At 71.3% G+C, this 230,027-nt stretch carries 212 protein-coding genes, 4 tRNA genes, 1 other RNA gene, 3 pseudogenes and 2 riboswitches (2 of these 222 cut by a window edge); of the genes and pseudogenes, 89 read left to right on the forward strand and 131 right to left on the reverse strand.

What is annotated here, in order from left to right; genetic code table 11:
• From FDO65_RS06740 to FDO65_RS06750, 3 genes are all read left to right on the forward strand, one after another.
• Positions 1-69, forward strand: partial view of a nicotinate phosphoribosyltransferase gene (locus tag FDO65_RS06740; RefSeq protein ID WP_137448600.1) — the 3' end only. It extends 1,230 nt beyond the left edge of the window; 69 of the gene's 1,299 nt are visible here — the last part of the coding sequence; its start codon lies off the left edge, out of view; it ends in the stop codon at positions 67-69.
• Positions 70-86: 17 nt separating this feature from the next.
• Positions 87-695 (forward strand): isochorismatase family protein, encoded by a 609-nt coding sequence (locus FDO65_RS06745; protein WP_137448601.1) that lies wholly within the window; start codon positions 87-89, stop codon positions 693-695.
• 64 nt (positions 696-759) lie between these two features.
• Positions 760-2,721, forward strand: a complete 1,962-nt coding sequence (locus FDO65_RS06750) for an alpha-amylase family protein (protein WP_137448602.1) — start codon at positions 760-762, stop codon at positions 2,719-2,721.
• 198 nt (positions 2,722-2,919) lie between these two features.
• Here FDO65_RS06750 and FDO65_RS06755 read toward each other — a convergent pair whose 3' ends face one another.
• The 7 genes from FDO65_RS06755 to FDO65_RS06785 form a co-directional block, all read right to left on the reverse strand.
• On the reverse strand, positions 2,920-3,822 hold the full coding sequence (locus FDO65_RS06755; RefSeq protein ID WP_137448603.1) for a peptidyl-tRNA hydrolase: 903 nt from the start codon (positions 3,820-3,822) through the stop codon (positions 2,920-2,922).
• 5 nt (positions 3,823-3,827) lie between these two features.
• Positions 3,828-5,048: a phosphoserine phosphatase SerB gene (gene serB / locus FDO65_RS06760; protein WP_420847522.1), complete on the reverse strand. Its 1,221-nt coding sequence runs from the start codon at positions 5,046-5,048 to the stop codon at positions 3,828-3,830.
• 61 nt (positions 5,049-5,109) lie between these two features.
• A complete protein-coding gene (ctaD, locus tag FDO65_RS06765) occupies positions 5,110-6,879 on the reverse strand; it encodes an aa3-type cytochrome oxidase subunit I (RefSeq protein WP_137448605.1) in 1,770 nt (589 codons plus the stop codon).
• A 239-nt stretch (positions 6,880-7,118) separates the two neighbouring features.
• Positions 7,119-7,191: transfer RNA gene (locus FDO65_RS06770), tRNA-Ala, on the reverse strand.
• A 76-nt stretch (positions 7,192-7,267) separates the two neighbouring features.
• Positions 7,268-8,140, reverse strand: a complete 873-nt coding sequence (locus tag FDO65_RS06775; RefSeq protein WP_137448606.1) for a DsbA family protein — start codon at positions 8,138-8,140, stop codon at positions 7,268-7,270.
• Positions 8,141-8,271: 131 nt separating this feature from the next.
• Positions 8,272-8,751, reverse strand: coding sequence for a MauE/DoxX family redox-associated membrane protein (locus FDO65_RS06780; RefSeq protein ID WP_137448607.1), 480 nt, complete (start codon positions 8,749-8,751; stop codon positions 8,272-8,274).
• The gene (locus FDO65_RS06785) at positions 8,751-9,785 is read right to left on the reverse strand and encodes an FKBP-type peptidyl-prolyl cis-trans isomerase (protein ID WP_137448608.1); all 1,035 of its coding nucleotides are present in this window, start codon (positions 9,783-9,785) and stop codon (positions 8,751-8,753) included. The genes FDO65_RS06780 and FDO65_RS06785 overlap by 1 nt, the downstream gene beginning before the upstream one ends.
• 170 nt (positions 9,786-9,955) lie before the next feature.
• On the opposite strand from FDO65_RS06785, the gene FDO65_RS06790 reads away from it, so the two are divergent.
• Together FDO65_RS06790 and FDO65_RS06795 are read left to right on the forward strand one after the other, a co-directional pair.
• A complete protein-coding gene (locus FDO65_RS06790) occupies positions 9,956-11,362 on the forward strand; it encodes a magnesium transporter MgtE N-terminal domain-containing protein (RefSeq protein ID WP_137448609.1) in 1,407 nt (468 codons plus the stop codon).
• Between the two features lie 27 nt (positions 11,363-11,389).
• A complete protein-coding gene (locus FDO65_RS06795; protein ID WP_137448610.1) occupies positions 11,390-11,944 on the forward strand; it encodes a DUF1003 domain-containing protein in 555 nt (184 codons plus the stop codon).
• A gap of 55 nt (positions 11,945-11,999) precedes the next feature.
• Here the strand turns inward: FDO65_RS06795 and ssrA are convergent.
• The 10 genes from ssrA to FDO65_RS06845 form a co-directional block, all read right to left on the reverse strand.
• Positions 12,000-12,371: a transfer-messenger RNA gene (gene ssrA / locus FDO65_RS06800) on the reverse strand.
• A gap of 106 nt (positions 12,372-12,477) precedes the next feature.
• Entirely contained in the window at positions 12,478-13,374 is an 897-nt protein-coding gene (locus FDO65_RS06805; RefSeq protein WP_137448611.1) for a hypothetical protein, read from the reverse strand.
• Positions 13,375-13,444: 70 nt separating this feature from the next.
• Positions 13,445-14,329, reverse strand: a complete 885-nt coding sequence (locus FDO65_RS06810; protein WP_137448612.1) for a hypothetical protein — start codon at positions 14,327-14,329, stop codon at positions 13,445-13,447.
• A gap of 49 nt (positions 14,330-14,378) precedes the next feature.
• A complete protein-coding gene (locus FDO65_RS06815; RefSeq protein ID WP_137448613.1) occupies positions 14,379-15,284 on the reverse strand; it encodes a hypothetical protein in 906 nt (301 codons plus the stop codon).
• A complete protein-coding gene (locus tag FDO65_RS06820; RefSeq protein ID WP_137448614.1) occupies positions 15,281-15,880 on the reverse strand; it encodes a hypothetical protein in 600 nt (199 codons plus the stop codon). The genes FDO65_RS06815 and FDO65_RS06820 overlap by 4 nt, the downstream gene beginning before the upstream one ends.
• 144 nt (positions 15,881-16,024) lie before the next feature.
• A complete protein-coding gene (gene smpB, locus FDO65_RS06825; protein WP_137448615.1) occupies positions 16,025-16,561 on the reverse strand; it encodes an SsrA-binding protein SmpB in 537 nt (178 codons plus the stop codon).
• A gap of 80 nt (positions 16,562-16,641) precedes the next feature.
• Positions 16,642-17,544: a permease-like cell division protein FtsX gene (gene ftsX, locus FDO65_RS06830; RefSeq protein ID WP_137448616.1), complete on the reverse strand. Its 903-nt coding sequence runs from the start codon at positions 17,542-17,544 to the stop codon at positions 16,642-16,644.
• Positions 17,544-18,233, reverse strand: a complete 690-nt coding sequence (gene ftsE, locus FDO65_RS06835; RefSeq protein ID WP_137448617.1) for a cell division ATP-binding protein FtsE — start codon at positions 18,231-18,233, stop codon at positions 17,544-17,546. The genes ftsX and ftsE overlap by 1 nt, the downstream gene beginning before the upstream one ends.
• A gap of 129 nt (positions 18,234-18,362) precedes the next feature.
• Positions 18,363-19,214, reverse strand: coding sequence for a histidinol-phosphatase (gene hisN, locus FDO65_RS06840; RefSeq protein ID WP_137448618.1), 852 nt, complete (start codon positions 19,212-19,214; stop codon positions 18,363-18,365).
• Between the two features lie 53 nt (positions 19,215-19,267).
• A complete protein-coding gene (locus tag FDO65_RS06845) occupies positions 19,268-20,161 on the reverse strand; it encodes a Gfo/Idh/MocA family protein (protein ID WP_137448619.1) in 894 nt (297 codons plus the stop codon).
• Positions 20,162-20,381: 220 nt separating this feature from the next.
• On the opposite strand from FDO65_RS06845, the pseudogene FDO65_RS06850 reads away from it, so the two are divergent.
• The 3 genes and pseudogenes from FDO65_RS06850 to FDO65_RS06860 form a co-directional block, all read left to right on the forward strand.
• Positions 20,382-20,801, forward strand: a pseudogene (locus FDO65_RS06850) (CpaF family protein); the annotation flags it as partial.
• A 298-nt stretch (positions 20,802-21,099) separates the two neighbouring features.
• Complete coding sequence (locus tag FDO65_RS06855; RefSeq protein WP_166442062.1) at positions 21,100-22,029, forward strand: site-specific integrase; 930 nt, start codon at positions 21,100-21,102, stop codon at positions 22,027-22,029.
• Positions 22,030-22,053: 24 nt separating this feature from the next.
• Entirely contained in the window at positions 22,054-23,406 is a 1,353-nt protein-coding gene (locus FDO65_RS06860; protein ID WP_137448621.1) for a YopA family protein, read from the forward strand.
• Between the two features lie 21 nt (positions 23,407-23,427).
• On the opposite strand, the gene FDO65_RS06865 is transcribed toward FDO65_RS06860, so the two are convergent.
• Together FDO65_RS06865 and FDO65_RS06870 are read right to left on the reverse strand one after the other, a co-directional pair.
• A complete protein-coding gene (locus tag FDO65_RS06865; RefSeq protein ID WP_137448622.1) occupies positions 23,428-24,726 on the reverse strand; it encodes a hypothetical protein in 1,299 nt (432 codons plus the stop codon).
• Positions 24,727-25,590: 864 nt separating this feature from the next.
• Positions 25,591-25,782: a hypothetical protein gene (locus tag FDO65_RS06870; protein WP_137448623.1), complete on the reverse strand. Its 192-nt coding sequence runs from the start codon at positions 25,780-25,782 to the stop codon at positions 25,591-25,593.
• 164 nt (positions 25,783-25,946) lie between these two features.
• Between FDO65_RS06870 and FDO65_RS22060 the strand changes: the two genes are divergently transcribed.
• The gene (locus tag FDO65_RS22060) at positions 25,947-26,114 is read left to right on the forward strand and encodes a hypothetical protein (protein ID WP_166442063.1); all 168 of its coding nucleotides are present in this window, start codon (positions 25,947-25,949) and stop codon (positions 26,112-26,114) included.
• Positions 26,115-26,405: 291 nt separating this feature from the next.
• A complete protein-coding gene (locus tag FDO65_RS22065; protein WP_166442064.1) occupies positions 26,406-26,921 on the forward strand; it encodes a hypothetical protein in 516 nt (171 codons plus the stop codon).
• A 1,074-nt stretch (positions 26,922-27,995) separates the two neighbouring features.
• On the opposite strand, the gene FDO65_RS06880 is transcribed toward FDO65_RS22065, so the two are convergent.
• A complete protein-coding gene (locus tag FDO65_RS06880) occupies positions 27,996-29,009 on the reverse strand; it encodes a hypothetical protein (RefSeq protein WP_137448625.1) in 1,014 nt (337 codons plus the stop codon).
• 250 nt (positions 29,010-29,259) lie between these two features.
• On the opposite strand from FDO65_RS06880, the gene FDO65_RS06885 reads away from it, so the two are divergent.
• Positions 29,260-29,511, forward strand: a complete 252-nt coding sequence (locus tag FDO65_RS06885) for a helix-turn-helix domain-containing protein (RefSeq protein WP_137448626.1) — start codon at positions 29,260-29,262, stop codon at positions 29,509-29,511.
• A gap of 40 nt (positions 29,512-29,551) precedes the next feature.
• On the opposite strand, the gene FDO65_RS06890 is transcribed toward FDO65_RS06885, so the two are convergent.
• Together FDO65_RS06890 and FDO65_RS06895 are read right to left on the reverse strand one after the other, a co-directional pair.
• Positions 29,552-30,559 carry a DUF4238 domain-containing protein gene (locus FDO65_RS06890; RefSeq protein ID WP_166442065.1) on the reverse strand — a complete coding sequence of 336 codons (1,008 nt, stop codon included), beginning with the start codon at positions 30,557-30,559 and terminating at the stop codon, positions 29,552-29,554.
• Positions 30,549-31,364 carry a hypothetical protein gene (locus FDO65_RS06895; protein ID WP_205849825.1) on the reverse strand — a complete coding sequence of 272 codons (816 nt, stop codon included), beginning with the start codon at positions 31,362-31,364 and terminating at the stop codon, positions 30,549-30,551. Before FDO65_RS06895 ends, FDO65_RS06890 begins: the two co-directional genes overlap by 11 nt.
• 367 nt (positions 31,365-31,731) lie before the next feature.
• Here FDO65_RS06895 and FDO65_RS06900 point away from each other — a divergent pair, with 367 nt between their 5' ends.
• Positions 31,732-32,271: a hypothetical protein gene (locus FDO65_RS06900; protein ID WP_137448629.1), complete on the forward strand. Its 540-nt coding sequence runs from the start codon at positions 31,732-31,734 to the stop codon at positions 32,269-32,271.
• 519 nt (positions 32,272-32,790) lie between these two features.
• Here the strand turns inward: FDO65_RS06900 and FDO65_RS06905 are convergent.
• The 3 genes from FDO65_RS06905 to FDO65_RS06915 all read right to left on the reverse strand — a co-directional run bounded on the left by FDO65_RS06905 (position 32,791) and on the right by FDO65_RS06915 (position 38,223).
• The gene (locus FDO65_RS06905) at positions 32,791-34,038 is read right to left on the reverse strand and encodes a hypothetical protein (protein ID WP_137448630.1); all 1,248 of its coding nucleotides are present in this window, start codon (positions 34,036-34,038) and stop codon (positions 32,791-32,793) included.
• A gap of 2,194 nt (positions 34,039-36,232) precedes the next feature.
• Positions 36,233-36,688 carry a DUF2510 domain-containing protein gene (locus tag FDO65_RS23285; protein WP_420847503.1) on the reverse strand — a complete coding sequence of 152 codons (456 nt, stop codon included), beginning with the start codon at positions 36,686-36,688 and terminating at the stop codon, positions 36,233-36,235.
• A gap of 65 nt (positions 36,689-36,753) precedes the next feature.
• On the reverse strand, positions 36,754-38,223 hold the full coding sequence (locus FDO65_RS06915; RefSeq protein WP_137448631.1) for a recombinase family protein: 1,470 nt from the start codon (positions 38,221-38,223) through the stop codon (positions 36,754-36,756).
• 38 nt (positions 38,224-38,261) lie between these two features.
• Here FDO65_RS06915 and FDO65_RS06920 point away from each other — a divergent pair.
• The 4 genes and pseudogenes from FDO65_RS06920 to FDO65_RS06935 form a co-directional block, all read left to right on the forward strand.
• A pseudogene (locus FDO65_RS06920) lies at positions 38,262-39,098 on the forward strand (CpaF family protein); the annotation flags it as partial.
• An 82-nt stretch (positions 39,099-39,180) separates the two neighbouring features.
• Positions 39,181-39,274: riboswitch (TPP riboswitch) on the forward strand.
• A 43-nt stretch (positions 39,275-39,317) separates the two neighbouring features.
• Positions 39,318-40,376 (forward strand): ABC transporter substrate-binding protein, encoded by a 1,059-nt coding sequence (locus FDO65_RS06925; RefSeq protein ID WP_420847523.1) that lies wholly within the window; start codon positions 39,318-39,320, stop codon positions 40,374-40,376.
• Complete coding sequence (locus FDO65_RS06930; protein WP_137448632.1) at positions 40,373-41,251, forward strand: ABC transporter permease; 879 nt, start codon at positions 40,373-40,375, stop codon at positions 41,249-41,251. The genes FDO65_RS06925 and FDO65_RS06930 overlap by 4 nt, the downstream gene beginning before the upstream one ends.
• A complete protein-coding gene (locus tag FDO65_RS06935) occupies positions 41,248-42,084 on the forward strand; it encodes an ABC transporter ATP-binding protein (protein ID WP_137448633.1) in 837 nt (278 codons plus the stop codon). Before FDO65_RS06930 ends, FDO65_RS06935 begins: the two co-directional genes overlap by 4 nt.
• Positions 42,085-42,128: 44 nt before the next feature.
• On the opposite strand, the gene dhaM is transcribed toward FDO65_RS06935, so the two are convergent.
• The 4 genes from dhaM to FDO65_RS22445 all read right to left on the reverse strand — a co-directional run bounded on the left by dhaM (position 42,129) and on the right by FDO65_RS22445 (position 46,043).
• Positions 42,129-42,554: a dihydroxyacetone kinase phosphoryl donor subunit DhaM gene (dhaM, locus tag FDO65_RS06940; RefSeq protein ID WP_137448634.1), complete on the reverse strand. Its 426-nt coding sequence runs from the start codon at positions 42,552-42,554 to the stop codon at positions 42,129-42,131.
• The gene (gene dhaL, locus FDO65_RS06945; protein WP_137449572.1) at positions 42,551-43,192 is read right to left on the reverse strand and encodes a dihydroxyacetone kinase subunit DhaL; all 642 of its coding nucleotides are present in this window, start codon (positions 43,190-43,192) and stop codon (positions 42,551-42,553) included. Before dhaL ends, dhaM begins: the two co-directional genes overlap by 4 nt.
• Positions 43,193-43,361: 169 nt before the next feature.
• Positions 43,362-44,663 carry a Na+/H+ antiporter NhaA gene (gene nhaA, locus FDO65_RS06950; protein WP_137448635.1) on the reverse strand — a complete coding sequence of 434 codons (1,302 nt, stop codon included), beginning with the start codon at positions 44,661-44,663 and terminating at the stop codon, positions 43,362-43,364.
• Positions 44,664-44,810: 147 nt separating this feature from the next.
• Positions 44,811-46,043: an Ig-like domain repeat protein gene (locus FDO65_RS22445; protein ID WP_205849827.1), complete on the reverse strand. Its 1,233-nt coding sequence runs from the start codon at positions 46,041-46,043 to the stop codon at positions 44,811-44,813.
• A gap of 182 nt (positions 46,044-46,225) precedes the next feature.
• Here FDO65_RS22445 and dinB point away from each other — a divergent pair, with 182 nt between their 5' ends.
• Positions 46,226-47,458, forward strand: coding sequence for a DNA polymerase IV (dinB, locus tag FDO65_RS06960; protein ID WP_137448636.1), 1,233 nt, complete (start codon positions 46,226-46,228; stop codon positions 47,456-47,458).
• A 39-nt stretch (positions 47,459-47,497) separates the two neighbouring features.
• Positions 47,498-48,358, forward strand: coding sequence for an LLM class flavin-dependent oxidoreductase (locus FDO65_RS06965; RefSeq protein ID WP_137448637.1), 861 nt, complete (start codon positions 47,498-47,500; stop codon positions 48,356-48,358).
• Between the two features lie 29 nt (positions 48,359-48,387).
• Here FDO65_RS06965 and FDO65_RS06970 read toward each other — a convergent pair whose 3' ends face one another.
• Positions 48,388-50,046 carry an ATP-binding protein gene (locus FDO65_RS06970; RefSeq protein WP_137448638.1) on the reverse strand — a complete coding sequence of 553 codons (1,659 nt, stop codon included), beginning with the start codon at positions 50,044-50,046 and terminating at the stop codon, positions 48,388-48,390.
• A 449-nt stretch (positions 50,047-50,495) separates the two neighbouring features.
• Here FDO65_RS06970 and FDO65_RS06975 point away from each other — a divergent pair, with 449 nt between their 5' ends.
• The 16 genes from FDO65_RS06975 (at position 50,496) to FDO65_RS07040 (ending at position 64,557) form a co-directional block, all read left to right on the forward strand.
• A complete protein-coding gene (locus FDO65_RS06975) occupies positions 50,496-51,353 on the forward strand; it encodes a type II secretion system F family protein (protein ID WP_137448639.1) in 858 nt (285 codons plus the stop codon).
• Complete coding sequence (locus FDO65_RS06980; RefSeq protein WP_240757466.1) at positions 51,350-52,216, forward strand: type II secretion system F family protein; 867 nt, start codon at positions 51,350-51,352, stop codon at positions 52,214-52,216. Before FDO65_RS06975 ends, FDO65_RS06980 begins: the two co-directional genes overlap by 4 nt.
• Before the next feature lie 15 nt (positions 52,217-52,231).
• Positions 52,232-53,626, forward strand: coding sequence for a recombinase family protein (locus FDO65_RS06985; RefSeq protein ID WP_137448640.1), 1,395 nt, complete (start codon positions 52,232-52,234; stop codon positions 53,624-53,626).
• Between the two features lie 570 nt (positions 53,627-54,196).
• The gene (locus FDO65_RS06990; RefSeq protein WP_137448641.1) at positions 54,197-54,409 is read left to right on the forward strand and encodes a hypothetical protein; all 213 of its coding nucleotides are present in this window, start codon (positions 54,197-54,199) and stop codon (positions 54,407-54,409) included.
• Positions 54,396-55,001, forward strand: a complete 606-nt coding sequence (locus FDO65_RS06995; protein ID WP_137448642.1) for a hypothetical protein — start codon at positions 54,396-54,398, stop codon at positions 54,999-55,001. The genes FDO65_RS06990 and FDO65_RS06995 overlap by 14 nt, the downstream gene beginning before the upstream one ends.
• A complete protein-coding gene (locus FDO65_RS07000) occupies positions 54,998-55,969 on the forward strand; it encodes an AAA family ATPase (RefSeq protein WP_137448643.1) in 972 nt (323 codons plus the stop codon). The genes FDO65_RS06995 and FDO65_RS07000 overlap by 4 nt, the downstream gene beginning before the upstream one ends.
• 303 nt (positions 55,970-56,272) lie before the next feature.
• Positions 56,273-56,476, forward strand: coding sequence for a hypothetical protein (locus FDO65_RS07005; protein ID WP_137448644.1), 204 nt, complete (start codon positions 56,273-56,275; stop codon positions 56,474-56,476).
• A gap of 159 nt (positions 56,477-56,635) precedes the next feature.
• Positions 56,636-56,920, forward strand: a complete 285-nt coding sequence (locus FDO65_RS07010) for a hypothetical protein (RefSeq protein WP_137448645.1) — start codon at positions 56,636-56,638, stop codon at positions 56,918-56,920.
• Positions 56,921-57,463: 543 nt separating this feature from the next.
• Positions 57,464-57,616 (forward strand): hypothetical protein, encoded by a 153-nt coding sequence (locus FDO65_RS22070; RefSeq protein ID WP_166442066.1) that lies wholly within the window; start codon positions 57,464-57,466, stop codon positions 57,614-57,616.
• Positions 57,613-57,915 (forward strand): hypothetical protein, encoded by a 303-nt coding sequence (locus FDO65_RS07015; RefSeq protein ID WP_137448646.1) that lies wholly within the window; start codon positions 57,613-57,615, stop codon positions 57,913-57,915. The genes FDO65_RS22070 and FDO65_RS07015 overlap by 4 nt, the downstream gene beginning before the upstream one ends.
• Complete coding sequence (locus tag FDO65_RS07020) at positions 57,912-58,472, forward strand: hypothetical protein (RefSeq protein WP_137448647.1); 561 nt, start codon at positions 57,912-57,914, stop codon at positions 58,470-58,472. The genes FDO65_RS07015 and FDO65_RS07020 overlap by 4 nt, the downstream gene beginning before the upstream one ends.
• Before the next feature lie 71 nt (positions 58,473-58,543).
• Positions 58,544-62,233, forward strand: a complete 3,690-nt coding sequence (locus FDO65_RS07025; protein ID WP_137448648.1) for a VldE C-terminal domain-containing protein — start codon at positions 58,544-58,546, stop codon at positions 62,231-62,233.
• The gene (locus FDO65_RS22075; protein ID WP_166442067.1) at positions 62,233-62,559 is read left to right on the forward strand and encodes a hypothetical protein; all 327 of its coding nucleotides are present in this window, start codon (positions 62,233-62,235) and stop codon (positions 62,557-62,559) included. The genes FDO65_RS07025 and FDO65_RS22075 overlap by 1 nt, the downstream gene beginning before the upstream one ends.
• Complete coding sequence (locus FDO65_RS23290; RefSeq protein WP_166442068.1) at positions 62,559-62,927, forward strand: HNH endonuclease; 369 nt, start codon at positions 62,559-62,561, stop codon at positions 62,925-62,927. Before FDO65_RS22075 ends, FDO65_RS23290 begins: the two co-directional genes overlap by 1 nt.
• Positions 62,924-63,127 (forward strand): hypothetical protein, encoded by a 204-nt coding sequence (locus FDO65_RS22450; protein WP_137448650.1) that lies wholly within the window; start codon positions 62,924-62,926, stop codon positions 63,125-63,127. Before FDO65_RS23290 ends, FDO65_RS22450 begins: the two co-directional genes overlap by 4 nt.
• A gap of 134 nt (positions 63,128-63,261) precedes the next feature.
• Positions 63,262-64,557, forward strand: coding sequence for a hypothetical protein (locus tag FDO65_RS07040; RefSeq protein ID WP_240757467.1), 1,296 nt, complete (start codon positions 63,262-63,264; stop codon positions 64,555-64,557).
• Here FDO65_RS07040 and FDO65_RS07045 read toward each other — a convergent pair.
• From FDO65_RS07045 to FDO65_RS22455, 5 genes are all read right to left on the reverse strand, one after another.
• Positions 64,554-64,769 carry a hypothetical protein gene (locus tag FDO65_RS07045; protein ID WP_137448651.1) on the reverse strand — a complete coding sequence of 72 codons (216 nt, stop codon included), beginning with the start codon at positions 64,767-64,769 and terminating at the stop codon, positions 64,554-64,556. The two genes, FDO65_RS07040 and FDO65_RS07045, sit on opposite strands and share 4 nt — an antisense overlap.
• Positions 64,766-64,939 carry a hypothetical protein gene (locus FDO65_RS22080; protein WP_166442069.1) on the reverse strand — a complete coding sequence of 58 codons (174 nt, stop codon included), beginning with the start codon at positions 64,937-64,939 and terminating at the stop codon, positions 64,766-64,768. Before FDO65_RS22080 ends, FDO65_RS07045 begins: the two co-directional genes overlap by 4 nt.
• A 130-nt stretch (positions 64,940-65,069) precedes the next feature.
• Complete coding sequence (locus FDO65_RS07050) at positions 65,070-65,285, reverse strand: hypothetical protein (RefSeq protein ID WP_137448652.1); 216 nt, start codon at positions 65,283-65,285, stop codon at positions 65,070-65,072.
• A 160-nt stretch (positions 65,286-65,445) separates the two neighbouring features.
• Positions 65,446-65,664, reverse strand: a complete 219-nt coding sequence (locus tag FDO65_RS07055; RefSeq protein ID WP_137448653.1) for a type II toxin-antitoxin system HicB family antitoxin — start codon at positions 65,662-65,664, stop codon at positions 65,446-65,448.
• Between the two features lie 116 nt (positions 65,665-65,780).
• Entirely contained in the window at positions 65,781-66,509 is a 729-nt protein-coding gene (locus FDO65_RS22455; RefSeq protein ID WP_205849828.1) for a helix-turn-helix domain-containing protein, read from the reverse strand.
• A 279-nt stretch (positions 66,510-66,788) separates the two neighbouring features.
• Between FDO65_RS22455 and FDO65_RS07065 the strand changes: the two genes are divergently transcribed.
• The 5 genes and pseudogenes from FDO65_RS07065 to FDO65_RS07085 all read left to right on the forward strand — a co-directional run bounded on the left by FDO65_RS07065 (position 66,789) and on the right by FDO65_RS07085 (position 68,668).
• Entirely contained in the window at positions 66,789-67,010 is a 222-nt protein-coding gene (locus FDO65_RS07065) for a hypothetical protein (protein WP_137448654.1), read from the forward strand.
• A 38-nt stretch (positions 67,011-67,048) separates the two neighbouring features.
• Positions 67,049-67,399: pseudogene (locus tag FDO65_RS07070) on the forward strand (TadE/TadG family type IV pilus assembly protein); the annotation flags it as partial.
• Positions 67,396-67,890 carry a hypothetical protein gene (locus tag FDO65_RS07075; protein ID WP_137448656.1) on the forward strand — a complete coding sequence of 165 codons (495 nt, stop codon included), beginning with the start codon at positions 67,396-67,398 and terminating at the stop codon, positions 67,888-67,890. The pseudogene FDO65_RS07070 and the gene FDO65_RS07075, both read left to right, overlap by 4 nt.
• Before the next feature lies 1 nt (position 67,891).
• A complete protein-coding gene (locus tag FDO65_RS07080) occupies positions 67,892-68,386 on the forward strand; it encodes a pilus assembly protein TadG-related protein (protein ID WP_166442070.1) in 495 nt (164 codons plus the stop codon).
• 39 nt (positions 68,387-68,425) lie between these two features.
• A complete protein-coding gene (locus FDO65_RS07085; protein WP_137448658.1) occupies positions 68,426-68,668 on the forward strand; it encodes a hypothetical protein in 243 nt (80 codons plus the stop codon).
• A 28-nt stretch (positions 68,669-68,696) separates the two neighbouring features.
• Here the strand turns inward: FDO65_RS07085 and FDO65_RS07090 are convergent, their stop codons facing one another.
• Entirely contained in the window at positions 68,697-69,701 is a 1,005-nt protein-coding gene (locus FDO65_RS07090) for a diacylglycerol/lipid kinase family protein (protein ID WP_137448659.1), read from the reverse strand.
• A 146-nt stretch (positions 69,702-69,847) separates the two neighbouring features.
• Here FDO65_RS07090 and prfB point away from each other — a divergent pair, with 146 nt between their 5' ends.
• Complete coding sequence (prfB, locus tag FDO65_RS07095; RefSeq protein ID WP_137448660.1) at positions 69,848-70,963, forward strand: peptide chain release factor 2; 1,116 nt, start codon at positions 69,848-69,850, stop codon at positions 70,961-70,963.
• Between the two features lie 16 nt (positions 70,964-70,979).
• Here the strand turns inward: prfB and FDO65_RS07100 are convergent, their stop codons facing one another.
• From FDO65_RS07100 to FDO65_RS07110, 3 genes are all read right to left on the reverse strand, one after another.
• Entirely contained in the window at positions 70,980-72,632 is a 1,653-nt protein-coding gene (locus FDO65_RS07100) for an LLM class flavin-dependent oxidoreductase (RefSeq protein ID WP_137448661.1), read from the reverse strand.
• Positions 72,633-72,831: 199 nt separating this feature from the next.
• A tRNA-Met gene (locus tag FDO65_RS07105) sits at positions 72,832-72,905 on the reverse strand.
• Positions 72,906-73,032: 127 nt separating this feature from the next.
• On the reverse strand, positions 73,033-75,972 hold the full coding sequence (locus tag FDO65_RS07110; RefSeq protein ID WP_137448662.1) for a UPF0182 family membrane protein: 2,940 nt from the start codon (positions 75,970-75,972) through the stop codon (positions 73,033-73,035).
• Positions 75,973-76,148: 176 nt separating this feature from the next.
• Between FDO65_RS07110 and FDO65_RS07115 the strand changes: the two genes are divergently transcribed.
• Positions 76,149-76,712, forward strand: a complete 564-nt coding sequence (locus tag FDO65_RS07115) for a PPA1309 family protein (RefSeq protein WP_205849829.1) — start codon at positions 76,149-76,151, stop codon at positions 76,710-76,712.
• 7 nt (positions 76,713-76,719) lie between these two features.
• Here FDO65_RS07115 and FDO65_RS07120 read toward each other — a convergent pair whose 3' ends face one another.
• Positions 76,720-77,808, reverse strand: a complete 1,089-nt coding sequence (locus tag FDO65_RS07120; RefSeq protein ID WP_137448663.1) for a YlbL family protein — start codon at positions 77,806-77,808, stop codon at positions 76,720-76,722.
• A 164-nt stretch (positions 77,809-77,972) separates the two neighbouring features.
• On the opposite strand from FDO65_RS07120, the gene FDO65_RS07125 reads away from it, so the two are divergent.
• From FDO65_RS07125 to FDO65_RS07135, 4 genes are all read left to right on the forward strand, one after another.
• The gene (locus FDO65_RS07125) at positions 77,973-79,364 is read left to right on the forward strand and encodes a zinc-dependent metalloprotease (protein WP_137448664.1); all 1,392 of its coding nucleotides are present in this window, start codon (positions 77,973-77,975) and stop codon (positions 79,362-79,364) included.
• A 143-nt stretch (positions 79,365-79,507) separates the two neighbouring features.
• Positions 79,508-79,666: a DUF5679 domain-containing protein gene (locus tag FDO65_RS22085; RefSeq protein WP_166442071.1), complete on the forward strand. Its 159-nt coding sequence runs from the start codon at positions 79,508-79,510 to the stop codon at positions 79,664-79,666.
• Between the two features lie 115 nt (positions 79,667-79,781).
• Entirely contained in the window at positions 79,782-80,831 is a 1,050-nt protein-coding gene (locus FDO65_RS07130; protein WP_166442072.1) for a hypothetical protein, read from the forward strand.
• Positions 80,828-82,138: an ABC1 kinase family protein gene (locus tag FDO65_RS07135; RefSeq protein ID WP_137448666.1), complete on the forward strand. Its 1,311-nt coding sequence runs from the start codon at positions 80,828-80,830 to the stop codon at positions 82,136-82,138. Before FDO65_RS07130 ends, FDO65_RS07135 begins: the two co-directional genes overlap by 4 nt.
• Positions 82,139-82,166: 28 nt before the next feature.
• Here FDO65_RS07135 and FDO65_RS07140 read toward each other — a convergent pair whose 3' ends face one another.
• The 19 genes from FDO65_RS07140 to hrcA all read right to left on the reverse strand — a co-directional run bounded on the left by FDO65_RS07140 (position 82,167) and on the right by hrcA (position 99,664).
• Complete coding sequence (locus FDO65_RS07140) at positions 82,167-82,367, reverse strand: hypothetical protein (RefSeq protein ID WP_137448667.1); 201 nt, start codon at positions 82,365-82,367, stop codon at positions 82,167-82,169.
• Between the two features lie 178 nt (positions 82,368-82,545).
• A complete protein-coding gene (locus FDO65_RS23050; RefSeq protein WP_276606832.1) occupies positions 82,546-82,680 on the reverse strand; it encodes a hypothetical protein in 135 nt (44 codons plus the stop codon).
• Positions 82,681-82,781: 101 nt separating this feature from the next.
• Entirely contained in the window at positions 82,782-83,078 is a 297-nt protein-coding gene (locus FDO65_RS07145) for a WhiB family transcriptional regulator (protein WP_137448668.1), read from the reverse strand.
• A 220-nt stretch (positions 83,079-83,298) separates the two neighbouring features.
• Entirely contained in the window at positions 83,299-83,439 is a 141-nt protein-coding gene (locus FDO65_RS22090; protein WP_166442073.1) for a hypothetical protein, read from the reverse strand.
• Between the two features lie 173 nt (positions 83,440-83,612).
• Positions 83,613-85,706, reverse strand: coding sequence for an ATP-dependent DNA helicase UvrD2 (locus tag FDO65_RS07150; RefSeq protein ID WP_137448669.1), 2,094 nt, complete (start codon positions 85,704-85,706; stop codon positions 83,613-83,615).
• A gap of 109 nt (positions 85,707-85,815) precedes the next feature.
• A complete protein-coding gene (gene nudC / locus FDO65_RS07155) occupies positions 85,816-86,865 on the reverse strand; it encodes an NAD(+) diphosphatase (RefSeq protein WP_240757469.1) in 1,050 nt (349 codons plus the stop codon).
• On the reverse strand, positions 86,862-88,394 hold the full coding sequence (locus FDO65_RS07160) for a M16 family metallopeptidase (RefSeq protein ID WP_137448670.1): 1,533 nt from the start codon (positions 88,392-88,394) through the stop codon (positions 86,862-86,864). Before FDO65_RS07160 ends, nudC begins: the two co-directional genes overlap by 4 nt.
• Positions 88,391-89,680: a M16 family metallopeptidase gene (locus FDO65_RS07165; protein ID WP_137449585.1), complete on the reverse strand. Its 1,290-nt coding sequence runs from the start codon at positions 89,678-89,680 to the stop codon at positions 88,391-88,393. The genes FDO65_RS07160 and FDO65_RS07165 overlap by 4 nt, the downstream gene beginning before the upstream one ends.
• Positions 89,681-89,824: 144 nt before the next feature.
• A complete protein-coding gene (locus FDO65_RS07170; protein ID WP_137448671.1) occupies positions 89,825-90,361 on the reverse strand; it encodes a hypothetical protein in 537 nt (178 codons plus the stop codon).
• A 146-nt stretch (positions 90,362-90,507) separates the two neighbouring features.
• Positions 90,508-91,476, reverse strand: coding sequence for a GTPase Era (era, locus tag FDO65_RS07175; protein ID WP_137448672.1), 969 nt, complete (start codon positions 91,474-91,476; stop codon positions 90,508-90,510).
• Positions 91,473-91,847 carry a cytidine deaminase gene (locus FDO65_RS07180; RefSeq protein WP_137448673.1) on the reverse strand — a complete coding sequence of 125 codons (375 nt, stop codon included), beginning with the start codon at positions 91,845-91,847 and terminating at the stop codon, positions 91,473-91,475. The genes era and FDO65_RS07180 overlap by 4 nt, the downstream gene beginning before the upstream one ends.
• Positions 91,844-93,415, reverse strand: a complete 1,572-nt coding sequence (locus tag FDO65_RS07185; RefSeq protein ID WP_240757471.1) for a hemolysin family protein — start codon at positions 93,413-93,415, stop codon at positions 91,844-91,846. Before FDO65_RS07185 ends, FDO65_RS07180 begins: the two co-directional genes overlap by 4 nt.
• Before the next feature lie 6 nt (positions 93,416-93,421).
• The gene (gene ybeY / locus FDO65_RS07190; RefSeq protein ID WP_137448674.1) at positions 93,422-94,024 is read right to left on the reverse strand and encodes an rRNA maturation RNase YbeY; all 603 of its coding nucleotides are present in this window, start codon (positions 94,022-94,024) and stop codon (positions 93,422-93,424) included.
• On the reverse strand, positions 94,021-95,070 hold the full coding sequence (locus FDO65_RS07195) for a PhoH family protein (RefSeq protein WP_420847524.1): 1,050 nt from the start codon (positions 95,068-95,070) through the stop codon (positions 94,021-94,023). The genes ybeY and FDO65_RS07195 overlap by 4 nt, the downstream gene beginning before the upstream one ends.
• Before the next feature lie 221 nt (positions 95,071-95,291).
• Positions 95,292-95,645 carry a histidine triad nucleotide-binding protein gene (locus tag FDO65_RS07200; protein WP_137448675.1) on the reverse strand — a complete coding sequence of 118 codons (354 nt, stop codon included), beginning with the start codon at positions 95,643-95,645 and terminating at the stop codon, positions 95,292-95,294.
• Positions 95,646-95,700: 55 nt separating this feature from the next.
• Positions 95,701-96,489, reverse strand: a complete 789-nt coding sequence (locus tag FDO65_RS07205) for an alpha/beta hydrolase family protein (RefSeq protein WP_137448676.1) — start codon at positions 96,487-96,489, stop codon at positions 95,701-95,703.
• Positions 96,486-97,229: a 16S rRNA (uracil(1498)-N(3))-methyltransferase gene (locus FDO65_RS07210; RefSeq protein WP_137448677.1), complete on the reverse strand. Its 744-nt coding sequence runs from the start codon at positions 97,227-97,229 to the stop codon at positions 96,486-96,488. The genes FDO65_RS07205 and FDO65_RS07210 overlap by 4 nt, the downstream gene beginning before the upstream one ends.
• Positions 97,230-97,396: 167 nt before the next feature.
• Positions 97,397-98,551: a molecular chaperone DnaJ gene (gene dnaJ / locus FDO65_RS07215; RefSeq protein ID WP_137449590.1), complete on the reverse strand. Its 1,155-nt coding sequence runs from the start codon at positions 98,549-98,551 to the stop codon at positions 97,397-97,399.
• 90 nt (positions 98,552-98,641) lie between these two features.
• Entirely contained in the window at positions 98,642-99,664 is a 1,023-nt protein-coding gene (gene hrcA, locus FDO65_RS07220) for a heat-inducible transcriptional repressor HrcA (RefSeq protein WP_137448678.1), read from the reverse strand.
• 162 nt (positions 99,665-99,826) lie between these two features.
• Between hrcA and FDO65_RS07225 the strand changes: the two genes are divergently transcribed.
• Positions 99,827-100,156 carry a type II toxin-antitoxin system VapB family antitoxin gene (locus FDO65_RS07225; RefSeq protein WP_137448679.1) on the forward strand — a complete coding sequence of 110 codons (330 nt, stop codon included), beginning with the start codon at positions 99,827-99,829 and terminating at the stop codon, positions 100,154-100,156.
• Here the strand turns inward: FDO65_RS07225 and FDO65_RS07230 are convergent.
• The 3 genes from FDO65_RS07230 to FDO65_RS07240 form a co-directional block, all read right to left on the reverse strand.
• Positions 100,149-101,024, reverse strand: a complete 876-nt coding sequence (locus tag FDO65_RS07230; RefSeq protein WP_137448680.1) for a PhzF family phenazine biosynthesis protein — start codon at positions 101,022-101,024, stop codon at positions 100,149-100,151. The genes FDO65_RS07225 and FDO65_RS07230 overlap by 8 nt on opposite strands.
• 35 nt (positions 101,025-101,059) lie before the next feature.
• Complete coding sequence (gene hemW / locus FDO65_RS07235) at positions 101,060-102,286, reverse strand: radical SAM family heme chaperone HemW (RefSeq protein ID WP_137448681.1); 1,227 nt, start codon at positions 102,284-102,286, stop codon at positions 101,060-101,062.
• A 136-nt stretch (positions 102,287-102,422) separates the two neighbouring features.
• The gene (locus FDO65_RS07240; protein WP_205849831.1) at positions 102,423-102,647 is read right to left on the reverse strand and encodes a hypothetical protein; all 225 of its coding nucleotides are present in this window, start codon (positions 102,645-102,647) and stop codon (positions 102,423-102,425) included.
• A gap of 114 nt (positions 102,648-102,761) precedes the next feature.
• Between FDO65_RS07240 and FDO65_RS07245 the strand changes: the two genes are divergently transcribed.
• Together FDO65_RS07245 and FDO65_RS07250 are read left to right on the forward strand one after the other, a co-directional pair.
• Complete coding sequence (locus tag FDO65_RS07245) at positions 102,762-103,142, forward strand: TetR/AcrR family transcriptional regulator (protein ID WP_137448682.1); 381 nt, start codon at positions 102,762-102,764, stop codon at positions 103,140-103,142.
• Positions 103,139-103,495 carry a hypothetical protein gene (locus tag FDO65_RS07250; protein ID WP_137448683.1) on the forward strand — a complete coding sequence of 119 codons (357 nt, stop codon included), beginning with the start codon at positions 103,139-103,141 and terminating at the stop codon, positions 103,493-103,495. Before FDO65_RS07245 ends, FDO65_RS07250 begins: the two co-directional genes overlap by 4 nt.
• Before the next feature lie 29 nt (positions 103,496-103,524).
• Here the strand turns inward: FDO65_RS07250 and FDO65_RS07255 are convergent, their stop codons facing one another.
• Together FDO65_RS07255 and FDO65_RS07260 are read right to left on the reverse strand one after the other, a co-directional pair.
• A complete protein-coding gene (locus FDO65_RS07255; RefSeq protein ID WP_137448684.1) occupies positions 103,525-104,292 on the reverse strand; it encodes a dienelactone hydrolase family protein in 768 nt (255 codons plus the stop codon).
• A 72-nt stretch (positions 104,293-104,364) separates the two neighbouring features.
• Positions 104,365-105,555 carry an FAD-dependent monooxygenase gene (locus tag FDO65_RS07260; protein WP_205849832.1) on the reverse strand — a complete coding sequence of 397 codons (1,191 nt, stop codon included), beginning with the start codon at positions 105,553-105,555 and terminating at the stop codon, positions 104,365-104,367.
• A 108-nt stretch (positions 105,556-105,663) separates the two neighbouring features.
• On the opposite strand from FDO65_RS07260, the gene FDO65_RS07265 reads away from it, so the two are divergent.
• Positions 105,664-106,314, forward strand: coding sequence for an HAD-IA family hydrolase (locus FDO65_RS07265; RefSeq protein WP_205849833.1), 651 nt, complete (start codon positions 105,664-105,666; stop codon positions 106,312-106,314).
• A 40-nt stretch (positions 106,315-106,354) separates the two neighbouring features.
• On the opposite strand, the gene lepA is transcribed toward FDO65_RS07265, so the two are convergent.
• The gene (lepA, locus tag FDO65_RS07270; protein WP_420847504.1) at positions 106,355-108,283 is read right to left on the reverse strand and encodes a translation elongation factor 4; all 1,929 of its coding nucleotides are present in this window, start codon (positions 108,281-108,283) and stop codon (positions 106,355-106,357) included.
• 138 nt (positions 108,284-108,421) lie between these two features.
• Between lepA and FDO65_RS07275 the strand changes: the two genes are divergently transcribed.
• Positions 108,422-110,071, forward strand: coding sequence for an MFS transporter (locus tag FDO65_RS07275; RefSeq protein WP_205849834.1), 1,650 nt, complete (start codon positions 108,422-108,424; stop codon positions 110,069-110,071).
• Complete coding sequence (locus FDO65_RS07280; RefSeq protein WP_137448686.1) at positions 110,068-111,312, forward strand: amidohydrolase; 1,245 nt, start codon at positions 110,068-110,070, stop codon at positions 111,310-111,312. Before FDO65_RS07275 ends, FDO65_RS07280 begins: the two co-directional genes overlap by 4 nt.
• Before the next feature lie 4 nt (positions 111,313-111,316).
• Here the strand turns inward: FDO65_RS07280 and FDO65_RS07285 are convergent, their stop codons facing one another.
• Both FDO65_RS07285 and FDO65_RS07290 read right to left on the reverse strand, forming a co-directional pair.
• Entirely contained in the window at positions 111,317-112,075 is a 759-nt protein-coding gene (locus FDO65_RS07285) for a YaaA family protein (RefSeq protein ID WP_137448687.1), read from the reverse strand.
• Between the two features lie 28 nt (positions 112,076-112,103).
• On the reverse strand, positions 112,104-112,484 hold the full coding sequence (locus FDO65_RS07290; RefSeq protein WP_137448688.1) for a DoxX family protein: 381 nt from the start codon (positions 112,482-112,484) through the stop codon (positions 112,104-112,106).
• A gap of 223 nt (positions 112,485-112,707) precedes the next feature.
• On the opposite strand from FDO65_RS07290, the gene rpsT reads away from it, so the two are divergent.
• Positions 112,708-112,968: a 30S ribosomal protein S20 gene (gene rpsT / locus FDO65_RS07295; protein ID WP_137448689.1), complete on the forward strand. Its 261-nt coding sequence runs from the start codon at positions 112,708-112,710 to the stop codon at positions 112,966-112,968.
• 138 nt (positions 112,969-113,106) lie between these two features.
• On the opposite strand, the gene holA is transcribed toward rpsT, so the two are convergent.
• Positions 113,107-114,078 carry a DNA polymerase III subunit delta gene (gene holA / locus FDO65_RS07300; RefSeq protein WP_137448690.1) on the reverse strand — a complete coding sequence of 324 codons (972 nt, stop codon included), beginning with the start codon at positions 114,076-114,078 and terminating at the stop codon, positions 113,107-113,109.
• Between the two features lie 138 nt (positions 114,079-114,216).
• Positions 114,217-114,366: riboswitch (SAM riboswitch) on the forward strand.
• Between the two features lie 11 nt (positions 114,367-114,377).
• On the opposite strand from holA, the gene thrC reads away from it, so the two are divergent.
• Complete coding sequence (gene thrC, locus FDO65_RS07305; RefSeq protein WP_137448691.1) at positions 114,378-115,658, forward strand: threonine synthase; 1,281 nt, start codon at positions 114,378-114,380, stop codon at positions 115,656-115,658.
• Between the two features lie 103 nt (positions 115,659-115,761).
• Here thrC and FDO65_RS07310 read toward each other — a convergent pair whose 3' ends face one another.
• Entirely contained in the window at positions 115,762-116,214 is a 453-nt protein-coding gene (locus FDO65_RS07310; protein ID WP_137448692.1) for an iron chaperone, read from the reverse strand.
• Between the two features lie 210 nt (positions 116,215-116,424).
• Complete coding sequence (locus tag FDO65_RS07315) at positions 116,425-117,729, reverse strand: glutamyl-tRNA reductase (RefSeq protein ID WP_137448693.1); 1,305 nt, start codon at positions 117,727-117,729, stop codon at positions 116,425-116,427.
• A 199-nt stretch (positions 117,730-117,928) separates the two neighbouring features.
• Here FDO65_RS07315 and hemE point away from each other — a divergent pair, with 199 nt between their 5' ends.
• The 8 genes from hemE (at position 117,929) to hemL (ending at position 126,852) form a co-directional block, all read left to right on the forward strand.
• On the forward strand, positions 117,929-119,047 hold the full coding sequence (gene hemE, locus FDO65_RS07320) for a uroporphyrinogen decarboxylase (protein WP_137448694.1): 1,119 nt from the start codon (positions 117,929-117,931) through the stop codon (positions 119,045-119,047).
• Positions 119,044-120,537, forward strand: coding sequence for a protoporphyrinogen oxidase (gene hemG, locus FDO65_RS07325; protein ID WP_205849835.1), 1,494 nt, complete (start codon positions 119,044-119,046; stop codon positions 120,535-120,537). Before hemE ends, hemG begins: the two co-directional genes overlap by 4 nt.
• Positions 120,534-121,247, forward strand: a complete 714-nt coding sequence (hemQ, locus tag FDO65_RS07330; protein ID WP_137448695.1) for a hydrogen peroxide-dependent heme synthase — start codon at positions 120,534-120,536, stop codon at positions 121,245-121,247. The genes hemG and hemQ overlap by 4 nt, the downstream gene beginning before the upstream one ends.
• Positions 121,244-122,488, forward strand: a complete 1,245-nt coding sequence (locus tag FDO65_RS07335; protein WP_137448696.1) for a ferrochelatase — start codon at positions 121,244-121,246, stop codon at positions 122,486-122,488. The genes hemQ and FDO65_RS07335 overlap by 4 nt, the downstream gene beginning before the upstream one ends.
• A complete protein-coding gene (gene hemC / locus FDO65_RS07340) occupies positions 122,485-123,453 on the forward strand; it encodes a hydroxymethylbilane synthase (protein WP_240757474.1) in 969 nt (322 codons plus the stop codon). Before FDO65_RS07335 ends, hemC begins: the two co-directional genes overlap by 4 nt.
• 62 nt (positions 123,454-123,515) lie before the next feature.
• Positions 123,516-124,298, forward strand: coding sequence for a uroporphyrinogen-III synthase (locus FDO65_RS07345; protein WP_166442075.1), 783 nt, complete (start codon positions 123,516-123,518; stop codon positions 124,296-124,298).
• Between the two features lie 44 nt (positions 124,299-124,342).
• A complete protein-coding gene (hemB, locus tag FDO65_RS07350; RefSeq protein WP_240757475.1) occupies positions 124,343-125,353 on the forward strand; it encodes a porphobilinogen synthase in 1,011 nt (336 codons plus the stop codon).
• 44 nt (positions 125,354-125,397) lie between these two features.
• Positions 125,398-126,852 carry a glutamate-1-semialdehyde 2,1-aminomutase gene (hemL, locus tag FDO65_RS07355; RefSeq protein WP_137448699.1) on the forward strand — a complete coding sequence of 485 codons (1,455 nt, stop codon included), beginning with the start codon at positions 125,398-125,400 and terminating at the stop codon, positions 126,850-126,852.
• A gap of 44 nt (positions 126,853-126,896) precedes the next feature.
• On the opposite strand, the gene FDO65_RS07360 is transcribed toward hemL, so the two are convergent.
• Positions 126,897-127,580: a DUF6891 domain-containing protein gene (locus FDO65_RS07360; RefSeq protein WP_137448700.1), complete on the reverse strand. Its 684-nt coding sequence runs from the start codon at positions 127,578-127,580 to the stop codon at positions 126,897-126,899.
• 81 nt (positions 127,581-127,661) lie between these two features.
• Here FDO65_RS07360 and FDO65_RS07365 point away from each other — a divergent pair, with 81 nt between their 5' ends.
• Positions 127,662-128,432 carry a DUF6319 family protein gene (locus FDO65_RS07365; RefSeq protein ID WP_137448701.1) on the forward strand — a complete coding sequence of 257 codons (771 nt, stop codon included), beginning with the start codon at positions 127,662-127,664 and terminating at the stop codon, positions 128,430-128,432.
• Positions 128,433-128,445: 13 nt separating this feature from the next.
• Here the strand turns inward: FDO65_RS07365 and FDO65_RS07370 are convergent, their stop codons facing one another.
• Both FDO65_RS07370 and aroQ read right to left on the reverse strand, forming a co-directional pair.
• Positions 128,446-129,102 carry a flavodoxin family protein gene (locus FDO65_RS07370; RefSeq protein ID WP_137448702.1) on the reverse strand — a complete coding sequence of 219 codons (657 nt, stop codon included), beginning with the start codon at positions 129,100-129,102 and terminating at the stop codon, positions 128,446-128,448.
• Positions 129,103-129,189: 87 nt separating this feature from the next.
• Positions 129,190-129,882, reverse strand: coding sequence for a gamma subclass chorismate mutase AroQ (gene aroQ, locus FDO65_RS07375; protein WP_137448703.1), 693 nt, complete (start codon positions 129,880-129,882; stop codon positions 129,190-129,192).
• Between the two features lie 296 nt (positions 129,883-130,178).
• Here aroQ and FDO65_RS07380 point away from each other — a divergent pair, with 296 nt between their 5' ends.
• Complete coding sequence (locus FDO65_RS07380; protein WP_420847525.1) at positions 130,179-131,498, forward strand: FAD-binding oxidoreductase; 1,320 nt, start codon at positions 130,179-130,181, stop codon at positions 131,496-131,498.
• Here FDO65_RS07380 and FDO65_RS07385 read toward each other — a convergent pair.
• From FDO65_RS07385 to FDO65_RS07395, 3 genes are all read right to left on the reverse strand, one after another.
• Positions 131,488-133,887: a ComEC/Rec2 family competence protein gene (locus FDO65_RS07385; protein WP_166442076.1), complete on the reverse strand. Its 2,400-nt coding sequence runs from the start codon at positions 133,885-133,887 to the stop codon at positions 131,488-131,490. The two genes, FDO65_RS07380 and FDO65_RS07385, sit on opposite strands and share 11 nt — an antisense overlap.
• 122 nt (positions 133,888-134,009) lie before the next feature.
• Positions 134,010-134,762, reverse strand: coding sequence for a ComEA family DNA-binding protein (locus FDO65_RS22095; protein WP_166442077.1), 753 nt, complete (start codon positions 134,760-134,762; stop codon positions 134,010-134,012).
• A 460-nt stretch (positions 134,763-135,222) separates the two neighbouring features.
• On the reverse strand, positions 135,223-136,476 hold the full coding sequence (locus FDO65_RS07395; RefSeq protein WP_420847526.1) for an RtcB family protein: 1,254 nt from the start codon (positions 136,474-136,476) through the stop codon (positions 135,223-135,225).
• Between the two features lie 308 nt (positions 136,477-136,784).
• Here FDO65_RS07395 and FDO65_RS07400 point away from each other — a divergent pair, with 308 nt between their 5' ends.
• Positions 136,785-138,383, forward strand: coding sequence for an MFS transporter (locus tag FDO65_RS07400; protein WP_137448707.1), 1,599 nt, complete (start codon positions 136,785-136,787; stop codon positions 138,381-138,383).
• A gap of 143 nt (positions 138,384-138,526) precedes the next feature.
• Here FDO65_RS07400 and FDO65_RS07405 read toward each other — a convergent pair whose 3' ends face one another.
• The 15 genes from FDO65_RS07405 to FDO65_RS07475 all read right to left on the reverse strand — a co-directional run bounded on the left by FDO65_RS07405 (position 138,527) and on the right by FDO65_RS07475 (position 156,080).
• Complete coding sequence (locus FDO65_RS07405) at positions 138,527-139,174, reverse strand: histidine phosphatase family protein (RefSeq protein WP_137448708.1); 648 nt, start codon at positions 139,172-139,174, stop codon at positions 138,527-138,529.
• A complete protein-coding gene (gene rsfS, locus FDO65_RS07410; RefSeq protein WP_137448709.1) occupies positions 139,171-139,647 on the reverse strand; it encodes a ribosome silencing factor in 477 nt (158 codons plus the stop codon). The genes FDO65_RS07405 and rsfS overlap by 4 nt, the downstream gene beginning before the upstream one ends.
• The gene (gene nadD / locus FDO65_RS07415; protein ID WP_137449598.1) at positions 139,644-140,375 is read right to left on the reverse strand and encodes a nicotinate-nucleotide adenylyltransferase; all 732 of its coding nucleotides are present in this window, start codon (positions 140,373-140,375) and stop codon (positions 139,644-139,646) included. The genes rsfS and nadD overlap by 4 nt, the downstream gene beginning before the upstream one ends.
• An 86-nt stretch (positions 140,376-140,461) precedes the next feature.
• The gene (locus FDO65_RS07420; protein WP_137448710.1) at positions 140,462-141,808 is read right to left on the reverse strand and encodes a glutamate-5-semialdehyde dehydrogenase; all 1,347 of its coding nucleotides are present in this window, start codon (positions 141,806-141,808) and stop codon (positions 140,462-140,464) included.
• Positions 141,805-142,950, reverse strand: coding sequence for a glutamate 5-kinase (proB, locus tag FDO65_RS07425; RefSeq protein WP_166442132.1), 1,146 nt, complete (start codon positions 142,948-142,950; stop codon positions 141,805-141,807). Before proB ends, FDO65_RS07420 begins: the two co-directional genes overlap by 4 nt.
• Positions 142,951-143,003: 53 nt before the next feature.
• Positions 143,004-144,539: a GTPase ObgE gene (gene obgE, locus FDO65_RS07430; RefSeq protein ID WP_137448712.1), complete on the reverse strand. Its 1,536-nt coding sequence runs from the start codon at positions 144,537-144,539 to the stop codon at positions 143,004-143,006.
• Between the two features lie 181 nt (positions 144,540-144,720).
• The gene (rpmA, locus tag FDO65_RS07435) at positions 144,721-145,014 is read right to left on the reverse strand and encodes a 50S ribosomal protein L27 (RefSeq protein ID WP_137448713.1); all 294 of its coding nucleotides are present in this window, start codon (positions 145,012-145,014) and stop codon (positions 144,721-144,723) included.
• 34 nt (positions 145,015-145,048) lie between these two features.
• A complete protein-coding gene (rplU, locus tag FDO65_RS07440) occupies positions 145,049-145,363 on the reverse strand; it encodes a 50S ribosomal protein L21 (RefSeq protein WP_137449600.1) in 315 nt (104 codons plus the stop codon).
• A gap of 228 nt (positions 145,364-145,591) precedes the next feature.
• Complete coding sequence (locus tag FDO65_RS07445) at positions 145,592-148,972, reverse strand: Rne/Rng family ribonuclease (protein ID WP_137448714.1); 3,381 nt, start codon at positions 148,970-148,972, stop codon at positions 145,592-145,594.
• A gap of 363 nt (positions 148,973-149,335) precedes the next feature.
• On the reverse strand, positions 149,336-150,166 hold the full coding sequence (locus tag FDO65_RS07450; RefSeq protein WP_137448715.1) for a cyclase family protein: 831 nt from the start codon (positions 150,164-150,166) through the stop codon (positions 149,336-149,338).
• On the reverse strand, positions 150,163-150,744 hold the full coding sequence (locus tag FDO65_RS07455) for a GNAT family N-acetyltransferase (RefSeq protein WP_166442078.1): 582 nt from the start codon (positions 150,742-150,744) through the stop codon (positions 150,163-150,165). The genes FDO65_RS07450 and FDO65_RS07455 overlap by 4 nt, the downstream gene beginning before the upstream one ends.
• A complete protein-coding gene (gene ndk / locus FDO65_RS07460; protein ID WP_137448716.1) occupies positions 150,741-151,151 on the reverse strand; it encodes a nucleoside-diphosphate kinase in 411 nt (136 codons plus the stop codon). Before ndk ends, FDO65_RS07455 begins: the two co-directional genes overlap by 4 nt.
• Before the next feature lie 110 nt (positions 151,152-151,261).
• Positions 151,262-151,720 carry a DUF4233 domain-containing protein gene (locus tag FDO65_RS07465; RefSeq protein ID WP_205849836.1) on the reverse strand — a complete coding sequence of 153 codons (459 nt, stop codon included), beginning with the start codon at positions 151,718-151,720 and terminating at the stop codon, positions 151,262-151,264.
• Complete coding sequence (locus tag FDO65_RS07470) at positions 151,717-153,171, reverse strand: bifunctional folylpolyglutamate synthase/dihydrofolate synthase (RefSeq protein WP_420847527.1); 1,455 nt, start codon at positions 153,169-153,171, stop codon at positions 151,717-151,719. The genes FDO65_RS07465 and FDO65_RS07470 overlap by 4 nt, the downstream gene beginning before the upstream one ends.
• A 263-nt stretch (positions 153,172-153,434) precedes the next feature.
• Positions 153,435-156,080: a valine--tRNA ligase gene (locus tag FDO65_RS07475; RefSeq protein ID WP_137448717.1), complete on the reverse strand. Its 2,646-nt coding sequence runs from the start codon at positions 156,078-156,080 to the stop codon at positions 153,435-153,437.
• Between the two features lie 153 nt (positions 156,081-156,233).
• Between FDO65_RS07475 and FDO65_RS07480 the strand changes: the two genes are divergently transcribed.
• The gene (locus tag FDO65_RS07480; protein WP_137448718.1) at positions 156,234-157,832 is read left to right on the forward strand and encodes an acyl-CoA carboxylase subunit beta; all 1,599 of its coding nucleotides are present in this window, start codon (positions 156,234-156,236) and stop codon (positions 157,830-157,832) included.
• A gap of 339 nt (positions 157,833-158,171) precedes the next feature.
• Positions 158,172-159,950, forward strand: coding sequence for an acetyl/propionyl/methylcrotonyl-CoA carboxylase subunit alpha (locus FDO65_RS07485; RefSeq protein WP_137448719.1), 1,779 nt, complete (start codon positions 158,172-158,174; stop codon positions 159,948-159,950).
• Between the two features lie 72 nt (positions 159,951-160,022).
• Here FDO65_RS07485 and FDO65_RS07490 read toward each other — a convergent pair whose 3' ends face one another.
• The 7 genes from FDO65_RS07490 to FDO65_RS07520 form a co-directional block, all read right to left on the reverse strand.
• On the reverse strand, positions 160,023-163,733 hold the full coding sequence (locus FDO65_RS07490) for a S8 family peptidase (protein ID WP_137448720.1): 3,711 nt from the start codon (positions 163,731-163,733) through the stop codon (positions 160,023-160,025).
• 257 nt (positions 163,734-163,990) lie between these two features.
• Positions 163,991-164,656, reverse strand: a complete 666-nt coding sequence (locus FDO65_RS07495) for a DsbA family oxidoreductase (protein WP_137448721.1) — start codon at positions 164,654-164,656, stop codon at positions 163,991-163,993.
• Between the two features lie 49 nt (positions 164,657-164,705).
• Positions 164,706-166,919 (reverse strand): methylmalonyl-CoA mutase, encoded by a 2,214-nt coding sequence (gene scpA, locus FDO65_RS07500; protein WP_420847528.1) that lies wholly within the window; start codon positions 166,917-166,919, stop codon positions 164,706-164,708.
• Between the two features lie 44 nt (positions 166,920-166,963).
• Positions 166,964-168,412, reverse strand: a complete 1,449-nt coding sequence (locus tag FDO65_RS07505) for a methylmalonyl-CoA mutase family protein (protein ID WP_137448722.1) — start codon at positions 168,410-168,412, stop codon at positions 166,964-166,966.
• A gap of 1 nt (position 168,413) precedes the next feature.
• The gene (locus FDO65_RS07510) at positions 168,414-169,133 is read right to left on the reverse strand and encodes a TetR/AcrR family transcriptional regulator (protein WP_240757479.1); all 720 of its coding nucleotides are present in this window, start codon (positions 169,131-169,133) and stop codon (positions 168,414-168,416) included.
• 103 nt (positions 169,134-169,236) lie between these two features.
• Positions 169,237-170,394 carry an acyl-CoA dehydrogenase family protein gene (locus FDO65_RS07515; protein WP_137448724.1) on the reverse strand — a complete coding sequence of 386 codons (1,158 nt, stop codon included), beginning with the start codon at positions 170,392-170,394 and terminating at the stop codon, positions 169,237-169,239.
• Between the two features lie 87 nt (positions 170,395-170,481).
• Positions 170,482-170,679, reverse strand: coding sequence for a hypothetical protein (locus FDO65_RS07520; RefSeq protein ID WP_137448725.1), 198 nt, complete (start codon positions 170,677-170,679; stop codon positions 170,482-170,484).
• 423 nt (positions 170,680-171,102) lie between these two features.
• Here FDO65_RS07520 and FDO65_RS07525 point away from each other — a divergent pair, with 423 nt between their 5' ends.
• Together FDO65_RS07525 and FDO65_RS07530 are read left to right on the forward strand one after the other, a co-directional pair.
• The gene (locus tag FDO65_RS07525) at positions 171,103-172,215 is read left to right on the forward strand and encodes a nicotinate-nucleotide--dimethylbenzimidazole phosphoribosyltransferase (RefSeq protein WP_166442079.1); all 1,113 of its coding nucleotides are present in this window, start codon (positions 171,103-171,105) and stop codon (positions 172,213-172,215) included.
• A gap of 118 nt (positions 172,216-172,333) precedes the next feature.
• Positions 172,334-173,710 carry a chloride channel protein gene (locus FDO65_RS07530; RefSeq protein ID WP_240757480.1) on the forward strand — a complete coding sequence of 459 codons (1,377 nt, stop codon included), beginning with the start codon at positions 172,334-172,336 and terminating at the stop codon, positions 173,708-173,710.
• On the opposite strand, the gene FDO65_RS07535 is transcribed toward FDO65_RS07530, so the two are convergent.
• The 4 genes from FDO65_RS07535 to FDO65_RS07550 all read right to left on the reverse strand — a co-directional run bounded on the left by FDO65_RS07535 (position 173,622) and on the right by FDO65_RS07550 (position 177,304).
• Positions 173,622-174,221, reverse strand: coding sequence for a potassium channel family protein (locus FDO65_RS07535; RefSeq protein ID WP_166442080.1), 600 nt, complete (start codon positions 174,219-174,221; stop codon positions 173,622-173,624). The genes FDO65_RS07530 and FDO65_RS07535 overlap by 89 nt on opposite strands.
• Positions 174,222-174,271: 50 nt before the next feature.
• The gene (locus FDO65_RS07540; protein WP_166442081.1) at positions 174,272-175,483 is read right to left on the reverse strand and encodes an MFS transporter; all 1,212 of its coding nucleotides are present in this window, start codon (positions 175,481-175,483) and stop codon (positions 174,272-174,274) included.
• A complete protein-coding gene (locus FDO65_RS07545) occupies positions 175,480-176,157 on the reverse strand; it encodes a uracil-DNA glycosylase (protein WP_137448729.1) in 678 nt (225 codons plus the stop codon). The genes FDO65_RS07540 and FDO65_RS07545 overlap by 4 nt, the downstream gene beginning before the upstream one ends.
• Positions 176,158-176,233: 76 nt before the next feature.
• Positions 176,234-177,304, reverse strand: coding sequence for a thiamine-phosphate kinase (locus FDO65_RS07550; RefSeq protein WP_240757481.1), 1,071 nt, complete (start codon positions 177,302-177,304; stop codon positions 176,234-176,236).
• A gap of 94 nt (positions 177,305-177,398) precedes the next feature.
• Between FDO65_RS07550 and FDO65_RS22100 the strand changes: the two genes are divergently transcribed.
• The 3 genes from FDO65_RS22100 (at position 177,399) to FDO65_RS07560 (ending at position 178,633) form a co-directional block, all read left to right on the forward strand.
• A complete protein-coding gene (locus FDO65_RS22100; protein ID WP_166442082.1) occupies positions 177,399-177,566 on the forward strand; it encodes a hypothetical protein in 168 nt (55 codons plus the stop codon).
• Between the two features lie 141 nt (positions 177,567-177,707).
• A complete protein-coding gene (locus FDO65_RS07555) occupies positions 177,708-177,941 on the forward strand; it encodes an Lrp/AsnC family transcriptional regulator (protein ID WP_205849838.1) in 234 nt (77 codons plus the stop codon).
• 2 nt (positions 177,942-177,943) lie between these two features.
• On the forward strand, positions 177,944-178,633 hold the full coding sequence (locus FDO65_RS07560) for a DUF3515 domain-containing protein (RefSeq protein ID WP_137448732.1): 690 nt from the start codon (positions 177,944-177,946) through the stop codon (positions 178,631-178,633).
• Between the two features lie 15 nt (positions 178,634-178,648).
• Here the strand turns inward: FDO65_RS07560 and FDO65_RS07565 are convergent, their stop codons facing one another.
• The 3 genes from FDO65_RS07565 to FDO65_RS07575 form a co-directional block, all read right to left on the reverse strand.
• On the reverse strand, positions 178,649-179,779 hold the full coding sequence (locus tag FDO65_RS07565) for a D-alanine--D-alanine ligase family protein (protein WP_137448733.1): 1,131 nt from the start codon (positions 179,777-179,779) through the stop codon (positions 178,649-178,651).
• An 82-nt stretch (positions 179,780-179,861) separates the two neighbouring features.
• A complete protein-coding gene (locus tag FDO65_RS07570; RefSeq protein ID WP_137449612.1) occupies positions 179,862-180,869 on the reverse strand; it encodes an NAD(P)H-dependent glycerol-3-phosphate dehydrogenase in 1,008 nt (335 codons plus the stop codon).
• Between the two features lie 140 nt (positions 180,870-181,009).
• A complete protein-coding gene (locus FDO65_RS07575; RefSeq protein WP_240757483.1) occupies positions 181,010-181,822 on the reverse strand; it encodes a lysophospholipid acyltransferase family protein in 813 nt (270 codons plus the stop codon).
• Positions 181,823-182,033: 211 nt separating this feature from the next.
• Here FDO65_RS07575 and FDO65_RS07580 point away from each other — a divergent pair, with 211 nt between their 5' ends.
• Together FDO65_RS07580 and FDO65_RS07585 are read left to right on the forward strand one after the other, a co-directional pair.
• The gene (locus FDO65_RS07580; RefSeq protein ID WP_166442083.1) at positions 182,034-184,286 is read left to right on the forward strand and encodes an RNA degradosome polyphosphate kinase; all 2,253 of its coding nucleotides are present in this window, start codon (positions 182,034-182,036) and stop codon (positions 184,284-184,286) included.
• Complete coding sequence (locus tag FDO65_RS07585) at positions 184,283-185,188, forward strand: NUDIX hydrolase (protein WP_137448734.1); 906 nt, start codon at positions 184,283-184,285, stop codon at positions 185,186-185,188. The genes FDO65_RS07580 and FDO65_RS07585 overlap by 4 nt, the downstream gene beginning before the upstream one ends.
• A 78-nt stretch (positions 185,189-185,266) precedes the next feature.
• Here FDO65_RS07585 and FDO65_RS07590 read toward each other — a convergent pair whose 3' ends face one another.
• The 3 genes from FDO65_RS07590 to leuC all read right to left on the reverse strand — a co-directional run bounded on the left by FDO65_RS07590 (position 185,267) and on the right by leuC (position 188,438).
• The gene (locus FDO65_RS07590; protein ID WP_137448735.1) at positions 185,267-185,986 is read right to left on the reverse strand and encodes an HU family DNA-binding protein; all 720 of its coding nucleotides are present in this window, start codon (positions 185,984-185,986) and stop codon (positions 185,267-185,269) included.
• A gap of 282 nt (positions 185,987-186,268) precedes the next feature.
• Positions 186,269-186,856, reverse strand: a complete 588-nt coding sequence (gene leuD / locus FDO65_RS07595) for a 3-isopropylmalate dehydratase small subunit (protein ID WP_137448736.1) — start codon at positions 186,854-186,856, stop codon at positions 186,269-186,271.
• Positions 186,857-186,974: 118 nt separating this feature from the next.
• Positions 186,975-188,438 (reverse strand): 3-isopropylmalate dehydratase large subunit, encoded by a 1,464-nt coding sequence (leuC, locus tag FDO65_RS07600; protein ID WP_137448737.1) that lies wholly within the window; start codon positions 188,436-188,438, stop codon positions 186,975-186,977.
• Between the two features lie 204 nt (positions 188,439-188,642).
• Between leuC and FDO65_RS07605 the strand changes: the two genes are divergently transcribed.
• Positions 188,643-189,344 (forward strand): IclR family transcriptional regulator, encoded by a 702-nt coding sequence (locus tag FDO65_RS07605; protein ID WP_137448738.1) that lies wholly within the window; start codon positions 188,643-188,645, stop codon positions 189,342-189,344.
• Between the two features lie 149 nt (positions 189,345-189,493).
• Here FDO65_RS07605 and FDO65_RS07610 read toward each other — a convergent pair.
• Together FDO65_RS07610 and FDO65_RS07615 are read right to left on the reverse strand one after the other, a co-directional pair.
• A tRNA-Glu gene (locus tag FDO65_RS07610) sits at positions 189,494-189,569 on the reverse strand.
• Positions 189,570-189,689: 120 nt separating this feature from the next.
• Positions 189,690-189,761 (reverse strand) — tRNA-Gln (locus FDO65_RS07615).
• Between the two features lie 327 nt (positions 189,762-190,088).
• Here FDO65_RS07615 and FDO65_RS07620 point away from each other — a divergent pair.
• Entirely contained in the window at positions 190,089-191,342 is a 1,254-nt protein-coding gene (locus tag FDO65_RS07620; protein ID WP_137448739.1) for an MSCRAMM family protein, read from the forward strand.
• A complete protein-coding gene (locus tag FDO65_RS07625; RefSeq protein WP_137448740.1) occupies positions 191,339-192,163 on the forward strand; it encodes a YceI family protein in 825 nt (274 codons plus the stop codon). Before FDO65_RS07620 ends, FDO65_RS07625 begins: the two co-directional genes overlap by 4 nt.
• Before the next feature lie 43 nt (positions 192,164-192,206).
• Here the strand turns inward: FDO65_RS07625 and gltX are convergent, their stop codons facing one another.
• From gltX to serA, 5 genes are all read right to left on the reverse strand, one after another.
• Positions 192,207-193,772 (reverse strand): glutamate--tRNA ligase, encoded by a 1,566-nt coding sequence (gene gltX, locus FDO65_RS07630; protein ID WP_137448741.1) that lies wholly within the window; start codon positions 193,770-193,772, stop codon positions 192,207-192,209.
• 88 nt (positions 193,773-193,860) lie between these two features.
• Positions 193,861-194,640 carry a fumarylacetoacetate hydrolase family protein gene (locus FDO65_RS07635; protein ID WP_137448742.1) on the reverse strand — a complete coding sequence of 260 codons (780 nt, stop codon included), beginning with the start codon at positions 194,638-194,640 and terminating at the stop codon, positions 193,861-193,863.
• 4 nt (positions 194,641-194,644) lie between these two features.
• A complete protein-coding gene (gene cimA / locus FDO65_RS07640) occupies positions 194,645-196,453 on the reverse strand; it encodes a citramalate synthase (RefSeq protein WP_137448743.1) in 1,809 nt (602 codons plus the stop codon).
• A gap of 181 nt (positions 196,454-196,634) precedes the next feature.
• Complete coding sequence (locus FDO65_RS07645) at positions 196,635-197,657, reverse strand: 3-isopropylmalate dehydrogenase (RefSeq protein ID WP_137448744.1); 1,023 nt, start codon at positions 197,655-197,657, stop codon at positions 196,635-196,637.
• A gap of 316 nt (positions 197,658-197,973) precedes the next feature.
• Positions 197,974-199,575, reverse strand: a complete 1,602-nt coding sequence (serA, locus tag FDO65_RS07650; protein ID WP_137448745.1) for a phosphoglycerate dehydrogenase — start codon at positions 199,573-199,575, stop codon at positions 197,974-197,976.
• 383 nt (positions 199,576-199,958) lie between these two features.
• Between serA and FDO65_RS22105 the strand changes: the two genes are divergently transcribed.
• Positions 199,959-200,621, forward strand: a complete 663-nt coding sequence (locus FDO65_RS22105; protein ID WP_166441978.1) for a hypothetical protein — start codon at positions 199,959-199,961, stop codon at positions 200,619-200,621.
• Positions 200,622-200,692: 71 nt separating this feature from the next.
• Here the strand turns inward: FDO65_RS22105 and ilvC are convergent, their stop codons facing one another.
• The 3 genes from ilvC to FDO65_RS07670 all read right to left on the reverse strand — a co-directional run bounded on the left by ilvC (position 200,693) and on the right by FDO65_RS07670 (position 204,300).
• Positions 200,693-201,757 carry a ketol-acid reductoisomerase gene (gene ilvC / locus FDO65_RS07660; protein WP_476739041.1) on the reverse strand — a complete coding sequence of 355 codons (1,065 nt, stop codon included), beginning with the start codon at positions 201,755-201,757 and terminating at the stop codon, positions 200,693-200,695.
• A gap of 166 nt (positions 201,758-201,923) precedes the next feature.
• A complete protein-coding gene (ilvN, locus tag FDO65_RS07665; protein ID WP_137448747.1) occupies positions 201,924-202,475 on the reverse strand; it encodes an acetolactate synthase small subunit in 552 nt (183 codons plus the stop codon).
• Positions 202,476-202,479: 4 nt separating this feature from the next.
• Positions 202,480-204,300 (reverse strand): acetolactate synthase large subunit, encoded by a 1,821-nt coding sequence (locus FDO65_RS07670; protein ID WP_137448748.1) that lies wholly within the window; start codon positions 204,298-204,300, stop codon positions 202,480-202,482.
• A gap of 486 nt (positions 204,301-204,786) precedes the next feature.
• On the opposite strand from FDO65_RS07670, the gene FDO65_RS07675 reads away from it, so the two are divergent.
• The 5 genes from FDO65_RS07675 (at position 204,787) to FDO65_RS07695 (ending at position 209,645) form a co-directional block, all read left to right on the forward strand.
• Complete coding sequence (locus tag FDO65_RS07675; RefSeq protein ID WP_137448749.1) at positions 204,787-205,344, forward strand: PH domain-containing protein; 558 nt, start codon at positions 204,787-204,789, stop codon at positions 205,342-205,344.
• Positions 205,345-205,410: 66 nt separating this feature from the next.
• Entirely contained in the window at positions 205,411-206,211 is an 801-nt protein-coding gene (locus FDO65_RS07680; protein WP_137448750.1) for an SDR family NAD(P)-dependent oxidoreductase, read from the forward strand.
• Between the two features lie 106 nt (positions 206,212-206,317).
• Positions 206,318-206,857, forward strand: a complete 540-nt coding sequence (locus FDO65_RS07685; protein WP_137448751.1) for a PH domain-containing protein — start codon at positions 206,318-206,320, stop codon at positions 206,855-206,857.
• Entirely contained in the window at positions 206,857-208,377 is a 1,521-nt protein-coding gene (locus FDO65_RS07690) for a PH domain-containing protein (protein WP_137448752.1), read from the forward strand. The genes FDO65_RS07685 and FDO65_RS07690 overlap by 1 nt, the downstream gene beginning before the upstream one ends.
• Complete coding sequence (locus tag FDO65_RS07695; protein WP_137448753.1) at positions 208,377-209,645, forward strand: PQQ-dependent sugar dehydrogenase; 1,269 nt, start codon at positions 208,377-208,379, stop codon at positions 209,643-209,645. Before FDO65_RS07690 ends, FDO65_RS07695 begins: the two co-directional genes overlap by 1 nt.
• A 169-nt stretch (positions 209,646-209,814) precedes the next feature.
• On the opposite strand, the gene FDO65_RS07700 is transcribed toward FDO65_RS07695, so the two are convergent.
• Genes FDO65_RS07700 through gatC form a run of 4 tightly spaced genes read right to left on the reverse strand, consistent with a single transcriptional unit; the run spans position 209,815 to position 214,006 of the window.
• Positions 209,815-210,606 (reverse strand): carbon-nitrogen hydrolase family protein, encoded by a 792-nt coding sequence (locus tag FDO65_RS07700; protein WP_137448754.1) that lies wholly within the window; start codon positions 210,604-210,606, stop codon positions 209,815-209,817.
• A gap of 13 nt (positions 210,607-210,619) precedes the next feature.
• Positions 210,620-212,146 carry an Asp-tRNA(Asn)/Glu-tRNA(Gln) amidotransferase subunit GatB gene (gatB, locus tag FDO65_RS07705; protein WP_137448755.1) on the reverse strand — a complete coding sequence of 509 codons (1,527 nt, stop codon included), beginning with the start codon at positions 212,144-212,146 and terminating at the stop codon, positions 210,620-210,622.
• On the reverse strand, positions 212,143-213,699 hold the full coding sequence (gene gatA, locus FDO65_RS07710) for an Asp-tRNA(Asn)/Glu-tRNA(Gln) amidotransferase subunit GatA (RefSeq protein ID WP_137448756.1): 1,557 nt from the start codon (positions 213,697-213,699) through the stop codon (positions 212,143-212,145). The genes gatB and gatA overlap by 4 nt, the downstream gene beginning before the upstream one ends.
• 1 nt (position 213,700) lies before the next feature.
• The gene (gatC, locus tag FDO65_RS07715) at positions 213,701-214,006 is read right to left on the reverse strand and encodes an Asp-tRNA(Asn)/Glu-tRNA(Gln) amidotransferase subunit GatC (RefSeq protein WP_137448757.1); all 306 of its coding nucleotides are present in this window, start codon (positions 214,004-214,006) and stop codon (positions 213,701-213,703) included.
• 471 nt (positions 214,007-214,477) lie between these two features.
• Between gatC and FDO65_RS07720 the strand changes: the two genes are divergently transcribed.
• The gene (locus FDO65_RS07720) at positions 214,478-215,167 is read left to right on the forward strand and encodes an ACT domain-containing protein (RefSeq protein WP_137448758.1); all 690 of its coding nucleotides are present in this window, start codon (positions 214,478-214,480) and stop codon (positions 215,165-215,167) included.
• 30 nt (positions 215,168-215,197) lie between these two features.
• On the opposite strand, the gene cobA is transcribed toward FDO65_RS07720, so the two are convergent.
• Positions 215,198-216,325 (reverse strand): uroporphyrinogen-III C-methyltransferase, encoded by a 1,128-nt coding sequence (gene cobA / locus FDO65_RS07725; protein WP_137448759.1) that lies wholly within the window; start codon positions 216,323-216,325, stop codon positions 215,198-215,200.
• 172 nt (positions 216,326-216,497) lie between these two features.
• On the opposite strand from cobA, the gene FDO65_RS07730 reads away from it, so the two are divergent.
• Positions 216,498-216,872 carry a VOC family protein gene (locus FDO65_RS07730; protein WP_137448760.1) on the forward strand — a complete coding sequence of 125 codons (375 nt, stop codon included), beginning with the start codon at positions 216,498-216,500 and terminating at the stop codon, positions 216,870-216,872.
• Between the two features lie 58 nt (positions 216,873-216,930).
• On the opposite strand, the gene FDO65_RS07735 is transcribed toward FDO65_RS07730, so the two are convergent.
• Together FDO65_RS07735 and ligA are read right to left on the reverse strand one after the other, a co-directional pair.
• Positions 216,931-217,617, reverse strand: a complete 687-nt coding sequence (locus FDO65_RS07735) for a hypothetical protein (protein ID WP_137448761.1) — start codon at positions 217,615-217,617, stop codon at positions 216,931-216,933.
• 10 nt (positions 217,618-217,627) lie between these two features.
• Positions 217,628-219,880: an NAD-dependent DNA ligase LigA gene (gene ligA / locus FDO65_RS07740; protein WP_137448762.1), complete on the reverse strand. Its 2,253-nt coding sequence runs from the start codon at positions 219,878-219,880 to the stop codon at positions 217,628-217,630.
• 97 nt (positions 219,881-219,977) lie between these two features.
• On the opposite strand from ligA, the gene FDO65_RS07745 reads away from it, so the two are divergent.
• The 3 genes from FDO65_RS07745 (at position 219,978) to FDO65_RS22735 (ending at position 221,874) form a co-directional block, all read left to right on the forward strand.
• Positions 219,978-220,694: an alpha/beta fold hydrolase gene (locus FDO65_RS07745; protein WP_166442084.1), complete on the forward strand. Its 717-nt coding sequence runs from the start codon at positions 219,978-219,980 to the stop codon at positions 220,692-220,694.
• A gap of 80 nt (positions 220,695-220,774) precedes the next feature.
• Entirely contained in the window at positions 220,775-221,353 is a 579-nt protein-coding gene (locus FDO65_RS22730) for an NADPH-dependent FMN reductase (RefSeq protein WP_137448764.1), read from the forward strand.
• 104 nt (positions 221,354-221,457) lie between these two features.
• Positions 221,458-221,874, forward strand: a complete 417-nt coding sequence (locus FDO65_RS22735; protein ID WP_137448765.1) for a pyridoxamine 5'-phosphate oxidase family protein — start codon at positions 221,458-221,460, stop codon at positions 221,872-221,874.
• Positions 221,875-221,887: 13 nt separating this feature from the next.
• Here the strand turns inward: FDO65_RS22735 and FDO65_RS07760 are convergent, their stop codons facing one another.
• The 4 genes from FDO65_RS07760 to FDO65_RS07775 all read right to left on the reverse strand — a co-directional run bounded on the left by FDO65_RS07760 (position 221,888) and on the right by FDO65_RS07775 (position 226,425).
• Positions 221,888-222,925, reverse strand: a complete 1,038-nt coding sequence (locus FDO65_RS07760) for a hypothetical protein (RefSeq protein ID WP_137448766.1) — start codon at positions 222,923-222,925, stop codon at positions 221,888-221,890.
• 63 nt (positions 222,926-222,988) lie between these two features.
• Positions 222,989-224,056, reverse strand: a complete 1,068-nt coding sequence (locus FDO65_RS07765; protein WP_420847529.1) for a uroporphyrinogen decarboxylase/cobalamine-independent methonine synthase family protein — start codon at positions 224,054-224,056, stop codon at positions 222,989-222,991.
• A 22-nt stretch (positions 224,057-224,078) separates the two neighbouring features.
• Positions 224,079-225,149 (reverse strand): tRNA 2-thiouridine(34) synthase MnmA, encoded by a 1,071-nt coding sequence (mnmA, locus tag FDO65_RS07770; protein WP_137448767.1) that lies wholly within the window; start codon positions 225,147-225,149, stop codon positions 224,079-224,081.
• 43 nt (positions 225,150-225,192) lie between these two features.
• Entirely contained in the window at positions 225,193-226,425 is a 1,233-nt protein-coding gene (locus tag FDO65_RS07775; protein ID WP_137448768.1) for a cysteine desulfurase family protein, read from the reverse strand.
• A 202-nt stretch (positions 226,426-226,627) separates the two neighbouring features.
• Here FDO65_RS07775 and FDO65_RS07780 point away from each other — a divergent pair, with 202 nt between their 5' ends.
• Positions 226,628-226,852 (forward strand): hypothetical protein, encoded by a 225-nt coding sequence (locus tag FDO65_RS07780; RefSeq protein WP_137448769.1) that lies wholly within the window; start codon positions 226,628-226,630, stop codon positions 226,850-226,852.
• 199 nt (positions 226,853-227,051) lie between these two features.
• Here FDO65_RS07780 and FDO65_RS07785 read toward each other — a convergent pair whose 3' ends face one another.
• The gene (locus tag FDO65_RS07785) at positions 227,052-228,044 is read right to left on the reverse strand and encodes an electron transfer flavoprotein subunit alpha/FixB family protein (protein ID WP_137448770.1); all 993 of its coding nucleotides are present in this window, start codon (positions 228,042-228,044) and stop codon (positions 227,052-227,054) included.
• Positions 228,045-228,123: 79 nt separating this feature from the next.
• Positions 228,124-228,903: an electron transfer flavoprotein subunit beta/FixA family protein gene (locus tag FDO65_RS07790; protein ID WP_137448771.1), complete on the reverse strand. Its 780-nt coding sequence runs from the start codon at positions 228,901-228,903 to the stop codon at positions 228,124-228,126.
• Positions 228,904-229,205: 302 nt separating this feature from the next.
• Here FDO65_RS07790 and FDO65_RS07795 point away from each other — a divergent pair, with 302 nt between their 5' ends.
• Positions 229,206-230,027, forward strand: the 5' portion of a protein-coding gene (locus FDO65_RS07795; protein WP_137448772.1) for a nucleoside hydrolase. It continues 141 nt past the right edge of the window; the window shows 822 of its 963 coding nt (coding positions 1-822); it begins with the start codon at positions 229,206-229,208; its stop codon lies off the right edge, out of view.

A 230,027-nucleotide genomic window follows, 5' to 3' on the forward strand; every position in this document is an offset into this window, starting at 1 on the left:
TCGCTGCCGTGGGAGGGACTCAAACTGTCCGCCGGCGAACCGGCCCTGACGGTCACCGTGCTGCGCTGACCGGGCACCCTGAACCCATGACCACCTCGTTCGGCCCCGAACACGCGCTGATCATCGTCGACCTGCAACACGATTTCGCCGACCCGGGCGGCGCGCTCTACGTGCGCGGCGGCGAGCACCTCCTCGACCCCATCAACGCCCTCATCGAGGAGGCGACGACTGCCGGCGCCGCACTGATCTACACCCAGGACTGGCATCCGCCGGTCACCCCGCACTTCGCCGCGCACGGCGGCCTCTGGCCGGTGCACTGCGTCATCGACACCCCCGGGGCCGATCTGCTGCCCGGTCTGCGGACCACCGGCCCGGTCTTACGTAAGGGGTCCGGTCCCGAGGACGGCTACAGCGGGTTCAGCGTCCTGCACCTGCCCACCAACGAGACCCGGGAGACCGAGCTCGACGACTTCCTGCAGGCGCACGGCGCCCGCGCCCTGACCGTCGTCGGCCTGGCCGGCGACTGGTGCGTCAAGGAGACGGCCATCGACGGGGCGAGGCTGGGCTACGACGTGACGGTGCCGTTGGAGTACACCCGGTTCGTGGAACTGCGGCCCGGTGACACCGACGCCGCCGTCGAGGCGATGAAGGCGGCCGGTGTCGAGGTCACCGGCGAGGTCGTACGCCCCGGCTGACCCGCGTCGGCCGTCGCGGGTGCCCGCGCGCACCCGTCAGGGCGACCAGGCAGAATCGTCCACCATGTCCGCCGCACCCACCGAGCTCCACGCCATCGCCGCCGAGGAACTGGCCGGCGAACCCGAACACCGCCGCGACCTGTTCGGTCTGCGCCTGGACCGGTGGTGGGAGGACCTGCACGCCGGCCTGACCGCCGTCTACCCGGCCGACGCGGTGCCGGCGCTGGAACGGCGACTGGTGCGGACGGCGGCGCGGGCCTACCGCGAGCGGGACCCGGAACTGCGCCGTCTGGACGTGCAGCGCACGCTGGACCCGGCCTGGTTCCACGACGAGCACATGCTCGGTTACGCCGCCTACGCCGAGCGCTTCGCCGGGGACCTGGCCGGCATCAAGGGCCGCATCAGCTACCTGTCGGAACTGGGCGTCACCTATCTGCACCTGATGCCGTTGCTGCAGCCCCGGGACGGCGACAGCGACGGCGGCTACGCGGTGGCCGACTACCGCACCGTCCGACCTGACCTGGGGACCACCGAGGACCTGCGCGGTCTGGCCGCCGAGCTCCGCCGCGCCGGCATCAGCCTGGTCGTCGACCTGGTGCTCAACCACGTCGCCGCCGAGCACGAGTGGGCGGTGAAAGCCCGCAACGGCGACCAGAAGTACCGCGACTACTTTTACGTCTACCCGGACCGCATCGGGCCGGACGCCTACGAGCAGACCCTGCCCGAGGTCTTCCCCGACTTCGCGCCGGGCAGCTTCAGCTTCGACGAGCAGCTCGGCGGCTGGGTGTGGACGACGTTCAACACCTGGCAGTGGGACGTCAACTGGTCCAACCCGGACGTCTTCGCCGAGTACGCCGACATCATCCTGTTCCTGGCCAACCTGGGCGTCGAGGTGCTCCGGCTGGACGCCATCGCCTTCGTGTGGAAGCGGCTGGGCACCAACTGCCAGAACCAGCCCGAGGTGCACGCCATCACCCAGGCGTTGCGGGCGGTCGCCCGGATCGCGTGCCCGGCCGTGCTGTTCAAGGCCGAGGCGATCGTCGCGCCGCAGGATCTCGTCCACTACCTCGGCCAGGGTGCGCATCACGGCAAGGTCAGCGACATCGCCTACCACAACAGCCTGATGGTGCAGGTGTGGTCGATGCTGGCCACCCGGGACGTCCGGTTGGCCGCCCACGCGTTGCGGGCCATCCCTCCGGTGCCGGCGTCCGCCACGTGGGTCACCTACGTCCGCTGTCACGACGACATCGGGTGGGCCATCGACGCCGCGGACGCCGCGGCAGTCGGGCTGTCCGGGTTCGACCACCAGCGGTTCCTGTCCGACTGGTACTCCGGGGTCTACCCGGGATCGCCCGCCCGGGGTCTGGTGTTCCAGGAGAATCCGGACACCGGCGATCGACGGATCAGCGGCACCGCGGCCAGCCTGCTCGGGCTCGAACACGCGCTGGACACCGCGCAGCGCACCGGCCGCACGGAGGAGATCGACCTCGTCGTCGGCCGTCTGTACGTGGCCTACGCGATCGCCATGGGCTGGGGCGGCATCCCGGTGCTGTGGATGGGCGACGAGCTGGGTCTGACGAACGACGTCGACTGGGCCGGCGAGCCGGGCCATTCCGACGACAACCGCTGGGCGCACCGGCCGCGGATGAACTGGTCGCTGGCCAACCAGCGCCGGGACCCGGCCACCCTGGTCGGACGCATCTACGCCTCGGTCCGTCACCTGGCCCAGGTCCGGGCCAGCCTCCCGCACCTCGAATCCACCGTCGCCGCCGAGGTCCTCGAAGACCCGCTGACCGGCCGGAGCGACCCCGGCGTGCTGCCGGTGTTGCGGCGGCACCCGTTGGGGCCGCTCCTGGAGCTGTTCAACGTCACCGAACAGTGGAAACCCTTCCCCGGGGCCCGGCTCGCCGAGCTCGGTCTGGTCGGCGGTGTGGACGCGCTCTCGGGCGCCACCATCCATCCCGGACCCGACGGGAACGTCTGGCTACATCCCTACGGCGTGCTCTGGATCACCTCGACGTCCTGATCCTGGATCTCCGGGTCGCCGGTGGCTGGGCGACTACCGATCGCGTCGCTGACGCAGGTGAACGGAGCTGACGCTGATCGTTCCGCCGACACCGACCGGGGTGGACCGGTCCGACTGCGGAGTTGATCAGCTTCGGCCAAGACGGTCGGCCCCATGCGACTGCCCCCGGCGGCACTCCGACCCGGGGCTCGTGCCCAGCTACCGGCCCGGGGCCCGGGCGATGACGGTGATGGTCCCAGCCGGGATCTCGGTGAACCCGGCGTCGCGCACGGCCACCAACCGCTGCGCGCTCCAGCCGTCGGCGGCGGCCACCGCAGCGGACAGCGCCGACCAGTCGGCTGTTCTCCCCTGGGTGACCGTCGGATACCCGGCGGCCGCCCAGGAGTCCAGCACTGCGGCGTCGCCGCTGGCGGTGTCCGGACCACTGAGCAGCGCGGCGGCGATCATCCCGGCGTGCCCGGCCTGAGCCATCGACTTCCCCAGGGTCATGGCCGGCTCGGACGGCAACCAGAGCTGCAGCGCGGCCGCCGGATCGGCAGCACCGAGCTGCGCCCAGTCCGGGGCCGGGTCGACCGGTGCGTCGGTCCCCCCGACCTGCAGCCGGGAGACCCGAGAGTCCAGCTCGGCGACCCGCCCGGGCAGCAGCGCTCGGACCTCGGTCCCACCCAGGTCGATGGTCACCCCGGGCAGGTCCTGGACGGCTGCCCAGTGCGCGCCACGGGCCCGCCGGGTGACCTTGCGGATGTGACCGGCGCAGTAGTCGGCCACCGCGTCGTGCCACGGGCCGTCCGGGGCCGCCCGGGGGTCCAGACAGATCGACGCGGCCGCGCTGGCCGCGGCGGCCAGCGCGGCGTGCCAGGACGGTGGCGCTGACCGCTCCATCCGCAGGATCAACGGCATGGCCCGGACGTCGTCGGCCGCCTCCTCACGATCGGAGCGCACCTGGGCGTCCGACAGGCCCAGCCAGTGTCGGTACCGCTCCCGTAGCGGCGCCAGCACGGCGGCGATCCCACTCACGGACAGGCCGGACAGGCCGACCCCACCCCCGACGGTGCCGTCAGGTGGCGGGGGGCCGGACGGTGACGTGTCCGAGGAAGCCATGGCGGTCAGTCCAGGGCGACGCGGCGCACCAGGCCGTCGGCAGCGTCGGCGGCTTCGATCTCCTCGCGAGTGATGCCGAGGATGAACAGCACCGGATCCAGGAACGGCTGGTTCAGGGTGGTGTCGGCGTGTTCGGCGACGACGGGCTTGGCGTTGAACGCGATCCCCAGACCGGCGGCGCCGAGCATGTCGATGTCGTTCGCCCCGTCGCCGACGGCGACGGTCTGGCTCAGCGGCACGCCGTAACGACCGGCGAAGTCGGCCAACGCGCGGGCCTTGCCCGGCCGGTCGACGATCGGTCCGGTGACCCGTCCGGTCAGCTTGCCGTCGATCACCTCGAGCGTGTTGGCGGCGGCGTAGTCCAGTCCGAGATCGTCGACGAGATGCCGGGTGATCTGCGTGAACCCGCCGGACACGATGCCGCACCGGTAGCCCAGCCGCTTCAGCGTGCGGATGGTCGTCCGGGCGCCGGGGGTGAGGACGATGTCGGCCGCGACCGCGTCGAGAACGGAAGCGTCCAGTCCTTCGAGCATGGCCACCCGGGCCCGCAGCGACTCGGCGAAGTCCAGGTGCCCGGCCATCGCCGCCGTGGTGATGCGTTCGACCTCGGCCCGGGTCCCCGAGTGGTCGGCGAGCATCTCGATCACTTCGCCGGTGATGAGTGTCGAATCGACGTCGAAGACGATGAGGCGCTTGGCCCGCCGGGCGATGCCGGCGCCCTGGACGGCGATGTCCACGCCGGCGTCGGATCCGATCGCCACGGCCGCCGTCCGCAGGGCCTGGTCGTCGGGCGCCCGAACGGTCAGTTCCAACCCGGTGACCGGATAGTCGGCGACCCGCTTGATGGCCTCGATGTTGACGCCGAGCCGACCGAAGGCCCCGGCCAGCGCCCCGATCGCCCGAGCCTGCAGGGGACGCCCGAGCACCACCACCACGTGGGTGGCCGTTCGCCGCTCCCCCGCGCCGGGCAGGTCGATGTCGATACTGACCACCATGCCGACGGCGGCCATCGCGCGTTCCACGGCCACGCGCAGGCCGGCGGTGTCCGTGGGGCTTACGACCAGCACACCCAGTGTCAGGTGCCCCCGGATGACGGCCTGATCGATGTCGAGCACTTCGACACGGTGATCGGCCAGGGTGGTGAACAGGGCACCGGTGACGCCTGGATGGTCGGGTCCGGTGACGGTGATGAGGACGGTGGACAGACGGCCGGGCCGGCTGACGATGGTGTCGTCGGCCGGCCCGGTTCCCGTCAGCACGGGATCGTTCACTGGGGGAACAGCTCTCTCATTCTCCGAACGGAGCGGTCGACTTACCGCGACCGTGCTCCGGGATGTCCAGATGCGGACTCGCCTCGGCCTCGGCCAGCGGCTGCCAGTCGCGATGCGGGTGCGCCTCGCTCCGCATCCGCTCGATCATGTACGGGTGGTGCAGCTCGAACGCCGGGCGCTCGGAACGGATCCGCGGCAGCGAGGTGAAGTTGTGCCGCGGCGGCGGGGAGCTGGTGGCCCACTCGAGCGAGTTGCCGTAACCCCACGGGTCGTCGGCGGTGGTGACCTCGCCGTGCCGCCAGGACCGGATGACGTTCCAGATGAACGGGATCGTCGAGAAGCCGAGAACGAAGGCACCGATCGTCGAGATGGTGTTCAACGTGGTGAAGCCGTCCGACTCGAGGTAGTCGGCGTACCGGCGGGGCATGCCGATGTTCCCCAGCCAGTGCTGCACCAGGAACGTCAGGTGGAACCCGATGAAGGTGGCCCAGAAGTGCAGCTGGCCGAGCTTCTCGTCCAGGAACCGGCCGGTCATCTTCGGGAACCAGAAGTAGATGCCGCTGTAGGTGGCGAACACGATGGTGCCGAAAAGCACGTAGTGGAAATGCGCGACCACGAAGTACGAGTCCGACACGTGGAAGTCGAGCGGCGGCGCCGCCAGGATGACGCCGGTCAGACCACCGAAGAGGAAGGTGACGAGGAACCCGGCGGCGAACAGCATCGGCGTCTCGAAGGACACCTGCCCCTTCCACATCGTCCCGATCCAGTTGAAGAACTTCAGACCGGTCGGGATGGCGATGAGGAACGTCATGAAGCTGAAGAAGGGCAGCAGCACGGCGCCGGTGGCGAACATGTGGTGCGCCCACACGGCCACGGACAGGCCGGCGATGCCGATCAGCGCGTAGACCATGCCCCGGTAGCCGAACAGCGGCTTGCGGCTGAACACCGGGATCACCTCGGAGATGATCCCGAAGAAGGGCAAGGCGATGATGTAGACCTCGGGATGCCCGAAGAACCAGAAAAGATGCTGGTAGAGGATCGCTCCGCCGGTGGCCGGGTCGAAGACGTGTGACCCGAAATGTCGGTCGGCGGCCAGCCCGAACAGCGCCGCGGTGAGCACCGGGAACGCCACCAGGATCAGGATCGACGTGATGAAGATGGCCCAGGTGAACAGCGGCAGGCGCCACATCGTCATGCCCGGGGCGCGCATGCAGACCACCGTGGTGATCATGTTGACGCCGCCGAGGATGGTGCCGAGACCCGAGACGGCCAGACCCATGATCCACAGGTCACCACCGACGCCGGGCGAGTTCGCCTCCAGCGACAGCGGGGTGTAAGCGGTCCAGCCGAACGCGGCGGCGCCACCCGGGGTGAAGAAGCCGGAGGCGGCGATCAACGCGCCGAAGAAGTACAGCCAGTACGAGAACGAGTTGAGTCGCGGGAACGCGACGTCCGGCGCACCGATCTGCAGCGGCAGCACGAAGTTGGCAAACCCGAAGACCACGGCCGTTGCGTAGAACAGCAGCATGATCGTGCCGTGCATGGTGAAGAGCTGGTTGTACTGCTCGGGCGACAGGAACTGCATGCCCGGCCGGGCCAGCTCGGCCCGCATGAACAGGGCCATCAGGCCGCCGATCATGAACCACGCGAACGACGTGGCGATGTACATCATCCCCAGGACCTTGGGGTCCGTGGTGTGCAGGTACTGCAGCAGCTTCGCCCCCCGAGGGGCGCGGGTCACCGGGTACGGCCGGTTCACCACTGGGCGAGGGGCAACGGCGGTCAAGATCTGCCTCCAGCAGCGAGTCGGCGCACTACTTGGCCCCGGTCACCCCGGGGACATCTCGGAGCTTAGTCCGACAGAACGTAGAACACCCCGCGAGGGTCCCTTCGAGTTCTGGGGTTTCGCTCATCGAACGCTCATCGGCGCCCACCGGCCGGGACCGGGAACGAGAAACCGGGATACGAGAAACCGAGAAACGACAAAAGGGCCAGGTCCGGTTTCCCGGACCTGGCCCTTGCGGGTGGAGCTGAGGGGACTCGAACCCCTGACCCCCACACTGCCAGTGTGGTGCGCTACCAGCTGCGCCACAGCCCCGCTGTCGTGCTGGATCAGATTACCAACAGTCGTGGCCGGAACCCAAATCGACGGCCGTTCATCCGATCCGGCCTGGTCAGGAGCCCAGGAGCGTCGACAGCCAGGTGGTCTGGTTGATGTTGACGATCTGTCCGTCGTGAACGACGGACGGGGTGCGAACGCCGCCGACGATGCCCTGCAACGTGGCCGACGAGGCGGTCGCGTTGGCCTGTGCGGCCGCGACGGAGGATCCGGCGCTGATGCAGGAGGTCGACGTGTCGTTGGCGCCCAGACCCTTGGCCAGGTCGGCCAGCTGAGCGTTGGTCAGGTCGGACGTCCCCTGCTCCTCCGGCTGCGTCCCCTCGGCGAACAGCTTGGTGTAGTAGCTGAGCACCAGGCCCGGGGTGCTGCCCTGGTTCTGGGCCACGCACAGCAGGGCGCCGGCCGCGCGACTGGAGTAGTCCTTCGAGAAGGAGCCCCGGTCGAGGAAATTGAGCATGTGCAGGTTCACGACCAACTTGCCCTGGTCGACCGCCTGGTTGATCTGCTGCCCGTACTGGCGCTCGAACTGACCGCAGATCGGGCAGAGCGCATCGGCGTAGAGATCGATCGTCACCGGCGTCGTCCCGGCCGGCGGGGTGGCCGATGAGATCGTCATCACGTTGCCATTCACCGTGGTCACCGAGTTGGTGGAGGCCCCGTAACCGTCGGCCTGCACGGCGGTGTTCGACCGGTTCATCATGATGCCGATCACCACCACGGCGGCGATGAGCGCGATGGCCACCCCGCCGATGATCAGCTGCGTGCGGTTGTTGGACCGGCTCGACCGCGCCGCGGCGACCGACGTCCGCGAGGCGGTGGCCCCGGACTTGGCCGGCTTGCGAGCGGACGGCTGCACGCCGGACTTACCCTTCGGCCCGTTGCCGCCGTTCTTGCCCGTCCCCCGGGACCGTCCCGAACCCTGCGCCACGTCGTCCTCTTTCCTGCTCTGCCCGGAGCTCGTTCCGCTCCAGGTGGCGGGGCCGCGCGTGCACCCCGTCGTTCCACTATGCCGCCGCGGGCCGGACGCCCAAGGCGGTGACGTTCACCGACAACAGTCGGTCAGCGCCCGGTCAGCCGACGGTCCAGCGACCACGGCGTCCCGGGGCGGACGATCAGCCACGCCGCCAGGGCCAGGAAGCCGACGTCGCGGAGGATCTCGCCCGCGTAGTTCGTCTGACCGGCGGCGACGTCGCCGCCGCCGCCGAAGCAACCGCAGTCGATCGACAGTCCCCGGGCCGCGGCGGAGATCACCCCGGCGATGAAGATCACCAGCACCACCGCGGACAGGATCGCCGCGAGCCGGGTCGCCAGACCGATCAGCAGGAGCAGCCCGAGGGCGATCTCCAGGTACGGCAGCACCGCCGCGACCGTTTCGGCCACCCCGGACGACAGCAGCCGGTACGCCTTGACCGCCACCAGGGTCTCGGCCGGGGCCGAGGCCTTGGCGAAGCCGGAGATCAACCAGACAGCCGCCAGACCGAGCCGGGCCAGCAGCCCGATGCCGTCCAGGACCCGGCCGCGGTCGACCGTGCGGCCCATCAGGAGGTCTGGGCGACCAGATCCAGCACCGCGGCCAGGGCCGGCTGCGCCTGACCGGTCTGCTGGTTGGTCTGACCCGGGATCTGGACGAGCACTCGGCTACCGAGCGGAACCCCGACCAGTCCGGCGAACGGCCCGCCGGCGGCCACGGACAGCTGCTGCGGTCCGGTGCCTCCGGTACCGGCGGCCTCGGCCGCCGGATCGGGCCAGGTCGATCCGGCCGACTCGCCGGACCATTGCACCGCCACGTACTGCGCGAGGACCTGACCGTCCTTGATCGCGGCTCCGGTTCCCTGGGCCAGGACGGTGATCTGCGGACTGGTGGGTTCCGGCGTGCCGGCCGGAACGGTGATGGACGGCTTCTGACCGAGGTCGCCGGTCACCTGCGGCCCGGTCGCGGGCGCGGGCTGCGGCACGGCGTCGGCCTGGCCGGCAGCGTCCTTGCCGTAGGCCGCGACGATGTCGACGACGAAGACGATGGTGTCGGTGCCGCCGATACCGGCGCTGCTGTTGCCCTTGGACCCGTAGCCGTCCGCCGGCGGCAGGCTGAGCAGGACGCGGCTGCCGACCGGCACCCCGACCAGGGCGGTGTCCCAGCCGGGGACGACGTTGCCGACGCCGATCTGGAACGTGGCCGTCGTGCCCTTGTCGTAGGAGTTGTCGAAGACCTTGCCGTTCCACACCTGACCCAGATAGTTGGTGACCAGCCAGTCACCCTTCTGGGTCTCCGGGCCGGTGCCCTGGACGAGCACCTGGCGCTGCAGGCTGGGCGGCGGGTTCGTGCTCGGGAACGTCAGCGTGGGCTTCTCACCGAACGCGCCCGTCGCGGTGGGCAGCTGGTCCGCGGCGACCGGGTCGGCCACGACGGTGGCCGCGGGAACGTCGGGCCCCAGCGTGGGGGCGGCGCTGGCGGACCCGGATGCGGAGGCGGTTCCGGAACTGGCCGTGGTGCCGCCGGAGCCGCAGGCCCCGAGGGCGAGCAGGCCGACGGCGAGCAGGGGCGCGACGATCCGAACCGGGGCGCGCAGGCGCATGTTGTGTGGTCCTCACCGGGAGACGAGCTGACGGCAGGCAACCCTACGCACGGACTCTGTCCATTTCGTGAGAGACCACACCGGTCGAACCGGACGGGCAGGTCGGACCACCCACCCGGCCGCAGCGAGCGTTCACTGTCCGTTCCCCCAGGGGCCCTAACCTGAGGGACATGGCTGTCAGCACCCGTGTCTTCGTCGCCCAGGTGGACGGTCTCCCCGTCTTCGGACCGGGGGGCGAATCCATCGGCAAGGTGCGCGACGTGATCACCGCCCTCCGACTGGACCGCAAGCCCCCGCGGGTCCTCGGACTCGTCGTCGAGTTGCCCACCCGGCGGCCGATCTTCGTCCCGATGGGGCGGGTCACCAGTCTCGAGCCGCGTGAGGTCGTCCTGTCCACCGGGACGGTGAGCCTGCGCCAGTTCGAGCAGCGGGCGCTGGAGTTACGGGTTCTCGGTCAGCTCGTCGGCCAACAGGTGCAGCTGGGCACCACCGCCGCTTCGGCGACCGTGGTCGACGCCGCGATCGAGCGGGAACGCACCCGCGACTGGGTGCTCAATCGCCTGGCGGTGCGGGAGCGGCGCGGCCGACTGGCCCGGCGGGCCCCCGTCCAGGTCGTGGGGTGGACCGATGTCCGCGGGCTCGATCCGGCGCAGTTGACCGGTCAGCTGGTCCCGGGACCGCAGCGGATCCTGGCGTCCTTCGAGGGTCTGCGAGCCGCCGACGCCGCTGGTCTGCTCCGCGAGCTGGACGGCCAGTTGCGCTACGAGGTGGCCGACCTGCTGGACGACGACCGACTGGCCGACGTCATCCAGGAGTTGCCGGAGGAGGACCAGAAGGACCTCCTGGCGCACCTCGACGAAGCCCGGGCGGCCGACGTGCTCGAGGCCATGGATCCGGACGACGCGGCGGACCTGCTGGCCGAGCTGATGCCCGGCGTCCGGGAACGGCTGCTCGGCCTGATGGAACCCGAGGAGTCGGCGCCGGTCCGCCGGCTGATGCAGTACTCGTTCGACACGGCCGGTGGTCTGATGACACCGGAACCCATCGTCGTCAGCCCGGACGCGACCATCGCCGAGGCCCTGGCCCGGGTCCGATCGCCCGAACTCTCCCCCGCGCTGGCCTCGATGGTGTTCGTCTGCCGTCCACCGCAGGCCACCCCGACCGGCCGTTACCTCGGGTGCGTGCACACGCAGCGGCTGCTGCGGGAGCCGCCGTTCGACCTGGTGGCCGGCGCGATCGACACCGAACTGGGTCGGCTGTCACCGCAGGCCGTGTTGTCCGACGTGACCCGGTACTTCGCGTCCTACAACCTGGTGTGCGCACCGGTGGTGGACGACGAGGAGCACCTGCTCGGCGCGGTGACCGTCGACGATGTGCTGGACCACCTGCTGCCGGACAACTGGCGCGAGGACGGCCTGCCGGACAACGACCTGACCGCCGGGGAACGGGCCGACCGCCCGGGACTGCGCAACGGCGGGTGGCGGCCGGTGCGCCGGCCGACCGTCGGGATCGGGCACGATGACCCGGGCGTCCAGCGGGCCACCGACGTTTCCGCGGCCACCGACAGCCACCACTGATCACACCCACGAGGGGAGGACGGCGCCATGACCAGCAGCACGCTCAGCAATCCTCGCGCCAACCGGTTCAAGCGACCCCAGCTGTTGAATCCGGACGCTTTCGGGCGGGCGAGCGAACAGTTCGCCCGGTACATGGGGACGTCCAAGTTCCTGGTGCAGATGTCCCTGTTCATCGCGGTCTGGCTGGGGTGGAACAGCCTCGCCCCGGCGAACCTGCAGTTCGATCCGTACACCTTCACGTTCCTGACGCTGCTGCTCAGCCTGCAGGCCAGTTACGCGGCACCGTTGATCCTGCTGGCCCAGAACCGGCAGGACGACCGGGACCGGGCCGAGGCCGCCCGGGACCGTCAGCAGACGGTGCTGAACTACGAGATCAACTCGTACCTGACCCGCGAGTTGTCCGATCTGCGCGGACGGCTCGGCGAGATCAGCTCGGACCTGGACACCGTGAGTCGACGGCTGACGCCGCTGCCGACGAAGAAGAAGGATCTGGTGGCCACCAGCTCCGAGACCCGTGACCTGGCTGCTCGGCTGGACCGCATCGAGCGCATGCTGGAGAAGATGACCAAGCAGCGGGCCTGAGCACCCGGCTTCGCAAACCACAAGACCCGCCCACCGAGATGGTGGGCGGGTCTTCTTGTGGAGGTGGCGGGAATCGAACCCGCGTCCAATGTTGTGTTGTGAGGACTTCTCCGGGCGCAGTCCGCTAGGCCTCTACTTGACTCTCCCGATCACGCGAACATGCCGGGATGACGAGCCCAGTCGCTGTTTGATGTCCCTCGGAGCCCCGCGACCGGGTCCCTCGGTAAGTTCCCTAGATGACGCCAGGAACCGGGTCGGGAACTCAACCCGGGCTGACGGAGTAGCACTCGCTCAGGCGGCGAGGGCGTACTCGCGCTGACTGGAGTCGGCGCTTGATTTTTTGCAACGGATCGTTAACGAGATGATCGTTGCCTTCCTCGGCCCGCTTCTCCTCACTCGACAGACACTGTCGAAACCGATCACCCCCGAGGGGACTTTCGGGTACTGCTGGTGGTGCTGTGCTGCCGTCAGGTGCAACGGCTCGACCAGTCTACGTGTTCCCGGCGCCGGAGCTCGTCACCTTTTCCGGGGCGTCACTCGGGGCAGCCCGGTTGGCCGAGCACCAGGACAGCCGCGGTGAACGACGTCGGGCGGATCCCGTCGTCCCACTTTGCCGTACTGGCACCGCTGCCCATCGTGGCCAGGACGGTGCGCGCGGACTCTCCTTCGAGGACGACGCAGTCCGGGCGGGTGCGCTGCAGGGCCTGCTCGATGCTGTCGGGTCCTGGCCACCGGTAGTCGGGCTGGTCGTCGCCTGCGGCGCTGTCGAGGCCGACCATCCGGACCCGGTCCGGCATCCACGGCTGCGGACCGACCACCGCCGACTGCAGATCGTCCAGCGCGGCGACCAGACGCTCACGGTGGGCGAGCTGCTCGTCCGTCAGATCGCCGAGGCTGTCGGGCCCGATGCCGAGCGCGTACACGGCGATCTGCTGCGGCCCGGCCGCGCCGTCGGGGCGGAAGGTCACGGTGGTGGTGCCCTGGTCGGTGACGCCGGGCGCGCCGAAGTCCGCTGTGGTCAGGTCGGTCAATTCGGCGAGCGCGCTCTCGAGGTGGCAGGAGTCGATGTGGCCCCGTTCCATCGCCGGGATCGTCGCGCCATCATCCCCCGGGGTCACCGGACGGACGGCGTCACCGCTGTCGTAGACGGCCAGCGCGACCGGCCGGGTCCACAGGGTGCCGATGTTCCAAGCGTTCGTCTCGCCCGAGACCATGATCACCGGGTCGCCGGCCGGCCCGGGGTCTCTGAGGTCGGCGACCTCGTCACAGGAGGGAAGGCCGGTGGGGTCCGCGCTGGTCGTCGCGCCGCCGACGGCGGCGGTCCCCGTCACCCCGGTCGCGCACCCGCCCAGCACCAACCCGCCCATCGCGATCGCGGTGATGAGCGCGAACGGCGATCGGACCGTCCGATCTGTCCTTGATGTCCGCATGACCCATGGACGGTACTGGCCGGGTGCGCGGTTGCGCTGTCTGCGCACCGTGCGATCCAGCGGCACCAGGTCACCGCGACGGCGGACGGCGGGCCGGGCAGGCCGGCTCACCGGGAAAGAGCACGCTGATACCCAGGAGGGACTGGGCCCCACCTTCCTCGGTCCACCAGGACACCGGGGGCCGGAACTGGTCCACCCCCTCGGCGCCGATCATCCGGTCGCCGACCTCCGTGCAGTCGCCGCTCCCGACGGTCTCGGCGATCGACCGCGGACCCGGCCACGTGGCGGGTGGCTGTCGCACCGGGAAGTACGCGTCGTGGAACCGTTCGAGCCGGTAGCGGTCCGGAGACCAGGGCTCGGCCCCCGGGGCGTCGCGCAGGCTCTCGACGACCCGACGAATGGCGTCGCGGGCGGCATCCGGCGTGCTCGCGTACTGGTCGAAGTAGCGGTCCATCGCGTACACGGAGATGGCCACCTCGGGCGTCTCCTGGAACGGACGGACGAGAATGTAGGCCGAGGACACGTCGGTGACCGGCACGTCGCCGATCCTGGCCCCGGCCATCTCCCGCAGCCGGTCAGCGGCTTCCGCGACCTGGCAGGGACCGGCCCAGCCCAGCGTCACGTCAGGGAACGGCGACCAGATCCCGCCGCTGTTCGAGGCGCGCACGACCGTGCCGTCGGCATACGCGGCGATGGTCAGGTTCTGGGCCCGGGCCTCGCGGTCCCAGAACGAGGCCCCGGCGGCCCACGCGACCAGCGCCTCGGTGCCCGCGGCCGGGGGAACGAGTGGATCCGGTCGGGGGCCGTCGACACACGCCGCCGCCGTCGAGCCCACGGCCGGACGGACGACGCCGATGATCACCGCACCAAGAAGAGCCCCGGCGACCACCAGCGCCGTGACGGCCCCCCGCCGGGCCCTCGCCCAACCCCGGCGTTCCCGCCCGGTCACGTCCATACCGATCAGACGGCGATCGTCACCGATCCGGTTGCACCCGCGCTGCGGGTCAACGCCAGGGCGTGGATCGCGGCGGGCAGGCGAGCTCGCCCGGCATCAGCACGCTCAGGGCGACGACGGTCGACTTCTCCCCGTCCGTCCACTGCGCGACGAGTTCGCCGCCGGGTTGCGCGTGAATCAGTCGTTCCGCTGTGGCTCGCGGTAACTCGGCGCAGCCGTTCGGACCGCGCAGACCGATGATCGACGTGGTCAACGGCCAGCTCGTGACCTCGGGACCCACCATCCTGGTGAACCCGTCCGACCACTGGGCGCGGAACCGATCCGACGTCCAGGGCACCCGATCAGTGGCGGCCTGCAGGCCGCGCACCACCTCCTGCACGGTCGCCCGGGCGGACAGCGCATCCTCGTTCTCCGGCCAGACATCCGACTGATCGAAGGCGTAGACCTGGAGCACGGTCCGCCGGCCGGCGGTGTTCGGGTTCACCATCACCAGCGCGGTGGACGCGTCGGCGACGCCCGGAAGGCCGAAATCCACGCCGGTGAGGGCTGACAAGTGCTCGTCGGCGCTGGCCACGGCACACGGACCGACCCAGCCGAGCGTCAGCTCGACCTCTCCCCCGGGGAATCCGCCGATGCCGGAGGCGTTCAGCACCGTTCCGTCGCGGTACGCCGTCATCGACAGGTTCTGACCGAGCGCGCTCGGATTCCAGTAGGACGCCCCGACCGCGAATGCGACAACCGCCTCGGACGATGCGGTGGGCACCGGGAGCGGTCTCGGCGCCGGGCCGTCCTCGCAGGCCGCACCGCTGGCCAACTCCGACAGCGAATCAGTCGATCGACCCACGACCTTCAGCACCGCGGCCGCCGTCACGAGACCGACGACGACGGCCAGCACGGCGCCGACCATCGCCCGGCGGGCCCACCGGTGTCTCGTACTCCCGGCAACGCCGGTCATGCCGGGCATCCCAGCTGGCCGGGCATCAGCGGCGCGACGGCGACCAGCGTGGTGCGGTAGGGATCGGACCACCGCGACTGGGCCGGGGCGTTGCCCAGGCCCTCGAGGAGCGTGTCGACGTGATCGCCGGTCACCTCACCGCAGGCCGGGACCGTCGCGCTCCGGGTCATCACCTCGTCGAACGAGCCCAGCGGCCAGCCCAGCGTCGGTGGTGCGTAGCCGTAGGGCTCGCCGGCCGGACCCGGGGCCCCGCCGCGGACCGAGATGGTCGTGGTGGACATGTCCGTCGGGAGCGGGATGTCCACATCGGCCTCGGTGAGCTCCTGCAGACCGAACACGGCATCGCGGACCCGGCAGGGGTCCACCCGGTCGATGGTCGTCGGGCTCAGCGGCGCCGAGTTAAACCCGTCTCCGGCCGAACGCAGTACGGTGCCGTCGCGGTAGGCGGCCAGCTCCCAGGCTGCGGTCCAGTCCCGTGGTGGGCCGAAGGCCCCGCCGCTGTCGACCCACAGCACCAGGGTCTGCGCACTCGGCGGGCCGGGGTCCCGGATGTCGCAGGCCGCGGGCGACGAGGGTAGGTCCGTGCTGACGACCAACGGAGGGCCGGACCCTTCGATCCAGGCACAGCCACTCAGAGCCAAGGTGGCCACTGCCGCCGCGGGCGCCAGGGCCCTCCGCCGTTTCATAGCGCAGGGACGGAACGGCCACAGCGGACGGTTGCATCGCCGGTGACCGCACGATCAGTCGGTGCGGCCCTTCGCGGCGCGACCGGCGTACCGGGCGATCTCCCGGTCGGCGTCCCGCTTGGCCAGGTCCTGGCGCTTGTCGTAGACCTTCTTGCCGCGGCCCAGGGCCAGTTCGACTTTGACCTTGCCGTCGAGGAAGTACAGCGACAGCGGGACCAGCGCGGTCCCACTCTCCCGGAGCTTGGCGGTCAATCGCTCGATCTGCTCGCGGTGCAGGAGCAGCTTGCGGGACCGGCGCGGCGCGTGGTTCGTCCAGGTGCCTTCGGCGTACTCGTTGATGTGGACGTTGCGCAGCCACACCTCGTCGTCGGTGATCGTCGCGTACCCGTCGACCAGGGACGCCTTGCCGGCGCGGCAGGACTTCACCTCGGTGCCGGTCAACGCGATTCCGGCCTCGAACACGTCCAGGATCGTGTAGTCGTGCCGGGCCTTGCGGTTGGAAGCGATGAGCTTCCGACCGGTGGGACGGTTGCTGGAGGCGTTCTTGCCGGGCCCGCGGGCCGGCGACTTGGTGGACGTGTTGGTAGCCATGGCCTGTCCAGGGTAGACGGCGGGGGCGACCGAATATCTTCGATCGCCCCCGACGGTGGCGCGGTCCGCTCGTCGCTGGACTACAGCCGGACGTAGAGCCGGAGCGTCACGTAGGCGGAGATCGCGGCCAACCCGGCTCCGACGCCGAGCAGGATCGGTGAGACCCAGACCAGGGTCGCCGTGTCGATCTCCGGCAGGATGCCGGCCCGGATGACCGGACCGAGCGCCTTGTCGACGAACAGGAACTTGGCGGCGATCAGTCCACCGATGGCCAGCACGGCGCCGACCACTCCGGCAAGCACCGCCTCGATCATGAACGGCAGCTGCGTCCGCCACCGTGAGGCTCCGACCAGCCGCATGATCGACGTCTCGGTGCGCCGGGTGAACGCGGCGATCTGCACCATGTTCGAGATCAGCAGCAGCGCGGCCAGCGCCTGGATGAGGGCGATGACCAGGGTCGCGTTGCGGACGCCGTTGAGCAGGCTGAACAGCCGGTCCAGGAAGGCACTCTGGTCGGCCACGTTCTCGACGCCCGGCAGGCCGGTGAACTGCTGCGAGATGACCCGGTACTGCTGCGGGTCGAACAGCTTGACGTGGAAGGACGCCGAGAGCGCTTCCTTGGTGCCGATCTCCAGCAGCTCCGGCTGACCGGCGAACTGCTGCTTGTACCGCTCGAAGGCCGCGTCCTGGCTCTCGAACGTGAACGACTCGACGTCACTGTTGTTCTGCAGCGCGGTGTTGATGGCCTGGCAGGTCGCGTCGCGGCAGTCCGGGTCCTGGGCCGAGAGGTCCGGCGTCAGGTAGACGGTGACCTCGACGCGGTCGCCGTAGATGTCACGCATCTGGTCGGTCAGCTTGGCCACGATGAGCCCGCCACCGAGCAGACCGAGCGAGATCGCGGTGGTGAGGATCATCGCGATGGTCATCGTGATGTTGCGGCGGAAGCCGCTCCAGACCTCGCTCAGCAGGAACGTCGCCCGCATCAGCGCCCCACCCCGTAGACGCCCTTGGCCTCGTCCCGGACGATCTTGCCCAACTGCAGCTCGATCACCCGGCGCCGCATGGAGTCGACGATGGTGTTGTCGTGGGTGGCCATGACCACGGTGGTTCCCGTCCGGTTGATGCGCTCCAGCAGGAGCATGATGTCGGCGCTCGTCTCGGGGTCGAGGTTGCCGGTGGGCTCGTCGGCCAGCAGCAGCAGCGGCCGGTTGACGAACGCCCGGGCGATCGCGACGCGCTGCTGCTCACCGCCGGAGAGCTCGTGGGGCAGGCGGTTGGCCTTGCCCTCGAGCCCGACCATCTCCAGCACCTCGGGCACGGTCTCGCGGATGCGGGCCCGGGGCTGGCCGATGACCTCCAGCGCGAAGCCGACGTTCTGCTCGACGGTCTTGTTCTTCAGCAGCCGGAAGTCCTGGAAGACACAGCCGATCTTCCGCCGGTGGGCGGCGATCTTGGACCGGCGCATGGCGACCAGGTCGTTGCCCTCCACGGAGAGCTCGCCGGACGTGGGTACCTCCTCCCGGATCAACAGCCGCAGCAAGGTCGACTTGCCACTGCCGGACGGACCGATGAGGAAGACGAACTCACCCTTGTCGACGTCCATGGAGACGTCGTCCAGGGCAGGCCTGGTCGACGTCTTGTAACTCTTGGTGACGTGTGACGAATGGATCACAACGGCGGAGTCTAGGGGGCAAGGCTCCCTGATGGGTTCCTGAGCGCCGCGAAGGTGGCTTCGATCTGTCGATCCGCGGGGCGCCGGGTGGCCGCCGGCTCACCGGATCGGGTCCTGTCGACGCGCGGCTCACCCGTTCAGCGCCGCGATGACCCCCGGGTGGAGCAGCCCGTTCGTGGCCACCAGTGACGTCGATTCTGGACCGGTCGGGTGACCTGCCAGATCGGTCACGATCCCCCCGGCTTCGGCCACGATCGCGACCAGCGCGGCGATGTCCCAGAGGTTCAGCTCGGGTTCGGCGGCGATGTCCACGGCCCCCTCGGCGACCAGGAGGTACGAGTAGAAATCGCCGTAGCCGCGGACCCGCCAGCAGGAGTCGGCGAGCGCATCGAAAGCGGCCCGTCGTCCGGCCGCGCTCCACTCGGTCGGCTCGGAGAACGACAGCGAGGCGTCGGCCGTCGCGCCGACGGCGGAAACCCGGCAGGGCCGCGGGGCAGGGTCGGCTCCGGGTCCGGTGAACCTGGTCCAGGCGCCCCCGCCGGCCGACGCCCACCACCGTCGGGCCAGGGCCGGGGCACTGACGACGCCGACCCGGAAGGCGGTTCCGCCGGGCGCAGTGGCGTCGTCCTCGAGCAGGCCGATCAGCGTCCCCCAGACCGGCACGCCGCGGACGAAATTCTTGGTGCCGTCGATGGGGTCGATGACCCACCGCCGCCCTGAGGTCGCAGCCGAGGACAGGCCGAACTCCTCGCCCAGGACGGTGTCGTCGGGACGCTCCGCCGCCAGGATCTCCCGCAGCGCCTGTTCGGTGGCCAGGTCGGCGTCGGTCACCGGCGTCAGGTCGGGCTTGCTGTCCACCCGCAGGTTCGCTGCCCCGAACCGCGGCAGGGTGACCGCATCGGCGGCGTCGGCCAATCTCAGGGCGAGCGCGAGATCGGCGTCGACGGACTGGTCCTTGGCGGGTGCGGGGCGATCGACCACGACCGGCACTGTAAGACGGCCGGAGCAGTCTCCGCGCACAGGGGCCGTACCCGTCAGCTTCCGGTGCGCTGCGCGTCGAGCTGGCGCTGGGCGTCGGCGAGCAGCCGGGTGATGTGGGCACCGAGCCGGACGTCGGCGACGGTGGGCCGGCCGTTGGTCGCGGCGGCCACCAGCTCACCGGCGGCGACGGCGAACACATTGGCGATGTCGCCTTCCGGTCGCGGTGGCATGCGATTGATGCCGTCCTCGCCCCACAGGGCGCACTCGAACGACGCGGCGGCGGGTGGGGCGAACTGGCTGAGCACCGCGGTGCTGGTCGCGCCCGAGTGGTGGTGCAGCACCAGCGTCACGAGGTCACCCTCGCCGGCGACCGCGGTCAGCGACTCCACCCGACCCAGCGCCGCCCCGAGGGTCGAGAGTGCGTGGGGCGCGGTGTCCCACAGGGCGCCCAGTTCCTGACGCCACGCGGACCCGCCGTAGGGGTTGCCGGGGGCCTGGAGTGAGCTGAGCCAGCGGAACCACGCGCCCTGCCATCCCGGGGTGGCCCGGACCTGCTCGAACCAGGCCCGCGAGGTGTCGACGAAGCGGTCGGTGAAGAACACCAGCGAGGCGGTGCCGGCAGAGGTGACCGCGGCCTCCAGCCGGTCGGCGTCGGCGGGGTCGAGGGCGATCGGCTTGTCGAGCAGCACGTGCTTCCCGGCCGCGGCCGCCCGGATCGCCAGCGGCGCCTGCACGTCCGGAGGCACAGCGAACGCGACGGCGTCGACCCGGTCGATGAGATCGTCGAGGTCCTCCGCGGCGGAGACCTCGAGGTCGGCGGCCAGCTCGGCCGCGCGCTCGGGATTGCGACCCCAGACCCCGACCAGCTCGGCCGTGGGGCAGGCCCGCAGCCCGGGACCGTGCGCCCGCTCGGCCCAGGGTCCGGTGCCCACCAGTGCGAATCGCATCGTCGCTTCCTCTCGCCGGGACTTCGATCATCCTCCGCGTCACTGCGCCACGCCTGCTGTGACGGCGAGGCCACGGGCGGTCACCTCCTGTGGACAGGTTCCCGCCTGATGCGCCATCCGGGTTACCGTCGGCCTCGCTCGCCACCCGGATCACCCATCCGCCCGGCCACCCTGGCCGCACTGATCAGCCCGACGGACCCATCGCACGAGGAGGCGCTCCATGGCCCCGACCGCCACCGACCACATCCACGACGAGGTCCGCGAACTCGTCCGCCGCCGCGGCATCGACCCCATCGTCGACCACCGATCCATCCGCCACCTCATCGACGAAGTCATCGGCCACTACGAGGAACGGGTCCCCGTCTCGGCCCTGCCCCCACTCATCGACCGCGACGCCGCCGTCCGCCACGTCTTCGACGCCCTCGCCGGATTCGGCCCCCTGCAGCGCCACTTCGACGACCCCACCGTCGAAGAGATCTGGATCAACCAACCCGGCCGCGTCTTCGTCGCCCGCCGCGGACGCTCCGAACTCACCACCATCGTCCTGACCTCCGACGAAGTCCGCGACCTCGTCGAACGCATGCTCAAACCCTCCGGACGACGCCTGGACCTCTCCAGCCCGTTCGTCGACGCGACTCTCTCATAGACGACAGGTTCACTCTCAGTGATTTCGGGCTCCAATTGCCGCTTCCCGAAGTGCTGCCCGCGTCGTTCGTAGAACTGTAATACATCTCCTGTTTGCGCTGATCACAGGGGGTTTCATGCCGTTTAGAATTACGCGAGAGAAGCGAGATTCTGCTTTCTTATTCCGAATTCGAGGCGGCATCTTGGAACCGATCATCGAGCCGGTCACGACCCTCGTTCCCGCGTCCGTAGGCCCAGCGATCGCGACTCCGTCTCGTGACACCGCGCGACGGGTGGACATCATCCGCAGGCGGATGGCGGACAGCTCCTTGCTCGCCTACGAAGCCGACTGGAACCACTTCACCGAGTGGTGCGCCGTCGCCGGCCACTCCCCAGTCCCGGCGAGCGAGGACGCGCTGCTCGACTACATCGACTTCTGCACTGGCCCGAATGCCCGCAGCACGGCGACCCGGTGCCCGCCGAAGTCCGCACCGCTGTCGCTCTCCTCGATCCGTCGGCGCCTCGCCGCGATCACGTTCGCCCACAACGCGGCGGGACTCCCCCTCCCCGCCTATCCCATCGTCAAGGACCGACTCGGTGTCGCGGAGCGGGAGATCGGGACGGCGAAGCGACAGGCCCGTCCAATCACCCAGGTGCAGCTGATCCAGGTTCTCAGTCTCCAACCGGACTCCCCCGCCGGCCGTCGGAATCGCGCGCTCCTGCTCCTCGGGTTCACCACCGGCCTCCGCCGAGCCGAACTCGTCGCCCTGGACCGCGGCCACGTGTCGTTCCTCGACGAGGGCGTCTCGGTCTTCGTTCCGAAGAGCAAGACCGATCAGGGCCGCAACGGTAGAACCGTGTCGGTCCCCTACAGCCCCAACGCCGCCACATGTACGGGGACTGCGCTCCGCCGATGGTTCGCCGTCCTCGGTGACAGCGACGGTGCAGTGTTTCGACGGGTGCTCAAGGGCGGCACCGTGTCAGCGCAGCGGCTCGCCCCCGACGCGGTGTCCCTCCTGGTGAAGACCTCGATGTCGCAGCTCGGCGAGGACCCGACGGAGTACTCCGCACACTCCCTCCGCGCCGGTCTCGCCACCGCACTCGCCCGAGAAGGGGTCCCGTTGCCCCAGATCATGGGCCAGACCGGGCACGCCGACGTGCACACCGCGATCGGCTACGTCAGGCTAGGTACGGCGTTCCGGGACAACCCCGTCGCCAAGCTCGGCGGCCTGTACCCGTCGTAGGCATGAGATCCGGGGGGATCGATCATGGACGAAGAACAGCAGTTCCCGGCACCTCTCGTTCATCCGCTCGGATGGCCGGCTCCTGGCACCTCGACCACCGTCTACCGGGGGCCGCTCCTCGGCGTCATGCCTGATGGTGCAGAGGTCACGTTCCCTGGCGAACTTGCACTCACGTGGGAGCTCAAGCCGCTCGCCACATGGAGTCCCGCGGATCCCAACCTCGACGCCAGGCTTATCGACGACGTTCCCGGGCCAGCCGGAGGCACCGAGTTCTTGACTGCCAACTCGCCGATGCCACTCGATCACCCTGGTGAAAGTCGAGTCCGCAACCTCCGCGCTCACACGCAGCTCGGCGACGGAGCCGATCTTGACCGCGTGGTCTTCTTCCTCGGTACCGGGTTGCAGAGCGCACGGTGGGATCGGATTCAGTCCCCCGACGACCCTCACCCGGTGCGCGGCAGACTAACCATTCCCTTTGCCGAGTGGATCATCACGATCGACCAGAGCAGCGACGAAGCGATGTTCAAGCGACTGAGACGCCAGAACGGAGGATGGGCGTTCACCCACCTCTGCGAGATCGTCCGCGCCGACGGAGCCAATTTCGACGCGTCAGTCGCGCTACCCATCGTGCAGGGGATCGCGACTGCCTTCACCTTCACCGTCGGACGAGAGATCAACGCCGCTCTCACCACCGGGACCTATAAGGGTGAGATCCGGTGGGCCTACTTCGGCAAGCCGGGCTTCACCGGGTGGAGCACGCCGTGGTCGTGGTCCGACACCCAGCGCGACGCCGAGCAGCTCCGGGAGCTACTCCCCCTCTGGCTCGCCAAGTGGCGAGACCCGGACCACCGACACACCCTCAGTTTGGCGGCGGGGTACCACTTCGTAGCGAATCGGACCGAGCCAGTCGATTCCGGGCTAGCTACCGCGATCTCAGCCCTCCTGTTGCTAGCTGAGCACACCGATCCCGGTCAGTTCGCCGCCGACCCATCGGTATCCCAACAGGTGCGCAGCTTTCTCAGTCGGTGCAGCATCGACGTACAGCCGAGGCCGAACTACCCCGAACTTGAAAAGGCCGGAATCGACTACTTCGCCGCCGAGCTCGCGAAGCCGCGCAGCGGCAAGAAACCCTGGTTGAAGGTGCCCCCCGACTCCGTCGACAGCGTCGTGTACGCCCGGAACGTCGTCGTCCATCCAAAGGCCCGCGAGCGGTCTACCGTTGCCAACCGAGTCTGGCACCAGGCGTGGGCCCTCTCCACCGAGTGGCTCACCCTGGGAATCCTCCACTGGCTTGGCTACACCGGCACCTACGCGTCTCGCACCCTTGCGGGAGTCCGATGGCACGGCGCCGTCGAGCAGGTCCCTTGGGCACCGTAGGCAAGGTCCACAATCGGGGAGTCAGCGAGCGTTCTGATTCAACCGGTCGCGGAAGATCCTGCCTAGATCGAGTTGAGCCTCTGACAGCTCGACGCGGATAGACCCCTTGGCGACACCGCTGTGACTAGATGCGGTCACCTCCCACTCGATCTCCCCGCCCTCAGTATCGGGTTCGGCGATCAGAACCAGAGGTCTCTCAAAGACCTCTTTACCGTGAGCGTGTATGAGCGTGATATCCGCAGTGACCACCTGACGTCCATCACTGTCTTCGTACACGCTTGCACCAGCCGGGTAGTACGCCTGCGGTGTCCAGTCCATGACGTTCGCAAGGTCCAAACCAACCGGCCTCCCGAACTTTGGATCGCGCGGCACCGAGGTGGTTGAGCGCAGCACGACGGGGGTTATTCCCACGGGCAGACGGATTGTGGCACGAACATCCCTCATTGCTTGCCCAGAGGTATTTCGCACCCAGATGGGGAATTTGTCGCCGAGTTGATCTCGTACCTCGTCTTCGGCCGCCGCGACCAACGACTCACCGAGCTCTTCGAGATAGCGCCGAATCAGAACCCATGGAAACTCCGACTCTCTCGGAGCCGTCCAGCCAAGAACAACGGCCGGCCGGTTCTTCTCTTCAGCCTCATTCCCAAGGGCCGTCAGCCGTGCTTGCTCGCTCTCCAGCACGCGAGCGACAGCTTGAGGCGATCGATCAAACGGGTAGGCGACCAGGCTGCCTGTCGCGATCAACTCAGCGGGGACCACGGGATCCACTGCTCCCGCCAGCAGTCTCGCTTCCAGCATCCGAATCTGCTCGGTGTTCGCGTGACCGACAGACGTCTGCTGCCGCACGTAGATGGCACCCTCCTGCGCCGCTGGAGAGATACCGGTTGCCGACTTCCGCAACGTGTGAATTCGATCCCCATCCCGAGGTCTCTCCACCACGAAGACGGATACGTTCACCGTCCCCACCGGCACGTGCTCAACCCGCCAGTCTGGGCCACCGTCCCCCAGATACTGTCCCAAGGAGTTTCTTAGGGTTGCGGAGTCGATCGCCTCCACTCCAGGGGTCTCACCGCTACTGGCACCGACCACGATGTACCCGGTACCTTCAAATTCCTCGGCCGCTCTCGATACCGATCGGTTAGCCATGCCAAGGATCTCCTTGGAGAGCGCAAACTGCCCCTCCTTCTGCTGCAGATCCAGTCGACTCTTCCACTCGACCGAGTAGGTCTCGTCCTCCGGTCCGGCGAAGACCACGGCGGCCACCAGCTTGTCCAGATCGCTGCCCCGAATCGCCCGGTCTCGCGGGATTCCCAGTACCACGTCTGCCCCCTCCGTCGCCCGCCACGACTCCTCGGCGTCGACCTCGAGTCAGACACCGAGGTTCATTCAACCCTGAGCCCCCGACAGCGAATCAGCAGAACGGATGCGTTACGCGTCTTTGGCGGCGGCTCCCTTCGGAAGCTCACTCGCTCGGTGGTGCCAGCAGCGGTCGCCGACTCCCGCGGCGGGAGTTCCGCAGCCCGGATAGGTACACCTCGGCTTGCACGCATCCGAGCAGTAGCGGTCGCTTGCCCGCGCCCTCCGTCCGAGCTCGACGGTGTCTCCGCATGTCCTGCATGTCCCCGCGATCATGCCAGCATCGTCGTACGCACGTTCGGGCTCGTCAACTCGGCGGATCTGTCGTACAGTCGAACCAACTAGAGGGGGGCACATGGTCAAGGTCGGTGACTTCGACGTCGAGTTCAGCAAGTGCAAGGTGTGCGGGGAGCCACAGGATCAGCTGCGTCAGTACCGGAGACCGGGAACCCTCCAGAATCAGACCCCGCGTCCGGTGCCCTACTACACCTGCGCGAAGGGACACCGCTCGTCACCGTACGACTGAGCCGGTATTGTCCGTTTCATGTTCGGCAGCCTGCGACGCGGCCAATGGGTTCAGGTCCTCGCTGACGCCCACTCAGGCCCGAATGGCGTCCGCGCCGGTGCCCTGGGTCAAGTGGAGAACAGACTGCAGTCGTCCGGACCACCGGCCTATAGCGTCCGCTTCACTCACGGCGTCACATTCACCGTCGTCAACCTTCTCGGCAGCAACCTACGCAAGATCCCGTCACCACCTGTGCGCCGCGCCCCCGTCCGTCCAAAGCGGCCACAGCGGTAATCACGTAACGACACCCCTTCGGCGACCGATCATGAATCTCCGCGGGTTTCGTTCAACAGCTCCTCCGCGGTCATGCCGGTGGTGTTCTCACCCAAGAGGCCGGCCAGCGGATCGGGGTCGTCCGGGCCCCACGGATCGCCGAGCTTGATCACCCCTTCCCTCACCATCCGGTCCCACGCGCTCTCCCCCGCGACGCCGTCGTCTTGCTCGTCCCCGCTCACCGTCCCCACCGCCCATCTCCTCGCCGCACGGTTCCCTCGTTGAGAGGTGCCGTCGTCACTCCGCCAACCCGATGCCTCGCCGACAACCTCTCGTCGATGGAACCGTGCGGCACCCGCCCGAAATCAGGTCCCGCACTTCGCGCCGCCCCTTCTACGCTCGCCCGATGACCGAGATCCCGTGGAACCCGCAGGTCGTGTGCAAGCACCGGCAGTACCACCCCGTCCAGGACGGTAAGCCCGTCGCTCCCCACGCCTGCTGCGTCGACCAGTGCTGCGTCGAGTTGGCGAAGGAACATCACCGCAACTCCACCGTCCCTCGCCCCACCGACTGAACACCCGGCGACCACCTCCGGCGCGTCGTCGATCCTCAGCCCGACAAGCATTTCCGGTTCACCCGAAACCGCGGAGCTACTCTCTCGTCGACTATCGAACGAGGCGGGAGACCAGTCCACGGTGACCACGCGCAGCCCTCGAACTCCCATTCATGCCCAGCCGACGGATGCCGTCGACGGGTCCATCCCCGGGACACCCACGCCCCGTTCTGCGACATTCATTCCCGCCTCAGTCCGCGGTGGGCATCCGTCGCCGCGGATGAGCACCGACGCGCCGCCGCAGCCGGCCAGATGACCACCCCTTCCGCGGTGCGCTCCGCCGTGGACCGCGCCGAGAACGCCTACCTCGAGGCGACCCCGATCAGCGCCGATCTCATCCGCCCGCTCCTGTCAGCGGTTCACGCGATCACCGCCGGAGAAGACATCTCCATCCCCACGGTGGCGCTCCGCGGGATCGCCCACTGCGCCGAGAACCTCGCCGCCGGCCTCATCCGCGCGGGCGTGCCGAGCACTCGCGTGGAGTTGGTTCACCTTCACGGTCTCCGCCGTCGGATCGGCGCCAGGTGGGAACACGATCCGCAGCTCACCCACACCGTCGTCCTGCTGGACCGACACACCGACACCGAGGTGATCGTGGATCTGTCCATCGCCGCGTTCGCTCCCGTTCCGCACCGCGACGTGTCGGTACGCGACCAGCTCGGCGGCGACCCAGGCCCGTTCGGCGACAGCCCCTACGTCGCCGATGTGGACGGGTACATGAGCGGTGACCGTGTCGCGTGGGACTTCTGCTCCGACACCCTCGAATAGGTTCGCTCGCAACGGGTCTCGAACTCCTCAGGCACCGTCCGCGACGCTGAGATCGTCTCAGGCGACCGCAGCGACTCCCTTTCGACGATCGACTCGTCGAGACACCGACAACGCGTCAGATCGCGAATCAGCGCTCCGCAGAAAATCCACACCGTCGCGGTCTCGATCCCACTCACCGATCCCGCTCCGGAACAGATCGCACGGTCCAGACTCCCTTGCCGGCTACCGCCCCCACGATTCCCGCGCGGTCCATCCCGATCACCGAATCTCCACCGCCCCGCGTTCCGTCGCTCCTCGAACTCCTCGACCGTCGAACGCCGCTCACCGCGATCGCGCCGCCCGAGTTCTCGCCGACCGTCGTCAACGCCCGAGCCGCGCCTCAGAACCAACAGCAACCGCGAAGCGCGCGAGCGCAGCGAGCGAGGCGTCGCCAGGTCGACCGATACAGAGGAGGGGCCTGATGAACCTGAGGTTCGCGGTCGACGAGTCCTCGTGGAGTCGCCGGGGAGAGCGATCGCGACAGCGAGCGGTCTGGAGGCGACGGGAACGAGGACGAGGAGAATCGGGAGGAGATGCCCGTAGCTCTGATCCTCCATCGCGGGGGTCTCGGGGGCGGCAGCCCCTGAGGGGACTCCATCATGGGGACCGAGATGATGACCGATCCGAGTGGCTTCTCAATCACCGGTCATACAGCAGAGACTGACATAACAGACAACAACAGGAACAGCAGTATGAAGGACAAAATAATTATCGGAGGAAGAAGATCTAAAGGTGAGGGTCGAGACTACCTACGCAAATGGGCCCCTGAACTTAAGTTGGAGCTCTATAGGTCGAGGGTCTACGACTCGTGATCTCTCGATCGGCGAAACCGGCACAAACGAGGTAACCAAAGGATCTGACCTCCCGGTTCTACGGTCACAAACGAACAACGACATGCCGGTCGGTGAAGGGAATGATCCTTGTCGCGCCGCTCCCCGCTTACAGATGCGGACGCTTTCGATCATTCCTTGAACTCGTTGCCAACGGACACGCAGCCTACTTGAGCCAGCCGGCATTCCCCGCTAACCCCCAGGACTACAACGCCGGACGTGCTAGCGGAGGCTCGGCATTATTAGATCGCTGACTCGACGAGGTCACCATCTGGTCGATGCGTTCGATCACAGATGGTTTCACCTTGCCGAGCACCACCGCCTGCACCAGCACCGAGTTGGAACGCCGACTCTTGGTGAACCCCTTCGCCACCAGCGCGAAGACAACTCCCATACTGACGAGGCCGTATAACACGCCCACATCTTGTGGGACCGCCGGCGTGTAGACGATGAACGCGACGACGATGGACAAGCAAGCCAGCGCGGGGGCGACGCTGAGTCTAAACTCTGCCTCCGCTCTCAGTCTGTCGTACTCGTCATACAGGTCCTTGTCGGCAACCTGCAGACGCACCGCGATGGTTTCGGTGTTCGCGAACAGATCCCCAATGATGAGATCGCGGACAAGATCTCCGTATGTGTCGAGATGAGCTTCGCCCGGTTGCATCGACTGGATATCCCGCAGGGCGTTCTCACGCTCCTGAGTGAGCTGTCGCAGAGTCTTGCGCTGCATCACCTTTTCGACATACCACCTGTATGAGCGCCGGTACCACCGTCTCCGATGCAGCCACCGAGTGACTAGCGACCCTTTCATGGTTGGATTCCGTTGAGAGCGGAGGCGCTTCAGCACATGGTCGACCGGCACGCGGACATCAGCGAGACGCCGTTGTAGATCGGCGACGTAGTCCTTGGTGTCAGACCAATCGTCGAGACCGATGACCCGGATGTCCGCCCATCGACTGAGGCCGGTGAACTTCACCTTGTACCGCGTCGAGACCATCAACAAGCTACCCACCACGTAGGCGATGAAGGACAACGCCGCCACCAGTGAGCCGGTGCCCAGGAGGCCATCCAGCTTCAGGATCGCCCCCACGACGCCGGTGGCTTGATCCGCCGACGGGATCTTGTCCCAGATCAACAGCCACAGCACGACCAGGTAGATGTATCCGGTGGCGAGCGGGGTACGAAGCTCGCGGAGCCCGGGAAGAATGCTTGCCAACATCAGCCGCACCCTCCGGCAATGACCGCCGCTGCTCCTGGTCGTTCTCCTACAGCCATCCTGGCCAACCCGATCACACCCCAGCGCATCCACCGATCATGTCACCGGCTCCCCCGCTACTGCCGACCGAGAGGACACCGCGTGGAGGCGGCGGCAGCCAAGTCGAGTAGGCCGCGGTTGGTCGCCACTCGCCGGGGGGACTCGAAGCCAGACACGAACCGTCTCGATGGGGTCGGTCACTACCGTTTTCGGCATGTCCTCCCCCACGCCGCCGGCCAGCCCAAGGTTCCTCACCCTCACCCAGGCAGCGGAGGAACTCAACGTAACGATGAGCCAGATCTACGCGCTCGTCCGCTCCGGGGACCTCGTCGGCATCCAGATCGGCGGCCGTAACCAGTGGCGCGTCGAGCGGTCCAAGCTCGAGGAGTACATCGACCGCGCGTATCAGCGGACCGCCGAGAACCTCAAGGACCTCCCGGCGGCCCTACCCGGCGACACCGCGTAGGGCCGAGTCGCCTTCGTTCCGACACCAGCAGCAGTTCACCCTATTCGCTTGACTCCTCGCCCGGCAGTCCTGACGGGCGACCCTGCATTCTAGCGAAGTCCCTGATCAGCGTATCGATGTGCGAACCCGACACTTGAATCTCGCGATCCCTCCTCTTGGGAACCTCCCTCCCCGCAAACGGTTGATCGTCTGGGTGATGGAACGCCTCTCGACGGGCGTTGCGCAGCGTGTAGTCGTTGATCAGTCGAGCCCGCGCTGAATTACCGGCGAGCCGTTGGTCCTCTCCCTCCCCTCCGACCTTGCCCAGTACCAGGCAGGCCCGACGCCCCACAGGCACGATCAGTTCGCGCGCCATTCCGAATCCTGCATTTGAGTAAAAACCCGTGGTCTCATCCGACACACAGATGACGGGAGAGTCTGACGTTCCCAGCACCTTGCGCTCCCAAAGAATCAGGGCCCAGGGTCCGCGACCCATCACCAGGTTCGTCGTCCCTTCGAGGCCGTCGAGGAGGTAGCGCAGGTGCGCGTGTCGATCCACAGCGAAGGTGTCCGCGGTAACCAAGGCGTTCGCCCTCAGCTCTTCAACTTGAGCGTCGGAGGCGTCGTCGGACAGACCCAACATCTCGCGAACTTGGTCGGTCGACATCACCCCCAACTCCAACTTCCCGATGGAGCGGGTGATCTCCTCGATTCCTGACCGGGTCGACTGCGAGCGGAGGTACTGCAGAGCGACGAAGGTTGCCAACCAGAACCGGTCTTCGTCGCTCGGAGGCCACGCGCCCTGGTCCACCACCCTGGTCAGCGCGGGAGCGATGTCTGCCTCGATCCCCGCGAGTGCGTCCTCTAACGCGTCGGGCCGCAGCTCGGGGTGCTCCAAGCGGTAGAAGTCCGTCTGAACGGTGGCGTCCTTCGTCGGGATCGTTCTCACTTCACCGCCCCCGAGCGGAACGCGGGTAATCATCCTCTTCTCGTCCGCGAACCTCCGGAGGTAGAAGTTCGGTACGACGTGGTGCCGCCGCTTGACGGGGCCTTCCCCGTCAGTCGACATCGTCGTCGCCTCTCTCCTCTGCGGCCTTGAGGAAGGCATACACGGCCATCCCCGCGACCGCGACGGTGGTCCCCAGGTCCGCGACGAAGTCCCCCGGCAAACGGTTCGTGGTGCCGGCCACCATCGTCGGCCAGGCGAAGGCGTGCGATACCCCGGAGTAGGTGTTGAAGATCCAAACGAGATGCTCTGACCGGGTAGTTGCGTGCTCCTCTTCCTCGCCGCCTGCTGCACGCATCATGTCCCCGACGACATCGGCCGCCAACTCGACCATCTCGATCTCGGTAAAAGCTCTTTTCCCCTCCGCCTGTAGCTCCGCGTGACGCCTCTCGTGAAGCTCTATCACCTGACGCGGGGGCACCAGCGCGCGCAGTCTCTTGAACTCGGCGGCCCGCCGGTACAGATGGCCCAAGCTTCGGGACTCCTGCATCATCACCCGGAGGGTGTTCTCCCGAGCTTGCTCGACGTCATCCGGTCCGACGAGCACCAGCAGCCGACATGACGCCAGGAGCGCCGTCCGACACAGGATGGCCAGAGACTCCGGGCTCGTGGGCACGCCCGAGGTGATCAGTGTGGAAACGGTGTCCAGCGCCCCCCGCAATCCCGACACCGCGCACGCCATCGTTCGGCGGACGTCGACGTGGGGCTCGGGCAGGTCGGCGATCAGCCGGCCGATCTTGCTACCCGGCCGGTGCCAAATCTCGGGATCCGCCGCCACGTCATCGATCTGCTGACCGAGTTGCCGGATCTCCTCCAGCACAACGAACAACCGCTCCCGCGCTCCGGGCTCATCCAGTCCTAGATCCATCACCATCATCGGACCGTACCTAGCCAGCCGAAGACTGATGCCCGATTTGCCGGGTTACACCTCTTCGGGCGGATCACCGTCAACCGGGTTGACACGACCGGCGACTCCCGGATGGGATACGCGACGAGCCCACGGGTCGTGCGGGCCCGTCTCGGGCGTCTCAGATCCCCGTTGAGCGCCGCACTTCGATCTAGCGTCTCGTAACGTCGACGATCGAGACTTATTCGCTCACAGACGCTCTCAGCTCGACCGCGATCCCCAGTTCGCCAGGCAACCGCGAGACATGAGCCAGAGGTACCCGATGAACCCAGATCCAGTCTTCGCCGACACCCTGTCCGTGTCGTTCCGGTCCGCCGGGGACTTCCGTATGCCGGACAGCAACCCGCCCGGTACACCCGACGAGACCGCGGGGGTGCTCTTCACCGGTTCCACAGAATTCGATCGGTCCGAGTTGCGCCAGGTGGTCGAGCAGGTCACCCAAGGATCCGCCATCCGACGGGTGGAGGACCGGTACACCTACGTCGATGCAGGTGCCGACTACTCCGAACTTCAGTTCATCGTGGACTTCGGAGTTCCACTCCTCGAGTTCGCGGCTATTCAGCCGGTGGTCGCGTACCTCCGTCGGAAGTACCGGAGGCACGCCGAGGAGAAGCTCGCCAGGACCGCCGCAGACACCACCGACGAGCAGTTCGAGTCGGTCGCCGTCAAGGTGATCACGGAGCGGTACACGCTCCCTCGTGATCAGGTCTCCGCCGCCCTCACCGAACGGGGCTCGGACGGCACCGCGGCCATCGAGGTCGCGGTCGCCGCTCCGGATAGCCGCCGATTCGAAGTACACGTCCGGGTCTCCGATGACGGTATCACCGAGTTCTGTACGAGGCGGATCACATCAGGCGGGACTCGGTAGCATCGATACCCCACACCGACTTGGATATGATCAGCCGGTGATCGTGGACAGAATTTGTTCCGTGCCCCGGTGTGGTCGGATAGCGGACTACATCACCCCTCAGGATTTGTGCCAAACTCATTATGCCCGTCTGCATCGGAGCGGCGACATACAAGAGGATCGCCCGGTCGGCAAGCCCGGGCCGGTGCCTCGAGAGGGGTGCGAGGTCGGAGGATGCGATTCTCCCCACTACGCGAAAGGTTATTGCAATCGCCACTGGCGACAGGACCGCGCCTGGCGCTTGGGCCAGTAACCCAGCATGTCGGGAGAGAACAAGCGACTGGATCTCGTTTCACTGCCCGAGCGGCGCTCCCAGATCGCCGCTGAGACCCGATCTACGTCAGACGCGTCTCGATCGTCTACCCTGACGATCTTCTCTCGCATAGACGCTCTCAGCGCTAGCGCTTGTCTCGACCGCTAGTCGACAGACCGATCCATCGTCATTCCCTGACAACACGCCGGGTGACAGCGGAGCCTGCCTCAGTCAAGCAGGGTCATCCTGTCCCAATCGTCCTCGCGATCAGATCGACCGTGTATCAGTCGATCCTGCATCCGCTCACTCTCGGCCCGTAGATCCGCCGCTCGTCTTTTCAGTTGCTCGGCGTCCCGCACCATGGATCGCGCAAGCGCGATCGAGTCCACCGCACCCGGCACCCACGAATCGTCCGTCCTTCGAGGTTGCTCCCGGTCCCACTCCGGTTCCTCTACCGGCCACGGGTCCGCATCGTGGGCCATCGCGTCGACGTACCGTCCGGCCGGCCATTCGGCATCCCACGTCTGCGGCACCTCCGCCTCGGCCATCGGGTCCTTTGAGCGGAAATATCGCAAGAATGCCTCCTTCATCTTTTCTCGGTGTCGCCGCAGCCACCAGGCCAGCGGCCCTCGCAGCACCGCGTCTACCCGATTGAACAGTCCTTCGCGAGTGCTTTCTTGGTATCGATCATAAGAGGTACTTTTCGCGACCAGATACTCAGATTCTATCTCCGCATCGATGTCCCACAGATCGGTCTCCTCCCTGCACATCAGGAAATCCGAGATCCACCCGGTCAGATGCTGAATCCCCTTGCTCAAGGAAAAGAGGTGGATCCCATCGGATACCTCCGCGATTTCCTCATAAAGCTGCAGCGCACGCGCACGCGCCATCTGCACACTTGGATCATCCGAGTCCATCGCGGCGATCCCCAGAAGGTCTCCCCACGCCCACGAGGGATTATTCTCGGCCGAGTGAGGGTCATTCTTCTTGAAAAAGTAGGACACGTCATATCGGTCCAAAAACTTGATCAATACGGCTTCCGGTGCCACATAGCGGTCCTCACCGGTTACCTCACCCAGCGCCGCGCGGATCTCCTTCATCACGGCCGCCCGGAGGGCTTCCCGATACCGATCCCACGCGGGGTCATCCGCCGGGACGTTCTCCACCGGAAAGGCAAGCACATTCCGGTGCGGATGTATCCCGGGAATCTTCGCGGAAACTTCCCACATGTTCGCGGCGTATGCTCCGCCGATCTGCTTCCCGCAACTCTGCATCACCCGTGTCAGCCTCGGTGACAGAATTTTCCAGAATTCCCTCCGCTGCTCCCTCTCCACGTGCGGCGGCGACACACACATATAGAGGACCGGTACATCCTGATCCTCGCAGACGTAGGACAACGCAGTCAATGCCAGGTATCCCGGTCGCCGTCTTTTTCCACGGAATATGCGGCTTGCCCAGATCTTCCAGATACCCATTTATCTGCGTGTGAGAAGACATTCGCAGAGCGTGCGGCAGAGGATCGTGCAGCTTCCGCTTGCCACGGGCGGTGATCTCGTTGCCCATCACCAGCGAGCAGAATTCGGCGGCGGCGAGGTCCACTCCCGCCACGCGGACGAAATCGCGCTCAGATCGATTCTCAGGCCCGCGAAGACCAATAGAAGACGATCGCTTCGCTTTCGTCAGCTTGCGCCCCAGCAGCGCTCTCAGCGCTCTTCTTCGATATCTGACGACGCCGGGGGGAAGATCGACGCTGACAGTCACTGACATGATCTCATCTCGTTTGAAGTGAATCGGAAATGTAGCTCACGCCGCGCACCATTCCATAAAACTCATCAACGGCCGCGGGTGCCGCTCTGCCCATTCCACGAAAAGCTGCTCACCGGTCCGCATCGGCTGTTTCCTGTCTCGAGGTCGCACCCCGAGAGGGCACCTCGGCCCGAAGAAGGGGAGCAAGAAGCGATCAGCCACTACCGATCCGCGCCACTCCTCCACCAGGCGCCAGGTAAAGCAGTCGGGGTTCACGCTCCCCAGCTGCCGGCCCACCTCGATGTCACCGCCGTTGACCGCCACCGCCCACGGCTCCGGTAGGCCGAGCTCGAAGAGCAGATCCAGCCACCGAGCTTCCGTCAGCGGCTCGGAGATGACTAACCGTCGGTCCCCACCACCTGGTCCCCGCCGCGGTGATCCGGTGTCCCTCGGCGGGAGCAACGGCGTTCGGTCGCCATAACCTCCGGCAAGAACGACGTGGGCGGTCTCCTGACTCTCGACGAGGTAGATTTCGGGGCAGGGGACGAAGATCTCGCGCCTGAACCTTCTGGTCATTGTTGGTTTCCTATTCACTAGCTTCCAGGGCTAAGAATAGAATATCGACCGAATGACTATTTGAACAGTAATTGACTCGATTGGAATATCCGAGGGGCAATACGCTACTATCGAAAGAGTGTCGGGGCGGGCTGCTCCTCGTAGCTTCCAGGCGCGTTGGTTATATCCCGCCCCCACGCCCCAATCGGCGAGGGAGGCGAGATGCCCAGGCATTCCAATCGACCCAGAACTCGGGCTCCGGGCATCCCCCATGGGACACGCGCCGGGTATGTCTACCAAGGCTGCGGATGCCCCGAGTGTGTCGAGTGGAATCGAAAGGAAAAGGTCCGCGCCGAAGCAACGACCAGCCGCCAGATACGGATTCGGCTACACCGTATCCAGCGGCTGGACGCGCAACGCGAGGTGGCCGTGGCAGAGATTTCGGAGTTGCTCGCCATCGGTGATCCATCGGTGACGCAGGCGACCCTCCGGCAGGTCCACGCCACACTAAATCTTGCCTAGAGCATCCCGCGGGCTTTCGCTTCAGCTTCGTGGTGCGCCCGTCGCTGTGGCCGCGCGTGCCGCCCGGGGCTCAGCGGCGCCGGTTCCAGCGTCGCGCACCCGATCGGCTCCTCCGCCTCGGGATCCGGTCCTGCTGGGTCACCCAACAGGCACAACTGGCACCGCCCCCACGGATCGGACGGAGCGGGGAGGAAGGCAATCCTCACAGTGCGCTGGATCTTCCTTCGACTTTGCTCTCCTGACCATCTTGTCTCCTCAGGGCGGGGAATCGGATGGACGGAAGAATGGACCCGCATAACGCCCCGAAGCAAGCTATCAGTGCAAAGTTGCGCCGACCCGTTAGACTTTTCATCGTAGATTTCTAAGACATCGGACCTTTCAGGTAGGATGGCCGCATCGGGCATGTAGTACTATTCTCAGATAGCATTGCTAAGGATGTAGGACTATTCTACGAAGGCCCCCGGCCACGGCCGCAGGATGCGCTACGATCCAAGCGTCGATCTCACGACCCCCCGGGGTCCCGCCGCGAACGCCGCAGGTCGAGATCCGCCCCGTATGTCAGACAATGAACAGACGTCGTCAGATTCCAGTTGAGGGCCAGCGATACCGCGCACCGGGAACGCGGAGCCTCTCAACGGAAGGGCCATGGACAACGCGAACCAGGACATCAACTACGCGGCGGTCGTCGCGGAAACCCGAGCGGCGCAGGGTCTCCCGAAGAAGGTCGACCTCACCCGCGTTCACGCGGTGCTATCGGCGGCCGCATCCCGGGTGCGCGTAGAGCGGCATCAAGACGCGCCGGACCCGACATCTCGGCATCACGCCGCTTAGCGCCGACCGGTTCGACTAAAAGGGCCTGGTGTGCCCCGTCCAGCTCGACCCATCCCACCAGCGAAGGAGCGGGCCACCACCCGGGTCCTGGTACCAACCCATCGGAACAGATTGGATTACCGAGATCGGTCCCGTGGGTCGCTGAGCGTCAGCGCGGCCAACCGCACCCCTGGATCGGGCTACCAGCAGGACGACCCCTGCAATCGCCGCGCCGCCGAGAAGGAATGGCAGCACTGCGCCAATCGCGGAAAACACGAGTTGCGCCACCACCAACACCGCAGAAATGACCGCGACTACCGCGACCAGCCCGGCTATTAGAGAAGCGCCTCCACCCCCAGGTGAACCGCCGTCAGCTTCCGCCATCCGGCGGAGAGAGTCCGCTTGTGAACGTTGGTAGGCCTCCACCTCTCTCCGGTGCGTGCAGGTCGCGCACGGCCCACCGAACATCGATGAGTTGTGGGGGCACGTCATGGGCGCACCGTCGCAATCGGAGGGAGTGACTTCGTCACTCTGGGTTGATACGTCGCCACTTCTGGCTACCGCGCCCAGGCTAGCTCTACCCGATCAGGGTCGAACCGCGGCCCGGACAGTCTTCCCCGCGCCGACGGCTTCACCCGGATCTCGGCGAACAACGCTCGAATCGTCAACGACCTCTCCGCCTGGGTCGACGCCGCCCATGCCTCGGAGGTCGGCACCGCCCGCTCGACTCGCCGCCGACCGAGTGTGATCGCGTCCAACTGCGCCTCGACCGCGGCGATCTCACTATTTACAGCACGCTGTCTGTCCACGATCTCCTCAACGCGGAAGGCGCCGGATTCGGCGAGTAGGATGTGTTTCTTCGCCTTTTCCCGCAACCGCTGAATCTCCTCCTCCAGCGCCACCTGCAGCGAATCACTTGACCGCTTCTCGACGATGATCGGTGGACCATCTCGGATCACGGTCTCCACCACCCCGAGAATGAATTCCTCGATGGCCGATGCACTCACCGCGACGCTTCCACAGCCCCCGCCGCGGCCGGCCGATTGGCATTTATAGGTCGCCCGTGTCTTCAATCGACTAGGATTTTGAGCATCAATCTTGTCCGGGCTGAAGCCCATTTTCGAACCACATTTTGCGCACCGCAGGATGCCACTCAGCAGTGAACGCGGAGCCCTCATCGGTGTCGCTCCCCGTGTCGTCTGTCTAAAGACGGCCCTGACCGCTTCCCATTGTTCCGTGGTCAGGATCGCAGGCCACACCGCCGGACTTATCCGCCCCGGAGGCCGCTCCTCACCGGTCACCTCACCCGCACGCCGCCGCTCTGCCCACTCCCGGGTTGCCTTCTCCGACCGGTATTCCCTCATCCCAATGACTCTGTATGACTTCAGCGCATTCTTGAGCGAAACCGCACGGGCTCCCCGGCCGGTGGCGTCGTTGAACTTTCGAGTCGCGGCATTCAGGCCCATCCCGGCGATGATCATCTCCGCCGCTTCGATCAAAGCCGCCGCCTCGACCGGATCCACGGTGACACCGTCCGCCTCATATCCGATCGGGCGCTTGCCGCCGTGCCGCTGACCACGTTCCGCATTCGCTGAATACTTTGCAGCCAGCCTCTCGCTCTTGATCTGCATCTCCATCTGCGCAAAGGCAACCAGCACCTGAGCCAGCGTCCGACCCATCGGCGTGGAAAGGTCCAGCTCTTGGCCAGAAACCGTGACGATTCGCAGCGGCCGACCCCCGAGGGAATCCAGAAGCGTCTGGAATTGGGCCACCTGCCGGTAACATCGGTCCAGCGCCCACGCCAAGATCATGTCCACCTCGCCGCGGTGCACCATCTCCAGCACCAGCGGCCATTCGGTCCGCGAATCAACCGTCTTGAAGGCGCTCACGTCGTTGTCAGATCGCACCGCTACGACATCAATCCCCCGCTCACGGGCCAGCTTCTCGCACGAGCGGATCTGCTCCCCCAAGTTGACGGCAAGCCCGTCCCTGTCTTGGCTGATCCGGCCGTAGATCACCGCCCGCACGGGCTCACCTCCTACCTGTCGTCAAAGTAATAGTCGCAGACGCCCTGCTCCCCGACGGCAGCCGCCTGCACGCCGTCATCCCGGACATCACGCGCGAGCACCTGTCGGTCAACATCCGGAAGTTCGTCGTGGCGGCCAACGGCTTGGATGATCTGGTGGCCCTGGGCACCCTGCCGCCGGCCGCGGCCCGCTTCCTGGAGGCCGCGGTGGTCGCCGGCCTCAACGTCATCGTCGCCGGGGGCACGCAGGCCGGGAAGACGACGCTGCTCAACACCCTCATCAACTCGGTGCCGGCCCGGGAACGGGTCATCACCTGCGAGGAGGTCTTCGAGCTCCGCCCCAACCTGCCGGACGTCGTCGCCATGCAGACGCGTCAAGCGAACCTGGAGGGCCACGGCGAGATCCGGCTGCGCCGGTTGGTCAAGGAAGCGCTGCGGATGCGCCCCAGCCGGATCGTCGTCGGCGAGGTCCGGCAGGAGGAATCCCTGGACCTGCTGATCGCCCTCAACAGCGGCCTGCCGGGTATGTGCTCGGTGCACGCCAACTCCGCCCGCGAGGCGGTGGTCAAGCTGTGCACCCTGCCGCTGCTGGCCGGCGAGAACGTGACCGCCGGGTTCGTCGTCCCGACCGTCGCGGCCTCGGTGGACCTGGTGGTCCACGTCGGCAGCGAGCCCAACGGGGCCCGCCGGGTCCGCGAGATCGTGGCCCTGCCCGGGCGCGTCGAGGGCGGGGTCGTCGAGACGGAGGACATCTTCACCACGCGGGACGGGGTGCTGACGCGCGCCCAGGGCTACCCGCCGCACCAGGACCGGTTCGCCCGGCACGGCTACGACCTGACCGAGCTGCTGGAGGGTGGACGCCCGCAGCGCCGCTGAGCCGGCGATCCGCGCGACGCAATGCCCGTTCGCGCGGCGATGGGCACGCAACGCGACCAGGTCGAGCGGACGGGTAGGCTGCACGGTCGACACGGGGTGCCCCACCGGGGCTGAGAGAACACCCGTTGAACCTGATCTAGTTCGTACTAGCGAAGGGATTGTCGTTCCGTGCTGCCGTCTGCATTCGAACGTCCCACCGTCCAATCCACCGGTCCCCTGCTGTCCCGGCGGACCCTGCTGTCGGCCGCGCTCGCCGGGGCCGTCACCGTCGTCGCCGGTTGCTCGTCCGGCTCCGACCCGGCCTCCCCGTCGACCGCCGCCGGATCGTCCGGGGCAGGCGCGTCGACGTCCACCGTGCGGTTCGCCCTCGACTGGACGCCCAACACCAACCACACGGGCCTGTACGTGGCCCAGCAGAACGGCTGGTTCGCCGACGCCGGCATCGACCTGCAGATCCTCCCGTACAACACGGCCCTGCCCGACACGCTCATCGACGCCGGTAGCGCCGAGTTCGGGATCAGCTTTCAGGACGGTGCCACCGTCGCCCGGGCCGCCGGTGCCGACATCGTCTCCGTCATGGCCGTCCTGCAGCGGTGGGCCACCGCCATCGGGGTGAAGGCCGACCGCGCCGACCTGACCTCCCCCAAGGACCTGGACGGGAAGACCTACGCCGGGTTCGGTGGCCCCACCGAGGTCCCACTGCTCAAAGAGGTCATCAAGGACGCCGGCGGGACGGGCGAGTTCACCACCGTCACCCTCGGCACGTCCGCCTACGAGGCCCTCTACTCGGGCAGCGCGGACTTCACGATCCCGTTCGTCGCCTGGGAGGGCATCGAGGCCGAACACAACGGGACACCCATGAAGTACTTCGAATACACCGATTACGGGTTCCCAGACGCGTACTCCATCGTGGTGACCACGAACCGGACGTGGCTGGCCCAGAACCCCGACATCGCCAGAGCTTTCGTGCAGGCGCTGCAGCGGGGCTACCGGTTCGCCGCCGAGCAGCCCGACGAGGCGGCGCGCCTCCTGATCGCCGCCAATCCCGGGGTGTTCGCCGACGAGGAACTCGTCACCCAGTCGCAGCGCATGCTGGCTGAGAAGTACCTCAAGGCCGCGGACGGATCGGTCGGCACGCAGACCGCCCAGCAGTGGGCGACCTACGGCGGCTTCCTGTTCGACGCGGGCCTGCTCGTCGGCCCCGACGGCTCCCCCCTGTCCACCGCGCCCGACTACTCGACCCTGTTCACCAACGACTACCTCTCCACCTCGTCATGACGATCGGCACCTGGGCACGTCCGGGCGCCACCACCGACGACGGCCGACCAGCCGGGGCCGCCACCGGCAACCGTGGAGCGCGGAGGCGTCGGACGGTCGGCGCGGCCGTCCGGTCCGCGGTGCCGGCGGCCGCGGTCGTGCTGATCCTGCTGATCGGCTGGCAGGTCGCCGTGACCGTTCTGGCCGTCCGTCCGCAGATCCTGCCGTCCCCGGTGCGGGTGGTGCAGCAGGGCTGGCTCGACCGGGCCGACCTGTTCGCCAACGCCGTGGCCACCCTGGGTGTGACCCTCGCCGGGTTCGCCGTCTCGCTGGTCGTCAGCTGGGTCGTCGCGGTCGCCGTGGACTTCGTCCCGCTCCTGCGCCGGGCTCTGGTCCCCCTGCTCGTGGGATCGCAGACGCTCCCGATCATCGCCATCGCCCCACTGTTCATCATCTGGTTCGGCTTCGGGCTGCTCCCGAAGGTGCTCGTCGTCGTCCTGACCACCTTCTTCCCGGTCGCCATCGGGCTGATCGAGGGCTTCGCGGCGGCTGATCGGGACGGCAGCAAGCTACTGGCCGGGATGGGTGCCAGCCGTTGGCAGCAGTTCCGCTACCTGCGGCTGCCGGGGGCACTGCCCCGCTTCTTCACGGCGCTGCGCATCGGCATCACCTATGCGGTGGTGGCGGCCATCTTCGCCGAGTACGTGGGGTCGGCCAGCGGCCTGGGCATCTACATGGCGACGGCGAAGAACTCGTTCCGCACCGATCTCGTCCTCGCCGCGGTGGCCATCACCGCCGTCCTCAGCATCACGCTGTTCGCCCTGACCTTCCTCGTCGAGCGGTGGGTCTGCCCGTGGCGACGCCCGCGCCGCGGCGGGGCGGAGCGCCCCCGATGACGGGCGTTCGACCCGGTCAAGCGCCGGGCGGGGAGGCCGCTCCGCGTGGTCTGCACCTGGCCGACATCCGCCACGCCTTCCCGACCCCGGACGGCCCGCTGCCCGTACTCGACGGCATCACCGTCACGGTGGCCCCCGGCCAGTTCGTCGCCGTCATCGGCCCCTCGGGGTGCGGCAAGAGCACGCTGTTCGACATCGTCACCGGACAGCTGACTCCCCGGGCCGGGACCGTGACGGTGATCGGCGGTCGACCGCCGGGCGCCGCCGGCCCGGCGACGCCGCGCGGGCAGGTGGCGCACATGCCCCAGCGGGACCTGTTGCTGCCCTGGCGCACCGTCCTGGACAACACCGCGCTGGGTCTGGACGTGCAGGGTGTCCCTCGCCGGGAAGGCAGGCGCCGGGCCGCCGCACTGTTCGCCGACTTCGGTCTGGACGGGTTCGAACGGGCCTACCCGGACGAGCTGTCCGGCGGCATGCGCCAGCGGGCGGCCCTGCTGCGCACGATGGTGCAGCAGCGCCCCATCGTGGCGCTCGACGAACCGCTGGGGGCGCTGGACTCGTTGACCCGGTCCGATCTGCAGGTGTGGTTGCAGCGGGTGTGGACCGAGCATCCCCGGACGATGCTGATGATCACCCACGACATCCGGGAGGCCCTGCTGCTGGCCGACCGGGTCCTCGTGCTCTCGCCCCGGCCGGCCCGCATCGTCCGCGACCTGACCGTCGACCTCCCCCGCCCCCGGGACCTGCGGGCCGTGACCACCCCGGAGTTCGTCGCCCTGGAAGCCGAACTGCTCGACCTGCTGCACCACACCACGGGCGGGCGTCCCCGGTAGTCCCGGAGACACCCGCCCGTGGTGGTCGGCCGCAACGGCCGGTGCTACATCTCGTCCACGGAGCGGACACCGCCCGGTCCGTTGGCAGTCCGGGCCTCCAGCGCGGCGGACACCACGGCCTTGCGGTCGGCCCCGAACGACGCCGTCAGGGCGGCCGAGACGGCACCCTCGACGAACGGCGTGTCGACGATCGTCACCCGCTCCCCGAGTTCGGGTTCGAGGAACTCGACCGCGGTCTCGGTGGTCAGGTAGCCGCTGCCGAGGTCGTAGAGCAGCACGACCCCGTCACCGTCGCCGTCGTCGGCCTGCTGCACGGCGGCGGTGATGGTGTCGAACGAGGTGCCGATCCCACCGTCCTCCATGCCGCCGGCCGCCACGATCCGCACGCCGGGCGCCATCTGCTGGGCGACCTCCAGGACGCCGGCCGCCAGCTGGGCGCTGTGCGAGACCAGCACGATTCCGACGCTCACGCCCCGCCCCCCGCAGCCGCATCGGCCATGGCCCGGAGTAGCAGGGACGCACTCGTGGCCCCCGGATCCCGGTGCCCAATCGACCGCTCACCCAGGTAGCTCGCCCGACCCTTGCGGGCCTGCAGCGGAGTGGTCGCCTCGGCACCCTCGGCGGCGGCGTCGGCCGCCGCGGACAGCACCGCTGCGGCGTCCCCACCGCTGTCGGCTGCGGCAGCGGCGGCCTGCACGGCCGGCGTCAGCGCGTCGACCATGGTCTTGTCGCCGGGCTCGGCCTTGCCGCGGGCGACGACGCCGTCCCGGGCCGCGGTCAGACCGGTGACGACCAGCGCACCGTCCAGTTCCGAGGCGTCGCCGATGGCGGTCGCCGCGCGGAGGAAAGCCGTCCCGTACAGCGGACCCGAGGCACCGCCGACCGTGGAGATCAGGGTGGTGGCGACGAGCTTGAGCACCGCGGCCGGGGTCTCCGGGGCGCTGGCGTCGAGCTTGGCAACGACGGCGGTGAAGCCCCGAGCCAGGTTCTCCCCGTGGTCACCGTCGCCGATCTCCCGGTCGAGGCGGGTGAGCTCGGTCTTGTGCTCGGCGGCGGCGGCGGCGGCCGCCCGCACCGCGGCGACGACCGTTCCGGCGTCACAGGTCATGTCGAAGTTCAACTCCCCATAGTCGCCGGCCGCCCTGGCCGGCTCGATTGATGGCCGCGGTCACCCGGGCCGTCGATGATCATCGACCGTTGATGCGGTCGCCGCCCACGATCCTGCCCTGCGGCCCGCCGGACGGCCAGGTGCCGGTCCGATCCATCGGCCGCGATGTTCAATCGGCCGGTCGCCCGTCCCGCTGGTAGATGTCGGGGACCCCGTCGTGGTCGTCGTCGCGGGCCTCTTCCTCGCACATCAGCCGGTAGCGACGGTTGCGCAGCCGGAGCAGAACAGTGGCCAGGACTGCGGCGACGATCGAACCGGTCAGCACCGCGATCTTGACGTGGTCGTCGGCAACCGGGTCGGCGAAGGCGAGTTCGCCGATGAGCAGGCTCACCGTGAAGCCGATGCCACCGAGCAGACCGACCCCGATGAGGTCGGGCCACGTCAAACCGGTCTGCAGCTGCTGACGGGTGGCCTTCGCCGCCACGAAGGTGCCGACCAGGATGCCGATCGGCTTGCCGACGACGAGACCGAGCATGATGCCCAGGGCGATCGGGTCCGTCAGGGCCCCGGTGAACCCGGACCAGCCGGCGACGGTGACCCCGGCGGACATCAGGGCGAACAGCGGGACCGCGACCCCGGCCGACAGCGGACGCCACCGGTGCTCGAAGCGTTCGGCCATCCCGGCGGCCGACGGACGCCGGGACCGGACCGGAACGGTGAAGGCCAGCAACACCCCGGCGACGGTGGCGTGCACCCCGGAGGCGTGCACCAGGGTCCAGGTGGCCAGGGCCAGCGGCAGCAACAGCCACCACGAGCTGACGCCGCGCTGGACCAGGACCGCGAAGGCGGCCAACGGCAACAGCGCCAACCCCAGCATGAGCAGGTTCAGCTCTGAGGTGTAAAAGAGCGCGATCACGCAGATGGCGAGCAGGTCGTCGACGACGGCCAGGGTCAGCAGGAACGTGCGCAGGGCCACCGGGAGATGGGTGGCGATGACGGCCAGCACCGCGAGGGCGAAGGCGATGTCGGTGGCGGTGGGGATCGCCCACCCGGTGGGTGCCGTCCCGCCCGCGATCACCAGGTACAGGACCGCGGGGACGATCATGCCGCCGACGGCGGCCACCACCGGGACGACCGCCCGCGACGGACTGCGCAGATCACCGGCGACGAACTCGCGTTTCAGTTCCAGACCGGCGACGAAGAAGAAGATGGCCAGCAGGCCGTCGGCCGCCCAGGTCGACAGCGACAGGTCCAGGTGCAGAGCGGACGGGCCGATCACGATCGCACCGAAGGTCGTGTAACCGTCGGCCCACGGCGAGTTCGCCCACACCAGGGCGGCGACCGCGCCGATGAGCAGCAGGATCCCGCCGACGGTCTCCCGGCGAAGGACATCGGCGATCCGCCGGGCCTCCGGCCACGAACCCGGCGAGAACGCAGCGCGCAGCGGGGAGGGTGCGGGCGGTCCGGTCATGGGCACTCCTGGAACATCTCGCGGACGCGACCACGGGATCGTGTCGCGTTCCGGCCGACCAGACTTCCCGGCACACCGTGGACCAGCCTATCGATGACGAGCCCGGGATCGGACCACACGGCCGGCCGGGCGCCCGACGCGCGCCGGTCAGTAGGGCGGGGTGCCGAAGACGGTGACCGTCGACCCGGTGGACAGCGCGTCGAAGAACGCCGCCGAGGCGTCCCACGACAGATGGATGCAGCCGTTGGACTGCCGGGACAGGCTGCCCTGGTGGAAGGCGATGTCGCCGTCGAAGAACACCGAGTTGGGCATGGGTGCGTCGTTGAAGAGGCTGGACTTGTGGTCCTTGTCCTTCCAGAACACCGCGAACGTCCCGGTCCGGGTGCGGGATCCGGCCTCGCCGGAGGTGACGGCCACCGGCCCGTAGGTGACCGCGCCGCCCGACTGCAACCAGGCCTGCTCGTTGGTGAGGTCGACGCAGGCCTGCGCGGTGGCCGGGCACGGGTTCGACGCCTGGACCGCGGCGGCGCCGGCCTGGTTGGGGTTGACCGGCGGCGCGGTGACCGTGAAGGAGCTGGTGGCGGTGGCCGGGTCGAACCGCATGTCCCCGGCGTAGGCGACGCTGACCTCGTGCTTGCCCTCGGCGGCGGCCGGCATCGTCGCGGTGAACCGGCCCTGTTCGTCGACGGCCCCCTGCCCCACCACCGCACCGTCGACGGTCACGGTCACCTGCCCGGTCGGCGACTGCGGGGTGCCGATCACCCGGGTGGGGATGGTGGCCGGCCGGCCGGGTTGCACACCCGTGACCTGGCCGATGGAGATGTCCACGTCGGTCGTGGTGGTCCGCAGGATGAGCGAACCGGTGGCCGGTGCGATCCCCGCGTTGCCGCCGTAGCTGACGGAGTAGACGTGTTCCCCGGGATCGACCGTGTTGTAGAACGCCAGCGTGGCGGTACCACCGGCGTCCGTCGTGCCCTGGGCCAGCACGGTGCTGCCGTCGTTGACGCTGATCGGGCCGGTGAGATCGGCGCCGGGGGTGGCGGTCGGAGCCGCCGCCGTCAGCGTGAAGCTGCTGTTGTCGCCGTACCGGACAGCGGTCTTTGCCGTCGCCCCGGTGACGGTGGACGCCGCGGGGCCGGCGGGCTGCGGGGCGGGTTCGCTGGATGCCGTACTCGACCCGGGGGTCACCGATCGCTCGGTCGGCGCGGCGGACGGCGCCGGCGGTCCGGCGGTCACCGTCGTCGCCGAGGGACTGGTCGCGGCCTGCTGACGCACCCCGTCCGCACCGCTCCCGCAGCCGGCCACCAGCAGCAGTGCCGCCGTCCCCACCAGGGCGACGCGACCCATCCCCGAGCCCCCGGCCCACCTGCTGCTGTTCATCGCCCTGCCCCCTGTGTCGCGTCGACCCGACCTCACGGCCGGTCGGGCGGGACAGTACCGCGCTGCCCCGACAGCCTGGACAGTTTCGTGACCGCTCTCGCAGCGGCCACGATCGTGGTCCCGGCGGCCGGAACCGACCGGGGGTCCTTGGCCCACCGGTGGCCGCGTGCGAACATGTGTCCATGACTGGACGTCCGGACGGAGAGCGGTCCGGCCCGCCCGCGCCCCGGACGGCGGCGACGATCCTGCACGCCGATCTCGACGCGTTCTACGCCTCGGTGGAGCAGCGGGACGACCCGTCGCTGCGGGGGCGTCCGGTGATCGTCGGCGGCGGGGTCGTGCTGGCCGCCAGCTACGAGGCCAAGGCCCGGGGGGTGCGCACGGCGATGGGCGGTGAGCGGGCCCGCCGGCTGTGCCCGGAGGCCGTCGTCGTACCGCCCCGCATGTGGGCGTACTCGGCCGCGAGCAAGGACGTGTTCGGGGTGTTCCGACGGACCACGCCCCTGGTCGAGGCGATGTCGATTGACGAGGCCTTCCTCGACGTCGGCGGGCTGGGGCGGCTGGCGGGGGCGCCGGCCGACATCGCCGCCGGCCTGCGGCGGGCGGTGCGGGAGGAAGTCGGGCTGGCCATCACCGTGGGGGTGGCCCGGACGAAGTTCCTGGCCAAGGTGGCCAGCGGGGTCGCGAAACCCGATGGGCTGCTACTGGTCCCGCCGGAGGGCGAACTGGACTTCCTGCATCCGCTGCCGGTGCAACGCCTGTGGGGGGTCGGTCCCAAGACGACGGCCAAGCTGCACGACCACGGCATCCGCACGGTCCGTGAGGTGGCCGCTCTGGGCCGGGCGGGATTGGTCTCACTGGTCGGTCAGGCCGCCGGGCATCATCTGCACGCCCTGGCCCACAACCACGACCCGCGGGCGGTCGTGGTGGGCCACCGTCGCGGGTCGATCGGGTCCCAGCACGCCCTGGGTCACCGCACGCGGGACCCGGCCGAGATCGACGCGGTCCTGATGGGGTGCGTCGACCGGGTGGCCCGCCGGCTCCGCGCGGCGGAACGCTCCGGCCGGACGATCACGCTCCGACTGCGGTTCGGCGACTTCACCCGCGTGACCCGCTCGCACACGCTGGCCCGCGGGACGTCGTCCACCGAGGTCGTACTCGAGACGGCCCGTTCGCTGGTGACCGCCGCGATGCCACTCATCGGTCGGGAGGGTCTGAACCTGGTGGGCGTCGCCGTCAGTGGCTTCGACGCCGACGGTGCCGAACAGCTGGCGTTCTCGTTCGACCGCCGGGCGGACGAGCGGCTCGACCGGGCGTGGGACGCGGTGCGCGGCAGGTACGGGGCGGGGGCACTGACCCGGGGCACGCTGGTCAACCGCGGTACCGGCCTGGAGGCACCGCTCACCGACGACTGACCGGAACCCGCTGTCGGTGACCCGTGGGAGGGTGCGGCCATGAGCGAGATCGCCGGCCGCGGGGCCACCGGACTGCGTACTGGTGTCGTCATCAGTCAGGCCACCGTGCACGAGTTCGTGGACCTGGCGGTGGCCGCTGAACAGGCCGGGTGGGACGCCGTCTTCACCTGGGAGGCGGTCTGGGGACAGGACGCCTGGGTGACGCTGGCCGCGGCGGCCGTGCGCACCGAGCGGATCCGGCTGGGCACGCTGCTCACCCCGCTCCCCCGGGTCCGCCCGTGGGAGTTGGCCGGCCGGGCCGCCACGCTCGACCAGCTCTCCGGGGGCCGGATGCAGCTGGCCGTCGGGATGGGCGCCCTGCACGACAACTGGCTGGCCTTCGAACGGGACGAAGGCCGCCGGACGCGCGCTGAGAAGCTCGATGAGGGACTTGCTGTCTATGACGGATTGATGCGCGGCCAGCCGTTCAGCTTCACCGGCCAGCACTATCAGGTCCGCCCCACCGACCTCATGAACCCGCCGCCGCCCGTGCAGCGACCCCGGGTGCCGGTCTGGGTGGTGGGCGCCCACCCGGCCCGTCGCTCACTGGCCCGCGCCGCTCGGTGGGACGGGCTGCTGGCCACGAAGGTCGGGTTCAGTGAGACCACCGCATTCGGCCCGTCGGACCTGGCGGACGTGGTCGCCGCCGTTCGGCCGCTGCGGGAGGAAGCCGGCCTGCCCTGGGCCGGATATGACGTGGTCGCCGAAGGGGTGAGCGGTCCCGGCTCGGCCGGCGACGGTTGGGTGGCGGAATGGGTCGCCGCCGGCGCCAACTGGTGGGTCGAGTCGGACTGGACGATGGGCGACGACGCCGTCGCCCGGCACCGTCGAAGGATCGACGCCGGTCCACCCCGGGTTTGACGCGACGAGCCGACGACCGCTCGGCCCCGTCATTCCGCGAACGCGTCGGGCAGCTCCAGCTGCACCTCGCAACCGCCTCCGTCCCGGCGGCGGATCGTCACCGTTCCGCCGTACGCCTCCGCCCGGGCTCGCATGGTCGAGATGCCGAAGTGCCCGTCCGGCGAGGACTCCCGGTCGCATCCGATGCCGTCGTCCTGGACGACGACGACGAGCAGCGGTCCGCGCCGTTCACCGGCGACGGTCAGCTGGCGGGCCTGGGCGTGTCGGCGGGTGTTCATGATCGCTTCCCGCACGACCCGGTACCCGGTCGAGGCTGCCGCCGGAAGGAGCGGATCGGCCGCCGCCCGGACGGTCACCCGGACGCCGGTACCCATGAAGAGCACCTGGGCGATCTCCCGGATCGCCGGCCACAGCCCAGCGCGCAGATCCGGCGGGGTCAGGCCGACTTTCATCAGATCGCGCAGCCGTTGTCCGGCCTGCTCCAGCAGGTCGAGCGAACGCTCGATCTCGTCCCGGGTCCCTGGGTCGAGATGCGGCGCGACCAGGTCCAGACGCAGGGTCGCGGCCACGATGAGCTGCAGGGGGTCGTCGTGGACCACCTCGGCGACGAGCGAGCGCTCGCGGTCCTCGACGTCCTCGAGCTGTTCCAACAGTTCGTCGCGCTGCTCCCGCAGGTCCTCGCGTTCGTCGACCAGTCGGTGGAGCCGCTCGGCCCGGGCGTGAAGGAGGCGGCGTGCGCGGGCCTGCGCCACGGCCGCGCCGGCTCCATCGGCCAGCACCTGCAGCAGTCCCTGATCGGCGGGGTCGAAACAGCCGGCAGTGTCGGGTCGGAACACGGCCAGTGCGCCGGCGACCCGACCGCTCAGGCGGATGGGGGCCGTCAGATGGTGGGTCACCGACATCTCCGCGAGCGAGAAGATCGACGCGACGGCGGATCGTCGGCTCGGAGGGTGACCCTGGCAGCTGCGCGGCAGCGCGGTCACCGCGGCCTGATCGACGTCCCGCACGGGCCGCCCGCCGGCCGCACCAGGCTCTTCCCCGGTCGGCCGGCGCGGCATCGATGCCTCATCGTCGGCGGGTTGCCGATCGACGGTGACGCCCCGGGGATCAGGTGGAGCCACGATGTCGTAGTCGCAGCCGTCGCCCTCGGTGTTCAGAACGATCATGTGTGCGGAGCCACCGAGGGAAGCGGCGACCAGTCGGGTGATGCGATGCAGCAGTTCGCCGGGCCGGGCGCTAGCGGCCATGGCCGCGCCCACCTGCCCGAGAACCAGCAACCGATCGGTGGTGGCCTGCGCCACCGACCGCTCCTGCAGTCGAGCCACGTCGACGCTCGCCGTGACGTCCATGTGCCAGGCACGAGCCGGGCGACGGTCCGCGGAGGCTCCGTCCGGCCGGACGACCGCCTGCAGGTGTCTCGGCTCCCCGGTGCTGCCGTGCACGATGCGGTAGGTGACGACGCGGTGCGCCGGACCGAGACCGGTCATCCACGTTTCCCAGGTCAGTGCGGCGGCCGGGCCGCCGACCGGCAGCACGGGATCCACGAGCACACTCGGCGCCTCGTGCTGCTCCACCCCCCACAGCATCAGCAGGTCGCGGTCGAACTGCCATCCGGACCCGTCCGTCCATTGGCTCCCGCCGATGACGGGCGGTGGTGCGGTCGGGCCCCCGTCGGAGTCCTGGTGCATGTCGATCACCCCTGTCTCGGCTCGGATCACACCTCCGGACCGTAGGTCTGACCCAGCCCGAATTGCCGCCTATGACGCTTCTGTCACCTGACCGGTATGCCTGACCACCCCGTGGCCCCCACGGAGCCCGCGGGCCACCCGCCGGACACCACGAACCAACCGGACGGCGGAGCGGCTGCCGGTGGGCGCGAACCCCATTCCACGTAACGACGAACCCCGTTCCCTCCCGGGGAAGAGCCGGCCGGGAATGAACCATTCCGGGCGGTCGCGATCCACGAATCGCGAACAGTGATCACCGCATCGAGATATCCGGCATGCCGAAACTCTTCGCAACGAGGGCCATTGCCGGGGAGTTGTCCACAGCCGGACGATCACGTATTCATGGCTTTCACATCTGCTGGTTAACCTCCGGTCGTCCGCAGTTCGGCACCGATAGGAGGAGGCACGTCATGGGAGCACTCGTCGGCCTGCTCCTCGGTGTCGGTCTGCTCCTGGCGTGGACGGGCGTCACCCGCCGCAACCGTCCCGACCAACCGCGCCGTGATCACTTCCGCCGCACCCGCGAACACCTGCACCAGGCCGGCCTGACGACCATCAGCCCGGGCCAACTCATTGCGCTGCAGGCACTCTCCCTGCTACTGATCGGGCTGTTGACCCTCCTGGTCACCACTTCGGTCAGCGTCTCGACGCTGTTCGCCGTCGCGGGAGCCGCCCTGCCCCGCATGCTGGTCAACCGCCTGCGTCACCGCCGGCAGGCCGACCTCCGGGAGCTCTGGCCCGAGGTCGTCGACAATCTCACCTCCGGGGTGCGGGCCGGCCTGTCCCTTCCCGAAGCGCTGGCCGCCATCGGTACACGGGGACCCGAACAACTGCGGGAGCCATTTCGGCAATTTGGCTCGGACTACCGCACGACGGGCCATTTCACCACCAGTCTCGATCGCCTGAAGAACGCCCTGGCCGACCCGGTCGGCGATCGGATCTGCGAATCGCTGCGCGTGGCCCGGGAGGTGGGCGGTACCGATCTCGGCCGGCTGCTGGCCACCCTGTCCGGGTTCCTCCGTGACGACGCCCGGACGCGCGCGGAACTGCTGGCCCGGCAGACGTGGTCGGTGAACGCGGCACGCATGGCGGTGGCCGCACCGTGGTTGGTGCTGCTGCTACTGGCCACCCAACCGACCACCCTGCAGGCCTACGACTCCCCGACCGGCACCGCCATCCTGGTCGGCGGGGCGGTGCTGTCGGTCGTCGCGTACCGCGTGATGATCCGGATCGGGCGACTGCCGGAAGACCGGCGGGTGCTGCAGTGACGGTCCTGGTCGGTGCGCTCCTCGGCGGGCTGGTGGCCGTCGGCGTGCTCGTCGCCGTCTTCGGTGCGCCCCCGATGCGTCGCACCACCCTGGCGGACCGCATCGCCCCCTACCTCAGCGACGCTCCACCCCCCTCGCGCCTGCTCACCGGCGACCCGTCGACGGGCACCCGTTCCGCGCTCGTGGTCCTGCTGCGGCCTTTCGTCCGGGACACCGGACGTCTCATCGACCGGCTCCTCGGCGGACGTCAGTCGGTGGAGCAACGGCTGGCTGCGCTCGGCTCGTCGCAGACGGTCGACGGCTTCCGCGTGGAGCAGGTGCTCTGGGGAGCCATGGGCGCCGGCGGCGCGATCGCGCTGAGTTTGCTGGCCGTGCTCTTCGGCCAGAGCAATCCACTCGCCCTGCTGCTGGTCATCGTGGTTGCGGCGGTCAGCGGCGTGCTGGCCCGCGACTGGTGGTTGACGCGTGAGGTCGAGCGGCAGGACCGCGAGATCCTGGCCGAGTTCCCCGTCATCGCCGAGATGCTGGCCCTGGCGGTCGCCGCCGGCGAAGGACCGATCGGGGCACTCGACCGGATCACGACACTGGCCCACGGCCCGCTCATCGATCAGCTCTCCAGCGTGCTCGCCTCGGCCCGGTCGGGCACCCCGCTGCTGACGGCACTGTCCGACCTGCGCGACCGCACCCGGCTGGAGCCGCTCGCCCGGTTCGTCGACGGCATGGCCGTGGCGATCGAGCGCGGCACCCCGCTGTCGGACGTGCTGCGGGCCCAGGCCGCCGACGCCCGCGCGGCAGCCAAGCGGGAGCTGCTCGAGGCCGGCGGCCGCCGGGAGATTGCGATGATGATGCCGGTCAATAGCTAGCCGTAATCTTTCTGCATGACAGCTGACCTACCGGCCGGGATCTACGCGCGAATCTCATCCGACGATGAGGGCCTCGGCCTCGGCGTCCAACGTCAGATCACCGACTGCCGGACGGAAGCCCAACGGCGGGGCTGGACTGTCACCAGCGAGTACGTCGACAACGACGTCAGCGCGACCCGATCCAAGGTCCGCCCCGAGTACCAGCGGATGCTCCGTGACGTCGTCAACGGCCGAATCAAAGCCGTCGTGGTGTGGGACGTGGACCGCCTCACCCGCACCCCCCGCGAACTCGAGGACGTCATCGACCTCGCCGACCGCCAAGGCCTCGCGCTTGCGTCCGTCGGCGGAGACATCGACCTCTCCACCCCGCAGGGCCGACTGACCGCACGGCTCAAGGGCTCCGTCGCGCGCCACGAAACGGAACAGCAGTCCCGTCGGCTGCGTCGCAAGTTCGATGACCGAGCCGCGGAGGGCCGCCGGCACGGGCGTGTCCCGTACGGGTACGCCCCATCGGCCGACGGGCCGGACCAGCTCGACCCCCACCAGGCTGGGGTCATCGCCCTCGCCGCAAAAATGCTGCTCGCCGGCCAATCGCTGCGTGCTGTCACCGCCGAACTCAACCGGCGGGGTGAGCCGACCCCGCGGGGATCGGGTGTGTGGACATCGACTCAGCTGCGTCAGGTGCTGCTGCGTCCGCGGAATGCTGGCCTTCGCGTGCACCGAGGATCCGTGCTGGGCCCCGGCGACTGGCCCCCCGTCTATGACGTCGACGTGCACGACCGGGTGCTCGCCCTGCTGACGGACCCGACCCGGCGAACGTCGCGCGGCGCGGAGCGAAAGCACTTGCTGTCTGGTCTGGCGATCTGCGGTCGGTGCGGGGACGACGACATCATCGTGAATGTGGGCCGCAAGTCGAGGGGCAAGACGCAGCCACCCGCTTACGTGTGTCGGTCGTGCACGCGGGTCCGCCGAAAACAGGCCGCCGTCGACGAGGTTGTTGAAGGGGTGGTCGTGGCGCGGCTCCAGCTGCCTGATGCGCTGGCGGTGTTGGCGGCGGGTGATCCTTTGGTGGTCGAGTCGGCGAGGGCTGAAGCAGCTGCTCTGGAGGCTCGGCTCGGACTTGCGGCCGATCAGTTCGCTGACGGGGCGATTACCGGCGACCAGTTGCAGCGGATCTCCGCGAAGCTGCGTCCGCAGATTGACCACGCGAAGGAGCGAATGAACGCCGCGATGCCGACCCCAGGGATGGCCGAGCTGGCCGGCGTCGACGCAGGGTCCCGGTGGAGCGTTGCGCCGTTGGAGGTTCGACGTGCTGTTATCGACGCGCTGTGCACCGTGACGATCATGCCGGCTGGGCCGGGGAAACCGTTCGACCCGGAATCCGTCCGCATTCAGTGGAGGTCATCATGACCCGCCGCCGAATCACGGTGGTTTGCGACCGCCACGAACCAGCTGCACTGATCGGGGTGCTCTTTCCGCCCACTCGTGGTCCCGCGAGTCAGGAGGAACTGACGGCGGCCGTCCAACAATGGATCAGCCTGTTCAGTTGGACCGAACCCAACCTTCCAGCGGACGAAGCTCTCCAGAAGGCGGAGCGATTGGCTCGGAAGAACGAACGCGCGCAAACCGAGATCACGTACGAGTCGAACCGGGACCGCCGCACGAGGGCAGGGACGTTCAGGACGACCGTCCGTGACGGCATCTACGCCGAGACTGGTCGAGACAACCAGCGCTACTTCGTCTTTCGGTGTAAGCGATGCGGTCCGAGGATGAGCAAGACCGTTCGCGATAGTCGGTTGGTAGAGATCCTGAGCAGCCTCGGCGCGCCGGAGGACCGAGTGTTGCTGTCCGCCCTCTAACGCATGTAGCCTTTCGCCTACAAGGGAATAGGTCCGCCGGAAGGGCCTCACGTACTCCGGGTAGCGCGTCCCACCGATCACGGGAAGACGCGGTATCTCTCCGCACCCGGAGGCGGACCCTGTGGCATGGACCCACACTCGCAGCGAACTCGGCAACGCCATCAAATTGGGCGCCGACGAAAAGACTGTCGCCGATCTTCGCAGACAGCTTCGCGCTGACAAGCTCGCCGAACACATCAAGAAGGTCGTCGATCAAGCTCCGCCGCTGACGGCTGAACAGCGCGACCGGCTCGCCGCACTCCTCCGCGCTGGCGGTGGCAATGCCGCAGCCTGAGAACGAGGAAACCCGCCCCGTGGTCAGCGGGACGGGCCTCGAAAATGACCTGCTGGCGGGCGGGGTCGAAGTCAATGATACGGCCTCAGACCTCACCGATCAGATTGCCGACGCGGCCGAACTGACCGTGGCGTCAGCGCTCCTGCTCTCGCCGACCGTCGATCACGCGAAGCGACTACTCGCCCTCGCCGCAGTCCCCGTGAGCAGCGATGACCGCGTCGAGTGGATCCCGGCCGCCGCATTCACACACCCCACGGCGAAGTTCGTGGCTGACGTCTCCACCCGACTGGTCGAGGACCTCGTGCCCCCCGCTCCCGTCACCGTCGTCACCTACGCCATGCAGCACAAGATGAGTCTGCCTGACCGTCATACGCCCATCGCGGCGTTGTCGAAGCTGGCAGCGGCGAGCCACGTGACCGCGGCCGCAGATTGGGCCGCTCGGGAGGTCCGCAACAACTACTTCCGCAGGGCGATCGCGACTGCTGGACAGCGGATCTCGAGTGCCGCGTGGGCTGACACAGCCGAGATGGCCGAGCTGGTCAAGCGGGAGATCGCGGCGATCACCGACGCGGTCGAGGCGGTGAAGGGATGAGCGCTCCCATCCAGCTCCCCACTCCGCAGCGTGGGATCTCGCATCGCGTGCTTGACCGCAGTGCGCTCGCTGATCTGCCCACCCCCTCCCCGCTGATCGCCCGGACGATCGACCTTGGAACGGTCGGTGTTGTGGCCGGCTACTGGGGCACGCTGAAGTCGTTCATCGGCCTCTCCTGGGCCTCCAGTGCCGCCACAGGCTTCGCCTGGGATGGTCGGGCCGTTGAACCCTGCCGCGTTCTGTACGTGGCTGCTGAGGGCGCTTACGGCCTACACCAACGGTTGTCGGCCTGGGAGCAGCACCGTCGTACCGTCATCCCTTCGGCGGAGTTCCTGACGTTGCCCGAGCCGGTGAACCTGGGCAGCGAGGACTCGGTGAACCAGGTCATCGAGTTCGTGGCGTCTGAGCGGATCCGCTTCGCCTGGTTCGACACCCTCGCGAAGTGCATGCCGGGCATGGACGAGAACTCGTCCCGGGACATGGGCGTCGCCGTCTCCAGCCTGTACCGCATTCGAGCGGCGACGGGCGACGGCGCCGTCGCCGCCATTCACCACACCGGCAAGGACAAGACCACCATCCGCGGGTCGTCCGCTCTCGAGGCGGGTGTGGACTGGGTTTACAAAACCGAGGGCGACGCGAACGGCATCCAGCTCAGCCGGACGAAACGCAAAGACGGACCTGTCGAAGACGTCCACCGGCTCGCGTTCCAAGCCGTTGATGGGACCGATTCAGGGGTAGTCGTCCAGTCCCAAGAGGGCTTGGGACTACGTCCCAACGCGGACGAGCTTTTGTCCCACTTCCAGTCCCACTTTTCTTTGACCGGGGCGACCCCGACGCAGCTGTTCGAGGTGTCGGACATGCCGAAGAGCAGCTTCTACCGGGCTCTGTCTGAGCTGGTCAGCGCCGGTGTGATCCAGAATCACGGCACTGACAAGCGGGCCTTCTACAAGGAGGCCAGTCATGGCTAGTCCCACAGTCCCAAACGGTCCCACTGATTCTGGTACCAGTCTCACCAGTCCCCATTCCTTAAGAATGGGACTGGGACTGGGACCCGGTACAGAGGTCGGTTTCGAGCACCGGGATTCGTGCTCTCGGCCGCCGCTCCGGTCGTCGACTGACGTCTTCGATCGGTCGCGGGTGCGGTGGCGGTGCCCCGAGTGCGGTCGGGCGGTCTACGGGGGCACGCGCTCACCGCGCACCCAGGGTCTAAGCAGTGCTGACCCCATCAAGGGTGTCGATCTGCCCTACCCCCCTGCCGGCGGTGATGTGGCGTGACCACCGTCGCCGACCTGCTCACTGCCGACTCCTGCACGGCCGCATGCATTGCCGCCACCACTTCAGCGCGCCGCTGCCAGTGCCCGTGTGGCGGTCTGCATCACGGCCTGCTCGCCCACGCGTCCGTCGACGCGCTCCTCGAAGCCCGGTCGTCCGGGCTTACCTCCCTCCCAGATTTGGAGATCCTCAATGCCCAGTGACCGCGGACCCCTCCCCCTCAAGCAGCACTCCGAGTGGTGCTCCGAACCGAACCTTGTTTTCCACCAGCAAATCCGACCCTGGTTGCCCGTGATCGGCCACTGCCCCGAGTGCGGAGCCGCTGCCGTGGTCGCCGGCCCCGACGTCAAGCGGGCCACCCGATGACCCCCCAGGAACGTCGCGCGATGTTGGCCCGCGTCATCGCGTGCGAGATCGCGTTCCAGTCCCACGACCGTGCCGCCGTGGACAACTATCTGCTGGACCTCAAGTCGACGGTCTCGGACAAGGCGTGGCCTGCCCTGTCGATCGAGGTCATCCGGCAGCTCACGCTCCAGGTCGTTAAGCCACTTCTTCACCGGGACGACGCCGCGGGTGGCCAGTTCCGCCGGCAGCTGGAGATCGCCGCAGCGCAGGGACGGGCGGCCACCAAGACGGACCACGAGTGAACACCCCCGAGCAGGGCGTCAAAGTCACCGGGACTGCCTCCGCAGCGTCGGTTCCCGGATCCATGGCAGCACGTCGTCTGAGTGCAGCTGCCAGCGCCCCTCGGTCCGCCGGTACCCCGGGAACTCCCGGGGGCCGGCGGGCCCTGCCTGTGGAATATGAGCGCTTCGTTCACGGCCCCGGAGTTCTGGTGCCGGACAGGCTCGCTGCGTTCTTGGTCAGCCGCCTCAAGCTCGAGCAGCTCGCGACCCAGGTCCGAGGTGTCGACGTCGAGGCCGATGCCGTCCTCCTCTCGCTGATCTTCGCCGGGACCCGTTACCTCACAGCACGTTCCCCAAAGGGAACGCCGACTGCATCTGCAAGGGAACAGGTGTCAAGCTCGGACTGGCTGACAACAAGGGCAGTAGCCACCCAGCTCGGCATGACCGTGCGGGGGGTGCGAATGGCAATCAGCGCCGGCCGGCTCGAAGGCGAGAGAGTCGACTCCCGCTGGCGAGTCAGGCGCGGCGAAGTCGAGCAGTACCGATCGAGAAGGACGGCATGACATGGAGAAACCCGAGCACAGCGCAACGGCGCCCATCGTTGGAATGCGCATGACCGACCGGGCGACGGCCGAGCGCGACGGCCTGAAGATCCTCGGCCAGTCGGATGACAAGACCGTCATCGTGGCCGCCTACCAGGAGGGCACACAGGCATGAGCATCCGATCAGCTGGCCCTGCGGCGGTTCCCACTGCCGAGGAGCTGGAGAAGTGGCAGAACCTTTGGTCCCGAGTGTGCGTGGAGCGTGACGAAGCCCTCGACCGACTCGCTCTGGCGGAAGCCCGGATCGGCGGCCTCCACCAGAGGGTCACGGATATCGGAAGCGCAGCCAACGCCGACAGCCAGCTGTCGGGCGCCATCATCAACGAGCTAGAGCAAAAGGTTCGAGATCTGACGAATCAGGTCGCCTCCCTCAAGGCCCAGGTCGAAGCCGCAAAGCTCGAGACACCGGCATGACAACCGATGCCTACCAGGAGGAAGGGCTGGAGTTGGCCCACGCCCTCTTCGGCACCGAGGGCAACGGTGGCAGTCAGAGCACGCCGCCATCGGATGCCCAGAACGTCACCGGGATCGGCGGCCTGACAGGCGACCCCAACATGCTCCAGATGAGCATGCGGCAGGCCACCGACAAGGTCGCGGACGTCAACGACTCGGCAGAGCTGACGAAGATGTTGCGCCGCGCGACACAGCAGGGCGACGAGATCATGGCCCGCGCCATCGCTGGCAGGGCTCTCGCGCTCCGCTACACCCGGCCTCTGCACCAGTTCGTCAAGGACCGACCTGAGCTGGACGCGGCCGTCGAACGCCTCTGGGAATCGACCAATCCCCGCCGGGCACGCGGAGAGCGACAGACCCTCCTCACTGCCCCACCCAGGGTGGAAGAGGCGCCGCGTCCACCTGGCCCACCCGAATTCGAGGCCGCGAACCCGCGGAGCTTGATCAGTCCACCGCCGCGGCCGGACGAGGACTACAGCAACATCGCCGCCGACCTTTTCGGCCACAGACGCGGCTAGCAGCACAACTCCCGACCTGACCTACTTCCTCCTCCTGGGGCCTCCTGCAAAAGACCTGAGGGAACCCGCACATGCCGGTCGAAATCGCCTCCGCGTACGTCTCAATCGTCCCCACCCTAAAACCACTGACCGGCAATCTTTCTCGGATCTTCCAGCCGGTCGAGCAGGCCGGGCAGGACGCCGGTGACCGCGCGGGCGACAACTCCGGCAAGGGCTTCCTCGGCGGCTTCGGTGGCCTGATCAAGGGCGGCGTCGCCGGTATCGCCCTGGCCGCCGGGGCCGCGTTCACCGACGCGTTCGTCGGCGCCATGGACGCCAAGAAGTCCATGGCCAAGCTGGAAGGCTCCCTCGGGCTCGACCCGGCCGAGACACAGAAGCTCGGCAAGACCGCCGGGGCGTTGTACTCGGCGGGGTACGGGGAGTCGATCGCCGGTCTCACCGACACCCTCGGTGTCGTCAAGTCGTCGATCAAGGGCCTGAACGACGCCGACCTACAGAAGGTCACCGGTAAAGCGTTGAGCTTCGCGTCGGCGTTCGACACCGATGTCTCCGAGTCCATCTCCTCGGTCAACACCCTCATCAACTCGGGCCTCGTCACCGACGCGAACCAGGCGTTCGACCTGCTGACCAAGGCGTCCCAGAAGGTCCCCGCCTCCCTCCGCGGCGACGTCATGGACGCCAGCGACGAATACAGCCAGTTCTTCCGCACCCTCGGGTTCTCCTCCGACCAGGCATTCGACGTGCTGGTCAAGGGCAGCGAGAAGGGCGCGTTCGGCATCGACAAAGCGGGCGATGCCATCAAGGAATTCACCATCCGCTCCACCGACATGTCCGCGTCCAGCGTCGCCGCCTACGAGGCCATCGGCCTCAACGCCCAAGACATGTCCAACAGCATCCTTCAGGGCGGTGACGTCGCCCAGGGCGCCACCCAGAAGATCATCGACGGGATCCTCGGCATCAAGGACCCCTCGGAGCAGGCCAACACCGCCATCGCGCTCTTCGGAACGCAGATGGAAGACATGAACGTCGCCGACATACCCCAATTCCTGGAGGGTCTCAAGGGCACGTCCGGCGCTCTGGGTGACACCGCGGGTGCGGCCGACAAGATGGACGCCGCGATGGGCTCCACGTCGTCGGGGTTCGAACTGTTCTGGCGGAACATCAAAACCAACCTCGTCGACTTCATCAGCAACACAGTGCTTCCCAAGCTCGCCGAGTTCGGGAACTGGTTCAACCAGACCTTCGGACCCACCATCGCTGTGGCCGGCGAATGGATCCGCGGCACCCTCATCCCCGCGTTCAGCGAGGTCGGCGCGTGGATCAGCGGACAGCTCGCCCCCGTCATCCAGGACCTGACCAGCTACCTCGTCAACGACCTGATCCCCGCCTGGGGCCGGTTCGTCGAATGGTGGCAGACCACCGGGTGGCCGATCCTCGAACCGATTCTCGCATTCATTCGCAGCAGCATCGAGAACCTGGTCAACGTCGTCCGCTCCGTCATCGACGTCATCGGCGGTGTCCTGTCCGGTGACTGGTCCCGCGTCTGGGACGGCATCAAAGGCATCTTCTCCGGCATCTGGGACCAGATCCTCAACGTCCTGAACACCGTGTGGGGCGTCATCCAGGGCGTCGTCGAGGCCATCGGGCCGTGGGTGCTCGACAAGCTCACCTCCTTCGCCGGTTTCCTCGCCGAGAAGGGCAGCGAATTCCTGGGCTGGATCTGGAACGGCATCACCGCCAAAGCCGAAGAGGTCAAGAACTGGTTCACGGCCCTGCCTGGGGTGCTGTGGGACAAGCTCCTCGAGGCCGGCGGCGGCGCCGTCGCCTGGGTCACCGGCAAGGGTTCCGAGTTCATCGGCTGGATCAAGACCGGCCTCGAGAACGGCCTCGACGCTGTCCTCACGTTCTTCTCCGAGCTGCCCAGCAAGGCGTGGCAAAAGATCCTCGATCTCAAGGACGACATCCTCGCGGTCGGCGGCAAAGTCATCGAGTGGATCGGTGACGGCATCAAGAACGCCGCCCACTTTGTCTGGGACGCACTGACCTCAGTCTTCCAGCGAGACGAGAACGAGACCCCCGCGCAACAGGCCGCCCGCACCAACGGGGTGTCCGGTCTGGCGGGCGGTGGAATGCCGTTCGCGGAACCGCAGGGTGCTGGCGGTGGCGTCGTGCGGCGGCTCACGCCGGGTCGCCTCAGCATGGCCGCCGGTGGCGGGGTGCTACCCGGTTACGCGCCTGGCATCGACAACATCCACGCCGTCCTGTCCCCGGGTGAGGCCGTGATGGTCCCGGAGTGGACCCGCATGGTCGGCGTGCAGAACGTCTACAAGATGAATCGAGCCGCCCGCGCCGGCCGGTTCGTGGCACCCGACAAGTTCCTCGGACGCGAAATGTTCGCCGGCGGTGGCGTTGCCGGTCTCAAGTCGTCCGCGTCATCGTTCGGTGAGTCCATCTCCAAGCGGATCGCCGAGGGCATCAAGGCCGGCAAGGACAAAGAAGATGCCGCGTCGAGCCTGTCCTTCGGCGGAGGGCGCGGCGGTTTCCTCGACGGGATCTTCAACCTTGGCAAGCAGGTCGTCGCTCAGGCGACTGCCGGTGCGGGCGGCTTCTCCGGTAACGGTCAGTGGGGTCCGGAGAACTACTCCGGGAACGCCGCGAACACGGCCGCCGCGATCGCGTTCACGAAATCGAAGTGGGGCCTGACCGACGTCTTCGGGTGGCGCGCCAGCGGGTCGGTCGGCGGGTCGGACCACCCCAAGGGCAAAGCCATGGACGCCATGATCCCGAACTACGCGTCGCAGCAGGGCATCAGTCTGGGCACGTCGGTCGCGGATTGGTTCGTCGGTAACCCCAACGCGTTCGGCACGAAGTACGTGATCTGGCGGGACCGCATCAACCAGGGCGGCTCGTGGGGTCCGTACTCCCACCCGGGCGGCAACGACGACAACCTGGCGCACCGCAACCATGTGCATGTCAGCTTCCTGTCCGGTGCCGGGCAATTCTCCGGTCAGGCTGTTGGTGACAACAACAAAGAGATGGGTTCGCTCATCTCTAAGATCGCTGGCTCGGTGGCGTCGAAGTTCGGGCTCGGCATGGGCGGCCCTGCCGCTGGAGATTCGGGTCCTGCTCCTGTTCAGGGTGGCGCGTTTATCCCGAATGTGGAGCGGTGGCGGCCGATGGCCGAGGCCGCGCTACGTGCTTTCGGTTACGGCCCGGAGTGGGTCAGCCCGATGCTGTGGCAGATGACGACTGAGTCGTCGGGTAACCCGAACGCGCTGAACGACTGGGACCGCAACTTCCCTCTGTACGGCGGGTCGAAAGGTCTCCTCCAAACCATTCAGCCGACGTTCGAGTCCGCGCTGCGGGGCACCCCGTACGAGAACCTCATCCCGCGGGGACCGTATGACCCGTGGGCGAACATGCTCGCCGCTGTCTCGTACGTGAAGCGGAACTACGGCGGGCCGGGTGTATGGAACAAGGCCGTCGGCGGTAACCCCAACCCGTACGACACCGGGGGCTGGCTCATGCCAGGACAGCAGGGCATCAACCTGTTGAACAAGCCGGAAGCTGTTCTGCGACCGGAAGAGTCGGCGGCGTACATCAAGCACGCAAAGACCATCGGCACCGACGGTGCGGCCACCCCCACGCTCGTCATCAAGCTCGACAACTCCGACCCGCTACAGGTCGCCGTCGCCAAGATGATCGACGACGGATTCGTCACCGCCGCCAACACGGTCCCCGTCGCCGAGATGCAGCACTGATGGGCGGGGCAGAAGAGTTCGCACGCGCAGTCGTACGGGCCACCCGCAACGCACAACGCGGACAACAGGCAAACCTGACCGGCGTCATCAAGAGCGGCACGTTCCTCGCACCCAACATGAGCGTCGACGTGCAACTCGCCAACGCCGTCAGCGCCCTGCCCATCCCACGCAACGCATGGGGCTCCGCGTTCCGCACCGAGATCGACAACCTCATCGCCACCACACCCCGAGGCTCCGGCATCAGCGGACTCCTCACCGGCCGCCGCGTCCTGCTCGCCCTCCCATCAGGACAACCCATCATCATCTGCACCATCGGAGACGCCTGATGCCATTCAAAACCAAAGCCATCCGAAACCGAGCACGACGACGCATCGCCCAACGAGTACGAGCCGGCGAACCCTGCTGCCTCTGCGGCCAACCCATCGACCTGTCGATCGCCTACCCCGACCCATGGAGCTTCACCGTCGAACACACCACACCCACCAGCCGCGGCGGCACCGACGACTACGAAGGACTCGCCCCCGCCCACAACCGATGCAACAGAGCACGATCCAACGGACCAAGCGGCACCGTCGGACGCAACTCCGGCTCACTCGGACCCCTGGGAGGGGCCCCCAAGGGGGGGCCCCTCCCAGACCTCTCGTGGCATAGGGATATCCCTGGGGCCCCGAATACCCCAGGGCGGCGGTTGTGAGCGATCTGGAGCGTCTGACGGCTCTGAGGGACCGTCTGGAGGCCGTGCTGAACGACGCGCAGACCACACCTCGGGACCTTTCCACGGTCAGTCGGGAGTACCGGATGACGCTGGCTGCGATCGCTGATCTGGCGCCGGCGGCGAAGGGGTCGCCTCGGGATGAGATCGCTGCTCGTCGGGCGAAGCGTGGTGCATCGTGACCCTCACCTTGACGACGGAACCGACGTTCCAGACGGTCCCGGACGGTGACGAGTCCACCGGGCGTGACGCTGTGGACCTGGCCCGCTCGTACGGGGTGCCGTTGGACGAGTGGCAGGCCGCGATCGTCCGTGGGGTGCTGCGGGAGTCGGGCGGTAACTGGTCGTGTTCGCAGGCTGGTCTGGTCGTGGGCCGGCAGAACGGTAAGGGTCAGATCCTGTTGGCGCTCGAGCTGGCCGGGTTGCTGCTGCTGGGTGAGTCGGTGCTGCACACGGCGCACGCGGTGAAGACGTCGAGTGACGCGTTCCGCCGGTTGGTCGCGGTGATCGACGCGCACGACGATCTGACGCGGTCGGTGCGGCGGCGGTCGCATCAGGTGGGCATGGAGTACCTGGAGTTCAACGACGGCGCGCGGATCTCGTTCACCACCCGCTCGGCGTCCGCAGGTCGCGGGTTGTCGATCGACCGGCTGGTGGTCGACGAGGCGGAGGACATGCCCGAGGCGGAGGTCAGCGCCTTGAAGCCGACGACGTTCGCCAGACCCAAGTCGCAGGCCCTGTTCGTTGGTACGGCCCCGGGCCCGGGTCATGACGCTGAGGCGTTCCTGACGATGCGGCGGTCCGCCTACGACGGACTGAACCCTCGGTTGGCGTGGTGGGAGTGGTCGGCTGAGTGGGGCGCGGACATCGACGACCGGAATCTGTGGGTGCGTGTGAACCCTGCGGTTGCGGCGGGGCGTGTGCCGTTGCAGGCGATCGTGGATGACCGGGCGGTGTTGCCGGCGGATGCGTTCCGGGCGGAGCGGTTGTCGATGTTCGTGCCGCGTGGCGGCGCGGGCACGGTGTTCAACCCGGCCGCGTGGGAGGAGTTGCTGGATCCAGATTCAACGCCGGTGCGTGACATCGCGATCGGCGTCGACGCCCCGCCGTCACGAGACAAGGCCACGGTGTGCATCGCTGGCCGCCGCGCTGACGGCGTGCTGCACGTGGAGTGGTACGAGACCCGCGACGGGATCACGTGGCTACCTGAGTGGGTCCACGCCCAGCTGAACCCGTCGGTGCGGGCCGTGGTCGTCGACTCGCGGAACCATTGCGGGGACTTGGACTGGACCGAAGCGCACGTGCGTCCAACGTTCGTTGGTGTCCGGGAAGTGGGCGCGGCTGCGGGTGCCCTATGGGATGCAGTCAGTGACGGCAAGATCCGTCACCGTGGGCAGGTTGAGTTGACCCAGGGTGTGCTGGCTGCGGTGACCCGTCCGATGGCCGCAGGGCAGGGCTTCGGGTGGGAACGGAAGGCCGCTGGGTCGTCGGCGTTGATCGCGGCGTCGCTGGCGGTGTGGGGCGTGGACTCGACCGAGGTGAAGCGGCCCCGCCGGAAGCTGCCCGGGGAGCCGCGATCGTCGGGGAACCGCCGAGCAGGGTGGATGCTCTAGCGACCGTGGCGGTCCTCGTCGTTGTCGTAGTCGTCGGGGTACGGCGGCTCGTAGAGCCCTTCGTGGAACCTGTCGTGCAGGTCGGTGCGGTCGACGCGGGCACCGCACAGGTCGCAGTCCCACCGACCGCCGTTCATACCGCCCTCGGTGTAACCGTCAGGCTTCTTGGGACGAAACGGGTCGTCGGTTGATTCGATGATCTCGATGTTCACGAACTCTGGCCCCGCTGGCCGACGAGCTTGCTGGTGACTAAGGTGTAGGCCTCGGCGATTTCCCTCAAACCTGTGGCGGTCACGCCCAGGCGGGCCTGCTCCACGATGAGTTTCAAGATGGCCATCCTGGCATCGCGAGCTGCGGTCAAGAGTTCGTCGTCAGTGGGCATGCCCGATATCGTGCGATCCGCACTGTTCGTCACACCAGTCCCCAACCGCATGACACCTCGTAGCGCTCAGTAATCACGGTCTCGCCCTTCACGTCACGAAGGGCGAGACCGTGCATGAGAATCCTCGACGTCACTCGGCGGCTAGGTACTCTTCGACCTCGTCGAGGTTCATCCCGTACTCCGAGGATTGCAACCAGTTGTGCGAATCACTGAGGAAGTACTGGCCGAAATCGTAGGCGCGTTCGTTCCGGGTCCGAGACCGCGTGAGTCGGAGTCCCTGGCGAGCCGCAGCGCGGCGCGCTCGCTGCTCTCGCGGCTTGTCGTCCTGACTCAGTGGGGTGGTCATGGCATGCCTCCACGGGGGCATAGAAGGGTTGGGAAACACGGGGAAGCTGTGCCCTCGGTAGCTGCGCCAGCTTCCCCGCGACCAAGCCCATGCCATGCCGCGACGGCTGAGGGCGAACCCCAACCGGCTACCGAGTAACTGGAGGGTACTCCAATGCGGTCTACTCCGTCGGCCCGTGGACAACGACCTCGACGTCGTCCACGGATCGCAGGTCGAGGTCGAGGGTGATGACCTCCCGGGCCATCTGCTCAACCTCGTCGAGGTTCCTGGCTTGGGTGAGGCTGCCAGTCTCAGGGACTCGGACGAGCCAGAACCGACCCTCCCGCTCGATGTGGACGTCGTACTTGTGGTGGTCGCTCGACGGACCGTCAGCTGCCACGGAGGCGCCTCCTCTGCGCTGCTTGCGACTGTCGGGTGAGGCCGGGCACAACGTCGGGGTGCGTGACTGCCACGGGTTCCCTCCGCCAGGCGGAGGGTATTCACCGTCCGCTTGGGTCAACGACGACGCCCTCTCCCCCTTTGCTGCTTGGTCAGCCACCTGTCCAGGTCGGCACGACGAACTCGGACGGACCGGCCGATGCGCACCGTCGGAAGTGTCCCCAGACGGGACCAGCGGTACAAGCTCTGGACGTGGAAACCGGTGATACCGGCGGCATCGGCCATCGTCAGCAGATCCGTCTTTGTGTGAGGCGCCGACTCCCGTGCAGGGTCGGCAGGGACGTTGACGTCCACCGATGCCGACATCCGCAGGCCGGGGAACGCGATCGAGCAAGCCTCAGCGACCGCTCGCAGGAACGTCACCGCCTCGCCCGGGTTGTCGATCTTCCAGTCGTCGATCTGCACGTGAGCGGTTTCGCTGAACTGCTGCTCCGGGTCAAAGGTGCGGTCGGTCTCGACCGCTAGAACCTGGACGCCGTCGGTGGTCGCCCTGCTGTGGAGTCGTGAGGACCGGCCGCAGGCGAAGGGGCTTGGGGTATGCAGCTCGTGGGTCCAACGATGCTGGCCGTTGTGATCGCACCAGTCGGGGCAGGGCTCGCGGCCTGAGTCTTCATCGCCGGCGGCTTGTTCCCAGGCTCGCATCACGCTGAGGAAGGCGAGGTTGCTGTCCGGATCCAGCCCGTGGGTGGCGGCGTACTGGGTGACCTCGGCGTGGAAGCGGTCCTCTTCGGTGTCAGGGGACCACTCAGTTCGGTGATTGATGGTTACAGCCTGTTCGATGATCATGGGGTGGCGCTCACTTCCTGGCTAGTAGGTGGTGGGTGCGTCAGCCGGTCCTGAGGGGCAACTCGGGGCCGGCTCCTTCATCTTTCGAGGCGAGACTATGACTGCATGTTGACCCCCGTCGTCTTCCTCGTCCTCCCGGTCACCGTGCTCTTCGCCCTCTACCCCGGGCTGATCGCGATCCAGACGGTCGCCCAATGAGCGCGGCCCCCCTCTGCCGTCCCGTCCCGCCGACCGGTGTCCACCGGTCGGCCGCTGTCCCCTGTCACCACGGAGGTACTGATGAAGAACCGTTTCGACCACGCCGGCGCGTGGCTGCTGACGCTTGTCGCCGTCGTCGCGGCCCACGTCGAAACCAGCGAGGACCCGGAGCACGACCGGGGCGACGTGCCGGGCTGGGTCATGATCACCGTGATGTCGGCGATCCTCGTGGTGGCCATCCTCGCCGTCTTCCGGGGTCAGGTGGAGAACGCACTGGCCAACATCTTCAACAAGATCCAGTAGCCGACGCCGCCGATCAGCCCGATCGGGGCTCGGCGGTCGCCGAGTTCGCCATGGTCATGGTGCTGCTCATGACGCTGTTCCTGGCGTTGATGTCGGTGGCCCTGTGGGCGTACACCCGGTCGGTCCTGACGTCGGCCGCGGCGGACGCGGCCCGGATCGCCGCCACCTACCGGACCGATCCGGGGTCGGCCGCAGCCACTGTCGCCGAAATCATGGGCGACGGACCGGCGGGCAGCACCCGGGCCACCCTGTCGTGCACGTCGGGCAGCGACGGGCTGTTGGTCGCGGTGAGCTGCACGATGGAGGCACCCGGCATCGTCGGCCTGTTGGACGGCATCATGCCGACCATCGAGGTGACCGGGCACTCGGCGAGGGAGTCCCTCGAGTGACCATCTCCGACAACTCTTCTGAGCCGCAGAGCGATGTCGGGGCGGCAGACCGGGCCGCCGACGAGGGCCGAGCCCTGGTCGAGGTGATCTTCCTGGGGGTGCTGATGCTCATCCCCGTGATCTATGTCCTCATCGCCGTGCTCAAGCTGCAGTCGGCGACGTTCGCGGTCAATCAGGCGGCCCGCGACGCCGGACGGCTGATCGACACGGCGCCGTCGGTCGCGGTCGGTGTCGACCGGGCGCGCGCGCTCGCCCGGATCGCCCTGGAGGACCAGAACGTCGACGGCGGTTCGGTCGACATCCGCTTCGTCCGCCCCGGCGGCGACTGCCTCGGTGCGCAGGTGACCCCGAGTCTGCAACCCGGCGACGTCTACGACGTGTGCGTGGTGTCGGTCGTCGGGATCCCCGGTGTGCCGACGGTCGTGACCGGATCGTCCAACACCGTCGCCGGATCCTTCACCCTGCATGTCGGCGATTTCCGGGAGGGGTGAGATGTCCCGACACCTGCGGCCCCGGCGACACCCGCCGCCCGGCCGGCATCCCGGGCCGGGTCGCTCCGACGACGGATCGATCGCCCCGCTGATCCTCGGCCTGACCGGCGCCTTGATGCTGCTGTGCGTGGGCGTCATCGCCGGCGGGTCGGCGTTCCTGGCCCATCAGCGACTACAGAGCCTGTGCGACGGTGCGGTCGCGGCGGCCGTGGGCGCGCTCGACCCGCGCCGCACCTCGGCCGCCGGCGCGTCCTCCAGCGATGCCGTGGCCGCCGCGGACAGCTATCTCGCCGTCCGCGGGCCGGACGTCCGCGCAGCCGTGCAGATCGGCGCTCGGTCGGTGTCGGCGACCTGCCGGAACCGGGCCGAGGTCGCCCTGGGCGCCGTTTTCGGCCGGCCCACGGTCGACCAGAGCGTCACCGCCGACAGTGAACCGTTCCAGCGCGCCGCGGCGGATCCCCCTTCGGTGTCCACGCCGGCCGACACCGCACTCTGACCCCTTGGACAGGAGACCCATGAACCGTCACCCGGCCCGATGATCCAGCTACCGCCGGGCACCCGACGCCCGCACCGGTCCAGCCGCCAACCCGCGACGAACGATCGTCCCCGCGGTACGGCCACCCTGCGGCCGGTCCCCCGACCGCGGCACCGGGGTACGACGCTCGCCGCGCTGGTCCTGGCCACCGGTCTGCTCGTCGGCGGCGTCGCCGCCCTGGCCCCCTATGCCGACCCGACGGATCAGGCCACGCTCCCCTCCTCCGTCGTCGACGGGCACTGAGAGGACGGCGGGCGCTCCGGGACCGGGCTCACCTCCCACTGCCGAGCACCGTCACCGCCGCGGGCCGCACCGTGCAGGTCACCGGCGGTGGCATCACCGGTTCGCCGTCCGCGTAGACCGGTAGCTCGAGCGCGCAGTGGCGGTCCCCGGCGGGCGCGGCGGACAGCGCCTGCACCGTGACCGCACGGCCCCGCAGCAGATCGACGGCGGGGTGATCGCGGTGACCGCCCGAATAGACCCGCGGGAAGACGCGCAGCAGGGTCGATCGGGACACCGCCCGCACCACGGTCACGTCGAGCAGTCCGTCGTCGGCCCGGGCGTCCGGGCAGATACGCATCCCGCCGCCGTACGTGGCCGTGTTGCCGACCGCGACGAGCAGGGCCGACTGCTCCGTCGTAATGCCGTCCACCGTCAGCCGGTAGGTGGTGGGCGAGAGGGCGGCCAGCTCGGCCAGTACGGCCGCCGGGTAGGCCAGCGGGCCCAGCGGCCAGCGAGAGGCGTTCCGCCGGGCGGTGACCCGGCTGTCGAACCCGCAGGCGACCACCGTGGCGAACGGCCGGCCCGGCCCGGTCCCCGGCCGATCGACGGCACCGGCTGACGCCGGGGAGGTACCGACCCAGCCGAGATCCACCGGTCGGCCCGTCCCGGCCCGCAGGTCGTCGAGCAGCGCGGCCACCACCGCCGTCGGATCGGTGGGGACCCCGAGGGCTCCGGCGAAATCGTTCCCGGTTCCGGCCGGCAGCAGGCCAAGCGGAACCGGGGGCCCCGGATCGGAGCGGTCGAGCACGGCAGGCAGAACCCCGGCCACCGTGCCGTCCCCGCCGCAGACCACCACCGCCCGGCCGGGGTCCGTCAGCTGGACGGGGAGGGGTGTCCCCGCTGCCTCGCCCCCGCCCCGGCGCACTCCGGTGCGCAGGACCCGCACCGGTACGCCGGCGGCGGCGAGCGCCGCCCGGCCCGCGGCGGCCACCCGCCGTGCCCGACCGCGTCCCGCGGCCGGGTTGACCACCAGGGTGACGTGCTCCCCGCTCACCCGTTCCCCGCCCCGGCGGAAGCTGCCGAATTCGTCGCAGACACCGTGCGGGTCTCCTGTCCGGTGGTCTCAGCCCCGCGCCGCCCGGCCGGGGCCCGGGGCGGCATGGCCGGATGCCCTCCCGGACCCGCGTACCCTGGTGACTCGTGAATCTCGACGACCAGGCCGCCCTGCGCAACCTCGACGCAACACTGACCAGCATCGAGGCCGTGGTCGACGTCGACAAGCTGAAGGCGACCATCGCCGAACTCTCCGAGCAGGCCAGCGCGCCCGACCTGTGGAACGACCAGGAGAAGGCGCAGCAGGTCACCAGCCGGCTCTCCCACGCCCAGGCCGAACTCAAGCGCGTCCAGGATCTCCGCAGCCGCGTCGACGATCTCGAGGTGCTGTTCGAGCTGGCCGACGAAGACCCGGACACCCTCCCCGAGGCCCAGCAGGAACTCCTCGATGTGGGCGGCGAGATCGAGCAGATGGAGGTCCGGACCCTGCTGTCCGGCGAGTACGACGCCCGTGAGGCGCTGGTCACCATCCGGTCCGAGGCCGGCGGGGTCGACGCGGCGGACTTCGCCGAGATGCTGATGCGGATGTACCTGCGCTGGTCCGAGCGGCACGGCTATTCCGCCGAGGTCTATGACACCTCCTACGCCGAAGAGGCCGGCATCAAGTCGGCCACCTTCCAGGTCAAGGCTCCCTACGCCTACGGCACCCTGTCGGTCGAGCAGGGCACGCACCGCCTGGTCCGTATCTCGCCGTTCGACAACCAGGGCCGGCGCCAGACCTCGTTCGCCGGGGTCGAGGTGGTTCCGGTCGTGGAGACCAGCGACCACGTCGAGATCGACGAGAAAGAACTGCGCGTCGACGTCTACCGCTCCTCCGGTCCCGGCGGGCAGGGCGTCAACACCACCGACTCCGCCGTGCGCATCACCCACCTGCCCACCGGGATCGTGGTGTCCTGCCAGAACGAACGCTCGCAGATCCAGAACCGCGCCTCGGCGATGGCCGTCCTGCAGGCCAAGCTGCTGGTCCGCCGCCGCGAGGAGGAGAAGGCGGCCATGGACGCACTCAAGGACGCCGGGAACTCCTGGGGCAACCAGATGCGCTCCTACGTGCTGCACCCGTACCAGATGGTGAAGGACCTGCGGACGAACTTCGAGGTCGGCAACCCGGGCGCCGTGTTCGACGGCGAGATCGACGGGTTCATCGAGGCCGGCATCCGCTGGCGCCGCTCTACCGAGACCGAAGCGGCCGCGGCCGGCGCCTGATCGCCGGCGCCGCCGCTCAGATGGGCTCGGTCATCCGCCGCAGCCCATCAGCCAGTTCGTCCTCCTCGTAGGCCAGGTGGGACAGCAGCAGATCCGAGAGCTCGTCGCAGAGCCGGGTGATCGGCGCGGTGCCCGCTCCGCCGGTCCCCTCCCCATCGCGGTGGCCCGGCTCCTGCACCAGAGCGACGAGCGCCCGATCGAACCGATCCAGGACGTCGGCGATCACGACGTGCTCGGCCTCCAGGCGTTCCAGGACGGCCCCGAGGGACGCATCCGAACGCGCCAGCGCCGGGAACATGTGCGCGTCCTCCACGGCATGGTGGATCGTCACGATGCGGCAGTAGGACGCGCAGAACGAGCCCAGCGTCCAGTGGTTCTGGCGGAGCGTCATGGCCGCGATGAGCGACCGCGCGGTCGCCGGGTCCAGGTCGCCCTGCGCGACCTGGGCGACGGCGGCCTGGATCTGCACCAGCTCCGACCGGAGGTGGTCGTGGATGGCGACGAGATCGCGGTAGTTGTCGCGCATCCCGGGACCGGCCGGCCCTCCGGGTGATCCGGCCGCCGGCGCCGAGGCCGCTGCCGTCCCGGTCCGCCGGACGACCCGCGGTCGGTCGGCCACGGCCAGCCCGCCGGCGTCGCCCCAGGACCCGCTGCGCTCCGACCCGCCGTCGGTCGCCAGCATGGCCGCCACCGAGATGCGCTCGAACGGAACTCCTGTCGGGTCCGGGACGGGTTCGTCCTCAGCGGTGGCGGACGCCACCGGTGGGGTCACCGGGACGGCGGCCCGGGCGTTCGCGACCCGTTCCCGCACATCCGGTGCGACCTCCTTCGCGAAAGTGTTCAACACCGAGAGGATGTCGCCCGTCGGGCCGAGGACGAAGGTGGAGAAACCCTGTCCCAGCACCAGTTCGGTCAACTGTTCGGCCCACTGCTCGGGGGTTCCGTCGAGGAAACCGCTCCCGGTCATGGTGAACCGGCCGTTGACGTTGTAGATCCGTCGGACATCGGCGGGCGACCGGCCCGCGTCGATGATGCACCGGTCGAGGTGGCCGCTGAGCGCACCGATCTCGTCGAATCCGGCGTAGGCCTGGGAGGGCACCCAGCCGTCGGCGAGGCGGGCCGTCAGGTCCAGCATCCGCGGCCGGTAGGAACCCAGCCAGATCTGGATCGGGTGCGCCGGCCGCGGCCCGGGGGCGGCGCCGCGCAGCGAGTGGAACCGGCCGTCCCGGGTGACGGGGCTCTCGCCGTCCCAGATGGCGCGGACGATGTCGACCGCCTCTTCCAGAGCGGTCACCGCGTCTCCGGACGACAGTTCGGCCGCTCCCATCCCGGCGATGGCGTCGCGGAAGTAGCCCGCGCCCAGGCCCAGTTCGACCCGTCCGCCGCTGAGGAGGTCGAGACTGGCGGCGGCGCGGGCGAGCACGGCGGGCGGTCGCAGCGGCACGCAGGCGACGTCAGGGAAAAGTCGGATCGTCTCGGTGGCGGCGGACAGGTGGGACAGCAACGTCCAGGTGTCGAGCAGGTCGGGGTTGTACGGATGGTCCTGCACGCCCACGAGGTCCAGGCCGGCGGACTCGGCCTCCTGGGCCAGGCGCACCACGGCTCCCGGCCGCGAAGCGGGGTTGGGAAGGAACACGCCGAAAGACACCTCGTGACCGAGGTCTGGCATCGTGAGCTCCCTTTCGACATCACCCGGCCCCGCCCGGGTCAGCTCACGGTAGGGCAGGCCGGCAGTCCCCGCTCGACGGCGTCCAGGGTTGTGGACACCGTCGGAGCCCTGGAGTGGCCGCGGGTCCCGGCGGCAACGAAGACCGTCGGCGCAACGCAGAAGGCCCGACCGGCGAACCGGTCGGGCCTTCTAACTGGAGTAGCGGGGGCAGGATTCGAACCTGCGACCTCTGGGTTATGAGCCCAGCGAGCTACCGAGCTGCTCCACCCCGCGTTGGTAGAACTACTGTAACAAGCGGATGACGTGAACACCAAATCCATACCCTCGCAACGACTGTGGCGCCCGCCACGTCCCCCGGGGAGGACGGAACGGGCGCCACGATCGTTGCGGCCCTGCCGGGTCAGCCGGACGGCGCCGTCGATGCCGCCGGGGTCTGGGTGGCTGCCGACGCCAGCGACAGATAATTGTTGACCGCGTTCTGCAGGTCCTGGGTCGCCTGGCCGACGCGGACGAGATCACCGGAAGTGCTGGCCGCCTGCAGCGCGCTCTCCGCCTGGTCCATCGCCTGCAGGGCGTCCTGCAGGTTGGCTGGGAGAGCAGCCTGGCTGGTCGGGCTCGCCGAGGACGAATTCTGAGTGAGCGTGGTCCCGTTGCTGGGGATGGGTGTGGTTCCGTCCCCGTCCGGCGTCTCGACCGGGGTGGCCTGGTTCAACGCCTGTACGAGGGTGTTACCCACTCCGACTCGGCCGGCGTACCAGACCAGCACCTTGTTCAGCTGCGGATAGGACGACGTGGAGGACGCCTGGCCTTGGATGTAGAACGGCTCGACATAGAGCAGGCCGTCGTTGACCGGCAGGGTGAGCAGGTTACCGAAGATGACCCGCGATCCGCCCTGCTGCTGAGACAGCGTCACCAGCGAGCTGACTTCCTGGGTCGTCCTGAAGAGCTGCTGCACCTGAGCGGGGCCGGGCGTTTGGGTATTCGTCGGTAGTCGCAGGACGGTGATCTTGCCGTAGTCGGCCGGGTCGGAGGACGCCGAGACGTAGGCACTCATGAACTCCCGCTGGAAACCGGTGAGCACGCTCGTCAGCTGGAAACTGGCGTTCTGCGCGCCCGGCAGCTGGACCTGTAGGTAATACGGCGGCTGTGGGGCCTTCACGGTGTCGGACACGGTGGGGTCATCCGGCACCCGCCAGAATCCGGAGTTCTGGAAGAACTCGACCGGGTTGTCGACGTTGTACTTGACCAGCAGCGACCGCTGCACCTCGAAGAGGTCCTGCGGGTAGCGGAAATGGGCCTGCAGGTCAGCGCTGACATCGGACTTGGCCTTGATGAGCCCGGGGAAGACGCCCTCCCAGGCCTTGAGTACCGGGTCCTGCTGGTCGATGCCGTAGAGGGAGACCGTGCCGTCGTAGGCGTCGACCGTGGCCTTCACCGAGTTGCGGATGTAGGAGACCTGGGTGGCCGCTTGGCCCGCGGCGCCCCGCGCCGAGAGCGAGTTGTTGGTCGCGTCGGACAGGGTCACGGTCTGGGCGTACGGGTAGTTGGTCGCCGTGGTGTACGCGTCGACGATCCAGACGATGCGGCCGTCGACCACTGCCGGGTAGGCCTTGGTGTCGGGGGTGAGGAACGGCGCCGCCTTCTTCACTCGGTCGATCGGGTCCCGGTTGTACAGGATCTTGGAGTTGGCGTTGATCTCGCCGGAGAAGAGGAAGTTCTGTTCGCCGTACTGGGTGGCGAACACCAGCCGTTGGAACAGGTTCCCGACCGAGACGCCACCGGAGCCGGTGTAGGTGTACGACGAGCTGTCGGTGTCGTACTCGCGCGGCTGGCCCCCGTCCGCACCCACGATCGCGTAGGGCGGGACCAGCTGGCCGTAGTACGTCCGCGGCTGCGTCACCGGGATCGATGACGTGGACTGGCCCTCGGCGTTGATGGAGGCCAGGTCGGAGACGACGTAGTTGGGGTAGCCGTTGGGCGCCTGGTTGGCCGGGGCGGCGATGAAGCCGTCGCCGTGCGTGTAGACGAAGTGCTGGTTGATCCAGTCCCGCTGGCCGTCGTTGAGGTTCTGCGCGTCCAGCTCCCGCAGCGCGACCACGAAGTCCTGGGTCTGCTGATTGCCGCTGCTGTCGGTGACGGGGTACCGGTCCATCGCCAACTGGTCCGGGAAGCCGTAGAAGTTCCGCAACTGCTGCTGCTGGGTGAACGTCGGGGACAGCACGTTCGGATCCAGCAATCGTGCGTTGGGCAGCGTCGTCTGGTCGCCCACGATGTCGCGGGGGTTCCCGGCCAGCACGCCCGGATACTGGACGTAGTTGATCTCGTCGTCGCGGATGTCGTACGCGTTCCGCGTCGCTTCGATGTTGCGGGCGATGAAGTCAGGTTCCCGGTTGATGCCGTTGGGGTTGACGACCACCTGCTGCAGCACCAGCGGCCACACCCCGCCGATCAGCACGCTGGACAGCACCAGCAGACCGAGGGCGATGGCCGGCAGCTTGACCGACCGGGTGATCGCGCCGGCGACGAAACCCACGGCGCAGATGGCCGCGATCACCATCAGGATGATCTTGGCTGGGAGCACCGCGTTGACGTCGGTGTACGAGGCCCCGGTGAAGCTGGGGTTGCGGTTGGAGAAGAGCAGCTCGTACCGGTCGAACCAGTACTGCACCGCCTTGAGCAGCACGAAGACCGCCACCAGCAGGGACAGCTGCAGGGTCGCCGCCGACGTGATCCGGCGACCGGGGCCGCCGAGCCGGATGCCGCCGAACAGGTACTGCACCACCGCGACGGCGATGAAGCAGATGACCGTGATGACGAACAGCCAGCTCAGGATCAGCTGGATCAACGGCAGGCGGAAGACGTAGAAGCCGACGTCGTTACCGAACTGCGGGTCGACCGTGCCGAAGTCGCCGCCGTTGAGAAAGAGCTGGATCGTCGCCCACTCGCTCTGGGCCGACAGACCGCAGACCAGGCCGACGATGCCCGAGAGGCCGAAGGCGAACAGCCGCGGCCGCGCGGTGACCACCGAGCGGTAGGGGGCGAGCGGGTCGACCTCGTTCGTCGGGACAAAGACCGGACGGGACCGGTAGGAGAGGAACAGCGCGAGGAAGAGCAGGCCGGCGGCACCGACACCGGCGATGAGGAACAGCACGACGCGGCTGACCGCCTGGGTGGTGAACACCTCCCGGTAGCCGACCTCGCCGTACCAGAGCCAGTCGACGTAGATGCCGACGAACTGGAACCACAGGATGGCGGCTACCGCCAAGGCGACCAGCGCGATGAGGACGCGTCTGGCTCGCTTGGAGATGGTCGGTAAGCCGGCTGGGGGCCGTACGGCCACTGGGACTCCTCACGTTCGTCAACGATCGGGGCCCCGGTGTGACGGACGCCGGACCCCGCACCTCCAACTGTAAGCAGGGCCGCAGGGTTCCCCGGGGAAACGCACAGCGGACTGTTGTGCAACCGTGCCCTGCCGGCTGCGCCGGCGTCGGCGGCGTCGCATGGCACGATCACGCCGTGACGGACCCGCAGCCCGACCCGACCGCAGCCCCGCCGGCGACTCCCGACTGGTGGGAGGACCCCGATCTGGCGATCGCGGTCGCCGAGATCGAGGAGTTCGTCGGCACCGCCGGATGGGACGCCGCGCCGCAGATGTTCGCACTGGTGGAGACGGCCACGCTGCTGGCCGCCGAACCCGGGCTGGCCGACAGCCTCGACGCGACGGCCCGCTTCACCCCCATCGCGCAGGACCCGCTGCCCGCCGACGAGTTGTCGGACGCACTCGCCGCGATCTCCTGGCCGCACGAAGTGGCCGGTTGCGTGCTGAGCCAGGAGATCGTCGTCCTGCCACCGACGGCGGAGGACAGTCTGTCCGCCGATCCGGCGGTGGCCGCGGGCGAGGCGGCCGCCCATCCCGACCGCACGGAGGCGCGGCTGGTCGCCGGGGTGCTCCGCGAAAACGGCGCCGCCTGCCTGCTGCGACTGCGCGACCGTGACGATCAGCCCCTGCGAGGTGCCGACCTCGCCCCCAACCTCATCGCGGCCCTGCGGATGACGTTCCTGGAGGACGCCGACAGCTGACCCCTGGTCAGCAGCCGGGCGGGGTACCGCCCGCCCGGATGGTCTCCAGGGCCGACAGAGCGTCATCGAGGGTCGCCACCTTCACCAGCTGCAGACCCTCCGGCACCTGGGTGCGGGCCTCGGCGCAGTTCCGTTCGGGCACCAGGAACACCGTGGCGCCGGCGTCCCGCGCGGTGATCAGCTTGAGGAGCACCCCGCCGATCGGGCCGACCGTGCCGTCGATCGACATCGTGCCGGTCCCGGCGATGAATTTGCCGCCGGTGAGGTCCTGGCCACCGAGCTTGTCGATGATGCCGAGGGTGAACATCAGCCCGGCCGACGGGCCGCCGATCTGCTCCAGCGAGATGGTGATGGTGAAGGGCGCCGTCGGCCGTTGGACGGCGGAGACCCCCAGATACCCCCGCTCGGCGGGCTGGGTGGCGTCCTGCCCGGTCGAACCGGCGGGCGGATCGCCGAGCGTCACCTTCACGGTCTGCTCGGCGCCGCCGCGGAGCACCTTGACCCCGACGACCTGTCCCGGGCTCGTGCCCTGCAGAGCGGTGGACAGGCTGGCGAGGTCGGTGACCGCGGTGTCGTCGATCCCGGTGATCTGATCCTGTGGCTCGAGCACGCCGGCGCTCGGCGAACCGGCCGGGATGGTGCCGACGTAGACGACCTGCGGGTACCCGAGATGGTTCAGCGCGGCGATCTCGGCGGAGGACTGGGAGTCACGGAAGGCCTGGGCGTCCTCCGCGCGAACCTGGTCCACGCTCTTGTCGGGCGGGTAGTAGTCCTCCCGGGGGGCCAACGCGTACTCCCCCGTCGCCCACAGTCCGAGCGCCTGGAACAGCCGCACGCCGTCGGTCACCGAGATGGTCGTCATGTTCAGCTGACCGCCGGCGGGCACCGGATCGTCGACCGATGTGGGAACGCCGTCACCGCTGAACGACACCACCGGCGTCCCGTCGACGGATCCGAGCGTGTCGAAGGTGACCCCGGGTCCGACGGCCACGTACGGGACCGGCACCGCCACCCCGATCACCACCAGGACGGCCGTCAGCACGGAGCCGACGACCACGGTGCGGCCGCGCAGGGTGAGCCGGGAGTACCAGGACATGGTTGCGAACAGTAACCGCGTCGGTGGGGAATCGAGGCGAGTCGCGACGTTCCGCAGTCCGCGTCCGCTCACGGGCCACCGGATCGCCGGCAACAGACCGGGGGTACCCGTTTTCGGCCAGGGTTCACTCGAAGCCCGGTGACGAAGTTCAGTACCGTGGACGCATGACGAACCTGCCGTTCGGCTTCTCCCCTTCCGGAGACGACGACCCCGACAAGCAGCGACCCGGGTCCGGCGGCGGAGGCGGTCCGACGCCAGGTCCCGGCATGCCGGGGGGCTTCGACCTCTCCCAGCTCGGATCGATGCTGTCGCAGCTCGGACAGATGATGTCGTCGGCCGGGGCCGCCGGCGAGAACAGCGGCCCGGTGAACTACCACCTGGCCCGGCAGATGGCGACCGCCCAGGTCCCGGCGTCCCATCCGGCGTCGTCCGTGGACGTCAAGCACGTCGCGGACGCCATCGCGCTGGCCGAGGTCTGGCTGGACGGGGCCACCGCCTTCCCCGCCGGGGCCACGACGTCCACCGCGTGGACTCCCCGCCAGTGGATCGAGGCCACCATGCCGATGTGGGAGAAATTGTGCTCCCCCATCGCCGAGCAGGTCTCACGAGCCTGGGTGGACGGTCTGCCGGACCAGGCCAAGGACCAGGCGGGCCCGCTGTTGGCCATGATGGGCTCGATGGGCGGGATGGCCTTCGGGTCGCAGCTCGGCCAGGGCCTGGCGCAGCTCGCGTCCGAGGTCCTCACCTCGACGGACGTCGGCATCCCGCTGGGGCCGGTGGGCACCGCGGCCCTGCTGCCCCGTTCGGTGGCCGAGTTCGGAGCCGGCCTCGATCAGCCCGAGGACCAGGTGCGGCTCTACCTGGCCGTGCGGGAGGCCGCCCACCACCGGCTCTACGCCGGTGTGCCGTGGCTGCGCGACAAGATCATCGCGTTGATCACCGACTACGCCAAGGCCATCTCGGTCGACTTCTCGGCGTTCGAGCAGCTCACCTCGAGCCTGGACCCGTCCAACCTGACCGACCCGTCGGCCATCGAGTCGGCGCTGGGCCAGGGCATGTTCGAGCCGAAGATCACCCCCGGGCAGCAGGCGGCGATGGCCCAGCTCGAGACGCTGCTCGCCCTCGTCGAGGGATGGGTCGACACCGTCGTCGCCGAGGCGGTCGGCGACCGGTTGCCGGGCGGGTCGGCCCTGCGCGAGACGCTGCGGCGTCGCCGGGCCACCGGCGGACCGGCCGAGCAGACCTTCGCCACGCTCATCGGGCTGGAACTGCGGCCCCGACGGCTCCGCGCGGCCGCCGAGCTGTGGTCGGCGCTGGGCGAGTCCCGGGGCACCGAGGGTCGGGACGCCCTCTGGGGTGACCCGGGCCTGCTGCCGTCACCGAGCGACCTCGACGACCCGGCCGGGTTCGTCCGCCGGGACCAGGAGTTCAGCGCCCTGCTGGCCTCCATGGAGGGCATCGACGAACTCACCACCGAGGCCTTCGAAGAGCCGGGCAAGGGCGACGACACCACGCCGGACGGCCCCGCCGACCCGCCGACCCGTCCGTCATCCTGACCGGCGCCGGCTCGCCTCGACACACGTTCACGGGGAGAACTGCCCGTTTTCGGCCTGACCGCCGGGTACGGTGAGCCCGCATCGCTGACCGTCGGTCGCCCGAGGGCAGCGCAGCGTCATGACACTTGCGGAGAGGATCCGAGATGGCCGACACCGAGACGTACAACGGGTATTGCGTGAAGTGCAAGGAGAAGCGGGACTTCGACGGCGAGGTCTCCGTGTCCGAGTCCGGACGCCGGATGGCCAAGGGCACCTGCCCGGTCTGTGGCACCAAGATGAACCGGATCCTGGGCAAGGCCTGATTCCGGCGTGCACACCGGTCGCCGTCGGGCGACCGGTGTGGACAACTCCCCCCGGCCGGTGGACAACTGCATCCTCCCCGCTGGATTGAGGCACGCTCTCCCCAACCAGGGAGGGATGCCGTTGTTGCGTGATCCGCACCATCTCCATCGCCACTACGCCCTGCCCGGTCACCTCCGGGTGGTCGAGCGAGGGCCGGACGCCGTCCAGATCGGCATCGACCCGCCCGCGCGCGTCGTGCTGCGGGGCGCACCGGCGCACGCCGCCCAGGTGCTGCGCAATCTCACGGGGCACCGGCCGCTGGCCGACGTCCTCGCGACCTTCGCCGACGACCCGTCCGATGTCGCCGTCTGGGTCGATCTCGTGGCCGAGCTGTCCGCGCTCGGTCTGGTCGTCGAGGTACCCCCGGGTACGGCGGCCCCCGCCTCCGACCAGCAGGGCTCACCACAGCGGAGCGCACCCCGAGACCCGGAATCGGTGGAGTCCGCGTCGCTGACCACCCGTCTCGGCGCGCCGACGGCCCGCCGGGTGGTGCGCTCGCGCGCGGATTCCCGCATCACCCTCCTCGGCCCACCCACCGTGCACGGCCCCCTCCGGACGATCCTCCTGCAGGCCGGACTCGGTTCGGTGGTCCTGGATGCGACCGCGGGAGCCGCCCATCGCCGGCGCGGCCGCCCGCCCGCCGCCGACCTCGTCGTTCTCGGCGCAATCGACGTGCTCGATCTGGGGTTGGCGGCCACCCTGACGCGGGACCGCGTTCCGCACCTCGGAGTCGTGGCGGGGATCGGACGGGTCGTCGTCGGCCCGTTGGTGCTCCCCGGTCGCACCAGCTGCCTGGCCTGTGCGCATCGGCACCGGGTCGACGCCGACCCGGAGTGGCCGACCGTCCTGCGCAGTCTGCTGGACCGACGATCGCCGACACCGGCGGCGGTGACGGTGGCGATGGCCACCGCCCTCGCGGCCGCTCAGATCCTCGACCACGTGGACCACCTGCGCTGCCCGGGCACGGTCGACGGCACCCTGGAATGGAACGTCGGCGAGGCCACCCCGCGCCGGCGGACCTGGGTGCCCCATCCCACCTGCGGCTGCCGTGACCTGCTCGATCCGCCGGCGAACGCGACGCGCTTCGCGGGCGCGGACGGAGCCACTGTCACAATGGAACGGTGACGGACATCCCGCGGAGCGCGCTCGGCCGGACAGCGCGCCTGGCCAGTCTGCCGTTGTCGGCGGCCGGGCGGGCGACGCTCGGGCTGGGTCAGCGTCTGGTCGGCGGAGATCGCGAGCAGATCTCGGCGAACATGCAGCGCAAGACCGCCGAACAGGTCTTCGAGGTGCTCGGCACCCTCAAGGGCGGAGCGATGAAGTTCGGGCAGGCCCTGTCCGTCTACGAGGCCGCAGTCCCCGAGGAGTTCGCCGAGCCCTATCGGGAGGCCCTCGGCAAGCTCCAGAACGCGGCGCCGCCGATGCCCACCGCCACGGTCCACCGGATGATGGCCGAGCAGCTCGGTTCCGGCTGGCGGCAGCATTTCGCCCGGTTCGACGACGAGGCCGCGGCCGCGGCCAGCATCGGGCAGGTACACAGGGCCGTCTGGAAGGACGGCCGTGAGGTCGCGGTCAAGTTGCAGTACCCGGGGGCCGACGCCGCGCTGAAGGCCGATCTCGACCAGCTCAACCGGGTGGCGCCGTTGATGGGCCTGGTGTTCCCGGGCATCCAGATCCGACCGCTGCTGGCCGAGTTGCGGCTGCGCATCCTGGAGGAACTGGACTACGCGGCCGAGGCCGACAACCAGCGGACGTTCGCGGCGGCCTACGCCGACGACCCGGATTTCCTGGTGCCCCGGGTGGTGGCCAGTGCGCCGCGCATCATCGTTTCCGAGTGGGTGCACGGCACTCCGCTTCGTCACATCATCACCAGCGGTACCGCCGAGCGAAGGGATCGCGCCGGGTACCTGCTGACCCTGTTGCACTTCGCCGGCCCGGCCCGGGTCGGTCTGCTCCATGCCGACCCGCATCCCGGCAACTACCTGCTGACCGAGGACGACCGGCTCGCCGTCATCGACTTCGGATCGGTGGCCCGGCTGCCGCACGGCGCCCCGCCCATCATCGGGCGGGTGACCCGACTGGCGCTGGAGGATCGGGCGGACGACGTCCTGGTGCTCCTGCGGGAGGCCGGCTTCATCGGCGCCGACTTCCACCCTGACCCCGAGTTGCTGATGGACTATCTGGTGCCGTTCATCGGGCCGCTCCAGCAACCGACCTTCCATTTCACCCGGGCCTGGATGCAATCGCAGGCCGCGCGGATGAGCAATCTGTCCAGCGCCGAGGCGAAGATCGCGCGACGACTCAACCTCCCACCCGAGTACCTGCTCATCCACCGGGTCACTCTGGGCTCGATCGGAGTGCTCTGTCAGCTCGACGCCACGGCGCCGTTCCGGTCGATCGTCATCGAGCACCTGGCCGGGTTCCACGACTGAGCCGGCGGCCTGGGCCGGGTGCGACGGATCACCAGTACTCCTGCTCCAACTTCGCCTCGATGGATCGCAGGTGGGTGCGCGCGCACCGATCGCAGAACCACACCGGTCCACGGCGAGCGTCCCGTTCGCTCATCCATGTCAGACCGGGGTCGGTGGTGCTCGTCCCGCACCGGCTGCACGAGACCCGGTCGGGCTGCGGTGAGGCGGGGTCGCCGGGATGCCGCGTCATGGCCTCAGCGTAGGCAGCGCTCCCCGGGGACGCCGGATCGCCCCGGACGCGCTGGACTGGTCCAGGACGGCCCCGGATACGCCGGACGGCCGGGAGCCGTTCGGCTCCCGGCCGTCCGCCGGTGCTGGTGTGGTGCGTGATCGATCCCCGGAACCGGTCGACCGACTCCGGCGCGGGATCATCCGCGCCGGTTCGAGGAACGCCGGGCCAGCCGACGGGCCTGACGCATCTGTCGTTCACTCCGGGAGCCGGACATCTGGGTGCGGACCTCGCGCATGCGATCCCGCACCAGATGCTCGATGAGCATGTCCATGTCGATACCTCTCGTGGCCGGCTCACCGTGCGGTGGGCCGGGAAGCGTTGCGCTGCAATTGATGTGCGGGCCAGTGGTCGCCGGTCCGGAGGTGACGGCCGTCAGGCCGCCACCTTCCGGGGCCGGCCCCGGGGCCGCTTGCGGGCGATCACGACGCCCCGGTCGATGATCTCGCCGCCCCAGACACCCCAGGGCTCGGCCCGGTCCAGAGCGCCGGCCAGGCACTCCGAGCGGATCGGGCAGGGCTCGCACAACGCCTTGGCGCGTTCGAGGTCGTCGGGTCGTTCGGCGAAGAACAGGTCGGGCTCGGCACGATGACACGGCAGGTTCAGTGAACCGGCCGCACCGACACCGGGCGGGGTGGCTGCGGACCCGCCGAGCGGGTCGAGCAGATGCATCACTGGGTCTCACCTCCGGGTGAGGAAGCTTTCGAGGCTGGGAGCGGAGGCTGTGGGCGGGCGCCGGTGGCGCGACGTCAGGGATGCGTCCACAGTCTCCGGACGGACGCGATTCCCTCGGGGGGAGCATCGACGAGGCCGCCGGGCCGAATGCGCGGTGCGCAGATTGCGCGGACCACCACACAGGTGGGCCGCGACCAGGAGGAGGTGCAGACCTAGGTCAGCAACCCGGCTCCGGCCGGCGGATGGCGGCTTCGCCACCGACGTCGATGCGCTGCGGCATCAGTCGGTAGCGGCCACCGGCTCCAAAAGAGCCCCGAGGGTCGATGCCACCGCTCGACAGCAAGGTCGTGATCACCATCGCGGCACCTCCTGGGGTCTTCATCGGTCCGTCCGGTCCGAAGGGGTTTGACGCGTCGGCCGGTCTCGGCCCGACGCGATCATGACTCTAGGCAGGTGCCACGGAACGGGGCAACCGAATTAACGGGAAAGTCTTCCCGGTTCCACCGACGGGTGGAACCGAACGTCCGCCGATCAGCCGCCGGCACCGGCCCCGACGATGCGCAGCACGTCCGAGCCGTAGGCATCCAGCTTGCTGCGACCGATGCCGGGGATGGCCAACAGGGCGGCCTGATCGGTCGGTTTGCGCTCGGCGATGGCGAGCAGCGTCGCGTCCGAGAACACGACGAACGCCGGCACCGAGGCCGCGGTCGACGTCTCCTTCCGCCACACCCGCAGGGCCTCGACGAGATCCGGGTCGATGGAGGACGGGCAGGCCCGGCACCGCCCGATCTTGATCTCGGCCGGGGTGACGAGCCGTTGACCGCAGGTGCGGCATCGTCCGGCGGGGCCGTTGCGCGTCGGGGCGGCCGAGTCCGGGGCCAGGCCGGTGAGGAACCGGCTCCGGCGCCGGCTGCGGCGGCCACCGGCGGCGCGGGCCAACGCCCAGGACACCGCCAGCCGGCGACGGGCCCGGGTGACCCCGACGTACAGCAGGCGACGCTCCTCCTCGATCTGCTCGGGCAGTTCGGCGTACTGGATCGGCAAGGTGCCGTCGACCAGCCCGACCAGGAACACCGCGTCCCACTCGAGGCCCTTGGCCGCGTGCAGGGAGGCCAGGGTGACACCGTCACTGGTCGGGGCGTCCTGCGCCTCGGCGCGCTGGTCCAGCTCGGCGACGAACGCGGCGAAGGCGTGCGGCGGATCGGCCGGCGCCTCGTCATCGGAGACGGGCGGCTGCTCGTCGACGGCGGCCGGGCTCAGGGCGGCCGCCACCTGTTCGGCCACCCCGACCAGCGCGAGCAACGCATCCCACCGATCGCGCAGCGCGCCCGGCGGGGGTGGCTCCTCGGTGAGGCCGACGGTGCCCAGCACCCGGCGCACGGCGGGAACCAGGACATCGGCGGATCCGTCCTCGCCGTCGCCGGTGACCTCCGCCGCGTGGAGACGCAGCGCCGTGAGGGCCTGGCGCACCTCGGGACGGGCGAAGAACCGCTGCCCGCCGCGCACCACGTAGGGCACGCCGGCGTCGGCGAAGGCTTCCTCGTACGTCTCGGACTGGGCGTTGATCCGGTAGAGCACGGCGATCTCGGTGGCCGGCGTGCCGGTGTCGATGAGGCTGCGAACGGTCGCCGCGACCGACGCGGCCTCCGACGGCTCGTCCGGATGCTCGGTGAACGTGGCCTCCGGCCCGTCCGGCAGCATCGCCTTCAAGGTCAACCGGTAGCGGGTGGCCGCCCCCGTGGCACCGCCGATGACCCGGTTCGCCAGGGTCACCACCTGCGGGGTGGAGCGGTAGTCACGTTCCAACCGCACGACGGTGGCGTTCGGGTAGCGCCGTTCGAAGCCCAGCAGGTACGTCGGGGACGCACCGGCGAAGGAGTAGATGGTCTGGTTGGCGTCGCCGACGACCGTCAATTGATCCCGTCCGCCGAGCCAGGCGTCGAGCAGCCGCTGCTGCAGCGGCGTGACGTCCTGGTACTCGTCGACGACGAAACACCGGTAGCGGGAACGGAACTCGCGGGCGACCGCCTCGTCCTCCTCCAACACGGCGCAGGTGTGCAGCAGCAGGTCGTCGAAGTCGAGCTGTTCGGACTCGCGCTTGACCTCCTCGTACCCGGCGAAGACGGCCGCGGCCTGCTCGGCCGGCAGTGGCGTGTCCCGGTGGTGCTTGGCCACCGCCGCCAGGTAGTCGCCGGGCCCGGCGAGACTGGCCTTCGCCCATTCGATCTCGCTGGCCAGGTCGCGCAGGGTCGCGGCGTCCGTGGCCGCCTGGGCCCGTCGCGCGGCCAACGCGACCAGGCGGAGCTTCTGCTCCAGCACCGGCCACATCTGCCCGCCGACGGCCCGGGGCCAGAAGTACCGCAGTTGGCGCAGCGCCGCCGAGTGGAAGGTCCGCGCCTGCACGCCCGGTACCCCGAGACCCCGGAGCCGCAGGCGCATCTCACCCGCGGCGCGCGTGGTGAAGGTGACGGCCAGGATCTCGGAGACCGGGTGGGTCCCGGTGTTGGCCAGGTGGGCGATGCGGTGGGTGATGGTGCGGGTCTTGCCCGTACCGGCGCCGGCCAGCACACACACCGGCCCGCTGGGCGCGAGGACCGCAGCCCGCTGTTCGTCATCGAGTTCCATGATCGCGTTCCATCACCGTGCCGTCGTGCCCTGTCCCTGGTCCCTCGCCGCCCCGTCCTGGCGGAGACGGCGAGGGCTCATCATCGCACACACGTACGACAGCGTTCGTTCAGTCCGACCCGGCCGCCGCCCACGACTGGATCATCCGGTAGGCGATCGACACCGAACCCGGCAGGGCCAGCTGATCGGTCGGCACGTCCGCTGCCGCGCGGGTGTGGACGCCGTCCGGGTCGTCCGACCGGGCGTCCCACTCGCCCCCGCGGGCCAGCAGGGCCCGGACCGTGGCCCGGTCCACCCACCGGGGGTCCTCGATCTCGCCGTCCCGGGGCCGCAACGGGGCGTCCGGATCGGCCCGGGCCGCGAACCCCACCATCAGGGACCGGGGGAAGGGCCAGGGCTGCGACCCGAGGTAGGCGACCTCGTCGACGACGACCCCGATCTCCTCGGCCATCTCCCGGACGACCGCGGCCTCCAGCGACTCCCCCGCCTCGACGAAGCCGGCCAGCACGGAGACCCGCCCGATCGGCCAGGTCGGCTGCCGGGCCAGCACCATGCGATCGGCGCCGTCGTGCACGAGCACGATGACGGCCGGGTCCGTCCGGGGGAACTCCTGGTGGCCCTGGGGGCAGCGGCGACTCCAGCCGACCGGGTCGGACTGCGACGCCCGGCCGCACCGGGGGCAGAACCCGCCGGCGCGGTGCCAGGCCAGCAACGCGGCCGCGGTGGTGAACAGGGTGGCGTCGCTGTCGTCCAGCACCGCACCGATCTCCCGCAGGCCGTGCCAGCGCACCCCGTCCGCCGGCTCGGCCGCCGGGCGGGTGACCGCCCAGTGGTCGATGCCGTCGACCGCGCCGAGCAGGACGGCACCGGGCGGGGGGCCCTGACCCACAGCGGAGGAGTCGAGCAACCGTAGCGCCGTGCCGTCCGGATCGGTCGCGGCGCGGCCCTGGTCGTCGATGACCAGCACGCGGGCGGTCGGCCAGGCGGCCAGGGCCCGTTCGGTGTCCCGCAGGTCCTCCGACCGGTCGACTCCCCCGCGGGACAGCGTCGGTCGGCCCAGGTCGAAGCTGCGGACCGCGGTGGCCACCGCCGGCTCGGCGGGGACGTGGCCGTCGATGGCCGATGCCCCGACGGACGGTCCGCGCATGTCGGTGCTCAAGTCCGCTCCGTCCCGGTGCTCTCGATCGCCTGCGACCCGTCGGCGAGTTCGACGCCACCCAGCGCCTGCAGCGGCGCGGCGACCTGGTCCGGGTCACCGACGACCACGCCGGTGAACGCCGACGGAGCAAGGACCCGGCCGGCCGCGGCCGCGACCTCGTCCACCGTCACCGCACCGAGTCGGCCGGGATGGCCGGCCAACCACTTCTCGTCCAACCCCAACCCGGCGAGCATCGACAGGGTGGAGGCCAGACCGGCCTGGGTGGCCAGCGAGGTGGCCAGGGTGCCGAGCGCGTAGTTACGGGCGGCGTCGACCTCGGCGGCCGTCGGGGCTTGCAGACTGATGCGTCCCAGCTCGTACCGGGCCTCCAGCAGGGCCGGCGCGGTGGCCTCGGTGGCGGTGTCGAACGCGACGGTGAGGGCCGCGCGACCGGGCCAGAACTCCAGCGACGACCGGGCGCTGTAGGTGTACCCCTTGGCCTCCCGGATGTTCTCGACCAGCCGGGACGAGAAGTAGCCGCCGTAGATGAGGTTCGCCAGTTGCAGGGCCGGGTAGTCGGGTTCGTCCCGGGTGGGGGCGGCCGCCGACAGGCGGACCTGGGACTGCACGACCCCGGCCCGTGCGTGCAGCAGCACCGCACCGGGGGCGACCGCCGGCGGGGTCTTCAGCAGGGTGGCCCGGTTCTCCGAGGTCCAGCCGCCGAGCGCGGACGCCACCATGTCGATGGCCCGGGCCGGCGACAGGTCGCCCACCAGCACGAGGGTCGAACCGGCCGGGACGACGGCTCGCCGGTGCAGCCCGGCGACCGCCGCCGGCGTCACGGCGGCGACGAGTTCCGGTTCGGGAATGTCCAGCGCCGCCGGGTGGTCGCCGAAGCGGCGGCGCTGCAACGCCTGGTGGGCGATGGTGGCCGGCTGGGTCGCCCCGATCAGCAGGTGCTGGACCAGGCGGTCGCGTTCGCCGCGGACGTCGGCCCGCCGGTAGGCCGGGTCGAGAAGGCAGTCGGCCAGCACGTCGAGCAGCGTGCCCAGGCCGGTGGACAACACCGAGCCGGTCACCGACAGCCGTTGCGGGTCGACGTTGGCGTCGAGATGTCCACCCACGGTCGCCAGTTCGGCGTCCACCTCTTCGCGGGTACGGGTCGACGAGCCGAGCAGTACGGTCGCGGCGAGCAGCTCGGCGCGCGCGGCGTGGACGGCGTTGCGACCGCCGAACGGCACCCGCAGGCGCACCTCCACGAGCGGGGTCCGCGGAACGCGGACGGCGACGACGTGCAGGCCCGAGTCCAGGTCCGCGTGCTTGACGGTCGGCCGGCGCACGCGGCCGGCCGCACCCAGCGGAGGCACCGGGCGGGGCCCGAGATCGGTCCGGCCGACGTCCTCGGCGGACCGGAACGCCGGCACCGCCGCCCGGGCGCGGGTTCCCTTGCCGGAGCGCTTCGGCGCGCCGGATCCTGCGGTCGACGCCGCTGTCCGCGGGGACGACCGCTTGCCGGCGGACGCCGCGCGGGCGCCGGCGGCCGGGCTCATCGGGCACCGCCGGGCACCACACGCAGCACGGCGCACCGGTCGGGGTCCAGGGTGGCCGCGGCGGACCGGACGTCGTCGGCGGTCACCTCGGCGACCATCCGCGGCAGCTCGGCCAACAGTTCGGCCCGACCGTGCAACAACTCGAAGACTCCCAGGGACTGTGTGCGGTTCATGATGCTGTCGTTCTCGCGGAAGTGGCCGGAGGCGAAACGGGCGCTGGCCCGCTGCATCTCGCCGGCGTCGGGGCCGTCGGCGGCCAGTCGCGCGATCTGTTCGTCGGCGGCCTGCAGGACCGCGTCGGCGCTGATCTCCGGCGGGTGCACCGCGCCGAGGACGAAGACGTCCGGGTCCCGGGCGTCCAGCGGCCCACCGAGCAGGCCAGGCCCGGCCCAGATTTCGGTGGCCAGTCCCCGCTCGGCGACGACCGTGGACTGCAGTCGCCCCGACTCGCCGTCGCTGAGCACCGACCCGAGGACGAGGTGGGCGAGGTACCCGGGCAGGTCGGCCACCGGATCGGGCAGTCGCCAGCCGACCGCCAAGGCGGGCGCCGGGGCGTGGGCGTCGATGATCTCGCCCTCCCGCCGGCTGGTCGGCCAGGGTTCGCCGAAGTCGGGGCGCTCCGGCCGGGGTCGGCCGGTGATGTCGCCGAAGTGCCGGTCGATCAACTCCAGCGCGTTCTCCGGGTCGACGTCACCGCAGACGGTCAGCACGGTGTTCGCCGGCGTGTAATACGTCTGGAAGAACTCCGCGCAGTCCTGCACGGTGGCGGACTGCAGGTCGACGAAATCGCCGTAGCCGTTGTGCGCGTTGGCGAACGAGTCGAACAGGATGGGCGGCAGCGTGATCCAGGGGAACCCGCCGTAGGGCCGGTTCAGGACGTTCAGCCGGATCTCCTCGCTGACCACGTCGACCTGGTTGGCCAGGTTCTCCGCGGTGATCTTCGGCGCCCGCAGCCGGTCGGCCTCCAGGAACAACGCGCGTTCCAGGGCGGCGGCCGGCACCACCTCGAAGTAGTCGGTGTAGTCGGTGTGGGTCGACCCGTTGAAGACACCGCCGGAGGACTGCACGACCCGGAAGTGCTCCAGCTTCGGCAGCGACTCACTGCCCTGGAACATCAGGTGCTCGAAGAGGTGCGCGAAACCGGTCCGCCCCACGGGCTCGGACCGGAAACCGACGTCCACGTGCACGCACACCCCGACCACCCCGGATCCGGGGTCGGGCGACACGACGACTCGCAGCCCGTTGGTAAGGGTGCGGCGTTCGATCGGATAGTCGGCAGTGGGGATGCGCCGGGCGCGGGAGGTGCTACGGGGAACGGCTCGGGTCACTCTGGCCACAGTAGAGCGTGTCCGCGACGGACGAGGCCGACGCGCACGCCGGGGCCCGCAACGGGTTCGCGACCGGTCCGGCGAGGGACGGTCGAGCGGGTGTCAGTCCCGTCCGGACGGCGCTCCGCGGTGGGTGAACAGCTGATCGTGGAGCGTCGTGGCCAGGTCGTCGGGCAGGGGGTGGAACAGTTCCGACGCCATCGGCCGGTCCGCCGTCGGCGAGTCGTCCTCGCCCGTCTCACCGTCCGGGCGGGCGTGCCGGCCGTATCGGCGGCCCAGCGGATCCAGGGCGGTCCGGGGCCGCAGCACCGGCTGCTCCTGCGTCGCATCGTCCAGCGGATCGACCGGGTCCAGCCCGGCGTCACCCGGTTCCGAGGCCAGCCCGGTTGCCGACCCACCGGCTCCGCCGGCCGGCCGGCCGTCGGCCCGCACGGAGGGTTCCTGACGATCGGACAGGATGAGCAGTCCGACCGCACCGGCCGCCAGCACGGCCGCGAACACCACCCCGATGGCCAGCGGATTACCCGACGAGCCGGCGGAGTTGCGGACGTAGCCCCAGGTGGCCAGCGCAGCCAGGACTGCCAGCAGAAGAACGGCTGCAGCTGCCCCGGCCAGCACGGTCGTTCGACGTTCCTGCATCGGCACCACCCCCGTGTGCCCTCGAGATCTCTCCCGATGATGGCACAGCAGAAGTACCCCGATCGGGGAAGAAAAGGACACGATCTGGCATCGGCCGGCCGGGTGTCGGCGGCTGGGACCGCCGCGCCGGGGTGGGGGGGCCGGGGTCAGTCGAAGCCGAGTCGGCGGAGCTGCTTCGGATCGCGTTGCCATTCCTTGGCCACGGTGACGTGCAGGTCCAGATACACCCGGGTACCCAGCAGCGCCTCGATCTCGTGCCGCGCCCGCCGGCCGACGTCGGCCAGCCGGGAGCCCTTGCTGCCCAGCACGATCGCCTTCTGCGACGGGCGCTCGACGTAGATGGTGGCGTAGATGTCGGTCAGCGGTGGCCGGGTGTCGGACGGGTCCTGCTCGCGCTCCCCCATCTCGCTGACCAGCACGGCCAACGAGTGCGGCAGCTCGTCACGGACCCCGAGGAGCGCGGCCTCGCGGATGAGTTCGGAGATGCGGGTCTCCAGCGGCTCGTCGGTCACCTCGGCGTCGGGGTAGAACCGCGGCCCCTCGGGCAGCTGGGCGATCAGCACGTCGGTGAGCACGTCGACCTGCTCGCCGCGGGTGGCCGACACCGGGACGATCTCGGCGGACGGGAGCAGTTCGGCGGCGGCCTGCAGGGCCACGGCCAGCGCTTCGCGGGACACCGTGTCGACCTTGGTGAGGATGCCGACCACCGGCGTGCCCTTGGCCTGCTCGGCCAGGTCGGCGGCGATGCGTCGGTCCCCGGGACCGATCTTCTCGTTGGCCGGGAGGCAGAAACCCACCACGTCGACGTCCGACCACACCGAACGGACCAGGTCCCCCAGTCGCTCGCCCAGCAGGGTGCGTGGCCGGTGCATCCCCGGGGTGTCGACCAGCACGAGCTGCGCGTCGGGTCGGGTGACGATGCCGCGCACCGCGCGGCGGGTGGTCTGCGGCTTGTCCGAGGTGATGGCGACCTTCTCGCCGACCATCGCGTTGAGCAGCGTCGACTTGCCGGCGTTCGGGCGGCCGACGAAGCAGCCGAAGCCGGACCGGTGCCCCGGCGGGGTGTCGGGGAAGGCGAAACCGCCGGCCGGCTGGGGGGATTCGGGGGTGCTCACGGGGCCGTCGTCCCCACGACGGAGCCGTCCGGGGCGGCCAGGATCAGCAGCGGCGCCCCGAGGTCGCGGGCGACCGCCCGTGAGGCCTCGTCGATGTCGTCGACGGAAGGCGCACCGGACACCAGCACCACCGCCTCGAGCTCGTCGGCCGCCGAGGCGACCGCGGTGGCGACGGCGGCCTGTACGGCGGTCAGCCGCAGGGACGGCAGCGCCACCGACGCGGCGGCGTAGGTCCGGCCGTCGGTGTCGCGGACCGCGGCTCCCTCGGCGGCGCCGGCCCGGCCGCGGGCCCCCCGGGCCAACGTGAGGAGTTTCGCGTCCTCCGGGTCGAGGCTGGGGGTGTCCGGGCTCACCGGGCTCTGCGCAGTCATCCGGCCGATTCTCCCCGACCGGGCTGCGCGTCAGGACCGTCGTCCGCCGGACGGGACTCCTCGGCCCGCTCCTGCCGTTCCCGTTCGGCCCGTCGCTCCGCGCGCCGCCGGGCCTTCTCCCGGGCCTTCTCGCGCTCCTTGCGTTCCCGTTCCTTGCGTTCACGCTTCTCGCGCTCGCGCTTCTCCCGCTCCTTCTTGTCGCGGTCGCGCTGCTCCTTCTCGCGCCGTTCCCGCTCGACCGGGCTCTCGTCCGGGTCGTCCCCGGAGTGCTCCTCGGGCGCCCGCTCGGGCTCGTCGGGGACCCGTTCGACGAGCACGCTGAGCACCCGGGGGCGGCCCCGGCGGTCGGTACCGGGTTCACCGACCAGTCGCAGGCCGGCGATCTCGGCCTCGGACCCGGGCAGCGGCACCCGGCCGATCTGCTGGGCGAGCAGACCGCCCACGGTGTCGACGTCCTCGGTGTCGATATCGACGTCGAACAGTTCGGCCAGCTCGTCGACCGGCAGCCGGGCCGACACCCGCACCCGGTCGCCGTCGAGATGCTCGATGGGATCGGGGGTGTCCTGGTCGTACTCGTCGGTGATCTCGCCGACGATCTCCTCGAGCAGGTCCTCGATGGTGGCGATGCCGGCGGTGCCGCCGTACTCGTCGACGATGACGGCGAAATGGTTGTGGGTGCGCTGCATGTCGCGGAGCAGCACGTCGATGTTCTTGGACTCCGGCACGAACGCCGGCTCCCGCATCAGCTCGCGCAGGAGCGGCCCCGGCTCGCCGGGGGCCATGGACAAGGCCCGGTCGAGCATGTCCTTGACGTGCACGACGCCCAGCACGTCGTCCAGGTCCTCCCCGACGACCGGGACCCGGGAGAAACCGGAGCGGTTCGCCAGCTGCATGGCCTGCCGCAGCGACTTGCCGTCCTCAATCCACACGACGTCGGTCCGCGGCACCATCACCTCCCGCACGATGGTGTCGCCGAGATCGAAGACGCTCTGCAGCATCTCCCGTTCGGTTTCCTCGACGACGCCGCGACTGCCGGCGATGTCGACCAGCTCACGCAGCTCCAGGTCGGAGGTGAAGGGGCCCTCCCGGAATCCACGGCCCGGGGTCAGGGCGTTGCCGAGCACGATGAGGAGCGAGGCCACCGGCGACAGCACCCGGGCAATGGCCCGGGTCGGCCGGGCGGCGAGCAGCCCGATCGAATACGGGTGCTGCCGGCCGACGGTGCGCGGGGCGACACCGATGACCACGTAGCAGATGACGATCATGACCGCCACGACCAGCAGGGCCACGCTGACCAGGAAACCCCAGGTGGAGAAGGCGACCGCGGCGACCAGCACGGTCGCCGTCAGTTCGGCCGACACCCGCAGCAGCAACAGCAGGTTGGTGTAGCGGGGCCGGTCCTCGAGGATCGTCGACAGGGCGTCCGCGCTGCGGCGGCCCTCTCGGACCAGCTCGTCGACCCGGGCCGGCGAGGCCGTCGTGATGGCCGCATCGGCCGCAGCGAAGATGCCCGCGATGGGCAGCAGCGCCGCGGCCAGCACCAGGGACAGGATGTCGGTGGCGCCCACCGGGGATCAGCCCCGGCCGGGAGCCTGGCCCGGAGCCGTCCCGGAGCCGCCGCCCTGGACCGCGGGGCCGTCGGCGCCGCTGTCGGTCCAGCCCACGGCGTCGAGCACCGCGGCGTCGACGTCGGCCAGCCGGGACCGTCGGGCCTGGGCCGCGCGCCGGTCGCGCCATCGGTCCAGCAGTTCGTTCTGCAGGCGGAACATCTCCCGCTCCTCGGCCGGTTCCGCGTGGTCGTACCCGAGCAGGTGCAGCACGCCGTGCACGGTCAGCAGGTGGAGCTCGTCGTCGAGCGCGTGCCCGGCGCTGGCGGCCTGCGGAGCGGCGACCGCCGGACACAGCACGATGTCGCCCAGCAGGGCCGGCCCCGGGCCGGCCTCGTCGGGTCGGCGGGCCGTCTCCAGCTCGTCCATCGGGAAGCTCATCACGTCGGTCGGGCCGTCTTCACCCATCCATTTGACGTGCAGCTCGGTCATCGCCTCGACGTCGAGCAGCAGCACCGACAATTCGGCGAGCGGATTGATGCCCATTTCGTCGAGGGCGAACCGGGCGACCGAGATCAGCGACACCTCGTCGACGGCCACCCCGGATTCGTTGGCGACCTCGATGCTCATCGCTTGCCCTTCCCGCCGGTGGGGCGGGTACCCAGGTGCCGGTTCTGCCCGTCCGGCGCCGGGACCGCGTGCTCGGAATCCCACTTCTCGTAGGCGTCGACGATCCGGCCCACCAGGCGGTGCCGGACCACGTCGGACGAGGTCAACTGCGGGAAGGCCACGTCGTCGACGTCGTTGAGGATCTCCCGGACCACCTGCAGACCGGACCGCTGCCCGCCGGGCAGGTCGACCTGGGTGACGTCACCGGTGACGACGATCTTCGACCCGAATCCGAGCCGGGTCAAAAACATCTTCATTTGTTCCGGAGTGGTGTTCTGGGCCTCATCGAGAATGATGAAGGCATCATTCAGAGTGCGGCCACGCATATAGGCCAATGGCGCCACTTCAATGGTTCCGGCGGCCATCAATCGCGGAATGGATTCCGGGTCGATCATGTCGTGGAGGGCGTCGTAGAGGGGGCGCAGATAAGGGTCGATCTTGTCCGACAGGGTGCCGGGCAGGAATCCGAGCCGCTCTCCCGCCTCGACCGCCGGGCGGGTCAGGATGATCCGGTTGACCTGCTTGGTCTGCAGCGACTGCACGGCCTTGGCCATGGCCAGGTACGTCTTGCCGGTACCGGCCGGGCCGATGCCGAAGACGATGGTGTGCTGGTCGATGGCGTCGACATAGCGCTTCTGGTTCAGCGTCTTGGGCCGGATGGTGCGGCCCCGCCGGCTGATGATGTTGAGGCCGAGCACCTCGCTGGGCGACTCCCCGGCCGTGCCGGTGGCCGGAGCGGCGTCGCCGGCCCCGGCCGACGCGGTGTCGGTCAGCATGTCGATGGTGCGACGCACGGCGTCCGGGGTGATCACCGACCCCGACTCCTGCAGGGCGAGGAGTTCGCGGATGGTCCGCTCGGCGAACGCGACCTGGCTCGGGGTGCCGCGCAGCGTGACGCGGTTGCCGCGCACGTGGACGTCGGCGTCCAGGCGCTCCTCCAGCTGCCGCAGCAGCAGGTCGGCCGAGCCGAGCAGCCCCATCATGGCGCGCTCGTCGGCCACCACCAGGGTGGACTCAGCGGTCTGGTCGGCAGTCGAGGCGGCCGAACTGGCGGCGGCCGCGGTGGGAACGGGGAACGAGGTGGACGGGTCCGGCACCGGGGGCCTTGCCTTCTTTCACCGACACGAGGGGCGTACCGGTCGGTTGGTGCCCCACCCAGGGGTCACCGAACCGCCGATCACGCTGAACGCATCCATGCTACCGGCGGCGATCATGGGGTTTTCGGGACTCACCCGGGCGGCCAGCCCATGGGGCGTCCGCCGAGCACGTGCAGGTGGGCGTGGAACACCGACTGCCCCACCCCGGCCCCGGTGTTCAGCACGCCCCGGTAACCGCTCTCGGTCAGTCCTTCGGCCCGGGCCACGTCGTCGGCGACGGTGAAGACCTCGGCGAGCATCTCGGGGTCGGCCGCCGCCAGCTCGGCCGCGTTCTCGTAGTGGTCGGCCGGCACGACCAGCACGTGGGTCGGCGCCTGCGGATTGATGTCCCGGAAGGCGACGGCCCGTTCGCCGCGGGCGACCAGGTCGGCCGGGATCCGACCGGTCACGATGCCGCAGAACAGGCAGTCGGAGTTGGTGGTCATGGCGTGAAACTAACCTGCGGCTGACCGGGGCGCCCAGCCGGCCCGGGCGCGGGGGTCACACCATGCGGAGCAGCTGCTCCCGGCACACCGACCAGGCGTGATGGTCCGGGTCGATCATCTCCATGTGCCCCACTCCGGGCAGCACGATCAGCCGCGCCGGGTCACCGGCGTGCTGCGCGGCGGCCACGTACCGCTCGGACTGCGAGAGCGGCACGGTGTCGTCGGCGTCGCCGTGGACGGCGACGACCCGGCCGCCGTCGCCGACGTGGGCCATCGGCGAGGCGTGGTGGTAGCGCTGCGGCATCGAGCGCGGCGCGCCCTCCATCATGGCCACCACGGCGCCGTCGCCGAGGTTCTCGTCGGCCGCAGACACCAGGTCCAGCAGGCCGGCCTGGGCGACCGCCCCGACGACCGGGACGTGCGGCTCCCCGGGACCGGCCGATCCGGCCGTCCCCCACCGCAACGACCGGCGATGGGCCAGCCAACCGGCGAGATGACCACCGGCCGAGTGCCCGACGGCGGCGACGCGGTCGAGCAGCAGCCGCCCCTCCGCGGCCTGCTGGCCGAAGAAGGCCAAGGAGTCGACGGCGCGCGCGACATCGGCCAGCGTGGTCGGCCAGCCGCCCCCTTCGCCGACGCGCCGGTACTCGATCACGGCGGCCCCGACGCCGTACCGGGTGAGATCGCGTCCGAGGGGTTCGGCCAGCTCCGCGCCGTAGCGGGCCCGCCAGTACCCGCCGTGGATCACCACCGCGACCGGGATGTGCGTCCCGGTGGGCAGGTACAGCTGGACGGTCTGGCTGGGGTGCGGACCGTAGGACCAGGTGTGCTCGTCCCGCCTCATGCGTCCACCTGCGTCCACCGGTCGGTCAGCACGCCCAGCGCGCCGAGGGCCACCGCCCCGGCCGTCGAAGTGCGCAGCACCTGCGGACCCAATCGGACGGCGCGGGCGCCGGCGGCCGTGAACGCAGCCAGCTCGTCGTCGTCGACGCCGCCTTCCGGGCCGACGACCAGCACCACTTCGCCAGCCGCAGGCAGCGGCACGGCGGTCAGGGGGTCGGTGGCCGATTCGTGCAGCACCAGAGCCGCATCGGCGGCGGCCAGAAGCCCGGCCACCTCGCGGGTGGACGCGACCGGCCGCACCGGGGGCACCCAGGACCGCCGGGACTGCTTGGCGGCCTCCCGGGCCGTCGCCGTCCACCGGGCCAGCCCCTTGGGTGCGCGCTCCGGTGACCAGCGGGTCACACAGCGGCGGGCCGACCACGGCACGATCGCGTCGATGCCGGCCTCCGTCGCCAGCTCGACGGCGAGTTCGCCGCGTTCGCCCTTGGGCAGGGCCTGCACCAGCGTGACCCGGACGGCCGGTGCCGGGACGGTCGTCGCCGCGGCGACGTCCAGCTCGACCTCTGACTTTCCGGTACCGACCACGGTCGCCACCGCGTTCCGGCCGAGACCATCGGTCAGCAGCACCGTCTCACCGGGCCGCACCCGCCGCACCGTGGCCGCGTGCCGCCCCTCCGGCCCGGTCAACCGGAACGACCCGGCGGCGGGCAGTCGGTCGACGAGGAAGAACGCCTCACCCACCACGAGTCAGCCCCATGTTCACCGGCGGGCGGCGCTCCGCTCCTCGGCGCCCTGGGGGCACCTGCGGGTGCTCACTGGCCACCGGCTCAACGCCTACGTTCGCCGGCTGGCGGCGCTCCGCTCCTCGGCGCCCTGAGGGCACCTGCGGGTGCTCACTGGCCACCGGCTCAACGACCGGCGAAGGAATCGCGGATGCGCGAGAAGAACCCGCCGTGCGCCCGGGCTGACAGCTCGGGCTGCTCCTCGCCCCGCAGCTGGGCCAGTTCGCGCAGCAGTTCGGCCTGCCGACCGTCCACCCGGTTCGGGGTGACGACCTCCAGGTGCACGTGCAGATTGCCGTTCCCGGTGCCGCGCAGCCGGGGCATGCCCTGGTTGCGCAGGGTCAGCACGGTGCCGGACTGGGTGCCGGGCTGGATGTCGATGTCCTCCACCGACTGCAGGGTCTGCAGACCGAGCGAGGTGCCGAGCGCGGCCGCCGTCATGGGCAGTTGCACGGTGCAGTGCAGGTCGATCCCGTCGCGGGTGAACCGCTCGTGCGCCTGCTCGGTGACCTCGACGTACAGGTCGCCCGGCGCACCGCCGCCGGGGCCGACCTCGCCCTGACCGGCCAGCCGGACGCGGATGCCGTCACCGACCCCGGCGGGGATGTTGGCGCGGACGGTGCGGCGGGTGCGGACCCGGCCGTCGCCGGAACACTGCCGACACGGCTCCGGGATGACCTCGCCGAAACCGCGGCAGACCGGGCAGGCGCGGGACGTCACGACCTGGCCGAGCAACGACCGCTGGATCTGCTGGATCTCGCCGGCACCCTTGCAGGTGTCACAGGTGGCGGTGCTGGTCCCGGGGGCGCAGCCGTTGCCGTGACACAGCGAGCAGAGTGCCGCGGTGTCGACGGTGAGGTCCTTGGCCACCCCGGTCGCGCACTCCTCCAGGGTCAGCTCGACGGGGATCAGCGCGTCCTCGCCCTGCCGGACGCGGGAGCGCGGGCCGCGTCCGCGACCACCTCCGCCGCCCCCGCCGAAGAAAGCGTCCATGATGTCGCCCAGGCCCATGCCACCGAACGGGTCGCCCATCCCGCCGCCGGGGCCACCGGCCCCGCCGCCGGGGGACAGCGGGTCGCCGCCTAGGTCGACGACCTGCCGCTTGGCCGGGTCGGAGAGCACCTCGTAGGCCGCGGTCACGTCCTTGAACCGCTGCTGGGCGGCCGGGTCCGGGTTGACGTCCGGATGGAGCTCGCGGGCCAGCTTGCGGTAGGCGCGCTTGATCTCGTCGGCCGAGGCGCCCTTGGACACCCCGAGCAGGCCGTAATAGTCGCGTGCCACGCTCTGCACCAATTGCCTTCCGTCAGAATTCTTCGATCAGCCGCATTGCTGTTGTTCGGTCACCACGGTGCGCCCGCGGAATGCGGGGCCTCACCGGCCCGAGACGATCTCCCCGACGTATCGGGCGACCGCCCGGACCGCGGCCATCGTGCCTGGATAGTCCATGCGGGTCGGACCGACCACGGCCAGGCCGCCCATCACCGTGTTGCCCCGGCCGTAGCCGGCCGACACCAGGGCCGACGTGGAGAGGTTGTGGTCGACGTTCTCGGCGCCGATGGACACCACGAGCGCGTCCGGGGTCTGCAACGCGGCCAGCAGCTTGAGCAGGGTGACCTGCTCGTCGAGGGCCTCGAGCACGCCCTGAAGGCTGGCCGGCGAATCGGACCAGGCCCCGGTCGCGTGGGACGTCCCGGACAGGACGAGCCGTTCCTCGGGTTGATCGACGAGGGTGTCCAGCAGGACGGCCACGGACGAGGCGATCATCGAGCGGACATCCGGTGCGGCGGACGTGACCAGTTCGGACACCGCCGCCGCGGCCTCGGGCATCGTGCGACCAGCGACCTCGGCGGCCAGCAGGGCCCGGAAGGCGGCGAGGTCGGCGTCGCTGACGTCGTCCTCCAGCTCGACCATCCGCTGCTCGACCCGGCCGGTGTCGGTGATGACGACCAGCAGCAGACGGCTGGGGGTCAGGGCGACGGCCTCGATGTGCCGGACCCGGGACCGGGTCAGCGTCGGGTACTGGACGACGGCGACCTGACGGGTGAGCTGGGCGAGCAGGCGCACCGACCGGCGCAGCACGTCGTCCAGGTCGACGCCCTCGGACAAAAAGCCCTGGATGGCGCGGCGTTCCCCGGAGCTGAGGGGCTTGACCTGCGAGAGACGGTCGACGAACAGACGGTAGCCCTTGTCGGTGGGGATGCGGCCGGCCGAAGTGTGCGGCTGGGCGATGTAGCCCTCGTCCTCCAGGACGGCCATGTCGTTGCGGATGGTCGCCGGGGACACCCCGAGGGAGTGCCGTTCGACGAGCGACTTGGAGCCGACGGGCTCCCGGGTGGCGACGTAGTCGGAGACGATGGCCCGCAACACCTCGAACCGGCGGTCGTCGGCCGTCATCGTCACCCTTCCTTCCTCCGGTGCCCCACCCCTGCCGCGCCCAGGTGGGCGCAGCACTGGATTGGCACTCTCCATTCCCGGGTGCCAAGTGTAGTCGTCGCGCTGCCCCGAACGGGTCGGACGACGGCGTCCCGGCGTACCGGCCGTTACAGTGACCAGGCCATGATCTTCCGCGACGTCCGGGACGGCCGCCCGTATCCCGATCACGGGTTCACGACCCGGGACTGGTCACGGCTGCCCCCACGCCAGGTGCGGATGGACGAACTGATCACCACCAAACGCGTGCTGCACCTGGACACCCTGCTCGACGAGGACTCGACCTTCTACGGCGACCTGTTCCCGCACGTGGTGCGCTGGCGGGGCGAGCTGTTCCTGGAGGACGGCCTGCACCGCGCGCTGCGGTCGGCCCTGCAGCAGCGGTTCGTGATGCACGTGCGGGTGCTGGACCTCGACCCGCTCTACCCGGTGCCCGGCCCGCCCCCGGTCAACTGATCGAGGCGTCGGCCAGCTCGTCCGGCAGGTGGACGGTGCCGTCCAGATAGCGACGGAACCGACCGGCGATGCGGACCCGATCGCCGACCACGGTGCAGCGCAGATTGCCGCCGCGGCGGGACAGCTGCCGGGCGGACAACGTGTCCCGTCCCAGCCGGGAGGCCCAGTAGGGCGCGATCTGACTGTGGGCCGAACCGGTCACCGGGTCCTCCCCCACGCCCGCGCCACAGCCGAACCACCGCGACACGAAGTCCGGCCCGTCGTCACCCGTCGACGACCCGGGGGCGGTGACGATGACGCCCCGCTGGTCGAGCCGCGCCAGCGCGGTGTGGTCCGGGGTCAGGGCCGCGACCTGCTCGGCCCGGCGGACCACGATGACCAGGTCCAGGGACTGGAACGTTGCCTCGACATCGTCGGAGGTGAGGCCGAGCGCGGCCAGCATCGCGTCGTCCGCCGCGGTGGGGCCCAGGTCGTCGGCCGGGAAGTCCAGTTCCAGTCGACCGGGGTCGGCGGGGTCGCGGCGGACGGTGAGCCAGCCGGACAGGCTGTGGAACCACAGGCGGGTCGCGGACGGATGCCGGTCGGTGAAGAGGTGGGCCGCGGACGCCAGGGTGGCGTGCCCGCACAACGTCACCTCGATGGCCGGGGTGAACCAGCGCAGGTGGTAGCTGGGTTCTCCCGGTTCCGGCGCGGTGACGTCGACCGGCAGCCGGTCGACCAGGAACGCCGTTTCCGACAGGTTGTTCTCCTCCGCCAGCTGCTGCAGCAGGGTGTCGGGCAGCCAGTGCGGCAGCACCATGACCGCGGCCGGATTACCGGTGAACGGGGCGTCGGCGAAGGCGTCGATCTGGACCAGGGGCAGCTGCACCGGGTCATGCAATCACGGGCTCCAGGCCGTGACGATCAACCGAGCAGATCCACGGCGATGCCGTCGGCAAGGAGCCGGCCCTCCAGGGTCAACCGTGCCACCCCGTCGTGCAGGGCGCCCCGGTCGAGCAGCCCCCGCTCGGCGGCGTCGCGAGCGGTGTCCCGGCCGGCCGGGTCGAGCCGGTGGAGCGGTAGTCCGTCGGCCAGGCGCAGGCGCAGCAGCACGTCCTCGGTGCTGCGCTGGTCGGCGTCCAGCACCTCCCGGGCGTGCCCGGGTGAGCGGCCGGCGGCCAGCGCGGCCGCGTAGGCGGCCGGGTGCTTGACGTTCCACCACCGGACCCCGCCGACGTGGGAGTGGGCGCCGGGCCCGAGGCCCCACCAGTCCTGGCCGGTCCAATAGGCCAGGTTGTGGCGGCATCGGGCGTCCGGGGTGCGGGCCCAGTTCGACACCTCGTACCAGGTGAACCCGGCGGCGGTCAGCTCGCGTTCGGCGAGCAGGTACCGGTCGGCGAGCACGTCCTCGTCAGGGGTGGGCAGCACCCCGGTGCGTACCTGCCGGGCCAGCCGGGTGCCCGGTTCGACGATGAGCGAGTAGGCCGACACGTGGTCGGCGCCGCTGGTCGCGGCGGCCCGGAGCGAGGCGGTGAAGTCGGCGTCGGTCTCCCCCGGCGTGCCGTAGATGAGGTCGAGGTTGACGTGCCCGAACCCGGCGGCCCGGGCCTGCGTGACCACGTCGAGGGCGCGGCCGGGGGTGTGGGTGCGGTCGAGGATGCGCAACACGGACGTCGACGTGGACTGCAGACCGAGGGACAGCCGGGTGAAGCCGGCGGCCAGCAGGGCGTCGAGCAGCTCGGGACCGGTGGACTCCGGGTTGGCTTCGGTGGTGACCTCGGCGCCCTCGGCCAGGGTGAAGTGGTCGCGGACGGCGTCCATCACCGCGGGCAGTCCCTGGGACCCCAGGAGGGAGGGCGTCCCGCCGCCCACGAACACCGTCGTGACCGGACGGTCGTCGCCCAGGTCGGCGAGAGTCCGTGCCGCGAGCGCGGTCTCAGCCCGGACGGCGTTCAGCCAGGATTGCGGGGACGCATCGGTGCCGAGTTCGCCGGCGGTGTAGGTGTTGAAGTCGCAGTAGCCGCAGCGCGTCGCACAGAAGGGCACGTGCACGTAGAGGGACAGGCTGCGGGCGGTCAGTCCGTCGGCCGCGGACGGTGGCAGCGAGCCGTCGGACGGGACGGGATCCCCGTCGGGAAGAGCGGAAGGCACCCGTCCAGTGTCCTCTGCGGCGCGGCCGGCCCCGACCGGTCCTAGCGGAGCTGGGTGACCAGCAGGGCGATCAGCAGCATCAGGACGAAGGCGATCGTCATCCAGCGACGGGTGACGACGGGCAAGGGGCGGCGGCTCATCGGGATCCACCCGGCGCCGTCGTGGCGGGGTGGGCGCCATGGCGGCTCTCTCGCCGGGAATGCCAGGCCAGGACCCGCTCGACGACCCGGTCGATGAGCCCGGCCAGGAACCAGCACAGCGGTCCGAGAACGGCCAGCAGGACGACGACCTGGATCCAGTAGGACTGTCCGGCGATCCACGACTCGACGGCGTCCACCACGTCGAGCACGGTCTGCCACATGAACCCAGGGTATCGGCGCCCCGGAGGGGGCGGGTGCAGGAGCCGAGTGGGTCTGCCGGGCCGGGACGGAATTCTGGACTGGTCATTCTGGACTGATCGTTCTACCGTGGACCCATGGCCCGACCCCGCTCCTTCGACCCGGCGACGGTGATCGCCCGAGCGAGGGATGCATTCGTCGCCGGCGGGTACCGCGGCACCTCGGTGGACGACCTCCTGACCGCGACCGGGCTGGCCCGGGCCAGCCTCTATCAGGCCTTCGGCAGCAAGCGGGGCCTGTTCATGGCCGCCCTGACCCGAGGGTCGGACGAACCGGTCGACCTCGACCTGCTGATGGTCGCCCTGATGGACCTGGCGGCCGACGACGCCGAGATCCGTTCGATCGCAGGAGCTCTCGTGGATCAGCTGGGCCCGGATGCGGCCGAACGACTGGGTGTCCGCCTGCTCGGCCGCGGACTGGTCACCACACTTCCACCCGTTCGAAAGGACCCGTCATGAACGAGATCACGCTGACCGCCGAGGAACTCGTCGTCGAGCCCCGCGGCCTGGACAAGCTGTGGAGCTTCACCCGGGAACTGCGCATCCCCCTGACCCACGTCCGCGGGGCCACCGCCGACCCGGGGGTGGTCGACGAACCCCGTGGGATCCGCGCACCGGGACTGGCCGTGCCCGGCAAGTACGCCGGCACGTTCCACCGGGGCGGCGAAGCCACCTTCTGGAACGTCAGCGACCCCCGTGACAACCTGGTCGTCGAGCTCCGGGACGAGAAGTACGTACGGCTGGTACTGACGGTCGCCGATCCGACGGGCGAGGAACGACGGATCAACGCTGCCGCTCAGGGCGCGAACTGACGCTTTTGCGGAGTTACTGATCCGTGGCGTCAGTCGAACTCCCCCAGGAAGTCGAGCAGCGCCGCCCAGGACCGCCGGTCGGCGGTGGCGTCGTAGACCGCCGGCGGGTGGTTCGACCCGGGGACGGTGAAGGCGTGCTGCACGCCGCTGTAGAGATGGACCTGCCAGTCCGCCACCTGTCCGTCCCGCATCGCGGCGACGAAGTCGGCGATCTCCTCGTCCGGCACGATGGGGTCGTTCGACCCGGTCAGCACCAGCACCTTGCCGCGGATGTTGCGCGCTTCCTGCGGTCGGTCGGATTTCAGCGAACCGTGGAAGGTGACCGTCCCGGCGACGTCCGCGCCGGTGCGAGCCAGCTCCAGTGCGACGAAACCGCCGAAGCAGTAACCGATCACGACGACGCGGTGACGATCGACCCCGGGCTGCGCGAGCAGCTGCTCCAACCCCGCGGCCGCCCGGGCGCGGGTGAGGTCCGGGTCGCCGTAGAAGCTCCCGGCCACCTCCGGCGCCTGCTCCGGGGTGGGGCGGGTGTCGGCGCCGAAGATGTCGGCAGCGAACGCGACGTAGCCGAGCCGGGCCAGCATCTGCGCCCGCATGATCGCGGTGTCGGCCACCCCGAACCAGTCGTGCACGATCAGCACACCGACGCCGTTCGCCCCCGCCGAGGGCCGGGCGAGATAGCCACGCAGCGCGGACCCGTCCTGCCGGTAGTCGACGTCGGCGGTCTCGACGGTGAAGTCCGTCGGCTCGGGCACGGTGGCCAGCAGGTCGGCATGGGCGCCGGAGAGTTCGGTCATGGCCGGTCAGTGCCCCGGCGGCGGACCGACCAGACACCGGCACCCGGAAGCGAAGCTCCCCCACTGCACCCGTCAAAGCCCCGGGGCCGGTCCGGGCGGGGACCAGCGCTGCACGGCGAGGAGCTGCCGCGCCACCACCCGTTCCGGGGCCAGCCGCAATGCGGCGTCGCGCAGCCGGGACGACACCGGCCCGGCGGCCTGCAGCACCTGACCGAGCAACGCCGCCTGGCGAGCGACGCGCTGGGTCCGCGGCCGACGCAGTCGGTCGTAGGCGGTCAGCGCTGCGTCGATCCCCCGCCCGTCGACGCGACCAAGGCCGGACAGCAGCACGCCGAGGGTTGCCGCGTCCTCCAGCGCCTGGTTTCCGCCCTGCCCGAGATTGGGCGTCATGGCGTGGGCCGCATCGCCCAGCAGCACGCAGCGGCCCCGCCGGAACGAGGACACCCGACCGGCCAGTTCCTCGATGGGCAGCCCCTGGCGGTCCGGCGGCGGGGTGGCCGCCAGCAGGGCCGGGATCGGGTCGTGCCACCCGGCGAAGCGCCCCAGATCGTCCGAGGACGGCTCGCGCACAGCAGGACCGGAGATGGCCGCGAACCAGTAGACGCAGCCCGACCGCGTTCCGCCGTCGATCGGCGCGATCCCGAAACGCATTCCACGGCCGACGGTCTCACCGACCACTCCCCCGACGTCGACCGGCTCGGCCGTCACTCCGCGCCAGGCTCGGTATCCGCTGTACCGCATCCCGGGGTCGCCGGGCCAGCCCGCACGTAGGCGGCTGCGGATGCCGTCGGCGGCCACGACGACGTCGAACTCCTGTGACCGCCCGGACACCATCACCGTGCGGCCGGCCGCGTCGACCCCGGTCACCGCGTCCCCGGTCGTCACCGTTCCGGGCGCGACGGCCGACAGCAGCAGATGGCGCAGCTCGGACCGATGCACCACGACGACGGTGGCCGCCACCGAGGAGGGGAGCCGGGACAGCAGCCGCCCGTCCGGGGCGCGTTGACCCGCGGCCCCCGAGGCGATCACGCCGCCGGACTCGCCGCTGCTGACGATTCCCCGGTCGCGCCGGGCGGCGCGCAGCCCGAGGGCGTCGAGTGCGGCCAACCCGTTGCCGAACAACGACAGTCCCGACCCCTCATCGGAACGAGGCTGTGCCCGCTCGAAGACCGTCACCTCGGCGCCCGCGCGCTGCAACCCGGCGGCGACGGCCAGCCCACCGATACCGGCGCCGACCACACCGACCCGCAACGGAGCGTTCATCCCCCCACTCTCCCGGACGCCCGGCCCGCCGTGCGTCCGGGAAGCCCGCGGGCGACGGGCATACTCCGGTCGTCCCCCGATGTTCCGCACACCGCTCTGGAGTCCCGCGTGACCAGCCGCACCCTGACCTGCTCGGCCGTCCTGTTCGACTGCGACGGGGTCCTGGTCGATTCCGACGCCAGCGTGATGCAGGCCTGGGGCGACTGGGCCGTGCACCACGGGCTGGACCCGGTGACCGTGGGCGAGATGGTGCACGGCCGACGCGCCGCGGACACGGTCGCCCTGCTGATCGACGAGGTGGGCCGATCGGAGGCGGTCGAGCTCATCAACCGGCTGGAGATCGACGGAGCGGTCGCCGTGCCCGCGATCGCCGGGGCGCCGGAGCTGACCCGCAGCATCCCGGCCGAGCAGTGGGCCGTCGTCACGTCGGGCACCCGGCTGCTGGCCACCGCTCGGATCACCGCCGCCGGCCTCGCCGTCCCCGACGTCCTGGTCACCGCGGACGACGTCCGACTCGGCAAGCCGGACCCGGAGGGCTTTCTGGCCGCCGCTGCTGCGCTGGGCCAGCTCCCGGTGCAGGCGGTGGTCCTCGAGGACAGCCCGGCCGGGGTGGAGGCGGCCCGGGCGGCCGGGGTGGGCGCGGTCATCGGCATCGGCGAGCGCGCCCTTCAGACCGACGCGGACGTGGTCGTCACCGACCTGACCGCGCTGAGCTGGACCGGCAGCGGGCTGCGCGCCGAGAATCCACTCCGCGCCTGAGCCGTCACCGTCCGACCCGGGCGTACCCGGGTCGGGTCGTCTACTTCTTCTCCTTGCCCCCGGAGCCGGCGGGCACGGCGTCGGTGGACAGCGCGGCGATGAAGGCCTCCTGCGGGACCTCCACGCGGCCGACCATCTTCATCCGCTTCTTGCCCTCCTTCTGCTTCTCCAGCAGCTTGCGCTTGCGGGTGATGTCACCGCCGTAGCACTTGGCCAGGACGTCCTTGCGCATCGCCCGGATCGTCTCCCGGGCGATGACGCGCGACCCGACCGCGGCCTGGATGGGCACCTCGAACTGCTGACGCGGGATGAGCTCCCGCAGCTTGCCCGTCATCGAGACCCCGTACTGGTAGGCCGATTCCCGATGCACGATGGCCGAGAACGCGTCCACCGCCTCGCCCTGCAGGAGGATGTCGACCTTGACCAGATCGGCGGCCTCCATCCCGATCTCCTCGTAGTCCAGCGACGCGTAGCCCCGGGTCCGGGACTTCAGGGCGTCGAAGAAATCGAAGATGATCTCGCCGAGCGGCATCGTGTAGCGCAACTCGACCCGGGTCTCGGACAGGTAGTCCATGCCGCCTAGCTGCCCCCGCCGCGACTGGCACAGCTCCATGATCGCGCCGATGTAGTCGCTCGGGCTGATGATCGTGCACTTGACCATCGGCTCGGTGATGGTGGCGATCTTGCCGGCCGGCCAGTCCGACGGGTTGGTGACGACGTGCTCGGACTTGTCTTCCATCGTCACGTGGTAAACGACGTTGGGCGCCGTCGAAATCAGGTCGAGTCCGAACTCCCGCTCCAGCCGGTCCCGGGTGATCTCCAGGTGCAGCAGCCCGAGATAGCCGCAGCGATACCCGAATCCGAGGGCGGCGGACGACTCCGGCTCGTAGGTCAGCGCGGCGTCGTTGAGCCGCAACTTGTCCAGCGCATCGCGCAGCAGCGGGAAGTCGGAGCCGTCCAGCGGGTAGAGCCCGGAGTAGACCATCGGCCGCGGATCGCGGTAACCGCCCAGCGCCTCGGTCGCGCCCTTGGCCGCGGAGGTCACCGTGTCACCGACCCGGGACTGGCGGACGTCCTTCACCCCGGTGATCAGGTAACCGACCTCACCGACGCCCAGGCCGGCCGTCGGCACCGGTTCCGGGGAGATGACGCCGACCTCGAGCAGCTCGTGGGTCGCCTTGGTGGACATCATCTGGATCCGCTCGCGCGGAGTGATCTTGCCGTCGATGACCCGGATGTAGGTGATGACGCCGCGGTAGATGTCGTAGACCGAGTCGAAGATCATCGCCCGCGCGGGGGCGTCGGCGTCGCCGACCGGCGCCGGGATCTCGGCGACCACCTTGTCCAGCAGCTCGCGCACGCCCGCGCCGGTCTTGCCCGACACCCGCAGCACGTCGTCCGGCGAACCGCCGATGATGTGCGCGATCTCCTCGGCGTACCGCTCCGGCTGCGCGGCCGGCAGGTCGATCTTGTTGAGCACCGGGATGACGTGCAGGTCGTTCTCCAGGGCCAGGTACAGGTTGGCCAGGGTCTGCGCCTCGATGCCCTGCGCCGCGTCGACCAGCAGCACCGCGCCCTCGCAGGCGGCCAGCGACCGGGAGACCTCGTAGGTGAAGTCGACGTGCCCGGGGGTGTCGATGAGGTTCAGGACGTGGTCCTGCCCGTCCACCACCCAGGGCAGCCGCACGGCCTGCGACTTGATGGTGATGCCGCGTTCGCGCTCGATGTCCATCCGGTCCAGGTACTGGGCCCGCATGGAGCGGTCGTCGACCACACCGGTCAGCTGCAGCATGCGGTCGGCCAGGGTCGATTTGCCGTGGTCGATGTGCGCGATGATGCAGAAGTTCCGGATGCGCTCCGGCGGCGTGAACGTACGCACGCGGTGGGTACTCGAGGTCACGAACGAATCACTCTCACCAGGGGGACGACGGGGGCGGCACCGCCGACTGACGACCACCGCGCCGTCCATCGTCCCACGCACGGCTCCCGGCCCGGTCCCGTCGGCCGGGTGGGGTGCGTCGCTCGCTCCGGTGTGATCTTTCGCGACGCGAAGCGTCCGGTGGCCGTCCGCCCGTTGCGGGCGGCCGCAATCGGGAACCATGAGCCGGTGACGACGCAGACGACCACCGGCTCCCGCGCCGGCCACGGCCCGGGCCCGGACGACGACCACACCCCCGACCCGCGTCGGTGGAAGGCGCTGACCGTCTGCCTGGTCGCCGGCTTCATGACCCTGCTGGACGTCAGCATCGTCAACGTCGCTCTGCCGTCCATCGAGACCGGGCTGGGCGCCGGCGAGAACGCCCTGCAGTGGATCGTGTCGGGTTACGCCCTGACGTTCGGCCTGCTGCTGGTGCCGTCCGGGCGCATCGGCGACGCCCGCGGTCGGCGTTCGGTGTTCCTGGCCGGGGTCATCGTCTTCCTGCTGGCCAGCGCCGCCTGTGGGCTGGCCCCGAACGGCGCCGTCCTGGTCGCGGCGCGGCTGCTGCAGGGCTGCGGTGGCGCCCTCATCACACCCCAGGTCAGCGGGTTCATCCAGACCCTGTTCCGCGGGCAGGAACGCGGCAAGGCCTTCGGCTTCTTCGGCGCCACGGTCGGTCTGTCGACCGCCGTCGGCCCGCTGCTGGGCGGGGCGATCATCTCCCTCTTCGGGTCTGATCTGGGCTGGCGGATGGTCTTCTTCGTCAACCTCCCCGTCGGCGCCCTCGCCATCGTCCTGGCCCTGCGCTATCTGCCCACCCCGCCGAAGAAGTCGGGAGCCGGCCGGTCGGCCGACCTGGACCCGATCGGCGTCGTCCTGCTCGGCACCGCCGTCCTGGCCGTCCTGCTGCCGTTCATCGAGCAGCGGTCCTGGCCGTTGTGGCTCCGGCTGATCCTGTTCCCGGTCGCCGCGGTCACCCTGCTGGTCTGGGTGCTGCACGAACGCCGGTACGGGCGGACGAAGGAGCCGGTGGTCAGCCTCGACCTGTTCCGCATCCGCTCCTACGTCCTGGGCGCGGCGGTGGGCCTGGCCTACTTCGCCGGCTTCACCGGGGTCTTCTTCATCTACACCCAGTACCTGCAGTCCGGCCTGGGCTACTCGGCGCTGCAGGCCGGTCTGGCCACCACCCCGTTCGCCGTCGGCGGTGCCCTCACGTCGATCGTCGGCAGCCGCAAGGTGTTGGCGCTGGGGCGCGGCCTCATCGCCGCCGGGCTCGCCACCGTCATCGTCGGGCTGTCCGCGACCTGGGTGGCGGTACTGCTCGTCCCCGGGCAGAACGTCGGCTGGGCCGCGGCGGTGCCGCTGCTCATCGCCGGCCTGGGCGGCGGGCTGGTCATCTCCCCCAACCAGACACTGAGCCTGTCGCAGGTCCCGGTCAAGCGCGCCGGCAGCGCGGGCGGTGTCCTGCAGACCGGGCAACGCATCGGGTCGGCGGCCGGTATCGCGGCCACCGGCAGCGTCTTCTACTCAGCAGTGGCCAGCAGCGAGGGCGACTTCGCCACCGCTTTCCGGCACGGCCTGTTCGTGATCGTCGGGTTCGTCGCCGTGGCGCTCCTCCTGGCCCTGGCCGACAGCCTGACGTCGAAGAAGACACCGTCGTCGGAACCTGACGCGCCCACCGAGCGGGCCCCCGGCGTCGCGCAGGACCCGGACGGCGCCCCGACGGAACGGCACGCCGACGGTCGGCATCCCGACGGCTACCACCCGGCCATGCCCGACGCTGCACACGGCCGGCACGCCGCCGGTCACCATGCGGCCGGCGGATCATCGACGCCATGACCGACACCCCGCTCCACGCCGCACCCGGGGGCGACTTCGCCGTCACCGACGCCTTCGTGGTCCCCATCGAGGGCGTGCCATTCACCGGCACGGTCCTGGTGATGGACGGCGTCATCGCAGCCCTCGGCGCCGACCTCCGGCTGCCGGATCTCACCGAGGGCGGCGAACCGCTGCCCGTCGTCGACGCCGGCGGTCGCTGGCTGCTGCCCGGCTTCGTGGACGCGCACACCCACCTCGGCACGCACGAGGAGGCGCAGGGCTGGGCCGGCAACGACACCAACGAGCTGACCGACCCGAACACCGCGGCGGTGCGGGCCATCGACGCCATCAACCCGTTCGATCTCGGATTCGACGACGCGCTGTCCGGCGGCATCACCGCGGTCAACGTCAACCCCGGGTCCGGCAACCCCATCGGCGGGCTGTGCGTGGCCCTGCACACCCACGGACGGGTCGTCGACGCGATGGTCCTGCGGTCCCCCTCCGGCCTGAAGTCGGCCCTGGGCGAGAATCCCAAGCGCGTCTACGGCGACCGCAAACAACTGCCCTCGACCCGGCTGGGCGTGGCCGCGGTGATCCGCTCCGCGTTCGCCGAGGCCCGCGACTACCTCGACCGCCGCTCGGCCACGGGTCCGGAGGCGGCCCCCCTGCCGACCGACCTTCGGCTGGAAGCACTCTCGGCCGTTCTCCGCCGAGAGATCCCCTGGCGTCAGCACTGTCACCGCGCCGACGACATCGCCACGGCGCTGCGGATCGCCGAGGAATTCGGCTTCCGGCTGATCATCGACCACGGCACCGAGGCGCACCTGATCGCCGACCTGCTGGTCGAGCGGGAGATCCCGGTACTGATCGGCCCTCTGATGACGTCACGGTCGAAAGTCGAACTGCGCGAGCGGTCTTTGGCGAACCCGGGCCGGTTGGCCGCCGCCGGGGTCGAGATCTCCATCATCACCGACCATCCCGTGGTGCCGGTGCAGTACCTGGTGCACCAGGCCACCCTGGCGGTGAAGGAGGGTCTCGACCCGGTCACCGCGCTGCGCGCGATCACCCTGCACCCGGCCCGGGCCATGGGCGTCGACGACCGCATCGGGTCGCTCGCCGTCGGCAAGTCCGCCGACCTGGTGCTGTGGTCCGGGGATCCATTGGATGTCATGCAGCGGGCCGAACAGGTGTGGATCGCGGGGCGGCCGGTCTACCGGTGGGACGCCCAGCAGCGGGTCGGGGTGGTCGCCCCCCGGGCGTAGCCCCCTAGGTGATCAGCTCGAGCGTGGTCGGGCCCGTGCGCTCCACCCGCAACCCGGCCTTGCGGGCGACCCGGACCACAGCGGCCGCGTCGGCCATGTCGGCGCGGCTGGCCACCAGGGCGCGGGCCAGCAGTCCCTTGGCGTGCTTGGAGAAGTGGCTGACCACCGACCGGGTGGTCGGGTCGCCCGGTACCGCCTCGGACAGCACGCGCACCGTGATGGCGCCCGGGGCGGGCGCGAACGCCGCGTAGGCACCGGAGCGCAGATCGACGACCGGCGCGCCGTCGGCCAGCAGATCGGCCAGCACCGGTCCGAGGGGGGCCCGCCAGTCGGCCGCGACGGGGCCGCGCCCGGGAAGCCGGGAGCCGGCCGAGAACCGGTAGGCCGGAATCGCGTCGTCCCCGCGGACCATTCCGAACAGGGCGGAGGCCACCAGCAGCCGGGCCCCGGCCCGAGCCTGCCCGGAGCGGGGCAGGGACGCGAGATCCAGGGCGTCGTAGAGCACGCCGGTGTAACGCTGCAGCGCCGGCCGAGTCGCCGCGGTCCGCAGCTCCGCGGTGGCCTCGATCTCGGCGTCCTTGCTGGCTGCCACCCCCAGGGCCGCGCGAGCCCGGGCGCGGTCGCCACCGCACAGGGCGCTGAGCTGGCCGATGAGCGTCTGGCGGGTCGCGTTCAGGGCGGGGAAGGCCAACGCGTCGAGGTCCAACGCCGGGCCGTCACCGCCGGGCGCCTTGGTCTCCGACGGGGGCAGCAGGACGTACACGACGGGCGACCCTACGGGCCGGAGACGATCACGCGCGACGGGCGACCCGGACCGCGGCCAGCACCAGCGGCGCCTGCAGGGGCAGCCGGGCCCACGCGACGACGCGGTACCAGACGGGCCGGCGGGAGCCGCGGGCGGTGGACCGCAGCGCCATCGAGACGTTGGCCGGATAGACCCCGACGAACAACGCGGCGGACGCCCAGCCCCCGACCCGCCGGGTCTGTGGGACGGCCAGCAGCGCGGCACACCCGATCTCGGCGGCCCCGCTGAGCGCCACGAGCGCCTCCGGCCGGGGCAGACTGCGGGGCACGATGCCGATGAACGGTCGCGGCGCCACGAAGTGCAGGACCCCGGCGCCGCCGAGCAGGGCGGCCAGCGCGGCGGGCAGGCGGTGCGGCGTACCGGTCATGGCCCCATGATCACCCGCCTGTCGCTTCCCGGCACCGGCCGGACCGCGGTGGCCCCGTCGGCCGGGGCCGGACGACGGGCCGATGACCAGGACGGTTGGGCGCCGCGGTGTCCGGCTGGTAATCTTGAGTGTCGCGCGTGCCGCTCGTTGTGGCATGCCCGTCGGTCGGTCGTACGGATCGACGGAAACACCCACCAAGACGACGAAACGAAGGCAATCCGGCGTGGCCAACATCAAGTCCCAGATCAAGCGGATCCGCACGAACGAGGCGGCCCGTCTGCGCAACAAGTCCGCGAAGTCGGCGCTGAAGACCGCCGTCCGTCGCGTCCGCACCGCCGTCGCCGCGGGCGACAAGGAGACCGCGACCGTCGAACTGAAGGCCGCCGGCCGCAGCCTGGACAAGGCCGCCTCCAAGGGCATCATCCACAAGAACCAGGCCGCGAACCGCAAGTCGGCGCTGGCCCAGCAGGTCAACGCTCTCTGACCTGATCTTCACGCAGCGACGCCGGGCACCCACGGGTGACCCGGCGTTCTTGCGTTTGCGGGTTGTTGGTCCCCTCGACGCCGTTCGGGAGCTCACCGAAGCCACCCGGTCGGCGGGACACCGCCGGAAAGACCAACTTCAGCGGGGGCGACGGGCCGCCAGCAGGTCCAGGACGGCCTTCTCGACGGCGTATTCCGGGTCGGCGGCGACGCCCTTGACCGCGGCGTTGAGGTCGGCGACCACCCGGATGCCCTCCGCCAATCCGTCGGCACTCCACCCCCGGGCGGCCGTCCGGGCCTTGTCGATCTTCCAGGCGGGCATCCCCAGCTGACCGGCCAGCGCGTAGGAATTGCCGCCGCCGCGGACCCCGGAGACCTTTGCCACCGTGCGGATGCCGTCGGCCAGTGCGTCGGCGATCAGGACTGGGGCGACACCGATGGTCAACGCCCAGCGCAGCGACTCCACGGCGCCCCGGACGTCGCCGGCGACGACGGCATCGGCGACCGCGAAACCGCTCACTTCGCCCCGTCCGCGGTGGTAGCGACGGACCGCGGGCAGGTCCACGGTGCCGCCGGTGTCGGCCACCAGCTGCCCGGCGGCGGACGAGAGCTCCCGAAGGTCGGAACCGACGGCGTCGATCAGCGCGGCCACGGCCTCGGCCGTGCTCGTCCCGCCGGCCCGCCGGATCTCCTTCACCACGAAATCGGTCCGCTCGGCGGGACGGGTAATCTTCGCCGCGGTCTGGACGTCGGCACCGGCCTTGGCGAACGCGTCGGCGATGGCCTTGTTGCGGGCGCCGCCACCGTGGTGGATCACCAGGGTGACCCCGTCGACCGGGTCCTTGACGTACCCGGTCAACGCGGCGGCCAGATCCTTTGCCGACTCGTGCACCCCGCGGACCACCACCACGCGAGGCTCGGCGAACAGGCTCGGCGCCACCAGGTCGGCGAAATCGGCCGGGCTCAGACCGGCGGCCACCGCCTCCCGCCGTTCCACCGCGGGGTCGGCCTTGCGGGCCGCGGCCAGGGTGCGCAGCACGGCGCGGTCGACCAGGAACGGCTCGTCCCCGGTGACGAGGACCAGGGGCGCGGGGGCGGTTCCGGCGGGCACCGCGTCATCGTGCCAGGTGCCACCGACACCCGGCCTCCGACGGTTCGGTCCGGGGAACCACCCGGCTCTGCCGGTGACAGAGGCCACGGCCGGGAGGGTTGCGCGGCTGAGTTATCCTGACCGGACAACTGCATCACCCACTCATCCAGAGGGGCAGAGGGACACGGCCCGTTGAAGCCCCGGCAACCACTGCCGATGACCGGATCGCCACAAGCGCCCAGTGCGGCGCGGCGACGGACGTCGACGGCAGGTGCCACTTCCGTCCCGCCACGGCGGGAAAGATGAGGAGAGACCTCGCGATGACCTCTGTCCTGACCCCGGCGCCGACCGCTGCCACCTCCACGGTGGACCTCGGCCCTGCTGTCGCCCTGTCCTGCCGCGAGTGCGGTTCGCGCATCGAGCTGGGCCCCTACTACGCCTGTACCGAGTGCTTCGGCCCGCTCGAGGTGGCGTACGAATTCACCGAGCGCGGCGAGGCACTGCGCAAGAAGATCGAGGCCGGTCCCGACAACATCTGGCGTTGGGCCTCGCTGCTGCCGGTCCCGGCCGGGATCGCCGACACCCCGAACATCAACCCGGGCCAGACCAAGCTCGTGCGGGCCGACAACCTGGCCCGCGAGCTCGGCATGAAGACGCTGTGGGTCAAGGACGATTCGGGTAACCCGACCCACTCCTTCAAGGACCGGGTCGTGGCCGTCGCCCTGGCCGCCGCCCGCGAACTCGGCTTCACCGTCCTGGCCTGCCCGTCCACCGGCAACCTGGCCAACGCGGTGGCCGCGGCGGCCGCCCGCGCGGGGATCCGCTCCGTCGTGCTGGTGCCCGCGAACCTCGAGCAGCAGAAAATCCTCACCACCGCCGCGTACGGCGGGACGCTGGTCGCGGTCGACGGCAACTACGACGACATCAACCGGCTGGCCGGTCAGATCGCCGCCGAGCAGGACGACTGGGCGTTCGTCAACGTCAATGTCCGGCCGTACTACGCCGAGGGCTCCAAGACCCTCGGTTTCGAGGTGGCCGAGCAGCTCGGCTGGCGGCTGCCCGAGCAGGTCGTCATCCCGATCGCCTCGGGCGCGCAGCTGGTCAAGATCGACAAGGGCTTCCAGGAGCTCATCGATCTGGGCCTGGTCGACAGCTCCGAGTACAAGGTGTTCGGGGCGCAGGCCACCGGGTGCTCCCCTGTCGCCACCGCGTTCAAGGCCGGCACCGACACCGTCCGCCCGGTGAAGCCGGACACCATCGCCAAGTCGCTGGCCATCGGCAACCCGGCCGACGGGCCCTACGTCCTGGACGTCACCCGCCGGACCGGCGGTGCGGTCGAGGACGTCTCCGACGAAGAGGTCATCGAGGGCATCAAGCTGCTGGCCCGGACCGAGGGCATTTTCGCCGAGACCGCCGGCGGCGTGACCGTGGCGACGCTGCGCAAGCTGCTGGCCACGGGGCAGCTCGATCCCGAGGCCGAGACCGTCATCTTCAACACCGGCGACGGGCTCAAGACCCTCGACGCCATCGCCCACGTCGTCGGGCCGACCGCACGCATCGCGCCGACGTTGGCCGCCTTCGAAGAGGCGGGGCTGGCCTGACGATCGGGCGGCCCCATCACCGGGTCGACACCGCTCGGCGAGCGGTGCAGCCACAGTTCGAGAGAGCTGTCGCTGCACCATTCGTCGGCCGTGGGCCACTGGGTCAGTCGGCAGCCCGCCGCACCAGGTCGCGAAGCTGCCGCTCCACGTCGTCGGTGACCTCGAGCACCGCGAACGAGGTCGGCCACATCGCCCCGTCGTCCAGGCGGGAGTCCTCTTGGAAACCGACTGTCCCGTAACGGGTGTCGAACTTGGAAGCGGGCTGGTAGAAGACCACGACCCTGCCGTCCCGGGCATAGGACGGAAAGCCGTACCAGGTCTTTTGATCCAGCTGGGGCGCCTCCTCGGTGACGATGACGTGCAGTCGCCGGGCGATCGCCTGATCGGATCCGGTGAGGGCCTCGATCGCGTCCAGGCAGGCCTGCGCCTCCCGCTCCTTCTTGGCTGCCCCCTTGCCGCCCTGGGCTCGCAACTCCGCCGCCCGCTGCTTGATCGCGGCCTTCTCGGCGTCGCTGAAACCGGTGTCGTCGCCGTTCTGTCGGGTGTCCGCGCTCATCGGTCGTCCTCTCCCCAGTCGTCCGAAATCCATCGACGACGGTAGGGGGCCGACCGGCAGCTCCGCTTCTCGATTCCTGCTCGGTTCGCGGGCTCGCCCGGTCGGAGGGCGTGTCATCCGCGGGGTCGGCAACCCCGCCAGCAGCGCGGGGGTGACCGGGATCGCCGCCACCGGCGGTGTTCCCATCGGCTGACGCGTGCGGTCGACCCGTCAGGCGGGGCGGGTGGCCTTCGCCGACACCGGGCCGGCCGGGTGCGCGGCAGCGTGGCCCTCGATGTCGATGCCGAAGAGGGTGTGCAGGGCGCTGAGGTAGCCGGCGCTGTCGCCCGACAGCGCCAGTTCCTTGGCCCGCATGGTCGGGGTGTGCAGCAGCGACTGGGTCACCCGGTGCATGGCGCGTTCGACGTCGGCCGCGATGTCGGCCGGGTACTTGGCCCGCAGCCGCTCGAGTTCCTTCGTCACCGTTCCCGAGACGTGCTGGCGCAGCGCCACCACCGCGGGATCCAGACGACGCTGGGCGAGCTGATCCTCGTAGTCGGCGACGGCCGCGATGACGATGTCCTGGGCCGCGGTGATGGCCTCGATGTGCGGAGAGTCGGCCTGCCCGGCGACGCTGCGCAGATCCACCACCCGCACCCCCGGGACCGCCCGGGCCTGGGGGGTCAGATCGGAACGCAGCGCGAGATCGACGATCGGCAGCGGCGCGCTGCGGCGGGCCACGACCCGCCGGACGAGGAGTTCGTCGATGACCGGATCGCCGGCGCCGCTGCAGGTGACCACGAGGTCGGCGGTGGCCAGTGCGTCCGCGAGAGCATCCGCATCGACCGGGGTGGCACCGTGCCGGTGGGCGAAGGCCGTGGCCCGACCACTGGGCGAATGCACAAACAGATCCTGACCGCCACGAGCCCGGACCTCGGCGGCGACCACCCGCGCATAGGCGCCGGTCCCCACGATCAGGGTGCGGGTGCCGACCAGGGGGTCGCCGGTGCCGACGGCCAGATCCAGCGCGACCGAGGCGACCGAACGACCCGCGGCGCCGAGACCGGTGACCGTGGCCACCCGCTTCGAGGCACGCGCGGCACCCTGGAAAAGTTGATGCAGCGCCGGTGACGTCGTACCGGCGGTTTGCGCGGCCCGGAAGGCGCGGGAGACCTGACCGGCGATCTCGGCCTCACCCACCACCATCGAGTCCAGGCCGGCCGCGACGCCGAACAGGTGGGCCGCGACCGGGGCGCCGACCCGGACCTGCAGCAGGGCGCTGGCCTCCGCCTCGGGGATGCCGGTCGCTCCGGCGACCGCCGCGGTGACCGCGTCGATGGCGTCATGGAACCGCACGGCGTCGGCGTAGATCTCGAGCCGGTTGCAGGTCGCGAGGAGCACGACCCCGGTCAGGGGGCCGTCCGGGACGGCGACCAGATCGGCGAGACGGGCGGCGAGGATCTCCCCGCCAGCCGCGAGGCGTTCCAACTGGGGGAGCTCCAGGTCGTGGTGACTGGCACCGAGAACCGTGAGCATGACGAAAATGTAACCGCGAGGGGCTGTCGCGTTCCACGAAGGCTACCCTCACCTGGTTCGCCTTCAGGCCGCTGACCTGCGGTGACGACCGGCGGGTGGGCCGTGGTCCGGTGTGTTACGTCGGTGACATCGATCCGTCACCCGCGCGTGGCAGACCTCTCGCGCCGGGACGTCCGCGGGCAGGTCATCATGGATCATCATGTCTGCGCTTCCTGCCGGCCCGGCGATCTCCGGGACTCCCCTGCCCGACGACCATCCGCTGACGTCGGGCCGCACGGCCGACTCGGCGTTGATCCGTTCCTATCGTGGGGAACGGGCCGAGCGACCGGCGGTCTGGTTCATGCGGCAGGCCGGTCGATCCCTGCCCGAGTACCGCGCGGTCCGCGCCGGGACGGCCATGCTCGACGCCTGCCTGACCCCGGATCTGGTCACCGAGATCACCCTGCAGCCGGTCCGGCGGCACGGCGTGGACGCCGCGATCTTCTTCAGCGACATCGTCGTGCCGCTCAAGCTCGCCGGGATCGATGTCGAGATCCGCCCCGGGGTGGGTCCGGTGGTCGCGGACCCGATCCGCACCGCCGCACAGGTGGCCGCGCTGCCGGAGCTCACCGTCGACCAGCTGACACCCATCGTGCAGGCGGTCCGCGGCACGGTCGCCGAGCTGGGATCCACGCCGCTGATCGGGTTCGCGGGCGCTCCGTTCACCCTCGCGTCGTACCTGGTGGAGGGCGGCCCCAGCCGGGAGCACCTGCACACCAAGGCGATGATGCACGCCGCCCCCGAGCTGTGGAACGAGCTGGCCGGCTGGGTGGCCCGGACCACGGCCACCTTCCTGCGGGGTCAGGTGCTGGCCGGCACCTCGGCGGCACAGCTGTTCGACTCGTGGGCCGGGGCGCTGTCGCTCGCCGACTACCGCACCTTCGTGCAGCCGCATTCGGCCCACGTGCTGACCGCGGTGGCCGACCTGGGAGTGCCCCGCATCCACTTCGGCGTAGGCACCGGTGAGCTGCTGGCCGCCATGCACGAGGCCGGTGCCGACGTGATGGGGGTCGACCACCGCATCCCGCTGGACGTCGCGCAGCAGCGCCTCGGCGGCGGGGTCCCCGTGCAGGGCAACATCGACCCCGCTCTGCTCTTCGCCGGTCGGGACGCACTCGGCGCCGCCGCGACCGCAGTGCTGGCCGCCGGCCGCACGGCGCCCGGCCATGTCGTCAACCTCGGCCACGGCGTCCCCCCGGAGACCGATCCGGACGTGCTGACCTGGCTCGTCGACCTCCTCCACTCCTCCGGCCCGGCCGGCGGAGGGAGCGCAGGGTGACCGACGCGAGCGTGCCCGACCGCCCCGTCGTCGTGGGCGGCGGGATCGCCGGACTGGTGGTGGCCTGGGAACTCGCGCGGGCCGGGCGACGTCCGATCCTGTTCGAGGCCGAGCCCGAGGTGGGCGGGGTCGTCCGCGGCCACACGGTCGGCGGCCTGCGCCTGGACGCGGGGGCGGAATCGTTCGCCGTGACCCGACCCGCCGTCGGTGCGCTGGTCGACGAGCTGGGGTTGGCCGACGAGGTCGTCCGTCCGGAACCGACCGGGGCCTGGGTGCGCTGGGCCGGCGGCACCGCGCCGCTGCCGGTCGGAGGCCTGCTCGGCGTTCCCGGCCGCCCCTGGGCCGCCGACGTGCGACGGGTCGTCGGCGTCACCGGGGCCGTCCGGGCCTGCGCCGACCTGGTGCTCCCCCGCCGGGTCGGACGCCAGGGGTCCGGTTTGGGCGGGCTGGTCCGCGGACGCATGGGCGGCCGCGTCGTCCAGCGGCTGGTGGAGCCGGTGGCCGGCGGGGTCTACGCCGCCGACCCGGACGCCCTGGAGGTCGCGACGGTGACGCCGGCTCTGGCCCGGCCGGACGTCCGGTCGCTCGCGCTGACCATCCGGAAGTCGGCAGGCAGCCGGCCCCGGCCGGGCAGCGCGGTCGCGTCATTGCGCGGCGGCATGCACCGGTTGAGCGAGACCCTCGCCACGGCCGTCCGCGCGGCGGGGGGCGAGATCACCGTCGGTACCGTCGTCCGCTCGGTGACCCACGCCGTTGGCACCTGGACGGTGACCACCGACTCCGGCCGGGTGCTCCGGACGGACACGCTGGTGCTGGCCGTCCCCGGAGCGGTCGCCCGGGACCTGCTGGGTCCGGCGGCCCCCGCCGACCTGTCCACGACCGTCGCCACCCCACCGACGCCGGTGCGCCTGGTCACCCTCGTCCTCGACGACCCGCAACTGGATCGCGCTCCTCGCGGCACCGGGGTACTGGTCGCCCGCAGCGTGACCGACGTGGCGGCCAAGGCCATCACCCACGCCACCGTGAAATGGGACTGGCTGGCCCGGGCGGTCGGACCGGGCCGGCACGTCGTGCGACTGTCCTACGGACGGGATGACGACAGCGGCGGGCGACCCGCCGACGACGATGCCCTGATCGAGGTGGCCCGCCTGGACACGGGGACGCTGCTGGGCCTGGACCTGGACGCCCGGTCCCTCCGCGCCAGTGCGGTGGTCGGGTGGCCGGCCGCCCTGCCCGTCCCGCGGCCCGGACACCAGGCCGCGGTCCGTGACCTGCGCGCGCAGCTGCGGTCGATCGGGGTACTGCTGGTGGGCGGTCCCGCGGCCGGCACCGGCCTCGGCGCCGTGGTCGCCGACGCCCGGGCGCAGGCCCGCACGCTGCTCGATCCCGCTGCCGCAGCGGGTCGCCACGACCGACCAACGAACGTCACAGATGCCCGCGACGAAGGTCCCGCCGGGAGAACTCCCGCGGCTGGAAGGATGAACACATGACGTCTGCGCAACCCCCGGCCCGCACCCGGCCGACCGCCCGCGAGATCAACGCCCAGATCCGCTACACCGGTTTCGCCGTCTACCGGCGAAGCGCCGATCTGGACGGCCCGGCGGACAAGGCGACCGCCGAACTGACCGACCTGGTCGCCGCGCTGGCCGAGAAGGACGTCGTCGTCCGCGGCTTCTACGACGTCTCGGCCCTGCGCTCCGATGCCGACCTGCTGGTCTGGTGGCACGCGTCCACCGCGGACGAACTGCAGGAGGCTTCCCGCGCCCTGCGCCGGACCACGGTCGGCCGCAGCCTGACCGGAACCTGGTCGGCCATGGGCCTGCACCGGCCGGCCGAGTTCAACAAGGGCCACGTCCCCGCCTTCCTGGCCGGCATGGACGCCCGGAACTGGGTCACCGTCTACCCGTTCGTCCGGTCGTTCGAGTGGTACCTGCTGCCCGACCAGGAGCGCCGCGGCATGCTCGTCGAGCACGGCATGATGGGCCGCGAGTACGACCAGGTGCTCTCCAACACGGTGGCCGCGTTCGCCCTCGGCGACTACGAGTGGCTGCTGGCGCTGGAAGCCGACGAACTCCACGACACCGTCGACCTGATGCGCCACCTGCGCGCGTCCGGCGCCCGGATGCACGTGCGCGAGGAGACGCCGTTCTTCTCCGGTCGGCGGATCGACGAGGCCGGCGTGGTCGAGGTCGTGCGATGAGCACCGTCGCCTCGACGCAGCCGGCCGAGGGGACGGCCGATCCGACCCGGCCCGGTTACGACGCGATCCTGCTGGCCGGCTTCGGCGGGCCCGAGGGCCCCGACGACGTGATGCCGTTCCTGCGCAACGTCACCCGCGGCCGCGGCATCCCCGACGAACGACTGGTCGAGGTGTCGCACCACTACCAGGCGCTCGGCGGCCGGTCCCCGATCAACGAGCAGAACCGTGCGCTGCGGGCCGCCCTGGAGACCGAACTCCAGCGCCGTGGGGTCGACACCCCCGTGCTGTGGGGCAATCGCAACTGGGCGCCCTACCTGTCGGACGTCGTGACCGAGGCGGCCGCCGCCGGCCAGATCCGCCTGCTGGGCCTGGCCACCTCGGCCTATTCGTCGTACTCCTCCTGCCGGCAGTACCGGGAGGACTTCGGCCGCGCGCTGGCCGACACCGGCCTGGTCGGCCGGGTGCGGATCGACAAGGTCAGCCCGTACTTCGCGGTGCGTGGGTTCGTCGAGCCGTTCGTCGACGACACGGCCGCGGCTCTCCGTTCGGCCGCCGAGGCCGGGCTGTCCCCCGCGGATGTCCGGGTCATCTTCACCACGCACTCGATCCCGAACACCATGGCCGACACCTCGGGTTCGGCGTCCCTGGGCGACCACCAGCCCGGCGGCGCGTACGTCACCCAGCACCTGGCCGTCGCCCGCACCGTCCTCGACGGCGTGGCCCGGCAGCTGCCCGAGACCGAGGGCATCGGGTGGCAGCTGGTCTACCAGTCGCGGTCCGGTCCGCCGTCGGTGCCGTGGCTGGATCCGGACATCAACGATGTGATCGAGGGTTTGGCGGGTGAGGGCGTCAAGGGCGTCGTCGTCGTGCCGATCGGCTTCGTCTCCGACCACGTCGAGGTCATCTGGGATCTGGACCACGAGGCCGCGGAGACCGCACAGGAGCACGGTCTCTGGTTCGCCCGTGTCCCGACCCCCGGCACCGACCCCCGGTTCGTCGCCGCGCTGGCCGACCTCCTGGTCCGCCGGCTCGACGGGTCCGACCCGGCCGACGACGCCCCGGGCGGCCGGGTGGTGGCGGCCACGGCGCGACCCGACTTCTGCGCTCCGGCCTGCTGTGTCAACGCCCGGGTCCGTCGGCCCACCACCGCCGCGCAGGATTCCGCGGTCGACTGGGACGGTCTGGACGTTCGCCCGGCTCAGCTGGTCGCCTCGGGCATCCCGGGGGTTGCCGCATCGTGAGCCCGGCGATCGATCCCGTCGGGGCACCGCTGCTCCGGCTGGGCACCCGCGGCAGCGCCCTGGCCCTGGCCCAATCGGGCATGGTGGCCCGGCAACTGGCCGAGCTGGCCGCCGGATCCGGTGATGAGCGCGTACCCGGAGTCGAACTGGTCCGCATCAAGACCGAAGGCGACGTCAACCAGGGGCCGCTCGCCCAGATCGGCGGCACCGGGGTGTTCGTCGGCGCGGTGCGCACCGCGCTGGCCGACGGTCGGGTCGATGTCGTCGTGCACTCCTACAAGGATCTGCCGACCGCCCCGGCCGACGGCATCGTCGTCGGCGCGGTGCCGGTCCGCGAGGACCCGGCCGACGTCCTGTGTGCCCGGGACGGACTGACGGTGGCCGGGCTGCCGACCGGGGCCCGGGTCGGCACCGGGTCGCCGCGTCGGTCAGCGCAGCTGCGGGCGCTGCGACCGGACGTCGAGGTGGTGCCGGTCCGCGGCAACGTGGACACGCGTCTGCGGCTGGTGACCGACGGCCATCTGGACGCCGTGGTGCTGGCCGCCTCCGGGCTGGCCCGGCTGGACCGGTCCGCGGCGATCACCGAGCGCCTGCGTCCCGAGGACATGCTGCCGGCCTGCGGTCAGGGCGCCCTGGCTGTCGAGTGCCGGACGGTGGATCGTCAGACCGCCTGGTACGCCGGTGCCCTGAACGCCCTGGACGATCCGGCCACCCGCGCGGCCGCCGACGCCGAACGCAGCCTGCTGGCCGCGGTCGAAGCCGGTTGCGTCGCCCCGGTCGGTGCGCACGCCACCGTGGACGGGGCGACCCTGCGCCTGACGGCGGCCGTCTTCTCCGCCGACGGGCAGGAACAGGTGCGGGGGTCGGTGACCGGTCCGCTGGTGGACGCCGTGGCGCTCGGGGTGGAGCTGGCCGAGGACCTGCTGACCCGCGGCGCCGGTCGCCTGCTGGCCGCGCCGCGGTGACCCGACCCGGTCCCCCCACCCCGGCGCGGGTCGAGCGAACCGACAGCGAGACCCTCGACGGGGTGACGGTTCTCGTCCCGGCGCCGGCCGATCCCGGGGCCGGGCCGTCCGGTCTGCATCGTGCCCTGCTGGCCGCCGGCGCCGAGGTCACCGCGGTTCGGCTCATCACGGTGGCGGCACCGCCGGACACCGCGGCGCTGGACGCCGCGGTACGACGGTGGGCGGACGGCCGGTACACGTGGATCGCCTTCACCTCGGCCAGCACCGTCGCCGTCTGGTCCGCCCGCCTGGACGCCCTCGGCCTGCCGAGGTCCGCGGCCTCGCGGATCGCCGCGGTCGGGCCGGCCACCGCCCGCGCGGTCGGGGACGCCGGATGGCCGGTCGACCTGGTCCCGGCGACCGGCGGGTCGGCCGAGGACCTCGCCGCGATCTGGCCACCGCCGGCGGACCGGCCGACCGCTACCGCGGACGTCCTGCTCCCCCACTCCGACCGGGCCGCGGCCACCCTCCCGGAGGCCCTGGCCGACGCCGGCCATCGCATCGAGACCGTGGTCGCCTACCGCACCATGATCGGCCCGCCCGCGCCGACGGTGGTCGAGCGCCTGGTGGGTGGCGGTTTCACCGCGGCCCTGTTCACCTCGCCCAGTACCGTGCAGGCGATCGGGCCGCGACGACCGGCCGCAGCCACCGTGATCGGGGCCATCGGCCGTCCCACCGCCGAGGCGGTCCGCGCGGCCGGATGGCGCCTGGACTTCACCGCCGCGGCACCCACCCCGGCCGCCCTGGTCGACGGGCTGCGGAGGGTCCTGCATCGGCCGCCGGACGAGCCACCGACGACCCCCTGACGATCAGCACGCCCGCTTCTGCACCCTGTGAAAGGTTCCGCCCCGTGACCACCACCCCGGTCCCCGCCCCCGCCTTCGTTCCCGCCGACCGTCCCCGTCGGCTGCGCCGCACCCCGGCGCTGCGCCGGCTGGTCGCCGAGACCCGGCTGGATCCGGCCGATCTGGTGCTGCCGATGTTCGTCAAGGAGGGCCTGACCGAGCCGTTGCCGATCAGCGCCATGCCCGGGGTCGCCCAGCACAGCCGGGACTCACTGCGCCGGGCCGCCGCCGAAGCGGTGACGGCGGGAGTGGGCGGCCTCATGCTGTTCGGCATCCCCACCGTGCGTGACGCGGTCGGGTCGCAGGCCACCGAACCCGACGGCATCCTGAACGCGGCGCTGCGTGATCTGCGGTCCGACCTGGGCGATTCCACCGTCCTGATGGCCGACCTGTGCCTGGACGAATTCACCGACCACGGCCACTGCGGGGTGCTCACCCCGTCCGGCGCGGTCGACAACGACGCGACCCTGGTCCGGTACCAGCAGATGGGGGTCGCCCAGGCCGCGGCCGGCGCCGATCTCGTCGGCACGTCCGGGATGATGGACGGCCAGGTGGCCGCCGTCCGGGCGGCGTTGGATGCCGAGAACCACCTCGACACCGGGGTTTTCGCCTACGCGGCGAAGTACGCGTCCGCCTTCTACGGCCCGTTCCGGGAGGCGGTCGACTCCGCCCTGCAGGGTGACCGGCGGACCTACCAGCAGGACCCGGCCAACCGGCGGGAGGCGGCTCGGGAGGTCGCTCTCGATGTCGCCGAGGGCGCCGACCTGGTGATGGTCAAACCGGCGATGAGCTACCTGGACATCGTGCGGGACGTCGCCAACGACCCGACGGTGAACGTCCCGCTGGCCGCGTACCAGATCTCCGGCGAGTACTCGATGATCGAGGGCGCCGCCGACCGCGGTTGGATCGACCGGGACCGGGCCATCCTGGAGTCCCTGACCTCCATCCGCCGGGCCGGCGCGCAGATCGTGCTGACCTACTGGGCGACCGAGGTCGCCGGCTGGTTGCGCGCGTGACCGGCGGACCAGACGACGATCAGCCCGGCCCGAGGAGAGACCACATGAGCGACACGACACCCACCGGTGCGGCCACGGCCGACGAGATCCACGAGAGCGCCCCGGCCGAGACCGACCAGGTTCCGACCGATACGGCGAAGGCAGCGGCCCGGTCCGACGAACCGGTCCCGGCCAGCGCCGCCCTGTTCGCCCGGGCCTCGGCGGTCACGCCGGGCGGGGTCAACTCGCCGGTACGGGCCTTCCGTTCCGTCGGCGGCACCCCCCGGTTCATGCGTTCCGGTCGCGGCCCGCACATCACCGACGCCGACGGCAACACCTACGTCGACCTGGTCGGGTCCTGGGGTCCCATGATTCTGGGCCATGCGAATCCCGCGGTGCTGGAAGCGGTGTCGGCGGCCGCGGCTCGCGGACTGTCGTTCGGGACGCCCGGTGAGGGCGAGGTCGCCCTGGCCGAGGCCATCGTCGATCGGGTCCCCGGAGTGGATCGGGTCCGCCTGGTCTCGTCCGGCACCGAGGCGACCATGTCGGCCATCCGGTTGGCCCGCGGGTTCACCGGACGACCGAAGATCGTCAAGTTCGCCGGGTGCTACCACGGTCACGTCGACGCCCTGCTGGCCTCGGCCGGTTCCGGCGTGGCCACCTTCGCCCTGCCCGACTCGGCCGGGGTGACCGCCTCGACGACGGCCGAAGTGATCGTGCTGCCCTACAACGATCTCGACGCCGTCCGCGCCGCCTTCGCCGAGCATCCGGGTCAGATCGCCGCCATCATCACCGAATCCGCCGCCGCCAACATGGGTGTCGTCCCACCGCGGCCCGGCTTCAACGCAGGACTCGCGCGGATCGCCCACGACGACGGCGCGCTGTTCATCATGGACGAGGTGATGACCGGGTTCCGGGTCAGCCGGGCCGGCTGGTACGGCCACGAACGGTCGGTCGAGACCTCGGTGAGTGCGGTCGGCACCGCCGATCAGCCGTGGGTCCCGGACCTGTTCACCTTCGGCAAGGTCATCGGCGGTGGCCTACCGGTCGGCGCGTTCGGCGGGCGGGCCGACGTCATGGCGATGCTCGCCCCGAACGGACCCGTCTACCAGGCCGGCACGCTGTCCGGGAACCCGATCGCCACCGCGGCCGGGTTGGCCAACCTGACCGGCTGCACCGCCGACGTGTACGCCCACCTGGACCGGACCGCCGGCACCGTCGGCGATCTCGTCGACCGGGCCCTGGACGAGGCGGGGGTGCCGCACCGGCTGCAGCGGGCCGGCAACCTGTTCTCGGTGTTCTTCACCGACGCCGAGGTGCCGGATTACGACGCGGCCCGCACACAGTCGACCGCCGCGTTCGCCGCCTTCTTCCACGGAATGCTGGAGGCCGGCGTGTACCTGCCGCCGTCGGCGTTCGAGGCGTGGTTCGTCTCGGCCGCGCACGACGACGCGGCGCTGCAGACGATCGCCGACGCACTACCGGGGGCCGCTCGCAAGGCGGCGCAGGCCCTGGGCTGAGCCCGCCCGTCGGGGGGCCGGCATCGACGTTCGGCCGGCCGGGGTCAGGACGGAAGGGGTTTGCGCCAGTCGGTGACGAGCACCCGGATGCGGTCGTCCGGGTCGCCATCCCACTCGACGGTCAGCCCGTGGTCGCGCAACGCCGTCGCCACGATGGTGCCCACCTCAGTGTCGGTCGCCACCCGCACGCGTCGACGGGCATCCTCGTCGCCGGCACGGGCGGCCTGCAGCAGGGCCGGATCGAGACGGGGGCTGGCCCGGAAGGCGCTGTAGCTGAGGAACAACACCGCGGGGACGTCGCCGAGCCGTTCGGCGTCCTGCTGGTGGAAGAAGGTGTACGCCCACTCCCGCCACGGGTACTGGCCGCCCCCGGGATCCGGCGTGCGCTCGTCGTCGATCTCGTCGGTGCCGCAGTTCTGACAACAGGTGAAGTTCATTCGGGCGACCACCCCCTGCCGTCCGAGGTGCGCGAACGCAGCGGCCAGTCGGTCGTGGTCCCCCGATCCGCTCCACGTCTGCTGCTCCACGGTCCGGTCGTGCCACGCCCGGTCGACCGCGGCGGCAGGCCCGGGATCGGACTCGCCCAGGCCGGACTGGTCGCGCACCATCTCGACCGCGTCAGCCCGGTCGACGAAACCGGATCGGATGATGGCCTCGGCCAATTCGAGCAGCGCAGGATCCGGCGGGCCCGCGGCCGGTTCCGGGCGTCGACGGCGCAACAGTCCCATCGGGCCATGGTGCCACCGGTCTGCGCGGGCGAGCGGCCTGTCCGGGTCTGACTGTCGGTGGCGGATGGGAGGATGCGCCGCATGCCTCCCCGCCGACGGACCACCGCCCCCGAGCCCCTCGACATCGACCGGCTGCGCGCCGATCTCGCCGCGGGCAAGACCGTCCGGGTGGCCATCGCATCGTCGGCCCAGTTTCCCGACGGGGCCTCCGGACGGGTGCGCGGGGTGGGCGACCCGGACGTGGTCGGTGCGGAATTCGTGGAGGTCGAGGTGACGGTCAACGGCGTCAAGGACGTCGTGCCGTTCGCGCCCGCCGATTTGGCCCCGCCCACGGCGCGCCGCCGGCCGGGCCCAGCCGACCAGTCCGGCGAGCCGGCACCGGCGCCACTCCCCGCCCAGCGGACCCCCGCGGCGGTCGCGCCGTCTCCGGCGCTCCGTCCGCTGCCGGCCGCGCCGCCCCCGCCGCCGCTCACCCCGGAGCGCGTCGACCCGAGCCCGGCCACCGCCAGCGCGAAACCTGCGCCGGCCCGGCGGTCGACCGCTGCCGCCCGCCCGGGCAAGGCCATCAGCGTCACCGTCGCCACCAGCGACGCCGATCCCACCGCCTGGCGGGTGGAGGCGCGCATCGGCTCCCGGGTCGTCATCAAGCCGACGCCGATCTCCCCCGCCCGGGCCTGGGATCTCGTGCAGTCGTTGGACAACGAGCCACTCAGCACAGCCGTCGGCGCGGTGCTCGAGCAGCACCGGCAGGCCACCCAGGCCCGAGCCCAGGCCCTGGCCGCCGAATTGCAGGCACTGCAGGCCGAACTGGCCGCACTTCCGGCCGCCGGTGACCCGCCGGCGGCCGGCTGACCGACGACGGGGTTCAGCCGGTGGGCAGGTAGGGCTTGCTCTTGAGGAGGCCGGCCAGATGGGCGGCGTTGGCGGCGGCGGCGACGGTCGCCGCCGCCGTCTTCTCGGGTGTCTCGTCGAGGTCGTTGTAGTCGACCGTGTGCATCGCCTCGCCGTTCCAGTACGTCACGCCGGCGGCCGGCAGGGTGAAGCCCACGTCGTTCAGTGCCTGCATGAGGTCGGCGGTGATCTTGTGGGCGCCGTCCTCGTTACCCACGACGACCACCACGGCGACCTTGCCGTAGGTCTGCAGCCGACCCTGCTCGTCGGTCTCGGACAACTCGGCGTCCAGTCGCTCCAGTACCCGGTGGCACACGCTGCTGGCGTGACCCATCCAGGTCGGGGTGGCCAGCACGAGGATGTCGGCCGCCATCAGCTGGGCCCGGATGCCGGGCCAGGCATCCCCGGCGCCCATGTCCAGCTCGACCCCGGGTTTGACGTCGTGGTCGACCACCCGGACGACCCCGGCGGTGGTGACGCCGTGGCCGGTCAGGGCGTCGAGCACCTGGGAGGCGAGCAACTCACTGCTGGACGGGGCCGGTGAGGGTTTGAGCGAACACACCAGGGCGAGCGCGGACAGCAACGGTCTCTTCGTGTCTTCGCTGGCGGCAACGGGGTTGGTGGTGGTCATCGCACGTCCTCTCGAAGGTGGCGTGCGTGCGGTACCCGAGTCGGCCGGGGCCCGAAACCGCCCCGCCCGGCGATCGTTCGTCGTTCGTCAGCCGTCGCAGAGGTGGGCCACGGCGGTCGGCAGTGCGGCGCGGCCCGCGTCCGACGCCGGCGGGGGCACGGAGGCGACATCGTCGGCGAGGAACTTCGCGCAGCCCGAGTCGTCGCGGTAGTCCTGCACGGCCGCCAGCGCCGGGACCAGGTCGGTGGTGATCCGGTCGAGGACCGGGCGTACCTGCGTGGCCAGGTCCGGCGCGGTGGTGGGTGGGGTCCCCGACCCCGCGGTCCACCCGTCGAGGATCTGCTGCTGGGCCTGTTTGTTGGCGGTGATCTGGTCGCCGAACACGGCGGTGACGTAGTCGAGGTCGGCGCCGACCTGTTCGGCGCGTGCGGGGGCCGCGGCGAGGACCACCGCCTCCCGGGCCGGGTCGGTCACCGGCTGCTGGGTGACCCACTTGGCGGCGGCGACGGTGTCGGCGGTGTCGAGTCGCTGCACCATCAACGCCAACACCGGATCGAAGGCGCCCTCGGGCGGGACGTCGGCCGGTGTGGGTTGCCCGGCGGGAACCGCCGTCGGAACGTCCGGCGACGACGGGGGCGTTCCGCTCGAAGTGAGGGACGCCGGAACACCGGACGTGGCGGAGGTGGCGGCCACGCTGCCCCCGCAACCCGTGGCCCCGGTCGTCACCAGCGCCGCCCCGAGGACGGCCACCACCGCATGCCTCGTCCGTCGTCCCGCCATCAGCCGAGGGTGACCCCTCGTCGACGGGCGCGGGGGTCGACGCACCCAGGTTTCCCCGATCGGGCGCCCGCATCCGGCGAGGCGCCGCGTGGTCGGCCGGGATCATGAGGAGGAGCCGCGGACGGGTGGCGACACCGGATCTCGCCAGTCGGACAGGATCGGCGCACCTCGCGGTCGGCGCGGCCTATGGTGATGTGATGACGGAGACAGTCACCGCCGACCTCCGACCCGCCGCCCCGACCGCCCCGGAACGCCGGGCCGCCGTCGCCGAGCTGGCCGCGTCGTTACCCGAGGGCATGGTCGTCACCGACCCGGACATCCTGGCCGGGTACCGGCAGGACCGGGCCCAGGATCCGGACGCCGGCACCTCCCTCGCCTTGGTCCGCCCGACCACCACCGAGCAGGTGCAGACCGTGGTCCGATGGTGCGCCGCGCACGGGGTGCCCATCGTGCCGCGCGGAGCGGGCACCAGTCTGTCCGGTGGCTCGACCGCCGTGGACGGCGCGATCACGCTGTCGACGGAGAAGATGCGCGCCCTGACCATCGACTCCGCGACCCGCACGGCCGTCGTCCAGCCCGGCCTGTTTAACGCCGAGGTCAAGGCCGCCGCCGCCGAGCAGGGCCTGTGGTATCCGCCGGACCCGTCGTCGTTCCAGATCTGTTCCATCGGCGGCAATGTCGCCACGAACGCCGGCGGACTGTGCTGTGTGAAGTACGGCGTCACCACCGACTACGTCCTCGGGTTGCAGGTGGTGATGGCCGACGGCCGGGCGCTGCGGCTCGGCGGCAAGCAGTTGAAGGATTCGGCCGGTCTCCCGCTGGTCAAGATGTTCGTCGGCAGCGAGGGCACGCTCGGCATCATCACCGAGATCACCCTGCGGCTGCTGCCGCCACAGGCCCCGGCGTGCACGGTGGTCGGCAGCTTCGCGTCCGTGCACCAGGCCAGTGAGGCCGTGCTCGCCATCACCGCCCAGATCCGCCCGGCGATGCTCGAGTTCATGGACTCGGTGGCCATCAACGCCGTCGAGGACCAGTTGCGGATGGGCCTGGATCGCAGCGCCGGGGCCCTGCTGGTCGCCCAGTCGGACGCCGCCGGTCCGGCCGGCGCGGCGGAGATCGCCCTGATCGAAGCGGCGTTCACCGAGCACGGGGCCACCGAGGTGTACGCGACGAGCGACCCGGAGGAGGGTGAGCAGTTCGTCGTGGCCCGCCGCATGGCCATCCCGTCGGTGGAGAAGAAGGGGTCGCTGCTGCTCGAGGACGTCGGCGTGCCGCTCCCGCAACTGCCCGCGCTGATCGACGGCATCGCCGAGATCTCCCGCACCAACGACGTCGTGGTGTCGGTGATCGCGCACGCCGGCGACGGCAACACCCACCCGCTGCTGGTCTTCGATCCCACCGACCCGACCGAGCACGACCGGGCGCAGCTGGCTTTCGGGCAGATCATGGATCTGGCCATCGCTCTCGGCGGCACCATCACCGGAGAGCACGGTGTGGGTCGCCTCAAGAAGGGCTGGCTGCCGGACCAGGTCGGCGCGGACGTCATGGAGCTCACCGCGACCATCAAGCGCGCCCTGGACCCGCAGGGCCTGTTCAATCCGGGTGTCATTCTCTGACCGACACGGTCGTGATCACGCCGTCGGGTCCCCGCACGCGGGTGCCGAGGCCGCCGCCGGCCGGGTCGACGACCACGGCCGCGTCGCCGTGCAGGTCGGTCCGCAGCACGGTTCCGGTTCCGGCGGATGCCAGCGCGGCCAGCAACTTCGGGCTGGGGTGTCCGTAGTCGTTGTCGAGACCGACGCCGATGACGGCGATGTCGGCGTCGACGGCGCGCAGGAAACGGTCCAGGGTGCGGGCCGATCCGTGGTGCGGGATCTTCAGCACGTCGGCCCGCAGCGCCTCCGGGGACCGGAGCAGGGCCTGCTGGGCCGGCGGCTCGATGTCCCCGGTGAACAGCATCCGTCGTCCGTCCATCTCGGCCCGCACCACCAGGGAGTCGTTGTTGGGGTCGGACTCGGTGCCGTGGAACTCACCAGTCGGTCCGAGCACGGTCAGCGTGAGCGCTCCGACCCGATAGGTGGAGCCCACCGGTGGGGTCGACACGATGCTGCCGGTGACGTGGGCGGCGGATTCGATGGCGTGCCAGGTCCCGGCCGGGTCGCGGCCCGGACCGGTCAGCACGGGGCCGACGAGCCGGCCGTCCAGGGCTCCGGCCAGGCCGGCGACGTGGTCGGCATGCAGGTGGGTGAGCATCAAGACGGCGACGGTGGTCACGCCGAGGCGGTCCAGGCAGGCATCCATCACCACCGGGTCGGGGCCGGTGTCGACGACCACCGCGGTCCCCGGATCCCCGGTGGACAGCACCATGGCGTCCCCCTGGCCGACCTCGCAGGCGACCAGCAGCCACCCCGGGGGCGGCCAGCCCACACCGACGACCTTCACCGGCAGGAGCACCCCGAGGACCCCGACCAGGGCGGCCAGGAGCAGGTGCCGTGGTCGGCGGCGCCGGAGCGCCGCCACGGCCCCCAGGAGCAGCATCACCAGGACGGTGACTCCGGCCGGGGTCGCCGGCCAGGGCAGGGCGGCGACCGGCCAGCGGGCCAGGGTGTGGGCGACGGTGGCCATCCAGTCCAGCAGCCACCCCGCGACGGCGACGAGCACCTGGGCCGCCGAGGGCCACCAGGGACCGCACAGCGCGGCGGCCATGCCGACGAGCAACGCCGGAGCCACCACGGGCGCGACGAGGACATTGGCCAGCACGCCGACCAGCGAGATCGACCCGCTGATGGCGACGATGACCGGAAGGGTGGCCAGCTGGGCGGCGACCGGGATGCACAGGAGCTGGGCCCACCCGCGGGGCACCCCGCGGTAGTGCAGCGCGGCCACCCACCACGGGGCGACGAGCACCAGTGCACCGGTGGCCAGTACCGACAGGGCGAACCCGGCCGACCGGGCCAGGGCGGGTTCGACGAGCAGCAGGAGCAGCACGGCACCCGCCAGGGCCGGGACACCGGTCCGGCGACGGCCGCTGAGCAGTGCGACGACGGTGACCAGACCCATGACGGCCGCCCGGAGGACGGACGGTTCCGGGCCGACCAGCACCACCAATGCGATCACCACGGCCAGGCCGCCGAGGGCGGCCACCCGGGGTCCGGCCGCGCCCAGCAGCAGGACGGCCAGCCCGCACAGCAGCGCGAAGTGCGACCCGGACACGGCGAGCAGGTGGGTCAGACCGGCGGTCCTGGCGTCGGCGTCCAGGCGGTCGTCGATGCCGCCGGTGTCCCCCACGACCAGTCCCGGCACCAGGCCGGCCGGGTCGGGCGGCAGCGCCGACGCGTGGTCGCGCAGCGTCGACCGCACCGCGCCCGCGGCCTGGTACCACCAGGGCGGCGCGCTCTCGGGTCGCGCGTCCCGCCGGGACGTCAGGGTGGGGGGAAGGTCCGCCCGTGCGGGGGACGCCAGCCGGCCGCTGACCGAGATGGCCTGCCCCGGCAACAGAGTGGCCCACGTGGGACCTCGCCCGTAGACCGTGACGGGACTGTCCAGCTCCGCCCACTCCACCCCGGACACCCGACCGGCGTGCGCGGTGATCGTGACGGCCCAGCGCTGCCCGTCGCCGGCCGCCCCGGAAGTGGACCCCGGCCCCGCTGTCGGGTCCGCGGTCGGGCCCGCCGCCGAGTTCGCAGCCGGGTCGGTGAACCGCGAGGCGACCGGACGGGGGTAGCCGTCGACGGTGCCGGCGACACTCGCCGATCCACCATCGGCGGCGGCGACGCGGAGCGGGTCGGCCGCCCGTTGCGCCGAGTGGAGACCGGCGACGAGCAGGCCGGTCAACAGCCCGAGAAGGGCAGCCAGCAGGCCGGCCCGCCACCGGGGTCGGCGGACGGCCAGACCCAGCAGCACCGCCGCCGCCCCGGCCGCAGCGATCACGGCCGGGGGGCCCGGCGGACCGCCCGGCGGGACGAGCAGGCACCCCGCCCAGGCGGTGAGCGCGATCGGGACCAACCGGAGATCGGGCGGATCCGGTCGATCGTCGTCGGCGCACCCGGGGCTTGCGCTCCTCGCCCCGTCGCCGTCCGGATCGGTCGGCGCCGGGTCGGCCGACGGGATCCGGGTGCCCCCGACGGTCACGCGACGACGACCAGCTCGGCCAACTGCGCGTACCGGGCCGGGCCGATCCCGGAAATCTCCTGGAGCTGCTCGATCGAGGTGAACGGCCCGTTCTGCTCCCGCCAGGCGACGATGTTGCCGGCCATCACCGGTCCCACCCCGGGCAGGGTGTCCAGCTCGGTGACGTCGGCGGAGTTCAGGTCGATCCGCGCACCACCCGGACCCGCCGAGCCGAAACTGCCGGTGGCATCGCTCGCGGCCCCCGCCCCGGACACCGCACCGCCGGTGCCGGTCACGATGACCGAGGCCCCGTCGTCCAACCGGGCGGCCAGATTCAGACCGGTCACGTCGGCGGCCGGGGCCAGTCCGCCGGCGGCGTCGATCGCCGCGGCCACCCGGGATCCGGCCGGGAGGGTGACCACTCCCGGCCGGATCACGAGACCGGTGACGCTGACGATGATCTCGGCATTCGCAGTGGTCTCGGTCGCGGCGAGTGTGCCGGTGCGCGCGACCGGATCGCTCGACGGTGGACCGGACGGTGACGTCGTGACCCGGTCGGTGGCCGGGTCCTCGGCAACGACGGACACCGTGGCCGACGACGCCGGCTGCGGCCGGTCGCGCCAGACTCCGACGGCGGTGATCGATGCCGCCAGCGCCGCGACCAGCAGCAGGGCCATCAGGCCCCGACGACCGGGATCGACGCGGGCCCCCTGCAGCGCCTGCGGTACCCACAGCTCCGCGGACCGGGCGAACCGGCGGCGCAGCAGCACCCGCCACCGGGGTGCCGCGCGGCGCCTCCGAGGTGGGTCCGGGTCCGCGTCCGGAGTCTCGTCCCCGCCGCCGAGGGCAGGGTCGCCTTCGCCCGGATCGGTCAGCCGTGAGCTCGCGTCAGCCGGCCGACCCGGCCCCGGGGCGGCGTCGACCCCGTCGTCGAGGGCACGGCCGTCGTCCGGAACCCACCCGGGCGAGCCGCCCGTCATCGAGGGCGGCGCAGCCGGACCCGCGCCAGTCACGGCCGCCGGTTCCGCGACCCCACCGGCACCAGGGGTCGGCCCGGCACCGAGCGACCGCATGCGGTCCAGCCGCTGCCATGACTCCGAGGTTCCCTGCACGGCCAGGACGGTAGGAAGGAGGCCGATGTCCCGGCCACCTCCACCGGTCCGCTGTGGACACCGGCCACGGGATGTGCACAGCTTCCCGTAGCCGGTGTCGCACTGTCGGACCCGACGATCAGTCGCCCTTGACGTTCACGATCTGCCGCAGCGTGTGCCGCACGGTCACCAGATCGGCGGCGTCGGCCATCACGACGTCGATGTCCTTGTAGGCCTGGGGTATCTCGTCCAGGAACACGTCACTGTCCCGGAACTCGATGCCGCGCATGGCTTCCCGAAGCTGGTCGTGGGTGAACGCCCGCCGCGCGGCCGACCGGCTGTAGGCCCGGCCGGCCCCGTGCGGTGAACTGCACAGCGCCTGCTCGTTGCCCAGGCCCTCGACCACGTAGCTGGCCGTCCCCATCGATCCGGGGATCAGCCCGGCCACCCCGCGGTGCGCGTCGATGGCGCCCTTCCGGCTCAGCCACACCCGCTGCCCGAGGTGCTCCTCGGGCACGGTGAAATTGTGGTGGCAGTTGATCCGCTCCACCTCGTCGACCGGCGCGGGCGCACCCCCCGGACCACCCAGCCACCGACCGAACTCGGTGACCACCCGGTCCATCATCTCCTCCCGGTTCAGCAGGGCGTAGCGCTGCGCCCACTGCATCTGCGCGATGTATGCGTCGAACTCCGGGGTGCCTTCGGACAGGTACGCCAGGTCCCGATTGGGCAGGGTGACCCCCTCCCGCTCCATGATCTTCTTGGCGATCGCGATGTGCCGCGAGGCGATCCGGTTGCCCACCCCCCGGGACCCGGAGTGCAGGAACAGCCAGACGGTGTCGTCCTCGTCGAGTGACACCTCGATGAAGTGGTTGCCCGATCCGAGGCTGCCCAGCTGGTACCGCCAGCTCGCCGCGTCCACATCCGGGTCGAAACCGGGCCGCGCGGCTAGGTTCTCGAGCTCGGCCAGCCGCGGCTCGGCGGTGGCCGCGATCCGCTGGTTCCGGCCGCCGGCCGACAGCGGCACGGCCCGTTCGATCGCGGTCCGCAGCCGGGACAGCGGGTGACCGGCTGCCACGACGGCGTCGACGTCCGCCTTGGCGTACCGGGTGCGGACCGCGATCATTCCGCAGCCGATGTCCACTCCGACCGCGGCCGGCATGATCGCGCCGACGGTGGGGATGACCGACCCGACGGTCGAGCCCTTGCCCAGGTGGGCGTCGGGCATCAGGGCCAGGTAGGGCGCGATGAACGGCATGGTGGCCGTCTGCTCGGCCTGCGCACGGGTCGCCGGCTCCAGCAGGGATGCCCAGTTGAGCAGCTTGTCGTTGATGACTTCCGGTCCGGTGGTGCCGGCCGGCGGGTGCGAGGTCTCAGCGCTGTCCTGCGACAGGCTGACGACCTCTTCGATCTCGTTCACGTCCTCGTCCGATGTTCTGGCCGGAACCCGCACGGGGCCCGGCAATGTCGCGCGGATCCCGGGCCCGCGCAATGAGCCGGACCAGTGTGGCTGCCGCCGGTCGAATGCGCCCGTCATTAATCGACCGCGGCAGGGCGGCCGGCGTACGGCCGCACGCCTCGTCCCACTGACGGTCTTTCGTATGAGCCCGGTGCGATATACCCGATATGCGACGGCGGCGGTGTCATCCTGACGCCCGATGGTGGCCACTCGGACCGCCCGTCGGAAGGATCGGTCGTTCTATGAGCACTCCCGCTTCGGGCGTACCCGGGACCATCGCCAGGTCGAAATGGCTGGCCCTGACCGCGATGATGTTCGCGGTCGCCATGACGTTCATCGACCAGACCATCGTCGCCATCGCGGCGCCGGACGTGCAGCAGGAACTGTCCCTGTCCTCCGGTGGCGTCACCTGGATGGTCAATTCCTACATCCTCGCCCTGGCCGCCGGTTTCGCCCTCGGCGGCCGCATCGCCGACGTCCTCGGCTCCAAGCGGGTCGTCCTTATCGGCATCATCGGTTTCGCCGTCTCCTCGGCGTTGTGCGGGGCCACCCCGGCCTCGTCGCTGGCCGAGCCCTGGCTGATCGTCTTCCGCGTCACCCAGGGTCTGTCGGCCGCACTGATGATCCCGGCGGCCCTGGCCGTGGTGGTGGCCGCCTTCCCGGTCGGTGAACGCGGCAAGGCGCTGGCCATCTTCTTCGGCGTCAGTGGCGGACTCACCGCCGTCGGCCCGATCGCCGGCGGCTACCTGACCCAGTGGACGTGGCGGGCGATCTTCTGGATCAACCTGCCCATCGCCCTCGTCGCCGTCGTCCTGACGATCGCCGCCGGCATCCACACCAACGCCCGCCGCGAACCGATCGACTGGCCGGGTGCCTTCCTGGTCGCCCTCGGCATGGCCCTGTCCGTCCTCGGTTTCGAGCAGGCCCGCAGCTGGGGCTGGGACAGCCCGTGGACGTGGGCGTGCATCGTGGGCGGGTTGGCCGTGCTCGTCGTGTTCGTCCGCTACGAGCTGCGGACCCCCCATCCGCTGATCAAGCTGCAGATCTTCCGGGGTCGGGCGTTCGCGGTCGACAACGGGGTGTTGTTCTTCTGCATGGTCGCGTTCATCCCGGTGTTCTTCTTCGCCAGCGTCTATTCGCAGGTCTCGCTGGGCTACGACGCGAGCAACGCCGGGCTCTACCTGCTCTGCGTCTTCGCCGGGTTCGCCCCCGCGGCGCAGCTGGGCGGCAGGATCCTGGACGAGCGGGGACCGAAGCCGGCGCTGCTGCTGGGTGGCCTGGTCGGCGCCGTGGGTTTCACCCTGTGGGCGCAGAAGATCACCGACCTGTCGCTGGGCGACCAGTGGTGGGCGATCGTGCTGGCCGGGGCCGGGATGGGTCTGCTGGTCGGCCCGGCGAGTACCGACGCCACCAACCGGGCCATCGACGCCTCCTACGGCGAGGTCACCGGCATCACGCAGACCGTCCGCAACTACGGGTCGGCGCTCGGCCTGGCCGTGCTGGGCACCGTTCTCGGACACGTCTTCTCCCGGCGCCTGACTGATTCGCTGACCGGGTTCGGGGTGCCGCCGGAGCAGGCCGCCCAGATCGCGGCGGGCGCCTCGGACAGCACGAGTGGTCGTGCGGCCGCCGGGACCGCCTCCGACATCCCCGCCCAGGTGCAGGCCCAGATTCAGTCCGCGGTGTCCGCCGACTTCGCCCTGGCGACCCAGTGGGTGCTGTACGGGATGGCCGTCGCCCTGGGGGTCTGCTTCCTGCTCGCGTTGCTGCACCCCGGTGACCGGGTGGTCGACGCTTCCGGCCAGACGAGCAGCGGCAAGCCGACCCCGGCCGCCGCCTGACCGATCCAATGCGCAAGAGCAACCGACCCCCGCGACCGCGCCCGTCTCCGGGCGGCGCGGGGGTCGGTCTCCACCCTCCCCAGGGGGCCTGTCGGGCGTCGGCCCGCGATCAGACTACCTGAGAATTGTTCTCGTTAGCGACATCAGGTGCCGGCGACCTGGTCCTCGCCGTGGGGTAGCACGACACCGCCGAGACCGGCGTTGTAGGAGTGCAGTCGCCAGGCGCCCCGGTACCGGTGCAGGACCACCCAGTGGCAGTTGCCGATCCCGATGAGCGTCGACCAGGTGGTGTCCGGCAGATCGAGCAGCAGGCCGGTCAGCCCGACAATCGTGCCGCCGTGGGAGGTCAGCAGCGCACGCTGCGCGTCGCCGGCGTCCAGTTCGTGGACCACCTCGATGGCGCGGGTGGCCACCTGGCGGCGGGACTCGCCGCCCGGCGGGGAGGCGTCGGGTGAGGTGGTCCGCCACGCGTCCCACTCGGCCGACCAGTCCACCACGACCTCGTCCCGGGTCATGCCCTCCCACTTGCCCATCGACGTCTCCCGCAGGCGTGGGTCGACGGCCACCGGCAGGCCGGTGACATCGGCGACCGCACCGGCGGTGTCCCGGGCGCGGCGCAGATCGGAGCTGACGATCACGTCCGGCCGCAGGGCGGCGACCGACGGGGCGGCCTGGACCGCCTGCCGGCGTCCGGCGGCATTCAGGTCGATGTCCCGGTGACCCTGCAGTCGTTGCTCGGAGTTCCAGTCGGTCTGGCCGTGCCGCAGCAGGATCAGGTGTTCCAGCGTCACCGGTCGGTACCCTCCACAGCCTGCTCGTCGTCCGCCTCGACGCTGGGCTCGTCCTGCTCGTCGCCGGCCCCGTCCACGGACGCTCCGGCCTCCGGCGTAGCCCCCTCGGGCAGCGCGGCGTCGACGAACGGGATGGTCGGGCAGTCCTTCCACAGCCGATCGAGGGCGTAGTAGACGCGTTCCTCGGAATGCTGGACGTGGACCACGACGTCGACGTAGTCCAGGAGCACCCAGCGTCCGTCGCGCTCCCCCTCGCGGCGCACCGGCTTCTCCCCGGCCTCACGCATGGCCTCCTCGACGGCGTCGACGATGGCGCCGACCTGGCGCTCGTTGGTGCCGGTCACGATGACGAAGCAGTCGGTGATGGCCAGTCGGTCGGAGACGTCGACGATCGAGATGTCGGCCGCCTTCTTGTCGGCCGCGGCCTGCGCGGCCACCTGCGCGATCGACAGGGCACGGTCAGTTGCGGTCATGAGATGTCCTTCGTTGCAGTGAGTGTCGAAATCTGGGCGGCCCCGGGCGCGGCCTGGTCGACCGCGCTCTCGCCGGCCGGGCCGCCGTCGCCCGCGTAGAGGCCGTGCTTGGCGATGTACTGCACCACCCCGTCCGGCACCAGGTACCAGACCGGTCCCCCGGCCTGCACCCGACGGCGGCAGTCCGTGGAGGAGATGGCGAGGGCCGGCACCTCGATGAGCGTGACCGCGCCGGACGGCAGATTGAGGTCGGAGAGCTGGTACCCGGGCCGGGTGACCCCGATGAAGTGGGCGAGGTCGAACAGTTCCTCGTAGTTCTTCCACCCCATGATGGCCGCGAGCGCGTCGGCCCCGGTGATGAAGAACCAGTCCGCGTCCGGCTCCTGACGACGCAGATCGACGAGGGTGTCCCGGGTGTAGGTCGGCCCCGGCCGGTCGATGTCGACCCGGGACACCGTGAACCGGGGGTTGGACGCGGTGGCGATGACGGTCATCAGGTAACGGTGCTCGGCGACCGTGGTGCCGGTCTTCTGCCAGGGCTGTCCCGTGGGCACGAAAACCACCTCGTCCAGCGCGAACCGGTCGGCCACCTCGGAGGCGGCGACCAGGTGTCCGTGGTGGATCGGGTCGAACGTGCCGCCCATGACGCCGATCCGCCGGCGCGGCCGGCCACCCGCCGCCCGGGATCCGAGCGACCAGACCCCACCCGGACGGTTGCCGTCCGCCATCACCTGCGGCGACAGCGGCAGACCGGAGGCGACGTCGTCGTGGGCCCGGCCGTCGATCCCGTCGGCTCCGCCCCCCGTCGGCGCGATCACGAGGACGCCCGCACCTGACCCGCACCGGTGACCACGTACTTGGTACTGGTCAACTCGGCCAGACCCATCGGGCCCCGCGCGTGCAGTTTCTGTGTGGAGATGCCGATCTCGGCACCGAACCCGAACTCCCCGCCGTCGGTGAACGCGGTCGAGGCGTTGACCATGACCGCGGCGGCGTCCACCCGGGCCACGAACCGATCGGCCGCGGCGAGCGAGCCGGTGACGATCGCCTCGGTGTGCCCGCTGCCGTGCGCCGCGATGTGCGCGACCGCGGCGTCCAGGTCGGGCACCACGGCGGCGGCGATGTCCAGCGAGAGATACTCGGTGTCCCAGTCGGTCTCGGTGGCCGGGACCACGGTGGTGGCGTCCGGGACCAGGGCGGCGAACGCCGCGTCCGCATGCACGGTGACGCCCGCCTCGGCCAGGGCGGCCACCGCGGCCGGCACGAACCGTTCGGCGACATCGGCGTGCACGAGGACGTTCTCGGCGGCATTGCAGACCGAGGGACGGCGGGCCTTTGAATTGATCAGCAGTTCCAGCGCCATGTCCAGGTCGGCGGCCGCGTCGACGTAGACGTGGCAGTTGCCCACCCCCGTCTCGATGACCGGGACGGTGGAGCCGTTGACGACCGCCTGGATCAGACCGGCACCGCCCCGCGGGATGATCACGTCGACCAGGCCGCGCGCGGTCATCAGGTACTTCACCGACTCCCGGTCGGTACCCGGGACCAGCTGGACCGCGTCGGCCGGCAGACCGGCCCGCTCGGCCGCCGCCGCCAGCACGTCGACCAGAGCGCGGTTCGAGTGGTAGGCCGAGCCGGAACCCCGCAGCAGGGCGGCGTTCCCGGACTTCAACGCGATACCGGCGGCGTCCGCGGTGACGTTGGGGCGGGCCTCGTAGATGATCGCGACGACGCCCATCGGCACCCGGATCTGTTGCAGGCGCAGACCGTTGGGCAGCACCGACCCGCGGACCACCTCACCCACCGGGTCGGGCAGCGCGGCGAGATCGCGCAGACCACCGGCCATCGCGGTGACCCGCGGACCGGTCAGGCGGAGGCGATCGATGAGCGACGCGGGGGTGCCGGTGGCTTCGGCCGCCGCGACGTCCTTGGCGTTGGCCTGCAGGATGGCATCGGCGGCGGACTCCAGCGCGTCGGCCATGGCCAGCAGCGCCGCGTCCTTCGCCGCCCGCGGTAGCACCGCGAGATCGGCGGCGGCGGCCCGGGAACGGCGAGCGGCGGCCAGCACGTCCTCCCGGGTGGCGGCGCCGGATCCCGGTTCGACCGCGACCGCCGGGGAGCCCACGGCGGCGCGAGGTTCGCGACTGTCCAGGACGGTCATGACGGCACTCCTTCGGCAGACGGGACAGCGATCAGATCGTCGGCGTGCACCACGGGGTGCCGCAGGCGGTCGGGCAGAGCGGACAGGGAACGCCCCATCATCTCCGGCAGTTCGGCGGCGTCGTGCCCGACGAAACCGCGGGCGACCACCCGGCCGTCGGGATCGAGCAGATCGACCACGTCACCGGACTCGAAATCACCGAAGAAGGCGGTGATCCCCGCGGGCAGCAACGACTTGCGCCGACCCACGACGGCGGCGACCGCGCCGGCGTCCAGGCTCAACGAGCCGGAGGACGTCGCCGCGTGCTGCAGCCAGAACATCCGCGCGCTGGTGCGTCGTTCCGCCGGGGCGAAGGCGGTCCCGACCACCGGGTCGGCGACCAGCGCGGCGGCGGCCTGCTCGGCCGACGTCAGCAGCACCGGGATGCCGGCACCGGTCGCCGTGAGCGCCGACGTCAGCTTGGACTCCATGCCCCCGGTCCCGACGTCGCTCCCCCGCTGGGCGACGCCGACACCGACGAGTTCCGCGGCATCGGCGACCTCGGGGATGGGGCGGGAATCGGGCAGCCCGGGGTGGCCGGTGTAGAGGGCGTCGACGTCGGACAACAGCACCAGGGCATCCGCACCGACGCAGTGCGCGACCAGTGCGGCCAGCCGGTCGTTGTCGCCGAACCGGATCTCCGCCGTGGCCACCGTGTCGTTCTCGTTGACCACCGGCACCACCCCGAACGACAGCAGCTTGCCGAAGGTGCGCTGGGCGTTGCGGTAGTGCGCGCGGCGGACCACGTCGTCGCTGGTGAGCAGCACCTGGCCGACGGTCAGATCGTGCCGGCCGAACGAGTCCGCGTAACGCTGGGCCAGCAGTTGCTGGCCCACCGAGGCGGCCGCCTGCTGGGTGGCCAGGTCACGGGGACGACGACGCAGGCCCAACGGACCCAGGCCGGCCGCAATCGCACCGGAGGAGACCAGGACCACCTGCGAGCCCGCCCGGACCCGGGCGGCCAGCGCGTCGACGAGGGCATCGAGCCGGGCCTGGTCCAGACCGCGACCGGACCGCCCGGCCGAGGCCGAGGTCAGGGACGACGAACCGACCTTGACCACGATGGTGCGGGCGCGACCGATGGCCACCCGGGTCCCCGACAGGGGCACCCCGTCGGCCGCGACACCGTCACGGCCGCGCGACGCGGTGGCCACGGTCATCGACCCGGCTCCGCGCCGTCGGCGCCGTCAACCTCGCCGTCCGTCCAGGTGTCCGCCGGCAGCCGACCCGGGCCCGAGATGAACTCCTCGTCCAGATCGTGACCCTCGACGTCCAGGCCCCGCCGCAGCCGGTGCATGGCCTTGCGCTCGGCCGCGCCGACCCGCTCGACCCGGTCCAGCCGGGCGTCGGTCCCGCGGCCGGTCGGCGTGACGTCGACCCCGGCCAGGGTCGTCGGCTCCCAGTCGAGAACGACGTCGGCGATGGTGACCGGGGCACCCGGCCGGGCACCGGCCTTGGCCAGGGCCTGCTCGACGCCCAGCCGGGCCAGCCGGTCGGCGAGGTACCCGACGGCCTCGTCGTTACCGAAATCGGTCTGCCGGATCCAGCGTTCGGGCCGGACGCCGCGGACGATGAACCCGCCCTCGGTCTCCGGGTCCTCCGACACCGAAAAGTGCTCGGAATCGACCGCTTTCGGTCGCAGCACGATGCGGGCCGCCGCCGCTGCGGGCCGATCGGTCCGGTCGGCGGCGACGATCTCGGCCAGGGCGAAGCGCAGCGCGCTCAACCCCTCGTGGGTCGCGGCGGACACCTCGAACACCCGGTAGCCGGCGGCCTCGATGTCGGGACGGACGAACTCGGCCAGCTCGCGCGCCTCCGGCACGTCGATCTTGTTGAGCACGACGACCCGCGGACGCTCGCTCAGATCGGTCGGCAGCGAGGGGGTGTACTGCGCGAGTTCGTGCTCCAGCGCCTGGATGTCGGACATCGGGTCGCGGCCGGACTCGAAGGTGGCGCAGTCCAGGACGTGGACGAGCACCGAGCAGCGCTCGATATGGCGCAGGAACTCCAGGCCCAGCCCGCGACCGCTGGCCGCTCCCGGGATGAGCCCGGGGACGTCGGCGATGGTGAAGACCTCGGAACCGGCGGTGACCACCCCGAGGTTGGGCTCCAGGGTGGTGAACGGGTAGTCGGCGATCTTCGGACGGGCGGCCGAGAGCACCGACACCAACGAGGACTTGCCGGCGCTGGGGAAGCCGACGAGACCGACGTCGGCGACCGACTTGAGTTCCAGCACCACGTCGGCGGCCTCGCCCGGTTCGCCGAGCAGGGCGAACCCGGGAGCCTTCCGGGCCCGGGAGGCCAGGGCGGCGTTGCCGAGCCCGCCGCGACCGCCGTGGGCGGCGACGAAGCGGGTGCCGGGGCCGACCAGATCGGCCAGCATCTCACCGTCGGCCGAGAGCACGACCGTGCCGGCCGGGACGCGCAGCTCCAGGTCGGCGCCGTTGGCGCCGTCCCGGTTGTCCCCCGCACCGGGGCGGCCGTTACCGGCCCGGGCGTGCGGGCGGAAGTGGAAGTCCAGCAACGTGTGCACGTTGTCGTCGACGATGAGGATCACATCACCGCCGTTGCCGCCGTTGCCCCCGTCCGGGCCACCGAGCGGCTTGTACTTCTCACGATGCACCGAGGCACAACCGTGCCCACCGTCACCGGCCTGCAGGTGCAGGACGGCCCGATCGACGAACCTCGCCATCGTCTGGGACTCCGTTCTCGTCACTGGTGGAACCGCCCCGGGACGGGGCGGGTTCCGTACCGCCTGCGGCCGGGACCGGGAAGCGGTGGTGCGCCGGTGCTGACACCGGCCGGGAAATAGCACGAGGGGCGGTCCCGGTGATCGGGCCCGCCCCTCGGCTGTGGCTGGGAAACAGCCGGGGTCAGGCCCCGGCCGGCACCGCTTCGTCGACCTCGACATCGGTGGTCGCGACCACGATGTTGACCGTCTTGCGGCCGCGCTTGGAACCGAACTCGACGGTCCCGGCGGTCAGCGCGAACAGCGTGTCGTCCTTGCCGCGGCCGACACCGGCACCGGGGTGGAACTTGGTGCCGCGCTGCCGGATCAGGATCTCACCGGCGCCGACGACCTGGCCGCCGAACCGCTTCACACCCAGGTGCTGGGCGTTGGAGTCGCGACCGTTACGGGAGCTGGATGCACCCTTTTTGTGAGCCATGGAAAGCTGCCTTCCTCAGGTCGATGCCGGTGGGTCAGGAACCCAGGGCGATGGAGGTGACCTTGACCTGGGTCAGCGGCTGACGATGCCCCTGACGCTTGTGGTAACCGGTCTTGTTCTTGAACTTGTGGATGACGATCTTCGGACCCTTGGTCTGGGCGACGACCTCACCGGAGACGGTGACCTTGGACAGGGCATCGGCGGCGGAGGTGACGGACTCGCCGTCGACCACCAGGACCGCCGGGAAGGTCACCGCGGTGCCGGCAGCACCCTCGACCTTTTCGACCTCGATGACGGCGCCCTCGGACACCTTGTACTGCTTGCCGCCGGCCTTGACGATCGCGAACATTGTCGTCGCGCCTTTCCTGCTGTTCATGGCTGTTGCCCCAGGGGACAACCGCTCGTATCCGTCCATCTGCTTCGTCGAACTCTCCGGGCACGCCCGCCGCCCCGAATCCACGCACCGGAGAGCTGAAAACCCTGGGCACGTCAAAACCCGCTGCCGGGCAGCGTGCCGACCGTTTACTGTACTTGGCTGCCGCCGACCGGGCAAACGACCCACCGGTCCGCCATCGCTCTACTCACCCGCCGGGACGGGCTCGGACGGGGTGTCCGCGGCACCGGAGCCGTTCGCTCCGGCCGCCGGACCCGCCGGCCGGGAGGCCGCCCGACGCCGTCCGGTGGGGGCGGGATCGGACGAGTGGACGACCGTGCCGTTGGCGACCGGAGCCGCCGACGTGGTCGGCGCAGCGGCGTCGATGACGATGTCGACCGCGGTGGCCGTGGCCGGTGCCCCCGCGGCGCGTCCGGCGGCTCGTCGCCGCGGCCGGGTGGCCGGTGGTGCCAACGCTGCGGGCGCGGTCGGAACCGCAGGTGTGGTCGAGACCGGCGGCACGGCCGCAGGTTCCGGTGCTGCCACGGGGTCGGCCGCCGCCGGCGGTTCCGGCGACGCCTCGGCATCCGGGCCCGTGGCCGCCTCGACCGGCCGGACCCGGCCGGAGACCGGCGCCCGCAGGGCCGCGGTCACCGCGGCGACCGCGTCACCGGCGTCGGCCCGGGCGAGCTCGTCGGGATCGTCGTCGCGGTAGCCGTCGGCACCCTCGTTGGTCACGTCCGCGGCCGGCTCGTCGGCCACCGGGACGTCGTCGCGGGCGGCGGGGGAATCCGCGGCCGCGCTCACCGCACCGACCAGCAACGCCTCGGCCACGTCGTCCGCGTCGGCACCGGCCGGCCGGACCACGGTGGTGACGCCGTCGTCCTCCGCCACGCCATCCTCGACGGCCCCGGCATCATCGGACCGGAACGACGGCGGCTTCGGCCCGCGCGGGTCCGGCCGCAGCCCGGCCGGCGGGACGCGCGGCGCCGCGGGCCGTTCGATCTCCTCCGGCTCGTTCCGGCGGTTGCCCCGCCGGTTACGACCCCGCCGCTCACCGCGCTCGGAACGGTCCCGGACGGGCGTGGAATCCGCGGGCTCGGTGGTGGTCACCGCTGCGGGGACGTGCAGCTCGTGCAGCACGATCCCCCGCCCGGAGCAGTGCGGACACGGGTCGGAGAAGGCCTCGACCAGCCCGGTGCCCATCTTCTTGCGGGTCATCTGGACCAGGCCCAGCGACGTCACCTCGGCGACCTGGTGGCGACTGCGGTCGCGGCCCAGGCACTCGGTCAGCCGGCGGAGCACCAGGTCGCGGTTGGACTCCAGGACCATGTCGATGAAGTCGACGACGATGATGCCGCCGATGTCGCGGAGCCGCAGCTGCCGGACGATCTCCTCGGCCGCCTCCAGGTTGTTGCGGGTGACCGTCTCCTCGAGGTTGCCGCCGCTGCCGGTGTACTTGCCGGTGTTGACGTCGACCACCGTCATGGCCTCGGTGCGGTCGATGACCAGCGACCCCCCCGACGGCAGATGCACCTTGCGGTCCAGCGCCTTGGCGATCTGCTCATCGATCCGGAAGGCCGCGAACACGTCCGCCCCGGTGGCCGACTCGTAGCGCTCGACCCGGTCGGACAACTCCGGCGCGACGGCGTCGACGTACTCCTTGACCGGCCGGTAGGCCCCGTCGGCGGTGTCGTCGCTGTCGATGACCAGCCGGTTGATGTCGGAGTTGAACAGGTCGCGGACGACCTTGAGCAGGGTGCCGGGCTCGGCGTAGAGCCGGGTCGGGGCCGACGACTTCTGCTCGGCGCGCCGGGAGATGTCCTCCCACTGCGCCTTGAGCCGTTCGACGTCGCGGGCCAGCTCCTCCTCGGAGATCCCCTCGGCGGCGGTACGGATGATCACGCCCGCGTCCTCCGGGACGATCCGGTCCAGGATCGACTTCAGGCGCTTGCGCTCGGTGTCCGGCAGCTTGCGCGAGATACCCGTCGCGCCGCCGTTGGGCACGTAGACCAGGAACCGCCCCGGCAGGGCGATCTGCGTGGTCAGCCGGGCGCCCTTGTGACCGACCGGGTCCTTGGAGACCTGCACCAGCATGCTGTCGCCGCTGGAGAGCGCGGTCTCGATGCGCCGGGCCTTGCCCGCGAGACCGGCCGCATCCCAGTTGACCTCACCGGCGTACAGGACGGCGTTGCGTCCCCGGCCGATGTCGACGAACGCGGCCTCCATCGAGGGCAGCACGTTCTGGACGCGACCGAGGAAGACGCTGCCGATCAGCGAGTCGGCCCCGGTCTGCGAGACGAAGTGCTCGACCAGGATGCCGTCCTCGAGAAGGGCGACCTGGGCCAGATCACCGCGCTGACGCACGGCCATCACCCGGTCGACCGCTTCGCGGCGGGCGAGGAACTCGGCCTCGGTCAGGATCTGCGGGCGTCGACGGGACTCACGGGAGTCGCGGCGGCGCTGACGCTTGGCCTCCAGCCGGGTGGAACCACGCAGGCCCTGCACCTCGTTGGCGCCGGTCCCACCGCTGGAACGGGACTCGCGCGCCTCGCGGGGCTCGCGCACGTGCACGACGGTGTCGGCCGGATCGTTGTCCGAGCTCTCGGCGGCGTCGTCCGCGCCGCCCCGGCGGCGACGGCGGCGGCGCCGTCGGCTGCCGTTCGACCGGTCCCCGTCGGACTCGGCGTCCGCTGCGTCCGCCGAGTCGTTGTCACCGTCGGTCTGATCGGCATCCTCGTCGGCCGACTCGTCCGCCGACGCCGCCGGCTCGTCCGACGCGGTCGGCGCCTGGTCGTCATCGCCCTCGGTGGCGTCGGTGGCGTCGTCGGCGACCCGACCGCGACCCCGCCGTCCGCGGCGCCGGCGCCGGCCGCGGCCCCCGTCGGCGTCGTCCCCGGACGGCTGATCCTGCTCCGGGGCGTCGGCGACGCTGTCGTCCTCGTCGGCCTCGGTGACCGGGGTGGCGGCCGGCGCGGGCGTCGCGGCGTCGTCCGCGGTGGGCGCCGGGACCTCGGCGGGGGGCGCCGTGTGCGCCTGCTCACCGGACTGACGACGGCCCCGGCCGCGGCGACGGCGACCGGCGGTCGGCGCCTCGTTCTCGGCCGGCCCGTCCTCGGTGGCCGGCACAGCGGACGACCCCGCGTCGGACCCGCTCGCCTCCGCGGAGACCTCGGACCCGCTCCGCGGGGAACCGGACGGCACGGTCACCGGCTCGGGGGCCAGGAAGAGCGGATTGATCGGGGCCGCCGCCGGCGCCGCCTCGTCGGGCGCCGCCGGTGCGGCTTGCGGGCCCGGCGAATCCGGCACGGCCGCCAGCACGTCCTCGGTCGGGAGATCGGCGGCCGTGCCGCCGGGCACGCCGTCGGAGTCGGCTGCCTCCGCGGCACCGAAATGCGCCTCGATGAGGTCGCGCGCCACGGCGGCGGGCACGGACGCCGAGGCGCTCCGAACCTCGAGACCCCGCTCGGCCAGGACGGCGAGCAGTTCCTTGTTGCTCAGTCCGATGCGGCGGGACAGTTCGTGCACCCGGGGCTTGGCGGGCAGATCGGCCAACGCTGCTTCACGGGTGATGGGAGATGACATGGAGGTACGTCCTTCCAGAGGTTCCCCGGGCGCGTACTGGACGCGACCGCGCAGGGACCTCGACACGTTCGGAACCGCGACCGGGCGAGCCGGCCGGCGGAAGTCTGCGGGTGGGCCGAAGCGCCCCGGCCACGACCGCGGTCTCTCGCGCCGACCGACGACTGTCACTCGTCAGGGCGCGGGCTGCACGCGTTCACGGCCCGATCACTCCGGGAGCCGGCGGAGGACGAAACCCACCACCGACCCCCGCAGTATCCCACACACCGTCCGTCGACGACCGGAGGCACGGATCGGACGCCCGCGAACGGGTCGCGAACACCCGCCCCCGCACCACCCGGGAACCGGACGACCCCACCCGTCGACTCAGTCGAGAACGGCGAACGCCCGCACCGGGAAGGTCGCCATCCCGACGACCGCCGGCGGCGCCGCCGTGAAGCGGAACCCCTCGTCGGGCAGTTCGTCGAGCCGGGTGAGGTGCTCGACCACCGGAATCCCGGCCGCCAGCAACCAGCTGTGCGCCGGCCGCCGCCCGGTGTGGGTCCCGTCGATGTTCAGCGAATCGATGCCGACCAGCACCGGTCGCAGGGTCAACAGGTACTCCACGGCGCCATCGGTGAGGTGGGGATGGTCACGGAAGTAGCCGGGCTGGCCCCACTTCGCGCTGTGTCCGGTCTCGATCAGCAGCGCCCGACCGGTGACGACCCGGTCGCCGATGGCCGACTGCAGGCGCAGCTCGTCGACGAAGACCGACGCGGGGTCGGCCGCGGCGTCCGCGGGGCCCACCCGCACGACCAGCCCGTCCAGATCGGCCATCCGTTCCAGCGGGAAGGCGCCGAGATCGTCGCCGTCGCGGTAGCGGTGGGCCGGAGTGTCCAGGTAGGTCCCGGTGTTGGCCGCCAGGGAGATGGTGCCGATCTGGAACTCCGTGCCGGTGGCGTAGTGCGCCGCGGACTCCTCGAACGTCAGGTGTGATCCCAACGTCGGTCCCGGGATGCCGGGGTAGGTCGTCATGCCCTCGGTGATCGGGTGGGACAGGTCGATCAACCGGCGGCGCCGTTCCGGGTCCGGCTCGACGATGGGCTCCACCGGACCGGTCGGATCGCCACCGGCGGCCGGTGGGATCGGCCCCGGCACCGGCACGGTCGTCGTGGCCGTCGGATCGGCGGGCGGTTCGGCGGTGAGCGAGTCGGTCATGCCGTCCATCCCAGCAGAAGCTCGTCGCGGGCGGGCGTCTTCGCGCCGTCCGGACGCCGCCAGCCGGGTCGACGGCCCCACTCGGCGAACCCGCGACGTCCGAAGAAGTCGGCCTGGTCGGGATCGACGGCCACCTCGACCCGGTCGATGCCGGCCTGGCCGGCGGCGTCCAGCAACGCGGCCAGCAGACGGTCGCCGACACCGGTCCGCAGATGCTCGGGGTCGGTGAGCAGCAGCGGCAGGGTCGCGGTGTGCTCGGCGGAGCCGTGGCCCGGGCGGAGCAACCCGAAACCCACCAGTAGGCGGCCCGCGTTGACGGCGAACCCGACGGCTCGACCGGTGCGCAGTTCGTCGACCAGCGGTGGGACCAGCCGGGCGATGCCACCCCGGTCGGCGTCGACGGGGAAACCGCCGGCCGGCCCGGCCCGGACGACCCGGTGCCAGAGGGTCACCAGGGCGACCCCGAAGGCGTGGTCGGAGGCCAGGGCGCCACCGGGGCCGACCCGGCGGAGCACCGGCTCGGACGGATCCGACGACTCGGCCGGGACGGCCTCGGGAGTGGTGCGGGGGTCCGTCACAGGTTCGGGAACCAGATGCCGATCTCGCGGGCGGCGGACTCGGGCGAGTCCGATCCGTGGACCAGGTTGAACTGGGTCTCCAGACCGAAGTCGCCGCGGATGCTGCCGGTCGCGGCCTTCTCGACCGGATCGGTGCCGCCGGCCAGCTGCCGGAACGCCGCGATGGCCCGCGGGCCCTCGACGACCGCGGCGACCAGCGGCCCGCCGGTGATGAAGTCGAGCAGGCCGGCGTAGAACCCCTTGCCCTCGTGCTCGGCGTAGTGGGTCTCGGCGACCGCGCGCTCGGTCGTCCGCAGCTCCAGGGCGACCAGCTTGAGGCCCTTGCGCTCGATGCGGGCGAGGATCTCGCCGACGAGGCCGCGGGCGACGCCGTCGGGCTTGATCAGGACCAGGGTGCGTTCGGACACGGTGTGGGCTCCTCGGGCGGGGTCGTTGTCGGGGTGAACCGGGCCGGACGGTCCGGCGGCACTGCTGCCGCTGGGCGGCGGGGCCGACGGCACCATCGGTCGGACGGGTCTCAGTCGGCCGGGCGGTTCTGGCTGGGGAGCGTACCGGCCGCCAACCGCCGCCGGTATTCGTAGCGGAACCAGGCAATGGTCCCCCAGACCGCGCCGAACACCACGCCCATCACCCCGAGCGAGGAGTTGATGAACCAGCCGGCGACGACGAACACCTGCAGGGCCAGGACCGCGGCCAGGGCCCACGGACGCTTGACGTAGACGCAGCCCGCGATGTGCAGCACGGCCAGCAGCAGGATGACGGTGACCCCGACCGGGCCGACCCCACCGCTGGTCTTGGCCGCCACCGGCAGGGCCAGCAGGATGGTGAGGGCCTCGAGCACCAGAGTGGCCGACATCGCCCCCCGCAGCCCGCGTTCGGGGTCGACGGGACGGGCCGCCGGCTGGGCCGGCGACGGTTCTGAGGTCCCGTCGCGGCCCTGGAGTCCGTCCGCGCCCGACGGGTCGACGGCGGTCACGCCGGCGCCAGGCCGGCGAGGGCCCGGCCGTCCCCGGCCGAGACCACCGAACCGGTGATGACGACGCCCGTGCCGGAGACGTCGTCGACGTCCTGCTCGGCGAGGTCGACGGCCATGGCGATGGCGGTGTCCATCCGGTCGGCCGTGTGCACCTTGTCCTCGCCGAACACCTCGACCGCGATCTCGGCGAGGTCGGCCACCGGTAGTGAACGGCGTGAGGAATTGCGGGTGACGACGACCTCGTCGAAGGAGCCCGACAGCGCCTCCAGCACCCCGCGGACGTCCTTGTCGCCCAGTACGGCGAGCACGCCGACCAGCCGGCTGAACGAGAACTCGGCGGCCAGGGCGGCGGCGAGAGCGGTGGCGCCGTGCGGGTTGTGGGCCGCGTCGACCAGGATGGTGGGCGAGCTGCGAACCCGTTCCAGACGGCCCGGGGAGGCGGCCGACGCGAACCCGTCCTGTACCGCGCCGACATCCAGCTGGCGCTGCGCGCCGGCCCCGAAGAACGCCTCCACCGCGGCGAGGGCGGTGACCGCGTTCGCGGCCTGATGCTCACCGGACAGCGGCAGGAACACGTCCTCGTAGACGCCACCCAGCCCCTGCAGCGTCAATCGCTGCCCACCGACGGCGAAACTGCGCTCCAGGACGGTGAACTCGCTGCCGTACCGGGCGACGGCGACATCCTCCTGCACCGTGCGGCGCAGGATCGCGGTCATCGCGTCGTTCTGCTGCGGACCGACGATGGCCACCGTCTCGCCCTTGATGATGCCGGCCTTCTGCCCGGCGATGGCGGTGAGGGTGTCGCCCAGGTAGTCGGTGTGGTCCATGCCGATCGGGGTGATCACGGCGACGTGCGGGTCGACCACGTTCGTCGAATCCCAGGTGCCGCCCAGTCCGACCTCGACGACGGCGACCTCGACCGGCGCGTCGGCGAACGCGGAATAGGCCATGGCCGTGAGGATCTCGAATTTCGACAGCGGCACCCCGCCGGCTTTCGCACTGCCGGCGTCGACCATGTCGACGAACGGTGCGATGTCGGCGTAGACGCGGACATAGGTCTCGTCGTCGATCGGGTGGTTGTCGATCGCGATCCGCTCGGTGACCCGCTGCAGGTGGGGCGAGGTGAACCGACCGGTGCGCAGACCGATCCGGGCCAGCAACGCGTCGATCATCCGGACGGTCGAGCTCTTGCCGTTCGTCCCGGCGACCAGGATCACCGGATAGCTGCGCTGCGGATTGCCGAGCAGGTCCAGCAGGGCCGTGATGCGGCCCAGCGTCGGTTCGATCTGCACCTCGTTACGGCGCTGGTCGAGCAGGGCCTCCACCATGGCCAACGTCATCGGCGGGGCGTCCGGGACGATGGTGTCCCCCGGTCCCGGTTCGGCGTCCAGATCCGCGGTGGCCGAGGTGATCTGGTCGTTCCAGAGCTCCTCCTCGACCTGCCGCGCGATCTCCCCGGCGTCGAGGTCACGGGCCTCGAAGGTGTTCACGTCGACCGGGTCGACGAGGGCGTCGAGCGGGTCGAACCGCTCGTCGTGGGCCTCGTCGTAGTCGCGACCGTCCCAGTCGTCCTCGTCCAGGTCGGATCCGTCGTCCCGCGGTGCGTGATCGGTGGTGTCCTCGACCTCGTGGTTCTCCCGGCCGGGCCCGGAACCGTCGTCGGGGGTGCCCTCCGGAGCACGGCCGTCCCACTCGTTCTCGTCGCGGTCCCGGGTCACGATGCGCCTTCCAGCTCGGTCAACCGCGCGGTGATGCGCTCGACGGCGTCGTCCGCCCGGGCCGCCCGATCCCGGATCTTGCCGACGACGGCGTCCGGGGCCTTGGCCAGGAACGCCTCGTTGTCCAGCTTGCGCGCGGTGTCCTGCTGCTCCTTGGTCGCCGCGGCCAGATCCTTGCGCAGCCGGGCGATCTCGGCGCCCTTGTCGATGGCGACGGAAGTGTCGAGCACCACGGTGACCCGACCGGCGGACCGCAGGGTGCAGTCGAGTGTCGCGGTCGACTCGATCTCCTCGGGCAGGGTGAGCCGGGTCAGCATCGCCACGGTGGCGGCCATGTCCGGGTCGACCCCACGGAGCGCGGCCGGGACCCGACGGTTCGGGTCCAGACCCTGCTCGGACCGGAACCGGCGCACCTCGGTGACCAGATCCTGGGTGTCGGCCACCCACGCGGCCGCCCCGGGGTCGGCCGTCCGGCCACTGGACTGCGGCCAAGCGGCGACGACCACCGACTCATGGCCGGTCAGCGAGGTCCACAGGGTCTCGGTGACGAACGGGACGAACGGGTGGAGCAGACGCAGCACGCCGTCCAGGACCGTGCCCAGCACCTGCTGGGTCGCGGTGACCCGCGCAGGGTCGGGGCTGTCGAGCTGGACCTTGCTCATCTCCAGGTACCAGTCGCAGAACTCGCCCCAGGCGAACTGGTACAGCCCCTCGGCGGCCTTGCCGAACTCGAAATCGGTGAGCAGCGCGGTGGTCTGGTCGGTCAGCTGGTCGAGTCGACCGAGGATCCACCGGTCGGCCGGGGTGAGCGTGGCGACCTGCTCGTCGGTCAACGGCTCGTCCGGGACGACCGCACCCTTGATGGCGGCGAACCGGGCCGCGTTGAACAGCTTGGAGGCGAACCGCTTCGACCCGGCCACCCACTCCTCGGCGATCGCCTGGTCGGCGCCCGGGTTGGATCCGCGGGCGAGGGTGAAGCGGAGCGCGTCGGCGCCGTACTCGTCGATCCACTGCAGCGGGTCGACGGTGTTGCCGCGCGACTTGGACATCTTCTTGCCGTACTGGTCGCGCACGAGCCCGTGCAACGCCACGGTCTGGAAGGGGACCTGCGGGGCGCCCTGCTCGTCCGCGGTGCCGTACAGCCCGAACATCATCATCCGGACGACCCAGAAGAACAGGATGTCGTAGCCGGTGACCAGCACGGACGTCGGATAGAACGCCTTGAGGGTGTCGGTCTGCTCCGGCCACCCCATCGTCGAGAACGGCCAGAGCCCCGACGAGAACCAGGTGTCCAGGACGTCCGGGTCGCGGGTCCAGCCCTCCCCCGGCTCTTCCTCGTTCGGCCCGACGCAGCGGACCTCGCCGTCCGGCCCGTACCAGACCGGGATGCGGTGCCCCCACCAGAGCTGCCGGGAGATGGTCCAGTCGTGCATGTTGTCGACCCAGTCGAAGTACCGGGGCGCGAGTTCGGGCGGGGAGATCACGGTGCGGCCGTCCCGGACCGCGGCCGCGGCGGCCGCGGCGAGCGACTCCACCTTGACGAACCACTGAGTGGACAACCGCGGCTCGATGACGTCGTCCGAGCGCGAGCAGTGGCCGACGGCGTGCACGTACGGCAGTTTCTCGGCGACGATGCGGCCCTGCGCGCGCAGCGCCTCCTTGATGGCGGCGCGGGCGGCGAAGCGGTCCAGCCCGTCGAATTCCGTTTCGGTGTTAGTGATCTCGCCCGCTTCGGTCAGGATGGTCGGCATCGGCAGATCGTGCCGGCGGCCGATCTCGAAGTCGTTCGGGTCATGGGCCGGGGTGACCTTGACCGCGCCGGTGCCGAACTTCGGGTCCACGTGGGTGTCGGCGACGACCGGGATCTCCCGGTTCACCAGCGGCAGGGTCACGGTGCGGCCGACCAGGTGCCGGTACCGCTCGTCGTCCGGGTGGACGGCGATGGCGGTGTCGCCGAGCATCGTCTCGACCCGGGTGGTGGCCACGACGATTGAATCGGCGCCGTCGAGCGAGCCGTAGCGGATCGAGACGAGTTCGCCGGCGTCGTCGGCGTGCTCGACCTCGATGTCCGACAGCGCCGTCCGGCAGCCCGGGCACCAGTTGATGATCCGCTCGGCCCGGTAGATGAGGCCGTCGTCGAACATGCGCTTGAAGATTGTCTGGACGGCCTCGGACAGGCCGTCGTCCAGGGTGAAACGCTCCCGGTCCCAGTCGACGGAGTCGCCCAGCCGCTTCATCTGGCCGAGGATGGCGCCACCCGATTCGGCCTTCCAGTCCCAGACCTTCTGGACGAACAGCTCGCGGCCGTAGTCGTGCCGGGTCTTCCCGTCGACCGCCAGCTTCCGCTCGACGACGGTCTGCGTCGCGATCCCGGCGTGGTCCATCCCGGGGAGCCACAGCACCTCGTCACCGGACATCCGGTGCCAGCGGGCCAGGATGTCCATCAGGGTGTGGTCGAGCGCGTGACCGATGTGCAGGTTGCCCGTGACGTTGGGCGGCGGCAGCACGATCGAGAAGGGGCGACGCTCACCGGAGAGCACCTTCTTCTCGTCCGCATGGAAGTAACCGGCGTCCAGCCAGCGCTGGTAGGTCGTCACCTCGACGGCCGCGGGGTCGTACTGGGTGGGTAGCTCGGCATTCACCGGCCCAGTCTAGAAGTGGCCCGCGGCCGCCCGGGCCATCGCGCGGCCCGCCGGCGGGCCACTTGCGTTCCCCCTGTGAGACGGAGTATCACTTCGGTGGTACTACGTTCCACACGAGCCGGCGGTGGCGTCCGGCCGGGAAGGCGGACACGGATGAGCGAGCCGGACCCGACCGCAGCCGGCGGCCACCTGGCCACGACCGCGGCGAAACTGGCCGATCTGGAACGGCGCTACGACGAGGCCGTCCACGCCGGGTCGGCCGCCGCCCTGGAGCGGCAGCACGCCAAGGGCAAGCTCTCCGCTCGCGAGCGGGTCGAACTGCTGCTCGACGAGGGATCGTTCCTGGAGCTGGACGAGTTCGCCAGGCACCGCTCCACCGCCTTCGGGCTCGAGACCAACCGGCCCTACGGCGACGGCGTCGTCACCGGCTACGGCACGGTCGACGGTCGCCCGGTCTGCGTCTTCAGCCAGGACGTGACCGTGTTCGGCGGCAGCCTCGGCGAGGTGTACGGCGAGAAGATCGTCAAGGTGCTCGACTTCGCCCTCAAGACCGGCTGTCCCATCGTCGGCATCAACGAGGGCGGCGGCGCCCGGATCCAGGAGGGCGTCGTCTCGCTCGGTCTGTACGCGGAGATCTTCCGTCGCAACGTGCACGCCTCCGGCGTCATCCCGCAGATCTCCCTGGTGATGGGCGCGGCCGCGGGCGGCCACGTCTACTCCCCCGCCCTCACCGACTTCGTCGTGATGGTCGAGGGCACCTCGCAGATGTTCATCACCGGACCGGAGGTCGTCCGCTCGGTCACCGGCGAGGACGTCACCCTCGACGAGCTCGGGGGCGCACGGGTGCACGCCACCCGCAGCGGCAACGCCCACTACCTCGGGGCCGACGAGGCCGACGCCATCGAGTTCGTCAAGGAACTGCTGTCGTACCTGCCGAGCAACAACCTGGATCCGGCGCCGACAGTTGAGACCGCCGAGGTCGGCTTCGATGTCACCGACGACGATCTCGCGCTGGACACGATCATCCCCGACTCGGCCAACCAGCCCTACGACATCAAGGACATCGTCACCGCCCTGCTGGACGACGGCGAGTTCCTCGAGATCCAGGAACTGTTCGCGCCGAACATCGTCGTCGGGTTCGGCCGGATCGAGGGGCGCCCGATCGGCGTGGTCGCGAACCAGCCGCTGCACCTGGCCGGTTGCCTGGACATCGACGCCTCCGAGAAGGCGGCCCGCTTCGTCCGGACCTGCGACGCTTTCGACATCCCGGTGCTGACCCTGGTCGACGTCCCCGGATTCCTGCCCGGGGTGGGCCAGGAGCACTCCGGCATCATCCGGCGCGGCGCCAAGCTGATCTACGCCTACGCCGAGGCAACCGTCCCGCTCATCACCGTGGTCACCCGCAAGGCGTTCGGGGGCGCGTACGACGTCATGGGGTCCAAGCACCTCGGAGCCGACGTCAACATCGCCTGGCCGACCGCGCAGATCGCGGTGATGGGCGCCCAGGGGGCGGCGAACATTCTGCACCGCAAGCGGATCGCTTCTTCTTCTGATCCAGAGGAGCTCCGGGGCCGGCTCATCGCCGAGTACGAGGACACCCTGGTCAACCCCTACGTCGCGGCCGAGCGCGGGTACGTCGACATGGTGATCCCGCCGTCGCAGACCCGTTCGGTGGTGACGCGCTCGCTGCGGCTGCTGCGGACCAAGCGGGAGTCACTGCCGCCCCGCAAGCACGGGAACATCCCGCTGTGACCGGGTTGCCCCCCCGACCGGACGGGGCCACCGACGCCGAGGTCGCGGCGGCCCTGGCTGCCGTCCTGGCCCTGCGGGTCGCCGGCGACGAAACCCTCCCCGCGCCGCCCACTGCCGCGTCTGGATCGGCCTGGCGCCGCGCGTCGGGACCGTGGCCCGCGGTCGGGGGCGGGTGGCGGGGCCCGGCCCGACCGCGGTCGTGGTCATGACCGCAACCGCGCTCCTCGCCGGCCCGGCCGCTCCCGTCGCCGTCATCGAAAGGACGGCTGTGCGGCGCTGGCCGGCCCACACAGCAGCAGAAGCGTCTTCTCGATGCACCATCCGATCAGTGGAGGTCCTGTGCGCACGATCCTGATCGCCAACCGCGGCGAGATCGCGGTGCGGGTGATCCGCGCCTGCCGCGACGCCGGTTACGGCTCGGTGGCGGTCTACGCCGACCCCGACCGGGACGCCCCCCACGTCCGGCTGGCTGACCAGGCGTTCGCGCTGGGTGGGGACACCCCGGCGACGTCGTACCTGTCGATCGAGAAGCTGCTGCACGCGGCGCAGCGGTCCGGGGCCGACGCGGTCCATCCCGGGTACGGGTTCCTGTCCGAGAACGCCGATTTCGCGCAGGCCGTGCTGGACGCCGGGCTCACCTGGATCGGCCCGTCACCCCAGGCCATCCGCGACCTGGGCGACAAGGTGGTGGCCCGGGAGATGGCCCGCCGCGCCGGGGCCCCGCTGGTCGCCGGCACCCCCGACCCGGTGTCCGGGGCGGACGAGGTGGTCGCGTTCGCCGATCAGCACGGGCTGCCGATCGCCATCAAGGCCGCGTTCGGCGGCGGCGGCCGGGGCCTGAAGATCGCCCGCACCCGGGACGAGATCCCCGGCCTGTACGACAGTGCGGTCCGTGAGGCGGTGGCCGCGTTCGGTCGGGGCGAGTGTTTCGTCGAGCAGTACCTGGACCGCTCCCGGCACGTCGAGGCGCAGGTGCTGGCGGACACGCACGGCACCGTGATCGTGGTCGGCACCCGGGACTGCTCGCTGCAACGCCGCAACCAGAAGCTGGTCGAGGAGGCGCCCGCGCCGTTCCTGTCCGACGGGCAGCGCGAGCAGATCCACGCGGCGGCCACGGCGATCTGCCGGGAGGCCGGCTACCACGGCGCCGGCACGGTGGAGTTCCTGGTGGGTGCCCCGGCCGCCGACGGCACCCCGGGCCCGGTCAGTTTCCTGGAGGTCAACACCCGGCTGCAGGTCGAACATCCGGTCACCGAGGAGACCACCGGCATCGACCTGGTGCGCGAGCAGTTCCGCATCGCCGAGGGCGAGAAGCTGCGCTACGACAGCGATCCCGCACCGCGTGGCCACGCGTTCGAGTTCCGCGTCAACGGCGAGGACCCCGGGCGTGGGTTCCTGCCCGCGCCGGGAACGGTGACCAGCTACCGCGAACCGGCCGGCCCCGGGGTGCGCGTGGACTCCGGGATCGAGACCGGCTCGGTCGTCGGTGGCGCGTTCGACTCGCTGCTGGCCAAGCTGATCGTCTGGGGGCCGGACCGGGACACCGCCCTGGCCCGGGCCCGCCGGGCGCTGGACGAGTACGTCGTCGACGGGATGGCCACCGCCCTGCCGTTCCACCGGGCGGTGGTGCGGGATCCGGCCTTCACCGACGCCCCGTTCCGAGTGTTCACCCGCTGGATCGAGAGCGAGTTCGACAACACCATCCCCGCGTTCACCGGCGCCGCCCCGGCCGACGGCGACGGCGCGGAGCGCCAGACCGTGGTGGTCGAGGTCGACGGCCGGCGGATGACCGTGACCCTGCCCGGCGACCTGGCCGTCGGACCCCGCCGGCCGGCCGCCGCCCCAACCCGGCGGTCCCGGTCCGGTCGGTCGAGCGGTGCCGCGCGCCCGGCCACGGGCGAGGACCTCACCGCCCCCATGCAGGGCACCGTGGTCAAGGTCGCGGTGGCCGACGGCGACCAGGTCGCGACCGGCGACGTCATCGTCATGGTCGAGGCCATGAAGATGGAGCAGCCGCTGACCGCGCACCGCGACGGCATCGTGCAGGGACTGACCGCCGCGCCGGGCGAGCAGTTGGCGTCCGGCGCCGTGGTCTGCCGCATCGTCGACCCGGCCTGACCCCGGACCACCGGCCCGGTCCGGCGGGAAGGAACCGTTCAGCGACTCCACTCCGCCGAAAACCGCGCTGGATCACCGTCGGCGAGATCGGCGCATCCGCGAAGCGGACGTCACCAGCACCCCACCGGCCAGCAGGAAGATCACGGCCGTCCTGACCCACGACGCGACATCCACGCCCGTCACCGGGAGGGAACCCGTGGGCACCGCGGAGCCCACTCGCTGCGGGGCGACCACCGGCGCCGCGGCGGCGACGGTCAACGGCGCCAGGGTCACCGGCGCGATGGTCACCGGGGCGATCGTGACGGTGGGAACGGACACCGTCGGGACAGTGACCGTGGTCGACGGGTCCGGCACGGGGGTGGTCGTCGACGGATCCGACGGGGTCGTCGGCGGGGTCGTGGTCGAGGGGTCCGGGGCGGCGGCGACGGTGTATGCGTACCGGAACACGGCCAGCACGTCCCCGCTGCGGTCAGCCGGTGACAGCTGATCAGTGGCCGCCCCGACCTGGGCGGGCACGGTCAGGGCCAGGAACCCGGACACCCGGTCACCCGGGGCACCGCGGACGGGCAGGGTGACCGGAACGGCGAACCGACCGCCCGCCGGGACGAGCGTCGGCCGGACGCTCACCGCGGGTCCGGTCGCGGTCACGAACGGCTGCCCGGTCGCGTCGGTCACGGTCGGGTCGTAGGCCGCCGTCTCGACCCGGGCGGCGACGGTCGCCGAACCGTCCGGCGTGGGTGCGGTCGTCGGCCCGGGCGGCATGAGCCAGATCGACCACGGGCCCGGGGCCTGCCCGGCGTCGGCGACCGTCACCACCGCTTCGGTGGAGGTGCTGGCCGGGCCGCCGGCCCGCCCCACGTCGGACTGCACGGCGGGGGAACCGGCCGGGGCGATCGCGGCGAGCAGCACCGGGACGGTCGACCGGGTCGACACCGACAAGCGAGAACTGAACGGCGGCACAACGACTCGTGGCAGTGCATCGCCCCCGTTCGAGGGCAGGTAGCGCTGGATGGGCAGGGTGACGGTGGGACCGGTGCCCACCACCGGCAGATCGACCTCGGAGCGGGCGTCGGTGCGCGCGTCGACCGCCACCGACAACGGTGCCGGACCGGGGTTGTCCAGGCTCAGCGTGACCGTGCGGGTGGTCCCCCCGGTGAGGGTCTCCCCGGCCGGCAGGCCCGTCGCCGCGGCGCGGCGACCGTCCAGCGCCAGCGACACCCGGAACGCGGCCGCGGTCGCCGGGGCGGACCACGACGTGCCCCAGAGCCCGAGGACGTACCGCCATCGACCCGGCTCGGGCGCGACCACCGACTGGTCGACGGCGGAGCTCGCACCGACCTGGTCGGCGTTGGTGTTGCTGGTGGTCGACCGGGCCAGGCCGTCCGGACCGATCAGCACCCCGGTCAGCTGCGCCTGGGCCGGCGCGTCCAGCACCGCGGACACATCGACGGACCGATGACCGGCCGGTACGTCGAACTCCCAGATCGTCTGCTGGGACGGCGCTCCGCCCCGTCCGTTCTGCGGGCGGGCCGTCCCGCCGAGCGTGACCGCACCGCTCGACAGGTCGACGGGTACCCGCAGGACCACGGGCAGGGCCAGCTGGTCGGCCACCCGCAGCGTCGCGGCGGCGTCCCCCGCTTCCCCCGGCATCGGCACCGAGGACCGCAGTGTCGTCGTCGCCCCGGGGAGCAGCACGGCCGTGTCCGGCTGGACGGAGGCGATCACCTGCCGCTGCGTCCGTTGCACCGACAACTCGCCGCGGAAGTCCAGGATGGTCGGAGCCTGCACGACCGCGGTCCACTCACCGGCCGCCGGTCGCGGCACCTTGACCTGCAGGCCGCTGCTGCTCGACGCGTAGGCCACCGGCGCCCCGCTGGGGTCCAGGACGGTCAGCTGGGCGATGTAGACGGCGATGTTCGGGTTCTGCGGCACTCCGGCCACCGCCAGGTCAATCTGGGCGGCGCCCGGCTCGACGGTGAAGGTTTGCCGCGTCGAGGTCATCGGGAGGTTGTAGCTGCCGTCGGTGAACGTCGGCGCCTGCGCATCGAAGGCGATTGGGAAGGTCTGCCGTCCGGTGGGTACGTCGCGGGTGACGGCCGAACCGTCGAGGACCACCGGGGCCGACCCGGTGTTGGTCACCTGGGTCGTCAGATCCAGCCGACCGGTCCCGGTGAGGGTCTGCTGGGCGGCGTCGGCGATCAGGGTGCGGGCCGGCGGGGACGCTGCGGGTACCACCGCGGCCGGCGCGTCGAGACTGCGGGCGGCCAGGACGGCGGCGTGCGCGTCCACGAGCCCGGACCCCTGCACCTGCGCGGGCAGACCCAGGTCGGCCGCCGTCCCGGTGAGGATGCGCTGCACCTGGTCCGGCGTCGGGCGGGTACCGGCGTGGGTGTCCCGGTACGCCTGGATCACCAGGGCGGCGACCCCGGCGACGAACGGCGCCGACTGGCTGGTCCCACCGAACGGCACGACATCCGCCGACGGAGCACCGCCCCCGACCGGCAGGCAGCCGGTGTACAGCAGGTTCGTCGTGCACACGCTCCAGTCGGAGTCCCCCGGGGCCAGCAGATCGACAGTCCCGCCGTCGACGGAGAAACCGGACGACGAGATCACCGACGAGGTACCGCTCGGCCAGGCGCCGTTGCCGAACCGGGTGAGGCCCTGCGCGCCGACCTGGGCGGCGAGTCGGCCGTCGATGCTGGCCCCGACCGCGATGACCCGGGGGTCCGCCGCCGGTCCGATGATCGTCGAGTTGGCGCCGGCGTCGCCGCTGGAGGCGACGACCGTGACCCCGGCGTTGATGGCCGCCGCGTCGGCCGCGACGATCGCCTGCAGCAGAGAGGCGTCGGGCGCGTCGTTGAAGCCGAACGACTGGGACAGCACGTCGGCCCCGGCGGCGACCGCGTCGTCGATGGACCGGACGGCGGCGCCCACCGTGATGGTGCTGCCGTCGTAGATGTTGGATCCGATGACGTCGGCGCCCGGCGCCGCCCCGACGATGCGGATCCAGCAGTGCCCGTCGGGCAGGGTGACCGCCGCCGGGTTCACGACGGTCGCGAGGTCATGGGTGACGGCGCCCTGGGCGACGATCGCGGACACGTCGCCGAATCCCTCCAGGGCCGTGCCACCGGCACCTGGTCCGCCCGAGACGTAGCTGCGGTAGTCGACCACGGCGGAACTGCCGTCGGGCCGGCGGAAGTCGGGCACGTCAGGATCGAAGGCCGTGGTGAGGATGCCGACGGTGACCCCGGCGCCGTCGTAGCCCAGGCTCGCGGCCGTCGGCTCGGCCGGGTCGTCGGAGCGGACCCGCAGCGTGTCCAGGGCCTGCGGTTCGAGCTGTCCCCGGTCGGCCGTGCCCGTGCAGGCCGCGGCCGGGGCGGCGGTGGGCGGCAGCGCCGGCGGGATCTCCGTCTCGGCGGCCGCGGACCGTTGGGTGGCAACGGGATCCGTCGCCAGCGGCGCGTCGACCGCGACGGCCAGCACCTCCGGGCGGGCGGCCAGTTGCCGACGCTGGTCCGCGGTCAGGTCCGCCAGCAGCACGTTGCCGGTCGCCAGCTGCGCCTGCACCACCGGCCGCGGCCCCGGCAGGGCGGCGAGCGCGGAGTCCTGGACCTCCCGCCACCCCGACCCGACGGGCTGGAACGTGACGACCGACGGCACGGCCGGCTCGGAGGGTTCCCGCGCCGACGCCGGGGCGCTGCCGAGGACGAAAGCCGCCACGGCACCGACGACGAACAGCCGTCGTCCCGTCCGCCGGCCACGGTCGACCGTCCACCACGCCATGGTCCCCCCGTGCCGCTCGGCGAGCCCGGAGTCCCATGCGAGCGACGGACCCGGACCTCACTCCCCCGCAGCGGATCCTAGGTGCGTCGGTGCCGACGCCCCGGGATGGCCACGATCGGGTGACCCGGCCCCCGCGGCATCCGCTGCCCGAGGTTGACCGACCCCGTCGCCCGGGGCGCAGCCGTCGGGGCCGCAGATCGGACCGGATGGCCACCCGGATGCCAGGACCCGCAGAGGCCGCACCGGCGAAGCGTCGGTCATCGGACCGTCTCCGCGGCCCCGTCGAGCTCGGCGGCCACCTGGCCGAGCGCCGACGCGAAGACGTCCGGGTCCTGGGCACCGGAGATGCCGTACCGCCCGTCGATGACGAAGAACGGCACACCCTGGATGCCGTAGGCCTGAGCCTGTTCCTGATCGGCCCGCACGGCGGGCAGGTACTCGCCGGCGGTCAGGGCGCGCTGGACCTCGTCGGGGTCCAGGCCGATCTCGGCGGCCAGCTCGGCCAGCGAGTCGATCCGGCCGATGTGCCGGCCCTCGGTGAAGTAGGCCCGGAAGAGTCGTTCGGCCATCTCGGTCTGCCGGCCGTGGGCCCGGGCCAGGTGCAGGAGCTGATGGGCCAGCACGGTGTTGGTGTGCTGCAGCCGGTCGAAGTCGTAGGTCAGACCGGCGTCCCGGGCCACCTCGGTCACCCGGTCCAGCATCTGCTGCATGACGTTCCGGGGCTGCCCCTTGTAGGCCGTGAGGAAGTCCAGTTCGGAACCGTCGAAGTCGACGGGGGTCTCGGGTGACAACTCATAGCTGTGGTAGATGACGGCGACGTCGCCACCGAACCGCCGCACGCCCTCCTCGAACTTCCGCTTGCCGATGTAGCACCAGGGGCAGGCGATGTCGGACCAGATGTCGACGGCGAGGGGCGCACTCATGTCCGTCCACAACACCGGCGGTCGCCGATCATTCCCGCGGCCGCCGGCGTCACCCGGTCAGGCTGGCCCGGAGGCGATCGAGCAGGTCGAGAGCAGCCTCGGCGATGACGGTGCCCGGCCCGAACACCGCGGCCGCACCAGCCTCCAGCAGCGCCGGGACGTCGTCGGGTGGGATGACCCCGCCGACGACGATCATGATGTCCGGCCGGCCCTGCGCGGCGAGCTCGTCCCGCAAGGCCGGCACCAGGGTGAGGTGACCGGCGGCCATCGAGCTGACGCCGACGATGTGCACGTCGGCGTCGACGGCCTGCCGGGCGACCTCGGCCGGCGTCGAGAACAGCGGGCCGACGTCGACGTCGAACCCGAGGTCGGAGAACGCGGTGACGATGACCTTCTGCCCGCGGTCGTGCCCGTCCTGCCCCATCTTCGCCACCAGGATGCGGGGCCGGCGGCCCTGCTCGGCGGCGAAGTCCCCGGTGGCGGTCAGCGCCCGGTCGATCGGGGAATCGTCGGGCGTGCCGGCTGTGCTGCCTGATTCCGTCGCCACCCGGGCCTCCTCCGCTCGCGCCGCCGCCTCCGACCTGTACACCCCGGACACCGTCTGGATCGTCGCGGTGTAGCGACCGTAGGCCTTCTCCAGCGCCGCGGAGATCTCGCCCACGGTCGCGTGGGCGCGGGCGGCGACGACCGACAGCGCCAGCAGGTTGCCCGCCTCGTCGAACGCTCCGGGGTAGGCCGCCCGGCCGGCCACCCTGGTCAACGCCGCCAGGGCGGCGTCCACGGCCGACTGGTCCCGCTCGGCCCGCAGCTGCTCCAGCCGGGCCACCTGGGCGGCCCGGACGGAGGCGTTGTCGATGCGCAGGACGTCGATTGGCTGGTCCCCGCCGTCGGACCTGGGCACACGGTGGGCGTTGACCCCGACGACGGTCTGCGCGCCGGTGTCGATGCGGGCCTGGGTGCGGGCCGCCGCCTCCTCGATCCGCAGCTTCGGGATGCCCGCCTCGATGGCCCGGGCCATGCCGCCGGCCCGGGCGATCTCATCCAGGTGCACCTGGGCGCGGGCGGTCAGATCGGCGGTCAACCGCTCGACCGTCCACGACCCGCCCCAGGGGTCGATGACGTCGCCGACGCCCGCCTCCTGCTGCAACAGCAACTGGGTGTTCCGGGCGATCCGGGCGGAGTGGTCGGTGGGCAGCGCGATGGCCTCGTCGAGGGCGTTGGTGTGCAACGACTGGGTCCCACCGGCGGTCGCGGCCAGCGCCTCCAGACAGGTGCGGGCCACGTTGTTGAACGGGTCCTGCGCGGTCAGCGACCACCCGGAGGTCTGCGAATGGGCTCGCAGCACGGTCGATTTCGGATTCCCGGGCCCCAGCTCGGACACCATGCGATGCCACAGGGCCCGGGCCGCCCGGAGTTTGGCGATCTCGGTGAGGACGTTCATGCCGATGGCCCAGAAGAACGAGAGCCGGGGCGCGAAGGCGTCGACGCCCATCCCGGCCCGGATACCGGTCTGCAGGTACTCCAGACCGTCGGCGAGGGTGTAGGCGAGTTCCAGATCGGCGCTGGCCCCGGCTTCCTGCAGGTGGTAGCCGGAGATCGAGATGGAGTTGAACTTCGGCATCCGCGCCGCCGTGTACCGGAAGATGTCGGCGATGATCCGCAGCGATGGTTCCGGCGGGTAGATGTAGGTGTTGCGGACCATGAACTCCTTGAGGATGTCGTTCTGGATGGTCCCGGCCAGCTGCTCCGGCGCGACGCCCTGCTCCTCGGCCGCGACGATGTACAGGGCGAGCACGGGCAGCACCGCCCCGTTCATCGTCATCGACACGCTCATCCGGTCCAGGGGGATCTGGTCGAAGAGCTGGCGCATGTCCAGGATCGAGTCGATGGCCACCCCGGCCATGCCGACGTCCCCGGTGACCCGCGGGTGGTCGGAGTCGTAGCCGCGGTGGGTGGCCAGATCGAAAGCGACCGACAGGCCCTTCTGACCGGCGGCCAGGTTACGGCGGTAGAAGGCGTTCGACTCGGCGGCGGTGGAGAAACCCGCGTACTGCCGGACGGTCCACGGCTGTGTCGCGTACATCGTCGGGTACGGGCCGCGCAGGAACGGCGGCCGGCCCGGGTAACTGGCCACGTCGGCCAGGCCGGCGACGTCATCCGCCGCGTACCGACGGGGAACGGCGATCCCCTCGGGCGACAGCCAGGCCGGACCGGCCGCGTCCGGGGGCGGGACGACCGGCGCCCCGTCGGCGCGCAGGGGCAGACCGGCGAAGGAGCCGGGCACGGCGGCCACAGCAGGGTGCGATGTCACGAGGCGTCCTTTCCGGACGGGACGTCGGCCGGTTCCCAGGTCCGCGGGGGCGGCCACCCGGAGACGGGCGGCGGCCCCGGCGGCTCCGCGGTGGCCGGCGGGTGGACGGTGACGCCGATGAGGGGCTGCCGGCCGTCGGCGATGCGGCGGTCCCGTTCGTCCGCCGCCGCGGCCCAGCGCCGCCCCACCGCGCCCTCGGCCAGGGCCGCCCGGGCGCCGCCGGCCGCCTCGATGCGCCCGAACTCGGCCCAGGCGGCCTCGGCCAGGGTCTGCGTCAGTTCCTCCACCGCGAACGCGCCGGCCGCCGGGTCGACCGCCTGCCCGACGTGCGACTCGGCGATCAGCAGGTGCGAGATGTTGCGGGCCCAGCGCCGGGCCGCCGCACCGGATACCCGGGCGGCGTGGTCGTACGGCAGCACGGTGACGGCGTCGGCGCCGCCGGCCCCGGCGGCGAAGGCCGCGACGGTGGTGCGCAGCAGGTTGGTCTCCGGATCCCGCCGGGTCAACATCGGACGGGAGGTGACCGCGTGCAGACGCGCCGGGACGCCCGAGACCCCGCACAGCTGCAGCACCCGGTCCCACAGCACCCGCGCGGCCCGGAACTTGGCGACCGTCGGGTACAGCTGCACCGTCGCGGCCAACCGGAACTCGATGCGCCGGGCGGCGGCGGCGACATCGGTGGACCCAGAGGTCATCTCGCGGAGCAGGGCGACCCCGACGGCGAGCATCCAGCCCAGTTCACCGGCCTCGCCCGCCCCCGCGTCGTGGGCGGCGGTGCCGTCGGCCGCGATCGACCCGACCCCCAGCGTGTCGGCCGCTTCGGTCAAGGCGCGGACGGCGGCCGCGCACTCCCCCGCGGCCGGCACCGCACCCCCGGATCGCACCGCCGCGGCGAACGGGTCCACCCCGACGACCGTGTCCGGGTGCAGCCGCACCCCCGACCCGACCGCCTCGACGAGGACCCGCGCGGCCGCGATGCTGTCGTCGGCGTCGACGGCCAGACACCGGCCGTCCAGGGGCATCCCGGCCAGACACCCGGCCAGGACATCCAGGGACTCGTCGGGCGGCAACCGCAGCCACAGCGAGGTGGATCCGCCGGCCGACTCGCGACGGGCCTGGTCGGCCGGCGCGTCCGTGCTGCCTGTGCCGTCCGTGACGAGGATGAGGGACCGCACATCCCAGCCGACCCGCTCCGTCACGGGTATCGGGCTCGATCCGACGGGCTCGCAGGTCGCCGGGGTGCCCAGCACGGGCACGGGCAGACCCTCGACCGTCGTGCGGGTCAGGCTCCGCCGCACGGTCGCCGGCGTGGCGTCCGGGTGGTTCCGCCGCAGGACCCCGGCCGCCAGCTCGCGCCAGGCCGACTCCTCGGCGACCAGGGCAGCGCCGTCGGCGTCGAGCCGGGCAGTACCGTCCGCGCCCAGTCGGGCGGTGTCGATGGCCACGTCAGATCTCCTCGAGAGTGCGCCGCAGCGCGGGCAGCACCACGTCCACCGGATGGGCGGACGACAACACGACGACCGTGGTGGACCCGTCGACGGACGGGACGGTCGACGACCGGACCGGCTGCGTGACGTCGGTGGACCCGGCGAAAAGGTCGACGACCGCCCGCAGGGCCCGGTCGACCTCCTCCAGCGGCGCGGTCGCCTCCGACCGCAACCAGCGACGCAACACATGGTTGTGAGCGGCGACGACGGCCGCGGCCATCAGCTCGGCCCGCAGCGCCGCGCCCGGTTCGTCACCCATCCACTCCGCGATGAACTCCCGGAACAGCCGCTGGTACTGGGCCTGGCTGGCGAACTCCCGGTCCCGCAGGGCCGTCACCCGGCTGGTCAACCGGTAGCGCAGACGGGCCCGTTCCCCCTCGGCCAGGTAGTGGCGCAGGACCAGCCGGACGGCGTCCGACACGGCGACGAGAGCGGTGTCCCCGGTGGAGGTGTCGAGCCGGCTGCGGATGGCGGCGAGCAGTTCGTCGTGCGCGGGGAAGATCACGTCCTCCTTCGACCGGTAGTTCCGGAAGAAGGTGGACCGGCTGACGCCGGCCCGTTCGGCGATCTCCTCCACCGTCGTCTGCTCGTAGCCACGCTCGGCGAACAGGGCGAGCGCGGCGTCGACCAGCCGGTCGGTGGCGGCGGGCGGGGGCTCGGGATCGCCAGGACGCGACACGGGACCTCCCACGGCGGATCGGGAACGCGGCGCCATCGCCACATCTGAAACGCAGTATCGCTCTCACGGTACTGAGTGTCAAAGGTGCGGGGTCGCTGGGCCGTCAGTAGGACCGGGGCAGACCGAGGGTGTGCTGGGCGATGTGGTTGAGGACCATCTCGCTGTTCACCGGGGCGATGCGCAGCAACCGGGCCATCCCCCAGAGCGGGATCAACCCGAAGTCGGCCGACAAGCCGTTGCCCCCGTGGGCCTGGATCGCCGCGTCGATCGCCTGCCCCGCGGCCTCGGCCGCCGCGTACTTGGCCATGTTGGCGGCCTCCCCGGCCGGCTCGGACCGGTCGTGCAGCCAGGCTGCCTTGGCCGTCATCAGACCGGCGAGGTCGACTGCGATGCGGGCCCGGGCCAGCGGATGCGACACCGCCTGATGGGTGCCCAGGGCGCTGCGCCACACCGACCGGTCCCGCACGTACCGCGCCGCCGCGTCCACCGCGTACCGGCCGATCCCGACGGCCAGCGCAGCCGCGATGACGCGTTCCGGATTCAGGCCGTCGAACAGTGGACGCCAGCCACCGCCGACCGGGCCGATGGCCGCCGCCGCGTCGACCGCGACGTCGTCGAAATGCACGGTGAACTGACGATCCGGCAGATGGGCGTCCATCTCGATGGGCGTCCAGCTCAGCCCGGGCGCATCGGTCGGGACGAGGAACAGCGACAGGTCGGCCCGGTCGGACGTCTGGTCCGTCCCCGTCCGGCACACGGTCAGCACGGCGGCGGCCTGGTCGATACCGGAGATGTAGTACTTGCCGCCCGAGATGCGGAACGTGCCGTCGGCCGCCTGGGTCGCGGTGGTCCGCAACCGGTGGGTGTTGCTGCCCGCGTCGGGTTCGGTCACCGCGAAGGCCAGCAGCGTGCTGCCGTCGGCCAGACCCGGCAGCCAGGCCCCGCGCTGCTCCGGTGTGCCGTGACGACGGAGCACCTCCACCCCGATCGCACTACTGACCAGCATCAGCAGCAGGGGGCATCCTGCCGCTGCCACCTCCTCGGCCACCACGGCGAGCTCACTGAGCCCGGCGCCACCGCCCCCGTACTCCTCCGGCACATTGACGCCCAGGAACCCGGCCTCGCCGAGTTCCCGCCACAGGGCCGTGAGCGCCTCGCCGCTGCGCCCGTGGGCGGCGTACGCCGAGATCCCGTACCGGGCGGCGATACCGCGGACCGCCGCCCGCAGTTCGACGTACTCCTCCGGTTCGCTGAAGTCCATCGCCCCAGCATGCGACGAAGGCCCGGTTCCCGCACCAGCTCGCGGGATCGGGCCTTCATGGAACGGCGCGGAACGTCGCGCCGGAAATCAGGCGGCAGCCAGGGCCATCGGGCCGTAGACCGCGCTGTGGTCGTTGAAAAGGCTGACTTCGGCGACACCGGTGTCCAGCAATTCCGCGAAGGAATCGGTGAGCCATTCCTCGGCCGCCTCCTGCGAATCGAAGGCGATCGCGGGCCCGTCGGTCACGACGCCCGCCTCGTCGGCGTACCTCCACTGGTAGACCATGGTTTTCCCCTCTCGCTCGGCGTCTCCGACCCACGGCCCGGAATTCCGGGTCCGACGTGTAGCGAAAACGACACCTGCACCCCGGCGGGGTGTCCGTGCGTGTGACCGAGTGTAATTCCAGGGCCCCGACCAGGACGAGGGGGCGCCATTGATTCACAAGGGTTTGTCGTGCACCGCACCGTCCGTGCCGATGCAGCACCTCGAACGGGTCGGCCCGTCAGCAGATCCGGGGTCACCCGGACCGGGCACACCGCGGGTGCCGTCGCCCGTTCGATGACCGGGACCGGGTGTCCGCCGGCGACCGGCCCGGGACCGGACGGGATACTGCGAAGCACGCGGCGTCACGGCCCCCGGGGAACGTCCCGGGAACCCGACCCGCCGTCGACGCACGACGACCGCTCTGGAAAGGCCCCGATGCCCCCGGTGGATCTGCCTCCCGTCCCCGCCCCGGACGAAGCCGCCCTGGCGGCGTCGCGGGAGCATCGGTCTCACCTGCCGTCCGGCGCGCTCGGTCGCTGGGCCGAGGTGCTGGACCAGCTGGCCGCCGTCCGCGGCCGCGGAGAAGCCACCCGTCGCCCCAGGCTGGTCGTCCTCGCCGCCGAACACGGGGTGGCCGAACTCGGGGTGTCCGCCTACGAGCCGTCGGCGACCGCCTCTCGCGCCGCCGCCGCGCGGGCCGGCACCGGACCGGTCGCCGCCGTCGCCCGGGCGGCCGGGGTCGGCGTCGTGGTCGGCGATCTCGGCGTCCTGTCGGCCACGGATCCGGACGCGCCGGAGGCCGAGGACCACGAGGAGACGGACGGGCTGCGGGTGGGCCCCAGCGACCCCATCGACGCCGCGGACGCGCTCGGCGAGGACGAGGTCACCGCTGCCATCGCCCGGGGACGGGCCCTGGCCGACCGCGAGATCGACTCCGGGGCCGACTTTCTCGTCGGCGCCACCTGTGGCGTGGGAGTCAGCACGCCGAGCGCGGTCCTGCTGGCCGCAGTCACCGGGATGGAACCCGTCGACGCCACCGGGCGGGGTTCCGGCATCGACGACGCCGCCTGGATCACCAAGGCGGGCGTCGTCCGGGACGCCCTGTTCCGGGTCCGCCGGGCGGCCACCAACGCGGACGTGCCGACGCTGCTGCGGGTGGCGGGCGGAGCCGATCTGGCCGCGCTCACCGGGCTCATCGCCCAGGCCGCCGTCCGGCGTACCCCGGTGGCGATCCACGACCTGCCGTCGGCGGTGGCCGCGGTGCTCGCCCACCGGCTGGCCCCCGGCGCCGACACGGCCATGATCGCCCTCACCGCCGGGTCCGACCGCGGCACCCGCCGCGCCCTGAAACTCCTCGGCCTGCGTCCACTGACGGACTGGGCGACCGCCGGGGACAGCGGACTCGGCGCCCTGCTCGTCCTGCCGACGCTCTGGGCCGCCGAGACGGCCGCCTACGGGCGGTCCGATGGGGACGATCCGGGGAGCGGTTCCGCGCTCGAGAACGACAGCGCCCGTTCGGCCCACGCGGTCACCGCCTGGGACGCCGAACTGCTCTGACCCGGCCCGCACGGACGGGCGAGTCCCGCCGCGTCCGACGGCCCCCGGACACCCCCGCTCTCTAGGGTGGGGCCGTCCGGCGATCGACGGACGGACCGGCCGGCACCCAGGGGGCGCAGTGACGACGTCGGGCACCTCGGCCGCGCAGCCGGCGGGAATGGACGTCCGGGCCGTCCTGCGGTCCCGGAAGTACCTGGTCGGCGTTTTGCTCGCCGCCCTGATCGGGATACCGGTCTCCGCCCTCGCCTACGCCTTCCTGGCCCTGGTGACCCTGCTGCAACGGCTGATCCTGACCGATCTGCCGACCTCGCTGTTCGGGTCCACCCCGGCCTGGTGGCCCATCCCCTGGCTGGTGCTCGGCGGCGTCCTCACCGGGCTGACGATCCGCGCGCTCCCTGGTAACGGCGGCCACTCACCCGCCCTGGGCTTCCAGTCCGGTGGCGCGCCCACCCCCCGCGAACTGCCGGCCGTGGTGCTCGCCGCTCTGGCCTCGCTGAGCCTCGGCGCCGTCCTCGGCCCGGAGGCCCCGCTCATCGCCCTCGGCGGCGGTCTCGGTCTGCTGACCGTCCGGCTCGTGGCCCGCCGCGGCCGGAACGTGACCGCGGAGGCCGGCGCGATGGTCGCGGCCGCCGGCACCTTCGCGGCCGTCAGCACCCTGCTCGGCTCCCCGCTGATCGGGGCCTTCCTCATCCTGGAAGCCGCCCCCGTCGGCGGCGCCGCGCTCGTCCTGGCCACCCTCCCGGGCCTGCTGGCCGCCGGGATCGGCAACCTGCTGTTCGTGGGCCTCGGCTCGTGGACCGGGCTCGGGCCGCTCAGCCTGAGCCTTCCGGCGTTGCCCGATCCCGGATCGCCGACCCTGGCCATGCTCGCCTGGGGTGCCGCCTTCGGCGTCGTCGCCGCCCTGCTGGCGTTCGTGATCCGCCGGGGGGCACTCGCCCTGCGTCCGATCGTCCACCGGTCCCGGGTGCTGGTCACCGGGCTGCTCGGACTGGGTATCGGGCTGTGCGCGCTGGTCTTCGCCCTCGTCTCCGGGGACACCCCGGTGGAGATCCTGTTCTCCGGTCAGGAGGCGCTACCCGGTCTCATCGCGCACCTCGACGAGATCACCGTCGGGACCGGCCTGCTCCTCATCGCGACCAAGGGCGTCGCATACCTGTTGTCGCTCAGCGCCTTTCGAGGTGGGCCGATCTTCCCGGCCATGTACCTCGGTGCCGTGCTGGGGATGATGGCGACGGCTCTGCCCGGTGTCCCGGCGGCCGCCGGCATCGCCATGGGCATCGGGGCCATGTGCGCGGCCATGCTCGGCCTGCCGCTGACCTCGACCCTGCTGGCCACCCTGCTGCTCGGCCGGCAAGGGCTCGAGGTCATGCCGGCGGTGATCGTCGCCGTGGTGATCGCCTACCTCGTCACGGCGCGTCTGCCGGCGCCGGGCCGTCCGGACCCGACGGCCGTTCCTGGGAGCGACGGGCCCGCCCCCGCTGCACCGCCCCGGTGATGAGACGCAGCAGCAGACCCAGCACGACCAGGTTGAGCAGCATCTGCACGCTGACCAGAATGCGCATTCCGTCGGACTGCGGGGTGATGTCCCCGAAGCCCACCGTGGCGAACACCGTGATGGTGAAGTACAGCGCGCGGACGTGGTTCAGCGGCTCGGAGAACGCCGCCGGGTCCCCCAGGCTGTTGGACAGGTACAGCCGCGCGAACAGCACCAAAAACAGGGTGACGATGACGGTGAGCGCCTCGATCGCTCGCAGCATCGGCCACCGCGACCGCAGGATCGCCGGGATCTGCCAGCCGGCGACCCCGGCGTAGACCACCAGCGCCAGGATCACCCACGGGACATCCGAGGTGCCCGTCTCGCCCCGGGTCGGCAGCAGCAGATAGGCCAGCAGCAGACCGGTGACCGTCACGCACAACCGGGCCACCGTCCACCCCGTCGCGCGGACGAATCCGTCCGGGCGACCACCCGCCGGATCACCCGCGGAGACCCCGTCCCGCTCGCCCATCGCGGCTCCCTCGCGCCCGGCCCATCGGATCGGGCCGCCCCGGGCCGACCCTAGCGACGGGGCGCCCCGATGGCGGCGATGCTCGCCGCGACCACACATCCGGTGATGACCACCGCCATCGCGCCGGTCCACCCGCCCCGGTCGTAGACCGCGGCGCCGGCGAACCCCACCAGGCTCGATCCGGCGTAGTAGGCCAGTGAGTAGGTCGCCGCGACCTGAGACCGGGCGCCCGGGATCCGTTCCCCCGCCCAGGACGCGGCGATGGCGTGGGCCGGGAAGAAGGCGAAAGTGGCGACGACGAGCCCGGCGATGATCAGCCACAACGACGGGGCCAGGGTGAGGGCCACCCCGCCGGCCATCGCGAACCCGGCCGCGACCAGCACCCGGCGGCGACCGAATCGGCCCACCGCCCGCCCCACCCCGGACGACCCGACCGTACCGACGAGGTAGGTCAGGAAGAGCAGGCTGACCACCGAGGCCGGGAGCCGGTACGGCTCGTCGAGCAGCCGGAATCCCAGCAGGTTGTAGATGGTCACGAACCCGCCCATGAGCAGGAACGCCTGGGCGTAGAAGACGGCGACGGTGCGGTCGGTGAACGCCGCCCGCAGGCGCGCCCCCGCCCCCAGGGTCGTCGTCACCGGCGGTCCGCCGGACGGAGTCGCCCGCGATCGCGGTTGACGTCGGTCGTCACCGCGGCTCAGGACCACGAAGACCGCCACCGCGACGGCGACCAGCACCGCCGTCACCGCGACTCCCCAGCGCCATCCCCAGCCGGCGGCCACCGCCCCGGTCACCACCCGTCCGGACAGGCCGCCGATGGTGGTGCCGGCGATGTACAGGCCGCCGATGGCGGCCACCCGGGCCGGTTCGGCCCGGGCCACCAGATGGGCCATGGCCAGGGCCGGCAGGGCGCCGAGCGCCACCCCGGACACCGCCCGGAGCGCCAGCAGCACGCCGAAGCTGGGTGCGAACGGCAGGGCCGTCGCGCAGACCGCCGCCGCCACCGCGGCCCAGCGCATCGCCCGGGCCCGGCCGACCCGGTCGCCCACGAAGGCCCACGGCAACACGGACAGGGCCAGCGCACCGGTCGCGACCGAGACGGCCAGGCTCGCGGTGGACTCGCTCAGCGAGAACTCGGCGGCCAGCGCCGGCAGCACCGCCTGCACCGCGTACAGCTCGGCGAAGGTGGCGACTCCCCCGGCGAAGAGGGCCGCGGTCAGCCGGTGGGTCGACGACGGCGCCGGAGCACCGGTCGCGGTCACAGCCGCCAGTCGACCGGAGCAGCCCCGCGCGCGGTCAGGTACTCGTTCGTGCGGGAGAACGGGCGGGAGCCGAAGAAGCCGCGATCGGCCGACAGCGGAGACGGGTGGGCCGACGCGATGACGTCCACGCCACCGGCCTGCAACGGCTTGGTCAGGGTCTGGGCGTCCCGGCCCCACAGGATCGCCACCAGCGGGGCGTCCCGGGCGACCAGGGCGTCGATCGCGGCCGCCGTCACCACCTCCCACCCCTTGCCCCGGTGGGACGCCGAACGGCCCGGCTCCACCGTGAGCACCCGGTTCAACAGCAGCACTCCCTGCTCGCCCCAGGTCGACAGGTCGCCGTGCGGGGCCGGCGGGATCCCCAGGTCGGACTGCAGCTCCTTGTAGATGTTGGTCAGCGAACGCGGCAGGGGCCGGACGTGCCGTTCGACCGCGAACGAGAGCCCGATCGGGTGGCCCGGAGTCGGGTACGGGTCCTGCCCGACGATGAGCACGCGCACCTGGTCGAACGGCTGAGTGAACGCCCGCAGGACGTGCGGACCGGCGGGCAGGTACGTCCGGCCGGCCGCGACCTCGGCGCGCAGGAAGTCGCCCATGGCGTGCACCTGCGGCTCGACCGGCGCCAAGGCGGTGGCCCAACCGGGATCGACGACGTCCTGCAGTGCACCTGGCATGCGCCGCAGGTTACCCACCGCGACCGGGTTCACCCGCCCGGTGCGACGCGATCCCGGTCACGGCCGGGCGGCGGGCTCAGGAGGTGAAGTGGTCCCAGCCGCCCGGGGTGTCGCGGGCGGCACCGTCGACCGTGACCACGCCGGCGTCGGAGTCGGTGACCACCCCGATGACCACCCACCCGTCCGGCACGGCGTCCGGGGCGAAGGTCGCCGCCAGGGCGTGGTCGTCGCCGCCGGTCAGCACCCACTCCAGGGGGTCACGGCCGAGCGCCGACGCCACCTCCGCCAGTCGCGGGGCGACCGGCAGCTGCGCGGTGCGGACGTCCACACCCACGCCGGACGCGACCGCGATGTGACCGAGATCGGCCAGCAGCCCGTCGGACACGTCGATCATCGCGCCGGCTCCGGCGGCCGCGGCGACCGGTCCCTGGGCCAGCGGCGGCTCCGGCACCCGGTAGGCCCCCACCACCGCCGCCGGCGAGCGGAAACCGCGGGACAGCACGGTCAGACCGGCGGCCGCCCAGCCCAGCCGACCGGCGACGGCGACCACCTGACCCGGTCGCGCCCCCGACCGGGTCACCGGCGCCGCGCCGCGCAGATCGCCCAGCACGGTGACCGAGATCGTCAGCACCTCGGAACGGGTCAGGTCGCCGCCCACCAGGCCGGCCCCCACCGCGGCGGCCTCGGCGTCCAGACCGCGGCCGAGCCCGAGCACGAGGTCCTCGGGAATGTCGGCCGGCGCAGTCAGCCCGACCAGCAGCGCCGTGGGAACCGCCCCCATCGCGGCGATGTCGGCCATCGACGCCAGCGCCGCCCGGCGACCGATCTGCTCGCCCGACGCCCAGTCGGTGCGGAAGTGCACCCCGTCCACCAGGACGTCGACCGAGGCCACCACCCGACCGTCGGCCGCGGTGATCACCGCCGCGTCGTCACCCGGTCCGAGAGTGGTCGCCGACCCGGGGGCCAGGCCGGCGGTCAGCCGACCGATGACGGCGAACTCTCCACGGGCGCCGACGCTGCCCGGCGCCGGGGCGGCCGTGGAAGCGGACGGGACGGACGACGAGACGGACCCGGAGGACCGGAACGAGCTGGTGATGGGACACCCACCTTCGGGCTGACGGACGTGACCCGAGTCATCCTGCCGCACCGGCGCTCCGCCACCGGGGCTCCACCCGGGGCGGCACGAGGTTGGTCCCGCGTGAAACCGGGCACTCGTCCCGCTCGGACGAGAGGAGCAGCCGGTGACCGAGAACATCGACCAGAACGAGGTGGACCGCCGCAAGGCGCAGGCCGCGGCGGGGGCGGGTGACAACCAGGGCGCCGGTCTGGACGGGGACGGCACCAGCCACGCCGACCGCGACGCGGACCTGGGCACGCCGGGCCAGGACGAGGACGACTCGGCGGGCTGACCCCGGGGTCGCCGTGTCTCGCACAAGGCGGCGAGACTCGCTCTTCCGTGCCTTCTGGCGCCCGTCGCAAGCTCGGGCGACTAGGGTGGCGAGGCCGCGCCGACCGTGGTCGTGGCGTGATCCCGTCGAAAGGGGCTCATCGTGGTGCAGGCGTTCATCCTCATCCAGACCGAGGTGGGTCAGGCCGCGAGCGTGGCCCGGGCCATCGCCGAGCTGCCCGGGGTGACCAGCGCCGAGGACGTCACCGGCCCCTACGACGTCATCGTCCGGGCCGAGGCCAACACCGTCGACGAGCTCGGCAAGCTGGTCGTCGCCCGGGTGCAGAACGTGGCGGGCATCACCCGCACGCTGACCTGCCCGGTCGTCCACCTGTAGGCGTGCCCGACCACGTCATGCCGGACGACGCCGAGCGCGAACGCCGTACCCGCGGCGGGTCCGTCCCTGAGTCGGCCGACGACCGGCCGCCCGCGTGGCGCCTGATCGCCGCGATCGCCGTCGGGGTGCTGGCCGTGGTCGCGGTCATCGTCGGTTCAGTCGTCGCCCGCTCGGCCAGTGCCCCTGACCCGAACGCCCCGCTGGCCCTTGGGCCCGTTCCGGCCCCGGGCGCGGCCGACCCGGCCTGCGTCGCCCTGATGCGCGCCCTCCCCGACCAATTGGCCGGGCTGGATCGCCGCACGGTCAGCGGTCTCGGCGCGCTGCCGGATGTCTCGGGCTCGGCCACATCGGCTCCGGCCGATCAGGCCGACCTCGACGTCGGTGCGGTCGCCGCCTGGGGGGAGCCGCCCGTCGTGCTGCGCTGCGGCGTGCAGACCCCGACCGAACTGACCTGCAGCGCCCCGGTGCAGGTCGTCGACGGCGTCACCTGGCTACCGCTGACCAACGTCGCCGACCCCACACGCGGCACCACCTACCTGCTGGCCGACCGGAGCGTGCGGGTGGCCCTGACCATCCCGCCCACCGCGAACAGTGGGCCGTGGCAACAGGTGTCGTCGATCGTCGCCGCGACGCTGCCGGCCGAACCGGTGTGCACCGACGGGGTGCTGCGCGCGGCGGCCGGCGAGTCCTGACCGGCTCGCGCCGGGTCAGCGCAGGCCGGTCCCCCGGGCCAGCGCCGTCCGTACCAGGGTGGTCAGCAGCTCGGCGTAGTCGATGCCGGCGGCGGCCCACATCCGCGGGTACATGGAGATGGGCGTGAATCCGGGCAGGGTGTTGACCTCGTTGATGACCAGATCACCGTCCGGGCGGACGAAGAAGTCGACCCGGGACAGGCCCTGGGCGTCCAGGGCCCGGAACGCGCGGACCGACATCTGCCGGATCTGCTCGGCCACGGCATCCGGCAGCTCCGCCGGGATCGAGAAGGTGGCCACGTCGTCGAGGTACTTGGCGTCGAAGTCGTAGAAGCTGTGGTCGCCGCCGACCGCGATCTCGGCGACCGGCGAGGCCTTCACCCGACCGTCCGGGAACTCCAGGACACCGCACTCGACCTCGCGGCCGACCACGGCCTTCTCCACCAGCACCTTGGGATCGGTCTGCCGGGCCACGGCGATCGCGGCGTCGAGGTCGGCCCAGTCGTCGACGCGGCTGACACCGAGGGAGGATCCGGCGCGGGCGGGCTTGACGAACGCCGGCAGACCGATGAGGTCCTTCTCGTCCGCGGTCAGCGTGTCCCGTCCGGGACGCAGCACGACGAAGGTGCCGACCGGCAGCCCCTCGGCGGCCAGCAGCTTCTTGGTGAACTCTTTGTCCATCCCGGCCGCGGAGGCCAGTACCCCGGCCCCGACGTACGGGACGCCGGCCAGCTCCAGCAGACCCTGGATGGTGCCGTCCTCGCCGTACGGCCCGTGCAGGACCGGGAAGACCACATCGAAATGCTGGGCGGTGACGCCGGTCTCGACGCCACCGGCCGGCCGGATACCGGCAGCCGTCTGACCGTTGGTACCGAACAGCGGGACGACGGCCGCCGCGGTGGGGTCGGCGGTGAGCACCACGGAGGTCCCCGCGGTCACCTGGGGCAGCTGCCGGTCGTGCACGACGGGCAGGGTGGTCGGGTCGATCTGACGCCAGGATCCGTCCGGGGTGATGCCGATCGCGCTGACCTCGAACAGCTCCGGATCGAGGTGGGACAGCACACCGGCCGCCGAGATGCAGGAGACGGCGTGTTCGCCGCTGCGGCCTCCGAACACCACGGCCAGTCGGATCTTCTCGGACGTCATGGGCGGTAAGCCTAGTCGCCGGATCGGGTGACCCCGCGAGCCACGGCCGGGGCCGGAGGTGATCCTGACCGTCGGGGAACGGTCAGGCCACGACCTCGGGCGTGTGGGGCTGGTCCATCAGGTATCCGAGCATCTGCCCGGGCGGCAGGTGCCGATAGCAGACCTGGTAGACGCTCTCGGTGATCGGCATGTCGATGCGGTGCCGGAGCGCGAGGTCACGCACCGACCGGCAGGTCACCAGGCCCTCGGCGACCTGACCGTCGGACGCGGCCAACGCCGCTTCCAGACCCACGCCGGTCGCCAGCCGGTTGCCCAGCCGACGGTTGCGCGACAGCGGGGACCAGCAGGTCGCCACCAGGTCGCCCAGACCGGCCAGACCGGCGAATGTCTCGGCCCGGGCGCCGAGTTCGATGCCCAGGCGGGTCATCTCGTGCAGACCGCGGGTGATCAGGGAGGCGGCCGTGTTGTACCCGAGCCCCAGTCCGTCGGCGATGCCGCAGGCCAGCGCGATGATGTTCTTCCCGGCTCCGGCGATCTCGGCCCCGATGACGTCGGTGATCGTGTAGGGCTTGAAATACGAGGTGGCGCAAGCCATCTGGACGGCGACGGCGCGTTCGTGATCGACACAGGCGAGCACCGAGGCCGTCGGTCGGCCAAGGGCGATCTCCACCGCCAGGTTCGGCCCGGTGAGGACGACGATGCGGGCCGGGTCGATCTGGCCGACCCGCTCGACCACCTCGCTCATCCGCAGCCCGGTGCCGATCTCGACGCCCTTGGCCAGGGAGACGACCGGGACCCCGGCCGGCAGGGCGTCGCGGAACACCCGCAGGTTCTCCCGGAGCGACTGGCTGGGCACCGCGAGCACCACCGCGTCGGCCCCGTCGAGGGCCTCGTCGAAGTCGGACGTGGCCGAGAGCGACGACGGCAGCACGACGTTAGGCAGGTAGTCCGGATTGACGTGCTCGTCGGAGATCGCCGCGGCCAGGCTCTCCCGTCGGGCCCAGAGGGTGACGTCACGACCGGCATCGGCCAGCACCTTGGCGAACGTCGTCCCCCACGACCCGGCCCCCAGCACCGCGACACGATGCACGGACCCGACTCCCGGCGCACCCGCCGTCGGTTCCGGCGGCGCGCCGGCCGCGGCGGCCGCGGCGACCCCGCCGGCCAGGGGCGAGGTGTCACCGGCCTCGGGGTCCCACCCCGGCTCGGTGACCGTGGGCTGCTCGGCCGTCACCGGGCCGCCCCGTCCTGACCCGCCGCCCCCGGCCGGCCGGAACCGTCGCCGGTCGAGGTCGCCGGGCGGGCCGCGCCCTTCTTCGGGTCGTACCAGGTCTTCGGGGCGGCCTCCCCCCGGACGTCGGCCAGCAGGTCGCGGACGGCGCCCATGATCAGCAGGGTGGCCTCCAGGGTGGTGCGCGCGTCCACCGGGCGGGACCGCAGCTCGCTCAGGTCGATGGGCGGACCGACCTTCACCTGGATGTCCTTGCGCGGCCACGGCCGGAACTTGCGGCCCTGCGCGTAGCTGTCGTAGACGGCGTGGGTGCCCCACTGGGCCAGCGGGATGACCGGGAAGTCGCCGGCCAGCGCGAGGGACGCCACCCCGGGGCGGGGCCGCATCGGCCAGCGATCCGGGTCCTTGGTGACCGTGCCGTCGGGGTAGATGAGCACGACCTGACCGGTGGCCAGGGCCTCGGTCGCGGCGGTCAGGCTGGCCTGACCGGCCCCGCGCGGCCCCCGTTCGACGGGAATCTGGGCGGTGCCCCGCAGGGCGTTGCCCAGCACGGGCACCTTCCACAGCGACGCCTTGGCCATGAACCGGGGGATGCGGCCGTGCTTTTTCATGATGACCGCGTCGTACAGCGGGTCGAGGTGCGAGATGTGGTTGGCCACCACGAGATAGCCGCCCGACCGGCGCAGATGCTCGCCACCGCTGACCCGTTCCCGCCCGAGCAGGAAAGCGGCCGGATACATGATCGTCTGGCAGAAGCCGATCCAGAGGCCGCCCCGCTCCGACGGACGGCCGGTCGACGATCTGCGCGCCACGGTGGCTCCTTCGCGGTGGGACGGTGACCGCCGGCCGGCCGGGAGTTCCCGGGCCGGGGCGGTCGACGGGTTCGGGCCTGGTCAACCCTAGAGCAGGGCGCATTCCCCGTTCGGACGATGCCCCACCAGGTCCCACCCGACGGCGGCACCCCCAGGACCCGCCGGGGCACCCACCGTCGCCGGGACCGCCGCGAGGCGGGACAATGACGCGGTGACCTCCAGCGACACCGCTCCCACCCCGGCGAACGACCAGACGGCCGCCCCGGCGACCCCCGCGACCCCGGCGGCCGCCGCGAAACCGGCCCGGACCGGGGTGAAGCCGGAGGCCAAGGCCATCGAGCCGTTCCACACGAGCGCCGGCGACCGGGCGCTGGTCAGCGCCCCGGCCGTGGAGGAGATCGAGTCCGAACCGCTGCCCGCCGACCGGTTCTCCAACCGGGAGCTCAGCTGGCTGGACTTCAACGCCCGGGTGCTCGCCCTCGCCGAGGACGCCGGCCAACCGCTGCTGGAGCGGGCCAAGTTCCTGGCCATCTTCTCCTCGAACCTCGACGAGTTCTACATGGTCCGGGTGGCCGGCCTGAAGCGCCGCCAGGAGATGGGCCTGTCCGTCAAGAGCGCCGACGGGCTGACCCCGGCCGAACAGCTGACGCTGATCAGCGCCCGCACCCAGGAGCTGGTCGACCGCCAGGGGCGGTGCCTCGAGGACGAGGTGCTGCCCGCACTGGAGGCCGAGGGCATCCGCATCGTGCACTGGAAGACCATCGACAAGCCCGACCGCAAGCGGCTGTCGGAGTATTTCAGCGACCACATCTTCCCGGTGCTCACCCCACTCGCGGTCGACCCGGCCCACCCGTTCCCCTACATCTCCGGGCTGTCGCTGAACCTGGGCATCGTCGTCCGCGACCCGGTCACCAAGGAGGAGCGGTTCGCCCGGGTGAAGGTGCCCGACAACGTCGACCGGTTCGTCCGGGTCAAGCCGGGGGTCGACGACTACCTGCCGCTCGAGGACCTCATCGCCGCCCACCTGGTCGAGCTGTTCCCCGGGATGGACGTCATCGAGCACCTGGTCTTCCGGGTCACCCGCAACGCCGACCTCGACGTCGAGGAGGACCGCGACGAGGACCTGCTGCAGGCGCTGGAACGCGAGCTGGCCCGCCGCCGGTTCGGGCCGCCGGTCCGACTGGAGATTAACTCCACCGGCAGCAGTGAGGTCATCACCCAGCTGCTCGCCGAGCTGGACGTCGACCAGGGCGAACTGGTCGAGGTGGACGGCCTGCTCGACCTGTCGAGCCTCTGGCAGTTCTACGGCCTGAATCGCCCGTCCCTGAAGGACGCGCCGTTCGTCCCGGCCACCAACCCGGCCTTTGTCGAGGGCGAGACGCCCAAGAGCGTCTTCGCGACCCTGCGGGCCGGGGACGTCCTCGTGCACCACCCCTACGAATCCTTCGCCACCACGGTGCAGCGGTTCATCGAGCAGGCCGCCGCCGACCCCAAGGTGCTGGCGATCAAGCAGACCCTCTACCGCACCTCGGGTGACTCCCCCATCGTCGACGCCCTGATCTCCGCGGCCGCCGCGGGCAAGCAGGTCGTGGCGCTGGTCGAGATCAAGGCCCGGTTCGACGAGCGGGCCAACATCTCCTGGGCCAAGACGCTGGAACGGGCCGGGGTGCACGTCGTCTACGGTCTCGTCGGCCTCAAGACCCACTGCAAGACGGCCCTGGTCATCCGCCAGGAGGGGCGCACCCTGCGCCGCTACTGCCACATCGGCACGGGCAACTACAACCCGAAGACGGCCCGCATCTACGAGGACCTCGGTCTGCTCACCTGCGACGAGGACATCACCGCGGACCTCACGGACCTGTTCAACGTGCTGACCGGGTACTCGCGGCAGACCGAGTACCGCAACCTGCTGGTCGCTCCGCACTCGATCCGCAGCGGGGTCATCGGCCGCATCGAGCGGGAGATCGAACACCAGCGGGCGGGCCGGCCGGGCCTGGTGCGGCTGAAGATGAACTCCATCGTCGACGAGCCGGTCATCGACGCCCTCTACCGGGCGTCGCGGGCCGGTGTGCAGGTCGACGTCACGGTCCGCGGGATCTGCGCACTCCGCGCGGGCGTGCCCGGGCTGAGCGAGAACATCACCGTCCGGTCCATCGTCGGCCGGTTCCTCGAGCACTCGCGGATCTTCCACTTCCGCAACGGCGGCGACGAGGAGTACTGGATCGGCAGCGCGGACATGATGCACCGCAACCTCGATCGCCGGGTGGAGGCGCTCGTCCAGGTCAAGGCACCGTCGGCGACGGCCCGGATGGCCGGCCTGTTCGATCTCTACGCCCGGCCCGACACCCGGTGCTGGCTGCTGGGTCCCGACGGCTGGGAACGCTCGCCCGGTGCGGAGTCGGGCCTGGCCCCGGTCGACATCCAGCACGAGCTGCTGCGCAGCGGCGCCGCGCGTTCGGAATGACGCCGCCGCCCGACGGGGTCGTGCAGGCGGCGGGGACGGTGCTGTGGCGGCCGTCGCGCCGTCATGGCGTGCTGATCGCGCTCGTCCACCGTCCCCGCTACGACGACTGGTCGCTGCCCAAGGGCAAAGCCGAACCCGGTGAGCTGGCCCCGGTCACCGCCGCCCGGGAGACGGTCGAGGAAACGGGCTTCACGACGGCCATCGGCCGTTCGCTGACCACCGTCTCCTACCGGACCTCGGCCGGCCCCAAGGTGGTGCAGTACTTCACGGGGCGGTGCCTGACCGGTGAGTTCACCCCCAACAAGGAGGTCGACCGCCTGGAGTGGCTGCCGCCGGCCAAGGCTCGCGACCTGATGACGTACGAATTCGACCGGGCGGTGCTCAACACGTTCGGTCTGGAGGACCCGGCGCTGCCGGGAGTGCTCCTCGTCCGGCACGCCCGCGCCGGCTCCCGGGACTCGTGGGACGGTCGGGACGCCGACCGGCCGTTGGACGGCAAGGGCCGGCGGCAGTCCGCCGCTCTGGTGCCCGTCCTGCGGGCGTTCTGCCCGACCGCCGTGCACACCGCTCCCCTGGAGCGCTGCTGGGCGACCGTCGATCCGACGGCTCGGGCGTTGTCCCTGCCGGTGACCCCGCAACCCGCGCTGAGCGAGGAGGCCTACCGGGACGACCCGGCCGGGGCCCGCCGGGTGATCGTCGAACTGGCCACCAGCGCCGCACCGGGGAACACCGTGGTGGCCTGCAGCCAGGGCGGGGTCATCCCCGGGGTCATCAAATCGTTGGCCGGGCGCTCCGGCGTGCCGATCGGTGCCGTGGGCACCCCGAAAGCCGCCTCCTGGTATCTGTGCTTCGAGGGGCGCCGGCTGATCCAGGCGGACGCCTACCCCGCCCCCTCGGTCTGAATCGGCCACCGCGCCGACGCTGCGCGACCCCCGGGATGACCCGGTGGGTCGCGCAGCGACGCGGAAGGGGCCGCCCGACTACTTGGCGGCGGCGGCCCGGGTCCGCCGGGCGGCCGGCTTGGCGGCCGTGGTGGACGGGGCCGCCGTCTTGGTGGCGCGCGGCGCCTTGGCCGCAGCGGCGCCGTTGGACGCCGCCGCGGTCGCCTTGGTCGCCCGGGTGCGGGTCGTGGTCGGCGCGGCCGGCGCCGCGTCCGCGGTCGCCTTGGTCGCCCGGGCCCGCGTCGTCTTCGGAGCAGCGGCCGCAGCGGTGCTCGTCTTGGCCGCAGCGGTACCGGACGCCGCCCGGGAACGCGTGGTGGTCTTGGCCGGAGCGGCTGCCTTGGTGGCCGTGGTCTTCGCGGCCGGGGTGGTCTTGGTGGCCCGGGCGGCCTTGGCCTCGGCCGCGGCTTCCGCGGCGGCCTTCGCGGCCGCGGCGGCGGCCCGCGCGCTCAGCGGCTGACCGGTCGCCTTCGGCAGCTTGACGGTGCCGGAGATGATGTCCTTGAAGTACTTTCCGGGCCGGAACGCCGGCACGGTGGTCTTCTTGACCTTCACCGACTCGCCGGTGCGCGGGTTGCGCGCGGTGCGAGCGGCGCGGGCGCGCTTCTCGAACACGCCGAATCCGGAGATCGACACGCTCTTGCCTCGCTGCACCTCTCGCTGGACGAGGTCGATGAAGCCTTCGACCGCCACCTGAGCGGTCTTCTTGTCGCCGTCCAACCGCTCAGCGAGCTGGTTGATCAGGTCGGTCTTGTTCACGGTGCCCCTCCCGGCGTCGCGCGGCCCGCGGCAGTGCTGGGGCCGATGGCGCACACGCTAAACCCGCAACCGGCCGCAGCGCCAGCGTGGCGCGCACAGAACCGACTGTCGGGTAACGCTTCTCGTCGCCCCCGTCACCGGATCGGGGAGTGCCTGCCGGAGCTCCGAACGGCCCGGGCGAGCCGGACGGAGGGGCCAGATCCGTTGTCAGATAACGGTTCTCGGTGAGCTAAATCGGTCCCGACGGCCATTTGTTGGTGGCCGCCGGGACCCGAGAACCGGTCAGCGCGTGGTGGGGGTGAAGGCCGGGCGAGCGGCCTCGAAACGCTCGATCTCGTCGGCATGTCGCAGGGTCAGGGAGATGTCGTCCCAGCCCTCGAGCAGCCGCCACCGGGTGTAGGGGTCGATCGAGAACGGCACGGTCAGCGCCTTGCCCGACACCGTCTGCTTGACCAGGTCGACGGTCAGCTCGGTGCCCGGCTCGTTCTCCAGGAGCTTCCAGATGAGCTCGACGTCATCCTGGGCGACCTCTGCCGCCAGCAGGCCGCCCTTCCCGGAATTGCCCCGGAAGATGTCGGCGAAGCGGGACGAGATGACGACGCGGAAGCCGTAGTTCATCAGGGCCCAGACCGCGTGCTCCCGCGAGGATCCGGTGCCGAAGTCGGGTCCGGCCACGAGCACCGAGCCCGACGAGAACGCCGGCTGGTTCAGGACGAAGGTCGGGTCGTTGCGCCAAGCGGCGAACAGGCCGTCCTCGAAGCCGGACCGGGTGATCCGCTTGAGGTAGACGGCCGGGATGATCTGGTCGGTGTCGACGTTGCTGCGGCGCAACGGGACTCCGACGCCGGTGTGCGTGGTGAAGGCTTCCATCGGGATTCTCCGGGAGGTGGGGCCGCCCCGCGTCGTACGACGGGCGGGGCGGGAGGACTGGCGGGTGCGGGCGGTTCTTCGGGAACCACCCGCCCGCGGGGACGAAGGGCCGGGTGGATCAGGAAGCGCCGACGAGGTCGCCGGCGGGCTCCAGATCGGCCGGGGAGGAAAGGGTTCCGCGCACCGCGGTGGCCGCGGCCACCAGTGGGGACACCAGATGGGTCCGTCCGCCCTTGCCCTGCCGGCCCTCGAAGTTGCGGTTCGAGGTGGATGCGCTGCGCTCCCCCGGAGCCAGCTGGTCGGGATTCATCCCCAGACACATCGAGCAGCCCGCCATCCGCCACTCGGCCCCGAAATCGGTGAAGACCCGATCCAGCCCCTCGGCCTCGGCCTGCGCCTTGACCCGCATCGAGCCGGGAACCACCATCATGCGGACGTTCTCGGCGACCCGCCGGCCACGGATGACGTCCGCCGCCGCGCGCAGGTCCTCGATGCGCCCGTTCGTGCAGGAACCGAGAAAGACGGTGTCGACCCGGATCTCCCGCAGCGGCGTGTTCGCCTCCAGGCCCATGTACTCCAGCGCGCGCGAGGCGGCCAGCTTCTCGTTCTCGTCGGTGATGTCGGCCGGATCCGGCACCCGGTCCCCGAGCGGCACACCCTGTCCCGGGTTCGTGCCCCAGGTGACGAACGGAGTGAGCTCGTCGGCGTTCAGGACGACCTCGGCGTCGAAGACGGCGTCCTCGTCGGTGACGAGGGTCTTCCAATACTCGACGGCGGCGTCCCAGTCCGCCCCCTTCGGAGCGTGTTCCCGGCCCTGCACGTAGGCGAAGGTCGTCTCGTCCGGCGCGATCATGCCGGCCCGGGCACCCGCCTCGATCGACATGTTGCAGATGGTCATCCGGCCTTCCATCGACAGCGCCCGGATGGCCTCGCCGCGGTACTCGAGCACGTAGCCCTGGCCGCCGCCGGTGCCGATCTTGGCGATGACGGCCAGGATGATGTCCTTGCTCGTCACCCCGGGGGCCAGCTCACCCTCGACGGTGATGGCCATCGTCTTGAACGGCTTGAGCGGCAGCGTCTGGGTGGCCATGACGTGCTCGACCTCGCTGGTGCCGATGCCGAAGGCCAGGGCACCGAACGCACCGTGCGTGGAGGTGTGGGAGTCGCCGCAGACGATCGTCATGCCCGGCTGGGTGAGCCCGGTCTGCGGGCCGACGACGTGCACGATGCCCTGCTCCCGGTCGCCCATGGGGAACAGCCGGACGCCGAACTCCTCGCAATTCTTGCGCAGGGTCTCCACCTGCAGCCGGGAGACCGGATCGGCGATGAACAGGTTGGTCGAACGGCCGCTCGGGCCGCCGGCACCGGACTCGGGGAACAGGGTGGGGACGTTGTGGTCCTCGGTCGCCACGGTCAGGTCCGGGCGGCGGATCTGGCGGCCGGCCAAGCGCAGGCCGTCGAAAGCCTGCGGGCTGGTCACCTCGTGGACGAGGTGCAGATCGATGTAGAGCAGGTCCGGTTCGTTCTCGGCCGAGTGCACGACGTGTGCCTCCCAGACCTTCTCGGCCAGTGTCTTGCCCATGTGCCGGACCTCCTGCTGCGTCGCTGCGAGGTGTTGTCGCCTCGGTGCCGTCCCGTCGTGAGGGCCACCACGGGTCGCGATGCCGGCGGGCCGTATCGGCGGACGGCGGGCCGGCGGACGATCCCCGCCCTGCGAAGGGCCCGTCGCCGACCCGGGATGGGTCTGGACTGGCAGTCTCAGCATTCGGGAATCTAGTATCGCTGTATGGGACAGCTTAGCGGCATCGGCGTGCTCGACAAAGCGGTCGAGGTGCTCCGGGCGACCAGCACCACACCGCTGGGTCTGGCCGACCTCTGCACGACCACCGGGCTGCCCCGGGCGACCGCCCACCGCCTCGCCGTGGGTCTGGAGACCCACGGCCTGCTGGCGCGGGACTCGGCCGGCCGCTGGTGCCCCGGCCCGTACCTCGCCACCCTGGCGGCCAAGGCCCCGGACCCGCTCGTCGAGGCCTCCGGCGAGGTCCTTCCCCGGCTGCGCGACCGTACGGGCGAGAGCGTCCAGCTGTACCGGCCGGACGGCCGTCAGCGCGTCTGCATCGCCGTCGCCGAACCGGTGTCCGGCCTGCGCGACACCGTCCCGTTGGGGGCGCGGCTGCCGATGACCGCCGGCTCCGGGGCCAAGGTGCTCGCCGCCTGGGCCGAACCTGCCCTGATGCGGGCCCTGCTCAGCGATGCGGAGTTCACCGAACGATCACTGGCCGAGGTCCGCCGACGGGGGTGGGCCCAGTCGGTGGCCGAGCGGGAGGCCGGCGTCGCCTCGGTGTCGGCGCCGGTCCGGGACCGGCGGGGAGCCGTCATCGCCGCCGTCTCGGTGTCCGGACCCGTCGAGCGCATCGGACGCCGCCCGGGTGCCCGCTGGGCGGGCGATCTCATCGAGGCGGCCGAGGCGCTGACCCACCGGTTGTGAGGTCTGCCCGCCAGCCGGCAACGGCAGCCCCCAGTGATGAGCAACGCGCGTGTGCGGGGGACGATGTCGGGGCATGACGAAGTCCGGAAAGGACCAGGTGGGGATACAACACAGCGCCCCATTCCCGAGCTGGGAATGGGGCGCTGCCGTGGTAGCCCCGAAGGGATTCGAACCCTCGCTACCGCCGTGAGAGGGCGGCGTCCTAGGCCGCTAGACGACGGGGCCCTAAGACTGGAACAACGACCGATCAACTGGGCTGACCTGCGGTGTTCCGGTGGACGATGTTACACGATCTGCTGGTCTGTTCCGAATCGGACAGCTGCGGTGACCGGTCTCCTCGTTCCGCTGGGGTACTAGGACTCGAACCTAGAATGACGGAATCAGAATCCGTAGTGTTGCCAATTACACCATACCCCAAGGTGACTCACCGTGACCGTCGGTCTCGGGCGCCGGTGGAGTACTTTACCGGTCGCACCGCCGGGAACGAAATCGGCAGCTCAGGGCCGTGATCCGTGCCCCGGGCCGGCACCGGAGGCGCGTCCGCCCGCCCCTAACGACCACCCGCTGCGCGGCCCGCGACGTCGGTGCCAGACTGGCGGCATCCCGGTTCAGCGTCCGGCACCGGACCCGTCCCGTCGACGGCCGTCCGACCGGACCGACCGGGTGGACACGGATGGTCCGATGGCCACCGTGTCCGGATGCAGGCAGGAGCGGGCACGGCGCCCGCCGAGTGTGGGAGGTCCGGTGGCCCCGTCCACGTCACACAACCGTCCCGGGTCCGACGAGACACCGGCCGCGCCGGTGTCCTGGTGGCGCCGGTTGCTCTTCGGGCCGGGACAGCCCGATGCGGTGCCGGCCGCGGTCCAGGCGCCCGAGGAGGATCCGCCGCTCGGCGTACCCGATTCCGTCCTGGACCCGGACGGCGTTCGCGGCGAGGTCGACGGCGACCGGTCCGGCCAGTGGTACGAGGCCGACGTGACCGTCCCGTCCTCGCCGGACGGCGACCCCGAATCCGCCGCTGGAACGCCGGCGGCCACCGACCACGCCGAGGCCGCCCCGCCCGCGTCCGACGACGCGCCGCCGGTCGACTCCACCGACCCGGTGTCCGGCGTACGCCGGCTCAGCAACCAGGCCGTGCTGGCCGGAGGGGTGACCGCCGGCCCGGACAGCCCCGTCGCCGGGGCCGTGCTGGTCGTGCTCGACCCGACCGGCACCGAGGTCACGCGCGGCCGCAGCGACGAGAACGGTCGCTACCAGCTCACCCTGCCGACCGGGGGCAACTACCTGGTGGCGGTCAACACCGAGGGCCATCGGCCGAGCATCGCGTCGGTCACCGTCGCCGCCGACCGGGTCGACCGTGACTTCACCCTGTCGGCGATCAGCGCCCTGGGCGGGGTGGTCCGCGCCGCGGACGGCACCGGTTGTCCCGACGCGTCGGTCACGCTCATCGACGCCGGCGGCGACGTGGTCGCCGTGGCCCGGACCGGTCCGGACGGCGGCTACGAACTGAGCGACCTCTACCCGGGCGAGTACACCCTCACGGCCATCGTCCCGGACGCCGGAACGACCGCCCGGCCGGTCCAACTGGCCGGATCGGCCCGGGTGACGGTCGACGTCGACCTGCCGGCCACCGGCACCGTCCTGGGCGTCGTGACCCGGCAGGGCAGCGACGAACCCATCGCCGACGCGCAGGTCGCCGTCCTGGACGCGGCCGGTCTGCCCGCCGCCTCCGCGGTCACCGGGGACGACGGCGCGTTCCGCATCGACGATCTGCCGTCCGGCACGTACACGGTGGTAGCGAGCGGCTACGCCCCCACCGCCCGTCCGGTGCGGGTGCAGGCCGGTCCGGGCGAGATGGTCGACCTGTCCATCGGGCACCAGGCCGACACCACGGCCCTGCCCCGCGGGCGCCACGCCCGCACCGACACCGCGTCCACCACCGACGGGGACGGCTCCGCGACGGACGCCGCCCAGCAGAGCCCGGTGGGGTCCCGGTGACCCCCGCCGCGACCCTGCGCGCCCAGGTCACCGGGGCGCAGGGCTGGCCGCTGGCCGGGCTGGCCGTCACCGTCCTGGGACCCGACGGGTCCAGTCGGGGACGCGGCCACACCGACGACGAGGGCCGGCTGACGATCGCCCTGACCGACGGCGCCGGACCGGTCACCCTGGTGCTGGCCGGCGCCGGGCTGGCCCCGGTCGCCCGCAGCCTCGCCCTGCCCGCATCCGGGGGCGATCTGGACGCCGGGATCATCGCGCTCCCGGACGCCGGCGGCCGGCGCGAGGCCGGCCGCGGCCGGTGGGTCCTGGATCCGGATCACACCATCATCAAGGCCACCGCCCGGCACCTCGGGTTCTCCCGCATCGAGGGGCGTTTCACCGAGTTCGAGGGCGTCATCGAGATCGCCGATCCCATCGAGGGTTCGTCGGTGACCGTGTTGATCGCCACGGCCAGCCTGACCACCGGCAGCGCGATGCGCGACGGCCACCTGACGTCGGCCGACTTCCTGGACGTCGAACGGTTCCCGGCCTTGACGTTCCGCAGCACCACCGTCCGCGACCTCTCCGGCGCGGGTGAGAAGCTGGCCATCGACGGCGATCTCACCATCCGGGACATCACCCGCCCCGTCACCCTGGACACCACCCGGGCGGGGACCGGACCGGACCCGTGGGGCGGCACCCGAACGGCGTTCACGGCGACGACCACGCTCAACCGGCGGGACTTCGAGATGGACTGGAACATGGGCATTCCCGGCGGCCTGCTGCTGCTCGGGCCCACCCTGACCATCGACCTGGACGTCCAGGCGGTCCTGCAGACGTGATCGGTGGGCCGGCGGGCCACGGGTCCGCCGGCCCACCGTCGTCTCACGGGGCCGGGATCGCCGCCAGCGCCGCCCGCAGCCGGTGGACGGACTGGTCCCGCCCGAGCAGTTCCATCGATTCGTACAGCGGCGGGGACACCGTGCGGCCGCTGACGGCCACCCGCACCGGCGCGAACGCCAACCGCGGCTTGAGTCCCAACTCGTCGATGAGCGCCGCCTTGAGCGCCGCCTCCAGCGCCGGTGCGGCGAACTCCGCCACCCCGTCGATCGCATCCAGGGTGGCCTGCAGCACGGGCGCGGCCGCCGGCTTGAGCGTCTTGGCCGCCGCCGCCTCGTCCACCACGAAGTCCGCCGGGTCGACCAGCAGGAAGTCGAGCATGGACGCGGCCTCGGACAGCAGGTTCGACCGTTCCTGCACGAGGGGGGCGGCCGCGACCACCAGGGCCCGCTGCTCGGCGCTCGGATCGGCCGGCAGCCGCCCGGAGGCGACGAGATGGTCGGTCAGCCGCCGGGCGAAGTCGTCGGCCGCCAGCTGCCGGATGTGGGCGCCGTTGATGGCGACCGCCTTGGCCCGATCGAACCGCGCCGGGTTGCCGGAGATCCGGGTCCCGTCGAACGCGGCCGCGAGATCGGCCGCGCCGAAGATGTCGCGGTGCACCAGCTCGCCGGTCTCCGGATCGGTGGTGGCCGGCAGCGACCAGCCGAGCAGGGCCAGGTAGTTGACCATGCCCTCGGGCAGGAACCCGTCCTCGCGGTACTGGAACAGGTTGGACTGCGGATCCCGCTTGGACAGCTTGCGGTTGCCCTCGCCGGTGACGAACGGCAGGTGCCCGAACTGCGGGACCGCACTCGCCCGGCCGATGGCGATCAACGCCTCGTAGAGCGCGATCTGCCGCGGGGTGGACGGCAGCAGATCCTCGCCGCGCAGGACGTGGGTGATCCCCATCAGCGCGTCGTCCACCGGGTTCACCAGCGTGTACAGCGGCTCGCCGTTACCCCGCACCAGCACCGGGTCGGGAACCGTACCGGCCGGGAAGGTGATGGGGCCACGGACCAGGTCGTCGAAGGAGATGTCCCGGTCGGGCATCCGCAGGCGGTACACCGGGGAGCGGCCGGCGGCCCGGGCGGCGGCGATCAACTCGGCGTCCGGGGTGCGGTCGTAGTTGTCGTAGCCGAGCTTGGGGTCGCGCCCGGCGGCGACGTGCCGGGCGACCGCGTCCTCCGCCGTGGACCACGATTCGTACAGGTGGCCCGCGGCGATCAGCTCGGCCGCCACCTCGCGGTAGGTCCCGCCGCGCTGCGACTGCCGGTAGGGCTCGTGCGGCCCGCCGACCAACGGCCCCTCGTCCCAGTCGAGCCCCAGCCACCGCATCGCGTCGATGATCGCGGCGTACGACTCCTCGGAGTCCCGGGCGGCGTCGGTGTCCTCGATGCGGAACACCAGGGCCCCGCCGTGGTGACGGGCGAACGCCCAGTTGAACAACGCCGTCCGGGCCAACCCCACGTGCGGGGTACCGGTCGGCGATGGGCAGAACCGGACCCGTACATCGGAACCGGTGGCGGGAGCGGTCGGGTGCAGGGGCGCGGCAGTGGCGGGAGCGTCAGTCATGGCACCGCTCATGCTAGAAGGGCGGGGGCCGATCGGTCGCCGTCCGGCCCCGATCGCTCCCCCGCCCTGCCCAGCGCTGGACCGGTACCTACCGGTCGACGACCGGGTTGCTGAGCGTTCCGATGCCCTCGACGGTGACCGACACCGTCTGACCGGCCTCCATCGGGCCGACCCCGGCCGGGGTGCCGGTGAGGATGACGTCGCCCGGCAGCAGCGTCATGATCCCGGAGACGAACTCGATGATCTCGCCGATGCCGAAGACCATGTCCGAGGTGCGGCCGTCCTGCTTCACCTCGCCGTCCAGCTCGGTGCGGACACCGACGTCGGACGGGTCGAACTCGGTCTCGATCCACGGCCCCAGCGGACAGAACGTGTCGTACCCCTTGCCCCGGGTGAACTGCACGTCCGCCTTCTGCTGGTCGCGCGCGGTCACGTCGTTGGCGACGGTGTAGCCGAGGATCACCGAGGCCGCGTCGTCGGCGCGCACGTCCCGGCAGGGTCGCCCGATGATCGCGGCCAGTTCACCCTCGTAATCGACCCGCTGCGACGAGGCCGGCCGGGCGATCGGCACGTCCGGGCCGATCACCGACGTCGACGGCTTGAGGAAGATGATCGGCGACGTCGGCACGTCGTTGCCCATCTCGGCGGCGTGGTCGGCGTAGTTGCGGCCGATCGCCACCACCTTCGACGGCAGGATCGGGGCCAGTACCCGGACGTCGGCCAGCGGCCAGCGCCGGCCGGTGAACTCGGGGGCGCCGAACGGATGATCGGCGATCTCCCGGACGGTCACCCGGCTCAGATCGCCCAGGGGTCCGTCCACCGCGACGAAGGCCACTCCGTCCGGGGTCGCCACGCGGCCCAACCGCATCAGCTCACCTGCTTCCTGCTCGGGCCCCGGCCAGCGGGGCGTCCTGATGACCACTCACGTTCCCGGTACCCGCGGCACCGGTTTCCGCACCGGCGTCGCCGCCCGGCAGCGCATACAGCAGGGCGTCGACCAGCGCCTGCCAGGATGCCTCCACCACGTTGGCGTGCACGCCCACGGTGGTCCATTCCTTCGGACCCGACGGGCCCTGATCCGCGCTCGTGACGAGCACCCGGGTGATGGAGTCGGTGCCGGCGTTCCCGGCGAGGATACGGACCTTGTAGTCGGTCAGCTCCACGTCGTCGAGTTCGGGGAACTGCTCGACGACCGCGGCCCGCAGGGCCGAGTCCAGGGCGTTGACCGGACCGTTGCCCTCCGCGGTCGCGATGATCCGCCGGCCACCCACGTGCACCTTGACGGTGGCCTCGGAGTTGACGACCGGCGGCTCCGACGGGCCGGCGGCGAACAGGTCGCTCTCGACGATGACCCGGTAGGACTCCAGCCGGAACGGACGCCCCCCGGCCGACGGGGCCTGCCCGGTGCCGCGCTGCAGTTCGTCGCGGATCAGCAGCTCGAACGAGGCGTCGGCGGCCTCGTAGGACCAGCCGGCCGCCTCCCGGCGCTTGACCTCGTCGACGATCCGCCCGACCACGGCCGGCCGTTCGGTGAGGTCGATGCCGAGCTCGCGGGCCTTGAGCTCGACCGAGGCGCGTCCGGCCATCTCGGTGATGAGGATGTGCTGCGCGTTGCCGACCCGGGTCGGGTCCAGGTGGTTGTACAGCTCGGGGTCGACCTTGATCGCCGAGGCGTGCAGGCCGGCCTTGTGGCTGAACGCCGACGCCCCCACGTAGGCCTGGTGGGTGTCCGGGGCGATGTTGGCGAGCTCGGCGATGGCGTGGCTGACCCGCAGCATGTCGGCCAGTCCACCCTCGGGCAGCACCGGCCGGTCGAGCTTGGTGACGAGGTTCCCCACGACGGCGAACAGATCCGCGTTGCCGGCCCGCTCTCCGTACCCGTTGGCGGTGCACTGGACGTGGGTGGCCCCGGCCTCGACGGCGGCGACGGTGTTGGCGACCGCACAGCCGGTGTCGTCCTGGCAGTGGATCCCGAGCCGCAGACCGGTGCGTTCGCCGACCTCGGCGACGATCCTGCCCAGGCCCATCGGCAGCATCCCGCCGTTGGTGTCGCAGAGCACGATGACGTCGGCCCCGGCGTCGGCCGCCGCGGCGGCCACCCGGACCCCGTAGTCCCGGTCGGCGTGGTACCCGTCGAAGAAGTGCTCGCAGTCCAGGAACACCCGGCGGCCGTGGTCGGTCAGGTACCGCACGGTGTCGGCGACCATGGCGAGGTTCTCCTCGCGGGTGGTGCGCAGGGCCCGCTCGACGTGCCGGACGTCGGACTTGGCCACCAGGGTCACGACCGGGGCACCGGAATCGAGCAGGGCCCGGACCTGGGGATCGTCCTGGACCCGGACCCCGGCCTTGCGGGTGGCCCCGAAGGCCACCAACTGGGCCGACCGCAGGTCGAGTTCCCCGCCGCGGAGCGCGCGGGCGAAGAACTCGGTGTCCTTGGGCATTGCGCCCGGCCAGCCACCCTCGATGAACCCGACGCCGAGCTCGTCGAGCAGGGTGGCGACGGCCAGCTTGTCGGCGACCGAGTAGCTGATGCCCTCCCGCTGGGCGCCGTCGCGCAGGGTGGTGTCGAAGACGTGGAAGGCATCGCCCAGCGGGGACGGACGGCTGATCGCCGACCGCACCACGGCGGGGATCGGCGACGACAGGTCGGCGGCAGGCGGGCGCGAACCGGGGTCGGTCATGACGGGGTCAACTCCTGGACAGGCGGCGGGGGTGGTCGCACCCACACCGGCCGGCCGGGCGCGCGCCGCCGTCCAGTATCCCGCCACCGGGCCTTGGCCCGCGCCACGAGCATCTCGGAACCCGTGACAGCACGACGCCCGCCCCGCGCCGGAGCGCGGGACGGGCGTCGGGGAACTGCGGTCAGCTGGAGGCCAGCGCGGCCAGCCGGTCGCCGATGGCCGTGGTCCGGGAGACCGAACCGGACTGGCGGGTGGCCAGGTCGAACGCGACCGCGGCCTCGACCCGACGGGCCGCTTCCGGCAGGCCCTGGTGGTCGAGCAGCAGCGCGATGGACAGCACGGTGGCCGTCGGGTCGGCAGTCCCGGTTCCGGCGATGTCCGGGGCGGAACCGTGCACCGGCTCGAACATGCTCGGGTTGGTGCGGGAGACGTCGAGGTTGCCGGACGCGGCCAGGCCGATACCACCGGAGACGGCGGCGGCCAGGTCGGTGAAGATGTCGCCGAACAGGTTGTCGGTGACGACCACGTCGAACCGGGCCGGGTCGGTGACCAGGTAGATCATCGCTGCGTCGATGTGGCAGTAGGCCACGGTGACGTCCAGGTACTCCATGGAGACCTCCTCCACGACCCGGCTCCACAACTGCCCGGCGTGGGTGAGGACGTTGGTCTTGTGGACCAGCGTCAGGTGCTTGCGGGGCCGGCGGGCGGCGCGCTCGAAGGCGTCCCGCACGACCCGCTCGACCCCGAAGTAGGTGTTGAGCGACACCTCGGTGGCGATCTCGTGCGGGGTGTCCTTGCGCAGCAGACCGCCGTTGCCGGCGTACGGGCCCTCGGTGCCCTCCCGCAGCACGACCAGGTCGACGGCCTTGTCGCCGGCCAGCGGCCCGGCGACCCCGGGGTACAGGCGGGCGGGACGCAGATTTACGTGGTGGTCGAGTTCGAACCGCAGCCGCAGCAGCAGACCGCGCTCGAGGATGCCGGACGGCACCGTCGGGTCGCCGACCGCACCGAGCAGGATCGCGTCGTGCTCGCGCAGTTCACGGAGCACGGAGTCCGGCAGCAGCTCACCGGTCCGGTGCCAGCGCGCCGCACCGAGGTCGTACTCGGTGAACTCGGCGGTCGGGACGACGCCCTGAAGGACCTTGAGCCCCTCCCGGACGACCTCGGGCCCGATGCCGTCACCCGGGATGACCGCGAGCTTCATGGGAGAACCTTTCTGGCCGACGACCCGCGCACGTGCGCGGCCGGCGGAACACCTGTGTCGTCGCGGTCGGACCCTGGTCGGGTCGCGTTCCCGCAGTGGGACGGTCGGGATGCAACTGGTCTGCGAAGAGTGGTGCGATGGCGGCCGAATCCGGCCCCCGCCCCGGACCCCCCGGAGGGGTGATCGCCCGCCGGATGCCGGCTCAGATTACCTGGCCGGGGGTACGGAGTCCCGCGAACGGCGCATCGTGTCACCCGATCGGCGGCACGAAGGAGTGACGCAGCTCGCAGCGCCGCGAAGATCGCCGCCGGCCGGCTCAGCCGGCGGGGATCGCCCGGATCGCGTTGGCGTCCACCGCCGCCGCGATCCCGTCCAGCAGGTCGGACGACGGCGGGCCGTCGACCCGCAGGACCATGATCGCCGCGCGGCCGGTCAGCTCCTGGGAGATCTGCGCGGCCTCGATGTTGACGGCGGCCTCGCCCAGCAGCGAGCCGACCTTGCCCATGACGCCCGGGCGGTCGGCGTAGGCCAGGACGACGAGGTTGCCCTCGGCCCGGATGTCGAAGTGCCGGCCGTTGACCTCCACCAGCTTGGCCACCTGGCGCGGCCCGGACAGCGTGCCGGTGACGGTGCGGGACGACCCGTCGGCCATCGCGGCCCGCAGCCGGACGACCGACCGGTAGTCGCCGATCTCCTCGGTCGAGGTCCCGGACAGGGTGAGCCCGTGCTCGGCGGCCAGGGTCGGGGCGTTGACGAAGGTGACCGCCTCGGTGATGACGCCGGCGAACACCCCGCGGACGGCGGCGAGCTGCAGGATCGTGGTGTCTTGCGCGGCGAGATCGCCGCGGACCTCGACGACGAGCTCCTTCGGCACTGCCCCGGCCACCCCGGTGAGGATGGTGCCCAGCCGGGTCACCAGCGGCAGCCAGGGGCGCAGCTCATCGGAGACCGGACCGGCCGCCTGCACGTTGACCGCGTCGGGGACGAAATCCCCGCGCAGGGCCAGCCGCACGGAGCGGGCCACCGCGGTGCCCGCCTTGTCCTGGGCCTCCGTGGTGGAGGCGCCGAGGTGCGGGGTGAGCACGGTGTTCGGGGCGGAGCGCAGCGGGTTGTCGGCACCGAGCGGCTCGGTGGCGTAGACGTCGATACCGGCACCGCCGACCCGGCCCTCGGTCAACGCGTCGGCCAGGGCCTGCTCGTCGATGAGACCGCCGCGGGCGGCGTTGACGATGAGCACCCCCGGCTTGACCAGCTTGAGCTCCTCCGCGCCGATCAGCCCGAGGGTCTCCGGGGTGCGGGGCAGGTGGATGGAGATGGCGTCGGCCTCGGCCAGCAGGGTGTGCAGGTCGACCAGGCGGACCCCGAGCGCGGCGGCCCGCGCCGGCTGCAGGTACGGGTCGTAGGCGATGACGTCGGTGCCGAAGGCGGCGATGCGGGCCGCGAACAGCTGACCGATCCGGCCCAGCCCGACGACGCCGACGGTCTTGTCGGCCAGCTCCACGCCGGTGAACTTGTTGCGCTTCCACTCCCCCGCGCGCACCGAGGCGTCGGCGGCCGGGATGCGGCGGGCGACGGCCAGCAGCAGGGCCAGCGCGTGCTCGGCGGCGGTGATGATGTTGGACTGCGGGGCGTTGACGACCAGCACGCCGCGGGCGGTGGCCGCGGGGACGTCCACGTTGTCCAGGCCGATGCCGGCCCGGGCGACGACCTTGAGCTGGGGGGCGGCGGCCAACGCCTCGGCGTCGATCTGGGTGGCCGAACGGATCAGGACGGCGTCTGCGTCGGCCAGAGCCGGCAGCAACGCGGACCGGTCGGCGCCATCCACCTGCCGGATCTCGAACTCGGTACCGAGGGCCTCGAGGGCCGACGGGGCGAGTTGCTCGGCGAGCAGCACGATGGGCTGAGGCACGGTGGTCATCTCCGTCTGGTCGATCTGTCCGCGGCGTGGTCGTCCCGACCGATCGACTTTCTCGCGGCGTGGTCACGTCGTGGTCGATCTGCGCGCGGCGGTCCGGCGGCTGATCCTAGTCGGCGGGCCACCCTGCCCCGAACCGTCACGGTGGCCCCGCAGACCGGTCCGAGCCGGTCAGGACCGCTCCCGACCCACCGGTGGTGAGCCAGCCCACAACCGGGATCGGACTCCCGGACCCCGACGTGCCGATCCGAGACCGACGCCCCCGTGGCCGGTGCGACCGACTCATATACAGATCGAGGTATTTCCCCGAAAGATTCTCACTCTCAGTGATCACCAGGACTACGCTTCGACGAGTCCGACATTCCGCACACAGATCGGGAAGCGACATGACCACGTCCGGCTCACCGGAACCGAGCAACTACGACCCGCAGGCCTACGGTTCCGCCGGCGCCCCCGGCGGGCAGACTCCGGGCAGCTACCCGCCTCCGCCGTCGGCCGGTGACTATCCCCCGCCGTCGGCCGGTTCCTATCCCCCGCCGCCGGCCGCCGGGTACCCGCCCGCACCACCCGCCGGCGGGTACGGCCAGCCCGGCTACGGACAGCCCGGGCACTACGCCGCCGCCCCCGGCTACCCGGTCGGCTCCGTCGGGGCCCGACCCGGGGTCGTGACCGCCGCCGGGGTCATGTCGTACATCATCGGCGGCCTCTCCCTGCTGCTGGGCATTCCGCTGCTGTTCGGCGGCGGCATCATCGCCGGCGCCGGGTGGCTCGGCGGGGGCGGCTTCGTCGTCCTGATGGCCATCGTCGTCATCGCCCTCGGCGCCCTGCACATCTGGGCCGGGAAGATGGCCATGGACGGCAAGGACTTCCGGATCCTGCTGGTGGTGTCGGCGATCTCCGCACTGGTCTCGCTGATCCAGCTCTTCATGGACTTCCGCGGCAACAGCCTGCTCAGCCTGGCCATCCCGGTGATCATTATCGTGCTCCTGCTCCGCCCGGAGGCGACCGCCTGGATCAAGGCCCGCGGCGGTCAGACGTTCCAGAACTGACGCCCGCAGACGACGACGGCCCGGCTCCCCTGGTGGGGGCCGGGCCGTCGTCGTTTCTGGCGGGCGGAGCGTCAGCTCCGGGCCGCGGTGCCGGTGTAGTCGTCGTTCTGGGCGACCCAGCTCATCAGCGGACGGAGCTTGCGCCCGGTCTCCTCGATCGGGTGCTTCTCCTGGTCCTCGCGGAACTTCTTGAACTCCGGAGCGCCGGCGTCCTGGTCGGCGATGAACCGGGCGGCGAAGGTGCCGTCGGTGATGTCGGCCAGCACCGCCTTCATGTTCTCCTTGACGTGGTCGTCGGCCACGCGCGGGCCGGAGACGTAGTCGCCGTACTCGGCGGTGTCGGACACCGACCAACGCTGCTTGGCGATGCCGCCCTCGTACATGAGGTCGACGATCAGCTTCAGCTCGTGCAGGCACTCGAAGTAGGCGATCTCCGGCTGGTAGCCGGCTTCGACCAGGGTCTCGAAGCCCTGCTGCACCAGGCGGGACATGCCGCCGCACAGCACGGCCTGCTCACCGAACAGGTCGGTCTCGGTCTCCTCCGGGAAGGTCGTCTTGATGACGCCGGCCCGGGTGCCGCCGATGGCCCGCGCGTAGGACAGCGCCAGCGCCTGGGCGTCGCCGGACGCGTCCTGCTCGACGGCGATGAGGCAGGGCACGCCCTTGCCGTCGACGAACTCGCGGCGGACCAGGTGACCCGGACCCTTGGGGGCGATCATGATGACGTCGACATCGGCCGGGGGCTTGATGTAGCCGAACCGGATGTTGAAGCCGTGGCCGAAGGCCAGCGCCTTGCCCGCCTTCAGGTGCGGCTCGATCGCCTCGGCGTACACGTGCCGCTGCACGTGGTCCGGGGTCAGGATCATGATCACGTCGGCCTCTTCGGCCGCCTGCGCCGGGGTGACGACGCGCAGACCCTGGTCCTCGGCCTTGCTACGGGACTTGCTGCCCTCGGGCAGACCGACCCGCACGTCCACGCCGGAATCCCGGAGGGACAGCGAGTGCGCGTGGCCCTGCGAGCCGTAGCCGATGACGGCGACCTTACGACCCTGGATAATCGACAGATCGGCGTCGTCGTCGTAGAAGATCTCAGCGGCCATGAACGTCCTGCTCTCCTTGAGTGATGTGCTCGCCACACCGTGGCCCCGGAGGGACCGGTCGGTGTCGCAACGATCGGGTCGCCGCGGGGAACCCCGTGGCGGTGGTACGAGCCCGGGACAGTCTGCCCTGTCCGCGAGCGGGTCGGTGACCGGCCGACCGCCGCGGCCCCCGGCTGCGGGGGCGGCGGCGACCGGGCACCGGTCAGGCCGAGAGCGTCCCCGGCACCGCGGACAGTCCGGCCGGGGCCCCGGAGGCCCCGCCCGAGGTGATGGCCCGGGGACCGCGCCCCAGCGCGACCATGCCGGACTGCACCATCTCGCGGATGCCGAACGGTTCCAGCATCTTCAGCAGCGCGTCCAGCTTGTCGCTGGTGCCGGTGGCCTCGATGGTCACCGACTCGGGAGCGATGTCGATCACCCGCGCCCGGAACATCTCGACGATCGAAACGATCTGCGGCCGGCTGGTCGAATCGGCGCGGAGCTTGACCAGCAGCAGCTCACGCTGCACGGTCGCGGCCGGGGCCAGCTCGACGATCTTCAGCACGTTGACCAGCTTGTTGAGCTGCTTGGTCACCTGCTCCAGGGGCAGGCCGGTGACCGAGACCACGATCGTCATCCGGGAGACGTCCGGGTTCTCGGTCGGTCCGACGGCCAGCGAGTCGATGTTGAAGCCGCGCCGGGAGAACAGCGACGACACCCGGGCCAGGACACCGGGCTTGTTCTCGACGAGGACGGACAGCGTGTGGCGGGACATCGGGTCAGTTCTCCTCGTCGAACAGCGGGCGGATGCCGCGGGCGGCCATGATCTGGTCGTTGCCGGTGCCGGCGGCGACCATCGGCCACACCTGCGCGTCCTTGCCGACGGTGAAGTCGACGACGACCGGGCGATCGTTGATGGCCATCGCCGCCTCGATCGTGCGGTCGACGTCCTCCCGGGACTCGCACCGAAGACCGACGCAGCCCATCGCCTCGCTCAGCATCTTGAAGTCCGGGATGCGGTGCTTGTGGGTGCCGAGGTCGGTGTTGGAGTAGCGCTCGCCGTAGAACAGCGTCTGCCACTGCCGGACCATGCCGAGGTTGCCGTTGTTGATGACGGCGACCTTGATCGGGATGCCCTCGATGGCGCAGGTGGCGAGTTCCTGGTTGGTCATCTGGAAGCAGCCGTCGCCGTCGATCGCCCAGACGACCTTCTCCGGGGTGCCCATCTTGGCGCCCATGGCCGCCGGGACGGCGTAGCCCATCGTGCCGAGCCCACCGGAGTTCAGCCACGTGCGCGGCTTCTCGTACTTGACGAACTGCGCGGCCCACATCTGGTGCTGGCCGACGCCGGCGGCGTAGACGGCGTCGGGGCCGGCGATCGCGCCGAGCCGTTCGATGACGTACTGGGGCGAGAGCGTGCCGTCGGCCGGCTCGTCGTAGCCCAGCGGGAACGTCTCGCGCAGCTCGTCCAGCTCGGCCCACCAGGCGGTGAGGTCCGCGACCACCCCGGCGGCCTGCTCGGCGGAAACGGCGGTGATCAGCTCGGTGATGACCTCCCGGGCATCGCCGACGATCGGCACGTCCGCGACCCGGTTCTTACCGATCTCGGCCGGATCGATGTCGGCGTGGATGATCGCCGCCCGGGGAGCGAAGGACGACAGCTGGCCGGTGACCCGGTCGTCGAACCGCGCGCCGAGGGCCACGATGACGTCGGCCTTCTGCAGGCCGGCGACCGCCGCGACGGTGCCGTGCATCCCGGGCATGCCCAGGTGCTGGACGTGCGAGTCGGGGAACGCCCCGCGGGCCATCAGGGTGGTGACGACGGGAATGCCGGTCAGCTCGGCCAGCCGCAGCAGCTGGGCGCTGGCCTCGGCCTTGATCACTCCACCACCGACGTAGAGGACCGGACGGCGGGCGGCCGCGATGAGCTTGGCGGCCGCGGTGATCTGCCCGGAGTGCGGGCGGGTGACCGGCCGGTAGCCGGGCAGGTGGATCTCGTTGGGCCAGGTGAAGGTGGTCTGCGCCTGCAGGATGTCCTTGGGGATGTCGACCAGGACCGGGCCGGGACGACCGGTGGAGGCCAGGTGGAACGCCGCGGCGATGGTCCGCGGAATCTCGGCCGGGTCGGTGACCAGGAAGTTGTGCTTGGTGATCGGCATGGTGATGCCGCAGATGTCGGCCTCCTGGAAGCCGTCCGTGCCGATCAGCGGGGTGCCGACCTGGCCCGTGATGGCGACCAGCGGGACAGAGTCCATGTAGGCGTCGGCGATCGGGGTGACCAGGTTGGTCGCCCCCGGCCCGGAGGTGGCCATGCAGACGCCGACCTTGCCGGAGGCCTGCGCGTAGCCGGTGGCCGCGTGTCCGGCGCCCTGCTCGTGGCGGACCAGGATGTGACGGACGCGGGTCGAGTCGAGCAGCGGGTCGTAGACCGGGAGCACCGCGCCACCGGGGATGCCGAAGACGATCTCCGCCCCGACCTCCTCGAGCGATCGCACGACCGACGCCGCGCCGGTCACCGATTCGGAGATGCGACCGGATGCGCTCGTCGTCGTGGGCGGAATGACCGCGGTCCGGCTGTCGGCCGCGCGGGTCTGCGTCATCGCTACCTTCTTCGTCCGTGTTCGGAGATCTGTGGGTGGCCGGCCGCGGTGCGGAGGTCCGCTGCGGCCGGCCCCACCAGGGTCCTGCTGGGGGTGGTGCGGGTACTGCCTGTCGTGCGGTACAGCGGCGGTGCCGGTGCGGCCGGTGGGTGGTGGCCACGGTGTCCCGTTCCCCGGGGTTCGGGACGGACTTCCGGGATCTCCGGGAGCAATCGTCCTGGCCCTGGGCAACAAAAAACCCCTTGCCACGGGTGGTGGCGAAGGGGTGAGCGCGTCGGTGCCGGGTCGGCGACGACGCGCTAGCTGATTACGAGGAGCTGGGACACACGGGCAGAGTAGGCCGGGGCCGGCGAACGTGTCAAACATGTAAAACGAATGTCCCACATCGTGGGAACCGCTGGCCGCCGACGGACCGGCGCCCGGGTCGCGAAGACGCTTCCCGCACCGCGGGGCCGATCGGGTCGGTCGCGATGACACCATGGCCGTATGGCTGCCCGCAGTGACGCCCCCTCCACCGATCCGTCGGCCGAGCCGGCCCCGCAGCGGGCCGTCTTCCGGATGCCGCTCATCGCCGTCGTCCTGCTGCCCGTGCTGGCCGCGTTCTGCCTCGGGCCCATCGCCACCGTCAACGTGTGGTGGTCGCTGCTCCTGCTGGTTCCCGTCCTCATCGGTGTCGCCGTCCTGCTGACCCGGACCGTCGTCGACGGGCAGGCCATCAGCGTGCACGGGCTGCGGCCGACCCGCCGGTTGCGGTGGGAGGAACTGGACCGGCTCGAATTCTCCGGTCCGCGCTGGGCGGTGGCGGTGGGCACCGACGAACGTCGCATCCGCCTGCCGATGGTCCGGCCCCGCGACCTACCGGTGCTGGCCGCGGTCTCCGGTGGTTATCTGACCTTCACCGCTCCCCCCGAGCCGGGGAGCGAGGCCGAACCGGCGGACGCCGACACCCCGGACGGCGAGACCCCGCCTGCACCGGCCCCCGCGGCGACGCCGCTGGCCGAACCGGCCGAGCCGACGACCCCGTCCGGTGGACGCACCGGCTGACCGGCGTCCGGCGGCCGGTGGATCGGCCATCGTGCTGATGGGCCACCGGGTCCGGAGGGGGGTCACATGACTGCATCACGATCGATCGACACCGGCGGCGGGCGGTTCGCCGATCAGGTCGTCCTGGTCACCGGAGGCGGGTCGGGCATCGGCCGGGCGACCGCCGTCGCCTTCGCCGCCGAGGGCGCACGGGTGGTCGTCCTCGGTCGCCGCGCCGAACCCCTGGCCGAGACCGTCGAACTCATCTCCGCGGCCGGCGGCGTCGCCGACGCCGTGACCGCTGACATCACCGTCGAGGACGACGTCCGGGCGGCCGTGGACCACACCGTCACGACGTTCGGTCGGTTGACCATCGCGTTCAACAACGCGGGCGCCGTGCTGGCCGGCCCGCTCACCGATCTGGACCGGGCCGCCTGGACCGCCAATCTGGATCTCACCGTCACCGGCACCTGGCTGTGCCTGAAACACGAGATCCGGGCCATGCGTGCGAACGTCGACCACGGCGACGGACGAGGCGTCATCGTCAACACCGCCTCCAACCTCGGGGCGCACACCGTCCGGGCCGGGATGGGGGCCTACGTGACCGCGAAAGCGGCGGTCAGTGCCCTCAGCCGGGTCGCGGCGGTGGAAGCGGCCGCCGACGGGATCCGGGTCAACGCCATCAGCCCGGGACCGGTCGACACCCCGATGTCCCTGCGGCCCGGCGAGACCCCGCAGGACCGGGCCGCCCGCCTGCGGGATGCCAGTCCGTTGGGCCGGGCCGCCACCCGCGACGAGATCGCCTCGGCCGTGCTGTGGCTCGCGTCGCCGGGTGCGGGGCCGGCGATCGGGCACGACCTGGTGCTCGACGGCGGCGCGTCGCTCTAGCACCCGAGCCTGCGAGGGCCAGAACGCACAGGAGAGCGATGTCCCCCTTCGTGTCCGACCGGCGGTACCGGCCGGCGGGCCACGACCAGCCCCTAGCCTTGGCCGAATGACCCGGCCGACGAGCACCCCGCCGCCGGACCCGGGGACCGGGCACCGGCTCGCGGGCGACCGACCCGGGGCGCGCCGCCGACTGCCCGACCGGGTGGTGCCCTGCTGGCGATGGGCCCTCGTCGCCGCCCTGATCCCCCCGGTGGGGCTACTGGTCGCGGTGGCCGTGCTGGTGCCCGACGATCTGACCTGGATCGCCGCGGTGGCCTGGTCGCTGGCCGGTCTGCTCGTCGCGCTGGGCGCGGTCGCCGTGGTCGTCGTCCCGCCCGTCCGGCACGCCGTCTTCTGGTACGCCCTGTCCGACGACGAACTGGACGTCGGCCACGGCGTGCTGTTCCGGCGCCGCACGGTCGTCCCGATGGCGCGCGTGCAGAACCTGCGGACCGCGCGCGGGCCGTTGGCCCGCTGGTACCGGCTGACGACCGTCCGGGTCGGCACCGCGGCGGGTGCCGTCGTCGTCAACGGCCTCGAACTGGACGAGGCCGACCGGATCTGCGCGCTGATCAGCCGGCTGGCCAACGTGCACGACGACCTCTGATGGCCACAGCCGTGGACCGGGAGGCACGGTCGGATGCGGGCACGGTGCCGAGCACCCGGCTGCACCCCATCTACCTGCTCACCGAGACCGCCCGGACCGCACGACGCGCGATCCCGTTCCTGGCGGTCACCGTGCTCGGCGGCGCACCGTGGGCGGTCAACGCCGCCCTGTTCGGCCTGATCATGGCTGTGGCCGTGGCGGAGTGGTCGGTGCGCCGGTACACGGTGACCGCGGGGCTGTTCCGGTTGTCGAGCGGACTGCTGCACCGCACGGTCCGCACGGTGCCGCTGAGCCGCATCACGGCGGTCGCGGCCAACCGCAGCCTGACCCAGCGGCTGGTCGGGACCTGGACGCTCCGGATCGGGGTGCCCGGTGACCGACGCGGCGCGCTGGTCACCCTGCCCAGCCTGTCCACGCGGCGGATGGTCGAACTGCGACAGGCGCTCACCGATCCTCGGCGCGCCGGCCGGCCGGTCGGTGACGAGCCGCCCGCCGTCCCGCCGGTCACGCTGTCCCGGCTGTCCACCGTCGACCTGCTGGTGGCCGCGGCGACCAGCGCCCTCGTCCCGGTCCTGATCGTGGCCAGCGTGATGGGCTGGCTGTGGTTCTCCCGCTTCGTTCCGCCGGTCCCGCGCACCTTCATGGAGACCGCCGTCGAACCCCGGGGGCAGGCCGCGGTGCTCGGTGCGCTCGTCGCCGTCGGGCTGGTCGCCGCGGTCGGCTGGACCGTGTCCCGCCAGTTCCGCTGGACGGCCGTCCGGGACGGGCCGCTCCTGCGCACGACCGCCGGACTGGTGACCCACCGGAGCGGGGTGATCGAGGTCGATCGGGTCCACGCGGTCCGCATCGTCGAGGGACTCTGGCGCGGCCACCTGGGCTACTGCGCGCTGCAGGCCGAGGTCGCCGGGATGGGCCGGGTCAGCCCGCTGCGCAGGACGGTCGTGCCCCTGCTGCGCACCGATCGGATGGCCACCTTCCTGCCGGCCGCGATTCCCGAGCTGGGGTGGCGGCCGACACCGCTGCACCAGGTCCCCCGCGAGCTGCGGCGGCGCTACCTCACCGTGCCGACGGCCTGGGGCGCCGGGTTCGGTGTCCTGGCGACCGGCGGGTTGCTGCTGGTCGGCGCGGGCCCGGCGGCCGCGGCCGGTGCGGTGTTCCTCCCGCTCGGAGCGCTCCTGGGGTGGGTCCGGGCCCGGGAGGCGGGCTGGCGGATCGACGACGACGTCGTCGTGTTGCGTGCGCGGCGAGTGCTGAGCCGGCAGACCGTCATCGCCCGGCGGGGCGGGATCCAGTCGGCCCGGCAGCAGGCGTCACCGTTCAACGTCCGACGCGGCGTCAGCGGCGTCACCGTCCGGTTCTCCTCCCGCCGGTCGGCCACCGTCGCCTACCTCCCCGACGCCGTGGTCGCCGACCTGCTCGCAGCGATCCATCCGGGCCGTCCGCGACCACCGGCCGTGGAGCCGCCCGACCAGGTCACGACGCGCCGGGTGGCGCGGCGAGCTGCGTACGGTGGATCGTGATGTCGACGACCAGTCCGGGACCCTCCGCCCGAGCGCCGCGGTCCGCGCGCGCCGGCCGCCGGGCCGCCCGTCTGCTCGCCGCGTCGGGCGTGGTCGCCCTGCTGCTGACCGGGTGCGCCGACTTCTCGGCCGAGGAACCCACCTTCACGGTGCAGCCGTCGCTGACCGCGCGGGAGGTCGAACCGCAGCAGGAGACCCGGGTGGTCCCGTCGCCGGGGGCCACCACCGCTCCGTCCACGTCGGCGTCCGACCAGAGCGCCCCCGTGCCGTCCGGGTCCGCCTCCGCTGCACCGGACCCGTGCGCACCGACCGATGCCGCCGTCATCGCCACCTGCCTGGCCGCGCCGTGGGGGCTCGCCCCGCTGCCGGACGGCAGCGCGGCCCTGGTCGGCGAACGGACCACCGGGCGCATCCTGCAGGTCGCACCGCAACAGGACGCCCAGGTGCTGTTCGAGCTGAGCACGGTGGGGATCGACTCCGCCGGCGACGGCGGCCTGCTCGGGCTGGCCCTGTCCCCCTCGTACACCGAGGACGGGCTGCTCTACGCCTACGTGACCACGGCGACCGACAACCGGATCATCCGCATCGCCGCGGGAGACGAGCCCAAGGCGATCTTCACCGGCATCCCCAAGGGCACCGAGCACAACGGCGGTCGCATCGGGTTCGCCGCCGATCGCAGCCTGTACGTCGGCACCGGGGACACCGGCAACCCGGCGCTGGCGGCCGATCCGACGTCGCTGGCCGGAAAGGTGTTGCGGCTGGACGAGTTCGGCAAACCGGCGGCCGACAACCCCACTCCGGGATCCGCCGTCTACGCGTCCGGCTTCACCCAGGTCGCCGGGGTGTGTCCCCTGACCGACGGGACCATGGCCGCCCTGGACCGGCGCACCGACGCCGACGTGCTGCTACCGCTGGCCGCCGGCGGGTCGTACGCCACCCCGGCCGCGGGAGCGGTGCTGTGGACGTGGCCGCGAGCGGAGGGCGGGGCCGCTGACTGCGCGATCACCGGCACCACCCTGGCCACCACATCGCTGGACAAGCAACAGGTCTCGGCGCTCCGGCTCAATCCCGACCGGACCTTTTCCGGCACCCCGACCCAGGTGCTCGACAACCGTTACGGCCGGCTGCTGACCGTCACCCCGGACAGCAAGGGCCTGCTGTGGGCCACGACGTCGAACAAGGACGGGTTCGGCACCCCGGTGCCCAGTGATGACCGGGTGATCGTCATCCCGACCGACGGCGGCGGGGCGGACGGCGGACCGGACTGATCCGCGCGCGGCCGGCGAAGGGTTGTGCCCGGCCGGGACGCCGCGTGCGGCTGAGGCCGACACCCGACTTTCCGCGTGCGACTGGGCGGAACACGCCGTCTCCGCGACAAAACAGCGTCAGGCTTTACCAAGTCGGACGGTCAGGTGTCGCGTCCGGGCGCGGCGAGTGTCAGAAGCGGCGGTTGACCAGCACCGGCAGTACTGCCCGCACCTGGGCGACGCGTTCGAGATCCAGGTCGACGACCAGGGTTCCGGGGGCCTCGTCGAGCTGGTCGACCATGCTCCCGTCCGGGGCCACGACGATGCTGGCCCCGATGCCGGTGGGCGCCGTCCCGTAGGTGGGCACCCCGGCCGTCGCCGGTCGCGCCTGGTCGCAGGCGGCCACGAATGTCGTGGAATCCAGGGCGCGGGCCCGGGTCAACAGGTCCCACTGTTCCCGCTTGCCGGGACCGGCCCCCCAGGACGACGGCATGACGACCACCTCGGCGCCGCGGTCGGCAAGGGTCTGGAACAGGCCCGGGAACCGGACGTCGTAGCAGGTGGCCAGGCCGACCGTGACGCCGTCGACGGTGAACGTCATCGGCGCGGTTCCCGGCGCCACCGTGGTCGACTCGCGGAACCCGTGGGCGTCGTACAGATGGATCTTGTCGTAGCTGGTCTCGACCCCCCGGCCGGTGGCCAGCAGGGTGTTGCGCACCCGTCCCCCCGACGCGGGGGTGAACATGCCCACCACCGCGCACACGTCGTGCTCGTCGGCCACCTCCCGGACGGCGGTCGCCCACGGGCCGTCCAGCGGTTCGGCGACCGGGGCCAGCGCCACGCCGAACGCGCACATCGCCGCCTCCGGGAAGACGACCAGCGCGGCGCCGGCGTCGGCCGCCGCCCGGATGCCGTCGGTGACCAGCCGCAGGTTCACGGCCGGGTCGATCCGACTGGCGATCTGGGCGACGGCGATGCGCACGGAGCGGCCCCCCTCAGCCTTCGACGCCGAAGCGCTTGAGGATCAGCGCGCGGACCTTGGCCGCATCGGCCTGTCCCCGGGTCGCCTTCATCACCGCGCCGACGATGGCGCCGACGGCCTGGACCTTGCCGGAGCGGATCTTGTCGGCGACGGCGGGTTGAGCCTCGATGGCCTCGTCGATCGCCTTCTCCAGGGCCGAGTCGTCGGAGACGACAGCCAAGCCGCGGGCGGCGATGATCGCGTCCGGTTCACCCTCGCCGGCCAGCACGCCGTCGACGACCTGCCGGGCCAGCTTGGTGGTCAGCGAACCGTCCCCGACCTTGCCGATGACGACAGCCAGCTGGGCCGGCGTGATGGCCAGCTCGGTCAGCGGGATGCCGCTCTCGCGGGCCTTCTGACCCAGGTAGGACGTCCACCAGGACCGCGCCTCGCCCGGAGTCGCGCCGGCGGCCACCGTGCTGGCGACCAGGTCCACCGCACCGGCGGCGACCAGGTCACGCATCTCGAGATCGCTGTAGCCCCACTCGTTCTGCAGCCGGGCCCGCCGGACCCACGGCAGCTCGGGCAGGTTCGCCTTGATCTCCGCCACCCAGGACGGGTCGGGGGCGATCGGCACCAGGTCGGGCTCCGGGAAGTACCGGTAGTCCTCCGCGGTCTCCTTCTTGCGTCCGGCCGACGTCGTCCCGGTGGACTCGTCGAAATGCCGCGTCTCCTGGGTGACGGAGCCGCCGGCATCGAGAACCCCGGCCTGCCGGGAGATCTCGTACCGCACCGCCCGTTCGACCGAGCGGAGCGAGTTGACGTTCTTGGTCTCGGTGCGGGTGCCGAACACCGGGTTGCCGGCCGGGGTGAGCGAGACGTTGGCGTCGCAGCGTAGCGACCCCTGGTCCATCCGGACGTCCGAGACACCCAGCGACAGCAGCAGATCGCGCAGCGCACCGACGTAGGCCCGGGCGACCACCGGAGCGGACGCCTTGGTGCCGACGATCGGCTTGGTGACGATCTCGACCAGCGGGACACCGGCCCGGTTGTAGTCCAGCAGCGAGTACTCGGCGCCGTGGATGCGCCCGGTGGACCCGCCCACGTGGGTGGACTTGCCGGTGTCCTCCTCCATATGGGCACGCTCGATCTCGACCCGCACAGTCTCCAGACCCCCGTCGGGGGTGGGCACCTCGACGTCGAGCCAGCCGCCGTAGGCGATCGGCTCGTCGTACTGGGAGGTCTGGAAGTTCTTCGGCATGTCCGGGTAGAAGTAGTTCTTCCGGGCGAACCGGCACCAGGACGCGATCTGGCAGTTCAGCGCCAGACCGATGCGGATCGCGTACTCGATGGCCCGGCTGTTGACCGCGGGCAGCGCCCCGGGCATCGCCAGACACACCGGGCACACCTGGGTGTTGGGCTCGGCGCCGAACGTCGTCGGGCAGGCGCAGAACATCTTGGTGGCCGTACCCAGCTCGACGTGCACCTCCAACCCGAGCACCGGGTCGTAGCGCTCGATCGCGTCGTCGTAGTCGACCAGTTCCGTTGCCACGGCGCTCACGCCACGACCTCCAGATCGGGAGCAGCGTCCGGGACGAGCCCGGAATGGGTTGCCGCGTAGGCGGTCTCGAAGGCGGAGGCGACCTGGTACATCGCCGTCTCACCCAGCGCCGGGGCCATGATCTGCAGGCCGACCGGCAGTCCGGTGTCCGACGCGAGCCCGCTGGGCACGCTCATGGCCGGGATGCCGGCCAGCGAACCCGGAATGGTGGCCAGGTCGTTGAGGTACATGGCCATCGGGTTGTCGACCTTCTCGCCGATCCCGAACGCCGTCACCGGCGACGACGGCGAGATCAGCACGTCGGCGGCGGCGAAGGCGGCCTCGAAGTCCTGCTTGATCAACGTGCGGACCTTCTGGGCCGACCCGTAGTAGGCGTCGTAGTAGCCGGCGGACAGGGCGTAGGTGCCCAGGATGATGCGGCGCTTGACCTCGGCGCCGAACCCGGCGCCCCGGGTGGCCGACATGACCTGCTCGGCCGACACCGGACCGGCCTTGCGGGCGGCGGCACCGGTCGGCTCAACACGCAGGCCGTAACGCATGGCGTCGAACCGGGCCAGGTTGGACGAGCACTCGCTGGGCAGGATCAAGTAATAGGTCGCCAGCGCGTACTGGAAGTGCGGGCAATCGACCTCGACGATCTCCGCCCCGGCCGCCCGCAGTGTCTCCACCGCGGCGGCGAACGACTCCAGCACGCCGGGCTGGTAGCCCTCGCCGGACAGCTGCCGGACGACGCCGATGCGCATCCCGGCCACGCCCTCGGTGGCGCCGCGGCGGACGGCGTCGACCACCGCCGGCACCGGGGCCGGGATGGAGGTCGAGTCGTGCGGGTCGTGCCCGCCGATCACCTCGTGCAGCAGCGCGGTGTCCAGCACCGTCCGGGCGCAGGGCCCGACCTGGTCCAGGGAGGACGCCAGCGAGATGACGCCGTAGCGGGACACCCCGCCGTAGGTGGGCTTGGCGCCGACGGTTCCGGTGACCGCGGCCGGCTGGCGGATCGATCCGCCGGTGTCGGTGCCGATGGCCAGCGGGGCCTCGAAGGCGGCCAGCGCGGCGGCCGAACCGCCGCCCGAGCCGCCCGGGATGCGGGACAGGTCCCACGGGTTACGGGTCGGCCCGTACGCCGAGTTCTCGGTCGAGCTGCCCATCGCGAACTCGTCGAGGTTGGTCTTCCCGAGGATGACGACCCCGGCGTCGAGCAGCCGGCGGGTCACCGTGGCGTCGTACGGCGGGATCCAGCCCTCGAGGATCTTCGAACCGGCCGTCGTCGGCACACCCTGCTGGACGAGGATGTCCTTGAGCGCCAGCGGCACGCCGGCCAGCGGCGACGCGGCCGGTTCCCCGGCGGCGACCTGCTGGTCGACCGCGGCCGCCTGGGCGAGCGCCGACTCACCGGAGACGTGCAGGAAGGCGTGCACCGCGCCGTCGACGGCGGCGATCCGGTCCAGGTGGGCCTGCGCGACCTCGACCGCGCTGACCTCCTTGGCCTGGATGGCGGCGGCCAGGTCGGCGGCGGTGCGGCGGGTCAGGTCGGTGGTGTTGTCCACTGCAGTCATCTCATTCCTCGCCGAGGATCTGCGGCACGCGGAACTGGCCGTCCTCGGCGGCCGGCGCCTGGTCCAGGGCCTGCTCACGGGTCAGGCCGGGGCGCACCTCGTCGGCCCGGAACACGTTGGTCAACGGCACCGCGTGCGATGTCGGCTCGATCTGCTGGTCACCGACCGCGTCGGTGACCTCGGCGACCGAGGACAGGATCACCGACAGCTGATCGCCGTAGCGGTCCAGCTCGGAGTCGGTGAGCTCGAGCCGGGCCAGGTGGGCCAGGTGCGCGACGTCGTCGCGGGTGAGTGCGGGGCGTGACACGGTTCTCCCGGTGGGGTCGGACGCCGGGCGGTGCCACACCGAACGCGGCAACCGGACCCGGACGGACTGCTGCGGGCTGTCGGCCCACAGCGCTCCGATGCTATCCCGCGCCGCCGCGCCGACCGGCGTTGTCGCCCGGCCCGCTCGGCGGGCCCGGCTCGCAGCGGGCCGTCGTGCGCTTCGCCACACCGACGCCGGCCCGTCCGGCCGACGGGAGTCACCCGCTGTCCTGGCGAGCACCCCATCGGACGAATCGGACACCGCCGCTGTCCCACCCCGATGGCCCCGCCACCCCTTCGAGGGGTGTCCGGAACGAGGATCACCGGGGCCGCAGCGTGTCCGACGCGTCCCGGTGATGTGTCGGAAACGCGAAACGAGGACACTTCAGCCGCGACAATGGAACGGCATCCGGCGGGACGACGGCGTCCCGGCCCGGAACGCACCGACGTCTTTGGGAAGTGAGCGACCGCTATGTCCTATGTCCTACGCCTGGAACTCCCCGACCGTCCCGGCACGCTCGGGGCCGTGGCGACCGAGCTGGGCAAGGTGGACGCCGACATCCTGGCCATGGACATCGTGGAGCGCTCCCCCGACCTCGCGGTCGACGACATCGTCGTGGAGCTGCCCAGCGGGCGGCAGCCGGACGTCCTGATCACCGCGGCCGAGAGCGTGCCCGGGGTCCGGGTCGAATCCGTGCGCCCCGATCCCGGCGTCGCCGCCCGGCACCGCGAGTGGGAACTGGTCGAGGCGATCGCCGCCGATCCCAAGAACGCCGTCGCCACCCTCGCCCGCATGCTCCCCCAGGTGCTGCGGGCCGGCTGGGCCGCGGTCGTCCGGGTCGAGCGCATCGGTGACCGGCATACCGTCGAGCTGCTGGCCGGCGGGGGCGGCACTCCCGATCTCGAAGGGGTGGAGCCGGGTTGGGCCCCGGTGCAGCACGCAACGGTGCTGGATCCCGAGGCTGCCTGGGTCCCGGACGACTGGAAGGCCGTCAGCACGGAGATGGCCGCCGCCCCGCTGTGGGACCCGGACACCGTGGTGCTGGTCGGCCGACCCGGCGGGCCGGCCCTGCGCGACTCGGAGATCGCCCGCCTCGGCCACCTGGCCGGGCTCACCTCGGTGGTCACCGGGCGGTCGCCGGCCGCGCTGTTCGCCGACTGACCGTGCGCCGCACCCCCTCGGCCCCGTCGGTCAGCCGGCGGTCGGGTCGAAGGCGGCGACGGTCCCGACGACGGTGATGGCCGGCGGGCGGATCCCGGCCGCGTCCCCGACCTCGGCGATCCGGTCCAGCGTCGCCCGCACCACCCGCTGACCGGGCAGCCCGCCGTCGGCGATCGTGGCCGCCGGCGTGTCCGCCGGTAGTCCGTGCTCGATGAGCGTGCGGGCGATCGCCGGCAGGGTCCGCACGCCCATCAGGATGATCAGCGCCGTGCCGGTGCGGGCGAGCGCCGGCCAGTCGAGGTTCGACCGGGGGTCGCCGGGCGGGACGTGCCCGGAGACCACGGTGAATCCCTGGTTGAGGTCGCGGTGGGTGACCGGGATGCCGGCCAGACCGGGCACCGCCACGGCCGACGACAGGCCCGGGATCACCGAGACCGGTAGACCGGCGGCCGCGCAGGCCTGCCACTCCTCGGCGCCGCGGCCGAAGACGAAACCGTCGCCACCCTTCAGCCGGACGACCACCTTCCCGGCCAGACCCCGCTCGACCAGGATCCGGTTGATCTCGTCCTGACCGGTCGTCGGCCCGGCCGGCACCTTGGACACGTCGACGATCTCGGTGCCCGGCCGGACCTCGTCCAGCAGGGCCAACGGAGCCAGCCGGTCGGTGACGACGACGTCGGCCTGCCGCACGGCCCGTCGGCCGGCGACGGTGATCAGGTCCGGGTCGCCAGGCCCGCCGCCGACGAGAACCACCCGGCCGCCCCGCTCGGTCACGGGCCGGTCACCGGGTGCCGTCGTCGCGAACCCGCTCACCGCGGGCAGGCAGAGGAGCCGATGGGTCGCCGCGGTGGCCGCGACCGCGGCATCGCCGGTCGGGTCACCGGTCGCGGCGGCGACAAGCCACGGTGTGGTCCAGTCCCCGGGGTCGGTCGGTCGCCGATGCAGTCGGAGCAGGCCGCGATCGGCGAGATCGGTGACGGCGTCGGCGACCTCACCGTCGCCGCCGCCCGGTTCGGACAGCCCGGTGGTCACCACGACATCGGCACCGGCGGCCCGCAGCCCGGCGATGCGGGGCAGTGCGGCGGGACCGGCCCCCACGACCAGGACCTCGCGTCCGGTCAGGTCCAGTGCGGTGCGCAGCGGTGCCGTCTCGGCCATGGTGCTCCTGTCGTCGGCGGTTCCGGGACCGGTGCGGGGGTTGGTGTGCGGCTCCTGCCTACCCGGTCGCGGCCACCATCCTGGTCGATGGGCAGGCGCGCCGGCGCACCGGGCGGTGCGGCGGGCCCGCTGCGGGATCCACCCCACCGGGTGAACGTGAGAGGGTCGGGAGGTGCCCAGCAGCCTGCGGATCGAGATCTTCGTCCAGGACGTGAACGCCTCCGTGCGCTTCTACGTCGACACGCTGGGTTTTCGCATCGCGGTCGACCAGCGCGCCGAGGCGCAGCCCTACCTGGAACTGGTCCGGGACGCCGTCCGGATCGGTGTGGTGGCCCGACCGGGCGAGGGGCTGCCGCAGTTCCGCCGACCACCGACCGGGGTCGAGATCGTGCTGGAGGTCGACTTCCTGCACGCCGAACGCGACCGGCTGCGGCTGGCCGGGTGGGTGATCGACGAGGACATCCAGCGGCGGCCGTGGGGCCTGCAGGACTTCCGGGTCTTCGATCCCGACGGCTACTACCTGCGGTTCACCCACCGGCGCCGCTGAGCGGTCCCGGCGCCTGGTCGACCGGGCAGTACCGCGGCGGTGGGGTGTCCGCCGGGGATCAGCGGAAGAAGACGACAAACGCGATGTAGACCAGAGCCAGCAGCACGAGCGTCATGGCGACGAGCAGGACGATGCCGCTGGCGGACCGTTTGGCGGCCGGCGGGCGACCGTCGGCGGTGTGCAGGATCAGCGGATACCGCTCGGTGAGCGACTCCGGGGTGAACGCCCCGGACAGTCGGTCGACGGTGGCCGGACGGATGAGATCGACGATGTCGTCGAAGGTCTCGGCCGCGAAGAGCAGACCGGGGACGAGCAGCAGGGTCCGTCCGCGCGCATCGAGCAGGATCAGGTCGGTGGTCCGGGGCAGGGTCGCCCGCCGGCGCAGGCCCTGGACGATCACGGCGGTGCGGATCTCGGCCCGGTCACAGGCGTTGCCGGTCTTGCCGTTGCTCACGGAGACGACGTCGTCACTGACCTGCACGCGGATGAGGCGGGCCCGGGTCATCCCGTAGAAGTACGCGGCGAGAATGGCCAGCGGCGTCGAGACGGCCAGCAGGATGCCCAGCAGTGGGAAGAAGAACGCGAAGATCACGGCGATGACGAGCAGCCCGAGAGCGATGGGCCATCCGTTCAACGCCATCGCCCGGTAGGGGTGGTCCGCCGACCGTTCGTAGAAGTCCGGCACCTTGCCCGACGGCGAGGGCTGGTCCCAACGGCGGGCGGGCTGCGGCGAAGCGGATGTCACCCAGGTCACGCTACCCGGTCGGCTGATCCGGTTCAGCCTGTTCGTCACCTTCTGCCGCTCCCCCGCCGCCGTCGCCGATCTGGGCGACCGCCCGCGCCGCGTCCGGCCCCTCGCCGAGCAGGACCCGGAAACCGTTCTCGTCGAGAATCGGTACCTGCAGTTGCACCGCCTTGTCGTACTTGGAGCCGGGGCTGTCCCCCACGACCACGAACGCCGTCTTCTTGGACACCGAGCCGGCCGCCTTCGCGCCGCGTTCCAGCAGAGCCGTCTTGGCCTCGTCCCGGGAGAAGGTCTCCAGGCTGCCGGTGACCACCACGGACAGGCCGGTGAGGGTCTGCTCCGGGCGGTCGGTGACGTCGTCGGCCATCCGCACCCCGGCCGCGTGCCAGCGGTCGACGATGCGGGCGTGCCAGTCCTCGGTGAACCACTCGATGACCGCGGCGGCGATCGTCGGCCCGACCCCTTCCGCGGCGGCCAGGTCCTCCTCGGAGGCCGCCCGGATCGCCTCGAGTGAGCCGAACTGCTGAGCCAGCGCCCGCGCGGCCGTCGGCCCGACGTGCCGGATGGAGAGCGCCACCAGCACCCGCCACAGCGGCTGGTCCTTCTGCTTCTCCAGGTTGGCCAGCAGCTTGCGGCCGTTGGCCGAGAGTGCGCCGGCCTTGGTGGTGAACAGCGGCACCTGCAGCAGGCGCTCCTCGGTCAGCCCGAAGGGCGGTCCGTCGGCCGGGTCCGCCGGCCCGGGAAACACGTCACCCTCGTCCTGCACCACCCCGGCGGAAAGGAGAGCCGCCGCGGCTTCGTACCCCATGCCCTCGATGTCGAAGGCGCCCCGGCCGGCCAGGTGGAACAGTCGCTCCCGGAGCTGGGCCGGGCAGCTGCGCGCGTTGGGACAGCGGATGTCGACATCGCCCTCCCGCATGTGCCGCAATGCGGTGCCGCATTCCGGGCACTGCGTCGGCATGACGAACTCGCGCAGCTCCCGCCCGTCGCGCAGGTCGACCACCGGGCCGAGGACCTCGGGGATGACGTCACCGGCCTTGCGGATGATGACGGTGTCGCCGATCAGCACGCCCTTGCGCTTGACCTCCTCCGCGTTGTGCAGGGTGGCCAGCCCGACGGTCGATCCGGCCACCAGCACCGGTTCCAGGAAGGCGAACGGGGTCACCCGACCGGTGCGGCCCACGTTGACGCGGATGTCCTTGAGCAGGGTGGTCGCCTCTTCGGGCGGGTATTTGTAGGCGATCGCCCAGCGGGGGGCCCGCGACGTCGAGCCCATCCGCCGCTGGGCGGCGATCTCGTCGATCTTGACGACCAGACCGTCGATGTCGTGGTCGAGGTCGTGCCGGTGCTCGCTCCAGTAGGCGACCCGGTCGGCCACCTCCGCGGCGGTCCCGACCACCCGGTTGTGGGTCGAGATCGGCAGCCCCCAGGCGGCCAGCCGCTCGTAGGCCTCCGACTGCCGGGTGATGTCGAAGCCGCGCCGCGCACCGATGCCGTGGCAGAGCATGGTCAACGGGCGGGACGCGGTGATGCGGGGGTCCTTCTGGCGCAGCGACCCGGCGGCGGAGTTGCGCGGGTTGGCGAACGGCGGCTTGCCGGCCGCCACCAGTGAAGCGTTGAGGGCCTCGAAGCCGGCCAGCGGAAAGAACACCTCGCCGCGCACCTCGACCAGCTCGGGGATGTCGTGACCGCCGTCGTCGCGCAGGTGCTCGGGCACCGCGGCGATGGTGCGGACGTTCAGGGTCACGTCCTCACCGACCCGGCCGTCACCCCGGGTGGCGGCCCGCACCAGGCGCCCCCGCTCGTAGGTGAGGTTGACGGCCAGGCCGTCGATCTTCAGTTCGGTCAGCCAGGTCACCGGTCCGCCGGCGTCCCGCCCGGCGCGTTCCAACCAGGCGGCCAGTTCCTCGGCCGAGAACACGTTGTCCAGGCTCAGCATCCGCTCGGCGTGCTCGACGGCCTCGAAACCGGTGGCGTAGCCGGCGGTCCCGCCGACCCGCTGGGTCGGCGAATCCGGGGTGACCAACGACGGGTGCTGCTCCTCCAGCGACTGCAACTCGCGGAGCAGCTCGTCGAACTGGCCGTCCGACAGCGTCGGCGAATCCAGGACGTAGTACCGGAACTGGGCGTCCGCGACCTGCTGCGCCACCTCGGCGTGCCGGGCCGCAGCCTCGGCCGGTGCGTCCACGGTGGGGACGTCGGCCAGCTCGGCGACCACCGCGGGATCGACGGTCTCCGGTCCGGAATCAGGACGAGCGCTCATGGGCTGCAGCCTAGATCGGGGCACGGACAGCGGGTTTCCCGACGAGACCCCGGTCAGACCCGTCACCATCGACGGACACCGGTCGGGAGGAGTCTTCGTGGTCCAGGTCGACGCACCACCCCCGGCCGACGGCCGCCGCCGGTGGCTGGCACTCACCGGCACCCCGCTGTCGCCGACCATCTGGACCGCGGTGGCCGACCGCCTCGACGGGCCGCTGTGGGCGCCCGACGTCACTCCCCCCACCGACGTCACCGATCCGCAGCGGCGGGTCGCCGAGCGGATCGCTGCCCGGGCCCGGGAGGGGGGCGGGACCTGGTCGGTCGTCGGGCACTCGTTCGGTGGTCAGGTCGCCCTCGAACTGGCGTTGGCCGCTCCGGAACTGGTGCAGCACCTGGTGATCATCGGCAGTCGGGACACTCCGTTCCCACCGTTCGCCGCGGCGGCCGACGCCCTGACGGCCGGGCACCCGGTGGACGTCGACGGTGCACTGGCCCGCTGGTTCCGGCCGGCCGAGCTCGATCGGTTCCCGGGTGTCGTCGCCGACATCACCGGCCAGTTGCGGCGGGCCGATCGGGCGGCCTGGGCGACCGCCCTGCGAGGCATCGCGCGGTTCGACGCCGCGGACCGGATCGGCGCGATCACGGCGCCGGTGGCGGTGATCGCCGCCGAGTTCGATCCGGTCTCGCCCCCGGAGGTGATGACGGCGATGGCTCGACGCATCCCGGGGGCCACCGTCGACGTCTGGCCCGATGCGGCCCATCTCTCGCCGCTCCTCCATCCGGACCGGCTGGCCGGCCTGCTGCTCGGTGGGTGAAGAGCGTCACGCTCCGTCCCGGAATGTCCTACGCATGGCTAGAGTTTGAGTATTCAACTACATGCCGTCGGAGGTTCGCCATGAGCACGTTGAAGATCGTCGTCAGCTCCACCCGTCCCGGACGCATCGGCGCCGCCATCGGAGCGTGGGTCGCGGAACGGGCCCGGACCGTAGGCGCCTTCGACCGCGTCGAGATCCTCGACCTGGCCGAGATCGCATTGCCGCTGTTCGACGAGCCGCACCACCCGCGCAGCGGCCAGTACACCCAGCCGCACACCCAGGCGTGGGCGGCCGCCGTCGCTGACGCCGACGCGCTGGTGATCACCACCCCCGAGTACAACCACTCCTTCCCGGCCACCATCAAGAACGCGCTCGACTACCTGCACGCCGAATGGCGCGACAAGGCTCTCGGACTCGTCGGCTACGGCGGTGTCTCCGGCGGCCGCGGCGCCGTCCAGGGCCTCACCACCGTGACCGACGCCCTCGGCCTGGTGCAGGTCGAGCCCGTCGCCCTGGTCAAGGCGATGACGTTCGTCGTCGAGGGCGAGTTCCTCGGCTCCGAGCAGGACGCCGCAGCGGTCGACGCGATGATCACGCAGCTCGCCGACCTCGATCGGGAGCTGGCACCCCGCCGCTCGGCGGCCGCGCTCGTCTCCTGACCGTTCCCACGGCACCCACTGAGGCCGATACCCCGCGACCCACCACTCGTCGCGGGGTGTCGGCCTCCGTCGTCCCGTCGGGGCCCGCCTGGCAGGGTGGGCCCGTGAGCATCGACCCCCACAATCCACCGGCCGACGTCCTGCAGTTCCTCACCGACCGCCACCTGGCGTCGCTGACCACGGTGCGCCGCAACGGGTCGCTGCACGTCGTCGCCGTCGGCTTCACCTACGAGCCGGCCACCGCCACCGCCCGCATCATCACCTCGGACGGGTCGGTGAAGGTGCGCAACGCCGAACGCCCCGGGCCGGACGGCGCCGCCCCCCGAGCCGCGGTCTGCTCGGTCGACGGCCCCTCGTGGATCAGCCTGGAAGGCCCCTGCCGCGTGCTACGGGAGCCGGCGGCGATCGCCGACGCCGAGCGCCGCTACGCCGCTCGCTACCGGGAGCCGCGTCCCAACCCGCGCCGCGTGGTCGTCGCGATCACCGTCGAGCGGATGCTGGGGTCAGCCCGACTGCGCTGACCCCGGCGTGGTGTCACGGCCGGTCGACGTGCTGCCGCCGGCGCGCCCGCGACCGACCACGGCCCAGCACGACGATGCCGGCGAGGACGCCGGCCAGACCCAGCACCGACAGGCCCCACCCCGGAGCCACGAACCCCTGGCGCAGGGCGAAACGACCACCGGCCAGCACGATGGCCCCGAACAGGACGAGGACCGATCCACCCACGACACTGGATCGCGAGGCGGCCGGTCCGGTCAGGGCAGCCGCGGACCGGCCGTCGGCACCGAGGCCCGTGACCCACCAGGCCCCGTCGACCCGGCGGCGGACCGCCGCCACCCGTCCGTTCGACCAGACGTCGAGCTGGTCACCGACGGCCGGCGGCCGGGTCGACCCGCCGGCCGTCGGGGCCTCCAGCATGACGACCGTCGACTCGGCGTCGACGGGCTGTCCAGTGCGGACCGGTACGACCTGGCCGCGGTGGGCCGGTGCGAAGCGGGATGACCGGAGCCGGACCCGGTCGCCGGGACCGACGACCGTCATCCTCTGCGGCTCGGCGACTCCGACCAGTCGCGGTAGTGACGACCAGGCCCGGGAACGCCACCAGAACATCGCCGCGACGACCAGACCGATCAGCGTGAACGCTCCCGCCAGAGCAAGGACCCACCAGGCCTCGCCGGGCTTCTTCATCGTGATGTCGTCGCCGTACACGCCGATCTCGACCCGCTGGCCGACCACGTAGGGGGCGGCGGCAGAGGTCACGATGTCCGAGCCCTCGTGGGGGGAGCCGTCAGCGCCGGTCCAGCTGACCGTCACCGACCACCGCGGACGCTTGTTGGAGCTGTCCCGCAGGCGCTGGCGGTCGACGACCTGGACGACGGCCGGGATCCGCTCGGTCAGTCCGACCGCGTCCGCTGCGACCGCCGGCACGATGAGGACGAGCAGCACCGGGATGAGCAGGACGACCGCCAGGAACAGCAGCGCCGCCCGGCTGTATCCCCGCCCCGCCGATCGGACCGCACTCGACAAACCCTCAACCGACCACCCGGCGCTCGGCACACTGCTGTTCTGCACCGGGACAGGGTCACCCATCTGCTGCGACGCAAGGAAATCGTGAGCCGAGCCGGATTCGGTCGCTCACCAGCCGGCCGGCGGGTCGCTCAGCGCCCGGGCCAGCTCCTGCGCGCGTTTCATCGCCGCGGTCGCCCAGGCCGGGGTAGCCCCGGCCAGACCACAGGTGGGCGCCGGCACGACGCTGTCGGGCAGCCGTTCCCGGCTGAATCCGAGCCGGTCCCAGACGGCGAGCAGCGGGTCGACGGCCTGCCGCAGGGTCGGCGTCCGGCCCGGGGCGGGAGCCGTGACCGGCACGATCCCGGCGACCAGCACACCCCCGTCTTCGATCAGTTCGCCGATGGGGTCCAGCCGCGCGGCGCTCGACCCGATGATCGTCAGGTCGAGGGCGACCGCGTCGAACCCGACCGATCGCAGCAGCCGCACCGGCGAGTCCGCTGCGCAGCAGTGGGCAAGGGTGGGCCGATCGGCCACCCCGGCCCGGGCGGCGGCGAGCACCGACTGTGCCCGCTCGGAACCGACGGACCGCAGGGTGCCGAACCCGGACGCCGTGGGTATCCGGGCGGCCAGCACGCCGGGCAGGGCCGGTTCGTCGAACTGGACGACCACCCCCGCGCCGGGCACCCGGGCGCTCACCTCGGCGACGTGCGCGGCGACCCCCTCGGCGAGCGACGCCGCCAGGTCGTCGACGGCGCCCTGGTCGATGAGCATGCGGTTGCCGTCCGGCAGTTCGAGCATCGCAGCCAGCGTCCACGGCCCGCACACCTGCACCTTGACCCAGCTCGCCCCGGCGTAGTGCTGCTGCACGGCGTCCAGGTCCCAGGCCATCAGGTCGGTCGCCCTCCGCAGGTCGCGACCCGGGCGCCGGGTCACCCGCCAACCGGACGGCACCACTTCGGCGGCGATGTCGACCAGCAGACCGGCGGTCCGGCCGATCAGGTCCGCACCGACCCCGCGAGCCGGGAGCTCGGCCAGGTGCGGCAGTTCCGGCAGCTCGCCGGCGACCATCGACGCGGCCTCATCGGATGACGTGCCCGGCAACGAACCGATCCCGGTCGCCGCGCCGCGATGCCACGGCCGCACCGGTGCCGGGGCATCGACCCCCGGCACGTCCTGTGGAGCCCCCACCACCAGACCGCTCACGTCACCGTCACCTTCAGCTCGTCCGGATGATCGTCCCGGCCCCGATGACGTACTCGTCGTCCGGGTCGTACAGCACCGCCGTCTGTCCCGGCGCGATGCCGCGGACCGGGTCGTCCAACGTGATGACCAGCCGGCCGTCGACCAGCTCCACAGTCGCCGGCACCGCGGCGCCGTGGGCCCGCAACTGCACCCGGCTGCGCAACGGCATCGGCGGCGGCGCCCCCGTGGAGAACACCACACGCTGCGCGGTGAGCACCGAGACGTCCAGTCCCTCCGCTGGTCCCACCGTGACCGTGCCGGAGACCGGCTCGATGCCGAGCACGTACCGCGGTCGACCGTCCGGTGCGGGACGGTCCAGACCGAGACCCTTGCGCTGGCCGATGGTGTACCCGTGCACGCCGCCGTGGCGACCCAGCACCGCGCCGGTGGTCGCGTCGACCAGTTCGCCGGTGCGGGCGCCGAGCTTCTCGGTGAGGTACTCCTGCGTGTTGCCCTCGGGGATGAAGCAGATGTCGTACGAGTCCGGCTTGGCCGCGACCGCGAACCCGCGGCGGGCCGCCTCCGCGCGCACCTGCGTCTTCGTCCATTCGCCCAGCGGAAAACGACTGTGCGCCAACTGGTCTGCGGTCAGCACGGCCAGTACGTACGACTGGTCCTTCGCCGCGTCGGCCGAGCGGTACAGGATGCCGTCCCGCAGCTTGACGTGGTGCCCGGTGACCACGGCGTCGAAGCCGAGCGCCACGGCGCGGTCCAGCAACGCGGCGAACTTGATCTTCTCGTTGCAGCGCAGACACGGGTTGGGTGTACGGCCGGCGGCGTACTCGGCCAGGAAGTCGGCCACCACGTCCTCGGCGAACTCGGCGCTGAAATCCCAGACGTAGTAGGGGATGCCGAGCAGGTCGCAGACCCGCCGGGCGTCGAACGCGTCCTCGACGGTGCAGCAGCCGCGCGATCCGGTACGCAACGTCCCGGGCGATCGGGACAACGCCAGGTGGACGCCGGTGACGTCGTGCCCGGCATCGACGGCCAGCGCCGCGGCCACGGCGCTGTCGACTCCCCCGCTCATGGCGGCCAGCACCCTCATCGTCGATCGACCCCCGACGACGGACCCCCGGTCGGATCGCCGTTCACGGCCGTTCGGCCGCCGCGGCGACCCGGGCACGACGGGCGGCCGCCGCCTGCCCGGCCTTGCGGGCCCGCTCCACCACCGGACCGATGACCGCCAGCACGGCTTCCACGTCCTGCGCGGTCGAGGACGACCCGAGCGAGAACCGCAGGGCACCGCGGGCGTCGTCCTCGGGGACCCCCATGCCGATCAGGACGTGCGACGGCCGGGAGACCCCGGCGGTGCACGCCGAGCCGGTCGAGCATTCAATGCCGTGGGCGTCGAGGAGCATCAGCAGCGAGTCCCCCTCGCAGCCGGGGAAGCGCAGATGTGCGTTGCCCGGCAGCCGCGACGGGCCGCCGTCGACGAGGGACTGGCCGGGATCGCCGGACAGCGCGGCATCCGGCACCTGGGCCTGCACCCCGGCGATCAGTTCGTCACGCAGCCCGGTCAGCCGCGCCGACTGGGAGGACAGATCGCCCACCGCCGACTCGGCCGCCACGGCCAGACCGACGACGCCCGCCACGTTGAGCGTCCCGGACCGCACTCCGCGCTCCTGACCGCCCCCGAACAGCAACGGCTCGACCACGGCGTCCCGACGGAGCAGCAGTGCCCCAACCCCGGTGGGTCCGCCGAACTTGTGAGCCGACAGCGACAGGGCGTCGGCCCCGCAGGCGGCGAAATCGAGCGGAAGCTGGCCGACGGCCTGGACGGCGTCGGTGTGCAGCGGGACGCCGGCCGCGTGGGCGACCGCGGCCAGCTCGCGGATGGGGTTGACCGTGCCGACCTCGTTGTTGGCCCACATCACCGAGACCACCGCGACGGTCTGCGGGTCCTCGGCGATCGCCGCGGCGAGGGTGTCGGCGTGGACGCGCCCGAAGTCGTCGACCTCGAGCCAGCCGATTTCGGCCCCCTCGCGGGCCGCGAGGTGCTCGACGGTGTCCAGTACCGCGTGGTGCTCGATGGCCGGGACCAGGATCCGTCGACGACGGGGGTCCGCGGCCTGGCGGGCCCGGAAGAAACCGGTGACGGCGAGGTTGTCGGACTCCGTGCCGCCCGAGGTCATCACGACCTCGCTGGGCTGCGCCCCCAGGGTGCCGGCGATCCGCTCACGCGACTCCTCGACCCGGCGACGGGCGGCCCGACCGGCCGTGTGCTGCGACGACGCATTACCGGTCTCGCGCAGGGCGGTCGCGACGGCGTCGACGACCTCCGGCAGGACCGGGGCGGTGGCAGCGTGATCGAGGTAGGGCATCAGGGTCCAGAGTAGGTCGCCGGCGGCCGTCAGACCCAACCCGGCGCCGATCCAGGTCGCGACAGTGACGGACAGTCACCACCCGTTGGGAGGGTGAACAACCGTTGTCCGTCCCCGCGCACACCGTCATGCTGGGGCGGCACGACGAACCGCCAACCCGGCACCGGCCGGCCGCGGTGTCGCCGCTCCTGGGGGGAACGACATGGCCGTCTCGGTCGACTTGGCGAAGGCGCTCGACAAGGCATGGGAAGACAAGTCCCTGCCCGAGATCCTGGCCGCGCCGCCGTCCGCCCTCGCCGGGTTGACCCCGGCCCACGATCAGGCCCTGGCCGACGCACTCGGCATTCGCACCATCGCCGATCTGGGCTCGAACAAGTACTTCGCCTTGGCGGGCGTCCTCGTCGCCTTGGGCAACAAGACCGGCTGAGCCACCGCCGGACGCGTGCTTCGCCGGACGGCTGTTCGGCCGGGACGCGTTTCCCCGGTTCGATGCCCGGGCATTGACCGGTCTGCCTCCGCCGGAGTCCCCCGGACTCCCGGAGCCCCGATTTTCACCGACTCTCCGCCGAGAGCACGCGACCGTGGGTGCGCCCGCGGTCGCGTGCTCAATATTCGCCGGGTGGTCGTCAGGCCTGACGGGCCTTCACCGCCTCGGCGAGCTGCGGGACGACCGTGAACAGGTCCCCCACGACACCGAGGTCGGCGATCTCGAAGATGGGCGCGTCCGCGTCCTTGTTGACCGCCACGATGGTCTTGCTGCTCTGCATGCCGGCGCGATGCTGGATAGCCCCGGAGATGCCCAACGCGACGTACAACTGCGGGGCCACGGTCGTCCCCGTCTGCCCCACCTGGAACTGCGGCGGGTAGTAGCCGGAATCGACGGCCGCCCGGGACGCACCGACCGCACCCCCGAGGGCGTCGGCCAGTTCTTCGACCACGGCGAAGTTCTCGGCCGAACCGACGCCCCGACCGCCGGAGACGACGACGGAGGCCGCGCCCAGCTCCGGACGGTCACCCACCGGTTCCGGGTGCTCGGCCAGCACCTTCGTGGCCGTGGCCGGGTCGACCACGAGTTCGACCGTGGTCACCTCGGGCGAAGCGGCCGCCGGCTCGTCCGGGACGGGGAAGGAGTTGGGCCGAACGGTCACCACGGCCGGTCCGGCCGACTGCGAAGCGGCCCACCGCACGGTGTACTCCCCGCCGAAGACCGACTGGGTGGCGACGACCTGACCGTCGGCGAGCTCGAGGTCGACCGAGTCGGCCAGCAGGCCGCCCCCGAGCCGGACGGCCAGCCGGCCGGCGATCTCGCGTCCGGTGACGGTGGCCGGCACCAGCACGGCGATCGGATCGGCCACCGCGGCCGCCGCCGCGAGTCCGGCGACCTCCGGGGTGATCAGGTGGGTGCCGACCTCGTCCGCCTCGGCCGCGTACACGGCGGTCGCACCCAGCGCTCCCAGCGCGGGGGCGAGCGCGGCGGCCGTGCCCGGGGCACCGACAACCACCGCGGCGGGCTCACCCAGGCGGGCCCCCGCGGCCAGCAGTTCTGCGGTCAGCTTGCCGATGGTGGTGGGGACGGTGGCGGAGGTGGTGGCATCGACCAGGACGAGGACCTGTGCCATCTCGAGGAACCCTTCGGGAATCGGGCCGGCGTGGCCCGGAGTACGGAGACTACGGAGGAGGACGGGGCGATCAGCCCGGTCAGACGAGGCGGTGGGCCACCAGGAACTCGGCGACCTTCGTGCCGGCGGACCCGTCGTCGGCGACCTTCTCGCCGGCCGTCCGGGGCGGCTTGGCCGCGCCGTCCACCGGCTGGGTGGCCGATGCCGCGCCGCCGACGGATGCCGGGTCGAGCCCGAGATCGGCGACCGTGAGGGTCTGCACCGGCTTCTTCTTCGCCGCCATGATCCCCTTGAAGTTCGGGTAGCGGGGGTCGTTGATCTTCTCGGTCACGGAGACCACCGCCGGCAGCTGAGCGCTGACCTCGCTCCACCCGGTGTCGTGCACCCGCTCGGCGACGACGGTCGACCCGTCGATGGTCAGCTTGCGGACCGCGGTCACCTGCGGACGGCCGAGGCGCTCGGCCAGCATCGCCGCCAGCGCACCGGTGCGGCCGTCGGTGGACTCGTTGCCGGTGATCACCAGGTCGGCACCGAGGGTCGAGATCGCGGCCGCCAGCACGGCGGACGTCTGGACGGCGTCGGCCCCGGCCAAGGCGTCGTCGACGACGTGCACGGCCTTGTCCGCGCCCATCGCCAGCGCCTTGCGCAGGGTCTCGGTCGCGCGGTCCGGGCCCATGGTCAGCACGGTCACCTCGCCGCCGTGCTCCTCCACCAGCTGCAGGGCCGCCTCGACCCCACGGCTGTCGATCTCGTCGATGACGGCGTCGGACGCGTCCCGGTCGATGACCCAGGTGTCCGGTACGAGCTTGCGCTCGCCCCAGGTGTCGGGCACCTGCTTCACCAGCACGGTGATGTCCATCTCTGCCTCGCCTCCAGCTGTTCGTCCCGGCGGGAGCTGCGCTCCTACTCCGGGGTCATCGGCCGCGGGGCTCGCCCCGAGCGCCATGTGACGTGCGCCGGGGGCGCGGACACGCTCCCCCGGGTTGACCATTGTGCCTGGTGCGGGGACTGACCCGCGGCCCGGGCCTCATGTTACTGGCCAGTAGCTTAGGTCAGCCTACTCCCGACTCAGCGCGACCGGTCGGACGCGACCCCGTCCGCCCGGCAGGTCCCGATCGCTAGGCTCGCGGTCCCACCGTCTCCACCCTCCGGGAGGGCCCCGTGGCCGAGCCGACACCGATTCTGCTGGACGTCGACACCGGCATCGACGACGCGTTCGCCCTGCTGTTCGCCGTGCGGTGCCCGGATCTGGACCTGCGCGCCGTGACCTGTGTGGGCGGCAACACCGGCGTCGACCAGGTCGTCGCCAACACCCGGTACGTCCTGGACGCCGCCGGGGCCCCCGACGTCCCCGTCGGACGCGGCGCCGCTCACCCGCTGCTGCACGACGCCCCCGACAGCGGCGCCTTCCACGGCGTCGACGGACTGGGCGGGTTCTCCCGGCCGTCCGATCGGCGGACCAGCCCGTTGGCCGCCATCGACCTGCTGCGCCACGAACTGCAGTCCGCCATCGCGAACGGGGAACCGGTCACCCTGGTCGCCACCGGCCCGCTGACCACCGTCGCCCTGCTCCTGCGGGCCCACCCGGACGTCGCCGCCGGCATCGAGCGCATCGTGTTCATGGGCGGTTCGGCCTCGCGGGGCAACATGACACCCGTCGCCGAGCACAACGTGCTGCACGACCCGGAAGCCACCGCGATCGTCCTGGCCGCCGCCCGGGACCTCGACATCCCGATCACGATGTACGGCCTGGACGTCTTCGACCTCCCGCGCATCCCGCTGGACCGGGCCGGTGAACTGGCCGACCGACTCGACCCGGCCTGTCAGCTGGCCGCGGCGCTGCTGCGGTTCCGGGGGCGGGGCGAGGACAGCGCCGGGATCGGGGACGCCGGCACGCTGTGCGCGCTGGTCCGACCGGAAGGACTGACGGTCGAACGGCTGCCGGTCACGGTCGACACCGGCTTCGGGCCCGGGCGCGGACAG

This window comes from Nakamurella flava, assembly GCF_005298075.1.
In the GTDB taxonomy this organism is placed as follows: Bacteria; Actinomycetota; Actinomycetes; order Mycobacteriales; family Nakamurellaceae; genus Nakamurella; species Nakamurella flava.

Bases quoted from the DNA above. Each gene is read 5' to 3' on its own strand.
- FDO65_RS07380 (WP_420847525.1), top strand. From the start codon at position 130,179: ATGGTCGTCACCGACCCGGACATCCTGGCCGGGTACCGGCAGGACCGG.
- FDO65_RS23050 (WP_276606832.1), bottom strand. From the start codon at position 82,680: ATGGACATGCTCATCGAGCATCTGGTGCGGGATCGCATGCGCGAGGTC.
- gatA (WP_137448756.1), bottom strand. From the start codon at position 213,699: ATGACTGCAGTGGACAACACCACCGACCTGACCCGCCGCACCGCCGCC.
- FDO65_RS07145 (WP_137448668.1), bottom strand. From the start codon at position 83,078: ATGCATCTGCTCGACCCGCTCGGCGGGTCCGCAGCCACCCCGCCCGGT.
- FDO65_RS06905 (WP_137448630.1), bottom strand. From the start codon at position 34,038: ATGGGTATCTGGAAGATCTGGGCAAGCCGCATATTCCGTGGAAAAAGA.
- hemE (WP_137448694.1), top strand. From the start codon at position 117,929: ATGTCTGCGCTTCCTGCCGGCCCGGCGATCTCCGGGACTCCCCTGCCC.
- FDO65_RS06755 (WP_137448603.1), bottom strand. From the start codon at position 3,822: ATGGCTTCCTCGGACACGTCACCGTCCGGCCCCCCGCCACCTGACGGC.
- FDO65_RS07160 (WP_137448670.1), bottom strand. From the start codon at position 88,394: ATGAGCCCGGCCGCCGGCGCCCGCGCGGCGTCCGCCGGCAAGCGGTCG.
- FDO65_RS06985 (WP_137448640.1), top strand. From the start codon at position 52,232: ATGACAGCTGACCTACCGGCCGGGATCTACGCGCGAATCTCATCCGAC.
- FDO65_RS07520 (WP_137448725.1), bottom strand. From the start codon at position 170,679: ATGGTCTACCAGTGGAGGTACGCCGACGAGGCGGGCGTCGTGACCGAC.
- FDO65_RS07280 (WP_137448686.1), top strand. From the start codon at position 110,068: ATGACCGACACCCCGCTCCACGCCGCACCCGGGGGCGACTTCGCCGTC.
- FDO65_RS07000 (WP_137448643.1), top strand. From the start codon at position 54,998: ATGAGCGCTCCCATCCAGCTCCCCACTCCGCAGCGTGGGATCTCGCAT.
- FDO65_RS06860 (WP_137448621.1), top strand. From the start codon at position 22,054: ATGGACGAAGAACAGCAGTTCCCGGCACCTCTCGTTCATCCGCTCGGA.
- leuD (WP_137448736.1), bottom strand. From the start codon at position 186,856: ATGGAAGCCTTCACCACGCACACCGGCGTCGGAGTCCCGTTGCGCCGC.
- FDO65_RS07685 (WP_137448751.1), top strand. From the start codon at position 206,318: ATGACCCGGCCGACGAGCACCCCGCCGCCGGACCCGGGGACCGGGCAC.
- FDO65_RS22085 (WP_166442071.1), top strand. From the start codon at position 79,508: ATGGCCGACACCGAGACGTACAACGGGTATTGCGTGAAGTGCAAGGAG.
- FDO65_RS07365 (WP_137448701.1), top strand. From the start codon at position 127,662: ATGCCTCCCCGCCGACGGACCACCGCCCCCGAGCCCCTCGACATCGAC.
- FDO65_RS07480 (WP_137448718.1), top strand. From the start codon at position 156,234: ATGAGCGAGCCGGACCCGACCGCAGCCGGCGGCCACCTGGCCACGACC.
- FDO65_RS06930 (WP_137448632.1), top strand. From the start codon at position 40,373: ATGACGATCGGCACCTGGGCACGTCCGGGCGCCACCACCGACGACGGC.
- FDO65_RS07495 (WP_137448721.1), bottom strand. From the start codon at position 164,656: ATGAGTGCGCCCCTCGCCGTCGACATCTGGTCCGACATCGCCTGCCCC.
- FDO65_RS07130 (WP_166442072.1), top strand. From the start codon at position 79,782: ATGCCGTTGTTGCGTGATCCGCACCATCTCCATCGCCACTACGCCCTG.
- FDO65_RS07180 (WP_137448673.1), bottom strand. From the start codon at position 91,847: ATGACTGCGCAGAGCCCGGTGAGCCCGGACACCCCCAGCCTCGACCCG.
- FDO65_RS06745 (WP_137448601.1), top strand. From the start codon at position 87: ATGACCACCTCGTTCGGCCCCGAACACGCGCTGATCATCGTCGACCTG.
- FDO65_RS07450 (WP_137448715.1), bottom strand. From the start codon at position 150,166: ATGACCGACTCGCTCACCGCCGAACCGCCCGCCGATCCGACGGCCACG.
- ftsX (WP_137448616.1), bottom strand. From the start codon at position 17,544: ATGCGGGCGACGTTCCTGCTGAGCGAGGTCTGGAGCGGCTTCCGCCGC.
- FDO65_RS07695 (WP_137448753.1), top strand. From the start codon at position 208,377: ATGTCGACGACCAGTCCGGGACCCTCCGCCCGAGCGCCGCGGTCCGCG.
- FDO65_RS23290 (WP_166442068.1), top strand. From the start codon at position 62,559: ATGCCATTCAAAACCAAAGCCATCCGAAACCGAGCACGACGACGCATC.
- serA (WP_137448745.1), bottom strand. From the start codon at position 199,575: ATGACCACCGTGCCTCAGCCCATCGTGCTGCTCGCCGAGCAACTCGCC.
- FDO65_RS06970 (WP_137448638.1), bottom strand. From the start codon at position 50,046: ATGCACCAGGACTCCGACGGGGGCCCGACCGCACCACCGCCCGTCATC.
- FDO65_RS07605 (WP_137448738.1), top strand. From the start codon at position 188,643: ATGGGACAGCTTAGCGGCATCGGCGTGCTCGACAAAGCGGTCGAGGTG.
- FDO65_RS07170 (WP_137448671.1), bottom strand. From the start codon at position 90,361: ATGCAGGAACGTCGAACGACCGTGCTGGCCGGGGCAGCTGCAGCCGTT.
- FDO65_RS07400 (WP_137448707.1), top strand. From the start codon at position 136,785: ATGAGCACTCCCGCTTCGGGCGTACCCGGGACCATCGCCAGGTCGAAA.
- FDO65_RS07080 (WP_166442070.1), top strand. From the start codon at position 67,892: ATGTCCCGACACCTGCGGCCCCGGCGACACCCGCCGCCCGGCCGGCAT.
- FDO65_RS07490 (WP_137448720.1), bottom strand. From the start codon at position 163,733: ATGGCGTGGTGGACGGTCGACCGTGGCCGGCGGACGGGACGACGGCTG.
- FDO65_RS07675 (WP_137448749.1), top strand. From the start codon at position 204,787: ATGGCTGCCCGCAGTGACGCCCCCTCCACCGATCCGTCGGCCGAGCCG.
- FDO65_RS07205 (WP_137448676.1), bottom strand. From the start codon at position 96,489: ATGAGGCGGGACGAGCACACCTGGTCCTACGGTCCGCACCCCAGCCAG.
- cobA (WP_137448759.1), bottom strand. From the start codon at position 216,325: ATGGCCGAGACGGCACCGCTGCGCACCGCACTGGACCTGACCGGACGC.
- cimA (WP_137448743.1), bottom strand. From the start codon at position 196,453: ATGACCGACCCCGGTTCGCGCCCGCCTGCCGCCGACCTGTCGTCGCCG.
- FDO65_RS07085 (WP_137448658.1), top strand. From the start codon at position 68,426: ATGATCCAGCTACCGCCGGGCACCCGACGCCCGCACCGGTCCAGCCGC.
- FDO65_RS06805 (WP_137448611.1), bottom strand. From the start codon at position 13,374: ATGCGGACATCAAGGACAGATCGGACGGTCCGATCGCCGTTCGCGCTC.
- aroQ (WP_137448703.1), bottom strand. From the start codon at position 129,882: ATGGCGGGACGACGGACGAGGCATGCGGTGGTGGCCGTCCTCGGGGCG.
- FDO65_RS07310 (WP_137448692.1), bottom strand. From the start codon at position 116,214: ATGAGCGCGGACACCCGACAGAACGGCGACGACACCGGTTTCAGCGAC.
- FDO65_RS07360 (WP_137448700.1), bottom strand. From the start codon at position 127,580: ATGGGACTGTTGCGCCGTCGACGCCCGGAACCGGCCGCGGGCCCGCCG.
- ligA (WP_137448762.1), bottom strand. From the start codon at position 219,880: ATGAGCGCTCGTCCTGATTCCGGACCGGAGACCGTCGATCCCGCGGTG.
- mnmA (WP_137448767.1), bottom strand. From the start codon at position 225,149: ATGAGGGTGCTGGCCGCCATGAGCGGGGGAGTCGACAGCGCCGTGGCC.
- FDO65_RS22730 (WP_137448764.1), top strand. From the start codon at position 220,775: ATGAGCACGTTGAAGATCGTCGTCAGCTCCACCCGTCCCGGACGCATC.
- FDO65_RS07680 (WP_137448750.1), top strand. From the start codon at position 205,411: ATGACTGCATCACGATCGATCGACACCGGCGGCGGGCGGTTCGCCGAT.
- FDO65_RS07225 (WP_137448679.1), top strand. From the start codon at position 99,827: ATGATCTTCCGCGACGTCCGGGACGGCCGCCCGTATCCCGATCACGGG.
- FDO65_RS07025 (WP_137448648.1), top strand. From the start codon at position 58,544: ATGCCGGTCGAAATCGCCTCCGCGTACGTCTCAATCGTCCCCACCCTA.
- FDO65_RS06810 (WP_137448612.1), bottom strand. From the start codon at position 14,329: ATGGACGTGACCGGGCGGGAACGCCGGGGTTGGGCGAGGGCCCGGCGG.
- FDO65_RS07290 (WP_137448688.1), bottom strand. From the start codon at position 112,484: ATGACCGGTACGCCGCACCGCCTGCCCGCCGCGCTGGCCGCCCTGCTC.
- thrC (WP_137448691.1), top strand. From the start codon at position 114,378: ATGACCTCTGTCCTGACCCCGGCGCCGACCGCTGCCACCTCCACGGTG.
- FDO65_RS06815 (WP_137448613.1), bottom strand. From the start codon at position 15,284: ATGACCGGCGTTGCCGGGAGTACGAGACACCGGTGGGCCCGCCGGGCG.
- FDO65_RS07100 (WP_137448661.1), bottom strand. From the start codon at position 72,632: ATGCCAGACCTCGGTCACGAGGTGTCTTTCGGCGTGTTCCTTCCCAAC.
- FDO65_RS07445 (WP_137448714.1), bottom strand. From the start codon at position 148,972: ATGTCATCTCCCATCACCCGTGAAGCAGCGTTGGCCGATCTGCCCGCC.
- FDO65_RS06790 (WP_137448609.1), top strand. From the start codon at position 9,956: ATGGCTGTCAGCACCCGTGTCTTCGTCGCCCAGGTGGACGGTCTCCCC.
- FDO65_RS07670 (WP_137448748.1), bottom strand. From the start codon at position 204,300: ATGACGCAGACCCGCGCGGCCGACAGCCGGACCGCGGTCATTCCGCCC.
- FDO65_RS07015 (WP_137448646.1), top strand. From the start codon at position 57,613: ATGAGCATCCGATCAGCTGGCCCTGCGGCGGTTCCCACTGCCGAGGAG.
- hrcA (WP_137448678.1), bottom strand. From the start codon at position 99,664: ATGACGGCCGACGACCGCCGGTTCGAGGTGTTGCGGGCCATCGTCTCC.
- FDO65_RS07240 (WP_205849831.1), bottom strand. From the start codon at position 102,647: ATGTGGCAGACCGTGCTCGACGTGGTGGACGCCGTCGAGTCGTGGATC.
- FDO65_RS22455 (WP_205849828.1), bottom strand. From the start codon at position 66,509: ATGATCATCGAACAGGCTGTAACCATCAATCACCGAACTGAGTGGTCC.
- FDO65_RS07125 (WP_137448664.1), top strand. From the start codon at position 77,973: ATGACGAACCTGCCGTTCGGCTTCTCCCCTTCCGGAGACGACGACCCC.
- FDO65_RS06900 (WP_137448629.1), top strand. From the start codon at position 31,732: ATGCCGGACAGCAACCCGCCCGGTACACCCGACGAGACCGCGGGGGTG.
- FDO65_RS07720 (WP_137448758.1), top strand. From the start codon at position 214,478: ATGTCCTATGTCCTACGCCTGGAACTCCCCGACCGTCCCGGCACGCTC.
- FDO65_RS07370 (WP_137448702.1), bottom strand. From the start codon at position 129,102: ATGACCACCACCAACCCCGTTGCCGCCAGCGAAGACACGAAGAGACCG.
- FDO65_RS06880 (WP_137448625.1), bottom strand. From the start codon at position 29,009: ATGTTGGCAAGCATTCTTCCCGGGCTCCGCGAGCTTCGTACCCCGCTC.
- hemQ (WP_137448695.1), top strand. From the start codon at position 120,534: ATGACGTCTGCGCAACCCCCGGCCCGCACCCGGCCGACCGCCCGCGAG.
- FDO65_RS22060 (WP_166442063.1), top strand. From the start codon at position 25,947: ATGACCGAGATCCCGTGGAACCCGCAGGTCGTGTGCAAGCACCGGCAG.
- FDO65_RS07335 (WP_137448696.1), top strand. From the start codon at position 121,244: ATGAGCACCGTCGCCTCGACGCAGCCGGCCGAGGGGACGGCCGATCCG.
- FDO65_RS07250 (WP_137448683.1), top strand. From the start codon at position 103,139: ATGAACGAGATCACGCTGACCGCCGAGGAACTCGTCGTCGAGCCCCGC.
- lepA (WP_420847504.1), bottom strand. From the start codon at position 108,283: ATGGACGGCGCGGTGGTCGTCAGTCGGCGGTGCCGCCCCCGTCGTCCC.
- FDO65_RS06885 (WP_137448626.1), top strand. From the start codon at position 29,260: ATGTCCTCCCCCACGCCGCCGGCCAGCCCAAGGTTCCTCACCCTCACC.
- FDO65_RS07545 (WP_137448729.1), bottom strand. From the start codon at position 176,157: ATGCCAGGTGCACTGCAGGACGTCGTCGATCCCGGTTGGGCCACCGCC.
- FDO65_RS07150 (WP_137448669.1), bottom strand. From the start codon at position 85,706: ATGGAACTCGATGACGAACAGCGGGCTGCGGTCCTCGCGCCCAGCGGG.
- gltX (WP_137448741.1), bottom strand. From the start codon at position 193,772: ATGACTGACGCTCCCGCCACTGCCGCGCCCCTGCACCCGACCGCTCCC.
- FDO65_RS22105 (WP_166441978.1), top strand. From the start codon at position 199,959: ATGACCACGTCCGGCTCACCGGAACCGAGCAACTACGACCCGCAGGCC.
- FDO65_RS07645 (WP_137448744.1), bottom strand. From the start codon at position 197,657: ATGAAGCTCGCGGTCATCCCGGGTGACGGCATCGGGCCCGAGGTCGTC.
- FDO65_RS07420 (WP_137448710.1), bottom strand. From the start codon at position 141,808: ATGACCGTCCTGGACAGTCGCGAACCTCGCGCCGCCGTGGGCTCCCCG.
- FDO65_RS06785 (WP_137448608.1), bottom strand. From the start codon at position 9,785: ATGCGCCTGCGCGCCCCGGTTCGGATCGTCGCGCCCCTGCTCGCCGTC.
- FDO65_RS07065 (WP_137448654.1), top strand. From the start codon at position 66,789: ATGAAGAACCGTTTCGACCACGCCGGCGCGTGGCTGCTGACGCTTGTC.
- rplU (WP_137449600.1), bottom strand. From the start codon at position 145,363: ATGTTCGCGATCGTCAAGGCCGGCGGCAAGCAGTACAAGGTGTCCGAG.
- dinB (WP_137448636.1), top strand. From the start codon at position 46,226: ATGACTGGACGTCCGGACGGAGAGCGGTCCGGCCCGCCCGCGCCCCGG.
- FDO65_RS22080 (WP_166442069.1), bottom strand. From the start codon at position 64,939: ATGCCCACTGACGACGAACTCTTGACCGCAGCTCGCGATGCCAGGATG.
- FDO65_RS07120 (WP_137448663.1), bottom strand. From the start codon at position 77,808: ATGTCCTGGTACTCCCGGCTCACCCTGCGCGGCCGCACCGTGGTCGTC.
- FDO65_RS22070 (WP_166442066.1), top strand. From the start codon at position 57,464: ATGGAGAAACCCGAGCACAGCGCAACGGCGCCCATCGTTGGAATGCGC.
- FDO65_RS22090 (WP_166442073.1), bottom strand. From the start codon at position 83,439: ATGGTGATCACGACCTTGCTGTCGAGCGGTGGCATCGACCCTCGGGGC.
- FDO65_RS06935 (WP_137448633.1), top strand. From the start codon at position 41,248: ATGACGGGCGTTCGACCCGGTCAAGCGCCGGGCGGGGAGGCCGCTCCG.
- FDO65_RS07790 (WP_137448771.1), bottom strand. From the start codon at position 228,903: ATGGACATCACCGTGCTGGTGAAGCAGGTGCCCGACACCTGGGGCGAG.
- FDO65_RS07315 (WP_137448693.1), bottom strand. From the start codon at position 117,729: ATGCTCACGGTTCTCGGTGCCAGTCACCACGACCTGGAGCTCCCCCAG.
- FDO65_RS06890 (WP_166442065.1), bottom strand. From the start codon at position 30,559: ATGTCGACTGACGGGGAAGGCCCCGTCAAGCGGCGGCACCACGTCGTA.
- FDO65_RS07635 (WP_137448742.1), bottom strand. From the start codon at position 194,640: ATGCGGTTGGGCCGCGTGGCGACCCCGGACGGAGTGGCCTTCGTCGCG.
- FDO65_RS07260 (WP_205849832.1), bottom strand. From the start codon at position 105,555: ATGAACGCTCCGTTGCGGGTCGGTGTGGTCGGCGCCGGTATCGGTGGG.
- FDO65_RS07020 (WP_137448647.1), top strand. From the start codon at position 57,912: ATGACAACCGATGCCTACCAGGAGGAAGGGCTGGAGTTGGCCCACGCC.
- FDO65_RS06780 (WP_137448607.1), bottom strand. From the start codon at position 8,751: ATGGGCCGCACGGTCGACCGCGGCCGGGTCCTGGACGGCATCGGGCTG.
- FDO65_RS07690 (WP_137448752.1), top strand. From the start codon at position 206,857: ATGGCCACAGCCGTGGACCGGGAGGCACGGTCGGATGCGGGCACGGTG.
- nhaA (WP_137448635.1), bottom strand. From the start codon at position 44,663: ATGACCGGACCGCCCGCACCCTCCCCGCTGCGCGCTGCGTTCTCGCCG.
- hemL (WP_137448699.1), top strand. From the start codon at position 125,398: ATGAGCGACACGACACCCACCGGTGCGGCCACGGCCGACGAGATCCAC.
- FDO65_RS06855 (WP_166442062.1), top strand. From the start codon at position 21,100: ATGGCGGACAGCTCCTTGCTCGCCTACGAAGCCGACTGGAACCACTTC.
- ilvN (WP_137448747.1), bottom strand. From the start codon at position 202,475: ATGTCCCGCCACACGCTGTCCGTCCTCGTCGAGAACAAGCCCGGTGTC.
- FDO65_RS07245 (WP_137448682.1), top strand. From the start codon at position 102,762: ATGGCCCGACCCCGCTCCTTCGACCCGGCGACGGTGATCGCCCGAGCG.
- rpmA (WP_137448713.1), bottom strand. From the start codon at position 145,014: ATGGCTCACAAAAAGGGTGCATCCAGCTCCCGTAACGGTCGCGACTCC.
- FDO65_RS07515 (WP_137448724.1), bottom strand. From the start codon at position 170,394: ATGGACTTCAGCGAACCGGAGGAGTACGTCGAACTGCGGGCGGCGGTC.
- FDO65_RS06795 (WP_137448610.1), top strand. From the start codon at position 11,390: ATGACCAGCAGCACGCTCAGCAATCCTCGCGCCAACCGGTTCAAGCGA.
- rsfS (WP_137448709.1), bottom strand. From the start codon at position 139,647: ATGACCGCAACTGACCGTGCCCTGTCGATCGCGCAGGTGGCCGCGCAG.
- leuC (WP_137448737.1), bottom strand. From the start codon at position 188,438: ATGGGCAAGACACTGGCCGAGAAGGTCTGGGAGGCACACGTCGTGCAC.
- FDO65_RS07785 (WP_137448770.1), bottom strand. From the start codon at position 228,044: ATGGCACAGGTCCTCGTCCTGGTCGATGCCACCACCTCCGCCACCGTC.
- nadD (WP_137449598.1), bottom strand. From the start codon at position 140,375: ATGGCGGACGGCAACCGTCCGGGTGGGGTCTGGTCGCTCGGATCCCGG.
- FDO65_RS07050 (WP_137448652.1), bottom strand. From the start codon at position 65,285: ATGACCACCCCACTGAGTCAGGACGACAAGCCGCGAGAGCAGCGAGCG.
- FDO65_RS06965 (WP_137448637.1), top strand. From the start codon at position 47,498: ATGAGCGAGATCGCCGGCCGCGGGGCCACCGGACTGCGTACTGGTGTC.
- FDO65_RS07535 (WP_166442080.1), bottom strand. From the start codon at position 174,221: ATGGGCGAGCGGGACGGGGTCTCCGCGGGTGATCCGGCGGGTGGTCGC.
- FDO65_RS22445 (WP_205849827.1), bottom strand. From the start codon at position 46,043: ATGAACAGCAGCAGGTGGGCCGGGGGCTCGGGGATGGGTCGCGTCGCC.
- ybeY (WP_137448674.1), bottom strand. From the start codon at position 94,024: ATGAGCATCGAGGTCGCCAACGAATCCGGGGTGGCCGTCGACGAGGTG.
- FDO65_RS07140 (WP_137448667.1), bottom strand. From the start codon at position 82,367: ATGACGCGGCATCCCGGCGACCCCGCCTCACCGCAGCCCGACCGGGTC.
- FDO65_RS07780 (WP_137448769.1), top strand. From the start codon at position 226,628: ATGGCCGTCTCGGTCGACTTGGCGAAGGCGCTCGACAAGGCATGGGAA.
- FDO65_RS06845 (WP_137448619.1), bottom strand. From the start codon at position 20,161: ATGCGATTCGCACTGGTGGGCACCGGACCCTGGGCCGAGCGGGCGCAC.
- FDO65_RS07255 (WP_137448684.1), bottom strand. From the start codon at position 104,292: ATGACCGAACTCTCCGGCGCCCATGCCGACCTGCTGGCCACCGTGCCC.
- dhaL (WP_137449572.1), bottom strand. From the start codon at position 43,192: ATGACCTGTGACGCCGGAACGGTCGTCGCCGCGGTGCGGGCGGCCGCC.
- smpB (WP_137448615.1), bottom strand. From the start codon at position 16,561: ATGGCTACCAACACGTCCACCAAGTCGCCGGCCCGCGGGCCCGGCAAG.
- FDO65_RS07775 (WP_137448768.1), bottom strand. From the start codon at position 226,425: ATGCCCTACCTCGATCACGCTGCCACCGCCCCGGTCCTGCCGGAGGTC.
- FDO65_RS06750 (WP_137448602.1), top strand. From the start codon at position 760: ATGTCCGCCGCACCCACCGAGCTCCACGCCATCGCCGCCGAGGAACTG.
- obgE (WP_137448712.1), bottom strand. From the start codon at position 144,539: ATGGCGAGGTTCGTCGATCGGGCCGTCCTGCACCTGCAGGCCGGTGAC.
- FDO65_RS06975 (WP_137448639.1), top strand. From the start codon at position 50,496: ATGGGAGCACTCGTCGGCCTGCTCCTCGGTGTCGGTCTGCTCCTGGCG.
- FDO65_RS22065 (WP_166442064.1), top strand. From the start codon at position 26,406: ATGACCACCCCTTCCGCGGTGCGCTCCGCCGTGGACCGCGCCGAGAAC.
- FDO65_RS07585 (WP_137448734.1), top strand. From the start codon at position 184,283: ATGACGCCGCCGCCCGACGGGGTCGTGCAGGCGGCGGGGACGGTGCTG.
- FDO65_RS07010 (WP_137448645.1), top strand. From the start codon at position 56,636: ATGACCCCCCAGGAACGTCGCGCGATGTTGGCCCGCGTCATCGCGTGC.
- FDO65_RS22075 (WP_166442067.1), top strand. From the start codon at position 62,233: ATGGGCGGGGCAGAAGAGTTCGCACGCGCAGTCGTACGGGCCACCCGC.
- FDO65_RS06895 (WP_205849825.1), bottom strand. From the start codon at position 31,364: ATGGATCTAGGACTGGATGAGCCCGGAGCGCGGGAGCGGTTGTTCGTT.
- FDO65_RS07200 (WP_137448675.1), bottom strand. From the start codon at position 95,645: ATGACCACCAACTCCGACTGCCTGTTCTGCGGCATCGTGACCGGTCGG.
- FDO65_RS23285 (WP_420847503.1), bottom strand. From the start codon at position 36,688: ATGACGTGCCCCCACAACTCATCGATGTTCGGTGGGCCGTGCGCGACC.
- FDO65_RS06995 (WP_137448642.1), top strand. From the start codon at position 54,396: ATGCCGCAGCCTGAGAACGAGGAAACCCGCCCCGTGGTCAGCGGGACG.
- FDO65_RS07565 (WP_137448733.1), bottom strand. From the start codon at position 179,779: ATGACGTCCGAGAAGATCCGACTGGCCGTGGTGTTCGGAGGCCGCAGC.